The sequence below is a fragment of the Bradyrhizobium sp. SZCCHNS30572 genome (assembly GCF_032484415.1).
Lineage (GTDB): Bacteria > Pseudomonadota > Alphaproteobacteria > Rhizobiales > Xanthobacteraceae > Bradyrhizobium.
The window spans coordinates 173015-401125 of record NZ_JAUESY010000001.1; the positions used below are offsets into that span (position 1 = coordinate 173015).

Annotated in this window: 209 protein-coding genes (1 of these 209 running past the window's edge); 117 read left to right on the top strand and 92 right to left on the bottom strand. The window is 65.5% G+C overall.

Annotated features, from left to right (window positions below):
* The first annotated feature begins 273 nt into the window (after nt 1-273).
* Nucleotides 274-1305: a hypothetical protein gene (locus tag QX048_RS00740; RefSeq protein ID WP_316169569.1), complete on the top strand. Its 1032-nt coding sequence runs from the start codon at nt 274-276 to the stop codon at nt 1303-1305.
* An 85-nt stretch (nt 1306-1390) separates the two neighbouring features.
* Here QX048_RS00740 and QX048_RS00745 read toward each other — a convergent pair whose 3' ends face one another.
* Entirely contained in the window at nt 1391-2986 is a 1596-nt protein-coding gene (locus QX048_RS00745) for an ABC transporter substrate-binding protein (RefSeq protein WP_316200345.1), read from the bottom strand.
* A 218-nt stretch (nt 2987-3204) separates the two neighbouring features.
* Between QX048_RS00745 and QX048_RS00750 the strand changes: the two genes are divergently transcribed.
* The 10 genes from QX048_RS00750 to QX048_RS00795 all read left to right on the top strand — a co-directional run bounded on the left by QX048_RS00750 (nt 3205) and on the right by QX048_RS00795 (nt 14537).
* Nucleotides 3205-4851: an ABC transporter substrate-binding protein gene (locus QX048_RS00750; RefSeq protein WP_410052155.1), complete on the top strand. Its 1647-nt coding sequence runs from the start codon at nt 3205-3207 to the stop codon at nt 4849-4851.
* 230 nt (nt 4852-5081) lie between these two features.
* A complete protein-coding gene (locus tag QX048_RS00755; protein ID WP_315713711.1) occupies nt 5082-6035 on the top strand; it encodes an ABC transporter permease in 954 nt (317 codons plus the stop codon).
* Nucleotides 6036-6037: 2 nt separating this feature from the next.
* Nucleotides 6038-6940: an ABC transporter permease gene (locus QX048_RS00760; protein ID WP_316200344.1), complete on the top strand. Its 903-nt coding sequence runs from the start codon at nt 6038-6040 to the stop codon at nt 6938-6940.
* A 5-nt stretch (nt 6941-6945) separates the two neighbouring features.
* Nucleotides 6946-7995: an oligopeptide/dipeptide ABC transporter ATP-binding protein gene (locus QX048_RS00765; protein WP_316200343.1), complete on the top strand. Its 1050-nt coding sequence runs from the start codon at nt 6946-6948 to the stop codon at nt 7993-7995.
* 28 nt (nt 7996-8023) lie between these two features.
* The gene (locus QX048_RS00770) at nt 8024-8221 is read left to right on the top strand and encodes a hypothetical protein (RefSeq protein ID WP_009026147.1); all 198 of its coding nucleotides are present in this window, start codon (nt 8024-8026) and stop codon (nt 8219-8221) included.
* Complete coding sequence (locus tag QX048_RS00775; protein WP_316200342.1) at nt 8218-9630, top strand: amidase; 1413 nt, start codon at nt 8218-8220, stop codon at nt 9628-9630. Before QX048_RS00770 ends, QX048_RS00775 begins: the two co-directional genes overlap by 4 nt.
* A gap of 254 nt (nt 9631-9884) precedes the next feature.
* Nucleotides 9885-10868, top strand: a complete 984-nt coding sequence (locus tag QX048_RS00780; protein WP_316200341.1) for an ABC transporter ATP-binding protein — start codon at nt 9885-9887, stop codon at nt 10866-10868.
* 124 nt (nt 10869-10992) lie between these two features.
* Nucleotides 10993-11262 carry a GlsB/YeaQ/YmgE family stress response membrane protein gene (locus tag QX048_RS00785; RefSeq protein ID WP_315713716.1) on the top strand — a complete coding sequence of 90 codons (270 nt, stop codon included), beginning with the start codon at nt 10993-10995 and terminating at the stop codon, nt 11260-11262.
* 195 nt (nt 11263-11457) lie between these two features.
* Complete coding sequence (locus tag QX048_RS00790) at nt 11458-13200, top strand: type I secretion system permease/ATPase (RefSeq protein ID WP_316200340.1); 1743 nt, start codon at nt 11458-11460, stop codon at nt 13198-13200.
* Nucleotides 13197-14537 (top strand): HlyD family type I secretion periplasmic adaptor subunit, encoded by a 1341-nt coding sequence (locus QX048_RS00795; protein ID WP_315713718.1) that lies wholly within the window; start codon nt 13197-13199, stop codon nt 14535-14537. Before QX048_RS00790 ends, QX048_RS00795 begins: the two co-directional genes overlap by 4 nt.
* A gap of 214 nt (nt 14538-14751) precedes the next feature.
* On the opposite strand, the gene QX048_RS00800 is transcribed toward QX048_RS00795, so the two are convergent.
* The 3 genes from QX048_RS00800 to QX048_RS00810 form a co-directional block, all read right to left on the bottom strand.
* Nucleotides 14752-15234: a CinA family protein gene (locus QX048_RS00800; RefSeq protein WP_316200339.1), complete on the bottom strand. Its 483-nt coding sequence runs from the start codon at nt 15232-15234 to the stop codon at nt 14752-14754.
* 109 nt (nt 15235-15343) lie between these two features.
* Nucleotides 15344-16654 (bottom strand): MFS transporter, encoded by a 1311-nt coding sequence (locus QX048_RS00805; protein ID WP_316200338.1) that lies wholly within the window; start codon nt 16652-16654, stop codon nt 15344-15346.
* Nucleotides 16655-16774: 120 nt separating this feature from the next.
* Entirely contained in the window at nt 16775-17695 is a 921-nt protein-coding gene (locus QX048_RS00810; protein ID WP_315713721.1) for a transcriptional regulator GcvA, read from the bottom strand.
* A gap of 114 nt (nt 17696-17809) precedes the next feature.
* Between QX048_RS00810 and QX048_RS00815 the strand changes: the two genes are divergently transcribed.
* Together QX048_RS00815 and QX048_RS00820 are read left to right on the top strand one after the other, a co-directional pair.
* The gene (locus QX048_RS00815) at nt 17810-18013 is read left to right on the top strand and encodes a DUF1127 domain-containing protein (protein WP_315713722.1); all 204 of its coding nucleotides are present in this window, start codon (nt 17810-17812) and stop codon (nt 18011-18013) included.
* A gap of 77 nt (nt 18014-18090) precedes the next feature.
* A complete protein-coding gene (locus QX048_RS00820; protein ID WP_316172699.1) occupies nt 18091-18711 on the top strand; it encodes a GNAT family N-acetyltransferase in 621 nt (206 codons plus the stop codon).
* 250 nt (nt 18712-18961) lie between these two features.
* Here QX048_RS00820 and QX048_RS00825 read toward each other — a convergent pair whose 3' ends face one another.
* On the bottom strand, nt 18962-19663 hold the full coding sequence (locus tag QX048_RS00825) for an SDR family NAD(P)-dependent oxidoreductase (protein ID WP_315713724.1): 702 nt from the start codon (nt 19661-19663) through the stop codon (nt 18962-18964).
* A 95-nt stretch (nt 19664-19758) separates the two neighbouring features.
* Nucleotides 19759-20778 carry a glutathione S-transferase family protein gene (locus tag QX048_RS00830; protein ID WP_315825924.1) on the bottom strand — a complete coding sequence of 340 codons (1020 nt, stop codon included), beginning with the start codon at nt 20776-20778 and terminating at the stop codon, nt 19759-19761.
* A gap of 110 nt (nt 20779-20888) precedes the next feature.
* Between QX048_RS00830 and QX048_RS00835 the strand changes: the two genes are divergently transcribed.
* Nucleotides 20889-22673, top strand: coding sequence for an acyl-CoA dehydrogenase family protein (locus QX048_RS00835; protein WP_316200337.1), 1785 nt, complete (start codon nt 20889-20891; stop codon nt 22671-22673).
* A 41-nt stretch (nt 22674-22714) separates the two neighbouring features.
* Nucleotides 22715-23803 carry a Zn-dependent alcohol dehydrogenase gene (locus QX048_RS00840; RefSeq protein WP_315713727.1) on the top strand — a complete coding sequence of 363 codons (1089 nt, stop codon included), beginning with the start codon at nt 22715-22717 and terminating at the stop codon, nt 23801-23803.
* Between the two features lie 188 nt (nt 23804-23991).
* On the opposite strand, the gene QX048_RS00845 is transcribed toward QX048_RS00840, so the two are convergent.
* The 3 genes from QX048_RS00845 to mbfA form a co-directional block, all read right to left on the bottom strand.
* Entirely contained in the window at nt 23992-25461 is a 1470-nt protein-coding gene (locus tag QX048_RS00845) for an amidase (RefSeq protein WP_315825926.1), read from the bottom strand.
* A gap of 78 nt (nt 25462-25539) precedes the next feature.
* Nucleotides 25540-26070 (bottom strand): cytochrome b, encoded by a 531-nt coding sequence (locus QX048_RS00850; RefSeq protein WP_316172695.1) that lies wholly within the window; start codon nt 26068-26070, stop codon nt 25540-25542.
* Nucleotides 26071-26148: 78 nt separating this feature from the next.
* Nucleotides 26149-27120: an iron exporter MbfA gene (gene mbfA / locus QX048_RS00855; RefSeq protein ID WP_315713729.1), complete on the bottom strand. Its 972-nt coding sequence runs from the start codon at nt 27118-27120 to the stop codon at nt 26149-26151.
* 202 nt (nt 27121-27322) lie between these two features.
* Between mbfA and QX048_RS00860 the strand changes: the two genes are divergently transcribed.
* The gene (locus tag QX048_RS00860; protein ID WP_316200336.1) at nt 27323-28045 is read left to right on the top strand and encodes a hypothetical protein; all 723 of its coding nucleotides are present in this window, start codon (nt 27323-27325) and stop codon (nt 28043-28045) included.
* 73 nt (nt 28046-28118) lie between these two features.
* On the opposite strand, the gene QX048_RS00865 is transcribed toward QX048_RS00860, so the two are convergent.
* From QX048_RS00865 to QX048_RS00880, 4 genes are all read right to left on the bottom strand, one after another.
* Nucleotides 28119-28505, bottom strand: a complete 387-nt coding sequence (locus tag QX048_RS00865) for a hypothetical protein (protein ID WP_315713731.1) — start codon at nt 28503-28505, stop codon at nt 28119-28121.
* A gap of 95 nt (nt 28506-28600) precedes the next feature.
* The gene (locus tag QX048_RS00870) at nt 28601-29671 is read right to left on the bottom strand and encodes an alpha/beta hydrolase (RefSeq protein ID WP_315714359.1); all 1071 of its coding nucleotides are present in this window, start codon (nt 29669-29671) and stop codon (nt 28601-28603) included.
* Between the two features lie 252 nt (nt 29672-29923).
* Entirely contained in the window at nt 29924-31462 is a 1539-nt protein-coding gene (locus tag QX048_RS00875; protein ID WP_316183769.1) for an acyl-CoA synthetase, read from the bottom strand.
* 132 nt (nt 31463-31594) lie between these two features.
* Nucleotides 31595-32767: an acetyl-CoA C-acetyltransferase gene (locus QX048_RS00880; protein ID WP_315825929.1), complete on the bottom strand. Its 1173-nt coding sequence runs from the start codon at nt 32765-32767 to the stop codon at nt 31595-31597.
* 138 nt (nt 32768-32905) lie between these two features.
* Between QX048_RS00880 and QX048_RS00885 the strand changes: the two genes are divergently transcribed.
* The 8 genes from QX048_RS00885 (at nt 32906) to QX048_RS00920 (ending at nt 42137) form a co-directional block, all read left to right on the top strand.
* Nucleotides 32906-33565, top strand: a complete 660-nt coding sequence (locus QX048_RS00885) for a TetR family transcriptional regulator (RefSeq protein WP_315825930.1) — start codon at nt 32906-32908, stop codon at nt 33563-33565.
* An 82-nt stretch (nt 33566-33647) separates the two neighbouring features.
* Entirely contained in the window at nt 33648-34406 is a 759-nt protein-coding gene (locus QX048_RS00890) for an SDR family NAD(P)-dependent oxidoreductase (RefSeq protein ID WP_315825931.1), read from the top strand.
* Between the two features lie 154 nt (nt 34407-34560).
* Complete coding sequence (locus tag QX048_RS00895) at nt 34561-35367, top strand: enoyl-CoA hydratase/isomerase family protein (protein WP_316169560.1); 807 nt, start codon at nt 34561-34563, stop codon at nt 35365-35367.
* A gap of 41 nt (nt 35368-35408) precedes the next feature.
* Complete coding sequence (locus QX048_RS00900; protein ID WP_315825933.1) at nt 35409-37277, top strand: AMP-binding protein; 1869 nt, start codon at nt 35409-35411, stop codon at nt 37275-37277.
* A 135-nt stretch (nt 37278-37412) separates the two neighbouring features.
* Nucleotides 37413-38540, top strand: a complete 1128-nt coding sequence (locus tag QX048_RS00905; protein ID WP_315825934.1) for an acyl-CoA dehydrogenase family protein — start codon at nt 37413-37415, stop codon at nt 38538-38540.
* 156 nt (nt 38541-38696) lie between these two features.
* Nucleotides 38697-39941 carry an acyl-CoA dehydrogenase gene (locus QX048_RS00910; RefSeq protein WP_315825935.1) on the top strand — a complete coding sequence of 415 codons (1245 nt, stop codon included), beginning with the start codon at nt 38697-38699 and terminating at the stop codon, nt 39939-39941.
* Nucleotides 39942-40064: 123 nt separating this feature from the next.
* Nucleotides 40065-41312, top strand: a complete 1248-nt coding sequence (locus tag QX048_RS00915; RefSeq protein WP_315825936.1) for an acyl-CoA dehydrogenase — start codon at nt 40065-40067, stop codon at nt 41310-41312.
* 177 nt (nt 41313-41489) lie between these two features.
* Nucleotides 41490-42137, top strand: a complete 648-nt coding sequence (locus QX048_RS00920; protein WP_315714360.1) for a nitroreductase — start codon at nt 41490-41492, stop codon at nt 42135-42137.
* Nucleotides 42138-42770: 633 nt separating this feature from the next.
* Here QX048_RS00920 and QX048_RS00925 read toward each other — a convergent pair.
* From QX048_RS00925 to QX048_RS00940, 4 genes are all read right to left on the bottom strand, one after another.
* Nucleotides 42771-43454, bottom strand: a complete 684-nt coding sequence (locus QX048_RS00925; protein WP_315713741.1) for an acyl-homoserine-lactone synthase — start codon at nt 43452-43454, stop codon at nt 42771-42773.
* An 82-nt stretch (nt 43455-43536) separates the two neighbouring features.
* Nucleotides 43537-44271, bottom strand: a complete 735-nt coding sequence (locus QX048_RS00930; RefSeq protein WP_315713742.1) for a LuxR family transcriptional regulator — start codon at nt 44269-44271, stop codon at nt 43537-43539.
* A 157-nt stretch (nt 44272-44428) separates the two neighbouring features.
* Nucleotides 44429-45223: an enoyl-CoA hydratase/isomerase family protein gene (locus QX048_RS00935; protein ID WP_315825937.1), complete on the bottom strand. Its 795-nt coding sequence runs from the start codon at nt 45221-45223 to the stop codon at nt 44429-44431.
* The gene (locus QX048_RS00940) at nt 45220-46332 is read right to left on the bottom strand and encodes a cyclic nucleotide-gated ion channel (RefSeq protein WP_315825938.1); all 1113 of its coding nucleotides are present in this window, start codon (nt 46330-46332) and stop codon (nt 45220-45222) included. The genes QX048_RS00935 and QX048_RS00940 overlap by 4 nt, the downstream gene beginning before the upstream one ends.
* A 294-nt stretch (nt 46333-46626) precedes the next feature.
* Between QX048_RS00940 and QX048_RS00945 the strand changes: the two genes are divergently transcribed.
* The 4 genes from QX048_RS00945 to QX048_RS00960 all read left to right on the top strand — a co-directional run bounded on the left by QX048_RS00945 (nt 46627) and on the right by QX048_RS00960 (nt 49388).
* A complete protein-coding gene (locus QX048_RS00945; RefSeq protein ID WP_315713745.1) occupies nt 46627-47295 on the top strand; it encodes a cyclic nucleotide-binding domain-containing protein in 669 nt (222 codons plus the stop codon).
* A 20-nt stretch (nt 47296-47315) separates the two neighbouring features.
* The gene (locus QX048_RS00950; RefSeq protein ID WP_315825939.1) at nt 47316-48197 is read left to right on the top strand and encodes a DUF6537 domain-containing protein; all 882 of its coding nucleotides are present in this window, start codon (nt 47316-47318) and stop codon (nt 48195-48197) included.
* A 306-nt stretch (nt 48198-48503) separates the two neighbouring features.
* Nucleotides 48504-48854, top strand: coding sequence for a DUF3307 domain-containing protein (locus QX048_RS00955; protein WP_315714361.1), 351 nt, complete (start codon nt 48504-48506; stop codon nt 48852-48854).
* Between the two features lie 141 nt (nt 48855-48995).
* Nucleotides 48996-49388, top strand: coding sequence for a hypothetical protein (locus tag QX048_RS00960; RefSeq protein ID WP_315826190.1), 393 nt, complete (start codon nt 48996-48998; stop codon nt 49386-49388).
* A 23-nt stretch (nt 49389-49411) separates the two neighbouring features.
* Here QX048_RS00960 and QX048_RS00965 read toward each other — a convergent pair whose 3' ends face one another.
* On the bottom strand, nt 49412-49732 hold the full coding sequence (locus QX048_RS00965; RefSeq protein WP_315713747.1) for a YkgJ family cysteine cluster protein: 321 nt from the start codon (nt 49730-49732) through the stop codon (nt 49412-49414).
* The gene (locus QX048_RS00970) at nt 49725-50423 is read right to left on the bottom strand and encodes a YafY family protein (RefSeq protein ID WP_315713748.1); all 699 of its coding nucleotides are present in this window, start codon (nt 50421-50423) and stop codon (nt 49725-49727) included. Before QX048_RS00970 ends, QX048_RS00965 begins: the two co-directional genes overlap by 8 nt.
* Nucleotides 50424-50641: 218 nt before the next feature.
* Between QX048_RS00970 and QX048_RS00975 the strand changes: the two genes are divergently transcribed.
* Complete coding sequence (locus QX048_RS00975; protein WP_315713749.1) at nt 50642-51370, top strand: glutathione S-transferase family protein; 729 nt, start codon at nt 50642-50644, stop codon at nt 51368-51370.
* Nucleotides 51371-51473: 103 nt separating this feature from the next.
* On the opposite strand, the gene QX048_RS00980 is transcribed toward QX048_RS00975, so the two are convergent.
* Nucleotides 51474-52106, bottom strand: coding sequence for a pyridoxamine 5'-phosphate oxidase family protein (locus QX048_RS00980; RefSeq protein ID WP_315825940.1), 633 nt, complete (start codon nt 52104-52106; stop codon nt 51474-51476).
* 120 nt (nt 52107-52226) lie between these two features.
* On the opposite strand from QX048_RS00980, the gene QX048_RS00985 reads away from it, so the two are divergent.
* A complete protein-coding gene (locus QX048_RS00985; RefSeq protein ID WP_315713751.1) occupies nt 52227-53111 on the top strand; it encodes a LysR family transcriptional regulator in 885 nt (294 codons plus the stop codon).
* Nucleotides 53112-53315: 204 nt separating this feature from the next.
* Here the strand turns inward: QX048_RS00985 and QX048_RS00990 are convergent, their stop codons facing one another.
* Nucleotides 53316-53729 carry a PaaI family thioesterase gene (locus tag QX048_RS00990; RefSeq protein WP_315713752.1) on the bottom strand — a complete coding sequence of 138 codons (414 nt, stop codon included), beginning with the start codon at nt 53727-53729 and terminating at the stop codon, nt 53316-53318.
* Between the two features lie 411 nt (nt 53730-54140).
* Between QX048_RS00990 and QX048_RS00995 the strand changes: the two genes are divergently transcribed.
* The 4 genes from QX048_RS00995 to QX048_RS01010 all read left to right on the top strand — a co-directional run bounded on the left by QX048_RS00995 (nt 54141) and on the right by QX048_RS01010 (nt 57721).
* On the top strand, nt 54141-55157 hold the full coding sequence (locus QX048_RS00995) for a TRAP transporter substrate-binding protein (RefSeq protein WP_315713753.1): 1017 nt from the start codon (nt 54141-54143) through the stop codon (nt 55155-55157).
* A gap of 249 nt (nt 55158-55406) precedes the next feature.
* Nucleotides 55407-55916, top strand: coding sequence for a TRAP transporter small permease (locus tag QX048_RS01000; RefSeq protein WP_315713754.1), 510 nt, complete (start codon nt 55407-55409; stop codon nt 55914-55916).
* Between the two features lie 6 nt (nt 55917-55922).
* The gene (locus QX048_RS01005) at nt 55923-57242 is read left to right on the top strand and encodes a TRAP transporter permease (RefSeq protein WP_315713755.1); all 1320 of its coding nucleotides are present in this window, start codon (nt 55923-55925) and stop codon (nt 57240-57242) included.
* Nucleotides 57242-57721 (top strand): DUF3237 domain-containing protein, encoded by a 480-nt coding sequence (locus tag QX048_RS01010; RefSeq protein WP_315825941.1) that lies wholly within the window; start codon nt 57242-57244, stop codon nt 57719-57721. The genes QX048_RS01005 and QX048_RS01010 overlap by 1 nt, the downstream gene beginning before the upstream one ends.
* Before the next feature lie 214 nt (nt 57722-57935).
* On the opposite strand, the gene QX048_RS01015 is transcribed toward QX048_RS01010, so the two are convergent.
* A complete protein-coding gene (locus QX048_RS01015; protein WP_316200335.1) occupies nt 57936-58286 on the bottom strand; it encodes a hypothetical protein in 351 nt (116 codons plus the stop codon).
* 774 nt (nt 58287-59060) lie between these two features.
* On the opposite strand from QX048_RS01015, the gene QX048_RS01020 reads away from it, so the two are divergent.
* The 6 genes from QX048_RS01020 to QX048_RS01045 all read left to right on the top strand — a co-directional run bounded on the left by QX048_RS01020 (nt 59061) and on the right by QX048_RS01045 (nt 65499).
* Nucleotides 59061-59864: a crotonase/enoyl-CoA hydratase family protein gene (locus QX048_RS01020; protein ID WP_315826191.1), complete on the top strand. Its 804-nt coding sequence runs from the start codon at nt 59061-59063 to the stop codon at nt 59862-59864.
* Nucleotide 59865: 1 nt separating this feature from the next.
* Nucleotides 59866-61767 (top strand): feruloyl-CoA synthase, encoded by a 1902-nt coding sequence (locus tag QX048_RS01025; protein WP_315825943.1) that lies wholly within the window; start codon nt 59866-59868, stop codon nt 61765-61767.
* Between the two features lie 26 nt (nt 61768-61793).
* Nucleotides 61794-62558, top strand: a complete 765-nt coding sequence (locus QX048_RS01030; protein WP_315825944.1) for an SDR family NAD(P)-dependent oxidoreductase — start codon at nt 61794-61796, stop codon at nt 62556-62558.
* Nucleotides 62559-62816: 258 nt separating this feature from the next.
* Nucleotides 62817-63236, top strand: coding sequence for a thioesterase family protein (locus tag QX048_RS01035; RefSeq protein WP_315825945.1), 420 nt, complete (start codon nt 62817-62819; stop codon nt 63234-63236).
* Between the two features lie 215 nt (nt 63237-63451).
* Complete coding sequence (locus tag QX048_RS01040) at nt 63452-64597, top strand: ABC transporter substrate-binding protein (RefSeq protein WP_315713761.1); 1146 nt, start codon at nt 63452-63454, stop codon at nt 64595-64597.
* Nucleotides 64598-64692: 95 nt separating this feature from the next.
* The gene (locus QX048_RS01045) at nt 64693-65499 is read left to right on the top strand and encodes a shikimate dehydrogenase (protein ID WP_315825946.1); all 807 of its coding nucleotides are present in this window, start codon (nt 64693-64695) and stop codon (nt 65497-65499) included.
* Nucleotides 65500-65528: 29 nt separating this feature from the next.
* On the opposite strand, the gene QX048_RS01050 is transcribed toward QX048_RS01045, so the two are convergent.
* Genes QX048_RS01050 through QX048_RS01060 form a run of 3 tightly spaced genes read right to left on the bottom strand, consistent with a single transcriptional unit; the run spans nt 65529 to nt 69064 of the window.
* Nucleotides 65529-66254 carry an ABC transporter ATP-binding protein gene (locus QX048_RS01050; protein ID WP_315713763.1) on the bottom strand — a complete coding sequence of 242 codons (726 nt, stop codon included), beginning with the start codon at nt 66252-66254 and terminating at the stop codon, nt 65529-65531.
* Nucleotides 66251-68020 (bottom strand): branched-chain amino acid ABC transporter ATP-binding protein/permease, encoded by a 1770-nt coding sequence (locus QX048_RS01055; RefSeq protein WP_315825947.1) that lies wholly within the window; start codon nt 68018-68020, stop codon nt 66251-66253. The genes QX048_RS01050 and QX048_RS01055 overlap by 4 nt, the downstream gene beginning before the upstream one ends.
* A 3-nt stretch (nt 68021-68023) precedes the next feature.
* Nucleotides 68024-69064, bottom strand: coding sequence for a branched-chain amino acid ABC transporter permease (locus QX048_RS01060; RefSeq protein ID WP_315825948.1), 1041 nt, complete (start codon nt 69062-69064; stop codon nt 68024-68026).
* A 197-nt stretch (nt 69065-69261) separates the two neighbouring features.
* Between QX048_RS01060 and QX048_RS01065 the strand changes: the two genes are divergently transcribed.
* Nucleotides 69262-69768: a MarR family winged helix-turn-helix transcriptional regulator gene (locus tag QX048_RS01065; RefSeq protein ID WP_315713766.1), complete on the top strand. Its 507-nt coding sequence runs from the start codon at nt 69262-69264 to the stop codon at nt 69766-69768.
* An 18-nt stretch (nt 69769-69786) separates the two neighbouring features.
* On the opposite strand, the gene QX048_RS01070 is transcribed toward QX048_RS01065, so the two are convergent.
* The 10 genes from QX048_RS01070 to QX048_RS01115 all read right to left on the bottom strand — a co-directional run bounded on the left by QX048_RS01070 (nt 69787) and on the right by QX048_RS01115 (nt 79742).
* Nucleotides 69787-71067 (bottom strand): glycerate kinase, encoded by a 1281-nt coding sequence (locus QX048_RS01070; protein ID WP_316200334.1) that lies wholly within the window; start codon nt 71065-71067, stop codon nt 69787-69789.
* 28 nt (nt 71068-71095) lie between these two features.
* Nucleotides 71096-72319, bottom strand: a complete 1224-nt coding sequence (locus tag QX048_RS01075) for an ABC transporter substrate-binding protein (protein WP_316186651.1) — start codon at nt 72317-72319, stop codon at nt 71096-71098.
* Nucleotides 72320-72568: 249 nt separating this feature from the next.
* Nucleotides 72569-73792 carry an ABC transporter substrate-binding protein gene (locus QX048_RS01080; RefSeq protein ID WP_316169545.1) on the bottom strand — a complete coding sequence of 408 codons (1224 nt, stop codon included), beginning with the start codon at nt 73790-73792 and terminating at the stop codon, nt 72569-72571.
* Between the two features lie 215 nt (nt 73793-74007).
* A complete protein-coding gene (locus tag QX048_RS01085) occupies nt 74008-74136 on the bottom strand; it encodes a hypothetical protein (RefSeq protein ID WP_315713770.1) in 129 nt (42 codons plus the stop codon).
* Nucleotides 74137-74138: 2 nt separating this feature from the next.
* Nucleotides 74139-75362: an ABC transporter substrate-binding protein gene (locus QX048_RS01090; protein WP_315713771.1), complete on the bottom strand. Its 1224-nt coding sequence runs from the start codon at nt 75360-75362 to the stop codon at nt 74139-74141.
* A gap of 10 nt (nt 75363-75372) precedes the next feature.
* Nucleotides 75373-76389, bottom strand: a complete 1017-nt coding sequence (locus tag QX048_RS01095; RefSeq protein WP_315713772.1) for a branched-chain amino acid ABC transporter permease — start codon at nt 76387-76389, stop codon at nt 75373-75375.
* 2 nt (nt 76390-76391) lie between these two features.
* The gene (locus QX048_RS01100; protein ID WP_315713773.1) at nt 76392-77270 is read right to left on the bottom strand and encodes a branched-chain amino acid ABC transporter permease; all 879 of its coding nucleotides are present in this window, start codon (nt 77268-77270) and stop codon (nt 76392-76394) included.
* Between the two features lie 13 nt (nt 77271-77283).
* Complete coding sequence (locus QX048_RS01105) at nt 77284-77997, bottom strand: ABC transporter ATP-binding protein (RefSeq protein ID WP_315713774.1); 714 nt, start codon at nt 77995-77997, stop codon at nt 77284-77286.
* Nucleotides 77994-78791, bottom strand: a complete 798-nt coding sequence (locus QX048_RS01110; RefSeq protein ID WP_315713775.1) for an ABC transporter ATP-binding protein — start codon at nt 78789-78791, stop codon at nt 77994-77996. The genes QX048_RS01105 and QX048_RS01110 overlap by 4 nt, the downstream gene beginning before the upstream one ends.
* A 66-nt stretch (nt 78792-78857) precedes the next feature.
* Nucleotides 78858-79742, bottom strand: coding sequence for an IclR family transcriptional regulator (locus QX048_RS01115; protein ID WP_315713776.1), 885 nt, complete (start codon nt 79740-79742; stop codon nt 78858-78860).
* Between the two features lie 213 nt (nt 79743-79955).
* Here QX048_RS01115 and QX048_RS01120 point away from each other — a divergent pair, with 213 nt between their 5' ends.
* The 8 genes from QX048_RS01120 to QX048_RS01155 all read left to right on the top strand — a co-directional run bounded on the left by QX048_RS01120 (nt 79956) and on the right by QX048_RS01155 (nt 91111).
* Nucleotides 79956-82049 (top strand): 3-hydroxyacyl-CoA dehydrogenase NAD-binding domain-containing protein, encoded by a 2094-nt coding sequence (locus QX048_RS01120; RefSeq protein WP_316191705.1) that lies wholly within the window; start codon nt 79956-79958, stop codon nt 82047-82049.
* A 178-nt stretch (nt 82050-82227) separates the two neighbouring features.
* Complete coding sequence (pimA, locus tag QX048_RS01125; protein WP_316191704.1) at nt 82228-83892, top strand: dicarboxylate--CoA ligase PimA; 1665 nt, start codon at nt 82228-82230, stop codon at nt 83890-83892.
* Nucleotides 83893-83911: 19 nt separating this feature from the next.
* A complete protein-coding gene (locus tag QX048_RS01130; protein ID WP_316191703.1) occupies nt 83912-85099 on the top strand; it encodes an acetyl-CoA C-acyltransferase in 1188 nt (395 codons plus the stop codon).
* A 143-nt stretch (nt 85100-85242) separates the two neighbouring features.
* Complete coding sequence (gene pimC, locus QX048_RS01135) at nt 85243-86433, top strand: pimeloyl-CoA dehydrogenase large subunit (RefSeq protein WP_316186654.1); 1191 nt, start codon at nt 85243-85245, stop codon at nt 86431-86433.
* A 161-nt stretch (nt 86434-86594) separates the two neighbouring features.
* Nucleotides 86595-87737, top strand: a complete 1143-nt coding sequence (gene pimD / locus QX048_RS01140) for a pimeloyl-CoA dehydrogenase small subunit (RefSeq protein WP_316174620.1) — start codon at nt 86595-86597, stop codon at nt 87735-87737.
* Nucleotides 87738-88012: 275 nt separating this feature from the next.
* The gene (locus QX048_RS01145; RefSeq protein WP_316191702.1) at nt 88013-88786 is read left to right on the top strand and encodes an SDR family oxidoreductase; all 774 of its coding nucleotides are present in this window, start codon (nt 88013-88015) and stop codon (nt 88784-88786) included.
* A gap of 283 nt (nt 88787-89069) precedes the next feature.
* On the top strand, nt 89070-90572 hold the full coding sequence (glpK, locus tag QX048_RS01150; protein ID WP_316191701.1) for a glycerol kinase GlpK: 1503 nt from the start codon (nt 89070-89072) through the stop codon (nt 90570-90572).
* A gap of 56 nt (nt 90573-90628) precedes the next feature.
* On the top strand, nt 90629-91111 hold the full coding sequence (locus QX048_RS01155; RefSeq protein ID WP_316191700.1) for a hypothetical protein: 483 nt from the start codon (nt 90629-90631) through the stop codon (nt 91109-91111).
* 98 nt (nt 91112-91209) lie between these two features.
* On the opposite strand, the gene QX048_RS01160 is transcribed toward QX048_RS01155, so the two are convergent.
* Nucleotides 91210-92100 (bottom strand): alpha/beta hydrolase, encoded by an 891-nt coding sequence (locus tag QX048_RS01160; RefSeq protein ID WP_316191699.1) that lies wholly within the window; start codon nt 92098-92100, stop codon nt 91210-91212.
* Between the two features lie 110 nt (nt 92101-92210).
* On the opposite strand from QX048_RS01160, the gene QX048_RS01165 reads away from it, so the two are divergent.
* Entirely contained in the window at nt 92211-92804 is a 594-nt protein-coding gene (locus QX048_RS01165) for a GNAT family N-acetyltransferase (protein ID WP_316191698.1), read from the top strand.
* 60 nt (nt 92805-92864) lie between these two features.
* Nucleotides 92865-93497, top strand: a complete 633-nt coding sequence (locus QX048_RS01170) for a glutathione S-transferase family protein (protein WP_316191697.1) — start codon at nt 92865-92867, stop codon at nt 93495-93497.
* Nucleotides 93498-93735: 238 nt separating this feature from the next.
* Here QX048_RS01170 and QX048_RS01175 read toward each other — a convergent pair whose 3' ends face one another.
* From QX048_RS01175 to metF, 5 genes are all read right to left on the bottom strand, one after another.
* Entirely contained in the window at nt 93736-94758 is a 1023-nt protein-coding gene (locus QX048_RS01175) for an HlyD family secretion protein (RefSeq protein WP_316191696.1), read from the bottom strand.
* Nucleotides 94755-95474 (bottom strand): ABC transporter ATP-binding protein, encoded by a 720-nt coding sequence (locus tag QX048_RS01180; RefSeq protein WP_315713789.1) that lies wholly within the window; start codon nt 95472-95474, stop codon nt 94755-94757. Before QX048_RS01180 ends, QX048_RS01175 begins: the two co-directional genes overlap by 4 nt.
* On the bottom strand, nt 95471-96604 hold the full coding sequence (locus tag QX048_RS01185; RefSeq protein ID WP_316191695.1) for an ABC transporter permease: 1134 nt from the start codon (nt 96602-96604) through the stop codon (nt 95471-95473). Before QX048_RS01185 ends, QX048_RS01180 begins: the two co-directional genes overlap by 4 nt.
* Nucleotides 96605-96946: 342 nt before the next feature.
* Nucleotides 96947-100813, bottom strand: coding sequence for a methionine synthase (gene metH, locus QX048_RS01190; protein ID WP_316191694.1), 3867 nt, complete (start codon nt 100811-100813; stop codon nt 96947-96949).
* Complete coding sequence (metF, locus tag QX048_RS01195) at nt 100813-101730, bottom strand: methylenetetrahydrofolate reductase [NAD(P)H] (protein ID WP_316191693.1); 918 nt, start codon at nt 101728-101730, stop codon at nt 100813-100815. The genes metH and metF overlap by 1 nt, the downstream gene beginning before the upstream one ends.
* A 371-nt stretch (nt 101731-102101) precedes the next feature.
* Here metF and QX048_RS01200 point away from each other — a divergent pair, with 371 nt between their 5' ends.
* A complete protein-coding gene (locus QX048_RS01200) occupies nt 102102-103121 on the top strand; it encodes an LLM class flavin-dependent oxidoreductase (RefSeq protein ID WP_316191692.1) in 1020 nt (339 codons plus the stop codon).
* 383 nt (nt 103122-103504) lie between these two features.
* On the opposite strand, the gene QX048_RS01205 is transcribed toward QX048_RS01200, so the two are convergent.
* Together QX048_RS01205 and QX048_RS01210 are read right to left on the bottom strand one after the other, a co-directional pair.
* The gene (locus tag QX048_RS01205) at nt 103505-104170 is read right to left on the bottom strand and encodes an NAD(P)-dependent oxidoreductase (protein WP_410052153.1); all 666 of its coding nucleotides are present in this window, start codon (nt 104168-104170) and stop codon (nt 103505-103507) included.
* 82 nt (nt 104171-104252) lie between these two features.
* Nucleotides 104253-105122 (bottom strand): NmrA/HSCARG family protein, encoded by an 870-nt coding sequence (locus tag QX048_RS01210; RefSeq protein ID WP_316191690.1) that lies wholly within the window; start codon nt 105120-105122, stop codon nt 104253-104255.
* Between the two features lie 101 nt (nt 105123-105223).
* Here QX048_RS01210 and QX048_RS01215 point away from each other — a divergent pair, with 101 nt between their 5' ends.
* Complete coding sequence (locus QX048_RS01215) at nt 105224-106147, top strand: LysR family transcriptional regulator (protein ID WP_316191689.1); 924 nt, start codon at nt 105224-105226, stop codon at nt 106145-106147.
* On the opposite strand, the gene QX048_RS01220 is transcribed toward QX048_RS01215, so the two are convergent.
* Together QX048_RS01220 and QX048_RS01225 are read right to left on the bottom strand one after the other, a co-directional pair.
* Nucleotides 106128-106988, bottom strand: coding sequence for a prephenate dehydratase (locus tag QX048_RS01220; RefSeq protein ID WP_315713797.1), 861 nt, complete (start codon nt 106986-106988; stop codon nt 106128-106130). The genes QX048_RS01215 and QX048_RS01220 overlap by 20 nt on opposite strands.
* A 21-nt stretch (nt 106989-107009) precedes the next feature.
* Nucleotides 107010-107750 (bottom strand): 3-deoxy-manno-octulosonate cytidylyltransferase, encoded by a 741-nt coding sequence (locus QX048_RS01225; protein WP_316191688.1) that lies wholly within the window; start codon nt 107748-107750, stop codon nt 107010-107012.
* 240 nt (nt 107751-107990) lie between these two features.
* Between QX048_RS01225 and QX048_RS01230 the strand changes: the two genes are divergently transcribed.
* The 6 genes from QX048_RS01230 to QX048_RS01255 all read left to right on the top strand — a co-directional run bounded on the left by QX048_RS01230 (nt 107991) and on the right by QX048_RS01255 (nt 116570).
* Nucleotides 107991-108539 (top strand): c-type cytochrome, encoded by a 549-nt coding sequence (locus tag QX048_RS01230; RefSeq protein ID WP_315825971.1) that lies wholly within the window; start codon nt 107991-107993, stop codon nt 108537-108539.
* Between the two features lie 375 nt (nt 108540-108914).
* Nucleotides 108915-110759, top strand: coding sequence for an extracellular solute-binding protein (locus QX048_RS01235; protein WP_315826192.1), 1845 nt, complete (start codon nt 108915-108917; stop codon nt 110757-110759).
* Nucleotides 110756-112633 (top strand): extracellular solute-binding protein, encoded by a 1878-nt coding sequence (locus tag QX048_RS01240; RefSeq protein WP_316191687.1) that lies wholly within the window; start codon nt 110756-110758, stop codon nt 112631-112633. Before QX048_RS01235 ends, QX048_RS01240 begins: the two co-directional genes overlap by 4 nt.
* Nucleotides 112634-112636: 3 nt before the next feature.
* Nucleotides 112637-113749, top strand: a complete 1113-nt coding sequence (locus QX048_RS01245; protein WP_315713801.1) for a microcin C ABC transporter permease YejB — start codon at nt 112637-112639, stop codon at nt 113747-113749.
* The gene (locus QX048_RS01250; protein ID WP_315713802.1) at nt 113749-114927 is read left to right on the top strand and encodes an ABC transporter permease; all 1179 of its coding nucleotides are present in this window, start codon (nt 113749-113751) and stop codon (nt 114925-114927) included. Before QX048_RS01245 ends, QX048_RS01250 begins: the two co-directional genes overlap by 1 nt.
* 5 nt (nt 114928-114932) lie before the next feature.
* Nucleotides 114933-116570, top strand: a complete 1638-nt coding sequence (locus QX048_RS01255) for an ABC transporter ATP-binding protein (RefSeq protein ID WP_316200333.1) — start codon at nt 114933-114935, stop codon at nt 116568-116570.
* 298 nt (nt 116571-116868) lie between these two features.
* Here QX048_RS01255 and QX048_RS01260 read toward each other — a convergent pair whose 3' ends face one another.
* The 6 genes from QX048_RS01260 to QX048_RS01285 form a co-directional block, all read right to left on the bottom strand.
* Nucleotides 116869-117714 (bottom strand): outer membrane protein, encoded by an 846-nt coding sequence (locus QX048_RS01260; protein ID WP_316191686.1) that lies wholly within the window; start codon nt 117712-117714, stop codon nt 116869-116871.
* Between the two features lie 773 nt (nt 117715-118487).
* On the bottom strand, nt 118488-119294 hold the full coding sequence (locus QX048_RS01265) for a DsbA family protein (protein WP_316191685.1): 807 nt from the start codon (nt 119292-119294) through the stop codon (nt 118488-118490).
* Nucleotides 119295-119381: 87 nt separating this feature from the next.
* Nucleotides 119382-121871, bottom strand: a complete 2490-nt coding sequence (locus QX048_RS01270) for a hypothetical protein (protein WP_316191684.1) — start codon at nt 121869-121871, stop codon at nt 119382-119384.
* Between the two features lie 38 nt (nt 121872-121909).
* The gene (locus QX048_RS01275) at nt 121910-123094 is read right to left on the bottom strand and encodes a hypothetical protein (RefSeq protein ID WP_316191683.1); all 1185 of its coding nucleotides are present in this window, start codon (nt 123092-123094) and stop codon (nt 121910-121912) included.
* Between the two features lie 1156 nt (nt 123095-124250).
* Nucleotides 124251-125090: an NlpC/P60 family protein gene (locus QX048_RS01280; RefSeq protein WP_316191682.1), complete on the bottom strand. Its 840-nt coding sequence runs from the start codon at nt 125088-125090 to the stop codon at nt 124251-124253.
* Complete coding sequence (locus QX048_RS01285) at nt 125083-126465, bottom strand: leucyl aminopeptidase family protein (RefSeq protein ID WP_315825978.1); 1383 nt, start codon at nt 126463-126465, stop codon at nt 125083-125085. The genes QX048_RS01280 and QX048_RS01285 overlap by 8 nt, the downstream gene beginning before the upstream one ends.
* 193 nt (nt 126466-126658) lie before the next feature.
* On the opposite strand from QX048_RS01285, the gene QX048_RS01290 reads away from it, so the two are divergent.
* On the top strand, nt 126659-127465 hold the full coding sequence (locus tag QX048_RS01290; RefSeq protein WP_316174633.1) for a tetratricopeptide repeat protein: 807 nt from the start codon (nt 126659-126661) through the stop codon (nt 127463-127465).
* 25 nt (nt 127466-127490) lie between these two features.
* Here the strand turns inward: QX048_RS01290 and QX048_RS01295 are convergent, their stop codons facing one another.
* The 10 genes from QX048_RS01295 to QX048_RS01340 form a co-directional block, all read right to left on the bottom strand.
* Nucleotides 127491-128732: a Zn-dependent hydrolase gene (locus QX048_RS01295; protein ID WP_316191681.1), complete on the bottom strand. Its 1242-nt coding sequence runs from the start codon at nt 128730-128732 to the stop codon at nt 127491-127493.
* Nucleotides 128733-128816: 84 nt separating this feature from the next.
* A complete protein-coding gene (locus tag QX048_RS01300) occupies nt 128817-129791 on the bottom strand; it encodes a type II secretion system F family protein (RefSeq protein WP_315753445.1) in 975 nt (324 codons plus the stop codon).
* Nucleotides 129792-129799: 8 nt separating this feature from the next.
* Entirely contained in the window at nt 129800-130774 is a 975-nt protein-coding gene (locus tag QX048_RS01305) for a type II secretion system F family protein (RefSeq protein WP_315753443.1), read from the bottom strand.
* 11 nt (nt 130775-130785) lie between these two features.
* Nucleotides 130786-132249: a CpaF family protein gene (locus QX048_RS01310; RefSeq protein WP_315713812.1), complete on the bottom strand. Its 1464-nt coding sequence runs from the start codon at nt 132247-132249 to the stop codon at nt 130786-130788.
* Between the two features lie 21 nt (nt 132250-132270).
* Nucleotides 132271-133539: a CpaE family protein gene (locus tag QX048_RS01315; protein WP_315713813.1), complete on the bottom strand. Its 1269-nt coding sequence runs from the start codon at nt 133537-133539 to the stop codon at nt 132271-132273.
* Nucleotides 133536-134276, bottom strand: coding sequence for a CpaD family pilus assembly protein (locus QX048_RS01320; protein WP_315713814.1), 741 nt, complete (start codon nt 134274-134276; stop codon nt 133536-133538). Before QX048_RS01320 ends, QX048_RS01315 begins: the two co-directional genes overlap by 4 nt.
* 22 nt (nt 134277-134298) lie before the next feature.
* On the bottom strand, nt 134299-135780 hold the full coding sequence (locus tag QX048_RS01325; protein ID WP_315714366.1) for a type II and III secretion system protein family protein: 1482 nt from the start codon (nt 135778-135780) through the stop codon (nt 134299-134301).
* Nucleotides 135781-135797: 17 nt separating this feature from the next.
* Complete coding sequence (gene cpaB / locus QX048_RS01330) at nt 135798-136598, bottom strand: Flp pilus assembly protein CpaB (protein WP_315713815.1); 801 nt, start codon at nt 136596-136598, stop codon at nt 135798-135800.
* A 126-nt stretch (nt 136599-136724) separates the two neighbouring features.
* Nucleotides 136725-137249 (bottom strand): prepilin peptidase, encoded by a 525-nt coding sequence (locus QX048_RS01335; RefSeq protein WP_315734617.1) that lies wholly within the window; start codon nt 137247-137249, stop codon nt 136725-136727.
* Between the two features lie 326 nt (nt 137250-137575).
* Nucleotides 137576-137740, bottom strand: a complete 165-nt coding sequence (locus QX048_RS01340; RefSeq protein ID WP_231317342.1) for a Flp family type IVb pilin — start codon at nt 137738-137740, stop codon at nt 137576-137578.
* A 462-nt stretch (nt 137741-138202) separates the two neighbouring features.
* Between QX048_RS01340 and QX048_RS01345 the strand changes: the two genes are divergently transcribed.
* The 4 genes from QX048_RS01345 to QX048_RS01360 all read left to right on the top strand — a co-directional run bounded on the left by QX048_RS01345 (nt 138203) and on the right by QX048_RS01360 (nt 141150).
* A complete protein-coding gene (locus QX048_RS01345) occupies nt 138203-139030 on the top strand; it encodes a sterol desaturase family protein (RefSeq protein ID WP_316191680.1) in 828 nt (275 codons plus the stop codon).
* 134 nt (nt 139031-139164) lie between these two features.
* Nucleotides 139165-139665 (top strand): pilus assembly protein N-terminal domain-containing protein, encoded by a 501-nt coding sequence (locus QX048_RS01350; protein WP_316169516.1) that lies wholly within the window; start codon nt 139165-139167, stop codon nt 139663-139665.
* Nucleotides 139666-139975: 310 nt separating this feature from the next.
* Entirely contained in the window at nt 139976-140521 is a 546-nt protein-coding gene (locus QX048_RS01355; RefSeq protein WP_315713819.1) for a TadE/TadG family type IV pilus assembly protein, read from the top strand.
* 68 nt (nt 140522-140589) lie between these two features.
* The gene (locus QX048_RS01360; RefSeq protein ID WP_316172659.1) at nt 140590-141150 is read left to right on the top strand and encodes a TadE/TadG family type IV pilus assembly protein; all 561 of its coding nucleotides are present in this window, start codon (nt 140590-140592) and stop codon (nt 141148-141150) included.
* Between the two features lie 195 nt (nt 141151-141345).
* Here QX048_RS01360 and QX048_RS01365 read toward each other — a convergent pair whose 3' ends face one another.
* The 3 genes from QX048_RS01365 to QX048_RS01375 form a co-directional block, all read right to left on the bottom strand.
* Nucleotides 141346-141558 (bottom strand): cold-shock protein, encoded by a 213-nt coding sequence (locus QX048_RS01365; protein ID WP_006612155.1) that lies wholly within the window; start codon nt 141556-141558, stop codon nt 141346-141348.
* Nucleotides 141559-141859: 301 nt separating this feature from the next.
* The gene (gene infA, locus QX048_RS01370; RefSeq protein ID WP_315804701.1) at nt 141860-142150 is read right to left on the bottom strand and encodes a translation initiation factor IF-1; all 291 of its coding nucleotides are present in this window, start codon (nt 142148-142150) and stop codon (nt 141860-141862) included.
* 24 nt (nt 142151-142174) lie between these two features.
* Nucleotides 142175-143584: a DEAD/DEAH box helicase gene (locus QX048_RS01375; RefSeq protein WP_316191679.1), complete on the bottom strand. Its 1410-nt coding sequence runs from the start codon at nt 143582-143584 to the stop codon at nt 142175-142177.
* A gap of 508 nt (nt 143585-144092) precedes the next feature.
* Here QX048_RS01375 and urtA point away from each other — a divergent pair.
* From urtA to QX048_RS01450, 15 genes are all read left to right on the top strand, one after another.
* Nucleotides 144093-145415 carry an urea ABC transporter substrate-binding protein gene (gene urtA / locus QX048_RS01380; protein ID WP_315713823.1) on the top strand — a complete coding sequence of 441 codons (1323 nt, stop codon included), beginning with the start codon at nt 144093-144095 and terminating at the stop codon, nt 145413-145415.
* Between the two features lie 88 nt (nt 145416-145503).
* A complete protein-coding gene (gene urtB / locus QX048_RS01385) occupies nt 145504-147117 on the top strand; it encodes an urea ABC transporter permease subunit UrtB (protein WP_410051200.1) in 1614 nt (537 codons plus the stop codon).
* Nucleotides 147114-148277 carry an urea ABC transporter permease subunit UrtC gene (gene urtC, locus QX048_RS01390; RefSeq protein WP_315713824.1) on the top strand — a complete coding sequence of 388 codons (1164 nt, stop codon included), beginning with the start codon at nt 147114-147116 and terminating at the stop codon, nt 148275-148277. Before urtB ends, urtC begins: the two co-directional genes overlap by 4 nt.
* A 4-nt stretch (nt 148278-148281) precedes the next feature.
* Nucleotides 148282-149043 (top strand): urea ABC transporter ATP-binding protein UrtD, encoded by a 762-nt coding sequence (gene urtD / locus QX048_RS01395; protein ID WP_316172657.1) that lies wholly within the window; start codon nt 148282-148284, stop codon nt 149041-149043.
* 3 nt (nt 149044-149046) lie between these two features.
* Nucleotides 149047-149742 (top strand): urea ABC transporter ATP-binding subunit UrtE, encoded by a 696-nt coding sequence (gene urtE / locus QX048_RS01400; protein ID WP_315713826.1) that lies wholly within the window; start codon nt 149047-149049, stop codon nt 149740-149742.
* 58 nt (nt 149743-149800) lie between these two features.
* Nucleotides 149801-150637, top strand: coding sequence for an urease accessory protein UreD (locus QX048_RS01405; RefSeq protein WP_316200332.1), 837 nt, complete (start codon nt 149801-149803; stop codon nt 150635-150637).
* Between the two features lie 48 nt (nt 150638-150685).
* A complete protein-coding gene (locus tag QX048_RS01410; RefSeq protein ID WP_315713828.1) occupies nt 150686-150988 on the top strand; it encodes an urease subunit gamma in 303 nt (100 codons plus the stop codon).
* Nucleotides 150989-151118: 130 nt separating this feature from the next.
* Nucleotides 151119-151424, top strand: a complete 306-nt coding sequence (locus tag QX048_RS01415; protein WP_315713829.1) for an urease subunit beta — start codon at nt 151119-151121, stop codon at nt 151422-151424.
* Nucleotides 151425-151428: 4 nt separating this feature from the next.
* Nucleotides 151429-151968, top strand: a complete 540-nt coding sequence (locus tag QX048_RS01420; protein ID WP_316193502.1) for an HD domain-containing protein — start codon at nt 151429-151431, stop codon at nt 151966-151968.
* Nucleotides 151969-152022: 54 nt separating this feature from the next.
* On the top strand, nt 152023-153738 hold the full coding sequence (gene ureC / locus QX048_RS01425) for an urease subunit alpha (protein ID WP_315713832.1): 1716 nt from the start codon (nt 152023-152025) through the stop codon (nt 153736-153738).
* 47 nt (nt 153739-153785) lie between these two features.
* Nucleotides 153786-154085, top strand: coding sequence for a putative quinol monooxygenase (locus tag QX048_RS01430; RefSeq protein ID WP_315713833.1), 300 nt, complete (start codon nt 153786-153788; stop codon nt 154083-154085).
* A gap of 42 nt (nt 154086-154127) precedes the next feature.
* Entirely contained in the window at nt 154128-154745 is a 618-nt protein-coding gene (gene ureE, locus QX048_RS01435) for an urease accessory protein UreE (protein WP_315713834.1), read from the top strand.
* Nucleotides 154732-155454, top strand: coding sequence for an urease accessory protein UreF (locus QX048_RS01440; RefSeq protein WP_315714368.1), 723 nt, complete (start codon nt 154732-154734; stop codon nt 155452-155454). Before ureE ends, QX048_RS01440 begins: the two co-directional genes overlap by 14 nt.
* A gap of 68 nt (nt 155455-155522) precedes the next feature.
* Entirely contained in the window at nt 155523-156146 is a 624-nt protein-coding gene (ureG, locus tag QX048_RS01445) for an urease accessory protein UreG (RefSeq protein WP_315713835.1), read from the top strand.
* A 293-nt stretch (nt 156147-156439) separates the two neighbouring features.
* Nucleotides 156440-158095: an HWE histidine kinase domain-containing protein gene (locus QX048_RS01450; RefSeq protein WP_315713836.1), complete on the top strand. Its 1656-nt coding sequence runs from the start codon at nt 156440-156442 to the stop codon at nt 158093-158095.
* Between the two features lie 130 nt (nt 158096-158225).
* Here the strand turns inward: QX048_RS01450 and QX048_RS01455 are convergent, their stop codons facing one another.
* Entirely contained in the window at nt 158226-158774 is a 549-nt protein-coding gene (locus tag QX048_RS01455) for a sigma-70 family RNA polymerase sigma factor (RefSeq protein WP_006612137.1), read from the bottom strand.
* Nucleotides 158775-159011, bottom strand: a complete 237-nt coding sequence (locus QX048_RS01460) for a NepR family anti-sigma factor (protein WP_315713837.1) — start codon at nt 159009-159011, stop codon at nt 158775-158777.
* A 196-nt stretch (nt 159012-159207) separates the two neighbouring features.
* Between QX048_RS01460 and QX048_RS01465 the strand changes: the two genes are divergently transcribed.
* A complete protein-coding gene (locus QX048_RS01465) occupies nt 159208-160011 on the top strand; it encodes a response regulator (protein WP_315713838.1) in 804 nt (267 codons plus the stop codon).
* A 78-nt stretch (nt 160012-160089) separates the two neighbouring features.
* Here the strand turns inward: QX048_RS01465 and QX048_RS01470 are convergent, their stop codons facing one another.
* Nucleotides 160090-160575 (bottom strand): energy transducer TonB, encoded by a 486-nt coding sequence (locus QX048_RS01470; protein WP_316191676.1) that lies wholly within the window; start codon nt 160573-160575, stop codon nt 160090-160092.
* 378 nt (nt 160576-160953) lie between these two features.
* On the opposite strand from QX048_RS01470, the gene QX048_RS01475 reads away from it, so the two are divergent.
* Nucleotides 160954-161394, top strand: coding sequence for a hypothetical protein (locus QX048_RS01475; protein WP_316191675.1), 441 nt, complete (start codon nt 160954-160956; stop codon nt 161392-161394).
* Nucleotides 161395-161485: 91 nt separating this feature from the next.
* Here the strand turns inward: QX048_RS01475 and QX048_RS01480 are convergent, their stop codons facing one another.
* The 3 genes from QX048_RS01480 to QX048_RS01490 all read right to left on the bottom strand — a co-directional run bounded on the left by QX048_RS01480 (nt 161486) and on the right by QX048_RS01490 (nt 163602).
* Entirely contained in the window at nt 161486-161929 is a 444-nt protein-coding gene (locus tag QX048_RS01480; protein ID WP_316169505.1) for a hypothetical protein, read from the bottom strand.
* A gap of 102 nt (nt 161930-162031) precedes the next feature.
* Nucleotides 162032-162403, bottom strand: coding sequence for a YqjD family protein (locus tag QX048_RS01485; RefSeq protein ID WP_315713842.1), 372 nt, complete (start codon nt 162401-162403; stop codon nt 162032-162034).
* 80 nt (nt 162404-162483) lie between these two features.
* Nucleotides 162484-163602, bottom strand: coding sequence for an AI-2E family transporter (locus QX048_RS01490; protein ID WP_315713843.1), 1119 nt, complete (start codon nt 163600-163602; stop codon nt 162484-162486).
* Nucleotides 163603-163820: 218 nt separating this feature from the next.
* Here QX048_RS01490 and QX048_RS01495 point away from each other — a divergent pair, with 218 nt between their 5' ends.
* Nucleotides 163821-164570, top strand: coding sequence for a L,D-transpeptidase (locus QX048_RS01495; protein WP_316169504.1), 750 nt, complete (start codon nt 163821-163823; stop codon nt 164568-164570).
* 15 nt (nt 164571-164585) lie between these two features.
* Nucleotides 164586-165245 (top strand): DUF2865 domain-containing protein, encoded by a 660-nt coding sequence (locus tag QX048_RS01500; RefSeq protein ID WP_315713845.1) that lies wholly within the window; start codon nt 164586-164588, stop codon nt 165243-165245.
* Between the two features lie 13 nt (nt 165246-165258).
* Here the strand turns inward: QX048_RS01500 and QX048_RS01505 are convergent, their stop codons facing one another.
* Complete coding sequence (locus QX048_RS01505; RefSeq protein ID WP_316200331.1) at nt 165259-167352, bottom strand: methyl-accepting chemotaxis protein; 2094 nt, start codon at nt 167350-167352, stop codon at nt 165259-165261.
* Between the two features lie 178 nt (nt 167353-167530).
* Here QX048_RS01505 and QX048_RS01510 point away from each other — a divergent pair, with 178 nt between their 5' ends.
* Complete coding sequence (locus QX048_RS01510) at nt 167531-167686, top strand: Thivi_2564 family membrane protein (RefSeq protein ID WP_315713847.1); 156 nt, start codon at nt 167531-167533, stop codon at nt 167684-167686.
* A gap of 64 nt (nt 167687-167750) precedes the next feature.
* Here the strand turns inward: QX048_RS01510 and QX048_RS01515 are convergent, their stop codons facing one another.
* From QX048_RS01515 to QX048_RS01525, 3 genes are all read right to left on the bottom strand, one after another.
* Entirely contained in the window at nt 167751-169913 is a 2163-nt protein-coding gene (locus tag QX048_RS01515; RefSeq protein ID WP_316200330.1) for a malate synthase G, read from the bottom strand.
* A gap of 1234 nt (nt 169914-171147) precedes the next feature.
* The gene (locus tag QX048_RS01520; RefSeq protein WP_316200329.1) at nt 171148-171609 is read right to left on the bottom strand and encodes a hypothetical protein; all 462 of its coding nucleotides are present in this window, start codon (nt 171607-171609) and stop codon (nt 171148-171150) included.
* A gap of 187 nt (nt 171610-171796) precedes the next feature.
* On the bottom strand, nt 171797-172525 hold the full coding sequence (locus tag QX048_RS01525; RefSeq protein ID WP_316200328.1) for an MgtC/SapB family protein: 729 nt from the start codon (nt 172523-172525) through the stop codon (nt 171797-171799).
* Nucleotides 172526-172905: 380 nt separating this feature from the next.
* On the opposite strand from QX048_RS01525, the gene QX048_RS01530 reads away from it, so the two are divergent.
* Entirely contained in the window at nt 172906-173898 is a 993-nt protein-coding gene (locus QX048_RS01530) for a cytochrome-c peroxidase (protein WP_316172647.1), read from the top strand.
* 204 nt (nt 173899-174102) lie between these two features.
* Here the strand turns inward: QX048_RS01530 and cysC are convergent, their stop codons facing one another.
* Both cysC and cysD read right to left on the bottom strand, forming a co-directional pair.
* Nucleotides 174103-176019 (bottom strand): adenylyl-sulfate kinase, encoded by a 1917-nt coding sequence (gene cysC / locus QX048_RS01535; protein ID WP_315713854.1) that lies wholly within the window; start codon nt 176017-176019, stop codon nt 174103-174105.
* A 14-nt stretch (nt 176020-176033) separates the two neighbouring features.
* On the bottom strand, nt 176034-176858 hold the full coding sequence (gene cysD / locus QX048_RS01540) for a sulfate adenylyltransferase subunit CysD (RefSeq protein ID WP_315713855.1): 825 nt from the start codon (nt 176856-176858) through the stop codon (nt 176034-176036).
* A 204-nt stretch (nt 176859-177062) separates the two neighbouring features.
* Between cysD and cysG the strand changes: the two genes are divergently transcribed.
* The 13 genes from cysG (at nt 177063) to QX048_RS01605 (ending at nt 189247) form a co-directional block, all read left to right on the top strand.
* Nucleotides 177063-178493, top strand: coding sequence for a siroheme synthase CysG (cysG, locus tag QX048_RS01545; RefSeq protein ID WP_315826003.1), 1431 nt, complete (start codon nt 177063-177065; stop codon nt 178491-178493).
* Nucleotides 178494-178808 (top strand): DUF2849 domain-containing protein, encoded by a 315-nt coding sequence (locus tag QX048_RS01550; RefSeq protein WP_315713857.1) that lies wholly within the window; start codon nt 178494-178496, stop codon nt 178806-178808. It begins immediately after the preceding gene.
* A 9-nt stretch (nt 178809-178817) separates the two neighbouring features.
* Nucleotides 178818-180473: a nitrite/sulfite reductase gene (locus QX048_RS01555; protein ID WP_316165798.1), complete on the top strand. Its 1656-nt coding sequence runs from the start codon at nt 178818-178820 to the stop codon at nt 180471-180473.
* Entirely contained in the window at nt 180460-180978 is a 519-nt protein-coding gene (locus QX048_RS01560) for a DUF934 domain-containing protein (protein ID WP_316191672.1), read from the top strand. Before QX048_RS01555 ends, QX048_RS01560 begins: the two co-directional genes overlap by 14 nt.
* Entirely contained in the window at nt 180975-181700 is a 726-nt protein-coding gene (locus QX048_RS01565) for a phosphoadenylyl-sulfate reductase (RefSeq protein ID WP_315826006.1), read from the top strand. The genes QX048_RS01560 and QX048_RS01565 overlap by 4 nt, the downstream gene beginning before the upstream one ends.
* A 211-nt stretch (nt 181701-181911) precedes the next feature.
* Complete coding sequence (locus QX048_RS01570; protein ID WP_316165795.1) at nt 181912-182904, top strand: sulfate ABC transporter substrate-binding protein; 993 nt, start codon at nt 181912-181914, stop codon at nt 182902-182904.
* 207 nt (nt 182905-183111) lie between these two features.
* A complete protein-coding gene (gene cysT, locus QX048_RS01575; RefSeq protein ID WP_315713861.1) occupies nt 183112-183948 on the top strand; it encodes a sulfate ABC transporter permease subunit CysT in 837 nt (278 codons plus the stop codon).
* Between the two features lie 8 nt (nt 183949-183956).
* Nucleotides 183957-184865 (top strand): sulfate ABC transporter permease subunit CysW, encoded by a 909-nt coding sequence (cysW, locus tag QX048_RS01580; RefSeq protein ID WP_316165794.1) that lies wholly within the window; start codon nt 183957-183959, stop codon nt 184863-184865.
* Nucleotides 184855-185892 (top strand): sulfate ABC transporter ATP-binding protein, encoded by a 1038-nt coding sequence (locus QX048_RS01585; RefSeq protein WP_316169490.1) that lies wholly within the window; start codon nt 184855-184857, stop codon nt 185890-185892. The genes cysW and QX048_RS01585 overlap by 11 nt, the downstream gene beginning before the upstream one ends.
* Nucleotides 185893-186256: 364 nt before the next feature.
* A complete protein-coding gene (locus tag QX048_RS01590) occupies nt 186257-186772 on the top strand; it encodes a CAP domain-containing protein (protein ID WP_315714371.1) in 516 nt (171 codons plus the stop codon).
* Between the two features lie 140 nt (nt 186773-186912).
* Nucleotides 186913-188088: a patatin-like phospholipase family protein gene (locus QX048_RS01595; protein WP_316159343.1), complete on the top strand. Its 1176-nt coding sequence runs from the start codon at nt 186913-186915 to the stop codon at nt 188086-188088.
* Nucleotides 188089-188092: 4 nt separating this feature from the next.
* Nucleotides 188093-188884 (top strand): 3-hydroxybutyrate dehydrogenase, encoded by a 792-nt coding sequence (locus QX048_RS01600; RefSeq protein WP_172134430.1) that lies wholly within the window; start codon nt 188093-188095, stop codon nt 188882-188884.
* A 111-nt stretch (nt 188885-188995) separates the two neighbouring features.
* Nucleotides 188996-189247 (top strand): SemiSWEET transporter, encoded by a 252-nt coding sequence (locus tag QX048_RS01605; protein ID WP_316169489.1) that lies wholly within the window; start codon nt 188996-188998, stop codon nt 189245-189247.
* Between the two features lie 14 nt (nt 189248-189261).
* Here the strand turns inward: QX048_RS01605 and QX048_RS01610 are convergent, their stop codons facing one another.
* From QX048_RS01610 to QX048_RS01620, 3 genes are all read right to left on the bottom strand, one after another.
* A complete protein-coding gene (locus tag QX048_RS01610) occupies nt 189262-189921 on the bottom strand; it encodes a L,D-transpeptidase (RefSeq protein WP_315713867.1) in 660 nt (219 codons plus the stop codon).
* Nucleotides 189922-190096: 175 nt separating this feature from the next.
* Complete coding sequence (locus tag QX048_RS01615) at nt 190097-191473, bottom strand: lipopolysaccharide biosynthesis protein (protein WP_316169488.1); 1377 nt, start codon at nt 191471-191473, stop codon at nt 190097-190099.
* 112 nt (nt 191474-191585) lie between these two features.
* The gene (locus QX048_RS01620; protein WP_315713869.1) at nt 191586-192425 is read right to left on the bottom strand and encodes a protein-disulfide reductase DsbD domain-containing protein; all 840 of its coding nucleotides are present in this window, start codon (nt 192423-192425) and stop codon (nt 191586-191588) included.
* Between the two features lie 136 nt (nt 192426-192561).
* Here QX048_RS01620 and QX048_RS01625 point away from each other — a divergent pair, with 136 nt between their 5' ends.
* Nucleotides 192562-193212 carry a YqgE/AlgH family protein gene (locus QX048_RS01625; protein ID WP_315713870.1) on the top strand — a complete coding sequence of 217 codons (651 nt, stop codon included), beginning with the start codon at nt 192562-192564 and terminating at the stop codon, nt 193210-193212.
* A 237-nt stretch (nt 193213-193449) separates the two neighbouring features.
* Here the strand turns inward: QX048_RS01625 and QX048_RS01630 are convergent, their stop codons facing one another.
* Both QX048_RS01630 and QX048_RS01635 read right to left on the bottom strand, forming a co-directional pair.
* Nucleotides 193450-194337 carry a TauD/TfdA family dioxygenase gene (locus QX048_RS01630; protein WP_316169487.1) on the bottom strand — a complete coding sequence of 296 codons (888 nt, stop codon included), beginning with the start codon at nt 194335-194337 and terminating at the stop codon, nt 193450-193452.
* Between the two features lie 136 nt (nt 194338-194473).
* Nucleotides 194474-195253, bottom strand: a complete 780-nt coding sequence (locus QX048_RS01635; RefSeq protein WP_315713872.1) for an SDR family NAD(P)-dependent oxidoreductase — start codon at nt 195251-195253, stop codon at nt 194474-194476.
* Nucleotides 195254-195389: 136 nt separating this feature from the next.
* Between QX048_RS01635 and QX048_RS01640 the strand changes: the two genes are divergently transcribed.
* From QX048_RS01640 to QX048_RS01650, 3 genes are all read left to right on the top strand, one after another.
* Nucleotides 195390-196532 carry a PQQ-dependent sugar dehydrogenase gene (locus QX048_RS01640; RefSeq protein ID WP_315713873.1) on the top strand — a complete coding sequence of 381 codons (1143 nt, stop codon included), beginning with the start codon at nt 195390-195392 and terminating at the stop codon, nt 196530-196532.
* A 121-nt stretch (nt 196533-196653) separates the two neighbouring features.
* On the top strand, nt 196654-197388 hold the full coding sequence (locus tag QX048_RS01645; protein WP_315713874.1) for an SDR family oxidoreductase: 735 nt from the start codon (nt 196654-196656) through the stop codon (nt 197386-197388).
* A 74-nt stretch (nt 197389-197462) separates the two neighbouring features.
* A complete protein-coding gene (locus QX048_RS01650; RefSeq protein WP_315713875.1) occupies nt 197463-197834 on the top strand; it encodes a CsbD family protein in 372 nt (123 codons plus the stop codon).
* Between the two features lie 133 nt (nt 197835-197967).
* Here QX048_RS01650 and QX048_RS01655 read toward each other — a convergent pair whose 3' ends face one another.
* Together QX048_RS01655 and QX048_RS01660 are read right to left on the bottom strand one after the other, a co-directional pair.
* Nucleotides 197968-199707: a DUF459 domain-containing protein gene (locus tag QX048_RS01655; protein ID WP_316191670.1), complete on the bottom strand. Its 1740-nt coding sequence runs from the start codon at nt 199705-199707 to the stop codon at nt 197968-197970.
* 140 nt (nt 199708-199847) lie between these two features.
* Entirely contained in the window at nt 199848-201242 is a 1395-nt protein-coding gene (locus QX048_RS01660; RefSeq protein ID WP_316191669.1) for a lytic murein transglycosylase, read from the bottom strand.
* A 218-nt stretch (nt 201243-201460) separates the two neighbouring features.
* Between QX048_RS01660 and galU the strand changes: the two genes are divergently transcribed.
* The gene (galU, locus tag QX048_RS01665) at nt 201461-202342 is read left to right on the top strand and encodes a UTP--glucose-1-phosphate uridylyltransferase GalU (protein ID WP_315713878.1); all 882 of its coding nucleotides are present in this window, start codon (nt 201461-201463) and stop codon (nt 202340-202342) included.
* Between the two features lie 46 nt (nt 202343-202388).
* On the opposite strand, the gene QX048_RS01670 is transcribed toward galU, so the two are convergent.
* Complete coding sequence (locus QX048_RS01670; RefSeq protein WP_315713879.1) at nt 202389-203897, bottom strand: sensor domain-containing diguanylate cyclase; 1509 nt, start codon at nt 203895-203897, stop codon at nt 202389-202391.
* 143 nt (nt 203898-204040) lie between these two features.
* Here QX048_RS01670 and QX048_RS01675 point away from each other — a divergent pair, with 143 nt between their 5' ends.
* The 7 genes from QX048_RS01675 to QX048_RS01705 all read left to right on the top strand — a co-directional run bounded on the left by QX048_RS01675 (nt 204041) and on the right by QX048_RS01705 (nt 210721).
* Entirely contained in the window at nt 204041-204298 is a 258-nt protein-coding gene (locus QX048_RS01675; protein ID WP_315713880.1) for a hypothetical protein, read from the top strand.
* A 256-nt stretch (nt 204299-204554) separates the two neighbouring features.
* On the top strand, nt 204555-204716 hold the full coding sequence (locus QX048_RS35190; protein WP_410052449.1) for a hypothetical protein: 162 nt from the start codon (nt 204555-204557) through the stop codon (nt 204714-204716).
* A gap of 305 nt (nt 204717-205021) precedes the next feature.
* Nucleotides 205022-206815 (top strand): peptide ABC transporter substrate-binding protein, encoded by a 1794-nt coding sequence (locus tag QX048_RS01685; RefSeq protein ID WP_315713882.1) that lies wholly within the window; start codon nt 205022-205024, stop codon nt 206813-206815.
* 43 nt (nt 206816-206858) lie between these two features.
* Nucleotides 206859-207818, top strand: a complete 960-nt coding sequence (locus QX048_RS01690) for an ABC transporter permease (RefSeq protein WP_316165784.1) — start codon at nt 206859-206861, stop codon at nt 207816-207818.
* Entirely contained in the window at nt 207784-208725 is a 942-nt protein-coding gene (locus tag QX048_RS01695) for an ABC transporter permease (protein ID WP_315826014.1), read from the top strand. The genes QX048_RS01690 and QX048_RS01695 overlap by 35 nt, the downstream gene beginning before the upstream one ends.
* Entirely contained in the window at nt 208725-209723 is a 999-nt protein-coding gene (locus tag QX048_RS01700; protein ID WP_315826015.1) for an ABC transporter ATP-binding protein, read from the top strand. The genes QX048_RS01695 and QX048_RS01700 overlap by 1 nt, the downstream gene beginning before the upstream one ends.
* Nucleotides 209723-210721, top strand: coding sequence for a dipeptide ABC transporter ATP-binding protein (locus QX048_RS01705; RefSeq protein ID WP_315713886.1), 999 nt, complete (start codon nt 209723-209725; stop codon nt 210719-210721). The genes QX048_RS01700 and QX048_RS01705 overlap by 1 nt, the downstream gene beginning before the upstream one ends.
* A 16-nt stretch (nt 210722-210737) precedes the next feature.
* Here QX048_RS01705 and QX048_RS01710 read toward each other — a convergent pair whose 3' ends face one another.
* Together QX048_RS01710 and QX048_RS01715 are read right to left on the bottom strand one after the other, a co-directional pair.
* On the bottom strand, nt 210738-212723 hold the full coding sequence (locus QX048_RS01710; protein WP_316191668.1) for a cache domain-containing protein: 1986 nt from the start codon (nt 212721-212723) through the stop codon (nt 210738-210740).
* Nucleotides 212724-212888: 165 nt separating this feature from the next.
* A complete protein-coding gene (locus QX048_RS01715) occupies nt 212889-214745 on the bottom strand; it encodes a feruloyl-CoA synthase (RefSeq protein WP_316191667.1) in 1857 nt (618 codons plus the stop codon).
* Nucleotides 214746-215033: 288 nt separating this feature from the next.
* On the opposite strand from QX048_RS01715, the gene QX048_RS01720 reads away from it, so the two are divergent.
* Complete coding sequence (locus QX048_RS01720; RefSeq protein ID WP_316169479.1) at nt 215034-215513, top strand: MarR family winged helix-turn-helix transcriptional regulator; 480 nt, start codon at nt 215034-215036, stop codon at nt 215511-215513.
* A 163-nt stretch (nt 215514-215676) separates the two neighbouring features.
* Here QX048_RS01720 and QX048_RS01725 read toward each other — a convergent pair whose 3' ends face one another.
* Together QX048_RS01725 and QX048_RS01730 are read right to left on the bottom strand one after the other, a co-directional pair.
* Nucleotides 215677-218556, bottom strand: coding sequence for an EAL domain-containing protein (locus tag QX048_RS01725; RefSeq protein ID WP_315713890.1), 2880 nt, complete (start codon nt 218554-218556; stop codon nt 215677-215679).
* Nucleotides 218557-218725: 169 nt separating this feature from the next.
* Nucleotides 218726-219724 (bottom strand): NAD(P)H-quinone oxidoreductase, encoded by a 999-nt coding sequence (locus tag QX048_RS01730; protein WP_315713891.1) that lies wholly within the window; start codon nt 219722-219724, stop codon nt 218726-218728.
* 87 nt (nt 219725-219811) lie between these two features.
* Between QX048_RS01730 and QX048_RS01735 the strand changes: the two genes are divergently transcribed.
* Together QX048_RS01735 and QX048_RS01740 are read left to right on the top strand one after the other, a co-directional pair.
* Entirely contained in the window at nt 219812-220003 is a 192-nt protein-coding gene (locus QX048_RS01735; protein ID WP_315713892.1) for a DUF1192 domain-containing protein, read from the top strand.
* A 613-nt stretch (nt 220004-220616) separates the two neighbouring features.
* Nucleotides 220617-221129, top strand: coding sequence for a DUF1465 family protein (locus QX048_RS01740; RefSeq protein ID WP_315713893.1), 513 nt, complete (start codon nt 220617-220619; stop codon nt 221127-221129).
* A gap of 157 nt (nt 221130-221286) precedes the next feature.
* On the opposite strand, the gene rpmE is transcribed toward QX048_RS01740, so the two are convergent.
* Nucleotides 221287-221514, bottom strand: coding sequence for a 50S ribosomal protein L31 (rpmE, locus tag QX048_RS01745; RefSeq protein ID WP_012046762.1), 228 nt, complete (start codon nt 221512-221514; stop codon nt 221287-221289).
* A gap of 223 nt (nt 221515-221737) precedes the next feature.
* Here rpmE and QX048_RS01750 point away from each other — a divergent pair, with 223 nt between their 5' ends.
* Both QX048_RS01750 and QX048_RS01755 read left to right on the top strand, forming a co-directional pair.
* On the top strand, nt 221738-223594 hold the full coding sequence (locus QX048_RS01750; protein ID WP_315713894.1) for an ABC transporter ATP-binding protein/permease: 1857 nt from the start codon (nt 221738-221740) through the stop codon (nt 223592-223594).
* 147 nt (nt 223595-223741) lie between these two features.
* Nucleotides 223742-223942 (top strand): hypothetical protein, encoded by a 201-nt coding sequence (locus QX048_RS01755; protein WP_006614616.1) that lies wholly within the window; start codon nt 223742-223744, stop codon nt 223940-223942.
* Nucleotides 223943-224169: 227 nt separating this feature from the next.
* Here the strand turns inward: QX048_RS01755 and QX048_RS01760 are convergent, their stop codons facing one another.
* Genes QX048_RS01760 through QX048_RS01770 form a run of 3 tightly spaced genes read right to left on the bottom strand, consistent with a single transcriptional unit; the run spans nt 224170 to nt 226709 of the window.
* Nucleotides 224170-224652: a GNAT family N-acetyltransferase gene (locus QX048_RS01760; RefSeq protein ID WP_315826017.1), complete on the bottom strand. Its 483-nt coding sequence runs from the start codon at nt 224650-224652 to the stop codon at nt 224170-224172.
* The gene (locus QX048_RS01765; RefSeq protein ID WP_315734445.1) at nt 224649-225677 is read right to left on the bottom strand and encodes a peptidoglycan -binding protein; all 1029 of its coding nucleotides are present in this window, start codon (nt 225675-225677) and stop codon (nt 224649-224651) included. Before QX048_RS01765 ends, QX048_RS01760 begins: the two co-directional genes overlap by 4 nt.
* A gap of 42 nt (nt 225678-225719) precedes the next feature.
* Entirely contained in the window at nt 225720-226709 is a 990-nt protein-coding gene (locus tag QX048_RS01770; protein WP_315826018.1) for a flagellar motor protein MotA, read from the bottom strand.
* A 180-nt stretch (nt 226710-226889) separates the two neighbouring features.
* On the opposite strand from QX048_RS01770, the gene QX048_RS01775 reads away from it, so the two are divergent.
* Entirely contained in the window at nt 226890-227702 is an 813-nt protein-coding gene (locus QX048_RS01775; protein WP_315826019.1) for a DUF1295 domain-containing protein, read from the top strand.
* Between the two features lie 12 nt (nt 227703-227714).
* Nucleotides 227715-228111: the 5' portion of a cyclopropane-fatty-acyl-phospholipid synthase family protein gene (locus QX048_RS01780; protein WP_315826020.1), read on the top strand. The gene runs 632 nt beyond the window's last position; only the first 397 of its 1029 coding nucleotides appear in the window; the start codon lies at nt 227715-227717; the stop codon falls past the right edge of the window.

Consider the following 228111-nt stretch of genomic DNA (forward strand, 5'->3'; position numbering starts at 1 on the left):
TTGGATGATGTCTGGGCGTCCACCGCCGCGAGCTTGCCGATGAATGCGAGCGACAGGATGACGAGCTTGACCGAACGATAGCGCGCTCCAGTCTGCGGGACGGGTACAAGGATAGCGCAATCGAGCAGGCGTCGAGCGCATCGCGTTTGTTGCGAGGTTGCAACAGCGGGATAAGAAGCAACTTGTGTCATGTGACGTCGATTGCATGAATCTGCGCGTGCTTGTAGCATTTTTCTACTCAAGATAGAAAGTGCATGCAGATGGGGGGCATCGATGCAGTCTTCTGAGGACGGGAGTGCGGCCGGTTTGACGCAGGGCAGGCCGGCACGGGGTGCGATCAAGCGTTTCACTCTACCAGTTGCGGGCAGCCTCATTGCTGCTGTGGCTTGTGTGCTCGGGGCGGGCGCGGTGTCGGCCGCGGATCTCCCGGTCAAGGCGCCGCCTCCGCCGGTCTCGTTGTGGGAGTTCGAGGTCGGCGCCCGCTATTTCTACAGTTCGGGCCGCACCCGCTACACGTTGGGCGATCCTTTCGTCGCTGGCCAAACCAATTCTCTGCTGACCTACAAGAATCTCAACAGCCAGGCCGGCGAGGGGTTCGCCAGGGCCGATCACAGTTTGGGTTTCTTCGCCAAGGGCTTTGCGGGCGGTGGCAACATCTTCAGCGGCAGGCTCAACGACGAAGACTTCCCGCCGGCCGTCATTCCGTACTCGAATACGGACAGCAGCGTGAACAGCGGCAGGCTTTGGTACGGCACGATCGACGCCGGCTACAATTTCTGGAGGGGGCCGGCGTTCAAGGTCGGCGGCTTCGTCGGCTACAATCATTTCTACGAAACCGTGAACGCATACGGATGTACCCAGGTCGCGACCAATCCGTTTATCTGTGGTCTCGATCCTGTTGCGGGGGGCGTGCTGGTGCTCAGCAAGACCGAGAACTGGGATTCGCTCCGCGTGGGGTTGAACGGCGTCTTCAAGCTCGGCCAGAACTGGAACGTCACCCTCGATGGCGCCGTTCTGCCCTATGTCCGGCTGAGCGGATTCGACAATCACTGGCTGCGGCCCGACATCAATCCGCTTCCGCAATCTGGAAATGGCTGGGGCTACCAGCTCGAGGGCATTGTGTCATACGACGTGACGAGAAATTTCAGCGTCGGCGTCGGTGGCCGCTATTGGTACGCCCGGACGACCAGTGGGACCACCCAATTTCCTGGAGTCCCGGGGTCGCCCACGACCTTCAGCTACGAGCGGTACGGCGGCTTTCTCCAGGCCTCCTACAAGTTTGACTCGGGCGCCTTCGGGAAATGAAATACTGGCTATCGTGCTGAGGAGGAAGCCCGGCAAAACGCCGGGCTTCTTTCTTTGCGAGCGCGACGGCAGCCGGCCCGGTCAGTTATTCCGCCCCGATCGTCGTCAGGTCCTGGAACCAGTGTTGCGCCTGCACGAACTTCTTGACCTTCGGCGATAGCGCGTGCGGGTTGGTGTCGTGCACGACCCAGACCAGCACCGCATCGTCGACCACAGCCGCATGCGCCTGCGCGATCAACTCGTCCTGCTTGGCCGGATCGAACGTCTGCTTGGCTTCAGCAATCAGCGCATCGACCTTGGGATTCTTGTAGCCGCCCCAGTTGACGCCAACGGGCGCGATCTGGTCGGAGGCGAAGAAGCGGACGATCGCGTAGAGCGGGTCCGATGTGACATAGGCGATGTTGTTGGCGGTGATGCCGGCGTTCATCTCGTCGGCGGCGCCCTTGCGCCAATGCGTGTACAGCGTCTCCAACTCGACGACCTTGAAGTCGATGTCGATGCCGATCTCCTTGAAGCTCTGCTGCAGATATTCGTTCATCGGCAGCGACAGCATCTGGCCGGTGCCGCCCTGCGCGATGATGAAGGTCGTCTTCAGCGGCTTGGCTGGCGAATAGCCGGCTTCCTCGACCAGCTTCTTGGCGGTGGCGAGATCGTATTTCAGCTCGAAGCTCGGCTTGCCGAACCACGGGCTCGACGGGTCGACCTGGCCCTTGGCGGGCTTGGCGAGGCCGTTCATCAGCCCGACCACTTCGTCGCGATTGATCGCGAGATTGAGCGCCTTGCGCAGGCGGATGTCGGTCCAGGGCGAGCCCGGCAGCACGCTGAGATGATAGTTCCAGACATGCGGTGTGACGTTGTCGACGAGCTTCATGCCGGCCGCCTTGAGCTGCGGCACGGCGTCCGGCGCCGGCGTCTCGATCAGATCGACCTGGCCGGCGAGCAGCGCGTTGGTGCGGGTCAGCGCTTCCGGCATCGGCACGAGCACGAGCTTGTCCGTCTTCGGCAGCCGGTCCTTGTTCCAATATTCGGAATTCTTGGTGAGCTCCGCGAGCTCGCGCGGCACCAGTCTGGTCAGCTTGAATGGTCCCGTGCCGGAGGGCTGACTGGCGAACTTGTCCCAATCCTTGCCGAGCTTCTCATATTGCGCCGGGCTCGAAATCAGGAACCACAGCATCTGATACGGGAAGAACGAGTCGACCGTCTTGGTCGTGATCTCGATCGTGGAGTCGTCGATCTTGACGTAGCTCGCGACTGAGGGAAGGCGTGTTTTGACCTGCGCGCTCTGCCGCTTGTCGAACTGCGGTGCCTTATCGTTGAGCACCTTGTCCAGATTCCAGATCACCGCATCGGCATTGAAGTCGCTGCCATCGTGGAACTTGACCCCCTTGCGCAGGGTGAAGCGCCATTTGGTCTTGTCGGCCTCGTCGATCTTCCATTCGGTGGCGAGGCCGGGAATGAGCTTGCCCGGTCTGTCGGCGATGCTCATGTCCCAGGCCACCAGCGGATCATAGATCGTGTAGCCGGTAAACTGATAGGCGCCGGCGCCGCGATCGGGCTGGCCCGTCGTCAGCGGAATGTCCGCCATCGAGATGCCGTAGCGCAGAACCGTTTCGGCCCGCGCCGCGACCGCGGAAAGACTGAGCGCGAGCGCAGTGGCGAGTAATGAGAATCGGATACGCATGAAGATGAAGCTCCGTTGAAACCGGATCAAATTCGACGCGCAAGACCTGCAATCGGGGTGCCAAGCCTCTGACCGGATCGTTCGAGCACAAACGGTTGTGACCTCGCGTCGCAGGCACGAGATCGGGAGCACCGCTGGCATAGGCGTTGCATAATGCTGCCCAGAATTTAGCCAGCTGATCGGAGACCTTGATCGTGCTTTTGCGTATTGCGACCTCAATGACGACGCGCGTGGCCGTTGCGGCCGCCATGATGACCAGCGCTGCCATCCTCGTGCTGCCGGCGCAGGCGGGCGCGGAAACCGTATTGCGCATCGGCATGACTGCCGCAGACATTCCGCGCACGCTCGGCCAGCCCGATCAGGGCTTCGAGGGCAACCGCTTCACCGGCCTTACGATGTACGACGCGCTGACGATGTGGGACCTGTCGTCGGAGGACAAGCCGAGCGTCGTCATTCCCGGCCTTGCCACCGAGTGGAAGGTCGACGATGCCGACAAGACCAAGTGGACGTTCAAGCTGCGTCCCGGCGTCACCTTCCATGACGGCGCGCCGTTCAATGCCGACGCCGTGGTGTGGAACGTCGAGAAGGTGCTGAAGCAGGACGCGCCGCAGTTCGATCCGAGCCAGGTCGGCGTCACCGCCTCGCGCATGCCGACGCTGGCATCGGCGCGCAAGATCGACGATCTCACCGTCGAGCTGACGACGAAGGAGCCGGACAGCTTCCTGCCGATCAACCTCACCAATCTGTTCATGGCGAGCCCGACGAAGTGGCAGAAACTCTATGAGTCCGCGACCGGCGCCGACGACAAGGCGAAGTCGCAAGCCGCCTGGGCCGCCTTCGCCAAGGATGCCTCGGGCACCGGTCCGTGGAAGATGGCGAAGTTCACGCCGCGCGAGCGGCTGGAGCTGGTCAAGAACGATGCCTATTGGGACAAGGCGCGTGTGCCCAAGGCCGACAAGATGATCCTGCTGCCGATGCCCGAGGCGAACGCGCGCACCGCGGCGCTGCTGTCCGGACAGGTCGACTGGGTCGAGGCGCCGGCGCCAGATGCGCTGCCGGAGATCAAGCAGCGCGGCTTCAAGCTCTACGCCAACGAGCAGCCGCATGTCTGGCCCTGGCAGTTCTCGCGCGTCGAAGGCTCGCCGTGGAACGACATCCGCGTTCGCAAGGCTGCCAACCTCTGCATCGATCGCGAGGGCCTGCGCGACGGCCTGCTTGCCGGACTGATGGTGCCGGCGACCGGAACCTTCGAGAAGGGCCATCCCTGGCGCGGCAACGTCACCTTCGAGATCAAGTACGACAAGGCGGCCGCGCAGAAGCTGATGCAGGAGGCCGGCTACGGCCCGAACAAGAAGCTCGAGGTCAAGACGCAGACGTCGGCGTCGGGCTCGGGCCAGATGCAGCCGCTGCCGATGAACGAATATCTGCAGCAGGCACTGGCCGAGTGCTATTTCGACGTCAAGCTCGACGTCATCGAGTGGAACACGCTGTTCACCAACTGGCGTCGCGGCGCCAAGGATCCGTCCGCCAACGGCGCCAACGCCACCAACGTCACCTACGCGGCGATGGACCCCTTCTTTGCGCTGGTGCGCTTCCTGCAGTCCTCGATGGCGCCGCCGGTCTCCAACAACTGGGGTTTCATCAACAACCCGAAGTTCGATGAGCTGGTGAAGAAGGCGCGCCAGACTTTCGATCCGGCCGAGCGCGACAAGGCGCTGGCGGAGCTGCATGCGGCGTCGGTCGATGACGCGGCGTTCCTCTACGTGGCGCACGACGTCGGCCCGCGCGCGATGAGCCCGAAGGTGAAGGGCGTGGTGCAGCCGAAGAGCTGGTTCATCGACTTCTCGCCGATCTCGGTGGAGTAGCCGTTCGCGTGGTGGAGTATTTGTCCACGTTCGCAGGCTGATCTCGCCGCTTGCCCCGCTGCGCTCCCTCCCCCCTTGTGGGGGAGGGGTGGGGAGGGGGGTACTCCGGCGGCAGTTTTTGTGTGGACCCCCACCCCCCACCCCTCCCCGCAAGGGGGAGGGGAGCTTTCTTGGTGCCGCTTGTATCTCGCGACTCTCCGCCGATGAGGAGAGGCTTATGAAGGTGACTCGTGCTCTCTTATGCTGCCAGGCGGATGGTCTATGCGATCCCGATCATCATCGGCGTCGCGCTCGTCTGCTTCATGCTCGTTCACATCACGCCGGGTGATCCGCTCGTTGCGGTGCTGCCGGCCGACGCGTCGCAGGAGCTGGCACAGCAGCTGCGCGTGGCCTATGGCTTCGACAAGCCGCTGCCGGTGCAGTTCGGGCTGTGGTTGTGGCGCGCCGTCAATGGCGATCTCGGCAGCTCGATCGCCACCGGCCGTCCCGTGCTCGCCGAGGTGCTGCGCGCAGTCTCCAACACCGTGACCTTGGCGATCGCAGCCGCCATCATCGGATTCTCGCTCGGCCTGTTCTTCGGCCTCGTCGCCGGCTATTTCCGCGACAGCTGGATCGACAAGGTGGCGACGTCCATTGCGATCGCCGGCGTATCGCTGCCGCACTATTGGCTCGGCATGGTGCTCGTCATCATCTTCTCGGTCGAGCTGAACTGGCTGCCTGCGGTTGGCGCCGGTCCGTCCGGCTCGGGCGCATGGTCGTGGGACTGGGCCCATATCCGCTTCCTGGTCCTGCCCGCGATCACCACCTCGGTGATTCCGATGGGCATCATCACGCGCACCGTGCGCGCGCTGACCGGCGACATCCTCAGCCAGGATTTCGTCGAGGCGCTGCGCGCGAAGGGCCTGCGCGAAACCCAGGTGTTCCGCCACGTGCTGAAGAATGCCGCGCCGACCGCCCTGGCGGTCATGGGCCTGCAGCTCGGCTACATGCTGGGCGGATCGATCCTGATCGAGACTGTGTTCTCGTGGCCCGGCTCGGGTCTGCTGTTGAACTCGGCGATCTTCCAGCGTGACCTGCCGCTCTTGCAGGGCACGATCCTGGTGCTGGCGATGTTCTTCGTCATCCTCAATCTCGTGGTCGACATCGCGCAGGCCGCGATCGATCCGCGCATCAAGCGAGGCTAACGATGAGCGTCAGTACCCCCGGCGCCCTCAACGACGCCTCGCCGCAGGCCGCGCCGATCGCGAACGCACGCGGCTATTGGGCGACCGTCGGTCGCCGGATCGTCCGCGACAAGCTCAGCATGGTCTGCGTCGCGATCCTGCTGCTGATCTTTCTCTCCGCGCTGCTCGCGCCCTATCTGCATCTCGCGGATCCCTATCAGGGCTCGATGATTCGGCGCCTGCGCCACATCGGCACGCCGAACTATCCGCTCGGCACCGACGAGCTGGGACGCGACATGCTGGCGCGGCTGATCTATGGCGGCCGGCTGTCGCTGCTGATCGGCATCTCGCCCGTGATCCTCGCCTTCGGCATCGGCACGATGCTCGGCCTCGTCGCCGGCTATGTCGGCGGCTGGGTCAACACCGCGATCATGCGCACCATCGACGTGTTCTACGCCTTCCCCTCGGTGCTGCTGGCGATCGCGATCTCGGGCGCGCTCGGCGCCGGGATCACCAACTCCATCGTCTCCTTGACCATCGTGTTCGTGCCGCAGATCACCCGCGTCGCCGAGAGCGTCACGACGGGCGTGCGCAATCGCGATTTCGTCGAGGCCGCGCGCGCCTCGGGCGCGAACGCGTTTACGGTCATGCGCGCGCACATGCTCGGCAACGTGCTCGGGCCGATCTTCGTGTACGCCACCGGCCTGATCTCGGTATCGATGATCCTCGCGGCCGGTCTTTCGTTCCTTGGTCTCGGCACCAAGCCGCCGGAGCCGGAATGGGGCTTGATGCTGAACACCTTGCGTACGGCGATCTACGTCAATCCCTGGGTGGCGGCGCTGCCGGGCGTGATGATCTTCGCTGTCTCCATCTGCTTCAACCTGCTCAGCGACGGCCTGCGTAGCGCGATGGACATCCGGAGCTGAGAGGCATGAATGAAGCATCGGAAGTCACCGGACTTCAGCCGATCGAGGACCTCGGCGGCAAGGCGCAGCCGCTGCTGCGGGTCGATGGCCTGACGAAACACTTCCCGGTCCGTGGCGGCCTGTTCGGCGCGCGCAAGACGGTGCGCGCCGTCGACGACGTCTCGTTCGTCATCGGCAAGGGCGAGACGGTCGGCATCGTCGGCGAGTCCGGCTGCGGCAAGTCCACCACGGCGCGGCTCCTGATGCATCTGATGGACCGCGATGCCGGCGAGATCATCTTCGACGGCCGGCAGGTCGGCCACGAGCTGTCGTTGCGCGAGCTCAGGCGCGGCATGCAGATGGTGTTCCAGGACTCCTATGCCTCGCTCAATCCGCGGCTGACGATCGAGGAGTCGATTGCATTCGGGCCGAAGGTGCACGGCATGACCGACACTGCGGCGCGTGCGCTGGCGCGCGAGCTGCTCGGCAAGGTCGGCCTGAGGCCCGAGACCTTCGCCAACCGTTATCCGCACGAGATCTCCGGCGGCCAGCGCCAGCGCGTCAACATCGCCCGTGCACTCGCTTTGTCGCCGCGACTGGTGATCCTCGACGAGGCGGTGTCGGCGCTCGACAAGTCGGTCGAGGCGCAGGTGCTGAACCTGCTGATGGACCTGAAGCGCGAGTTCGGCCTTACCTATCTGTTCATCAGCCACGACCTCAACGTCATCAACTACATTTCCGACCGCGTGCTGGTGATGTATCTCGGCGAGGTCGTCGAGCTCGGTCCGGTCGAGCAGGTCTGGGCCAGGCCGGCGCATCCCTATACACGGGCGCTGCTGGCGGCGATGCCGTCCTCCGATCCCGACAGGCGCACGGAGGAGCCGCCGCTGTCTGGGGATCCACCCAACCCGATCGATCCGCCCGCCGGCTGCCGCTTCCACACCCGCTGTCCATTTGCCGAGGCGCCATGCGCGAATGTCGCGCCAAGATTGACGGAGCTGGATACAATGGGCCATCAGGCCGCCTGCCACATGGCGATCCCAGGCTCGGGACACAGCCGGGCGCCGGCCGCCTGACGGGCAGACACCAGCAGCGAGAAGCGGAATGACCAGACCCACGCCCCAGCAAGTCAGTGCCATCGCGGAGGCCTCCGGCCTGCCGGTCGACAAGGAGGTTGCCACCCGCATCGCCGACTCGATCGGACCGGCCTTCGACAACTTCGCCGCGGTTGCCGGTACACTCCCATTCGACCTGGAGCCGGCGAGCTACGTCCTGGCGCAGACGCTGAAGGTGGGCCGATGAGCACCGAACCTGCCTTGATGACCCTGACCGACGTCGCGAAGGCGATTGCGGACAGGAAGCTCTCTTCGGTCGAGGTGACGCGCTCCTGCCTGCATCGCATCGCGCAGTGGCAGCCGAAGCTGAACGCCTTCATGGCGATCGAATCCGAGCCGGCGCTGAAGGCCGCCGCCGAGGCCGATGAAGCGCTCGCCAAGGACGGCCCCAAGGGCCCGCTGCACGGCGTTCCGCTTGCGCACAAGGACATGTATTACGAGGCCGGCCACATCTCGACCTGCGGCTCGCTGATTCGGCGCGACTTCGTCGCAACGACGACCTCGACCGCGCTGCAGCGGCTGAAGGATGCCGGTTCGATCCGGCTCGGCACCCTGCAGATGGCCGAATTCGCCTACGGCCCGACCGGGCACAACGCGCATTACGGTCCGGTGCACAATCCCTGGAAGCTCGGCTACGTCACCGGTGGCTCGTCGTCCGGCTCCGGCTCGGCGGTCGGCGCGCGCCTGACCTTCGCGGCACTCGGCTCCGATACCGGCGGCTCGATCCGCATGCCCGCGAATTTCTGCGGCGTCACCGGCCTGAAGGTGACCTGGGGCCGCGTCAGCCGCGCCGGTGCGATGCCGCTGTCGCAGTCGCTCGACACGGTCGGGCCGCTGGCGCAGACCGCGGAGGATTGTGCGCTGATCCTTGGGCTGATGGCTGGTCCCGATCCCGAGGATCCCACCGCCAGCGCGGCGCCCGTGCCGGACTATGTCGCCGCCACCCAGGCCTCGATCAAGGGTCTCAGGATCGGCGTGCCCAAGGCGTTCTATGTCGACGACCTCGATCCTGAGGTTGCGCGCTGTCTCGATGCGGCGATCGCGGTGCTGAAGACCGAGGGCGCCGATGTGGTTCAGGTCGAGCTGCCGGATCAGCGCCAGCTCACCGCAGCCTGCCAGCTCGTGCTAGCGGTCGAGGCGGCCGCCTTCCACAAGCGCTGGATGATCGAGCGTCCGCAGGACTATGGCCCGCAGGTGCTGATGCGGCTGCAGAACGCTCTGGCCGTCTCCGGCGTCGCCTATCTCGAAGCGCTGCGTTGGCGCGGTGCGGCGCTGGCGGCGCATGTCGCGGCAACCTCTGGCGTCGATGCCGTGATCGCGCCGGTGTCGCCGCTGGTGACGCCCTCGATCGCCGAGAGCGATGTCGGCGGCGCGCCGGGCGCGGAAGCCGTGATCCAGCGCATCACCCGCTTCACCCGCCCGGTGAACTATCTCGGCCTGCCGTCGCTGGCGATCCCGACCGGCTTCACGTCGACGGGGCTTCCTGTCGGCATGCAACTGATCGGCCGCTCCTTCGATGAGGCTACGATTCTGACCATCGGCGCCGCCTTCCAGCGCGCGACCGACTTCCACGCCAGGGTGCCGACGCTGCCATGAGGGAGACCTGTGTATACCGTCCGACGGTCTCACCCTCCCCTGGAGGGGGAGGGTCGATTGCGCATCTCATGCGCAATCGGGGTGGGGTGACGGTCTCTCCCCTTGGAAGCAAGTCCATGGAGGGGCTGTCACCCCACCCCGTCTCGCATTCCGCTGCGCTTCATGCGAGCCGACCCTCCCCCTCCAGGGGAGGGTCGCAGCTCACTTCGCAATTGGCCACGGCATTCCTGACGGCAAGGTGAGATAGCCTCCCCATGACCAACCTCGTCGAGATCGACAATCTCACCATCCGCTTCACCGGCGAGCGTACCGTGCATGCGGTGAACGACGTCAGCCTGTCGCTCGGCGACGGCGAGGTGCTCGGCCTGCTCGGCGAGTCCGGCTCGGGCAAAAGCGTGACCATGCGGGCGCTGATGCGGCTGTTGCCGAACAAGCGGACGCAGATCTCCGGCAGTGTCAAGGTGCTGGGCCGCGACGTGCTGGCGATGAACGACGAGGAGCTGTCGCAGTTTCGCGGCCGCTCCGTGTCGATGATCTTCCAGGAGCCGGGGCTTGCGCTCGATCCGGTCTATACCATCGGCCGGCAGATCGCCGAGACCGTCATGCGGCACGAGGGCAGGAGTTTTGCGGAAGCGCAGGCGCGGGCGCTGGAGATGCTCGACGTCGTCAGGATTCCCTCGGCGAAGCGTCGCCTGGAGTCCTATCCGCACGAGATGTCCGGCGGCATGCGCCAGCGCGCGATGATCGCGCTGGCGCTGGCGTGCCGGCCGAAAGTGCTGCTGGCCGACGAGCCGACCACCGCACTCGACGCCACCGTCCAGATCCAGATCCTGCTGCTGCTGCGCGAACTGCAGCGCGAGTTCGGCATGTCCGTCATCTTCGTCACCCACGACATCGGCGTCGCGATCGAGATCTGCGACCGCCTTGCCGTGATGTATGCCGGAGAGATCGTGGAGCAGGGCAGCTTGCGCGAGATCGTGCGCCAACCCGTGCACCCCTATGCGCGCGGCCTGCTGGCTTCGACGATCCATGGTGCCAGGCGCGGCGAGCGGCTGCAGACCATTCCCGGCACGCCACCCTCGCTCGACCGGGCGCCGCGGAGCTGCTCGTTCGCACCGCGCTGCGGCCTGGCGCAGCCGCGCTGCTCGCAGGCGATGCCGCCGAACATTGCGCTCGGGCCACAGCGGCTGGCGCGCTGCGTCCTGGCCGAGGCGCCGGCAAGTGTGGCGGCCACGTAACGGTTCGCCCGAAACGCGCTCGTCTCCGGCCGAAACCGTCCATCGCGTGTCGAAGCGTCGCAACGGCCTCGCTAAGGTGCTGCCACGCGTGGGACCGATCGTCCGCGCTGGATGAGGACACGCCATGCACGTATCGAACGAAGGTATCCTGGTCATTCTGTTCGTTGGCCTGGTTGCCGGCTGGCTGGCCGGCAAGATCGTCCGCGGCACCGGCTTCGGGCTGGTCGGCGACATCGTGATCGGCGTGCTCGGCGCCTTGGTCGCAAGCCTGATCTTCCCGCGGCTTGGCGTCCGGATCGGCACCGGTCTCGTGTCGGAAATCGTCTATTCCGCGCTCGGCGCCATCATTCTCCTGCTGGTGGTGCGGCTGGTGCGGACCGGCGGGCGGCTCTAGGGCTTGCGATCCGGCGTGGCTGAACGTTTGCACCGCGCCACGCGACATACCCCAGCACATAGCTAATTTACGCTAAAGTGAGCATCGTTGGACGCTCACCGCGGGAATCAGTATATTTCGCCTTGTTTACCGCCAGTTCCGTGCTTTTGATCGGCGGTCACGCAGCTCATTTGATCAATTGAAGAGATGGTGGTGATGGCGGCCGCACCTCACGTGAGGCAATCCGAGCTCAGCGATGCCTTGCGCGGTTGCCGCAGCGCCTTCATCGGCGTTGGGGTGATGAGCTGCATCATCAACCTGCTGTATCTCACCGGCTCGATCTTCATGCTCGAGGTCTACGACCGGGTGCTGCCGAGCCGGTCCGTGCCGACCCTGATCGGCCTGATCATCATCGCCGCGGGGCTTTACGCCGCCCAGGGCGCGCTCGACATGATCCGTAGCCGCATTCTCGGGCGGATCGGCACCGCGCTGGACGAGAGCCTGAACGCGCGGGTGTTCGACACCGTGGTGCGGCTGCCGCTGTCCGCCGGCGGCCGCAACGAGGGCCTGCAGCCGCTGCGCGACCTCGATAACATCAGGAGCTTTCTCGGCAGCCAGGGGCCGGGCGCGTTCTTCGATCTGCCGTGGCTGCCGCTGTATCTGGCGATCTGCTTCGCTTTTCACGTGATGCTCGGCGTTACCGCGCTGGCCGGCGCCATCATCCTCGTCGCCCTGACGCTGATCACCGAATTCCTCACCCGCACGCCGGCCAAGGAGGCGATGGGGCTCGCCGCCCGCCGCAACGATCTCGCCACCTCAAGTCGCCGCAACGCCGAGGTCCTGGTCGCGATGGGCATGACCGGGCGCATGCTGTTGCGCTGGAGCGAGACCAACGAAAAATATCTCGCCGGCAACCAGCGCGCCAGCGACGTCGCCGGCGGCCTCGGCGCCATCGCCAAGGTGCTGCGCATGATGCTGCAGTCCGCGGTGCTCGCGGTCGGCGCCTATCTCGTGATCCATCAGGAGGCGACCGCGGGCATCATCATCGCCGGCTCGATCCTGAGCGCGCGGGCGCTGGCGCCCGTCGATCTCGCGATCGCACATTGGAAGAGCTTCGTTGCCGCGCGCCAGAGCTGGCGCCGTCTCAGCCATCTGTTGCAGACGATGCCGCAGCGACCGGCGCCGACCCTGCTGCAGCCGCCGGTCGGCAAGCTCTCGGTCGAGGCCATCTCGATCGTCGCGCCGGGGGACCAGAAGGCGATCGTGCAGGACGTGAGCTTCGCGTTGTCGGCCGGCAATGGCCTCGGCATCATCGGTCCGAGCGCGTCGGGCAAGTCGTCGCTGGTGCGGGCGCTGGTCGGTGTCTGGCGTCCGGTGCGCGGCCATGTCCGGCTCGATGGTGCGGCGCTCGACCAATGGTCGACGGACGAGCTCGGCCGTCACATCGGCTATCTGCCGCAGGATGTCGAATTGTTCGCAGGCTCCGTCGCGCAGAACATCTGCCGTTTCGATCCGCAGGCCTCCGCCGACGGCATCATCGCCGCCGCCAAGGAAGCCGGCGTGCACGACATGATCATCAAGATGCGCGACGGCTATGACACAGAGATCGGCGAGCAGGGTGCCGCGCTGTCGGCAGGCCAGGCGCAGCGCGTGGCGCTGGCGCGCGCGCTCTATGGCAATCCGTTCCTGATCGTGCTCGACGAGCCCAACTCCAATCTCGATACCGAAGGCGACGAGGCGCTGTCACGCGCGGTGCGCTCAGCGCGGGCGCGCGGCGCGATCGTGGTCGTCGTCGCGCACCGGCCGATCGGCATCGAGGCGGTCGACCAGGTGCTGGTCATGAAGGACGGCCGCGCCCAGGCGTTCGGTCCGAAGGAGACGGTGCTGGCGCAGGTGCTGCAGCCGCGTGCGCCGTCGCCGATCAAGATCGTCTCGGAAGCCGGAGTGGCAAAGCCATGAGCAGTCAGGTCGTTGCCGGTCCACTTCCTGGCGGCCGCAAGACGGAGAGCGTGCGCGAGTCGATCCGCCGCCACCTGCTGATCGGCATGGGCGTCGTCGTTGCGGTCGCCGGCGGGCTTGGCGGCTGGGCCGCGACGCAGCAGATTTCCGGCGCGTTGATCGCGCCCGGCCAGATCGTGGTCGAATCCAACGTCAAGAAGGTGCAGCATCCGACCGGCGGCGTGGTCGGCGAGCTTCGGGCGCGCGACGGCGACGTCGTCAAGTCCGGCGACATCGTGGTGCGGCTCGACGACACCGTGACCAAGGCAAGTCTCGCCATCGTCACCAAGAACCTCGATGCGCTGCAGGCGCGCGCCGCCCGGCTGGAGGCCGAGCAGCGCGGCTGGGCCAAGATCCTGTTTCCGCCGCAGTTGCTGCAGCGCATGAGCGATCCCGAGGTCAAGAGCCTGACGGCGAGCGAGACCAAGCTGTTCGAGGTCCGCGTCAACGGCCGCATTGGTCAGAAGGCGCAGCTGCGCGAGCGCGTCACCCAGCTGAACGAGGAGATCGAGGGACTCTCCGCGCAGGTCAGCGCCAAGGACCAGGAGATCGCGCTGGTCCAGAAGGAGCTCGACGGCGTGCGCCAGCTCTATGAGCAGCATCTGGTGCAGCTGTCGCGCCTGACCACCTTGGAGCGCGACGCTGCCCGCCTCAACGGCGAGCGCGCGCAATTCATCGCCGCGCGTGCCCAGGCCAAGGGCAAGATCAGCGAGACCGAGCTGCAGATCATCCAGGTCGACAAGGACATGGTCAGCGAGGTGTCCAAGGATCTGCGCGAGACCACCGACAAGATCGGCGAGTTCGTCGAGCGCAAGGTCACCGCCGAGGACCAGCTTCGCCGCGTCGACATCCGCGCGCCGCAGGACGGCATGGTGCTGCAGTCGAGCGTCCATACCGTCGGCGGCGTCATCACCGCCGGCGACACCATCATGCTGATCGTGCCGCAGAGCGACGATCTCCAGGTCGAGGCCAAGGTCAATCCGCAGGACATCGACAAGCTGCAGGTCGGCCAGAAGACGTTGCTGCGGCTGTCCGCCTTCAACCAGCGCACCACGCCGGAGCTGAACGGCGTCGTCAGCCGCGTCTCGCCCGACGTCACCACCGACCAGCGCACCGGCCAGAGCTATTACACCATCCGCGTCTCGATGCCGCCCGAGGAGATCGCAAGGCTCGGCGACGTCAAGCTGATTCCGGGCATGCCGGTCGAGGCATTCGTGCAGACCGGCGACCGCACTGTCATTTCCTACCTGATGAAGCCGCTGCACGACCAGCTGATGCGTGCGTTCCGGGAGAAGTGAGGGGCCCGGCTGCCGTCCCTGCAGAGACGGCGGGCAGCGCTCCAATCTCGCTGTCATCCCCGCGAACGCGGGGATCCATAACCGCAGGGAGCAGTCGTGGCGCGAGATGCTCGTGACGTCTCGCGTCGCGCCCCATTTCTGCTGGGGAGTATGGGTCCTGGGTCGGCGCCCGCCGACGCTGCGCGTCATCGGGCTTGCCCGGGACGACAGCGGTTTATTCGTCGAGTTTCTTGAGTAACAGCTCCAGCGCGCTCTTCGCGAACAGCTGCATGTTGGCAAAACGGTCGCTGTGGCCGCTCTCCAGAGTGACGACTGCGGTCGCGGGCCCCGCAACCGCGAAGCACGCATGTCCCGCCGCGTCGCCGTAGCGATTGCCGGCAGGACCCGCGGCACCGGTCTCCGACACTCCCCAATCAGTCGCAAAGCGCGTCCTGATCTGCCGCGCCAGCAGCTCCGCATAAGGCTCCGACGCCGAGCGGATGCCCTTCATCGCCTCGTCCGGATTGTCCATCAGCACGCGGCGGGCGTCGCGCGTATAGACCACGGCGCCGCCGAGGAAATAGGCGGAGGCGCCGGGCACCGCGAGCAGCGCCGCCGCGATCAGGCCGCCGGCGGAGGATTCCGCAACGGCAATGGTCTGCTTTTTGGCGGTCAGCCGCGCCGCGACCTTCTCGGCGACAGCGATGAGGTGCTGCATGGCGTTCATCCTTCGGCAGCGTCGACACCCGCCGCTGCCGGCTGCTGTTCATTCCCCACCATCATGCGCCGAAAGCGCGCGCCAAGGAAGGCGCTGCCCCTCGCAGCGATCACGCAATGATCGGCTCGCGCGCCGCGACGGCCTGGCGGCCGCCGCGATAGACGGTCATCGCTGCGATGATACCGAGCACGGCGGCGCACATCAGCCAGTAGCCGGGCGAGGCCTTGTCGCCGGTCTTGTTGATGAGCCAGGTCGAGACCGCCGGCGTCGCGGTGCCGAACAGCCCAGCCGCCAGCGCAAAGGCGATCGAGAAGCAGGTGGTGCGGACATGCGCAGGCACGATCTCGACCAGGCAGCCCAGCATGGTGCCGCTATAGACGCCGAAATAGAACGAGAACAGCATTTCGACCGTGAGCAGCTTGCCGAAGCTCGGCGCCGCCGCGAGCCAGTGCAACGCCGGGTAGGCGGTGAGGAACGCCAGCGTCGCGATGGTCACAAGCACCGGCTTGCGTCCGATCCGATCCGACACCGCGCCGCCGACCGGATTCCATAAGAAGTTGGTCACGGCGACCAGCAAAGTGACGAGCAGTGAATCCGACGCCGACAGCTTCAGCTGCTTGCCGAAGCCGGGACCGTAGACGGTGATGAAGTAGAACGTCGTCGTGGTCAGCACCGCGATCATCATGCCGAGGATCACGATGCGCCAGTTCTCCAGCGCCGAGGCGAATACTTCGCGCGCGGTCGGGTGCTTCTTCATCGCGAGGAAGGCCGGCGTCTCCTCCAGCGTGCGGCGCAGGAAGAAGATCAGCGGAATGATCAGGCAGCCGATGAAGAAGGGAATGCGCCAGCCCCAGGCGGCCACCATGTCCGCCGGCATGGCCTGGTTGAGCACGTAGCCGATGACCGACGCGACGAAGATCGCGACCTGCTGGCTGGACGACTGGAACGAGGTGTAGAGGCCGCGATTGCCGGGCGTGGAGATCTCGGACAGATAGACCGACACGCCGCCGAGCTCGACACCGGCCGAGAAGCCCTGCAACAGCCGGCCGAGCAGCACGATGATCGGGGCCGCGATGCCGATCGTCGCATAGGTCGGGCAGAATGCGATGACGATCGTGCCGATCGCCATGATGCCGAGCGTCACGATCAGGCCCTGGCGCCGGCCGATCTTGTCGACATAGGCGCCGAGCACGATGGCGCCGACCGGTCGCATCAGGGCGCCGAGCCAGAACACGCCATAGGCATTGAGCAGAGATGCAGTCTCGTTCTCCGATGGGAAGAACGCCTTGGCGATGATCGGGGCGTAGAAGCCGAACAGGAAGAAGTCGAACTGCTCGAGGAAATTGCCGCTGGTGGCGCGCAGGATCGCGCCGATGCGCGAATGGATCGTAGCCGGCTGCGGGATTGACGTTGAGGACACGCGGGGAAACTCCTACCGTCGAGAGGCTCGTGCGGAGGATTTCTACGCCGGCCGAGGGGAAAGGTGCGACAATCTGCCACGCCAAGCCCTGGCGGCCAATAGCTTTGCGCTCAAGGCGCCCTAGGCCTGAACAGAATTGGCGGCGGCCGACTTCTGCTGCATTGCACCCTTCAGCCATTGCCGGAACGCCTTCAGCTTCGGCGGATCGGTCCGGCCCTCCGGCGTCACCAGATAGAACCCGGCATCGCTCGGCAGCGTCATCTTGAACGGCACCACCAGCCGGCCCTTGGCGATGTCGTCCTGGACGTAGGCCGTACGCCCGATCGCGACGCCGAGCCCGTCGATCGCGGCCTGAACGGTCATCAGCGACAGGTCGAAGCTCAGCCGACCCTGCCTCGACATCTCCACCGGCAGACCCGCCGCGGTCAGCCATAGCCGCCAGTCGTCGTCATAGCCGCCGCTGACCTGCAGCAGCGTGTGATGTGCGAGGTCCTCCGGACAGCGTAGTGGCTTGTCGCCCTGCAGCAGCGCCGGACTGCACACCGGAAACAGCTCGTCGGCCATCAGCCACTCCGCCCGCACGCCCGGCCAATGGCCACGGCCATAGCGGATCGCGGCGTCGACGTCGTCCTTGCGAAAATCGACCAGGCCGGTCGACGTCGTGATCCGCACGTCGATGCCGGGATGGGCCTCCTGAAAGGCCGTCAGCCGCGGCAGCAGCCATTTGGCGGCCAGCGAGGCGATGGTGGAGACCGTCAGCACCTTGGCGTTGTCCTTGCGGACCAGCCGTTCCGTTGCCAGCCGGAGATCGTCGAACGCGGCGCGCACCAGCGGGAGATAGTCGCGGGCCTGCGGCGTCAGCGCCAGGCTACGGTTCTGGCGGACGAAGAGGCGCAGCCCGAGCTCGTCCTCCAAGCGCTTGATCTGATGGCTGATTGCGGTCTGCGTCACGTTCAGCTCGGAGGCCGCGCGGGTGAAGCTCAGATGCCGCGCCGCAGCCTCGAACGCCCGCAATCCATTCAGCGACGGCAGTCGGGCCATTCACGGCCTCCCCGGTTCATGACGTTATTTCATCCGAAACGGTAGTAAATGTCGTTTGTGGATGAAGCGCAAGCGCTCGATATTGCAGCCTCAAGGAATTTTCAGGAGGCCTTCATGTCCATCTACGTCTCCTCGTCAATGACGAAACATCATGGCCCGGGGTTCTGGTCCGGCGTCGTGGAGCTGCTCGCCGCCTGGCGCTTCCGCTACCGCACGCGGCACGAGCTGGCGCAATGGTCGGAGCGCGACCTGCACGACCTCGGTCTGTCCCGCAGCGATATCGCCGCCGAGATCGACAAGCCGTTCTGGCGGGGTTGATCCCCCTTACTCATCCCGCCGCGCCGGTGCCGCTCCGCAAAGGAGGGCGCCGGCAAGCTTCCCGGTTGGAGCCGCGCATGCCGACGCCCGCCATTGCCGATCTCGCTGCCGGCTCCAACATCATTCACACGCGGCGTGGCGAGGAGGTGCGCCTGCGCTTCGTCACATCTGACGACGCCGAGGCGCTGCAGAGCTATGTCCGGTCCTTGAGCCAACGCTCGCGCCACAAGCGTTTCCTCGGCGCACTCAACGAGCTGCCAAAGGCGGTGCTCGAGGATTTCGTCGCGCTCGGCCGCAACGACCGCTACAGCCTGATCGCGACGATGGACCATGAAGGTGTCGAAGCCATCGTGGCCGAGGCGCGCTACGCATTCGATCGCGGCGTCGGTCGTGTCGAGTTTGGCCTGTCGGTCCATGACCGCTGGCAAGGCCACGGCATCGGCCCGGCGCTCATCGCGAATCTGGAAGGACGCGCGCTCGCGTTGGGTGGCGTGACCCTCTCGGGCGATGCGCTGCGTACCAACGACGTAATGATTGCATTGGCCCGCAAGGCCGGTTTCACGATCAAGCCGCATGCGGACGATTGGACCCTGGTGCGGTTCGAGAAGGGTCTAAGCGGAGTGGTGACTCATTCAGTGGGGCCAGATTTGCGCGTGGTCGGTCGCGCGCCGCAAGTCGCCACGTCCGAGATCAAATGACGTCATGCCTGCGAAGGCGGGGCATCCCGTACGCCGCGGCCTCACCGTGTCACCAGCTGTCAGTTGCGTGTACTGGATCGCCCGGTCGAGCCGGGCGATCACAGTTGCTATGAGGCGACCACCGATCCGCGTCATTGCGAGCGCAAGCGAAGCAATCCAGAGTCCTTGCTCCGCCCTGGATTCTTCGCTTCGCTCGCAATGACGGTGATCGTGGTGCGTCTTTGCCCACGTCATACGGAACATCAACTTCTCAAAACGTCTCCACCCACGGCCGCAGCTCCATCTCCCAGCTCCAGGCACTCCGTGGCTGCTGCAGCACGCTCCAATAACTTGCGGCGATGGCATCCGGATCGAGCATCGAATTCGGGCGCTCCGCGGCTTCCTGACGCTCTGCGCTCTTGATCGCGCCGTCGATGACGAAATGCGCGACGTGGATGCCCTGCGGCGACAGTTCGCGCGCCATGCTCTGGGCGAGGCCGCGCAGCGCGAACTTGCCCATCGCGAACGGCGCCGACTGGGCGTAGCCCTTCACGCTGGCGGAGGCGCCGGTGAACAGGATGGCGCCGTGCTTGTTCGGCAGCATGCGCTGTGCCGCCTGCTGCGCCACCAGGAAGCCGCCGAAGGCGCTGACGGCAATCGACTGCTGCACGTCGGCCGGCACGAGATCGGTGAGCGCTCCGCGCGCCCGCGCGCTGGCATTGTAGACCACGAGATCAGGCGCGCCGATCTCGCGCTCGACGATGCCGAACAGCCGCTCGACTTCCTCCGGATTGGTCGCATCGCAGGGGTAGGCGCGGGCGCCGGTTTCGTTGCAGAGCGCGCCGAGCTTCTCGATCTTGCGGGCGGCAAGCGCCACGCGGATCTTCTCGCGCGCGAACAGCCTCGCCAACGAGGCCGAGAGCCCCTCGCCGGCACCGACGATGAGGGCGATCTTGTAGGCAGGGATGTCCATGGGCATGTCCTTGGGCCAAAGCGTCCGCAGACATCAAGCTAGTGCACCGGCGGCCGACTTCCTACGGCTCGTCCCCACATTTTTGCCGCGCGTCCTCAGGTGGGACGCGGCTGCAATCCGGCGAGGCAGCCGATCTCCTCAAGCACGACATCGAGCCGGCTGCGATCGTGCAGGAAGGCGTATTTGCCGCGGAGCATCGCCAGCGAGCGTGCGTGATACTTCTGCGGCTTCTGCATCCATGTGAAGTCGCCGAACTGGACGCGAAAGACGCTGCGGTTCTCGGCCAGTGCCTGCTCGTTGGCGAGCGTCCATGGCATGAACAGCGCGCCGACCTGGCGGGTCAGGATCGGCATCAAGGTCAGTGATAGTTCCGGCCACAGCTCGAACTCGCCTTCGGCGCGCGGCCATAGCATGCGGTGGATCCAGGCCAGCACATGCGGCGCGCGGCCTTCGATCAGGGCGCCGGCCGTCGGATCGGTCCACAGCTCGTAGAGCTGGCCCCACAGTCCGAAATCGCCGTAGGCCGGACGGTGGCCGAACAGATATGGCCTGACCGAGAGATGCCGTTCGAGCAGGTCGAGCATTTCGGCAAAGCCCTGCTCGATCTGCGGCGCGTTGATCTCGTTGGAGCCGACATACCACAGCCGCTCGACCATGCGCGCGCGGATCTTCTCGGCCAGCTCGCCCAACTCGGCCTCGTCCGCCCTGGGGGCGCGGATGCGGGCGATGCGTCCGGCCGAGGCGCGCTGGTCGAGATCGCGCGCCCAGCGATAATGGAACATCCACTTGTTGCCCCACTCGTCGCCGAACTCCTCGATCAAGGCCGAGATGAAGCTCGTCAGCGCGTCGCCGGGATGAATCGTGGGTTGCGGAAAGTCGAGCTCCAGTGCGTCGATGATCGGCGTCGAGTCCTGCATCGGCACCTCGTCGGGGGCGACCACCAGCGGAATGATCGGCAGCTTGGCGTGCCGCGCGAACTCCGCCTCGCTTTCCGCATTGCGCAATATCCAGTGATGCGGGATGCCCTTGTAACGCAGATACGATCGCACCTTGACCGAATAGGGCGACATCTCCGCCCCGAAGATGCGATAAACCTCCGTCGGCTGATTGGTCATGGATCTGCTCCCGGTTCGGCGCACGCCGCTGCCTGTTGTGTATCCGATCAGGCGCAACCTGTCGAAGAGTCCATCAGAGACTTGCGGAAACGAACGAGGGCTTAACGATCATGCATCAGTTCCTGAGGCGCGATGACGTGATGACCGGCGGCGCAAGGCCGGAGCTGCTGGCGCCCGATACCACCGGGCTGAACTTCTATCGCGCCGACCCCGCGCTCGCCGATCTCCTGCGCATCCATCTGCCCGAAGCGCTGTTTCGGCACCTCGTGCCGCATCTCGACCGTCTCGGCGAGCTCGCCGGCTCCTATCTCGACGAATGCGCCCGCTTGGCTGACCGCCATGGCCCTGTGCTGCACCAGCGCGACCGCTTCGGCCGCGACGTGCAGTGGGTCGAGTACCATCCGGCCTATCGCGAGCTCGAGCGCGCCGCCTTTGGCGAGTTCGGCATTCACGCGATGTCGATCCGGAAGGGCATTCTCGGCTGGCCGACCAAGTATCCGGTCACGGCCAAGCACGCCTTCACCTACCTGTTCAACCAGGCGGAGTTCGGGCTGGGCTGTCCGATCAACGTCACCGACGGATGCGCCAAGCTGCTGGCGAGCTTCGGCAGCGACGGGCTCAAGGCCAAGTACCTCGATGGCCTGACGCAGACCGACATGAGAAAGCTGACCCAGGGCGGCCAGTTCATGACCGAGAAGGAGGGCGGCTCCGATGTCGGCACGTTGACGACGGTCGCCGTCCCGGAGGGCGACCATTGGCGCCTGCATGGCGAGAAATGGTTCTGCTCCAATGCCGATGCGAAAGTCGTGATGCTGTTGGCGCGGCCGCAAGGTGCCGAAGCGGGAACGCGCGGCGTCGGCCTGTTCCTGATGCCGCGCTTCCTCGATGACGGCAGCCAGAACCACTATCGGATCGTGCGCCTGAAGGACAAGCTCGGAACGCGCTCGATGGCCTCGGGCGAGATCAAGCTGGAGGGCGCCGTCGCCTATGCGGTCGGGAGGCTCGATCGCGGCTTCGTGCAGATGGCCGAGATGGTCAACTCGTCGCGTCTCTCCAACGGCGTCAAGTCGACGGCGCTGATGCGGCGGGCCTGGCACGACGCAATTACGGTCGCGCGCAACCGCGTGGTGTTCGGAAAACGCATCGTCGACCTGCCGCTCGGCCGGCGGCAACTGCTGAAGATCCTGCTCGCGACCGAGCAGGCGCTGTCGCTGAGCTTCCTCACCGCCGACGCGCTCGACCGTGCCGAGGCCGGCAGCCAGGATGCCGCGGCGCTGCTGCGCATTCTGACGCCGACATTGAAATTCCGCGCCACGCGCGACGCGCGCAAGGTCTGCGGCGATGCGTTGGAGATGCGCGGCGGGATCGGCTATGTCGAGGAGTTCGTGACCGCGCGGCTGCTGCGCGACGCCCATCTCGGCTCGATCTGGGAAGGCACCGGCAACATCGTCGCGCTCGATGCGCTGAAGCGCGCCGTGGGCCGGCACGGTGCGGAGGCCGCGCTGGCAGCCGACCTGCATGCGCGGCTCGACGACAGCGCCGTCGTGCCGCAGGCCTGGCGCGATCAGCTGCATCGACTCGTGGATCGTGCCGTGGGCTTTGCGCGCGAGGTCGCGGGACGCGCCGACAACGAGTCCGAAGCGCGCCGCGCCACCAGCCTGCTGTATCACGTGGCAAGCGCCGTCTCGACGACTTGGGAAAGCGGGCGCATCCACGCGATGCGCGGCGACGCGCGCAGGCTGTTGCTGGCGAAGCTCATCGTCGCGCACCGGCTGACGCCGTCCGATCCGTTCCGGCTCGCGGAAAATAGGATGGATGATGCCATCGCGACACTGCTGCTCGGCGAACGTACCGCTGACATGGAGGAGGTTGGCGAACTGCTGTCAGCGGCGTAGGCTTGCCGCGACCAACAACAAACAAGATCGGGAGAACGCCAATGAAAGCCGCCGTGCTGATGGAGGTCAACAAGCCGCTGGTGATCGAGGACATCAGTGTGCCCAAGCCGGGGCCGCGGGAAGTGCTGATCCGCACGGCGGTTGCCGGTCTCTGCCATTCCGACCTGCACTTCATCGAAGGCCTGTATCCGCATCCGCTGCCCGCCGTGCTCGGCCATGAATCGGCTGGGATCGTCGAGCAGGTCGGCGCCGACGTGACCTATGTGAAGCCGGGCGATCACGTCGTCACGTGCTTGTCCGTGTTCTGCGGCACCTGCGACAACTGCACCACGGGCCGCCCGGTGTTGTGCACCGATACGACGGTGAAGATGCCGCCCGGCGCCTCCAACCGGCTGTCATGGGGACGAAGCGAGAAGCTGCACCAGTTCCTCAACCTCTCGTCCTTCGCCGAGCAGATGCTGGTGCACGAGAACGCGATCGTGAAGATCCGCCCGGACATGCCGCTCGATCTCGCGGCGCTGATCGGCTGCGGCGTCATCACCGGCTATGGCGCGGTCGTCAACACGGCGCGGGTGCAGGCCGGCGAGACGGTGGCCGTGATCGGCTGCGGCGGCGTCGGCATGGCTGCGATCAACGGCGCCGAGATCGCGGGCGCGGGCCGCATCATCGCCATCGACACCAATCCGGCCAAGCTGCAGCTTGCGACGAAACTGGGCGCGACTGACATCATCAATCCCACTGAGGGCGACGTCGTGGCCCAGGTGCGCGAGCTCACCAAGGGCGGCGTGCACCACGCCTTCGAGGTGCTCGGGCGCAAGGAGACCGCCGAGCAGGCGTTCGCGATGCTGGCGCCGGGCGGCACCGCGACCATCGTCGGCATGATCCCGTTCGGCCAGAAGATCGAGCTGCACGGCTTCGACTTCCTGCGCGAGCGCCGCATCCAGGGCTCGTCGATGGGCTCGAACCACTTCCGCGTCGACATGCCCCGCCTCGTCGAGTTCTATCTGCGCGGCAAGCTGCATCTGGAGGACTGGATCTCCGCCAAGCTGAAGCTGTCGGAGATCAACGAGGGCTTTGCCAACATGAAGGCAGGCAAGACGCTGCGCAGCGTGATCATGTTCGATGCGTGAGGTGGGTGGTCGGGTGTGAGGCAGGTGATGAGGTTCGGCGGGTCTGCCTATTAGTTACCCGTCATGCCCGGGCCTGACCCGGGCATCCAGCCTCTCTGGAAGATGGATGGCCGGGTCAAGCCCGGCCATGACGATGTAGGACGACGGCGGAATTTGGCGAGGCGTTGTTGAATAAGCCCGATCGCGAACTAGTTCGCGAACCGCGGCGGCGGGACGAAGCCGCCGAATTCGCGCTCGATCAGGTCGGCGAGCTTGAGCGGCGTGCGGTCCTCGAGGAACGGGCCGACGATCTGCACCCCGACCGGCAGGCCGTCGGCGAGTCCAAGCGGAATCGCGGTGGCGGGCAGTCCGGGCAAGGTGGCGATGCCCGGCCAGGCGAGCTGATCGGTGTAGCAATGCTCGACGCCGTCGATGCTGATGCGGCGCTGCTCCTGGTCGGGCGAATGGTCGTGCGGATAGGCCGGCGTTGGCATGATCGGGCAGATCACGGCATCGAATTGCTCGAACAGCGTTCGCCATTGCGCGCGCAGCCGCGCCCGCGCCCCGCCGGCCTGCACCCAGTCGCGATGGCTGAGCGCGATGCCGCGCAGCCGCTCGGCCGCGAGGCTCGCTGCCTCCTTCGGCAATTGCGCGGCCGCGTGACTGGCGCCGGCGTGGACCTCCGCCGGCATGGTGGCGCCGATGAAGCCGAGCAGCATGCGCATGTAGAGCCGGCTCGATGCGGCGAAGTCCGGCAGCAGCGGGCTGTCCGTCGTGACGCTCACGCCGGCCCGTGCGAGGTCGGCCGTCAGCCGCTCGATCGCGCCGCGCACGGCGCTGTCGGTCGGCAGCAGCGGATCGCTCGCGACCACCAGCACGCGGAAATCCGGCAGGCGACCGTGGCGCGGCGGCGGCAGGTCGAGGCGATATGCCTTGCCGGCCTCGAGCGGGTCGGGGCCTGCGATCACATCGAGCAGCAGCGACAGATCGGCGGCCGAGCGCGCCATCGGGCCGACGACGGCGAGGTCGGCCTCGCCCGGCAGCGGCTGAAACGGCGGCGGCGTATGGCCGCGCGAGGCCACCAGGCCGTAGCTCGGCTTGTGCGCGGTGACGCCGCAATGAAACGCCGGCACCCGGAGCGAGCCGCCGATATCGGAGCCGAGCGACAGCGAGCCGTAGCCCGCCGCGAGGGCCGCGGCCGATCCGCCTGACGAACCGCCCGGCGTGCGGCCGAGATCGTAGGGATTGTTGGTGGTGCCGTAGATGTCGTTGTAGCTCTGCCAGTCGCCGAGCCCGAGCGGCACGTTGGTCTTGCCGAGCACGATGCCGCCGGCGTCCTTCACGCGCGTCACCGTCAGCGCATCCTCGGCCGCGATGAAATCCCTGTGCTGCGGAAAACCCCAGGTCGTCGGCAGGCCGGCGACGTTGTAGGATTCCTTCACCGTGAGCGGAAGGCCGAGCAGGGGCCGCCGTTCGCCGCGCGCCAGCGCGGCGTCGGCGGCGTCGGCGGCAGCGAGCGCGCGCTCGAAATCGCGCACGCAGACGGCGTTGATCTCGGGGTCATGACGTTCGATGCGGTCGATGGCGAGCTTGGTCAGCTCGACCGACGAGATCTCACGATCTGCCAACGCCTTCGCCGTGTCGACGGCGGTTGCGAACGTCCATTGCGGTGCGGCCAAGGTCGATCCTCCCGGTGAGATGTTTGCCGGGAGTCCTAACCGATGCGGATGGCGATCGCTTGACCAAAATTGCGGATTCTAGCCCGGCAGCATCCGCTGCATGACACGGTCGCGATAGATGAAGACGTGCGCGAGTGCGGCGGCGACGTGAACGACGATCAGGATCAGCAGCAGCCATTCGGAGGCTTGGTGCAGCCCGTCGATGGCGCGGTTACCGGCCGGGTTGCGCGCGGCCAGCATCGGCAATGGAAACAGGTAGAAGAACGATACGCTCCAGCCGCGGAAGGAGGCGAACAGCCAGCCGGTGATGGTGCTCGCCAGCACCATCACATAGAGCATCCAGTGCACGACCTCCGAGCTCAGCCGCTGCCAGGGCGGCAGCGAGCTCTCCGGTGCGACCGGATGGGTGAGCCGCCAGACGAAGCGCACGGCGATCAATGCCAGAATGGTGAGGCCGAATGAAATGTGCAGGATCATCGGCGCGCCGGGGGGTGTATTGGCATGCAGGTCCGGCATCAGCCAGCCGATCGGATACTGGATGGCGAGCAGCGCCACCACCAGCCAGTGCAGGATCTTCGCGGGCGTGCCGTATTGCAGGCGTGGCGTCATGACGAGTTTTCCGTTGTGATCGGTCCGGCGCCATCAGCCTCGCGGCTGAGCGTTTCGCAAGACGCGGGGGTGCGGATGCTAGGCCGCTCCTATGAGAATTCCGACGCCGAGCACGATGATGCCGCCGAGCACGATCTGGAACACCGCCTGCAGGAACGGCGTGTCCATGTAGCGCGCGCGGATATAGGCGATCGCCCACAGCTCGAAGAACACGACGAGGCTCGCGATCGCGGTCGCGATCCAGAACGCGTTGGTCCAGGAGTCCGGGACGAGATAGGGCATCGTGTGCCCCAGTCCGCCGAGCGTCGTCATCGCGCCGCAGACGGCGCCGCGCAGCCACGGCGAGCCGCGGCCCGTCAGCGAGCCGTCGTCGGACAGCGCCTCGGCAAAGCCCATGCTGATGCCGGCGCCGATCGAGGCGGCAAGGCCGACCAGGAAGGTCTGAAAGTTCTGATGCGTGGCGAAGGCGGCGGCGAACAGCGGCGCCAGCGTCGAGACCGAGCCGTCCATCAGGCCGGCGAGACCGGGCTGGACATATTGCAGCACGAACACGCGCCGCCGCGTCTCGTCCTCCTTGTGCCGGACGTCCGGACTGAGGATCTTGTCGGTCAGTTTCGCCGCGACCTTCTCGTGGCCCTTCTCGGCCTCGGCGAGATCGCCGAGCAGCCGGCGCACGCCGACGTCCTTGGCCTGCTCGGCCGCCTTGGCGTAGAAGCGCTCGGCCTCGAACTCCATCGTGCCGACCTCGCGGCGGATGGCGTCGAGCGACAGGTTCTTGGTCAGCCAGATCGGCCGGCGCTGCATGAAGCCCTTGACGTTCTCGCGCCGGATCGGCGGCAGGTTCTTGCCGAAGCGCTCCTCATAGAGTTCGAGCAGCATGTGGCGGTGGCCCTTCTCCTCCTCGGCCATCTGCTCGAACAGCTTGGCTGAATCCGGATAACGTTCCGCCAGATCCTCCGCGAAGCTCATATAGATACGGCCGTCTTCCTCTTCGGCCGAGATCGCGATTGCCAGGATCTCGCGCTCGGTGAGGTCGGCGAAGTTCTTCATTCCAAGGTCCCCGGATCTCTCGCTCTCAACATTCGAGTGTTTAGAACGGTTCTAAAGTCTATATGGATTTGCCGCACCGCGGTCAAACTCCGGCCGCTGATTGGTCGCGAAACCCTTTGGTGACAGCGCATTCAAGCTCCAGTCATGGAACTGCGAGGATAGTCCGTCGTTCGCGTTCCGCTCAGCCACCTAAGGAGTTCTCATGGATAGCGTCAAATATCGGCTCAACGATCCAGGGTTGGCGCCGCGCCGCACCCGGATGGATATCCCGGGCTGGGCAGGCGAACGCCAGCCACGAGCGAATGGCTCGCATGAGCAGGTCTGGCATTGCGTACCATTCTCGGAAGGTGCGCAATATGGCATCGAGCTATTTTATCCGTACGACTTCGAGCTGCAGGTCACCACGCGGGACGGCAAGCTGGAGCTGTCCGGCGACTGGGGCGAGCCGCCGAGCCCGAGCCTGCAATGGCCGCCGTTCCGCAATTTTGGCGATGCCTTCTACACCTACCAGATCCTGCTCGATCTCAAGGTGCCCAACGGTTTCGCGATCCGGACCGAGCCGCATCCGCGCTTCTACACCGACCGCAGCGATACCTGCCCGATCGCGGTGCCGGCGTTGGTGCGCAATTTCTGGCCGATGCTGTTCTTCTGCGTCTTCAAGGCGCCCGCGGAAGGGCGGACGCATATCTTCCGTCCGGGCGAGCCGTTCGCGCAGGTGATCGTGATTCCGGAGGAGGCAAACTTCACGGTCGAGCCCATGACTCCGGACGAGGCGGCCGAGCGCGAGTTGCAGTCGCGCCGCATCCACGCCAGCCGTCCGGTGCTCGCCAAGGAGACCGAATGGGTGTCGAGCACCGACACGGTGTTCGACGGCACCTACCGCCACCTGCATCGCGCGGCGAAGGACAAGGCGCGCAAGTCCTGACGCTTCCGTCTTCCTCAAACGAAAGAGCGCCGACCTCACGGTCGGCGCCCCCCGAGCTTTCACCTCTCAACGATCAGTAGCGATCGTAGTACCAGTGGTGATGGTGATGATGGTGGTGGTGATGGTAGTACCGGCGCGGCACCACATAGACCCGGGGGCCGTAACCGTACCCATAGCCAGGGCCGTAGCCATAGCCGCGCCAGTAGCCATGGTGATGGTGGTGATGATGGTGGTGGTGATGGTACCACTGCGCCAGCTGCACCTTCGGTTCGGCCTCCGGCGGCGCCTGCTCGTCGAGCGCCTGCAGCACCTTGGCCGCATTCGGGATCGGCTCGAGCAGGTCGGCGTAGGAGTTGGCCTTCAGCACGTCGCTCGGGGCCGGAGCCGCTGACGCCTGCGCCGTGCCGAGCGCGCCGACAGCGGCGACTGCGCCCAACAAGCCTGCGATCTTCTTATCCATAAATCTTCTCCTGATGCGCATTGCCCGGATGCAAAAACGTCAACCCCGAATGTTCGTTCCTCGATTCGCCTAATACGTCGGAACGGCGTCCGAAATCAGGCTGTCGATTTGTTCAGGAACGTGAACAGGAGCTCATTGACTCGTTCATGTTGCTCCTGCTGCACCCAATGTCCGGCGCGATCGATCAGCTCGCACAGGATCATGTTGGTGCACACTCGGGACTGCATCGCTTCGAACACACCGGGCCGTTGGTAGATGCCCCAGTCTTGCAGGCCGGAGATGAATGCGGACGGAACGTCGATCGTGAGATCCGACCACGTCTGCAATTCAGCGTCGAATAGACCAGACGTACCGCAGCGGTACCATTGCAGTCCGCCCTGGAAGCCGTTTCGTTCATATTCGGCGGTGTAGACAGCGAGCTCATGGTCCGGCAGCCAGCGATTCGCCGCGATCGCCGCCGCATCCGGCATCTCCTCGGCGACGGTCTCGGCCATCGTCTTGTCGAGGTCCATGACGTAGTAGGTCGGTAGCTTGGCGAGTTCGGCCGCGTCCCAGGCCTGCAGAGGAGAAGGGGCGTTGGCCGCCCAGTCTGCGCTCTTGTGATGGTAATAGGCGCGCAGGAATTCATGCAGCCCCTGCGGGGGATGATGCATGTCCGCATTGGCCTGCCGCGTCGCGTAGTACCATTGATAGTGCTTGCGCGGACGCGGCAGCGCAGCCAGTTCGCGATGCACGGGATCCTCCTGCGCCGCGAGGGGATGGCTGGCGATGTCGAACGGTGCTGCGGGTGGCCCCGGGAACGGTGCGCTCATCATCACGACCGATCGAAAGACATCGGGGCGGATCACCGCGCACCACGCCGCGACGGGGCTGCCGAAGTCGTGGCCGACGACAGACGCGACATGGCGATGGCCGAATGCATAGACCACGCCGAGCGCATCGCGCACCAGATTGGTGAAGCGAAACGGCGCGAGATCACCGTCATAGTCGGCGCTCCACCCTGTGGTGCGGCCATAGCCGCGCTGGTCCGGCGCCAGCACGTGGTAGCCGGCGGCGGCCAGCGCCGGCATCACCTTGCGCCAGCTATAGGCCAGCTCGGGAAAGCCGTGTAGCAGCAGCACACAGGGACGGCCGGGCGTCTCGAAGCCGGCTTCGAGCACGTGCATGCGCAGGCCGTTGATGCCGTCGACGAAGCGGGACCGGATCGTGGGTGGGAGGGGAAGCGGGGGAAAGGACTGGGACATGGCGTGCACTCTCCTCGCGTCGTCCCGGCCAAGCGAGCGAAGCGAGCGCGAGCCGGGATCCATAACCACAGGCGCTCATGTGGCGCCAAGCTGGAGCTTATACCCTTCGCATCATCGGCTGCGGTGGCTATGGGTCCCGGCGCAAGGCCGGGACGACAGCTACCGTTATTGGAGCTAGGCCGCGCCCTTCTTCGGCCAGTAGCGTTCGCGCAGGTGGCGCTTGACCAGCTTGCCGGTCGGCGTGCGCGGAAGCTCCGGCTCGAAATCGATCGAGCGCGGGCACTTGATCGGCGACAGATGCTGGCGGCAGAACAGGATCAATTGCTCCTCGAACGCCTTGCCGGCGCGCGCCATGTCGTGCGGCTGCACCACCGCCTTGACCTCCTCGCCCATCTCCTCGTTCGGCACGCCGAACACGGCGACATCGGCGACGTCGGGATGCGTGATGAGGACGTCCTCGGTCTCCTGCGGGTAGATGTTCACGCCGCCGGAGATGATCATGTAGGACTTGCGGTCGGTCAGATAGAGGAAGCCGTCGGCGTCGAGATAGCCGACGTCGCCGAGCGTCGACCAGCCCTTGTCGTTGTAGGCCCGCTTCGTCTTCTCCGGATCGTTGTGATAGGAGAACACCGGCGCGTCGGCGAAGTACACCGTGCCGATCTCGCCGGTCGGCAGCTCCTCGTCATTCTCGCCGAGGATCTTGATCTTGCCGACAACGGCGCGTCCGACGCTGCCACGATGCTCCAGCCACTGCTTCGAGGTGCAGACGGTGACGCCGTTGCCTTCGGAGCCGGCATAATACTCGATCAGGATCGGACCCCACCACTCGATCATCCTGGCCTTGACGTCGACCGGGCAGGGCGCAGCGGCATGGATCGCGCCCTTCAGGGTCGACACGTCGTAGCGCTTGCGCACGTCCTCCGGCAGTTTCAGCATGCGCACGAACATGGTCGGCACAAGCTGCGACTGCGTGACCTTGTACTTTTCGACCAGCTTCAGGAAGTCTTCGGCGTCGAAATGCTCCATGATGATCGAGGTGCCACCGAGCACTGAGACCATCATGTTGAAGCGCAAGGGAGCTGCATGATAGAGCGGCGCCGGCGACAGATAGGTGCTCTCGGCGTTCATGCCGCACATGTCGGCGCACAGCACGCGCAGGAACTGGTTCGGCTGATCGATCGGATTGCCTTCGAAATCCTTCTTGATGCCCTTCGGCCGTCCGGTGGTGCCCGACGAATACAGCATGTCGTAGCCGGCGACCTGATCGGCGATCGGCGTCTTGGGCTGGGCGCCGGCCTCCTTGTCCCAGGAGCGGAAGCCGGGCTCGGGCTCGTCGATCATGAAGAACAGCGGGCCGTCCGTGGCGCTCACGAGATCGCGCACCTGCTCGGCGCATTTCGGCGAGGTGATGAAGACCTTGGCGCCGCAATCCCTGATGATGTAGGCGATCTCGTCCTTGGTGAGATAGCGGCTGATCGCGGTGTAGTACAGGCCGGAGCGCTGCGCCGCCCAGGCGATTTCCATGAAAGCCAGCCGATTCTCCATCAGGAAGGCGATATGGTCGCCGGCCTTGAGCCCCAGCGCACGGAATAGATGAGCGCCCTGGTTCGAGAGTTCGTCGAGCTCGCGATAGGTGATGGCCTTGCCGGTGCCGGCCATCTGATAGGCGATCTTGTCGGGATGGCTGCGGGCGTGAATGGAGGGGTGGGTCATGAAAGACTCCGGCGGGGAGGCGCGAGTAACGAATGGCGAGTAGCGAATAGGGAATGGCGAATAGCGGAGCGTCTGGGCGAGCGGAGCGGGATCGCTCTCCCTATTCACCACTCGCCATTCGCTATTCGCTTCCTACAGCCTTTCCACGATCGTCACGTTGGCCATGCCGCCGCCTTCGCACATCGTCTGTAACCCATAGCGCTTGTTGCGGGCCTTCAGCGCATGCAGCAGCGTGGTCATCAGCTTGGTGCCGGAGCCGCCGAGCGGATGGCCGAGCGCGATCGCGCCGCCATTGACGTTGAGGCGGTTCGGATCGGCGCCGATGGTCTTCAGCCAGGCGGTCGGCACGGAAGCGAACGCCTCGTTGACCTCATAGAGATCGATCTCGTCGATCGACATGCCGGCCTTCTGCAGCGCGCGCTGCGTCGCCGGGAGCGGCGCCTCCAGCATGATGACGGGGTCGCCGCCCATCATGGTCATGTGATGGACGCGGGCCAGCGGCTTGACGCCGAGCGACTTCAGGCCGCGCTCGTTGACGACCATGACGCCGGACGCGCCGTCGCAGATCTGGCTGGCCGTGGCCGCCGTCAGCTTGCCGTTCTCGGCGATCAGCTTGACGCTCTTGATGCCGTCGAGGCTGACGTCGAAGCGGATGCCCTCGTCGATGTGGTGGGTGTCGGTCGAGCCGTCGGCACGGGTGATCTCGAGCGGGATGATCTCGTCCTTGAAGTGGCCTGCCTGCGTGGCGGCAATCGCGCGCTGATGGCTGTTATAGGCATATTCGTCGAGTTCATCCTTGGAGAGACCGTACTTCTCCGCCATCATTTCCGCGCCGGTGAACTGGCTGAACTGGATGTTCGGATAGCGGCTCTCGATGCCAGGGCTCTTGTAGTGCCCGAAGCCGTTCTTCGCCGGAAGCGTGGAGGAGAGACCCATCGGCACCCGGGTCATCGACTCCACGCCGGCGGCGATCACGACATCCATCGCGCCCGACATCACTGCCTGCGCGGCGAAATGCAGCGCCTGCTGCGACGAGCCGCACTGCCGGTCGATCGAGGTGCCCGGCACGCTCTCCGGCAGCTTCGAGGCCATCACCGCATTGCGCGCGATGTTGTTCGATTGCTCGCCGGTTTGCATCACGCAGCCCATGATCACGTCCTCGACCTGGTCCGGCGCGGCGCCGGAGCGATCGACCAGCGCGTCCAGCACCTTCGCCGCGAGGTCGGCCGGATGCCAGCCGGCCAGCCGTCCTCCCTTGCGGCCGCCGGCCGTGCGTGCGGCCGCGACGATGTAGGCTTCCGCCATGACGTATCCTCCCTAGACTTGGTGTTCGTGATTGGCGGCGATTTAAATGCCCGATCGAGCGTTAGTCAATCGATCAATTAACTCTTGAGATCAACTCCGGCTTCGGCTTATCTGCCTCGATCAAGCGCGAGACATGTCTTGGGACCTCAGCTTCACAACAGCGTGCCAGAGAAACTTCCCGCGGGGCGGAATGCGACGGCGGAGAAGCTGCTGGACGCCGCCAGCGAGCTGATGATCGCGAGGTCCTCGATCGAAATCTCGCTCAGCGACATCGCGCAGAAGTCCGGCTCTAATGCAGCGCTGGTGAAATATCATTTCGGCAACAAGGACGGCCTGCTGCTGGCGCTGCTCGCCCGCGACGCGGCGACCGAGGTGGCCAATCTCGAATATCTCCTGGCGCAGCCGCTGCCGCCGACGGCGAAGCTGAAGCTGCACATCAGCGGCATCATCCGCGCCTATCACCGGTTTCCCTACATGAACCGGCTGATCCATTATCTGCTGCATGAGAGCAGCGCGGAGGCGGCCGACGAAGTGTCGAAGTTCTTCGTGGCGCCGCTGCTCGATTTCCATCGCCGGCTCATCGAGGAGGGCGTCGCCAGGGGCGAGTTTCGCGCCGTCGATCCGGTGCTGTTCTACACCAGCCTGATCGGCGCCTGCGATCACCTGTTCTTCGGCCGCCACGCGATGTCGCGCGCGATCGGCGTCGGCCCGGTCACCGATGATGTCTGCCGTCAGTACATCGCCCATATGGAGGCGCTGATCTGCGGTGGAATATTGAAACGGGCGAGTGGCGAATAGGGAGTCGCGAATGTGGGAAGCCTCTATTCGCTACTCCCTATTCGCTATTCGCAAGCAAAAACGTCTAGGGAGGAAACCTGACATGCAGTTGAACAACGTTGCCGTTCTCATCACCGGCGGTGGCTCGGGTCTCGGCGCAGCTACGGCGCGCGCCATGGCGGCCAAGGGGGCCAAGGTGGCCGTGCTCGATCAGAGCCTGGAAAACGCCGAGAAGATCGCCGCCGAGATCAAGGGCGTCGCGCTGCATGCCGACGTCACCAATGAGGATCAGGTCAAGGCCGGCCTCGCCAAGGCCGAGGCGGCCCACGGCATCGCCCGCGTGCTGGTGAATTGCGCCGGCATCGGCGGCTCGCAGCGCATCGTCGGCAAGGACGGCGTCTATCCGCTCGCCAAGTTCGCGCGCATCATCAACGTCAACCTGATCGGCACCTTCAACGTGCTGCGGCTGTTTGCCGAGCGCCTCGTCACCGCCGAGCCGGTCGGCGAGGAGCGTGGCGTCATCATCAACACCGCCAGCGTCGCGGCCTATGAAGGCCAGATCGGCCAGATCGCCTATTCGGCCTCGAAGGGCGGCGTCGTCGGCCTGACCCTGCCCGCTGCGCGCGATCTCGCCAGCCAGAAAATCCGCGTCAACACCATCGCGCCCGGCCTGTTCCTGACACCGCTGCTGATGGGACTGAACGAAGAAGCGCGCAAGAGCCTGGGCGCCCAGGTGCCGCATCCGGCCCGGCTCGGCGACGCCTCCGAGTACGGTAACCTCGCCGTCCACATCGTCGAGAACCCGATGCTGAACGGCGAAACCATCCGCCTCGACGGCGCCATCCGCATGGCCCCGCGCTGACGGCAACCTCCGCCGTCGTCCCCGCGAACGCGGGGACCCATACTCCGCGGCGTCTGTGATAGGCAGACTGGCAGACGCCGCACTCTTACCAATCAAGCCGGTGGCTATGGATCCCGGCGTTCGCCGGGATGACACTGAGGGTGGAGCGCGCGCCATGTCCCAACCGCTGCTGATCGAACACGACAATGGCGTCGACCGGGTGACGCTCAATCGCCCCGAGAGCCTGAACGCGCTCGACCCGGCGCTGATCGACGCGCTCAACGCTTATTTCGAAAGCCTGCAGCGCAATCGCACCACGCGAGTCGTCGTGCTCAAGGGTGCCGGCAAGAACTTCTGCGCGGGGCTCGATCTGAAGGCCGCGATGCAGCGGCGCGGCGGCGTCAATGAGCCGCCCAGCGTGACCGAGTCGCTGGACTCGCAGCGCCGCATCGCCGACATCGTGATGTTGATGCGGCGTTGCCCGCAGCCGATCATTGCGCTGGTGCAGGGCGCAGCCGCCGGCGGCGGCTTTGCGTTGGCGCTCGCGGCCGATATCCGCATCGCCAGCCGCTCGGCGCGGATGAACTGTGCCTTCATCAAGCTTGGCTTAGGGGGCTGCGACATCGGCACCAGCTATTTCTTGCCGCGCCTCGTCGGCGTCTCCGTCGCATCGGAGCTGATCCTCACCGGCCGCTTCATCGGAGCCGAGCGCGCGCTCATGGTCGGGCTGGTGTCGGAAATCGTCGAGGACGATATGCTCGAGGGCGCGGCTGCGCCCTTCGTCGATGCGATGATGACGGCCTCGCCGGTCGGACTTCGACTCTCAAAGGAATGTCTCAACATGAGCGTCGATGCGTCGTCGATCGAAGCCGTCATCGCGATGGAAGATCGCAACCAGGTGCTGTGCAGCCGCTCGGAGGATTTCAAGGAGGGCATTCAAGCCTTCCTCGAGAAGCGCAAGCCGGTCTATACCAACCGCTAGATATCAAGATCCGCAAAGGACGATATTTCGGGAGACGCAAAATGGACGGGACGGCAGCGAAGGTGTTGGAGAAGCCGGCATTCCGCAAGGTCAACTGGCTGGCGCGCGACATCGATATCGAGAGACGCGGTGACGGCGTCATCGTCATCAAATCGCGCATTCCGCTGCAGGCCTATGAGCCGCATTTGGCGGCGCCGCTCGCCCGCTGGGCCAAGGAGGCGCCGACGCGGACCTGGCTCGCGCAACGCAGCGGAGCCGAGCGGCAATGGCGCAAGCTGTCCTATGCCGAGGCCAAGCGCACCGTCGATGGGCTGACGCAGGGCCTGCTCGATTTGAAGCTGGACGGCCGCCCCGTCGCGATCCTCTCCGGCAATTCGATCGAGCATGCGCTCATCACCATGGCCGCGATGCAGGCCCGTTCGCCGGCCGCTCCGGTGTCGCCGGCCTATTCCCTGATGAGCCACGATCATCTCAAGCTCAAATATCTGTTCGGCCTCGTGAAGCCGGGCGTGGTCATGGTGCAGGACGGCCCGACCTTCGAGAAGGCGCTCAAGGCGCTCGATCTCGACGGCGTCACCGTCGTTCATGTCGCGCGTCCGTGCGAGGGCATTGCGAGCATCAGCTTCGCTGATCTCGCCGCGACGCCGGTCACCGGCGCGGTCGACGCGTCGATTGCGCAGATCACACCGGACACGGTCGGCAAGCTCCTGTTCACCTCCGGCTCGACCGGCATGCCCAAGGCGGTCATCAACACCCAGCGCATGATGTGCGCCAATGCGGCGATGATGATGCAGACGCGGCCGCGCGGGCCTGATGCGCCGATCTCGACGGTGCTCGACTGGATGCCATGGAATCACACCATGGGCGGCAATGCGCTGTTCAATCCGCTCTTGATCGAGGGCGGCACGCTCTACATCGACGACGGCCGGCCGATGCCCGGCATGTTCGACGAGACCATCCGGAACCTGCGCGAGGTGTCGCCGACCTATTACGCCAATGTGCCCGCCGGCTATGCGGCGCTGGCGGCGGCGATGGAGAAGGATGATGCGCTGTGTCGCTCCTTCTTCAAGGATCTGGGCATCATGGCCTATGGCGGCGCGCGGCTGCCGGACGATCTGTACGAGCGCATGCAGGCGCTGGCGGTCAAGACCACCGGCGAGCGCATCGTGTTCTACACCGGATGGGGCTCGACCGAGACCGCGCCGACCTCGACCGGCACCTATTGGAACACGGAGCGGGTCGGGCTCATCGGCCTGCCGTTCCCCGGCGTCGAGCTGAAGATGGTGCCGACCGGCGACAAATACGAGCTGCGCCTGCGCGGCATCAACGTGATGCCCGGCTATTTCGGCCAGCCCGAGCTGACGAAGAAGGCGTTCGACGAGGAAGGGTTCTACTGCATCGGCGATGCCGGCGTGTTCGTCGATCCCAATGACCCGGCGCAAGGCATCATCTTCGCCGGCCGCGTGGTCGAGGATTTCAAGCTCACGACAGGCACCTTCGTCCATGTCGGCTCGCTTCGCACCGATGCGATCGCAGCCGCAACGCCGGCGATCCACGATGCACTGGTGACCGGGCAGGACCGCGAATATGTCGGTCTCCTGGCCTGGCCCAATCTGCACGCCTGCCGCCAGTTGGTCGGCGATCCCAACGCGACGTTCGAGGACGTGGTGAAGCATCCGGCCGTCATCGACCGCGTCCGCCGTGGTCTCGAAGCCCATAATAAAGAGTGCGAGGGCGCGACCAGCCGGCGCATCGGCCGCGCCATGCTGATGGTCGAGCCGCCCTCGATCGACGGCCATGAGCTGACCGACAAGGGCTACATCAACCAGCGCGCCGGTCTCGAACGCCGTGCCGCGCTGGTCGAGCGGCTCTACGCGGCCGAGCCCGACAGCGACGTGATCGTGCTGTGACGACGCATTTTGAAACCGTCATTCCGGGGCACTCGCGAAGCGAGTGAACCCGGAATCCAGAGATAAATCAGATCGAGATTCCGGGTTCGATGCTGCGCATCGCCCCGGAATGACGATCAGGAAGCAGGTGAGGCCATGAACTTCGATTTCTCCGACGACCAGAAGCAGTTGCGGGACCAGGCGCGGAAATTCCTCGCCGAGAAGTGTCCGCCCAAGGCGGTGCGCGTCGTGCTCGATGGCAAGGAGCCGTATGACCGAGCGCTGTGGAAAGGCTTCGCCGAGATGGGCTTCCTCGGCGTCGCCATTCCTGAGGAGTACGGCGGCGCGGGCGCCGGTCATCTCGAGCTCTGCGTGATCGCCGAAGAGGTCGGCCGCGCGCTGGCGCCGGTGCCGTTCTCGTCGACCGTGTATCTTGCCGCGGAGGCCCTGATGCTGGCCGGCAGCGATGCGCAGAAGCAGGCCTGGCTGCCGAAGATCGCCAATGGCGAGGCGATCGGCACCTTGGCGTTGTTCGAGGGCACCGGCAATCCGTCGCCCAAAGCGATCAAGTGTGAGGCCGCCAACGGCGTGCTCAACGGCACCAAGAAGCCGGTCGCCGACGGCGCCATCGCCGATCTCATCATCGTTGCCGCGCGTACCGGCTCGACCGGCCGCGACGGCGACATCTCGCTGTTCCTGGTCGACCCCAAGGCGGGTGGCGTCGAAGCCAAGGCGCTGACCAATCTCGATCCGACGCGCGGCCAGGCCGAGCTCACCTTCAAGAACTGCAAGGCGGAGCCGCTCGGCGCCGCCGGCGAGGGTTGGAGCATCATCACCCAGGTGCTCGATCGCGCCGCGGTGCTGACGGCGTTCGAGCAGGTTGGCGGCTCCGACCGCGCGCTGGAGATGGGCCGCGACTACGCGCTCGACCGGATCGCCTTTGGCCGTCCGATCGGCTCGTTCCAGGCGGTCAAGCACATGCTGGCCGACATGTACGTCTCGGCGACCTTGGCGCGCTCCAACTCCTATTATGGCGCCTGGGCGCTCTCGACTAATGCGCCGGAATTGCCGGAGGCCGCGGCCTCAGCGCGCATCAGCGCGACGCAAGCCTTTCAACACTGCGCCAAGAACAACATCCAGGTCCATGGCGGCATGGGCTTCACCTGGGAGTTCGACTGTCACATGTACTACCGACGCGCCAACGCGCTCGCGCTCGGCCTCGGCAGCCTCTCTTACTGGGAAGACCAACTGATCGACCGCATGCGCAAGCGCAATGCGGCGTGACCCAAGCCCGTCATTCCGGGGCGCTCGCGCGCGACAAAATGACCATGCCATTTTGCGCGGAGTGAGCGAACCCGGAATCTCGAGATGACTCACCTCTGGATTCCGGATCGACCCGCGTTGCGGGTCGTCCGGAATGACGATCTGAAAGGAATTCTCATGAACTTCGATGACACTCCGCAGGAGGCCGCGTTTCGCGCCGAGGCGCGCGCGTGGATCGCCGCCAATGCGCCGAAGCAGTACGAGGACGAACTGCGCGCGTCCTCGCTTGGCCGCACCGCGCTGAAGAACGCCAGCATTCTCGACGTCGCCAAGGCCTGGCAGAAGAAGAAGGCCGAGGCCGGCTGGGCCTGCTTGCACTGGCCAAAGGAATATGGCGGTCGCGGGTCCTCACCCATCGAGCGCGTGATCTGGCAGCAGGAGGAGGGGCCCTACGGCAAGCTGTCCGGCATGTTCATCATCGGCCACGGCATGTGCGGCCCGACGATGATGGCCTATGCCTCCGAGCAGCATAAGAGAGAGTATCTGCCGCCGCTGGCCTCGGGCGAGAAGGTGTGGTGCCAGCTGTTCTCCGAGCCGGCCGGTGGCTCCGACGTCGCCGGCCTGCGCACCCGCGCCGAGAAGCGCGGCGACGACTGGGTGATCAACGGCCAGAAGATCTGGACCTCGGGCGCGCATTATTCCGACTACGGCATCCTGCTGACGCGTACCGATCCGACGGTGCCGAAGCACAAGGGCCTCACCATGTTCTTCCTGGACATGAAGAGCCCGGGTGTCGAGGTCCGGCCGATCAAGCAGGCGAGCGGGCACTCGGATTTCAACGAGGTCTATTTCACTGACGTCGTGATCCCGGACTCGCAGCGTCTCGGCGCGGTCAATGACGGCTGGAACGTCGCGCTCACCACCTTGATGAACGAACGCATGTCGATCGGCGCCGGCGTCGCCACCGGCTTCCCGGAGCTGTTCGACTTCTGCTCCAACCTGATGCTGGACGATCGTCCCGCGATCGAGGACCGCAACGTGCGCTCGAAGCTCGCGAGTTGGGCGGTGAAGGCGAGCGGGCTGAAATACACCAGCATCCGCGCCATCTCGGCGCTGTCGAAGGGCGAGCGGCCGGGACCTGAGAACTCGATCGGTAAACTGGTCGCAGGACCGATGATCCAGGACGTCGCGACCTACGCGCTCGACCTGCAGGGCGCCGCCGGCGTGCTCAGCGGTCCCGAGGCCGAGCTCGCCGGAAAATTCCAGGCGATGCTGCTGCGCGCGCCCGGCACCCGCGTCGAAGGCGGCACCGACGAGATCATGCGCAACATCATCGCGGAGCGCGTGCTGGGTCTTCCTGGCGACATCCGCGTCGACAAGGACCTTCCGTTCAACCAGGTTCCGACCAAGGGACGAAGCTAACAAGTGCAGTCGTAGGGCGGGTTAGCGCAGCGTAACCCGCCGCTAGCTCGTACAACGCTGATCAAGTGGCGGGTTACGCCTTCGGCCAACCCCCGCCCTACGCATATCAAGTGAGGGTCAGGCATGAACTTTGACGACACCCCGCAGGAAGCCGCTTTTCGCGACACCGCGCGCGCTTGGATCGCGGCCAACGCGCCGAGGGAGCTGGAGGAGGAGCTCGCGAGCTCCTCGCTCGGCCGCATCCGGCTCAAGCACGCCGACATCGTCGAGGTCGGCAAGGCCTGGCAGAAGAAGAAATCCGATGCCGGCTGGGCCTGCCTGCACTGGCCGAAGGAGTATGGCGGCCGCGGCGCGACGCCGATCGAGCGGGTGATCTGGCAGCAGGAGGAGGGCGTCTATGGCAAGCTGACGCAGCCGTTCCAGATCGGCGAGGGCATGTGCGGCCCGACCGTGATGGCCTATGGCAGCGAAGAGCACAAGCGGCGCTATCTGCCGAAGCTCGCTTCCGGCGAGGAGATCTGGTGCCAGCTGTTCTCCGAGCCCGCCGGCGGCTCCGATGTCGCTGGCCTGCGCACCCGCGCCGAGAAGCGCGGCGACGACTGGCTCATCAACGGCCAGAAGATCTGGACGTCGGGGGCGCACTACTCGGATTACGGCCTGCTGATCACGCGCACCGATCCCAACGTGCCCAAGCACAAGGGCCTGACGATGTTCTTCCTGGACATGAAGAGCCCGGGCGTCGAGGTCCGCCCGATCAAGCAGGCCAACGGCATGCAGGAGTTCAACGAGGTCTATTTCACCGACGTCGTGATCCCGGACTCGCAGCGCCTTGGCGCGGTCGGCGACGGCTGGAACGTGTCGCTGACCACCTTGATGAACGAGCGCATGTCGATCGGCGCGCGGCTCGCCACCGGCTTCCCGGAGATGTTCGAGTTCTGCGCCAATCTGATGACCGAGAGCGGACTCGCCATCGACGATCGCGCCACGCGCTCGAAACTGGCGTCGTGGGCGGTCAAGGCCAGCGGGCTGAAATACACGAGCTACCGCGCGATCTCGGCGCTGTCCAAGGGCGAGCGGCCGGGACCGGAGAACTCGATCGGCAAGCTGGTCGCCGGCGTCATGCTGCAGGATATCGCAACCTACGCGATGGATCTCGAAGGCGGCGCCGGCGTGCTGACCGGCGCGGACGAGGCGGTGACGCAGGGCCAGTTTCAGCAGATGCTGCTGACCTCGCCCTCGATGCGCATCGCCGGCGGCACCGACGAGATCCTGCGCAACATCATCGCCGAGCGCGTGCTCGGTCTGCCCGGTGACATCCGGGTCGACAAGGACGTGCCGTTCAACAAGGTGCCGACCAAGGGGCGCAGCTGATCCGGGCATCACGACGGCCGTCTTCCGGGGTCGGTCGCTGTGGCGACCGGTCCGGAAAGACGGGGTGTGGAGGGCGAGCACAAAGCGAGCGTCGCCGGTCGAACTGTACGGAAGGTTGTCATGTCATCTGCGGCGCCAAAGTCAGAGCAGGATCCCATCACCATTCTCGAAGAGCTGATGGCCGCGCGCTTCTCCTGCCGCAGGTTCCGGCCCGAGCCCGTGCCGCGCGCGACCATCGAGCGCATCCTGACGGCGGCGCAGAAAACTGCGTCCTGGTGCAACAGCCAGCCGTGGCGTGTCGAGATCACCTCTGGTGCGGCGACCGAGGCTTTCCGGAAGGTGATGTATGCGGCGGCCTCCAGCGGCAAGGCGGCGTCGGGCGACTTTCCTTTCCCGCGCGAATACACCGGCGTTTATCTGGAACGGCGGCGCGAGAGCGGTTTCCAGCTCTACAACGCGCTCGACATCCCGCGCGGCGACAAGGCGGGTTATGCCCGGCAGGCGCTGGAGAACTACAATTTCTTCGGCGCGCCGCATGTGGCGGTCATCCACAGCGACGAGGCGCTCGGCACCTATGGCGCGATCGATTGCGGCGGCTACGTCACGAGCTTCATGCTGGCGGCGCAGGCGCTCGGCATTGCCACCGTGCCGCAGGCGGCGCTCGCGTTTCACTCCGACGTGGTGCGGCAGCACTTCGGGCTTGGCGCCGACCGCAAGGTGGTCTGCGGCATCTCGTTCGGTTGTCCCGATCTCGGTGACAAGGCCAACTCCTACCGCACCGGCCGCGCCACGGTCGCCGAAACGGTCCGCTTTCACGACGAATGACTTCCCGTCCGTAGGTCGTACGCGCGTATTTGTTGCCGGCGGAGTTCCGTTATCCGGGACTCCGGAGGGGGCGAGATGCCCCACGAGTCCATTTTTGTAAACCGAGTTTGCTGAACAGGGAGCAGCTCCGGCGGCGGCGCCATGATTTTGCCGAGGTGTCGTCCACGTTCGGCGAGCGCGTTTCGGCAACGATGCTCGTGCTCTCCTGTCCGACCTTCACATCGAAAGCCGCCCTGAAATCAACAGTTTGTGTCTGCGATGCACCAGTCGAGACGCGCCGCTGCAGGACCGGACGTGTTGCGAGAGTCGGTGCAGGAGCGCTAATGGCTGCTGTTGGTCGAATTGGGCGCGCACTTTTCCTTCAGCTCGTGGGCTTCAAGCAATGATATTGACAAAATTCTCTCTAACATTTTGAGTTGCATCGCCCGAGCGTCAACGATGCAAAATTGCAGACGCTCGATGATCTTCTCGATTGAAGGTTCAGTCACGGCTCAAAACCTGAAGTGTCAGCGATGGATTCCATGAACACGCCGTCCAACCTTTATGCCCTCGAGGTGGACGAGGCGACGCTCCTTGGTCACCGCCTCTTGAAGGCTTTCCATAAGCTCAGGCTGAAGCGGCACAGGGAACAGATCATTGCGCTGGCTGAGCGGCTGGTGGAAGATGAAGAAAGATATCCGGCAGGGCCTGGCGGCTGACGTCTTCGAGCCCCTGCCACGTGAGGGTTGGCCGCGTCAGGCCGATCTGCTCGCAGAGTGACTTCCATGTCGTTTCATCGCAGTCGACGAGCACGGCCATCACCGACATCCCGTCCATCATGTGAGGTACGCCGAGCGGCCGCGCCTTCCAGCCGCACTTCTCGAACCGCGGCAGCCACCAGGTTTCGAGCACGATCGAAAAGCCGGTCAACCCGATCGAGATGCCGTACTCCATGATTGCGGTGAGCAGCAGCATGTCGATCCGCGGGCCGGCATGCTCGCCGCGGCGCTCCGGGATCACGAAGATGCGCGACAGTTCGTAGACGTCGGGGCGCTGGATCGGGCCGCGCAGATTCAGATACGGGAAGATGTCGCTCATCAGCGTCGGCAACTGCGTCGGCACCGCGCGCATCGAGCCGATCAACTGGCCGTTGTCGATGCAGAACAGATAGACCGAATCCTCGGTGTCGAACTGATCGATCTCGCGCCCGTCGGGACGATCGAGTGCCATCCACTTGCGTTGCTTGACGTAGATCTCGTGGCGCAGCCGGTAATACGGATCGAAATATTTCTCGTACAGAGCGCGATTATCTTTTCGAACGACATGAATCTCAGGCATCGAAACCCCCGGTCGTCTGAATCAAATTGGGGTTTGCAGATTGCCGATGCGCTCGAATTGATCCAGTGGGAGAAACGACAGATCAGATCGAGATCTCGCCGTTGACAAGAGCGGTCGCAACCGTCGCCGTCTTGTTCTTGGTTGCTAGCTTGCGCTGTGCTTCTTCCAGATGCCACCGGACGTTGCGTTCGGAGACACCGAGGATGCGCGCCGTCTCCCACGCGGTCTTGCCGCGCGCCGCCCAGCCCAGCACCTCGGCCTCGATTCGCGACAGGCGCCGGCTCTGGTTGCTCGCGGCGGAGCGCGCCAGTGCGCGAAGCCTGCTGTGCGTGAAGATGCTGATCAGGTGCAGCGCGCCCCGCGCATCGGGAGCGAGATTCGGATTTTCGCCTGCAATGCTGACGGCGCCCACGGCATCGTCGTAGTGGATGGGAACGCAGAAGCCTTCGTTCAATCGGAAGTCCTTCGCGCGCGTCATCACCTCGTGCGCGCCGGGCTCGTCCTCGCGGTCATAGGGAGCCTCCGACCACGCAAATGGATTCAATGTCGAGATGCAGTGCCGCGGAATCGGATCGCAGCGGTGAAACTGCTCGCGCGCATACATGTCGAACCATTCCCGCGGCCAGCCGTTGGCGAGAATGGTTTGCTGCAGCGATTGGCCCGAGGTCGGCACGCCGGCCATGATGTAGGCGTGAAAGCCCAGGTTGCTGATCATCTTCTCGAACTGGGAGAGCACGCTCGCGCTGGTCTTCGACGCTTCGATCGCATCGACGTACTCCAGAGCTCGTCGTCCCCAATACGCGTCCATCACTTGCATGTGAAAGTCTCCGCCCGTGGTTCAAGCTAGCCACGGACAAAAGGCTGTCAACCGCAAATTGGAGATTCAGGTCGATAGTTCGTTGAGCGTGTGTCAGAACACCGGCTGGATACAGACGTTTGCATGCAAAATTTATCAGTTCGGGGCGCGGCTGCGCTCAGAATTTCGGCGTTCTCTTCTCTGCAAACGATTTCATGCCTTCCTGGATTTCGGCGCCGCTCATGCTGTCCCGATGCCTGCGACGAGCCGCCGCATCGTCGAGGGCTCCGCGTGCAAACTCGTTGATGGCGCGCTTCATGCCGCGCATGGCCTGCGGGGCGTTGCCGGCCAGAATGGCCGCCAGCCGGTCGACCTCCGCGTCGAGCGCATCGGCCGTCGCCACGCCGGTGAGATAGCCGATGCGCAGCATCTCGGCCGCGTCGATCTTCTCCGCCGTCAGGAACAGACGCTTGGCATTGTCGATACCAAGGCGGGACACGTAGCGCTTGATGCCATTCGGGTAGTAGTGCAGCCCGAGCCGCGCTGCCGGCATGAACATCTCGCTGGTATCGACCCCGATCCGGAAATCGCAGGCCAGCGCCAGATCGGTCGAGCCGCCATAGACCCCGCCGTTGAGCCGGCAGATCGTCGGCAGCGCGAGGTCCTCCAGCCGGTCGACGACCTCCTCGAATGCCGGGGTGGAAGCCTCGGCCGTATCCGCCGGCGTTGCGCCGATGGCGCCAAGGTCGAAGCCGGCGCTGAACGCCCGCCCGGTGCCGGTCAGGACCAGCACGCGCAAGGCGGCGTTGGCCTCGACCCGGTCGAACAGCGCCAGCAGCTCGCCGAGATCCTCCGGCTGGAGCCGGTTGAGATGCTGCGGACGATTGAGCCGAATGGTGGCGCGTGCGCCGTCGATGGTCAGGAGCGGCATGCTCGGCGCGTCATCGGCCTGGGTGGTCCGTCCTGTCGTCATGTCCTGTTCTCCATGGTTCGGCGCCTGGCCTCGGCGTCGATGCTCTGCGCCAGATCGGGGTGGCGTGCCATCAGCACGCGGAAATCGACGAGGTCGAGGACCAGCAGCTTCGACAGTCCGGTCGTGCTGATGTCGGCCGAACGCAGGTTGTTCCCGAGCAGCGCCATCTCGCCGAAGAACGCGCCCTCGCCGAGCCGGACCTTCTTGCCGGGAAGGTCGACCTCGACCTCGCCGGCGGCGATGAAATACATGCAGTCCCCCGGCTCGCCCTTGCGGATCACGGTGGCGCGCGGCGGCAGGTCGATGGTGCGCAGCATCTGCGCGACGTCGGCGATCGTGGCGGGCCCGAGGCTGGCGAAGAACGGTACCCTGCTGACCGATTCCCAGGTCTTCAGAAAGTTGTCGCGCCGGGTTTCCGCGGCGAAGCCGGTCGCCAGGATGCCGGTCCATAGGCCGAACACGCCGAGGCCGGAGATCATCACCGTGGCGGCGACCACCCGCCCGAGCGGCGTGATCGGCACCACGTCGCCATAGCCCGTGGTGGTGAGGGTCACGACGGCCCACCATAGCGCGGAGGGGATGGTGCCGAAGGTGGCCGGCTGCTCGTCATGTTCGAGCGCGTATTCGGCGACCGATCCGAGAAACAGCACCAGCAGGAACAGCACCAGCACCGACAGCAGCGGGCGTGCTTCGACCACGAGCACCCGGCGGAGCTGGCGCAGGCCAGGCACGCCGGGGATCACCTTGAGCACCCAGATGACCGCCAGCAGCCACGCGGTACGTGACTCCATGCCCGAGACCAGCGCAACCGGCACGGCGAGGGCGGAGAGCGTGTCCAGCAGTCCCCGGCCCGACATCAGGTAGGCGGCGGCGCGATGCGCCCGCACGGCCTGCTGAACCCGAGCGGCCCATTCGACGACGAAAAAGACAAGGCATCCCCACAGCAGGGCGATGATCCAGCGCCCCCCGGCCTCGTAGGCGGGGTCCATCGTCAACAACACCATGGCGCTCATGCCGAGCGCCACGGCCACATAGGCCGCTCTGGTCATGTTGCGTCCGGTCAGCGCGGTGACGAATGCCGCCAGGGCAGGGTGCTGCGGTTTGGTCATTGCGGGCGGGCGTCAGTCGCTGATCTCAGAGCCGCAGGAGATCGCGGCGGCGTCAAGGTGCCCCGATCGGGGGAATCCCGTCAACGATGCGGGTGGATCGGTTTTGCAGCGTCATCCGGCAGGTCCAACCGTTCTACTTCGAGCGGGGAATTTTTCCGTACCGGCTCAAATACCGGTTCAAACGTCGTCTGTTCGCCGTATATCAGAGGTCGGCATGGACACGCTAAATTAGGCAAAAGGAGGCTCGGAACCGAGCCTCCGCCCTCCTGCGTCCCAAGAGTCTGGTTGATCCCGATGGATACCTCACACCTGGTCGAACATGCGGGCGCCGCCGGCAGCCTCTTCGCCTCGATCTTCGTGGTCGCCACGCTGTCGATGCGGACGATGATTCCGCTGCGGGTATTCGCCATCCTCACCAATATCGTCCTGATCGCGACCGCGGTGCCGATGCACAACTACCCGGTCCTGATCCTGCACGGGGTGCTGCTGCCGCTCAACAGCTACCGGCTCCACCAGATGCTGCAGCTGGTCCGCGACGTGAAGCAGTCGGTCAACAGCGACCTCTCCATGGAATGGCTGAAGCCGTTCATGACCGAGCGCAAATGCGGTCCAGGCGAGGTGCTGTTCTACAAGGACGAGAAGGCCGACAGCATGTACTACATCGTCAGTGGCCGCTTCCGCCTGGTCGAATCCGGTATCGAGCTGCCGGTCGGTGCGATCGTCGGCGAGTTCGGCATGATCTCGCCGTCCAATACGCGCACACAGACGCTGGAATGCGTCGAGGGCGGTCTGATCCTGTCGGTCTCCTACGACCAGGTCGAGCAGCTCTACGTCCAGAACCCCGCCTTCGCCTTCTACTTCCTGCGCCTCGCCAGCGCCCGGCTGTTCCAGAACATCGAAACGCTCGAGCGGCGGCTGGCGCAACAGACCACCGCGCCGGCGCCCGTCGCCAAGCCGGCGTGATCCGGGGAGCCTGAAGCCCAGTGGAAAGCGTCCGGTCCTCGCTGCGATATCTGTTCGCCGACGTCATCGGCGTCGACGATGGCGAGCCGCCTTTTCTGCCTCAGGGCCTTCCTGACGCCGCCGTGCCGGCGGTGAGCGATGGCATCCATCTGCTGATGGAGTATCAGGGCGCGAGCTACGCGCAGCTCTATGTCGATCGCATCAAGCGGTTCGTGCGCAGATCGAACGTCGATGCCGGCATGCTGTCTCAGATCGCGCAGCTGCTGGCCGCCCGCATGGCCTACGAGGATCCGATCCGGATCGCCCAGCTCAGATTGATCAGCCTCGACATGGGGAAGCGCCCGGGGGGACGCGAGAGCGACGACGTCAGGAGGTTTCGCCTCGACGAGCTGATCGGTGCGCTGCCGCAAGCCGTGGCGGAATCGTTGCTGGCAGCCTTCGAGCAGATCGGCTGGTTAGGTCGGCGCCGGGTCAAGGTCCGCTTTTCGGTCCGATCGCGGTTGGCCATTCGCCGCCTCAAGCTGATGGCCGGCCTGCGGCGCTGGCGGCTGCAGTCGGTGCGCTATGGCGAGGAGCGCGCCTGGGCCGAGCGGTGGCTGCACATGATCGCGCGCGCGCTGGACAAGCAGCCTGCGGCGGCACCCGCCGTGATCGCGACGGCGACCATGATCCAGGGGCAGGGCGACGGCTACCGGCAGGGTCTCGCTGATTGGCATGCCATCATCGATGGCCTGGCCAAGCCCACCTTCGATGGCGTCCTGCCGATCTCGGATCTCGCCTCCGCCATCGCCGAGGCGCGCGCCGTTGCGCTGGCAGAGCCGGGACAGGGGGCGCTGAAGCGGACCATCGCGCAGATCCGGGCGAGGGCGCTCTCAGTGCCGAAAACCAACGCCGCGGAATGACGCCGCCGCAGCGACGGTTGCCGCCGGATGCGCCGCGGCGTGGGTAACCTTACCCCCGGCGGGATTGCCGCGAAGGGTAGCAAGGTGCGATTTGAAGTTCCCTTTCGCGTGCAATTCGCTACCGGAGATGTCATAAGCGTCGCATACGCGTCGAATTGGCCGGGTATTCTCATCAGATTGCGCTGAACGCCTCCAGTTCCCCGTGCGTCCAAGGGTTGGTTCCAAGGGTTAGTCGTAGCGAGAGCGTCAGCTTTGTCTTTTCCCTCTTTGTCGTCGCAGGTTCCGGTTGGTGCGCTGGTCGGCTGGATGCTGCTGCTGACCTTCAAGCACATCATTGGCGACTTCGTGCTGCAGAACGCCTGGATGGCCTATGGCAAGGACCAGCGGAAGGGCTGGGCGCTGCCGCTGCTGGTGCACTGCCTGATCCATCTCGCCGTCGCCATGGTCCTGATCTTGATCGTCGCGCCGAGATTCTGGTTCGTCGCCGTGATCGACTTCGCCATTCACATCACGATCGATCGCATCAAGGGCATCTGCTCGTCGCGGTTCGGCATGAACACCGAGCACCCCTGGTTCTGGACCCTGATCGGCGTCGACCAGGCGCTGCATCACCTCACCGGATTCGGGCTCTCGATCTTCATGGCCGCAAACGGCTGAGCGTTCGGCCGCGGTGCGTCGCGGCGAAGCCGCACCGACCGCGGCAGTCCCGTGTCAAGCCGGGGGTGGGACGACCGTTCGGTTTGGTTAACCGGTCATTAGCGATTCGCGCTGCATCGTCGCGTCATGGCAATCAAACCGATGCTTCAAAGCCGCGATGCGTTCGACAGCGATTCGTGCCCGGTCGGCGACGAGCTTCTCGGTGAGCTCTACCGTGCCGACGCCAACGGGCTACCCGCGCTGGTCGAGAGCGTCTCCGCCGATGTGAGGGCCATGCTGGCGCTATTCTGTTACCGGCGCACGCATCTTCACCCGCTGGCGCTTGCGATTGCATCCACGTGCAGCGAGCAGGTCCTGTTACAGTTCGGTGGCCGGGTCGGATCGGCGCTGTATGCGCAGTCCCGCGGCGGTCGGGCGGGTCCGGCCGGCGCGACCTCGAGCCGCAAGCCAATCTCGCTGTCGACCAAGCCACTCTCGGTGATGAAGCCGTTCGAGGACGATCTCGACGACAGCCCCGAGCCGGTCACGGCCTGACTCCCCGTCTTCCTTGCCTCTGCTCAGGCGAGCACGGGCAGCCCGAACTTGCGCCGGGCCATCGCGCATTCGGCGTCACCCGGCATGCAAATGCGGCACACCTCGGGGCGGATCGCGTAGATCCGGCACGCCACGGCGCGCGCGATCTCGCCATCGAGCGCACAGCAGCGGTTGCCGTCGCAGCGCATGCCCGACAGCCGCTCGTTGACCAGCTCGGCCGGGATCAGGTCGAGCGCGGCATCCTCCTCGATCGTGAAGCGCGGCCAGTTCGACGAATAGGCGCAGCACGCGCCGCAGCTCTGACAGGGGCTGCTGTCAGTCTCGCCAGACATCGGTTCAGACATCCTTGGGAACCTCCCACACTAGGCTGCGCCGCCATTTGGCGCGCAGCGCCTCGCGCCTTTCGGGATATTTATCGTCGAGATAATCCGCCTCGACGACACGGTCGGTCCTGAAGCTGCGGAAGTCGCGGCGCAGCTCGCACCAGGCGGCGAGGATGCGCACCGCGTCATGATAGCCGATCGCGATCGGCCAGATCACGCGCTCGCTGTCGCGGCCCTGCTCGTCGCGATAGCGCAGCCTGATCTTGCGTCCCTCGTGGATCTGCGAGCGCGTGCGCGACATGTCGATGCGGTCCGGCTCGCGCATCCACGGCCGCGGCGCGCGGCTCGCCGGTTCCAGCACGAATGGCCGCAGCCGCTCCGGCACGGTGTCGGCGATCTTGGCCATCAGGTCCTCCGCCGCGCGCGCCAGCACCGGGTCGGCGTTGACCGCGACCCATTGCGCGCCAAGCACCGCCGCCTCGATCTCGTCCGGCGTCAGCATCAAGGGCGGCAGATCGAAACCTTTCTCCAGGATGTAGCCCATGCCGGCCTCGCCGCGGATCGGCACGCGCTGGCCGATCAGGGTGGCGATGTCGCGATAGATCGTGCGCTTCGAGGTCTCGAGCTCGGCCGCGATCGCATCCGCCGTCAATGGGCGGCGCGTGCGTCTCAGCACCTGGATGATCTGGAATAGCCGGTCGGCGCGTCTCATGGTGTGTCCTGCATGGGCGAGCACCCCCGCCGATGCTGACAGGATGCTGGCAGCAGCCTGTCCTTATACCGGGCCAACAACGAGATTGAAGGGGTGATGTCGATGATGATGTTTTATGGCCTTGGCCTTGCCACCACGCTACTGCCGCTGCTGACACCATGGTGGCAGCAGCATGCTCGTAGCGTCCGGCGTCTGCTCAGGAAGTCGGGAGTGCTGTCATGATCACATTGTTCGGTTTGGGCGCGGGCTTCGGCCTGCCGGAGATCAGCCCCTTCGTCACCAAGACGGAGGTGCAATTGAAGATGGCGGGCCTCGCTTTTCGGAAGCAGCGGGCGATGCCGCCGGCATCGCCGAAGGGGCAGCTGCCCTTCATCGACGACAGCGGCGAGCTGATCGCCGATTCGACCTTCATCCGCGCCCATGTCGAGCGCAAATATGGCTTCGACTTCGATCATGGGCTCGACGTGCGCGCGCGGGCGCAGGCCTGGGGGTTCGAGCGTATGATCGAGCATCACCTGTATTTCGCGCTGGTCGGGGCGCGCTGGGTCGATCCGGTCAACTTCGCCAAGGGGCCGGCCCACTTCTTCGACGGCGTGCCGGCCGACAAGCGCGAGAAGCTGCGCGAGGACGCGCAGTTTCGCGTCGCCGAGAACTATCTGATCTCCGGGCTCGGCCGCCACGCGCCGGACGAGGACGTCGATCTCGCCGCACGCTCGCTGCGCGCGCTGTCGGTGCAGCTCGGCGACCGGCCCTATCTGATGGGCGATCGTCCTTGCGGCACCGATGCGACGGCGTTCGCCGTCGTCGCCGGCATCCTCACGCCGTTCTTCGAGTCCGAGCTGCGCCGCCGCACCGAAAGCTTCGGCAATCTGGTCGCCTATGCCGAGCGCATGATGGCGCAATATTTTCCGGAGTTCGAATGGGGCAGGGCGGCCGAGGCCGCCTGAGCCGGTCAGTCGAGTCCCACTCACCGTCATTCCGGGGCAAGGCCGCAGGCCTTGAACCCGGAATGACTAACAAGCCAAAGGCGCGGCCCGCAGCGCGCAGGACCTAGGCGGAGGGCTTGCTCTCGCCCTTCAACCGCGCCAGTTCGGCCTCGAGCTCCGCGATGCGAGCATCGCGAACGGCCAGCGCTTCCGCGACGTCGGCCGCGTCGAACTTCTGCGGGATGTGCTGCGGGCAGTTGGTGTCCCACGCGCTGATCGTGAACAGGATGACGTGCTCGGGCCGCGCCTTGTAGCCTCTCGGCATCAGCGAGGCCGTCAGCGCGGCATCATCCTCCACCACCCGCGCCGTCCCCCAGATCTTCACCCGGCGGCGATGCGCGTAGTCCATGATGAAGATGTAGGCGTGCGGGTTCTCCGACAGGTTGCCCTGGGTGATATATTGCCGGTTGCCGCTGAAGTCGGCGAAGGCCAGCGTGTGGCTGTCGAGCACCTTGAGAAAGCCCTTCGGTCCGCCGCGGTGCTGGATATAGGGCTGGCCGTCGGCCGAGGCGGTCGCGAGATAGAAGCTCGTGGCCTCGGCGAGGCGGCCGGCGAGATCGGCGTCGACCTCGTGGCGAAAGCCGCGGCTCCGCTCCACATGCGCGTAGCTCTCGCGCGACCCCTTGCGCGCCTGGATCGCCTTGGCGGCGGGTGAGAACATGACGTCGCCGGGTGCCTGGATGGTTGTCTGGGTCATCGCAATGACTCCTTGTCGCTGCGGCAGTGACTGCCGCCGTGGAGCCAATATGGTCCCAATCCTCTTCGGAAATAATCTGGCCAGTTGACATTGGATCGTTGCAGATGCTGCAATAATCCCATGGACCGCATCGATGCCATGCAGGCTTTCGTCACCGTCGCCGAGCTGAACGGCTTCGCACCGGCGGCGCGCCGGCTCAAGCTGTCGCCATCGGCGGTCACCCGTTTGGTCGCCGCGCTCGAATCGCATCTTGGCGTCCGCCTGCTGCAGCGGACGACGCGCTCGGTGACGCTGACCGATTCCGGACGACGCTATCTCGACCGCGCCAGCCGCATCCTGGCCGATCTGGCGGAGGCGGAGCGCGCCGCGGAGAGCGAGCGCCTGCAGCCGGTGGGGCGGCTGGTGGTCTCGGCGCCCGTCGGCTTCGGCCGGCTCCATGTCGGTCCGGTCATGGCCGCTTATCTGAGCCGCTATGCCGAGGTCGCGGCCGAGCTGCGCCTCGAGGACCGCCAGATCAATCTGGTGGAGGACGGCGTCGACTGTGCCGTTCGTATCGGGCATCTCGGCGATTCGTCGCTCGTGGCCCGCCAGGTCGGCAGCATGCGCCGGATCGTGGTTGGAGCTCCCGCCTACTTCAAGGTCCATGGTGAGCCGCGGACGCCCGAGGCGCTGACGAAGCACCAGACCATCCAGTTCGGTCCGTCCGACGAATGGCGCTTCGTCAAGGACGGCAGGGAACTGCGGATGGCGGTCAGCCCGCGGCTCGTCACCAACAATGCCGACGCCGCGATCCAGTATGCCGAGGCGGGCGGCGGCGTGACACGGGTGATGGCCTATCAGGCGGCGGACACGCTGCGCGGCGGCCGTCTCAAGCGGGTGCTGGCGAAATACGAGCCTCCGCCGCTCCCGATCCACATCGTGTTTCCGAGCTCCCGCCTGCTCTCCGCCAAAGTGCGCGCCTTCATCGACCTGATCACCGCAACCTGCGACTGGCGTTTCGACTGAAAGCGACTACAACGCCACACCCCGTCATTCCTTGAACCCGGAATCCCGATGTTGTCTTGCCTCTGTTCTTCATCATCTCGAAATTCCGGGTTCAATCGACAACGCGCAGATGCGCGTTGCCGATTGCCCCGGAATGACGAGTGGATGCGATTGCGCCGACCTTGGTGCGACACTGGTCTTGATGCGAAAGATCGGCGGTTTCGATCACCCCTTCTTCGGCACCACCCGGAAGGTCGCGTTTGCACGCGCGATCACGGCGTCGTCGGCCAGCACCAGGCTCTGGACGAAGCAGACGGTGCGTCCGCTCTTGATGACGTCGCTCTCGACGCTGAGCCACTGTCCGGTCCCGGCGCTGCCGATGTAGTCCACCGCGAGGTTGATCGTCACCAGCGACGCCTTCCAGCCAAGCGCCTGGGCGCAGCTATAGCCCATCGCATTGTCGGCCAGCGATGCGATCAGCCCGCCATGGATCAGCCCGCGCGAATTGGTGTGCGGCGTGGCGAGCCGCAGGCCGAGGATGACGGCCTTGTCGGTTTTCTTGGCGTAGAGCGGCTCCCAGGGATCGGTGAACGGGCTCTTGCGGAAATGCGGTTCGAATCCGGCGGGGACGCTGCTCATGCGTGTCTCGATCGTTGCTGACGATGTCCGCAGTCAACGACATCAGCGCGGATTTTGCACCGCCTACAAAGTTTCAAACGTCTTTTGCGCGGGCGTTTGACACGTTGCGCGTCGGATGCACGGGATGGGTCGCGCGCGATGTCGCCGGGCGTCCGGTGCGGCCCTGCGGCAATTTCGTGGTGCGATGCTCCCGCCGTGCAATTTCGGGTGCAGGCGAGATCCTTAACGTGTTAATGAAATGGCCACGGGCCTGCAACTTTCGTCTGCCAGACTTGCGCTGGCGGGCGCGCTAGGCTCCGCTTGGCGCGTGCACTGGTGGCCAACCTGCCGCCGCGCTTGCAATGATGCTTATATGCTATAACAATGAAGCAAAGGGCCCTCGAAGGCCCACTGATGGAGGAGACGATCCCGATGAGGAAGACGCTTCTGGCGTTGGCTCTGGCCGCCGGTGTGACCCCCGCGCTCGCGCAGGACAAGACATTCGAATTGAAGATCTCGCACTGGGTGCCGGCGAGCCATCCGCTGCAGAAGGCGCTGGAGGATTGGGCCGCGTCGGTCGAAAAGGCCTCGGGCGGCACCATCAAGGGCAAGGTGTTCCCGGCCCAGCAGCTCGGCAAGGCGTTCGACCATTATGACATGGCGCGCGACGGCATCGCCGATGTCACTTATGTGAATCCCGGCTATCAGCCTGGCCGTTTCCCGATCATCGGCGCCGGCGAGCTGCCGTTCCTGATTTCCGACGCCAAGGGCGGCTCGGAAGGTTTGGACGCGTGGTATCGCAAATATGCCGAGAAGGAGATGAAGGACGTCAAGTACTGCCTCGCCTTCGTCCACACGCCGTCGGCCTTCCACACCCGCACCAAGAAGGTCGTCGTGCCTGAGGACGTCAAGGGCATGAAGATCCGCCCGGCCGATGCGACGATCGCCAATTTCGTCACCCTGCTCGGCGGGACCAATGTGCAGTCGTCGGCGCCGGAAGTGCGCGACATCATCGAGCGCGGCGTCGCCGACGGCGTCACCTTTCCGGCGGGCTCGCTGGTGCTGTTCGGAGTCGACAAGGTCACGAAGTACCACATGGATGCGCCGTTCTACGTGACGACCTTCGTGTTCGTCATGAACAAGGACAAGTACAACCAGATGTCGGCGATGCAGAAGAAGGCGATCGACGACAATTGCAACACGGAGGCCGCCGGCAAGGTCGGTGAGCCCTGGGGCAAGTTCGAGGACGCCGGCGTCGACAAGATCAAGGCCGAGTCCGGCCAGGAGGTCTACAAGCTGACGCCGGAGCAGACCGCGTTGTGGAAAAAGGCCTCCGAGCCGCTGTTCAAGACCTGGGCCGATGGCGTCAAGAAGACCGGCGTCGATGCCGAGGCCGCCATGACCGAGCTGAAGGCCTCGCTCGCCAAGTACAAGGCGCTGGCGCAGTAGCTTCTTTTCATCCCCCCAAGAGCTCTTGCGCGGCGGACGGTGCGCTCCCTCTCCCCGTTCCTTACGGGGAGAGGGTTGGGGTGAGGGGCAGCCGCACGCACCGACCGTGCGGAGAGCCCCTCACCCGGATTGCATCTACGATGCAATCCGGCCTCTCCCCGGGAGCGGGGAGAGGCTAAGAACCGCCCGCTACGCAGCAGCTCGCTTCGCATCCACCATAACCACCAAGCTTTCTGACACGGGGACGCCATGCAGCGCGCCTTCATGGACCGGATCATCGACGGGATCGAGTGGATCGCCGCGTTCTTCGTCGGCATCGTCGCGCTCGACATCTTCCTGTCGGTGCTACTCCGCAACACGCTGAACTATTCGATCCCCGATTCCTTCGACATCGGGCGCATGCTGCTCGGCATCCTGATCTTCTGGGGCATCGCTGCGACGTCATACCGCGGCACCCACATCACCGTGGATCTCATCTGGGGCAATGTCGGCCCGCGCTATCAGCGCTGGATCGACATCTTCGCAACGCTGGTACTGCTGTTCGTCGTCACGGTGCAGACCTGGACCCTGTTCGACAAGGTGCGCGGCACCTATGAGGACAACGTCCTCACCTTCGATCTGCACATGCCGACCTGGCCGTTCTTCGCCGTCGCCTGGATCGGCGACGTTTCGGCGGTGCTGCTGATCGCCATCCGGACCTATCGCCTGATCTTCCACCCCGAGGAGATTCATGACCCTCAAGTCAAGCCCACGGAGTAGTGCCGCATGAGCACGGATGCGGTTGCCGTCATCGGCTTCGTTGCGCTGTTTGCGCTGATGCTGCTGCGCGTGCCGGTGGGCATGGCGATGGGACTCGTCGGCGTGTCCGGCTTCGCCTATCTCGTCAACGGTACGGCGGCGCTGAAGCTGGTTGGCCAGACCTCGATGCGCACGGTCACGGACTACACGTTCGGCGTGATCCCGATGTTCCTGCTGATGGGAACGTTCGTGTCCAACTCGGGCATGAGCCGCGAGCTGTTCCGCGCCGCCAACGGCTTCGTCGGCCATCTGCGCGGCGGGCTCGGCATCGCCACGGTGGCGGCCTGCGGCGGCTTCGCCGCGATCTGCGGCTCGTCGGTGGCGACCGCCGCGACCTTCTCGGCCGTGGCCTATCCGGAGATGCGCCGCTTCGGCTATCCGCAGTCCTTCGCCACCGGCGTCATCGCCGCCGGCGGCACCTTGGGCGCGATGCTGCCGCCGTCGACCGTGCTCGCCGTCTACGGCATCATCACCGAGCAGGACATCGGCAAGCTGTTCATCGCCGGCATCATCCCCGGCCTCTTGGCGATGACCATGTACATGATCACCATCACGGTGATCGGCCGTGTCAGGCCGGATTTCCTGCCCAGGGGCGAGGCGCCGCCGTGGCGCGAGCGCATCGCGGGCCTGAAGGGCATCTGGGCGCCGGTGCTGCTGTTCCTGTTCGTGATCGGCGGCCTCTACGGTCTTCCGTTCCTGCCACGCTTCACGCCGACGGAAGCCGGCGGCGTCGGCGCCACCGGCGCGTTCCTGATCGGCGTGTTCACCGGCCGGCTGAACAAGGAGAAGATCCTGGCTTCGCTGCTGCAGGCGACGCGCACCGCGGCGGCCGTGTTCACTGTGCTGATCGGCGCCTTGATCTTCGGCTACTTCCTGACGGTGACTCAGACGCCACAGAAGGTGACGGAGTTCCTCACCGGTCTCGGCCTCGGGCCCTACGGGGTGCTGGCGCTGATCATGGTGATGTATCTCGTCCTCGGCTGCCTGATGGACGCGATGGCGATGATCATCCTGACCGTGCCGATCATCTTCCCGGTGATCTCGCATCTCGGCTTCGATCCGATCTGGTTCGGCGTCATCATCGTGATGACCGTCGAGCTTGGCCTGATCCATCCCCCCGTCGGCATGAACGTGTTCGTGATCAAGAGCGTGGTGAAGGACGTGTCGTTCTCGACCATCTTCAAGGGCGTGCTGCCGTTCGTCGCGACCGACCTGATCCGGCTGGTGATCCTGATCGCCTTCCCGCTCCTCGCCACCTGGCTGCCGCAACAGATGATGGCCCGCTGATGACGACTCCGATCCTCGAGACCCGCTACGTCTTCACCCTCACCGTGATGATCGGCGACGTCACCAGTGCCGGCGAGACCGGCATCGGCGTGCGCCGGATCATCCCGATCCATGGCGGAGAGGTGAAGGGCCCCGGTCGCGCCGGTGAGGGCATCAGCGGCAGGATCTGCAACTTCGGCGCCGACTTCCAGATCATCCGCCCCAACGAGCTGATCGACCTCGAGGCCAAATACGCCTTCGAGACCGACGACGGCGCGACCATCTATGTCGAGAACCGCGGCATCCGCTTTGGGCCGGTCGACTTGCTGCAGAAGCTCAAGCGCGGCGAGCCGGTGGACCCCAGGCTGATCTACTTCCGCACCCACCCGCGCTTCGAGACCGGCCACGAGAAGTATCGCTGGCTGATGGAGCACGTCTTCATAGGCTCCGCCGCGCGGCACGCGGATCGCGTCATCATCGACGTGCATGTGGTGCTGTAGGCTACGCTCTCCTTGCGAAGGGCGATCGCATAAAGCGGTCGGGAGTTTAGGGCTTGCCTGTCTCCACATCGTCATGGCCGGGCTTGTCCCGGCCATCCACGTGGTTCTGCATGCTCCGAACGACGTGGATGCCCGGGACAAGCCCGGGCATGACGGAGTAACTGGTTGAAAGTGGCTGTTCGTCGCGACGGCTTCGTATTCGGTAGACCTACGACTAATCCTCGTCGTCCCAGCCCGAAGCCCGGCCGTAGCCGTCGTGGTCGCAATTGCGATAGTGGCGAGCCGGCACATAGCGGTAGCGCTCGTAGCCGTAGCCGTAGCCGTAGCCGTAGCCGCCATACGCCGCGTCGCGATAGTGGGACCGGTAGACCTGCGCAGGCTCATACGCCTGCGCTTCCGACGCTGCCGCCAGCGCGCCCCCGATGAGAGCTCCGGCCACCAGGCCGCCGAACAGCGCCGCGTTGCGCCCGTCGTGAGCCTGAGCCGGCGCCGCGCCGGCGAGCAGGGTGGCGGTGACGGTGAGCGCGGCGATGCCGCCTGCGAGAGATGTCTTCAGCGAAACCATGGTCCCCTCCATTGGGAAGTGTAGGGACGTTCTACATCGCGGGCTTTGAAGCCACCCTGAATGCAATGTTGTTGGCCGTTCATCTCGGAAGTCGCCCCGGGGCTCCGGCCTAACCGGCATCCTCCCAGCATATTCTGATAAAAATAAATGTATTGCGTTTTATCGGAAAACGTGATCTTCTCTCGCCATCCCGTCCCAAGCCGAGGGGCGTAGCGCGCGATCGTCACGACACGCGGGGCGGGGAGCGGTGGCCGCGATCATGTCGCAGCGTGTCTTCGGGCGCGCGGACGAACGATGTGACGCGGACGTGAAGTCGCAGCGTCCTGACACCCCGTTGCCGGTGTTACGTTCGCGATGGCGCCAACGCGCCGCGCGGATCATGGTGGCCAACAAGCCGGTGCACCAGGGAGACTGCGTATAAGCGTGAAGACCATCGCGCAGGGAAGGCCGGGCGTTCTCGGCTGCACCTGTGGTACCTGCCGCCTGCATTTTTCTCGCAGGCGGGCCGCAGGCGTCAGCCGGCGCCTGGCCTTCCCTGCGCCCTCCGCACCGGAGGGTGAAGAATATCAGCAAGCCCCGGGCGTGATTTCGCCGCGGGAATGCCGGATCATGTCATTTGCCTTTGCGCGCAGGCGGGCCTTACGATGCTGCGCGACCGAGCCCCTCGGCGGCTTGTTCTTTTGCATTGCACAACATGATGTCGGGCGCCGCTTGTTGACTCCCGCGAAGATCGTTATAAAACATAACTATTCTGAACAGGACACAATAGAGCCCATGGGAAACACCGACACCGCCACGCCTGCGGGGGATTCGTCTCTGCTGCAGATCGAACAGCAGGGCGCCGTCCTGACGATCGGGCTCAACCGCCCGGCCAAGCGCAACGCGCTGAATGACGGCATCATCCTCGCCATCGGCGAGTGCTTCACCAGCCTGCCTGACGACGTCCGCTGCATCGTGATCCACGGGATTGGCGACAATTTCTCCTCCGGCCTCGATCTCTCCGAGCTGCGCGAACGTGACGCCACCGAAGGCCTGGTGCACTCGCAGATGTGGCATCGCGTGTTCGACCGCATCCAGTATTGCCGCGTGCCGGTGATCGCCGCATTGAAGGGGGCCGTCATCGGCGGCGGTCTCGAGCTCGCCTGCGCCGCGCATATCCGTGTTGCCGAGCCGTCGGCTTACTTCGCGCTGCCCGAGGGCCAGCGCGGCATCTTCGTCGGTGGCGGCGGCTCGGTGCGGCTGCCGCGCCTGATCGGCGTCGCCCGCATGATGGACATGATGCTGACCGGCCGGGTCTATTCGGCGACCGAAGGCTCGTCCTACGGCTTCGCGCAATATCTGGTCGAGGCCGGCGCCTCGATGACCAAGGCGATGGAGCTGGCGGCGAAGATCGCGAACAACGCGCCGCTGACGAATTTTGCGGTGCTGCAGGCGCTGCCGATGATCGCCGAGGCCAATCCGCAGACCGGCCTGCTGATGGAATCGCTGATGGCCACCGTCGCGCAGAGCGACAAGGAGGCCAAGAATCGCATCCGCGCCTTCCTCGATCACAAGACCGCCAAAGTGAAGCCGACGTGACATGACCGCACAAACAATAACAAGCACACGGGGAGGAACGGACGACACGGCGCGCAGCGCCAGTGTTCATCCGTTGCGCGCGATCTCGTTCAACGACCCGGCCGTCACGGTCGACCGCCGAGACGACGGCACCATCTATCTCCGTCCGAAGCAGCCGCTCGGCGACTATCCGCCGCGGATCACCGACCGGCTGCATCACTTCGCCAAAGCCACGCCTGAGCGCGTGTTCATGGCCGAGCGCGTTGGCCCGGAGGGCTGGCGCGAGCTGACCTATGCCACGCTGCTGGCGGCGAGCCGGCACATCGCGTCGGGGCTGCTCGCGCGCGGGCTGTCGCCGGACCGGCCGGTCATGATCCTGTCGGGCAATTCGATCGACCATGCGCTGGTCGCGTTCGGCGCGCTCTATGCCGGCGTGCCGTTCTGTCCGGTGTCGCCGGCCTATTCGCTGGTGTCGCGCGACTACGGCAAGCTCGCCTACCTGATGAAGCTGCTGACGCCGGGCCTCGTCTTCGTCGACGACGCCGACAAGTTCGCCGACGCGCTCATCGCCAACGTACCCGAAGGCACCGAGATCGTGGCGTCGTTCGGCTCGGTGCCGGGCCGCAAGATCACGATGCTCGCCGATCTGATCGCATCGCCGCTGTTTCCTGGCCTCGACGCCGCCCATGACAAGATCGGCCCGGACACGATCGCGAAATTCCTGCTGACCTCGGGCTCGACCGGCAATCCGAAGGCCGTCATCAACACCCAGCGCATGATCTGCGCCAACCAGGTGATGATCCGCGAGACGCTCGCCTTCCTCAAGGACGAGCCGCCCGTGATCATCGACTGGTTGCCCTGGAATCACACATTCGGCGGCAACCACAACATCGGCCTGACGCTGTTCAACGGCGGCTCGATGTATCTCGACCAGGGCAAGCCGGTGCCGGGTGGCATCGAGGAGACCGTGCGAAACCTGCGCGAGATTTCGCCCACGGTCTATTTCAACGTCCCGAAGGGCTACGAGTCGCTGCTGCCCTATTTCCGCGAGGACCCGGCGCTGCGGAAGTCCTTCTTCCAGCGGCTGCACGCGATGTTCTTCTCCGGCGCCGCACTGGCGCCGCATGTCTGGAACGAGCTCGACGAGCTCTCGGTGGCCGAGACGGGCACTCGTGTGCCGATGTTGACGGGCCTCGGCTCCACCGAGACCGCACCGTTCTTCATGTCGGTCAATCCGCGCACCAGCCGCTCCGGCCATGTCGGCCTGCCCGTCTCCGGCAACGAGGCCAAGCTCGTTCCCAACAACGGCAAGATGGAAGTGCGCGCCAAGGGGCCGAACGTGACGCCGGGCTATTGGCGCCTGCCGGAGGTCTCGGCCGCGGCCTTTGATGACGAAGGCTACTACAAGATGGGCGACGCGCTGAAGCCCGTCGATCCCGACGACTTCAATGCCGGCTTCGACTTTGACGGCCGTGTTGCCGAGGACTTCAAGCTGGCGAGCGGCACCTGGGTTTCCGTCGGCCCGTTGCGGGCCCGCTTCGTGGCTGCGTGCGCGCCGCTGGCGCGCGACGTGATCATCGCCGGCATCAACCGCGACGAGATCGCCGCAATCGTCGTGCTCGATCTCGATGGTTGCCGCCTGATCAACGCGACCTTGCCGTTCGACGACCTCGCCGCCACGGCGGCTGATCCGCTGATCATCGAGGCCTTCCGTCAGCGCTTCGCAAAATTCCTGCAGACCGCGACCGGCTCGTCGACGCGCATCACGCGCGCCGTCCTGCTCGGCGAGCCGCTGTCGATCGACAAGGGCGAGGTCACCGACAAGGGATCGATCAACCAGCGCGCCGTGCTGGAGAACCGCAAGGACCTGATCGAACGCATCTACGCCGCGACGCCGGACGACGACATCATCATCGCCGGCTGATCGACGCATCCAAGGGAGAAACGACAATGTTGTTGAAGGACCAGGCCGCCATCGTCACCGGCGGCGCCTCCGGCCTCGGGGCCGCCACCGCCCGCAAGCTCGCTGCGCAGGGCGCCAAGGTCGCGGTGTTCGATCTCAATGCCAAGCTGGCGGAGGAGGTCGCGGCCGAGATCAAGGGCGTGCCGGTGGTCTGCGACGTCTCGGACGCCGCCGGCGCGGAAGCGGCCGTTGCCAAGGCCGTCGAGGCGCTCGGCCAGCAGCCGCGCGTGCTGGTGAACTGTGCCGGCATCGGCGTCGCCAAGCGCGTCGTCGGACGTGACGGCCCGATGCCGCTGGCCGATTTCGAGAAGGTCATCAAGGTCAACCTGATCGGCTCGTTCAACATGCTGCGTCTGGTCACCAACGGCATGACCAAGCTGGAGCCGCAGGCGACCGGCGAGCGCGGCGTCGTCATCAACACCGCGTCCGTCGCCGCCTATGACGGCCAGATCGGACAGTCGGCCTATTCGGCCTCCAAGGGCGGCATCGTCGGCATGACCCTGCCGATCGCGCGCGAGCTCGCGCAGTTCGGCATCCGCGTGCTGACCATTGCGCCGGGCCTGTTCCTGACGCCGCTGCTCGCCAACCTGCCGCAGGAGGCCCAGGACTCGCTCGCCGCCGCGATCCCGTTCCCCCGCCGTCTGGGTCATGCCGATGAGTTCGCCGCGCTGGCGCTGCACATGGTCGAGAACGCCTACCTCAACGGCGAAGTCGTTCGCCTCGACGGCTCGCTGCGCATGGCGCCGAAGTAAGTGCGGCGCGCCGACGTCCACGTGGTTGTCATTCCGGGACGACGCGCCAGCGTCGGGCCCGGAATCCATTCGGCGTCTAGCACTGCTGAGAGATGGATTCCGGGCTCGCGCTCCGCGCGCCCCGGAATGACGACGTAGAGAAACGTAGGGTGGGCAAAGCGTAGCGTGCCCACCGCCGCTGAAAATGGTGGGCACGGCGCTGCGCGCCGTTGCCCACTCTCCAGATCGCTATCGGCGATGGTGTGAGGCTTTCAAGACATGTTCGTTCACCGCCGCGACGTGCAGATCCAGTGGGGCGACTGCGATCCCGCCAACATCGTCTACTACCCGCGCTATTTCGCGATGTTCGATGATGCAACCTCGGTCATGTTCGAGGCGGCCGGGTTCTCCAAGCAGGACATCGTCCGCCGCTACGGCCTGGTCGGCATCCCCATGGTCGACACCCGCGCCAAGTTCTACATCCCCTCGACCTATGGCGACTGGATCACGATCGAGAGCCGGATCGAGAGCATCAAGCGCTCGTCCTTCGACGTCACCCACAAGGTGTTCAAGGGTGAGGCGCTGGCCATCGAAGGGTTCGAGACCCGGGTGCTGGTCGGGCGCGATCCGGCCGACCCGGACAAGCTGAAATCGGCACCTTTCCCGGAGGAGATGCGAGCCAAGTTTCTCGGGGAATGAGGCGCGGAAATGGGTACGACATGCGGCCGTCTTAAGGATGTTCAGCTGTCGTGCTTTGGTCGACTGGTGAGGAGTGATCTTCTCGTGTTCAATGCTATGATCACGTTTGGACACATATCGGCCGGTCGTGTTGGAAGATGCCCCAGACAGGGGGCGGGACTGCAAGCAGGATCGGCGGATCACGAGCTGAACCGAAAAGATTGAGGGAGGATTTTATGAGGAAGGCCTATCTGGCGGCGGCTGGCGTCATCGCGATGCTGGCATCAGCGCCGGCGCTGGCGCAGACCAGCGAGATCACCATCGGCATCACCACGACGACGACGGGGCCGGGCGCGGCGCTCGGCATCCCCGAGCGCAATGCGCTCGAGTTCGTGCCGAAGGAGATCGGCGGCGTGCCGCTCAAGGTGATCGTGCTCGACGACGGCGGCGATCCGACCACGGCCACGACCAACGCCCGTCGCTTCGTGACGGAATCGAAGGCCGATATCATCATGGGCTCGGCGCTGACGCCGCCGACCATCGCGGTGTCCAACGTCGCCAACGAGGCCGGCATTCCGCATTTCGGCCTGGCGCCGTTCCCGGTCACGCCGGAGCGGATGAAATGGTCGGTTGTGATGCCGCAGCCGGTGCCGATCATGGGCAAGGTGCTGTACGAGCACATGAAGGCGCACAACATCAAGACCGTCGGCTATATCGGCTACTCCGACTCCTACGGCGACCTCTGGTTCAACGATCTGAAGAATCAGGCTGTGCCGATGGGCATCACCATCGCCGACGAGGAACGCTTTGCGCGTCCCGACACCTCGGTCACCGGCCAGGTGCTGAAGCTGGTCGCCGCCAATCCGGACGCCATCCTGGTCGGCGCCTCCGGCACCGCCGCGGCGCTGCCGCAGACCGAGCTGCGCGAGCGTGGCTACACCGGCCTGATCTATCAGACCCACGGCGCCGCGAGCATGGACTTCATCCGTATCGCCGGCAAGGCGGCGGAGGGGGTGATCATGGCGTCCGGTCCGGTGATGTCGCCGGAGACGCAGGACGACAGCGCGCTGACCAAGAAGCCGGGCATGGAGCTGAACAAGGCGTATGAGGGCAAGTATGGCCCGAACAGCCGCAGCCAGTTCGCCGGCCATTCGTTCGACGCGTTCGAGATCCTCAAGCGCATCATCCCGGTGGCGCTGAAGACCGCCAAGCCCGGCACGCCGGAGTTCCGCGAGGCCATCCGCCAGGCGCTGCTGACCGAGAAGGATCTGGCGGCCTCGCAGGGCGTCTACAACTTCACCGAAAAGGACCGTTCCGGCCTCGACGACCGCGCCCGCATCATCCTGACGGTGAAGGATGGCAAATACGTCCCGGCGAAGTAACCGGACGGACGATATCTTCGAGTGAGGAAGGCCGGCTCGGTGAGCCGGCCTTTCGGCCATTTGGACGATGATCTTTGTCGTTTTGGGAGCCTACCATGATTCCCGCCCCCACCGGAGCCACGCGGCTCCACATCATCATCGGCGATCCCGTCGCGCAGGTGCGCGCGCCGGCCGGCGTCAGCCAGGCGTTCTCGGAGCGCGGCAGCGATGCGATCCTGGTTGCGGTCCAAGTCGCGCCGCGCGACCTGACTGACTTCCTGGCGACGATGACACGGGTGAAGAATCTCGACGGCATCGTCGCGACCATCCCGCACAAATTCGCCTGCTACCGCGCCTGTGCGACGGCCACCGAGCGCGCGCATTTCATCGGCGCCGTGAATCTGATGCGGCGTGGTCCTGACGGCCGTTGGCATGGCGACATGGTCGACGGCCTTGGCTTCATTGGCGCTGCGAAGGGGGCGAGCTTCGATCCTGCAGGCTGCCGCGCGCTACAGATTGGCGCGGGCGGTGCGGGCTCGGCAATCGCTTTGGCGCTGATCGATTCCGGCGTGCGCGAGCTTGCCATTCACGACAGCGATGCCGGACGCCGCGATGTGCTGATCGCGCGCCTCAACGAGCGGGGCAAAGGCCGCGCCGTTGTCGGCTCGATGAACGCAACAGGCTTCGACATGGTTGCCAACGCCACGCCGGCAGGCATGCAGCCCGGCGATCCTCTGCCGATCGACATGACGACCGTCAGCCCGTCGGCCTATTGCGGCTGTGTCATCACCCGGCCCGAGGTCTCGCCCTTCATCGCCGCTGCGCGCCAGCGCGGCTGCCTGACGGCGACCGGCACCGACATGTACCGGGCGCTGGAGCGCGTGATGGTCGATTTCCTGCTGTCGAAGGAGGCGCCCTCCTGAAGCAGCGCCTCACCCTATCGACATCAGGCTCAGCTCGCGGCCGCCTCGGCAAAGCCGAGATAGCTCGCCGCCACGCGCTCGTCGGTGGCGATCTCGCTGGCCTTGCCGTTGAGCACGAACTCGCCGAGCTCCATGACATAGGCGCGGTCGGCGACCTTGAGCGCGGCCTTGGCGTTCTGCTCGACCAGCAGCACCGAGACGCCTTCCTGGCGCAGCTTGGCGACGATTTCGAAGATGCCGGCGACGATGATCGGCGCCAGGCCAAGGCTGGGCTCGTCCAGCATCAGCATCTTTGGCGCGCCCATCAGCGCGCGCCCCATCGCCAGCATCTGCTGCTCGCCGCCGGAGAGCGTGCCGGCGAGCTGCTTGCGCCGCTCCTTGAGCTTCGGAAACAGCGTGTAGACGTGCTCGAAGCCGCGTGCGGCGTGGGCCTTCGACATTCTGAAAGCGCCGAGCTGCAGATTATCCTCCACGTTCATGGTGGCGAACAGCTCGCGATGCTCCGGCACCAGACAGAGACCGCGCGCGACGCGGTCCTCGATCTCCAGCCGGGCCATGTCCTCGCCCAGGAAGGAGACGCGACCCTTCAGCGGAAACACGCCCATGATGGCACTGAGCAGCGTGGTCTTGCCGGCGCCGTTGGCGCCGATGATGGTGACGATCTCGTTCTCGGCCACGGTGAGCGAGACCGAGCGGACCGCCTCGACCTTGCCGTAGGAGACATGGGCGTCGGTGACTTCCAGCAGCGTGCTCATGCGGTGGCTCCGAGATACGCCTTGATGACCTCCGGATTGGTCTTGATCGCGGCAGGTGTGCCCTCGGCGATCTTGGTGCCGAAATCGAGCACCACGATGCGGTCGGCGAGGTCCATGACAAATCCCATGTCGTGTTCGACCAGCAGCACCGACATGCCGCCGGCGCGGAGGTCGCGCAGCAGCGCGCCGAGGCGCTGCTTCTCCATGTGGCGCAGGCCGGCGGCCGGCTCGTCGAGCAGCAGCAGCATCGGATCCACGCACAGCGCGCGGGCGATCTCGACGATGCGCTGCTGGCCGAGAGACAACGAGCCGGCAAGCTGGTGCATCTGGTCGCCGAGCCCGACGCGCTCGATCTGCCGCGCGGCTTCCGCGAGCAGCTTGGCTTCGTCGCCGCGATCGAGCCGGAACATGCTCGTGAGCGCGTTGGAATGGCCGCGCAGATGCGCGCCGATCGCGACGTTCTCGAGCACCGTCATGTCCGGCACCAGCTTCACGTGCTGGAAGGTACGGGAAATGCCGAGCTTGACGACGTCCTGCGGCGGGGCGTTGCCGACGGCCTTGCCGAGCACCGAGATGTTGCCGGAGGTCGGCGGCAGCACGCCGGTGATCAGGTTGAAGGTCGTGCTCTTGCCGGCGCCGTTCGGGCCGATCAGCGCGACGATCTCGCGGGACTGGACGTCGAACGAGACGTTGTTGACCGCGACCACGCCGCCGAACTGCTTACGCGCGTTGTCGACCTGGAGCAGCACGTTTGGAGTCGTCGCAGATCGCTCCCGCGCCGGCAGTTTGACCGACGTGTCCGGCTGCTTGGCAACCGGCTTGAACGGCAGCCGCGCCGTCAGCCACGGCCACAGGCCGGTCGGGGCGAGCTGGAGAAGCGTGACGAGGAGAATGCCGAACACGATGGTCTCGAGCTGGCCCTCGCCATGCAGCAGCAGCGGGAGGTAGCTTTGCAGCACCTCTTTCAGCACGACGACGATCGCCGCGCCGAGCACGCCGCCCCAGACATAGCCGGCGCCGCCGACCACGGCGACGAACAGATATTCGATGCCGGCCTGGGCGCCGAACGGCGTCGGGTTCACGGCGCGGGTGAAGTGCGCATAGAGCCAGCCCGAGAGGCCGGCGAGCACGGCGGCATAGATGAACACCAGCAGCTTGGCGCGAGGTGCATAGACGCCGAACGCTTCCGCGGCGATGTGGCCGCGGCGCAGCGCGCGAATGGCGCGGCCGGTGCGGGAGTCCAGCAGGTTCATCGTCAACAGTGCGGAGATCAGAACGGCGGCCCAGATCGCGAAATAGATCGTGCCGGGATCGAGCATCTTGAGGCTGCCGATCGACAGCGGCGGGATGCCGGAGATGCCGTCGTTGCGGCCGAGGAAGGCGAGCTTGCTGAACAGATAGAACAGGCCGAGGCCCCAGGCGAGCGTGCCGAGCGGCAGATAGTGGCCGGACAGCCTGACCGTGACGAGGCCGAGCAGAACGGCGGCGAGGCCCGACACCAGCAGCGACAGCGGCAGGGTCAGCCACGGCGATACGCCGTAATTGGCCGACAGCACCGCAGTGGTGTAGGCGCCGAAGCCGACAAAAGCGGCCTGGCCGAACGAGGTCAGACCGCCGACGCCGGTCAGCAGCACCAGCCCCATCGCGACCAGCGCCGACAGGCCGATATTGTCGAGCAGCACGATCCAGAACGGCGGCATGCCCGGGATGAACGGGATCGCCGCGACGATGACGGCAAAGATGATGAGAGGCCAACGCTCGCGCACGGCTCAATCCTTCTCTTCTTCGACCGCGGGCGCGGCGAGCGAACGCAGCAGCAGAACCGGGATCAGCAGCGTGAAAACGATCACCTCCTTGAAGTTGGAGGCATAGAACGAGGAGAACGCCTCGACGATGCCGACGACGAGCGCGGCGACCGCAGTCAGCGGATAGCTGATCAGGCCGCCGATGATCGCGGCGATGAAGCCTTTGAGGCCGATCAGGAAGCCGGTGTCGTAATAGAGCGTCGTGATCGGGACGATCAGGATACCCGAGAGCGCGCCGATGGTGGAGGCCAGCAGGAACGCGATCTGGCCCGACAGCGTGGTGCGGATGCCGACCAGGCGGGCGCCGAGCCGGTTGATGGCGGTGGCGCGCAGCGCCTTGCCGTAGAGCGTCAGGCCGAAGAACAGCCAGAGGCCGACGATGAAGGCGATGGTGATGCCGTAGACCGCCATGCCCTGCCCGGTGAAGCGCAGCGAGCCGAGCGTCGCCGTGGCATTGAGCAGGGTCGGGCCACGCTGGCCCTCGGCGCCGAAGAACAGCAGGCCGAGGCCCTGCAGTGCGAGGTGAACGCCGACCGAGGCGATCAGCAGCACCAGCACCGAGGTGTGCGCGAGCGGCTGGAACACGATGCGGTAGAGCGACAGGCCGATGCTGGCCACGATCAGCAGCGACAGCACCAGGCTGACGCCGGCGGGCATGCGCTGGTTCGCCGCCCACATGCTGGCGAGCAGAATGACGACAGGGAGGGCGACGTTGAGGCCGAAGGTGCGCGCGATCTTCGGCGCGTGCAGCGTCTTGCGCATGGCGTAGAGGTCGAAGGCGAAGGCCGCGAGCCCGATCACGACGGCGAGCTTCGCGGTGCCCGGCATTTGGCCGGCAGCGAGCGAGGCATAGGTGAGGGCGCCGTAGGTGACGAATTCGCCCTGCGGGATCAGGATCACCCGGGTGACGGCAAACACCAGCACGAGCGCCAGCCCGAGCAGCGCGTAGATCGCGCCATTGGTAATGCCGTCCTGCAACAGGAACAGCAAGATCGTTGTGTTCAAGACAGGACGCTCCCCCTCTGTGGTGACCGGGCGCGGCCGGCGCCCTGCGCCGTCCGCCGGTCTTGGGCAGTTGAATTGGGCTGCCCGTGTTTGATATAGTGGATAACAATTATCGATTATAATCTCAAGGCCGCTGTTCCGGCTGCGGCATTCGAGACCAGGGATGGAAGCAAATGCGATGAATTTGGCGGACCGTGATGGCCGATAGCGCCAAGCCCGTCAGCAAGAGGGAAAGCCGCAAGGAAGCTGCCGTAGCGGCCGACGAGACGCAAGCGGTCCAGCTCGGCGAGCTGTCGGATCTGCTTGGCTATGTGCTGAAACGGGCGCAGTTGAAGGTGTTCGAGGACTTCCTGCGCTGCGTCGCGCCGCTGCAACTGACGCCGGCCCAGTTCTCGGTGCTGCTGCTGCTCGACGCCAATCCGGGCCGTAACCAGACCGAGATCGCCAACACCCTGGGCATCCTGCGGCCGAACTTCGTGTCCTTGCTGGACAGCCTCGAGAGCCGCGACCTGTGTGCGCGGGTGCGTTCGGCCAACGACCGGCGCTCGCACATCCTGATGCTGACCGAGAAGGGCCGCGCCGTGCTGGCCCGCGCCAAGAAGCTGGTGGTGTCGAAGCATGAGGCGCGGCTCAACGAGCTGCTGGGCCCGGATGGTCGCGACGCGCTGCTGGCGATGCTCACCAAGATCGCGGAGGAGTTCTGAAGGACGCAGTCGCGCCCCTCAATCGACCAGGATGACCCTGACGTCGTTCACGTTGGTGAGGGTCGGTCCGGTCTGCAGCAGGCCGCCGGTCGCGGCGAAGAACGCGGTGGCGTCGTTGTTGGCGAGATAGGCCTGCGGATCCAGCCCCTGCGCCCGCATCGCGGCGATGACCTCGGCATCGACAAGCGCACCGGCCGGATCGGAGGCGCTGCCGCCGCCGCCATCGGCGCCGTCGGTGTCGCCGGCGAGCGCCGCGACGCCCTCCATGTCCTTGAGGAGGTCGGCGAGCGCCAGGGCATATTCCTGGTTCGGGCCGCCGCGGCCCTGGCCGCGCACCGTCACGGTGAGCTCGCCGCCGGAAATGATCGCCATGCGGCGGCCGAGCGCGCGGGCCTCGCGTGCCAGTTTGGCGTGATCGGCCGCGACCTCGCGGGCCTCACCCTCGAGATCGGCGCCGAGATCGAGCACGTCGTAGCCCGCGGCCTTGACGCTGGCCACGGCCGCCTCCAGCGAGCTGGCGGGGCGCGCGATCAGCTCGAACGAGGCGCGGGCGAAGGCGGCATCGCCGGGCTTGCAGCTCTCATTGGCGGCATCATCGAGCGCCCGACCGATCGCCGGGTCGACCTCGAGCTTGTATTTGGCGACGATGCCGCGGGCATCGGCCAGCGTGGTCGGATCGGGCACCGTAGGACCCGATGCGATCGCCGAGGGATCGTCATGCGGCACGTCGGAGATCGCCAGCGTCACGATCTCGGCCTTCTGCCCGGCCCGCGCCAGCCGGCCGCCCTTGATGCGCGACAGATGCTTGCGGACCGTATTCATTTCGCCGATCGGTGCGCCCGAGCGGAGCAGCGCGCGGGTCAGCTGCTGCTTCTGCGCGAAGCTGACACCGTTCACCGGCGCGACCCAATTGGCGGACCCACCACCGGAGAGCAGCACCAGCATCAGGTCGCCGGGCTCGGCGGTTGCCGCCAATTGCAGCGTCTCGTCGGCGGCCTTCAGCCCGGCCTCGTCCGGCATCGGATGTCCGGCCTCGATCACCTTCACCCGCCGGGTCGGCACACCATGGCCGTGGCGGGTGGTTGCGATGCCGGTCAGCTTCGCGGGATCGAACCCGAGCGTGTCCAGGTAATGGCGCTCGGCCGCGAGCGCCATCGCGGCCGCGCCCTTGCCGGCGGCGAGGCAGATGATTCGTCCTTTGGGAGCCGCCGGCAGGAATGCCGGCAGCACGACGTCGGGATGCGCCGCGGCGACGGCGGCATCGAAGATTGAGCGCAACAACGGACGGCGGCTGGTCATGCGGCGCCGCCCGTCTGCCGTGCAGAGCCTATTTCAGCTCGCCGCTCATGACCTCGCCGAACAACTGCCAGCGCTCGCCCTTGAACTGCATCAGCTGCAGCTGCTCGATCGGCTGGAAGTCGTCCGGACCGGTGGTCAGCGTGATGCCGGGCAACAGCCCGCCCTGCGCAAACTGCTTCAGGCCTGCCGCCTGCTTCATGACATTGGCGCGGGTCAGTTCGTCGCCGCATCGCTTCAGCACCTCGACCATTGTGGTGGCGATGTTGTAACCGGTCAGCGCCGACGAATCCACGGGGTTGATTTCCGGCAGATATTTGGCGAGCAGCTCCCTGAACGCGCCAAGACCGGGGTCGTTGGCCCATTGCGGGTCGGAGGCATCCTTGGCATAGGCGGCCGAGATCACCCCTTGCGAGTTCTCGACGCCGGCCGGCCGCATCACCGCCGCGGTCGAGGCGCTGACGTTCGAGATGATGGTGAGCGGCTTCCAGTTCATCTCGCCGAGCTTCTTGATCGCCTGTGCGCCGGATTTCGGTGTGGTGAACAGCACGACGATGTCCGGATTGGCCGACTTCATCTTGACGATGTGCGACTCCACCGTGGGTTCGGCGATTTCGTAGCTCTCCTCCAGCACCACGCGGGACGTGTCGCCAAGGCCATCCTTGAGACCCTTCAGATAGTCCTTGCCCATGTCGTCGTTCTGGTAGAGCACTGCGATCTTGCCGGTCGGCTGCTGCGCGGTGAGATATTTGGCATAGATGCGGGCTTCCGACTGATAGCTCGGCAGCCATCCCATGGTCCACGGATTGGTCTTGGGCTCGTTCCACTTGGTGGCGCCGGTGGCGACGAACAGCTGCGGCACCTTCTTGGCGTTCATGTATTTCTGGATCGCCGTGTTGGGCGCAGTCCCGAGCACACCGAACAGGAAGAGCACCTCGTCGCTCTCCACCAGTTTGCGCGCCTGCTCGACGGTCTTTGGCGGCGAATAGGCGTCGTCGTAGGAGATGAAATTGATCTTGCGACCGTTGATGCCGCCCTCGTCGTTGACCTTCTTGAACACTGCCGACATCGCCTTGCCGACCGAGCCATAGGCCGAGGCCGGGCCGCTATAGGGCACGATGTTGCCGATCCTGATCTCGGTGTCGCTGGCTCCGGTGTCGTATTTCTTGTCGGCATGGGCGCTGCCGGCAGCGGCGCCAACCAAGGCGAGACCGAGCATGCTGGAGAGCGTGCGGCGGGTGAGGGCAGTGGTCACGTGGGGACTCCTTCTCGGCCTTGGAGCTTGGCCTTGTTGTTGGATCCGCCCGCAAGGCGGGCGACTCGTTTCACTCCGGACGAGTCCCCATAGCGCAGCCGCGCGCTCGGCGTAACCGCCGCCGCTGCATGACCGCCTCTCTTTCAACTCCTAGCTTAAGAAATTCTTGGCAAAGACAGCAAAGATGCTTGGAGAGAGCGCCGCCTGCGGCGCGAGGCCGCAGGCGGCGGTTTCAACTGCGTCTCGTCGTTAGCCGCCGACGTCGGCGGAGATCACGTCGCCGAACAGCTCCCACTTCTCGCCCTTGAAGCGCATCAGTTGCAGCTGGCTGACGGGTGCGAAGTCGGTCGCCGAGGTGTTGATCGTGATGCCAGGCAGCAGCATCTCGGTGCGGAAGTTGCGCAGCGATGCGGCCTGCTTCATGACGTTCTCGCGAGTGAGGTCGTCGCCGCATTGCTTCAGCACCTGCACCAGCGTCTGGGCCACGCTGTAGCCGACGACGGTGCCGCCATCGAGTTTGTCGCCCTCGGGGAAATCCTTTGCCATGAAGTCGAGGAACTGTTTCATCCCGGCGTCATCCTTCCATTGCGGATCGGAGACGTCCTTGAGATAGGCCGCCGAGATGATGTCCTGCGAATTCTCATAGCCAGCCGGCTTCAGGACGCTGCCGACGGAGGCGGAGACGTTGTTGAGGATATGCAGCGTCTTCCAGTCGATCTCCTTGACCTTCTTGATTGCCTGCGCCGCAAATTTCGGCGTGGTGATGTTCACGAATACGTCGGCGCCGGTGGACTTGAGTTTGACAATGTGATTGTCGATCGAGGGTTCGGCGGTCTCGTAGCTCTCCTCCATCACGATCATTGAGGCGGCCTTGGCGCCAAGCCCGTCCTTCAGCCCTTTCAGATAGTCCTTGCCGTAATCATCGTTCTGATACAGCACCGCGATCTTGGCGTCCGGCTTTTCCTTCAGCAGATATTTTGCGTAGATTCGGGATTCGCTCTGGTAGTTGGGCTGCCAGCCCATGGTCCAGGGGAAATCCTTCGGGTCGTTCCACTTGGTGGCGCCGGTGGCGACGAACAGCTGCGGGACCTTCTTCGAGTTCATGTATTTGTGGATTGCCGAGTTCGGCGGCGTGCCCAGCGAATTGAAGATGAACAGCACCTCATCGCTCTCGACCAGCTTGCGTGCCTGTTCGACCGTCTTTGGCGGCGAATAGGCGTCGTCATAAGAGATGAAGTTGATCTTGCGGCCGTTGATGCCTCCCTCGGCGTTGATCTTCTTGAAGTAGGCCGCTTCCGTCTTTCCGATGATGCCGTAGGCCGAGGCCGGCCCGCTATAGGGCATGATGTTGCCGATCTTGATCTCGGTGTCGGAGGCGCCGGTGTCGTACTTCTTGTTGGCGGCGATCGCGGAACTCGAGGCGAGGACGATGGCGGCAGCCGAGGCAAGGGCGGCCCGTCGCGTGATCATCATGGTGCGTTTCTCCCGTGTTGGTTCTGGATGACGTGCCGTGGCCTCCTTGACGGAAGCTCTCGTGTGTCGGGGGACTATAGCAGAGCCGCCGCGGCGTGGTTGCGACATCACGGCACGGTCCGTGTTTTATCGGTCCGCGTCCGCGCAACATCTGCGCAGTTGCGAGAAGTGCGCACAATTTGGGCGGGTGATTGCTCTGCGAGAACAGCCTGAGATCAGCTAAACGGTGTCTGTCCACCGTTCATGGCATCGTCGGTGCGACCTACGAAAAAGCCCTCCGCGCGGATGGCGCGGAGGGCGAGGTTGAGATCGGCACCGCTCTCGGCGGCGATGCTCGATTGCACGATTACTCGATGGCGCCGCTGATCGCCTCGCCGAACAGCTCCCACTTCTCGCCTTTGAACCGCATCATCTGCAATTGCTCGATGGGCGCGAAGTCGGTAGCCGAGGTGTTGATCTTGACGCCCGGCAGCAAGGTGTCGGGCGCGAAGTCCTTCAGGCTGGCGGCCTGCTTCATCACATTGGCGCGGGTGAGGTCGTCGCCGCACATCTGCAGCACCTTCACGAGCGTCTGTGCGGCGCCGTAGCCATAGACGGTCGAGCTGTCGAGCTTGTTGGCGTCGGGATAATACTGCGCGAGGAAGTCGAAGAACTTCTTCATGCCGGGATCATCGTTCCACTGCGGATCCGCAGCGTCCTTGGCATAGGCGGCCGAAAGAATCCCTTGCGAGTTCTCGAAGCCGGCCGGCTTGATCACGCTGCCGACCGAGGCCGAGACGTTGACGACCAGATGCGTCGGATGCCAATCGATCTCGGCAAGTTTCTTGATCGCCTGCGCCGCGAACTTGGGCGTCGTGACGCTGAAGAAGACGTCGGCGCCGGAGGCCTTCAGCTTGACGATGTGGCCGTCGATCGAGGGTTCGGAGGTCTCGTAGCTCTCTTCCATGACGATCATGGACGCGGCCTTGTCGCCGAGGCCATCCTTGAGGCCCTTCAGATAATCCTTGCCGAAATCGTCGTTCTGGAACAGCACGCCGACCTTGGCGCCGGGCTTGTCCTTGAGCAGGTACTTCGCATAGATGCGGCCCTCGCTCTGGTAGCTCGGCTGCCAGCCCATGGTCCAGGGGAAGTTCTTCGGGTCGTTCCACTTGGTTGCGCCGGTGGCGACGAACAGTTGCGGGATCTTCTTGCCGTTGAGATATTTCTGGATCGCCGAGTTCGAGGGCGTGCCGAGCGGGTTGAAGACGAACAGGACCTCGTCGCTTTCGACCAGCTTGCGCACCTGCTCGACCGCCTTGGGCGGCGAATAGGCGTCGTCATAGCTGACGAAGTTGATCTTTCGGCCGTTGATGCCGCCCTCGGCGTTGATCTTCTTGAAATACGCCTCCTCGGTCTTTCCGATCACGCCGTAGGCGGACGCCGGCCCGCTATAGGGCATGATGTTGCCGATCTTGATCTCGGTATCCGACGCGCCGGCGTCGTATTTCTTCTGGGCGAGTGCTGCGCCCGAGGTGAGGGCGATGACCGCCGTCGCGATCGCGGCGATTCGTAGTTGTTGAACGACCTGCAAGAGTTCCTCCTTAGTTCTTTCTGAGTTTGCCGAGCAGCTGCTGCGCCACCATCGCCACCTGCCGCGAGCCGTGCGGCACGAGGAAGATGACGAGGAACAGCAGCACGCCGAACACCGCGCCGGACAGGCCCTTCGAAATGCCTTCGGCGATGTTGGGAACGAAGATGATGAAGGCCGCGCCGACGAACGATCCGGGCAGCCAGCCGACGCCGCCGACGACCATGCCGAGGAACAGCGAGATCGCGAGAACGATCGTGTAGCTGTCGGGTGCCACGAACTGCACGGCGATGGCGCCGAGGCCGCCGGCGACGCCGGTGATGCCGGCGCTGACGCCGAACGCCAGCGTCTTGTAGGTCGCGACGTCGATGCCCATGGCGGATGCTGCGATCTCGTTGTCGCGGATCGCCATGAAAGCCCGCCCCGAACGCGAGCGTAATAGGTTCACCGAGAACACGTAGATCGCGATGGTGATCGCCAGCGTGAAGTAGTACAGCCACATGTCCTGCGACATCGGCAGACCGAACGGCGCGTCCGGCTTGGTGACGACGAGGCCCTGCACGCCGCCGGTCCATTCCTCGAAGAAGCCGAGCTTGAGGATCTGCGGCATCGCGGTGGCGAGCGCGAAGGTGGCGAGCGCGAGATACACGCCCGAGAGCCGCAGCGCCGGTTGGCCGAACAGGAAGCCGAAGCCGAAGCAGATGACGCCGGCGACCGGCAGGGTCAGCGCGTAGTTGACATTGTACTGCTCCATCAGGATCGCCGACGTATAGGCGCCGACCGCATAGAACGCGCTCTGCCCGAGAGAGAACTGTCCGGAGCCGCCGGTCAGGATGTTCAACGCCAGCACGGCGAGTCCGTAGATCAGGAGCATCGTCATCTGGAAGATGATGAAGTTCTTGACGAACAGCGGAACCACGAGAAGCAGAAGCACGACGACGAAGGTGGTGCCGGAACTCAAGGTCATGGCCCGCTTCGGAACGGCATCGACCGCGGGCGCCTGGGATGCGATGTCCTCGACTGCGCTCATGATCAGACTCGCTTCACGATGTTGCGGCCGAACAGGCCGGCGGGTTTGATGACTAGGACGGAGATGATGAGGGCCAGTGCGATCGGCAGCTTCATCTCATTGCCCACATGGGGAATGTAGGTGCCGGCGAGATTCTCGAAGATGCCGACCAGGAAGCCGCCGAGCACCGCACCGAAGGGGCTGGTGAGGCCCCCAAGCACGGCCGCGGCGAAACCGTAGATCAGCACGCCGCCCATCATGTTGGGCTCGAGGAACACCACCGGCGCGATCAGCATGCCGGCGATCGAGCCGATCGCGGCCGCCATGCCCCAGCCGAGCGCAATCATCCAGGAGGTGTTGATGCCGACCAGCCGCGCCGATTCCGGCAAGGCTGCGGCCGCGCGCATCGCAAGTCCGACACGGGTGTACTGGAAGAAGAAGTACAGCCCGATCAGGAGCAGCAGGGTAATGCCGATCATGCCGGCCTGATGGGTCGAGATCAGCTGGCTGCCCAGGAACGGCGAGGAGCCGAATGGCGTCGGGTACTGCTTGATGGTGAAGTCCCAGATCAGCCCGGCGCAGGAGTTGATGATCGAGAACAGCGCGATGAAGCCGGCGACCTGGGTCAGGATCGGCGCCTTGGTCAGTGGCTTGAACAGCACCCGCTCGATCACGATGCCGCCGGCGAAGGAGAAGGCCAGCGTCACCACGAAGGCGACCCAGTAGGGCAGGCCCCATTGCATCAGCTGCCAGGAGATGAATGTCGAGAACATCGCCATCTCGCCTTGCGCAAAGTTGAGATGGTCGATGGCCTGGTAGATCATCACGACGGCGAGCGCCATGCAGGCGTAGATCGCGCCCGTCGCAATGCCGGCCAGGACCTGGTTGGTGAAGAGCTCCATTGTCCCGCCTCCGTTAGTAGCCCAAATAGGATTTGCGGACGTTCTCGTCTTTCGCGATGTCCGAGGCCGCGCCCGACATGACGATGCGGCCCGTCTCGATCACATAGGCCCGATCGGCGAGCTCGAGCGCGAGCTGCGCATTCTGCTCGACCACGAGGATCGAGACCTTTTCCTCGCGGTTGATCTTGCCGAGGATGCCGAAAAGGTCGCGGACCACCAGCGGTGCCAAGCCGAACGACGGCTCGTCGAGCAGCATCAGCCTGGGTCGCAGCATCAGCGCGCGGGCCACCGCCAGCATCTGCTGCTCGCCGCCGGACAAGGTGCCGGCCTGCTGGGTGTGGCGTTCCTTCAGCTTGGGGAAGTAGGAGTACATCCGCTCGATGTCGGCGACGATGCCCGCCTTGTCGCTGCGCGTGATGGCGCCGAGCTGCAGGTTTTCTTCCACCGTCATGTTGGTGAAGGTGCCGCGGCCCTGCGGCACGTGCGCGATGCCGAAGCGCACGATGCTCTCGGTCGATTTGTTGTTGAGCGGCTTCCCCTCGAACTCGATCGCACCGGTCGAGCGCACCATGTTGCAGATGGCGCGCAGGGTGGTGGTCTTGCCGGCGCCATTGGCGCCGAGCAGGGTCGTCAGCGAACCCTCGTTGAGGGAGAAGGAGAGGCCGTGCAGGGCCTGGACCTGGCCGTAATAGGCGCGCAGGTCCTTGACGTTGAGCAGCGGCGTCATTGATCCTTGCTCCCGAGATAGGCCTTGATGACGTCGGGATCGGCCTGCACCTGGGCGGGCGTGCCCTCGGCGAGCTTGCGGCCGAAATTCAGCGCCACGACGTGGTCGGCGATCGACATCACCAGTCCCATGTGATGCTCGACCAGCAGCACGGTCACCTTGCGGTCGTCGCGAATGCGCCGGATCAGATCGCCCAGCACATGGACTTCCTCATGATTGAGCCCGCCGGCGGGCTCGTCGAGCAGCAGGATCTTGGGATCGGCGGCGAGCGCGCGCGCCAGCTCGACGCGCTTCTGGGTGCCGAACGGCAGCCCGGACACGGTCTTGTGCGCGACCTCCTCGAGGTCGAGATAGGCGAGAATTTCGTGAACCTTGGTGTTGACGGAATTCTCGCTGCGCCGGACCCAGGCCAGACGCAGCGAATCCGAGATGATGTCGCTGGAGGTGCGCGCATGGGTGCCGACGCGGACGTTGTCGAGCACGGAGAGATTGGGAAACAGCGCGACATTCTGGAAGGTGCGGCCGATGCCGATCTCGGCAATGCGGTGCGGCGGCCGCTTCAGGATGCTGTGGCCTTCCATCAGGATGTCGCCGGAACTCGGCTGGTAGAGCCGGCTGAGGCAGTTGAACAGGGTGGTCTTGCCGGCGCCGTTCGGGCCGATGAGGCCGAGGATCTGACCCTCGCGCATCTCGAACGAGACGCCGTTCAGCGCCACGATGCCGCCGAACACGACGCTGACGTCGCGGACGACGAGCAGCGGATCGTTGGTCTGGGCGAGTTGTGCCTGCGTCATCTCGTCTCGCCCCTCCCCAAATCGTTCAGGTCAGGACGCGGCGCCAGCCGACCGCGATGATGCAGGCTATCTGATACCCTCGGCAACACGCGCAACTTTTCCTCCTGGCTTCGGCTTTTTATTGAGTTCTTTGTTTGATGGGCTGCTTGTTTGATTAGTTGACGGCGCGAGGCCGCCGAGCGCCGCTTCGATGTTCCTTACCATTGCGACGAGACGAGGTCCAATGTCGGTGCGCAAGCGCTCTTCCGTGAAGCGGAATGCCGGTGCTCCGCAATTCACGGCGTAGGGACCGGTTCCGTCGTTCAGCCGCAACGCGACGCCGACCGCATGAACGTCGTCCTGCCATTCGCCGGCGGAGATCGTGAAGCCATATTTCGCAACGGTCTCGCCGGCGCGCTCGATGCCGTCGCGGATCTTCGGCCAACGGCTGCCGTAATGCTCGCGCATCTCCCGCATCAACGCGGCGCGGTCCTCGTCCGGCAGCGCCCAGATGTAGGCGCGGCCCATCGCGGTCGTTGCAATCGGAATGCGCGAGCCGACGTCGAGTTGAACGTTGATGACGCCGTGACGGCTCTGGCCGAAATAGATCATGCTCAGCCGGTCGCGGCCGCCGATGGCCACCGCGCCGCCGGTCTCGCGCATCAGCTGCTCGCGGAACGGCTCGGAAAGATGGCGGATGCCGAGATTGGCGAGCGCGGCGTAGCCCAGCGCCAGCGCCGCTGGGGCCAGCTGGTATTTCTCGAAGCGCGGCACCGGGGTGAGATAGCCGAGCTTGGTGAGCGTGTAAGTGAGGCGCGAGACCGTCGCCTTCGGCAGGTTGGTGCGCGCGGCGATTTCCTGATTGCCCAGCAGGCCGTCATTCGGCCGGAACGCCCGCAGCACGTCGAGGCCGCGCGCCAGCGCGACGACGAAGCTCCGATCGGTCGCGGGTTTCTTCCCTGGGCGTTTCATGTCATCGGCTGTTGATTGATGAGCCTCGTTGACAACGCTCGTGCTTCAAAATAACCCTGGATGTCAAGATGTGGAATTAGATTTCGCACTGCGGAATTGATGTTCGGCAGCGGGTAGACGCAAGCAAGGCTGATACTCTGCGCAAATGAAGAGCCAAGAATTGGCCGGTGCGTTAACCGGCCGCAAAGAAACGACATCCCAAGGAGCTTACGCGTGAGCGAAGTGGCAAAGCTTGACCGTCATGACATCATCGGCATCGTCACCATCGACAGCCCGCCCGTCAATGCGCTGAGTGCCGCAGTTCGCGGCGGCATCCTGGACAACGTCAAGGCGGCGATCGCCGATCCCGCGATCAAGGCGATCGTGCTGACCTGCGGCGGCCGTACCTTCATCGCCGGGGCCGACATCACCGAGTTCGGCAAGCCACCGAAGCCGCCGGCGCTCAACGACGTGCTGAGCACGATCGAGAACAGCCCCAAGCCGGTCATTGCGGCGATTCATGGAACGGCCCTGGGCGGTGGTCTCGAAGTGGCGCTCGCTTGTCATTATCGTGTCGCCACCAAGGAGGCGAAGCTCGGACTGCCCGAGGTGAAGCTCGGCCTGCTGCCGGGCGCGGGCGGCACCCAGCGCCTACCGCGCGCCGTAGGCCCCGAGCTCGCAGTCAAGATGATCGTCGGCGGTGACCCGATCGGCGCAGTGGAAGCGCTGAAGGCGGGCCTGATCGAGGAGATCGTCGAGGGGCCGGCATCGGGCGGCGAAGCCTTCGCGCGCAAGGTGGTGGCGGAGAACCGTCCGCTGCGCAAATTGCGCGATGACGATTCCAAGCTGGCGGCCGCCAAGGCCGATCGCACGATCTTCACCAGTGCGGTGGCGGCGATCACCAAGAAGTCGCGTGGGCTCGAGGCGCCGTTCGCAGCGGCCGACGCGGTCGGCTATGCGATCGACCTGCCGTTCGACGAGGGCCTGAAGAAGGAGCGCGAAGGTTTCCTCAAGCTGCTCACCAGCGATCAGTCCAAGGCGCAGCGCTATGCGTTCTTCGCCGAGCGCGAGGCTGCCAAGATCGCCGGCGTGCCCGAGGGCACCAAGGGCCGCAAGGTCGAGCGCGTCGCGATCATCGGCGCCGGCACCATGGGCGGCGGCATTGCGATGTCGTTCGCCAATGCTGGCATTCCGGTCACGCTGATCGAGACCGCCGAGGAGCAGCTGAAGCGCGGTATGGGCGTCATGCAGAAGAACTGGGAGGCGACCGCCGCGCGCGGCGGCATCCCGGCGGATGCACCGGCCAAGCGCATGGCGTTGATCGACGGCAAGGTCGGTCTCGAGAACGTCAAGGACGCCGACCTCGTCATCGAGGCGGTGTTCGAGACCATGGCGGTGAAGAAGGAAGTGTTCGGCAAGCTCGATCAATATGCAAAGCCGGGCGCGGTGCTGGCCTCGAACACGTCCTATCTGAACATCGACGCCATCGCCGCAGAGACCAGCCGGCCGCAGGACGTGCTCGGCATGCATTTCTTCTCGCCGGCTAACGTCATGAAGCTGTGCGAAATCGTGCGTGCGGCGAAGACGGCGCCGGATGCGCTCGTCACCGCGGTGTCGATCGCGCGCAAGATCGCCAAGGTGCCGGCCGTGGTCGGCGTCTGCGACGGCTTCGTCGGCAATCGCATGCTGGCGCAGCGCGGCAAGCAGGCCGAGAAGCTGTTGTTCGAAGGCGCGCTGCCGCAGCAGGTCGACGCGGTCGTCACCAAGTTCGGCATGCCGATGGGCCCGTTCGCGATGGGCGATCTCGCCGGTCTCGACATCGGCTGGCGCTCGCGCAAGGACCGCGGCATCAAGAGCGAGATCGCGGATGCGCTGTGCGAGGCCGGCCGCTTCGGCCAGAAGACCGGCAAGGGCTATTACAAATATGAGGCGGGCTCGCGCGCGCCGCTGCCGGATCCCGATGTCGAGAAGCTGATCGACGAGACGCTCGCCAAGCTCGGCCTCAAGCGGCGCGCGGTCAGCGACGAGGAGATCCTCGAGCGCATGATGTATCCGATGATCAACGAGGGCGCGAAGATCCTCGCCGAAGGCATTGCCGCGCGTCCGTCCGACATCGATGTGGTCTGGCTGTACGGCTATGGCTGGCCGATCTATCGCGGCGGCCCGATGTACTGGGCCGACAGCGTCGGCCTGAAGCACATCGCCGAGCGGCTGGCGTTCTATGCCAAGGAGACCAATGATCCCTCGCTCGAGCCGGCGCCGCTGCTGAAGCAGCTCGCGGAGGAAGGCAAGACGTTCGCCTCGCTGGCGCAGGGGAAGGCCGCTTGAGGCTTTGCCCTAGCTCCGTGCACAGCTGCGCCCCCCTCCCCCTTGCGGGGAGGGGTTGGGGGTGGAGGTCCACAACGGCGGTCTCGCCTGGGGCCACCCCCCTCCCTGGCCCTCCCCCACAAGGGGGGAGGGAACGGGAAGAGCGGGGCCGCCTTACGGCAAGAAACACAGAGTCCGCATGACCCGTCCTGGCGAACAGTTCTATCCCGAAGGCGTCCGCTGGGACGCGCCGATCGCGCGTGGCACCTTGCCAGATCTGCTGGCAAAGGCGGTCAGTGACTTCGGCGATCGCGACGCGCTGGAATTCCGCGACCGCCCCATCACCTTCAAGCAACTCGCGGCGCTCGTCGACCAGGCTGCCGCCGCGTTCCTGCGTGCCGGTTTTGGCAAGGGCGCGTCGATCGCGCTGTTCCTCGGCAATACGCCGGATCATCCGATCAACTTCTTCGGCGCGCTCAAGGCCGGCGCCCGCGTCGTGCACCTGTCGCCGCTCGATGGCGAGATCGCGCTGTCGCACAAGCTCAGCGATTCCGGCGCGCGCATTCTCGTCACCTCGAACCTGTCGGCGCTGCTGCCGACCGCGCTGAAGTTCCTCGAGAAGGGCCTGCTCGACCGCCTGATCGTCTGCGAGGATGATCACTGGGGCAAGGTCGGTACGTCGCAGACGGCGCTGCCGGATAGCCCCGCCGTGATCACCCACCGCGCCTTCGTCGAGGGCGCCGTGCGGCCTGCCGAGTGGCCTTCGATTTCGCCCGACGACATCGCCCTGCTGCAATATACCGGCGGCACCACCGGCCTGCCCAAGGGCGCGATGCTGACCCATGGCAATCTCACCTCGGCGGTGTCGATCGCCGAAATCTGGGGCCGCGCGACGCGCGCGAACGGCAACGGCTCCGACCGCGTCATCTGCGTGCTGCCGCTGTTCCACATCTATGCACTGACGGTGGTGCTGCTGACCTCGCTGCGCCTCGGCAGCCTGATCTCGCTGCACCAGCGCTTCGATCTCGACGCCGTGATGCGCGACATCGAGGTCAAGCGCGCGACCTATTTTCCCGGCGTGCCGACGATGTGGATCGCGATCGCCAACCTGCCCGATCTCGACACGCGCGACCTGTCGTCGCTGACCAGCGTTGGCTCCGGTGGCGCGCCGCTGCCAGTCGAGGTCGCGCGCATCCTGGAGCGCCGCGTCGGCATGAAGCTGAAGAGCGGCTGGGGCATGACCGAGACCTGCTCGCCCGGCACCGCCCATCCCAAGGGTGGCCCGGACAAGCCCGGCTCGATCGGGATCACGCTGCCCGGCATCGAGATGGACGTCGTGTCGCTCGAGGATCCCGCAAAGGTGCTCGGCGTGAACGAGGTCGGCGAGATCCGGATCAAGGGGCCGAACGTCACCAAGGGCTATTGGAACCGGCCGGACGAAACGGCGCAGTCGTTCGTCGGCGATCACTTCCTGACCGGCGACATCGGCTATGTCGACGCCGACGGTTTCTACTTCCTGGTCGACCGCAAGAAGGACATGATCATCTCCGGCGGCTTCAACGTCTATCCGCAGATGATCGAGCAGGCGATCTACACCCATCCGGCGGTGCAGGAGGTCATCGTGATCGGCATTCCCGACGCCTATCGGGGCGAGGCGGCCAAGGCCTTCATCAAGCTGCGCGACGGCTTCGCGCCGTTCCCGGTCGAGGATCTCCGCGCCTTCCTCACCGGTAAGCTCGGCAAGCACGAGCTGCCGGCAGCGGTCGAGTTCGTCGACGAGCTGCCGCGCACGCCGGTCGGCAAGCTGTCGCGTCACGAACTGCGCCAGCAGCAATCACCCACGTCTCACAGCAAACATCCGTAACAACAACAGGAGGTCGCCCATGACCGATGCCGTCATCGTTTCCACCGCCCGCACGCCGATCGGCAAGGCCTATCGCGGCGCGCTCAACGCCACCGGCGGCGCGACGCTGCTCGGCCACGCCATCGGCGAGGCCGTCAAGCGCGCCAAGGTCGATCCGGCCGAGGTCGAGGATGTCGTGATGGGCGCAGCCCTGCAGCAGGGCTCGACCGGCGGCAACATCGCGCGCAAGGCGCTGCTGCGTGCCGGCCTGCCGGTGTCGGTCGGCGGCACCACCATCGACCGCCAATGCGCCTCCGGCCTGCAGGCGATTGCGCTCGCGGCGCGCTCGGTGATCTTCGACGGTGTCGAGATCGCAGTCGGCGGCGGCGGCGAATCGATCTCGCTGGTCCAGAACGACAAGATGAACACGTTCCAGGCCACCGATCCGGCGCTGCTCGAGATCAAGGGCGACGTCTACATGCCGATGATCGACACCGCCGAGATCGTCGCCAAGCGCTACGGCATCTCCCGCGAGCGCCAGGATGAATACGCGCTGGAGAGCCAGCGCCGCACCGCAGCCGCGCAGCAGGGCGGCAAGTTCAACGACGAGCTGGCGCCGATCTCGACCAAGATGGCGGTCACCGACAAGGCCACCGGCAACGTCTCGTTCAAGGACGTCACCCTGTCGCAGGACGAAGGTCCGCGTCCCGAGACGACGGCCGAAGGCCTCGCCGGCCTCAAGGCCGTGCGCGGCGACGGCTTCTCGATCACCGCCGGCAATGCCAGCCAGCTCTCCGACGGCGCCTCCGCCTGCGTGATCATGAGCGACGTCACCGCGGCCAAGCGCGGCCTGCAGCCGCTCGGCATCTTCCGCGGCTTCGTCGCGCATGGCTGCGAGCCCGACGAGATGGGCATCGGCCCGGTGTTCGCGGTGCCGCGCCTGCTCAAGCGCCACGGTCTGACCGTCGACGACATCGGCCTGTGGGAGCTCAACGAGGCGTTCGCCGTGCAGGTGCTGTACTGCCGCGACAAGCTCGGCATCGACCCCGACAAGATCAACGTCAATGGCGGCGCCATCGCGGTCGGCCATCCCTACGGCATGTCGGGCGCGCGGCTCACGGGCCACGCGCTGATCGAAGGCCGCCGCCGCAAGGCCAAGTACGCGGTGGTGACGATGTGCGTCGGCGGCGGCATGGGCGCTGCCGGCCTGTTCGAGGTGCTGCAATAGGTCTTCGTCATTCCGGGGCGCGCGGAGCGCGAGCCCGGAATCCATACTCACGATGGTGGTTATGGATTCCGGGTTCGCCTCTTCGAGGCGCCCCGGAATGACAGCTCGATTTGTCGACGAATATATACACACGGGAGGATCCGATGGATCTTGCATTCACGAAGGAAGAGCAGGCGTTCCGCGAGGAAGTCCGGGCGTTCTTCAGGGACAACGTGCCCGCGGAGACGCGGCGGAAGATGATCGAAGGCCGCCATCTGTCGAAGGACGAGATGGTGACCTGGTGGCGCATCCTCAACAAGAAGGGCTGGGGTGTCTCGCACTGGCCGGAGGAATATGGCGGCACCGGCTGGACCTCGGTGCAGCACTACATCTTCAACGAGGAGCTGCAGGCCTATCCGGCGCCGCAGCCGCTCGCCTTCGGCGTCAGCATGGTCGGCCCCGTCATCTACACCTTCGGCAACGAGGAGCAGAAGAAGAAGTATCTGCCGCGCATCGCCAATGTCGACGACTGGTGGTGCCAGGGCTTCTCAGAGCCGGGCTCGGGCTCCGACCTCGCATCGCTGAAGACCAAGGCGGAGCGCCGCGGCGACAAGTGGATCATCAACGGCCAGAAGACCTGGACCACGCTCGCGCAGCACGCCGACATGATCTTCTGCTTGTGCCGCACCGATCCCTCCGCGAAGAAACAGATGGGCATCTCCTTCATCGTGTTCAGCATGAAGTCGAAGGGCGTCACGGTGCGTCCGATCCAGACCATCGACGGCGGCCACGAGGTCAACGAGGTGTTCTTCGACGACGTCGAGGTGCCCATCGAGAACTTGATCGGCGAGGAGAACAAGGGCTGGGACTACGCCAAGTTCCTGCTTGGCAATGAGCGCACCGGGATCGCCCGTGTCGGCGTCTCCAAGGAGCGCATCCGCCGCATCAAGGAGCTCGCCGGCAAGATCGAATCCGGCGGCCGCCCGGTGCTGGAGGATCCGTCGTTCCGCGAGAAGCTCACCGCCTGCGAGGTCGAGCTGAAGGCGCTCGAGCTGACGCAACTGCGCGTCGTCGCCGACGAGGGCAAGCACGGCAAGGGCAAGCCCAATCCGGCGTCCTCGGTGCTGAAGATCAAGGGCTCGGAGATCCAGCAGACCACCACCGAGCTGCTGATGGAGGTGATCGGCCCGTTTGCCGCGCCCTACGACGTCCATGGCGACGACGACAGCAACGAGACCATGGATTGGACCGCCCAGATCGCGCCGAGCTACTTCAACAACCGCAAGGTCTCGATCTACGGCGGCTCCAACGAGATCCAGCGCAACATCATCGCCAAGGCGGTGCTGGGGCTTTGAGTTGCTGTCATTCCGGGGCGCCGCGAAGCGGCGAGCTACGACGCGCAGTTGCGCGTCGGAGAATCCATAACCACCATCGTGAGTATGGATTCCGGGCCCGCGCCTTGCGGCGCCTCCCGGAATGACGCCGATGATGAATTCCGGGTACGAGGATAGAGAGCATGGATTTTGATCTCACCGAGGAGCAGCGTCTCCTCAAGGACAGCATCGACGGCCTGCTGGCGGATGCCTACGATTTCGACAAGCGCAAGCTGTACATGAAGGAGAAGGGCGGCTGGAGCCGCGCGATGTGGTCCAAGCTCGCCGAGCAGGGCCTGCTCGGCCTGCCGTTTTCGGAAGACGACGGCGGCTTCGGCGCCGGCGGCGTCGAGACCATGATCGTGATGGAGGCGATGGGCCGCGCGCTGGTGCTCGAGCCGTATCTCGCAACCGTGGTGCTGGCCGGCGGTTTCCTCCGTCATGGCGGCTCGGCGGCGCAGAAGGCCGCGCATCTGCCTGGGATCATCGACGGCAGCAGGACGTTTGCGTTCGCCCAGCTCGAGAAGCAGTCGCGCTATGACCTGTTCGACGTTGCGACGTCTGCGAAGAAGAAGGGCGATGGCTGGGTCATCGACGGCGAAAAGTTCGTCGTGCTCAACGGCGAGAACGCCGACACCTTGATCGTGACCGCGCGCACCTCGGGCGGCCAGCGCGACAAGTCGGGCATCGGCGTGTTCATCGTGCCGGCCGACGCCAAGGGTATCACCCGCAAGGGCTATCCGACCCAGGACGGTCTGCATGCCGCCGACATCACCTTCACCGGTGTGGAAGTCGGCGCCGACGCCGCGATCGGCGATCCGGTCAATGCCCTGCCGCTGATCGAGCGCGTTGTCGACGAGGCCCGCATCGCGCTGTGCGCGGAGGCCGTCGGCCTGATGGACGAGTCGCTGAAGACCACGGTCGAGTACATCAAGACGCGCAAGCAGTTCGGCGTCGCGATCGGCTCGTTCCAGTCGCTGCAGCACCGGGCGTCCGACATGTTCGTCGCGCTGGAGCAGGCCCGCTCGATGTCGATGTTCGCGACCATGGCCGCCGAGTTCGACGACGCCAAGGAGCGCGCCACCTCGATCGCCGCGGCCAAGGTGCAGATCGGCAAATCGGCCAAGTTCGTCGGCCAGCAGGCGATCCAGCTCCATGGCGGCATCGGCATGACCATGGAGGCCAAGATCGGCCACTACTTCAAGCGTCTGACGATGATCGAGAGCACCTTCGGCGACACCGACTACCACATGCGCCGCGTCAGCGAGGCGGGCGGGTTGATCTAGAAAGCTTTGTCGTTGCCGGGCTTGACCCGGCAACCCATCGCTTTCTGAAGATGGATGCGCGGGCCTTCGTCGCGCCGAAGGGGCTTCGGCCCCGCAGGCGGGTCAACCCCGCGCATGACGGATTTGAGAGGGCTACGCTGCCGGTCTCGACCGGCTCCGGAGTGATTTGATCAATCGAGCCGTCATTGCGAGCGAAGCGAAGCAATCCAGGGCGGTATGCTTGATCTGGATTGCGTCGCCGCTTCGCTCCTCGCAATGACGCGGAGGAAGCAGACATGACCCCCAATCCCTTCGACCTCTCCGGCCAGGTCGCCGTCATCACCGGCTCGAGCCGCGGAATCGGCCGGGCGTCGGCGGAGCTGCTCGCGCAACTCGGCGCCAAGGTGGTGATCTCCAGCCGCAAGCCGGACGCATGCGAGGAGGTTGCGAGCGCCATCCGCGCCAATGGTGGCGAGGCCCACGTCATCCCCTGCAACATCTCGCGCCGCGCTGAGGTCGATGCGCTGATCGACGGTGCCGTCAACCAATACGGCCAGGTCGACATCCTCGTCTGCAATGCTGCGGTCAACCCGTATTACGGTCCGCTGCTCGACATCACCGACGAGGCGTTCGACAAGATCATGGCCTCCAACGTGAAGAGCAATCTCTGGCTCTGCGCCAAGGCGATCCCGCTGATGGCCACGCGCGGCAAAGGCTCGGTCATCATCGTCTCCTCGATCGGCGGCCTGCGCGGCTCGACCGTGATCGGCGCCTACGGCATCTCTAAGGCCGCCGACTTCGCGTTGTGCCGCAGCCTTGCCGGCGAATGGGGGCCGCACGGCGTGCGCATCAATTGCGTCGCGCCCGGCCTGATCAAGACCGATTTCGCCCGCGCGCTGTGGGAGGACGAAGCCCGCCTGAAGCAGCGCTGCGCCACCACCCCGCTGCGTCGCATCGGCGAGCCGCACGAGATCGCCGGCGCGGTCGCCTACCTCGCCTCGGATGCGTCGACCTTCATGACCGGCCAGACCATCGTCGTCGACGGCGGCGTGACAACGGCCGCGGTGTAGCCTTCGTATCCGAGCGGCGGTGCTGATCGCGGGTGTTCACCCTCCCCTGGAGGGGGAGGGTCGCCTCACGATGAGCGAAGCGAAACGTGAGGCGGGGTGGGGTGATCTCTCCACAATCGCCATCGCCCGTGGCTCACCGCACCCCGCTCGCCCGCTGCACGTGTCTATCCACCCTCCCCCTCCAGGGGAGGGTGGATAGACACGTGCAGCTCCACCTTGACCTCGCCCGCCTGATCCGCTTGCTTGTCGGCCCAACGTCGTCAACCTACCGGGAAGAAAACCCATGTCCTTCGTGCTGGCCATCGATCAGGGCACCACGTCCTCGCGCGCGATGGTGTTCCGCTCCGACATCTCGATCGCCGCGGTCGCGCAGCAGGAATTCCCGCAGCATTTCCCGGCCTCCGGCTGGGTCGAGCACGAGCCGGAGGACATCTGGACCTCGACGGTGATGACCTGCCGCGATGCGCTGGATAAGGCGGGACTGACGGCCAAGGACATCGCGGCGATCGGCATCACCAACCAGCGCGAGACCACCGTGGTATGGGACCGCGCCACCGGCCAGGCGGTGCACCGCGCCGTCGTCTGGCAGGACCGCCGCACCGCCGACATCTGCGCCAAGCTCAAGGCCGATGGCCACGAGCCGGATGTCAGCGCCAAAACCGGCCTGATCATCGATCCCTATTTCTCCGGCACCAAGGTGGCCTGGATCCTCGACCATGTCCCTGGCGCGCGCGAGCGCGCCGAACGCGGCGAACTGATGTTCGGCACCGTCGACTGCTACCTGCTGTGGCGGCTGACCGGCGGCAAGGTGCATGCCACCGATGCCACCAACGCTTCGCGCACGCTGCTGTTCAACATCCACACCGGTGCGTGGGACGAGACGCTGCTGAAGCTCTTGCGCGTGCCGCGCTCGATGCTGCCCGAGGTGAAGGATTCCTCCGCCGATTTCGGCACCACCACGCCCGATCTGTTCGGCGGCCCGATCAAGGTCGCGGGGATCGCCGGCGACCAGCAGGCGGCCACCATCGGCCAGGCCTGCTTCACGCCGGGCATGATGAAGTCGACCTACGGCACCGGCTGCTTCGCGCTGCTCAACACCGGCGCCACGCCGGTGAAATCGAACAACAAGCTGCTGACGACGATCGCCTATCAGCTCGACGGCGTCAGGACCTACGCGCTCGAAGGCTCGATCTTCGTCGCCGGCTCGGCCGTGCAGTGGCTGCGCGACGGGCTCGGCATCATCAAGCATGCCGCCGAAACCGGCCCGCTCGCCGACAAGTCCGACTCGATGCAGTCGGTCTATCTGGTGCCGGCCTTCGTCGGCCTCGGCGCTCCCTATTGGAATCCGCGCGTGCGCGGCGCGCTGTTCGGCCTGACCCGCAACACCGGCCCGGCCGAGCTTGCGCATGCCACGCTGGAGAGCGTCTGCTACCAGACCTACGACCTGTGGGCGGCGATGCGCGCCGACTGGCCGGATGCGTCGGCGGCGACGATCGTGCTGCGCGTCGACGGCGGCATGACCGCGTCCGACTGGACCATGCAGCGCCTCGCCGATCTGCTCGACGCACCGGTCGACCGTCCGATGATCCAGGAGACGACCGCGCTCGGCGCCGCCTATCTCGCCGGCCTCCACGCCGGCGTCTATCCCGAGCCGGAAAAATTCGCCGACAACTGGCGGCTCGAGCACCGCTTCAAGCCGGCGATGAGCGCGGCCACGCGGCAGCGCAAGCTCGCCGGCTGGGCCCGCGCCGTGAAGGGCGTGCTGGCGAGCGACGAGGGCGAGTAGGGCGCTGGCTCCAGATGCGAGTGCTCGTGTCATTGCGTTGATGAATGGAGATATCGATGACTCGTCTCACACTTCTGGCACTGAATCTTCTGGCAATCCTGGCCGGATGTCTTGTGCTGGTCGCGCCGTCGCGCGGTGAAGAAAACATGGTGCTCGGGCCGAAGCAGTTTGAATTCGATCAAAGCGGCGATGGTGCCGTTTTGTGCTCATGGGCTTTGTTTCTGTCCGTCCAGGCCCAAACGGCAATGTGCGAGCTGCCTCGGAGACCGAACGACGATGCCATCGACGAAGCAATCGTCGCGATCGACGATTTCATCCTGGCGAATTCGTCGCTGAAGCCCACACGGACGATGCTGGACGAGTTCAAGCGCCGGGCCGCTTCGGCACAGACGGCGCAAGCGAGGCAAGCCGGCCTCCAGGATCGTTGCAAGAGTCGTGATATCGAGCACTTCCGCAGCATTCCCCCGGAGGAGCTTCGGGCCTCGGTCAAGAAACTTCTCGTGAAACCGCGCGAACCGGTCATGAACCCTTGTCTATGACCTGATGACTTTCGCGCAAGCTCGCCGGCTGGGCCCGCGCTGTGAAGGGCGTGCTGGCGAGCGACGAGGGCGAGTAGGGCGCTCGCCTCGCACAATCGTCATGCCAGGAACGCGGCGAGGTCGGCATTGACCTGCTTCATGTGCGTGACGAATAGTCCGTGCGGGCTGCCGGGATAGATCTTCAGCTCGGCGCCCTTGATGTCGTTGGCTGTCGGCCGTCCAGTCATATCGAGCGGCGCCGACACATCCTTGTCGCCATGCAGTATCAGCACGGGCCGATCGATCCTCCCCAGTACCGGGCGCAGGTCGGTGGCGATGAGCGCGCGGTTGGTCGCCACGGCCACCGGGATCGACATCTGGCGCATCATCGCCGCGACCCATTCCATCATCTGCGGGGACGTCTGTGCCGTAAAGAACGGCAGCTTGTTGTCCTCGATCCATTTCGGGAAGTCGCTCTGCCATGCCGCCCAGCACTGCTCGAAATAGCCACGGGGCGCGCCGAGCGCATTGTCCGGCGTCTGCAGCGGGAACGGCGTCGTCGGGCCGAGCATCGCGATCCGCGCGATGCGTTGCGTGCCGTGCCGCGCGATGTAGTTGAGGATCTCGTTGCAGCCCATGGACGTGCCGACCAGCGCGACCTCATCGAGGTCGAGCTGCGCGATCACCTCGGCGATGTCGTCGGCGAGCCGGTCGAGCTCGTAGCCGCTGCCCGGCACGTCGGAGCGGCCATGGCCGCGGCGGTCGAAGGCGATGCAGCGCAGCCCGCGCCGGCTGAGATCTGAGATCTGGTAGGTCCACATCGCGCTGGTCAGCGCCCAGGCATGTACGAACAGCACCGGCCGGCCGCTGCCCCACTCCTCGTGATAGAGCGTCACGCCGTCGCTGCAGCGGATACGCGGGCGCGCCGCGGTCGGTGCGGCGGCGAGGCCCGCTCCCGTCGCCGCGAAGCTGGCTGGTGCCGCGGTCAGCAGCACGTCTCGTCGTTGCATGGGCATGGCTCCTGATGTTGAATGCGCCGACCATGCCGGGACCGCTGTGCGGTTCCAATTACGTCCGGGGTAAGCTGGTTGCCGATCACCCTTCAATCAGGTCGTCTTGAGTGACCATTCCCGACGGATATTTCGACGTGCCGCCCGGCAAGGTCGCGGCCGTGGTGACCTCGCTGGAAATGCTGGCACCGCCAGTGCTGCCGCCCGATCCGGTCGGCGACTGGAGCATTCGCCGCGTCGCGCAGCCCGATCTCGCTTGGTACCGCGACCTCTATGCCCGCGTCGGCTGGGAGTGGCTGTGGTCGCAGCGCACGCGGATGAGCGATGCGGAGCTTGCCAAGACGATTCGCGCTGACGGAGTCGAGATCTACACCTTGGCGCATGGCGGCGGTGATGAAGCCCTGCTGGAGCTCGACTTCCGCAAGAAGACCGATTGCGAGCTGGCGCTGTTCGGCGTCACGTCGAAGCTGATCGGCACCGGCGCCGGACGGCTGCTGATGAACCACGCGCTGCGCCGCGCCTGGGCGCAGCCGCTGACGCGGCTCTGGGTCCACACCTGCAGCTTCGATCATCCCCGTGCGCTGGCCTTCTACCAGCGCTCCGGCTTCCGTCCCTTCCGGCGGCAGATCGAGATCGCCCCCGACCCGCGCCTCGACGGCACGCTGCCGCGCGACGTCGCAGCGCATGTGCCGCTGCTCGCCTGAACATGGGAGCTGACAACGGCGCCGAACGGCGCTTCAATGCGCCGCACAGGAGGATAACCGATGTTCCTGATCGGCCAATACGACTCGCCTTTCGTCCGCCGCACCGCGATCGCGCTCAAGCTCTACGGCGTGCCGTTCGAGCACAAGCCGTGGTCGACCTTCGGCGACGCCGACAAGATCGCGCCGTACAATCCGCTGCTGCGCGTGCCGGTGCTGGTGCTGGATGACGGCGAGGCGCTGATCGATTCAGCGGCGATCCTCGATCACCTCGATGAGGCCGTCGGGCCCGAGCGTGCCATGCTGGCGCGGAGCGGCGCGCTGCGCCGCAGGCAGCTGCATACGATCGCGCTCGCGACCGGTCTCGGCGACAAGGCCGTCAGCCTGATCTACGAGCGCGTGCTGCGCAAGGACCGTCTCGCGCTGTGGGTCGCGCGCTGCGAGGCCCAGATCTCCGGCGTGCTGGCAATGCTGGAGGCCGAGCGCGCAGATGTGACGAGCGCCTATTGGTATGGCGACAACATCGGCCACGCTGACATCGCCGTCGCCTGCGTGCTGCGCTTCACACGCGAGGCGCATCCGCATCTGTTCGACGCCGCGCGCTATCCGGCGCTGGCGGCCCACGCCGCAAGGTGCGAGGCGCTGCCGCCATTCCAGGAGATCGTCCAGCCGCTGGCCCCGCCGAGCGGGGATTGATGGAGTCCATCGAGACGCCAGACCGTGCCGCTTGCTCGGTGCTCGCCCTCCCCTGGAGGGGAGGGTCGCATCACGATGAGCGAAGCGAAACGTGAGGCGGGGTGGGGTGATCTCTCCATCAGCAGCAGTGCTCGTGGCTTCACCCCACCCCGCTCGCCCGCTGCGCGTGCGAGCGACCCTCCCCCTCCAGGGGAGGGTGGGCAGCAGCGCACGAGGCGTGGGCCGAACGGCGCGCCCCTCACGGCTTGAAATACACGTCCACCTTCATGCCCACCGCGAACGGGCCCGGCTCGGCGAGATCGACCAGCACTTCCACCACGTCGACGTCGGTCATGTTGCGCTGGCTGAGCGCAGCAGTGCGGCTGCTCTCGACCAGTGGGGCGATGGCGGCGACCTTGCCGGCGACGTCGCGGCCGCGGAAGGCGTCGGAGCGGACCACCGCCTGCTGGCCGACCTTGATCTTGTCGAGGTCGCGCTGGTCGAGCTCGGCGCGCACGCGCAGCGAGGACGTATCGCCGAGCAGCACCAGCGGTGGCGTCGTCTGCGGCGAAGCGATCTCGCCGGTGCGCGCATTGACCTGTAGCACCGTGCCGTCGAGCGGCGCGCGGATGGTGAGCTTTTCCAACGTGGCGCGGGCGCCCTGCAGTTCGCTGCGGGCGACGTTGAGCTGGCCCTCGGCGGTGATCGGCAGTGGCGCATCCGCGGTGACCTTGCGCAGCTCGTCGGCCTGTTGCTCCAGCTTCGCCTGCGCGGCTGTCAATTGCGTGCGTGCGGTGTCGACATCGGCATCGGCGCCGCGCCCGGCGCGCCGCTCGGCCACGGCCTTGTCGAGTGCAGCACGCGCGTCGAACACCGCCGCCTGCGCATCGGCGAGGCCGTCTTCGGCGCGGCGCCGGGGACCCGCGCCAGACGGCGTCGACTCCTTGTTGCGCACGCGCTTGCGCATCGCGACCTGCGCCTCGGCGCTGGCGAGCTGCGCGCGAGCTTCGCCATCGCTGAGCCGCACCAGGGCCTGGCCGGCGAACACGGTCTCGTTTGGCCTGACCAGCACCTCCTGGATCAGCCCAACCACCGGCGCGCCGAGCTTGATCAGGCCGGATGCCGGCTCGACCCGGCCGGGTGCGACGGCCAGCCAGCGTTCCTCCTGGGCATTGGCGGCACGCGCCGTCGGTGGAATCGAGGTCGGCGTGACGATGATAGCCAATGCAGCCGCGGCGACGAGCCCGAGCAGGTGAGCGCGTTCTGGAATTCCCGATATCATGCGTGCGAGACTTTCTTCATGGACTCGCCGCCGCTCTCCTCGCGGACGATGCGGCCGTCCTCGATGTGAATGACGCGATTGGCAAACGGCAGGATGCGCGGATCGTGCGTCACCACCAGCACCGCGCGCGACGGATCCTTGGCGATATCGGCGAGCAGGGTCATGATCGCCTGACCGTTGGCGGTATCGAGTGCGCCGGTCGGCTCGTCGGCGAGAATGACCTGCGCCTTGCCGACGATGGCGCGGGCGATCGCGACGCGCTGCTGCTCGCCGCCCGAGAGCTGGCGCGGGAACGACCGCTTCTTCGGGCCGAGGCCGACCCGCTCGAGCACCTCGCGCGCCGCCAGTTTCGCGGCCCGCGCGCGTTCGCCGCGCACGTCGAGCGCGAGCCGCACATTGTCCTCGGCGTTCAACGTCGGAAACAGATGATAGGATTGGAAGATGAAGCCGATGCGCTCGCGGCGCAGCTTCGCCAGCGCCTCGGGATCGAGCCCCGCGACCGGCTGGTTGGCAACCCGCACGGCACCGCCATCCGGCGTCATCAGGCAGCCCAGGATCGACAACAGCGTCGTCTTGCCGCTGCCTGAGGGGCCCATCAGCAGCGCCAGCTCGCCGCCCTTCAACGACAGGCTCACGCCCTTCAGCGCCTGCACCCGGCCGGCCCCCTGGCCGAGGTGATGCACGAGATCGGTGGCCTCGAGCACGGTGTCGGTCATCGCGAGAACACCAGGGTCGGGTCAATGCGCATGACCTTGAGGATCGCCGCGATCGCCGAGCCGACGCACATCGTCACCGTCAGCACGAACAGCGCGACCGTCAGCGTCGGGGTCATGATGACCGGCAGCGCCGATTCCGCGGTCGCGGCCGCCACGATCCTGCCGATCGCCGCAGCGCCGGCGAAGCCGACGATGGCGCTGAGCAGCGCCTGCCAGATGATGACGGTGTAGATGTAGCGGCTGGACGAGCCGATCGCGCGCAGGGTCGCGAACTCGTTGATGTGATCCTTGGTGCTGGAATAGAGCGTCTGCGCCACGATCACGGTGCCGACGATGAGGCCGAGCAGGGCGCCGGCGAACAGCGCGGCACCCGCGCCGGTGCCGAACAGCCAGAACGAGCGGCTGCGGCTCGCGAACTCGGCTGCGGTCAGCACGTCGACATTGGACAGGCTGTCGCGCAGCGCCCGCTGCACGGTCCAGAGGTCGGCCTCGGCCGCCAGCCTGACCACCAGATAGGACGCCTTGTTCGAGGCGATGCCGGTATAGGCGCGGGCGCGGTCGACGTCGGTGAACACGTAAGGCGTTGTCGTGAACGAGCGGATGCCTTTGGTGACAGCCATCACCTGCACCTTCTGGTCGCGGAGCTCCGCAGCCTGGCCGGCGCCGCCGATGCCGAGCCGCTCGAAATAGGTCTGGTCGATGGCGACCGCGCCCGGCACGGACAGGTCGTCCAGCCGTCCCTCCACCACGTTCCAGGGATGCAGCCCGAGCCCGCGCAGTTCCGAGCCGACCACGAAGACCGGCGTCGTGGTGCCCTGCGGCAGCCGCCATTGCGCATAGCCGATCACCAGCGGCGTCGCCTCCGCCACGCCGGGAACAGCAAGCGCGCGGAACCGCTGCCGCTCGTCGAGCAGCGAGGGGTCCTCGAAGCATTTGGTGCCGACCGGCATGATCCACAGCTCGGCCGGGGAATGGTCGATCATGGTCGTGACCATCCGGCGGAAGCCGACATAGAGGCCCATCTGCACGGTCACCAGCACGATCGAGAAGATGATGCCGATGATGGTGGCAATGAATCGAAGCCTGTCATGGAACAGGTTTCGGGACGCAAGCCTGAACTGCAACGACATGAACGAAAAACCACCCGGAGGCCCCGGCGGCATTTCAGCCGGTTACCGGGGATAAGTCCACGCTGCATCGCATGGCGCCGGCTGTGGCGCTTTGTCATTCGCGGCGGCCGTGGCGCGGGGGACACGGGGACGGGTCACATGCGGTGCTGCCCCTGCGAACGCATATGGGAGGCGACGGTGGTCCGCCATAACTGGTGTCGTCCCGGCGAACGCCGGGATCCATAACCACAGGGAGGTGTCGTTGCGCTCGGTATCGACCACGGCGGCCGACAGATGCACCACGCGGTATGGGTCCCGGCGCGAGGCCGGGACGACAGTTTGGGGTGGGAGACTGCGCGCCGGCTACTTCGCGCCGACCGCCTTCTTGCGCCAGGCGAGATGAACGGCACAGGTGCAGCCCGCCGGATGGCTCGCGAGCTCGGCGGGGGCGGCGTCGTTGGCCGGAGCGGGCGAAGCGACGGCGCGCGCTGCCGCGTCCGCCTGCTGTCCACTCCTTGCCGGAATGTAGTTCAGGATCGGCGCCAGCCAGCGCTCGACTTCGGCGACGGTCATGCCCTTGCGCGCGGCGTAGTCCTCGACCTGGTCGCGCTCGATCTTGCCGACGCCGAAATAGAAGCTCTCCGGCGAAGCAAAATAGAGGCCCGACACCGACGAGCCCGGCCACATCGCAAAGCTCTCGGTCAGCCGCACGCCGGCATTTCTCTCGGCGTCGAGCAGCTCGAACAAGGTCGCCTTCTCGGTGTGGTCGGGCTGCGCCGGGTAGCCGGGCGCGGGACGGATGCCATGATACTTCTCCAGGATCAGATCGTCCGGCGAGAGCGCCTCGTCCGGGGCGTAGGCCCAGAACTCGCGGCGGACGCGGGCATGCAGGCGCTCGGCGAACGCCTCGGCGAGGCGGTCGGCCAGCGCTTTCACCAGGATCGAGGAGTAGTCGTCATTGGCGTTCTTGAAGCGGTCGGCGACGGCATCCTCGCCGAGGCCTGTCGTGACGACGAAGCCGCCGACATAGTCCGGCACGCCGGAACCCACAGGCGCGATGAAGTCGCTGAGCGCGGTATTGAAGCGACCCTCGCGCTTTTCGAGCTGCTGGCGCAGCGTGTGCAGCGTCGCGATCTGCTTGGTGCGGCCCTCGTCGGCATAGAGCACGATGTCGTCGCCGGCCGCATTTGCCGGCCAGAAGCCGATCGCGGCGCGGGCCGTGAACCACTTCTCGTCGACGATGCGCTTGAGCATCTTCAGCGCGTCGTCATACAGCGCGCGCGCGGCCTCGCCGACCTTGGCGTCGTCGAGGATGCCAGGGAAACGGCCGGCGAGCTCCCAGGTCTGGAAGAACGGCGTCCAGTCGATATAGGGCACAAGCTCGGCGAGGTCGTAATCAACGAAGGTCTTGACGCCGAGGAAGGTCGGCTTGACCGGCTTCGCCTTGGCGAAGTCGATCTTCGGCGCGTTGGCGCGGGCGTCCGCGAGCTTCAGCCGCCTCTTGTCGGCCTGGCCGCGCAGATGCGCAGCGGCGATCTTCTGATATTCGCTGCGAACTTCCGTGGCGTAGGTATCCTTGCGCTCCGGCGACAGCAGTGAGGAGGCGACGCCGACGGCGCGGCTGGCGTCGTTGACGTGAACGACCGGGCCATTCTGGTAGTTCGGATCGATCTTGACCGCAGTATGGACACGGCTCGTCGTGGCGCCGCCGATCAGGAGCGGCACGTTCAGGCCCTGGCGCTCCATCTCCGAGGCGAGATACGCCATCTCGTCGAGCGAGGGCGTGATCAGGCCGGAGAGACCGATGATGTCGGCGTTCTCGGCCTTGGCCGTCTCGATGATCCTGGCCGCGGGCACCATGACACCGAGGTCGATGACCTCGAAATTGTTGCACTGGAGCACGATGCCGACGATGTTCTTGCCGATGTCGTGGACGTCGCCCTTGACGGTGGCGAGCACGATCTTGCCGGCGTTGGAGCGCTCGTTGGCCCGGCCCTTGTTGGCAGCCTTCTCCGCCTCCATGAACGGCATCAGATAGGCGACCGCCTGCTTCATCACGCGTGCCGATTTCACGACCTGCGGCAGGAACATCTTGCCGTCGCCGAAGAGGTCGCCGACCACGTTCATGCCGGCCATCAGCGGGCCTTCGATGACGTCGAGCGGCCGCGTCGACGCGGCGCGCGCCTCTTCCGTGTCCTGCTCGATATATTCAGTGATGCCGTGCACCAGCGCGTGGCTCAACCGCTTGTCGACCGGCCATTCGCGCCAGGCCAGATCGGCCTCCTTGGTCTGCTTGCCCTGGCCGCGGAATTTCTCGGCCAGCGCCAGCAGCCGCTCCGAGGCGCCGGGGTCGCGGTTGAGCACGACGTCTTCGCACACCTGGCGCAGCTCCGGATCGATGTCGTCATAGACGATCATCTGTCCGGCATTGACGATGCCCATGTCCATGCCGGCCTTGATGGCGTGATACAGGAACACCGAATGCATCGCCTCGCGCACCGGCTCATTGCCGCGGAACGAGAACGAAAGATTCGAGACGCCGCCGGAGACATGCGCATGCGGCAGGTTCTGCCGGATCCAGCGCGTCGCTTCGATGAAGTCGACGCCGTAATTGTCATGCTCCTCGATGCCGGTCGCGATCGCAAAAATGTTCGGATCGAAAATGATGTCTTCCGGCGGGAAGCCGAGCTGCTCGACCAGGATCTTGTAGGCGCGGGCGCAGATCTCGGTCTTGCGCTTGTAGGTGTCGGCCTGGCCGGTCTCGTCGAACGCCATCACGACCACGGCGGCGCCGTGGCGACGCGCGATCTTCGCTTCGTGAATGAACTTCTCCTCGCCTTCCTTGAGCGAGATCGAGTTCACCACCGGCTTGCCCTGCACGCATTTCAGGCCGGCCTCGATGACGTGGAATTTCGAGGAATCGACCATCACGGGAACGCGGGCGATGTCCGGCTCGGCAGCGACGAGGTTGAGGAAGGTCCGCATCGCGGCTTCCGAATCCAGCAGGCCCTCGTCCATGTTGACGTCGATGACCTGGGCGCCGTTCTCGACCTGGTCGCGCGCGACCTGCAGCGCTGCGGTGTAGTCGCCGGCGGTGATCAGCTTGCGGAATTTGGCCGAGCCCGTGACGTTGGTGCGCTCGCCGACATTGACGAAGGGAATGGCGGGCGTGAGTTCGAACGGCTCGAGGCCCGACAGCCGCAGCCGCGGCGCGATCTCAGGGACCGTGCGCGGCTTGTGCGGGGCGACGGCGGCGGCGATCGCCGCGATATGGTCGGGCGTGGTGCCGCAGCAGCCGCCGACGATGTTGACGAGGCCGTCCCGCGCAAATTCGCCGATCAGTCGCGCCATATAGGCCGGCGTCTCGTCATACTGGCCGAACTCGTTGGGCAGGCCGGCATTGGGATAGGCGCACACCAGCGCGTCGGCGACGCGGCCGATGTCGGCGACATGGGCGCGCAGATCCTCGGCGCCGAGCGCACAGTTGAAGCCGATGGTCAGCGGTTTCGCGTGGCGGACCGAATTCCAGAACGCCTCCGGCATCTGGCCCGAGAGCAGGCGGCCGGACTTGTCGGTGATGGTACCCGAGATCATCACGGGCACGTCGATGCCGCGCTCCTCGCAGAGTTCGGCGATGGCGTACAGCGCCGCCTTGGCATTGAGCGTGTCGAAGATGGTCTCGAGCAGCAGGATGTCGGCGCCGCCGTCCAGGAGCCCGCGCGCCTGCTCGCCATAGGCGAGCCGGAGGTCGTCGAAGGTCACGGCGCGGTAGCCGGGGTTGGAGACGTCGGGCGAGATCGAGGCGGTGCGGTTGGTCGGGCCCATTGCGCCGGCGACGAAGCGCTGTTTGCCGTCCTCGGCCGCAACGCGGGTCGCGGCATTGCGGGCGAGCCGGGCGCCCTCGCGGTTCAGCTCGTAGATGATGTCGGAGAGGTCGTAATCGGCCTGCGCGATCGAGGTTGCCGAGAAGGTGTTGGTGGCGACGATGTCGGCCCCGGCGCGCAGATATTGCGCGTGGATGTCCTCGATGGCGTCGGGCTGCGTCAGGATCAGCAGGTCGTTGTTGCCGCGGAGGTCGCGATGGAAGTCCTTGAACCGCTCGCTGCGGAAGGCGGCCTCGTCGAGCTGCAGCGCCTGGATCATCGTGCCCATGGCGCCGTCGAGAATCAGGATGCGCTTGGCTGCAGCGGCAAGGAAGGCGGTACGCGCCGGAGATACAGGGACGGACATCAGGCGGCAGCCTTGTTGGCGGACTTCGGACGGATGCCGAGCAAATGGCTGATCGCGAACACGAGGTCGGCGCGGTTCATGGTGTAGAAATGGAAGGTGTCGACGCCATGCTTGGCGAGCTTTTGCACCTGGCCTGCGGCGACGGTCGCCGCGACCAGCTTGCGGGTCTCGGGATCGTCGTCGAGACCGTCGAATTTTTCGGCCAGCCAGTCCGGCACCGTCGTGCCGGCGCGGGTCACAAAGCCGCGCGCCTGCTTGAAATTGTGCATCGGCATGATGCCGGGCACGATCGGGATCGTGATGCCGCGGGCGCGGACACGGTCGAGGTAGCGGAAGTAGAGGTCGTTGTCGAAGAACACCTGGGTGATGGCGCGGGTGGCGCCGGCGTCGACCTTGGCCTTGAGCATGTCGATGTCGGCGTCGAAGTCGCGGCTCTCGGGGTGCTTCTCCGGATAGGCCGAGACCGAGACCTCGATATCGGGATGGCGCTTCTTGATGCCGGCGATCAGCTCGGGCGAGCTCTGATAGCCCTCGGCATGGGTGTAGTAGGGCGTGCCGATGCCGCCGGGCGGATCGCCGCGCAGTGCCACGATGTGGCGGACGCCGACCTCATGATAGCGGTCGACGACCTCGTCGATCTCGTGGCGCGAAGCGCCAACGCAGGTGAGATGCGCCGCCGGCAGCAGCGCCGTCTCCTTCAGGATGCGCGCGATCGTGGCGTGGGTGCGCTCGCGCGTCGAGCCGCCCGCGCCGTAGGTCACCGAGACGAAGCTCGGCTCCAGAGGGGCGAGGCGCTCGATCGAGGCCCACAGCGTCCGGTCCATCTCCTCGGTCTTCGGCGGGAAGAACTCGAACGAGATCTTCGGCCGGATGATTGCGGAGTGGCCGTCGGCGATGGCGGTGGCGAGGTCGGTCATGGCAGCGCAGGTTCCCGGTGGCGCGTAAATTTCAACTCAAGAGGGGATCGCTCTTTGGATGCGGGAAGATAAGGGAAGTGCGTCGCAATAGACAGCCCACCCCAAATGGGATTTCGCCCACTTGTATGTATTTTGATGACTTTTGTCCGCTATCATCGATTATGTGATGGGCAGATAAAATGCTGATATTTCAATGTGTGTTGGCTGTTGGTGAACGGATTTGATCGAGATCGAGTGTGGGACGTGTCGATGGCGATGTTGTATACAATGTCCGCGTCCCAACTCGGGATGATGTCGATCCCTGCATTTCCAGCAGGGCTCCGCCGCGGTTGGCCCATTGTGGCACGCCGCGCAGTCATTAGGTTGAAGCCATGATCCCGCTTTCAGTCCTCGACCTCTCCGTCACGACCACCGCCACGCCTGCCTCGGCGGCACTGCGCAACAGCATCGATCTGGCCCGCCATGTCGATCAGCTCGGCTACGTCCGCTATTGGCTGGCTGAGCACCACAGCCTGCCGTCGGTGGCGAGCCCGTCGCCCGACATCATGATTGGGCAGATCGCGGCAGCGACGCAGCACATCCGCGTCGGCTCCGGCGGCGTCATGCTGCCCAACCATGCGCCGCTGGTGGTCGCGGAGCGCTTCAAGATGCTGGAGGCACTGTTTCCCGGCCGGATCGATCTGGGTCTCGGCCGCGCGCCGGGCACCGACGGCACCACGGCCTATGCGCTGCGCAGCCGGCTCGACCGCCGCGAGGGCGACGACTTCCTGGAGCGGCTGCATGAGCTGATGCTGTGGGAGACCCGCGAGTTCCCTGCCGGTCATCCTTACAACAACGTCATCGCCATGCCCGACGACGCGCCATTGCCGCCGATCTGGCTGCTCGGCTCCAGCGACTATTCCAGCGAGCTGTCGGCGCAGCTCGGCATGGGGTTCGGCTTCGCACATCATTTCGCCAGCCACGACGCTGTCGACGCGATGCGAACCTACCGCGCCCATTTCACGCCGTCGCGCTGGCGGACACAGCCGCATGCGATCCTGGCGGTCGCGGTGGTGACGGCCGAGACCGACGCCGAGGCGGAGCGGCTGGCGTCGTCGATGGACCTCAACCGCCTCAGGCGCGACCGCGGCCAGTTCCTGCCGCTGCCGAGCCCCGAGGAGGCCGCGGCGTACATGTATACAGACGCCGACCGCGCCTCGATCGCACGCAACCGGTCGCGGCTGTTCGTGGGCAGCCCGGCGACGGTGCGAGCCAAGCTCGATCCGATGATCGCGGCAAGCCAGGCCGACGAGCTGATGGTGATCACGGCGACCTTCGACCACGACGTCCGCAAGCGCTCCTACAGCCTGCTTGCCGACGCCTTCGGCCTGGAGCGGAAGGCGGCGGCGTAGTCCCGCACGAACCTAGCAGCCGATGAGTTCTGGATCGTGCAGCATCAAGATTCAGCTCTCCCCGACGGGGCTAGCGTGAGCACGCATCTCGAAGTCGGATCCAGTCATTTCAAGGCACGGACGGTGGGCTCCCTCGCCCCGCTTGCGGGGAGAGGGTTGGGGTGAGGGGGGCTCTCCGCGAGCACCGCATTCGCGGAGAGCCTCCCTCACCCGGATTGCATCTTTCGATGCAATCCGACCTCTCCCCGCAAGCGGGGCGAGGTAAAATCCCGTCGCCGCGAAGATGTGTGCTCGAACTGGCCCCCACTTGGACGAACGGAGTTCGTGCAGAGAGTTGAGGCGAACAATGGCGCGATCTGGACTTCGAAGCGCGCGTGCCGGTCTCACCATGTGATCAGCGGAGAGCGGCGCAGGAAGCTGTCGTCGCTCACCTGGTCCACCGCGAAGCGCGCGACATCGGCCCGCGCGATCGTGCCGCCGTGAAAACCTGTGAGGTCCGTCAGCGCGCGGACCGTCTGGCGGCCCGGCTTGTCGTTGAGCATGGCGGGACGGACGATGACCCAGTCGAGCCCGCTGTCGCGGATGATCGCCTCCTGCCGGTTCTTGTCGGCATAGACGTTGCGCAGCAGCAGCGGCAGGATCAGCCGGTCGTAGACGAAGCCGCCATGTCCCCGGCTGTCGCCTGCGCCGATCCCGGTGATGGCGACAAGGCGAGCAACATTCTCGGCCTCCATCGCCTTGACGAGCGCCCGCGTCGATGTCGAGAGCGTGGTGACCTCGCGAAACGGGCTGAGCGAGGTGCCCAAGGAACTGATGACGACATCCTGTCCCTTGAGCGCCTTGCGAAGCGTGGCTTCGTCGCGCGCATCGCCGACGATCAGTTGCGCGCCTTGCAGGTCCCCGGCCTTGTCGGGCGAGCGCACCAGCGCGGTGACGTGATGGCCGCGCGCCAGCGCGTCGCGCACGATCAGCCGCCCGGTGCCGCCGGTGGCGCCAAGCACGAGGATGTTAGACTTGGGTGTGGTGACGTTGCTATCTTGACTGGTCATGACCATCTCCATGGTGTGAGGGGGCGCATTCGCGGAAGCGCGCCGCGCAATTCGGTTTCGGGGGATGATGAGCGGCTCGGCTTCAGGCCGTGGCCGAGATCTCGGCGACAAAGTCGCGGTACGAGCGCAGCGGCCGGCCCAGCAGCGTGGTGAGGCGCGCGACGTCGCCCTCGTCCGGCACCATGCCGTCGGTCAGGAAGCGCTCGGCCATCAGTCGCATGTCGAACGCCATCCAGCTCGGCATGACCTGCCGGAGGTTGGTCTCGAACTGCGTGGTGTTGTCGCCGCCATAGGCGATCGTGCGGCCCAGCACGTCAGACCAGATCGCCGCGGCATCAGCGCCGGTCAGCGTGTCCGGGCCGACCAGGTTGATCCGTGTCAGCGGCAGCGGCACGGCTGACTGCTCGCGGCGGATCAGCTCGATCGCTGCGATCTCGCCGATGTCGCTGACGTCGATCATGGCAAGGCCCTTGGCTCCGATCGGCATCGGGTAGACGCCGTAGCCGAGCACGACATCCTTGATCGTGAGATCGTTGTTCATGAAGTAGGCGGGGCGCAGGATGGTGGCGTTCAGGCCCATCTGCTCGATCATCCGCTCGACGGCGAACTTGCCGGCGAAGTGCGGCACGTTGACGTAGACGTCGCCGTGGATCACCGACAGATAGACGATGCGCTCGATGCCGGCCTCGCGGACCAGATTGAGCGCGATCAGCGCCTGAGTGAATTCATCAGGCGTGACGGCGTTGAGCAGGAACAGGGTCGAGACGCCCGAGAACGCGCCGCGCAGCGAATCGACGTCGAGCAGGTCGCCTTGGGCGATCTGAACGCCCGCCGGAAGCTTGGCCTTCCCAGGATCGCGGACGAGGGCGCGGACATCGGCCCCGCGCCTGACGAGTTGTTCGACGACGCGACGGCCGACGGTTCCAGTGGCACCGGTCACGAGGATGGTCATGGGATCACTCCGGGGGTGGTGTTGAGACACCCGGAAGATATCGATCCACATGCGAGCCAATAGGCGCTATATTTGGACATGTCGTCTCATTAGTGGAACAGATGGATCTGCTTGCGCTCGCCGATTTCACGCTCGTCGCCCGCCACGGCGGCTTCGGCCGGGCCGCCCGCGCCAGCGGTCGTCCGAAGGCAACGCTGTCCCGCCGCGTCGCAGAGCTCGAAGCGAGCCTGGACATCAGGCTGATCGAGCGCGGCGGGCGCACACTGAAGCTGACCGAGGAAGGGCGGGCGCTGTTCGAGCGCACGGGCGCGCTGCTGACCGAGCTCGACGAGACCGTCGGTGCGATAGCCTCAGGCGGCGATCAGCCGCGCGGCCGGTTGCGGATCAGCGCGCCGCTGCTGTTCTCGCAGACCGCGATGGGCAAGCTCGCCGCTACGTTCGCGCTCAGATATCCGGAGGTCCGGCTCGAGGTGACGACCGACGACCGCGCCGTCGACATGGTCGAGGAGGGCTATGACCTGGTGATCCGGGTCAATCCCGATCCCGATGAGAGCCTCGTCGGCCGCATCTTCCTGCGCGATCAGCTGGTGGTCGTGGCCAGCCCAAGCCTGACGCGGCCGGCGGACGGCGCGCTCGTTCCTGCGGTTGTTCGTAGCACCGAGCAGATCGCAGCGTGGGACGTCATGGCTGCAACGGGATCGTCGCGCATCGCGATCGATCCGATCCTGCGGTTGTCATCGCTGATCATGGTGCGCGATGCGGTCCGTGCCGGCGTCGGTGCCGCATGCCTGCCGCTCTCGCTCGTCAGCCACGATCTGGCGGCTGGCCGGCTGGCGCATTGGGGCGATTTGGACGCGCCAGCGGTTGCGCTGTGGGCGCTGTATCCGTCGCGGCGGCTGTTGAGCGCGCGCGTCTCCGCCTTTCTCGACCATCTGAAGCAGGCATTCCCGGTGGGAACGCCGGCCGAGCTGGCGGCCTATGTGGAGCCGCGGGATGACGGTCCGATCATTCCATCCGCTCGCTGAAGGTCGCGCGGAACGGATGCGCCGGATAGACGCCGACGATGCGCAGTTCGCGCGAGAAGAACTTCAATTCCTCCAGGGCGAAGGCCAGCCCCTTGTCGTCGGGATGGCCGTCGACGTCGGCGTAGAACTGCGTGGCGAAGAAATTGCCGTCGACCATGTAGCTCTCGAGCTTGGTCATGTTGACGCCGTTGGTCGCAAAGCCGCCGAGCGCCTTGTAGAGCGCAGCCGGCAGGTTGCGGACGCGGAACACGAAGCTCGTGACCAGCGGCCCGGAGTTCTGCTCGGCCCATTGCTCCTGGCGCGCCAGCACGACGAAGCGGGTGGTGTTGTGGGCCTCGTCCTCGATGTCCTCGGCGAGGATGTCGAGGCCGTAGATCTCGGCGGCGAGGCGCGAGGCGATCGCCGCGACGCTCCTGTCGCCGCGCTGCGCCACGTCCCGGGCGCTGCCCGCGGTGTCACCGGCGACGATCGGCCGGACGCCGAGCTGGCGGATGATGCGGCGGCACTGGCCGAGCGCATGGACGTGGCTCTCGACCGTCTTGATGTCGGCGAGCCTGGTGCCCTTCAGCGCCATCAGCTGGTGGCGGACCGGCAGGAACCACTCGCCAATGATGTAGAGGCCGGAGGCCGGCAGCAGGTGATGGATGTCGGCGACGCGGCCGGCGACCGAATTCTCGATCGGGATCATGCCCAGGTCAGCCTCGCCGGAGGAGATCGCGCTCAGCGCGTCCTCGAAGGTCGCGCACGGCATGGCCTCGGCGGTCGGATAGGCCTCGGAAATGGCGATGTGGGAATTGGCTCCCGGCTCGCCCTGGAATGCGATTTTCAAGATCTTGCTCATGAGGGGCCTTGTAGCAGCAGCTTAAGACTTGGACAGCAGCCGGCGTGCGGTTTCGAGGTCGGCGGGGGTGTCGACGCCGCGGGGCACGGCGTCGACGACCATCACGTCGATGCGCATGCCGGCTTCCAGCGCCCGCAGCTGTTCCAGCTTTTCCTGTTGCTCCAGCGGCGACGGCGGCAGGCTGACGAAGCGCTCCAGCGCCGCCCGGCGGTAGGCGTAAAGCCCGATGTGATGGTACCTCGGTCCGTCGCCATACGGCGCCGTGGCCCGGGTGAAATACAACGCGCGCATGCGCCGGCCGCCGAGAGGCGAGCCGACCGCCTTGACGACGTTCGGATTGAGGCTCTCCTCCTCGGTATGGATCTGCGCGGCAAGGGTCGCGATGTCGACGGCGGGATCGTCCAGCGGCGGCAGCACGTCGCTGATGTTCTGCGGGTCGATGGTCGGGAAATCGCCCTGCAGATTGACCACGATCTCGGCCTCGCGGGCAGGGTCGAGCTTGCACATGGCCTCGTAGATGCGGTCCGACCCGGAGGGATGATTGGGCTTGGTCATCACCACCTCGCCACCCGCCGCCGTCACGGCGTCCGCGATCTCCAGCGTGTCGGTTGCCACGGCCACGCGGCCGATCGCGGCCTCCTGCGCGCGCCGGAGCACCTGCACGATCATCGGCTGGCCGGCGATATCGAGCAGCGGCTTGCCGGGCAGGCGGGTCGAGGCCATGCGGGCAGGGATCAGCACGAGGATTTTGGACTTGGTCATCCGGGAAACGGCAGGTCGGAGCCGGTCGCAACAGCGCGGGCCGGACTGGATGGGGACAGCAGAGGCGGCCCGCTTATACGGGTTGCCAGAGCACGGGCAAACCGATATCTCACTTCTGCCGCAGGGGGAGGCGCGACGGCTCGATTCCGCTCGATGCCTTGACGAATCCTGGGGCGATTCACGGTCGCGGCCCCGCGGCCTCCCAAGCAATGAAATCCGCCCTCGGAGCCTGATTCCAAAATGGACTCCTTCGAACTGAACAAAATCCTCGGCGCCGTTCTGGCCGCCTGTCTGGTCGTGCTGGTCACGAGCTTCTCCGCTGGCGCGATCTTCGCGCCGAAAATGCCGGAGAAACCGGGGTTCGAGATCGCCGTGAAGGAGGCCCAGGGCGCAGGCAAGGAAGCCGCTGCGCCGGCCGCGGCCGAGCCGATCGAGAAGCTGCTGCAGACCGCCTCGGTTGAGAAGGGCGCTGCCGCCGCCAAGAAATGCGCGGCCTGCCACACCTTCGACAAGGGCGGCAAGAATGCCGTCGGCCCCAACCTCTACGGCATCGTCGGCGACAAGATCGGCGAAGGCCGCGGCTTCAACTTCTCGGCCGCGATGAAGGCCAAGGGCGGCACCTGGACGATCGAGGATCTCAACCACTTCATCGCCAATCCGAAGGGCTACATCCCGGGCACCGCGATGGGCTTTGCCGGCATCCAGAAGGACTCGGAGCGCGCCGACGTGCTGGCCTACCTGAACTCGCTGTCGGACAATCCGGCGCCGCTGCCGACCGCAGCCAAGTGATCGGCTGCTAACCCCCCAATTTCCGACGGCCGGGCCTCAAGCCCGGCCGTTTTGCTTTGCGGGACGAAATTCGCCGCATTTGGGACCTTTGGTCGCATCCACCTCGTTCACAACCCGGTATCATGAGGAAAAAGCAAGGTTATTGGTCGAAACCTTGCCGTATATTGGTCCCCTGAATGGAACGGGTTCGCGGGGCCGGAGCACCCTGGCTGAGGCCGGCGAAACCTGCCCTTGCGAATTGGGTTACGATCGAACGTTGGATCTGGGAGCAGCAGCGGCCACGGCCGACCACCTGCTTCAAGCGGTCTTATTCAGAGGAAGTCTCATTTGACGATTACCCGACGACAGCTCCTGCAGAGCAGCGTCTTCGCTGCGATGACCCCGGCGCTCGGCACCGCCGCCAGCCTTGCCCCGCTCGACGCCGCGCAGGCGCAGGCCGGTGAGCAACTGGTCTGGCGCCACGGCCTGTCGCTGTTCGGCGAGATCAAGTACCCGGCGGACTTCAAGCGCTTCGACTACGTCAATCCCGACGCGCCCAAGGGCGGCACAGCGCGGATGATCTCGCTCGGCACCTTCGACAATTTCAACATCGTCGTGATGTATGTGAAGGGCAACATCGCGTCCGCGGCGGGGCTGGTCTACGAGACCCTGATGACGCGCTCGCAGGACGAGGTGTCGACCGAATACGGCCTCCTCGCCGAGTCGGCGGCCTATCCGGACGACTACTCCTGGGTCATCTACCGGCTGCGCAAGGAAGCGCGCTGGAACGACGGCAAGCCGGTGACGCCCGAGGACGTCATCTTCTCGCTCGACGTGCTCAAGAAGAACAGCCCGCACTACTCCTCCTACTACCGCCATGTCGTAAAGGCCGAGAAGACCGGCGACCTCGAGGTCAAGTTCACCTTCGATGGTCCGGGCAATCGCGAGCTGCCGCACATCGTCGGTGAGCTGCTGGTTCTGCCCAAGCACTGGTGGGAAGGCACCGACGCGCAGGGCCGCAAGCGCGACGTCACTGCGACGACTTTGGAGCCGCCGCTCGGGTCGAGCCCGTATCGCATCAAGGAGTTCGTGCCCGGCCGCTCGATCAAGATGGAGCGCGTCAAGGACTACTGGGGCGCCAGCCTGCCGGTCCAGATCGGCCAGAACAATTTCGACGAGCTGCAGTTCGAATATTTCCGCGACAACATCGTCGCCCTCGAGGCCTTCAAGGCCGATCAGGCCGACTGGATCAACGAGAATTCCGCCAAGCAATGGGCGACGGCCTACGACTTCCCGGCCATCAACGACAAGCGTGTGGTCAAGGACGAATTCCCGATCAGCGATTCCGGCCGCATGCAGGGCTTCGCCTTCAACCTGCGGCGTCCGCAATTCCAGGACGCGCGGCTGCGGCGTGCCTTCAACTACGCCTTCGATTTCGAGGAGATGAACAAGCAGCTGTTCTACGGTCAGTACAAGCGGATCAACAGCTATTTCGAAGGCACGGATCTGGCCTGTTCCGGGCTGCCGCAGGGCCAGGAGCTGCAGATCCTCGAGGAGCTGCGCGACAAGGTGCCGCCGGACGTGTTCACCACGGTCTACCAGGCCCCGGTGGGCGGCAATCCCGAGAACGTTCGCGCCAATCTGCGCGAGGCCACCAGGCTGCTGAAGGACGCAGGCTTCGAGATCAAGGACCGCAAGCTCGTCGATCCCGCCGGCAAGCCGGTCACGGTCGAACTCTTGGTCCAGGACCCGTCCTCCGAGCGGATCGTGCTGTTCTACAAGCCGTCGCTGGAGCGCCTTGGCGTCGCTGTCACGGTACGCCAGGTCGACAACGTCCAGTATGAGAACCGGGTGCGCACCTTCGACTACGACATGATCATCGACGTCTGGGGGCAGTCGCTGTCGCCCGGCAACGAGCAGCGCGATTTCTGGGGTTCCAAGGCCGCCGACGAGTCCGGCTCGAAGAACACGATCGGCATCAAGAACCCCGCTGTCGACGCGCTGATCGAGAAGATCATCTACGCCAAGGATCGTGCCTCCCTCGAAGCGGCGACGCATGCGCTCGACCGGGTGCTGCTGTGGAATTTCTACGTCGTCCCCCAGTTCACCTACCCGTTTGCGCGCAGCGCGCGCTGGGACCGCTTCAGCCATTTCACGCCGTTCCCGAAATATGCGCGGTCCGGCTGGCCGAATCTGTGGTGGTACGATACCGACAAGGCCGCCAAGGTGAAGCGCTCTTGAGCCGGCTCCCGCATCTGTCGCGCCGCGGCGTGCTCGGGCTTGGGTTCGGCGCGCTCAGCTATCCGCTGCTGACGCCGGCCGTGGCCGCGGAGTTCGGCCCCGAGTCGCACGGCACGTCGGCCTTCGGCGACCTGAAATATCCAGCCGACTTCCATCATTTCGATTACGTCAATATCGACGCTCCGAAGGGCGGGATGTTCTCGCTGATCCCCTCGGTGCGCGCCTATAACCAGTCCTATCAGACCTTCAATTCGTTCAATGCCTACGTCCTGAAAGGTGAGGGCGCGCAGGGCATGGACATGACGTTCGCGACCCTGATGGTGCGCGCGAGCGACGAGCCGGACGCGGTGTACGGGCTGGTCGCGAAATCCGTGGCGATCTCCGCGGACAAGCTGGCCTACCGCTTCACCTTGCGGCCCGAGGCGCGCTTCCATGACGGCAGCAGGATCACCGCGCAAGACGTCGCCTTCTCGCTGAACACGCTGAAGGAGAAGGGCCATCCACTGATCGTTGTTCAGCTGCGCGACTTCGTGAAGGCCGAGGCGATCGACGATGCGACCGTCGTGGTGAGCTTCGTCGAGAAGCGCGCGCGCGACGTGCCGCTCTATGTCGTGACCCTGCCGATCTTCTCCAAGGCCTGGTACGCCAACCGCGCGTTCGACGAGGGTCCGCTCGACGTGCCGCTCGGCTCGGGGCCGTACAAGGTCGGCAAATACGAGATCAACCGCTACGTCGAGTTCGAGCGCGTCAAGGACTGGTGGGCGGCCGACCTGCCGGTCAGCCGCGGCATGTATAATTTCGACATCGTGCGCTACGAGTTCTACCGCGACCGCGACGTCGCCTTCGAGGGCTTCACCGCCAAGAGCTATCTGTTCCGCGAGGAGTTCACCGCGCGCATCTGGGCCACGCGCTACGACTTCCCGGCGATCAAGGACGGCCGCGTCAAGCGCGAGCTCTTGCCGGACGAGACGCCGTCCGGCGGGCAGGGCTGGTTCATCAACACCCGCCGCGACAAGTTCAAGGATCCCCGCGTCCGCCAGGCGTTGACCTACGCGTTCGACTTCGAGTGGACCAACAAGACCATCATGTACGGCGCCTATGCGCGCACGGTGTCGCCGTTCCAGAACTCGGACATGGTCGCGGTCGGGCCGCCCTCGCCCGAGGAGCTGAAGCTGCTCGAGCCGTTCCGCGGCCAGGTGCCCGACGATGTGTTCGGCGAGCCGTTCGTGCCGCCGGTCTCGGACGGCTCCGGCCAGGATCGCGCGCTGCTGCGCAAGGCGACGCAACTGCTGCAGCAGGCCGGCCTGCCGGTCAAGGACGGCAAGCGGCTGCTGCCGTCCGGCGAGGTGTTCGCGATCGAGTTCCTGATCGACGAGGTCTCGTTCAAGCCGCACCACGGCACGCTGATCAAGAACCTGCAGACGCTCGGCATCGACGCCGATCTGCGGATCGTCGACGCCGTGCAATATCGCGCGCGGGTCGAGGACTTCGACTTCGACATCGCCATTCAGCGGATGTCGATGTCGCCGACCCCCGGCGACGGCCTCCGGGCTTACTTCACCTCGGACACGGCCAAAACCAAGGGCTCCTACAATCTCGCCGGGATCAGCAATCCCGCGATCGACGCGCTGGTCGCCAAGGCGATCGCCGCGGAGACGCGCAGCGAGCTGACCTTGGCCTGCCGGGCGCTCGACCGCGTGTTCCGCGCCGGCCACTACTGGATACCGCAATGGTATCGCCAGACCCACCCGATTGCCTATTGGGATCAGTTCGACCATCCGCCGAAGCCGCCGAAATACGCCTCGGGCGTCGGCGCTCCCGACATCTGGTGGTACGATGCCGCCAAGGCCGCAAAGTTGGAGCAGGCGAAGTAGTTCATGGCTGCCTATATTGCCCGTCGCATCTTGCTGATGCTCCCGACCCTGCTCGGGATCCTCTTCATCTCCTTCGTCGTGGTGCAGTTCGCGCCGGGCGGTCCGGTGGAGCGCGTCATCGCGCAATTGACCGGCGCCGACACCGGCGGGACCTCGCGGATTTCAGGCGGCAGCGGTTCGGATTTCGGCGCGCGGCCGCCGGGACAGGTGGGATCCGGCAGCGAGCTGAACTCGAAATACCGCGGCGCGCAGGGGCTCGATCCCGCCTTCATCAAGCAGCTCGAAAAGCAGTTCGGCTTCGACAAGCCGGCGCCGGAGCGGTTCGCGCTGATGGTCTGGAACTTCGCGCGCTTCGATTTCGGCAAGAGCTATTTCCGCGACACGTCAGTGCTGCAGCTCATCAAGGAGAAGCTGCCGGTGTCGATGTCGCTCGGCATCTGGATGACCTTGCTGACCTATTTGATCTCGATTCCGCTGGGGATCCGCAAGGCGGTGCAGGATGGCTCGCGCTTCGACGTCTGGACCTCGGCCGTGATCATCGTCGGCTACGCCATTCCGGGCTTCCTGTTCGCGATCCTGCTGATCATCCTGCTCGCTGGCGGCTCGTTCCTCAACATCTTCCCGCTGCGCGGGCTGACCTCGGATGGCTGGTCGGACTTCCCGTGGTACTGGAAGATCATCGACTATTTCTGGCATCTCACTTTGCCGCTGGTGTCGATGGCGCTCGGCGCCTTCGCGACCATGACCTTGCTGACCAAGAACTCGTTTCTCGACGAGATCCGCAAGCAATATGTCATGACTGCGCGCGCCAAGGGCTGCAGCGAGAACCAGGTGCTGTACGGCCACGTCTTCCGTAACGCCATGCTGATCGTGATCGCCGGCTTTCCGGGCACCTTCATCCACGCGTTCTTTTCCGGCTCGCTGCTGATCGAGACGATCTTCTCGCTGGATGGGCTCGGCCTGCTCTCGTTCGAGAGCATTCTGAATCGTGATTATCCCGTTGTGTTCGGCAATCTCTTCATCTTTTCGCTGCTCGGCCTCGCCATCAACCTGGTCTCGGATCTGACCTACATGTGGATCGATCCGCGGATCGACTTCGAGGCGCGGGAGGTCTGATGACGATCACAGCCACCCCTCCGGTCGAGACCACGGCGCAGGCCCCGCTCGGCGAGGCCGTGCCGCCGACGCGGCATCGTTTCCGGCCGTCGCCACTCAACCAGCGCCGCTGGCAGAACTTCAAGGCCAACCGCCGCGGCTACTGGTCGCTGTGGCTATTCCTGTTTCTGTTCGTCGTCTCGCTGTTCGCCGAGCTGATCGCCAACGATCGGCCGTTCCTGATCAAGTTCGACGGCCACCTTTACTTCCCGGCGTTCGTCTCCTATCCGGAAACGGCATTCGGCGGCGACTTCGAGACCGCGGCCGACTACCGCGATCCCTATTTGCAGAAGCTGATCGCCGACAAGGGCGGTACGGTGATCTGGCCTTTGATCCGCTATTCCTACGCCACGCATAATCTCGACCTGCCGACGCCCGCGCCGTCGCCGCCGACCTGGATGCTGAAGGAATCGCAGTGCAAGGCGGTGGTCGAGAGAAAGGGGCTGAAGAGCTGCCGGGATCTCGAATACAACTGGCTCGGCACCGATGATCAGGGTCGCGACGTCGTCGCGCGGCTGATCTACGGTTTCCGCATCTCCGTCCTGTTCGGCCTGTCCCTGACGTTCTTCTCCTCGATCATCGGCATCGCGGCCGGCGGCGTGCAGGGCTATTTCGGCGGCTGGGTCGATCTCCTGTTCCAGCGCTTCATCGAGATCTGGAACGCGATCCCCTATCTCTATCTGCTCCTGATCCTGTCGGCGGTGCTGGTGCCCGGCTTCTTCACGCTGCTCGGGATCATGCTGCTGTTCTCCTGGGTGTCGCTGGTCGGCCTGGTCCGCGCCGAATTCCTGCGCGGCCGCAATTTCGAATACATCCAGGCCGCGCGCGCGCTCGGCGTCTCCAATGCCGTCATCATGTGGCGGCATCTCCTGCCGAACGCGATGGTCGCGACCATGACCTTCCTGCCCTTCATCGTGTCGAGCTCGGTGATGACGTTGACCGCGCTCGACTTCCTCGGCTTCGGCCTGCCGCCCGGCTCGCCGTCGCTGGGCGAGATGCTGTCGCAGGCCAAAGCCAATGTGCAGGCGCCGTGGCTCGGCCTGACCGGCTTCTTCTCGGTCGCGATCATGCTGTCGCTGCTCATCTTCATAGGCGAGGCCGTGCGCGACGCGTTCGATCCGCGCAAGACGTTCAGGTGACCGACATGGATGCGACCAGCCAGCCGCTGCTCTCGGTCAGCGATCTCTCGGTGACCTTCCACCAGCAGGGCCGCGTGTCGACCGCCGTCGACCACGTCTCGTTCGACATCAGGCGCGGCGAGTGCGTTGCCCTCGTCGGCGAATCCGGCTCGGGCAAATCGGTCAGCGCGCTGTCGGTGCTGAAGCTGCTGCCCTATCCGGTCGCCTCGCACCCGTCGGGCAGCATCCGCTTCAACGGCCGCGATCTGCTGCCGCTGTCGGAGGGCGAGATGCGCGGCATCCGCGGCAGCGACATCTCCATCATCTTCCAGGAGCCGATGACCTCGCTCAATCCGCTGCACACGATCGAGCGGCAGATCGGCGAGATCCTGCATCTGCATCGACCGATCTCGAACGGCGCGGCGCGGGCGCGCGTGCTCGAGCTGCTCACGCAGGTCGGCATCCCCGAGCCGGAAACCCGGCTCGGCAGCTATCCGCATCAGCTCTCCGGCGGCCAGCGCCAGCGCGTGATGATCGCGATGGCGCTCGCCAACGAGCCGGATCTGCTGATCGCCGACGAGCCGACCACCGCGCTCGACGTCACCGTGCAGGCACAGATCCTGGCGCTGCTCGCCGACATCCGCGCGCGGCTCGGCATGAGCCTGCTCTTCATCACCCACGATCTCGGCATCGTCCGGCGCATCGCCGATCGCGTCTGCGTCATGAACGGTGGCAAGATCGTCGAGCAGGGGCCGGTGGAGCAGGTGTTCACCGCGCCCTCCCATCCCTACACCAAGGCGCTGCTCGCGGCCGAGCCGAAGCCGGACCCGGCGCCGCCGCGGCCCGATCAGCCGGTCGTGATGCAGGCCAGGGACCTCAAGGTCTGGTTTCCGATCAAGCGCGGCCTGTTCCGCTCCACGGTCGGCCACATCAAGGCCGTGGACGGCGTCAGCATCGCCGTGCGCAAGGGCGAGACGCTCGGCGTCGTCGGCGAGTCCGGCTCCGGCAAGACCACGTTGGGCCTGGCGCTGCTGCGGCTGATCTCCTCCGACGGTCCGATCGTGTTCCTGGGCAAGGAGATCCAGGGCCTGTCCTTCAAGGATGTCCGGCCGTTCCGCCGCGACATGCAGATCGTGTTTCAGGATCCGTTCGGCTCGCTCAGCCCGCGCATGTCGGTCGGCGACATCATCGCCGAGGGCATCAGCGTGCATCAGCCCAGGCTCAGCGAAGAGGAGCGGGAGGCCAAGGTCATCAAGGCGCTGAACGAGGTCGGGCTCGATCCGGCGACGCGCTTCCGCTATCCGCACGAATTCTCCGGCGGCCAGCGCCAGCGCATCTCGGTCGCGCGCGCCGTCGTGCTCGAGCCGAGCTTCGTCGTGCTGGACGAGCCGACCTCGGCGCTCGACATGCTGTTTCAGGCGCAGATGGTCGCGCTGCTGCGCGACCTGCAGCGCAAGCTCGATCTCACCTACATGTTCATCTCGCATGATCTGCGCGTGGTCGCCTCACTCGCCAGCCACCTGATCGTGATGCGCCACGGCAAGGTGGTGGAGGAGGGGCCGGCGGTGGAGCTGTTCAAGGCGCCGAAGACCGACTACACCCGCGCGCTGTTTGCGGCGGCGTTCCGGAACGAGACCGCGGGGAATGGGACGGCGGCGAGCTAGGGACCGGGCGCTCCTCGTCCGACGTTCGTTGCGGAATGGCCGCAGAAATCGCCGATGAAGCGGAATCCCTCGGGCCCCCCGGCGGTCACGTCCGGTCAGGCAGCGTAACCGGACTTACGGCGACCCGATGGGCAGGTCCGGAATTGGGCCAGATTCGGACCAACCACTTGTCGCTAGATCGTAAGCGCTGTTGATGGACCACCCGCGGGGGCAGTGACAGTGCAATCAATTGGCAAACGGCTCCGCCAAGGAGCGCAATTGTTGCTCTGCGAGTTCAGTACGCATTCAACGTAGTTCGCTAGAAGCGATAGTTGACGCCCACGCGAACGATCTGGAGTTTCGTGCTCACCGTATGGTTTGCCACTTGTCCAGGGGGGCCAAATCCGGGTCCGTTGTTGAAAGTCGAATAGGAGAAGTTGCCGAGGTCGGCGTAGAGATACTCAACCTTCGCGGACCAATGGTCTCGGAATGCCCATTCGGCGCCACCGCCGGCTGTCCAGCCGACACGGGTGCTGCTGCGACCGCCGACATGACATTGATTCAAGCCGTTCACGATCGGGCAGCCGTCGGCAAAATCCCACGCAAATCTCTTTGATGCGTCGACATTGGCGATCGCCGCGCCGCCCGTGCCATAGATCATGATCCGGTCAAAGGCCCAGCCAATGCGCCCTCGGACCGTGGCGAACCAATTCATGCCAATGTCGTCGACTGATGCAACCGTTCTCCCCGATACCGGCTCGACAACATTGCCGGTGTTTCGCGACACCTTGCCGTCAATGCCGTTGAAATCGCCCTCGATACCCAAGACCAGGTGAGACCAGCCTGCCGTTGTTGGCTGCCAGTTGCATCCAGCCTGTCCGCCACCGGTAATGCCGGTGTGACTAAGGCTCGCCAGACCGGCATTGTTGATTGCCGTTCTTGCAGCGCCATTGATGAGATTGGGCGGGAACGGAGGCGCGTCGGTCGTCAGGTTGTGTTTCACCTGTCCCCCGCCGAGGTTTGCGCCGACGTAGCATCCCGTCCAACTAAACACGGCAAGCGGCGCAGGGGGCGGGGCCTTCAGCGGCAGATCGGCCGCCGACGCGGCCTGCGCAAATGGAAGGATTGAGATAGCAGAAATAATTGCCATGGATGCGTTACGCATCGTCACACTCCCAGCACGAGACCTGAACCACGCTATTCGGGGCGCGGGTCCAGGGTCAACAATGTTCAGTTGCCGTGTGTGTCAATATCAACCAGTGTAACATTTTAACCACAGGTTGTGTGCTGCAGGATGTAAAACCTCATTCATCGCGCAGCCGGTTCTTCGCAAAGTCCGCAATGGGTCAAAGGACTAAACCGCTCGCGCGGTAAGGCACGACAGCCGGCAGCACGGGTGCAGTGGCAAGCCGCCGTGTCCATGCTGCGGCGGCCGCATGATCGTCATCGAGGTCTTTGAGCGAGGCGCAACGCCGCGCCATCAACCCGACTGCGCCAACCAGCGCCATCAGGATCGACACCTCATGACCGCACAACCGCCATTCTGCAAAGCTGCTCGTCGTGCCCGCCGCTCATCGACCGACCCGGTGGAATGCGCCCAAACATCCATCTGTCGTCGTCAATCCGCCGACAATTGACCGCTTGCCATGCCATCCACCGCTCATTCACCCGCCGCGCCATCGTCGCGAAGCTCGCTGCATCATTTCGAGCTCAATCAGCGAGCTCGCCTGCGGCGCTCAAATCCCCATAGAGCCTGCCGCACCAGTCCCGCCCACCATGCGCGGTGTCCTCCCTTGGAGGCTTTCGGACGCCGGCCGCCCGAATATGCCGCGCCGTCAATCGTGCTGCCGGCATCCGAAACCCTTCACAGCAGCGGACTCGCGCGCTGCACAAATCGAGACCTCGGGCGTCGATGCATATCTTCGCGATCGGAGCGTACTACTGGCGAGCCTGCTGAATTCTGGCCTTCAGCGTGGCAAGTCCGACCGCGCCGACGATGACATTGCCGCCGATGACATAGCTCGGCGTCCCGCTCAATCCCAATTTCTGCGCAAGATTGCCGCTCTCATCGAGGCTTTGGCGCACCTCCAGGCTGTCCATGTCCTTTTCAAGCTGAGCAACGTCGAGACCGATCGTCTGCGCGATGGCCAACGCGCGCGCCTTGTCGGCGGGTCCGCTGCTTTGGAGAAGCCGCTGATGAAAGTCGAGGTATTTCGCGCCCGTCGGGTCTTGCATGCGTACCGCTACCGCGACGCGCGCCGCCTCCAGCGAACCGGGGCCGAGGATCGGAAATTCCTTGAGCACGATCTTGAGCTTGGGGTCGCTCTTCAACAATTCGAGTATCTCGCCGAGCGCGCGCTTGCAGTAGCCGCAGCTGTAATCGAAGAACTCGACCAGGGTGACATCACCCAGCGGGTTGCCGAGCGTGACCTGGTGCGCGGACGCGAACAAGGCCGGCGCATTTTGCTTGACCAGTTCAGTCTTGTCGGAGCCGGGCGCTGCCGCCGGCATCGCGGCTTGCCGCTTCTTGATCAGGTCGGAGATGGCCTGTTGCACGGCTTCGGGGTGCTTGGCGAGGTAGTCCTTCACGACCTGCTCGATTTCTTCGGGATGGGTCGCTATGTAGTCCTTGACGATCGCCTCGATGTCGCTGCGCGAACTCTCCGCTCGGCCGGGCTGCACGCAAAGCAAAGACAGCGTGAAGACGGCAGCCGCCGTGGCAACGCTACGGATCAAATTGGTCATCGGTCATCCTCCATATGGCTGCCGACTTCCGCAGTTGGCGTGCAGCAATGATTTGCGAATTCGTGTCCTCGTGCATCGCTGCTTCCTTCATCGTCGCGGCATCATCATGCCGGGCGGGGGGACCGGTCTGATCCCCGGCATGCGCGGCGCAAATCGGCCGGTCGGCCGGCAGCGCGCGCCAAGCGGCCCCGGAATCCAACCGGGGGGGCAGACGATCGGGCGACCGACATCCGGCGCCCGCCGGTCCCGTGTCACCCCCGGCTTGCGTGCCACGCACACGCCGTCGGCATTGCGCCGCTCACCAGGTTGGCACGTCCTCGGCAGCTTCGGAATCACGGGGACGACCGTGGTGGACTTCTTCTCGATCGTCTTGGAGCACTGGCTTCGATCCTTTGGGTCGACCGGGGCCGCGCAGCACTCGCCGCTCGTCGTCAGATTCGCGGACGCGCAGCATTTGCTATTCGCAGTCGGCACGAAGCCCGAGGCGCAACACTGTGAAAGTCTCGGCAGCCAGTGCAGCGGTATGCATAGCGTGCCGTCGGGGCTCGCAATCTGGCCGGCCGGGCAGCACTGTCCCTTCGACGTCGCCTGGCTCTTGAGACAGCACTTACCGGCGATCTTCATATAGCCGGGCGCACAGCAGCTGGGGCATTTCCAGTCCGGAATTTTCGGTTTCAACGGATCGCATACGCCGTTCACCACGGTCGTCCCGCAGCAAAGTTGTTGGCCAATCGGGCCGGAATAGATCTGGCTGTTCTCGCAGCATTCATTGTTCGGGCCGATCGCCGTCTGGTTGACGCCGCACATCGGCTTGGCGATATCAGTCGACGGATTGTTGTTCGAACAGATGCCCCCCGGCTGCAGGTCTTTGGGCGAGCAGCATTGGCCATTGACCAGAACATTGGGCGGGGCGCAGCTCGACGCGCAGCTCTTGGTCTTGATGATCCAGATCTGATTGGGCGGACAAACCGATCCGTCCGAACCGCAGACATGGGTCTTGCAGGTCTGCAGACCCGGCGGCCTCGGCATGCCGGCGGGAGGCGGCGCGCCGGCTGGACGCGGCGCCAGCCGTATCCGTGCGGCTTCCCTTGTACACGCGCGCAAGATGGCGATATCTCCCATGTGCCCGCGAGCTGATAGATCGGGCGGCGCGTCGGCATAGTCGATGAAGTAACTGAGCAGCGGTGGCTCATCGCCGCGGCGGATGCGCCAGATCGGATTCCCCTGCAGTCCGTCGATCGCAAGCGCGTCGTTCTGGCCGAGTTGAGCCACGAGCTTGGGATCGGTGGCGTTGCGCAATTGTTCGCCGGTGGTCCAGACGAAGCCGCCGCAGGAGGCCGGATTCATGGTCCCGCCCATGTCGTAGCTGTAGCCGATCGCGACGCCGCCATTGCCATTGCGGAAACGTTCGGGGAATCCCACCGCATATTCGTCCGGCAAGGGCTGCCAGATCGGCTGCTTGATCTCAGTGACACCGATCAGCGTATAGCGCAGCACGCGGCCGATCGACGGCGCGGACAAGGCCTCGAAATCCTGCGCCCCGGTCGGCGCCGGCCGCTCGGCCAAAAACATCCGTCCCTCATCGTCGAAACTGATCCTGGAGATCTCGGTGGGACCGGCGGCGGACGGTACGACGACTTCGATTCTGGCGTCCGCACCGAACGAGCCGTTCGCGTTGAGCCCGACCGACCACACCCGCAAGCCCTCGGCGACCGCGTAGTAGAGCCGGCCGTCGCGAATGGCGAGGCCGAACACTCGCCGATCCGGTGCCGCGTAGCCCCAGGTCTCGGGCTGCGCGCTGTCGAATTGAGGACTCGTAATATCGACGCCTGGCCCGGCTGGCGCCGGCGCCGTCGGAAGTTCCGCGGCTGCGTTGCCGGCGACGCCGTGATCATAGACACCGAGGTCGACGCCGTTCGGGCCGAAGCGATGGATCAGCCCGGTCTCACGGTCGGCGACGAACAGAGACTTGGTCGCCGGATCATAGGTCAATCCCCCGAGTGCCGCGCCCGAATTGGCCTTGTCGCCCGTGGTGACATTCGCGAACAGCGTCACCGCGCCGGTGGCGCCATTGATCTTCCAGATCGATCCCGGACCGCCGCCTGGACCCCATTGTGCCGGCATGAAGGTCGCGCCGCTAGTCCCGAGCCTGACATGTTGCGGTCGACCTTCAGGTCCCGGCGCGACGATCGAGAGACCATAGGCGGATGTCGCCGCGACGTAAATGTTGGCGGGGGAACTGTCGTCCAGAGCGACGCCAAACACCTGCCCGATCGACTTCGCGCTGACGGTGAACGGCTTCGGCGCACCGACCAATTGCGCCTGGGGCGGACCGCCCATGCGTCTTAGATCGACGATGCGCAGCGACGGCCCTCCAGGATCGATGATGGTCCGAACGTCGGGATCCTGACCGGGCTCGATCTCGAACGGGCGAATAGCCCCGGAGAATCCGGTGACTGCAGCATCGCCGGGGGTGTAAACGCCGGGCGGCGTTTGCGCCGACGCGGGCCCCCCGAGTGCGAGAGGCAGGATCAGCAGCCAGGCGAGGCGCCGCATCGCACGGACGGCGGCTGTCATGGACGTCTGTCGGCCAAGCTCAATCATGTCGCTCCGCCTCATTTCGGCTGCTTGGGCCGCGGCTCGCAGGAGCCGGTCTTGACGTTGGGCACGGTGTCCGGCGGGCAACATTCTCCACAATTGGTCATCTGCGCGGGATTGCAGCAGCTCCCGTCAAAGGCCATTCCCTGGCTCTTGTCGGAGCAGGGCGTGACACAGGGGCTGTTCTTGTCGCCGCCGAGTCTTGTCTGTCCGGCCGGGCAGGCCGCGGGCGGACACATGCCGTAGGGCGCAAAGCCGAAGACCGCCACCTGGTTGGTGTCGTCGCACAGGCACTCGGAGAGCCCGCCCGACTTCAACGCGCCGGGATGGGTGTCCTTCGGGCAATCGCACGAAAACACGTACTTGCTATCGCCGGATCCGGGGTTGGGGACCTGTTGCCAGTGCGGCACCATCGGTTTCGGACAGGTGCAGTAACTGCTCCCTGTGTGGCAGGCATAGGCGCCGGGGTCCGTGACCACCAGCGTCCCGTCACCGGTTTCCACCATGCCCACGCCATATCGATCGTATTGATCCTGATAGACGCCTTTGCTGGAAGGGCTGAAGATCGAGCCGGGACCGCCGATGCCTTGACATTCCGGGTACCTCCACCACTCCATGTAAGGTACTTTTTCGCACGTCGCGTTGATCGCGGCGCATGTGGCTTGAACAGGCGGAAGGACCTCGCAATCGCCGCAGGACTGCATGCCAAGCTTTTCCTGCCCCCAGCACAGCGCCTCCTGAAGACATGAGCCGATTTCGGAACCCAGTCCAACGGTGCTCTGCTCGCTCTTGCAGGCGCATTTCACGACGTCTGCGGCCGCGCCAATGGCTGCGAGCTCCTTGGAAAGATCGCCGAGAACATTTTCTGCGATCGCGTTGCCAAAGATTGTGTTCAGCTTGCTGACGACTTGGTCGGCGTTGCCCTGCGCCTCTGCGCAGAATTGATTGACCAGGGCTTGCCCTTTCCCCGTGTCCGACCCTGCCGCGGCGACGCCGCTGAGTGCTGCGGTCAGTGCAATCGCTGCGTAGCGGCTTGCGTCATTCTCATAGACCGACTTGCACACATATGCGGCGGACAGCGTCCCGATAAAGGCATCCGCGATGTCTTCTGGACTGCAGCCCGCCCGCGCTGGCGACGCCAGCAGTATCATCGCGGCGACGATGGCCGCTCCTTGAACCCGCCAGCGTCCTGCGCGCACCATGGTCCGCCCTCTGTCGCATCAACGTGGCTGTTCTTCTCAATTCCAGCCTTGCGCTAGATCAACAGAGGCGACGGCAGCCGCGCCATCAACCGACTGCGCCAACCGGCGCCATCAGGATCGACACCTCATGACCGCACGACCGCATTCTGCAAAGCTGCCCGTCGTGCCCGCCGCTCATCGACCGGCCACGGTGGATTGCGCCTCCGTACCAGCCTGCCCGCCATGCGCGGTTTCCTCCCTTGGAAGCTTTCGGACGCCGGCCGCCCGAATATGCCGCGCCGTCAATCATGTGGCCGGCATCCGAAACCCCTTCACAGGAGCGGTAATCGTCTGCCGGGCACGAATCTGTCGCTATACTCTCGAGATCGGGCGAATTACCAAAAGCGCCGACAGTCAGAATCTCAGATCTCTTGGGCTGCGGTGAGAACCCGCGCGATTGCGAGTGATTTGGCCGACGGGCGCGGTCCGCGAACGCCTGTCCAGTCCTCTCGCGAAAAATATCCATCTTTCTTTTTTTCGGAAATCGTGCATACTCCGCCCCGTCCTGCCCCACGAGAGGGACGTACGCGTCGTCACGGACGTCGGGTGCGGGATGCGATGGCCGCGATGATGTCGCAGTGTGCATTAGCGCACCGACGAACGGCGTCATGCGGACGGCGAAGTCGTGTGGTCCTGGCGCCCCGATGCTGGCGTCAAGGTCGCGGGAGCCGATGAGGCCTGCGGCCGACAGGGGCAAGAAAGCCGGTCCCTGGGGAGATCACGAAGTAAGTCGCAAAACATCGCGCAGGGAAGGCCGGATGTTCGGCCCGTACCTGTGGTGACTACCGCGTGCTTGTTGCACGCAACCACGGGTGCGGTCGGCACCCGGCCTTCCCTGCGCCCTCTCATGTTGCCGAGGGCGGATGATTGCAGCAGGACTCGGACCGATGTGGCCGCGAGAATGCGGATGCTTGCCCTGCTGTTTGGCGCGGCCTGTTGCTGTTTGATAGGTATATCGGACTCTTGCGCCGCTCTCTCCGCGTCATTGCGAGCGCAGCGAAGCAATCCAGAGTCGTGGGCGGGACTCTGGATTGCTTCGCTTACGCTCGCAATGACGGAGGAGGGAGCCTGCGTCTCAAAACCTCATCGGGAGGACGCGCCAGCGCGATGAGGCGAGTCAATCCAGCCGCTTGATCGCGAGCACATCGCTCCCGCTCGCCTTGATACGGGCAATCGCTTCGCCGATCGGCTCGATCTGCGTGGCCATATGAAACGCGTTGGCGTGGACGATCGTGTCAGCATCGCGCACGATGGCGACGTGGCCCTTCCAAAACATCAGATCGCCGCGGCGAAGCGGCTCTCCCCCGTCGAGCAAGCGCCCCAGCGCGGCGAGCTGCATGTCGCTGTCGCGCGGGCACGGCACACCCGCAGCATTCAACGACACCTGCACCAGGCCCGAGCAGTCGATGCCGAGGCTGCTCTTGCCGCCCCACAGATACGGCGTGCCGACGAAGCGCTCGGCGACTGCGACGAAATCGGACTCGACATGGTCGAGACCGACGACATGCTGCTTCGGCACGAACCAGCCATCGGCCGTCACGGCGAAGCTCGCGTCCTCGCGCGCGACCGCGATGGTCGAGCCCATCACCAGCGTCGCGACCGGCGGCAGCTTGATCGACGACCCGGGGAACGCGAAACTGCGCAGCGCGCTGATCTTGTGCGTCGGTGCTGCGGCGGGCGCCGCCAGCGCAGCCTCCGGCAGCCAGCCGACATAGCCGTCGGCTGCGAGCTGGCCCCAGACCCAGCCCTCGCCGTTGCGGTCGTAGACCGTGACGCGCTCGCCCTTCAGCGCCTGCGTCGCCAGCTCGGCGCCGGAATATGGCTGCTGGCGCAGCGGCGCGATCGGATCGATGACGACCAGCGCCTCGCCCTCGACGAAACGCGCGGCCGTCACCTGGCCTTCGAGATGTTTCGCCGCGACGTCGCCGCGCGCAGGCGTGAGGCGCGGATCAGCCATAGCGCTCGCTCAGGAGCTTGTAGAGCGCACGCGCCGCCTGGCACTCGCCACCCTCGGGCCGGCCCGGCTTGGCGGATGGCGTCCAGGCGAAGATGTCGAGATGCAGCCAGCTCTTGGCGTGCTCGACGAAGCGCTGCAGGAACAGCGCGCAGGTGATCGAGCCGGCGAAGCCGCCGGACGGCGCGTTGTTGATGGTCGCGACCTTGGAGTCGAGCCACGAGTCGTACGGCGCCCATAGCGGCATCCGCCACAGCGGATCGTTCTCGGCGGCCGCGCAGCGCGCGACGTCCGCGGCGAGCGCCTCGTCCTGGGTGTAGAACGGCGGCAAATCGGGACCGAGTGCGACGCGCGCGGCGCCGGTCAGCGTGCCCATGTCGATCAGCAGGTCGGGCTTGTCCTCGTCGGCCAGCGCCAGCGCGTCAGCCAGGACCAGCCGGCCCTCGGCATCGGTATTGCCGATCTCGACCGTGATGCCCTTTCGCGAGGGAAACACGTCGAGCGGACGGAAGGCGTTGCCGGCGACCGCGTTCTCGACCGCTGGAATCAGCACGCGCAGATGCAGCTTGAGCTTGGCATCCATCACCATCTGCGCCAGCGCCAGCACGTTGGCGGCGCCGCCCATGTCCTTCTTCATCAGGAGCATGCTGCTCGACGGCTTCAGGTCGAGCCCGCCGGTATCGAAGCAGACGCCCTTGCCGACCAGGGTCACCTTGGGATGCGATGGATCGCCCCAGACGAGCTCGATCAGGCGCGGCGCGCGGGTCGAGGCGCGACCGACGGCATGGATCAGCGGATGGTTCTGGCGCAGCAGATCGTCGCCGACGATGCTGGTGAAGCGCGCGCCGAAGCGGTCGGCGACCTGCTTCGCCGCGGCCTCGAGCTCCTCGGGTCCCATGTCGTTGGACGGCGTGTTGACGAGGTCGCGCGCCAATGTCGCCGCGTCGGCCAGGCGGTTCAGCTCGGCGGCGTCGACGCCATCCGGCGGAACGAGGCGGACCTCCGGCGTCTCGGTCTTGCGGTAGCGGCCGAAACGGTAGCTGCCGAGCGCAAAGGCGAGCGCGGCGAGCCGTGCATCATGCGGCGCATTGGCGAAGCGGTAGGTGCCGGCGGGCAGCAGGCCGGGCAGGGCGCCCGGCCGGAACAGGTCACGGTGCTTGGCGTCGTCGTCCTCGAGGCCGAACAGCACCTGCGCGATGTGGCCGTCGGCGGCGGGCAGCGCCAGATAGCTGCCGGGCTTGGCGGCGTAGACGTTGGCCTCGGCGAAGTTGCGTGCTTCAGCCGACAGGCTCTCCTTGATCCCCGGCCAGCTCGCCTTCGTTACGAAGGTGATCGGGATGGCGGACGTTGTGGAGGCGGTCTCGAACATCGACGGCATGCCTAATGGTTCCCTAACTGGCGCGCGGCAGCCAGACTTCGCAGAGTTTGAAGGCCGCTGCAATCACGCCGGCCGCCTGGCCCGCAAACCGACGCGGATGTGACGATGGCGCCGTGGCCGCGCCATTAACCGGCTGTTAGCGTTAACAGTTTATTGCTGGCGCGTTCAATTCGCTCGTTCGAGTCCACGTGACATGCGTCAATCGCCTTCCATTCCCCGGCTGCTTGCGTCCGTTGTCCTCACCGCGCTCGTCGCTGCGGGCCTCGGCGGCTGCCAGACCATGTCCGACGTCACGGGCTCGCTGCGCGGTCGGGCCGAGCCGCCGCCGCCCGCGACCCCGCAGCGCGCGGTTGAGGTGTATGGCGAGCGCTACCGCGCCAACCCCAAGGATGCGGCCATCGCGGTCGCCTATGGCCAGGCGCTGCGCAACAACGGCCAGCGCGAGCAGGCGGTTGCGGTGCTGGAGCAGGCGACGCTCGCCAACGCCGGCAACAAGACCGTGCTCGCGGCCTATGGCCGAGCGCTGGCCGACAACGGCAATTTCAAGCTCGCATTCGACGTGCTGTCGCGCGCGCACTCGCCGGACAATCCCGATTGGAAGCTGCTGTCGGTGCAGGGCACGGTGCTTGACCAGATGGGCCGCCACGAGGAGGCGCGGCGCTATTACGATAGCGCGCTGAAGATCGTGCCCGGCGAGCCCTCGGTGCTGTCCAATCTCGGCCTGTCCTACATGCTGACGCGGGAGCTGCCGAAGGCCGAGGAGGTGCTGCGGCAGGCCTACGGCTCGCAGGGGGCGGACGCGCGGGTGCGCCAGAACCTCGCGCTCGTCGTTGGCCTGCAGGGACGCTTCGCGGAGGCCGAGCAGATCGCACGGGCCGATCTGCCGCCGGACGAGGCCGCCGCCAACGTCGCCTATCTCAAGCAGATGATTCAGGGGCAGAGCCAGGGCAAGGGCAAGGCGCGCAATCCGCCGATGGCCGCGCTCAACCAGCCGGACTGACGACCTGCCTCGCTGATGACGTGGCCTATCGTGTCGCGCCTGTCAGCAGGCGGCGGCAGGTGTCGACGAACACGTCGGCGCCGGTGACGATGTCGGCATCGGAGGTGTTCTCGGTCCAGTGATGGCTGATGCCGCCGATCGACGGCACGAACAGCATGCCCGCCGGCATGATGGTGGCCAGCACCTGCGCGTCGTGTCCGGCGCCGCTCGGCATCCGCAGCGACTTGCCGGCGGCGAGATCGCGGCTGGCGGCCTCGATCGCATCCTGGGACGTGCCGTCCATCATGGCCGGCGCGCCGGTCCGGATGCGCTCGACCACGACCTGGCATGGACCTGCCGCTGACGCCTGCGCAGCCATCTCACGCAGCAGCTCTTCGAGCCGGTCGACCACGGCGGCATTGTCGTCGCGGATCTGGAACAGCATCTCGGCCTGGCCGGGGATGATGCTCGGTGCGCCCGGATCGAGCGTGATGCGTCCCGTGGTCCACACCGTGCGCGGGCCGCAGGCGGCCGGAAAGCGCGCATCGATCGCCACACAGAACTTGGCGAGCGCGAGCCCGGCATCCTTGCGCACCGCCATCCGCGTCGTGCCGGCATGGTTCTGCTCGCCGGTGAAGGTGATGCGGTATTGCCAGATGCCGACGATCGAGGTGACGACACCGATCTTGAGCCCGCTCGCCTCGAGCGTGTCGCCCTGCTCGATATGAGCTTCGAGATAGCCGATATGCCGGCCGCGCTCGGCCTGCAGGCGCGGCCGTCCGGCGAGGCCCACCTCGGCAAGCGCCTCCCGCATCGTACGCGGGCTGCTGCGGTCGCGGGCAGCATCGATTTCGGCCTCGCTGACGTCGCCGACATAGGACCGGCTGCCGAGCATGCTGCCGAAATGGCCCTCCTCGTCGCACCAGGAGGCGACCTCCACCGCACCGACAATGGACGGATCGGGATTGAGCACGCGCGCCGCCTCCAGCGCGTAGACGACACCGAGCGGGCCATCGAGCCAGCCGGCCTGGTTCTGGCTCTCCAGATGCGACCCGGCCAGCAGCTTGGGGCCTGGCTTGGCGCTGGTGCCCAGCACGTTGCCGATGCCGTCGATATCAGGCGTCAGCTGCGCGTCGGGCAGGCGCTCGGCGAGCCAAGCGAGCGATTGACGATGGGCGTCGGAGAAGGTCGGCCGGTGCACGCCGGTCTTGTAGGTGCCGAAGGCGCGCAGTGCGTTCAGATCGGCGAGGACGCGGGCGCCATCGGCGCGGCGGAGCTTGTCGGACATCAGGCGGAGACCTCGATCATGCTCCGCCTAGCTTCCAGCGTAGAGCCACGACCGCAAGCGAAATTTCTCGCGAGCGGTCTACCTCTACTGCATGGCCGCGACCTTGATGCCGGTCGGTCCCAGAATGACCACGAACAGCACCGGCAGGAAGAACAGGATCATCGGCACCGTCAGCTTCGGCGGCAGCGCGGCCGCCTTCTTCTCGGCCTCGTTCATGCGCATGTCGCGATTTTCCTGCGCCATCACGCGCAGCGATTGCCCGAGCGGGGTGCCGTAGCGCTCCGATTGCTGGAGCGCGAGGCAGACCGACTTCACGCCTTCGAGGCCGGTGCGCCGGGCGAGGTTCTCGTAGGCCACCTTGCGGTCCTGCAGGTAGGAGAGCTCCGCGGTGGTCAGCGTGAACTCCTCCGACAGCGCGATCGACTGGCTCGAGATCTCGATCGCCACGCGGCGGAAGGCGGCCTCGATCGACATGCCGGATTCGATGCAGATCAGCAGCAGGTCGAGCGCGTCGGGAAACGCGCGCTTGATCGACAGCTGCCGCTTGGAAATCGCGTTGCTGAGGAACAGCATCGGAGCCTGCAGGCCGAGATAGGCCATGCCGACGCAGATGCCGATCTTGACCGGCATCGATTTCTGCAGATGCGCGATCACGAAGACGTACAGCACGGAACCGACGAACAGAACCAGCGGCGTCACCAGGCGCGCAAACAGGAAGGTGATGTAGGGCGCCTGGCCGCGGTAGCCCGCCATGATGAGCTTCTCGCGGGCCGCCTCCTGAGCGAGCCATTTGGTGAGGTTGAAATCCTCCACCACACGAGAGATGAGCTGCTTCGGCGTCTGCCGCAGCGAGACCTTCTCGCCGGCGTTCAACCGCTCGCGCTCGCGCTGCTTGATCCGCTCGCGTTCGCTGGCGACCGCCTTCATGCGCTTGTTCAGGTTCTCGCCTGCAAACAGCGGCATGATCAGCGTATAGACGGTGGCCGTCGCCGCGATGGCGGCGAAAAACATCGTCATGAAGTGCGGGTCGTGCAGCTTGGAGACCAGAATGTCGACCATGGTCCACCTCAGAAATCGAAATTGATCATCTTCTTCATGACCAGGATGCCCATCGACATCCAGATCACGCAGCCGACCAGCATCAGCTGGCCGGTCGGATGGGTCCAGAGCAACGAGATGTAGTCGGGCGTGCTCAGATAGACCAGCAGCATCACGATCGGCGGCAGCGATCCGATGATGCCCGCGGACGCCTTGGCCTCCATCGACATCGCCTGGATCTTCTCGCTCATCTTCTTGCGGTCGCGCAGCACCTTCGAGAGGTTGCCGAGCGCCTCGGAGAGATTGCCGCCCGACTTCTGCTGGATCGCGATGACGATGCCGAAGAAGTTGGCTTCGGGAAGCGGCATCCGTTCATAGAGCCGCGCACAAGCCTCGCCGAGCGGCATGCCGATCGCCTGGGTCTCGATGATCCCGAGGAACTCGCTGCGCAAAGGCTCTGGCGCGTCGGCGGCGACGACCTTGATGGATTCGAACAGCGGCAGGCCCGCCTTGATGCCGCGCACGATGACGTCGACGGCGTCCGGCAATGCCGCCAGGAATTTCTTCTCGCGCCGCTTCTTGAGGTAGCCGAGGATCCAACGCGGCAGACCGAGACCGGCGGCGAAGCCGAGCCCGAGCGCGCCGAGCGGGCCGCCACCGGCGAAGAAGGCAACGGCGCAGACGACGAAGCCGAGGACACCGGAAATGATCCAGAATTTCTGCACGGTCCAGTCGAGTCCAGCCTGCGAAATCCGCATGTTCAGCGGGACTTTACTCTGCTTCTGGGCCTTCGCCTCGAGATCCTTCAGCGAGGACTCGACCTGCTCGCGGCGCGAGCGTTGGCTGCGTTCGGCCTGTCGGACCACCGGCTCGGACTTGGCGACGGTGCTGCGCCGCTGCTCGGCCTTCCGCTCACCCGACAGCAGGGGATAAAGGAACACCCAGGCGATGCCGCCGATCGCGGTGGCGGCGAGGAAGGCAAGGGCGAGAGCCTGGAGCTTCATGGGGTCTCTCCTCAGTCCTTGCTCGCAACTTCGGCGGCATCGAGTGCAGCCGCAAGCCGCTTCTCTTCGCCGTAGTAGCGCGCACGTTCCCAGAACCGCGGCCGGCCGATTCCGGTCGAGCGGTGGCGCCCGATGATCTTGCCGTTCGCGTCCTCGCCGATCATGTCGTAGAGGAAGATGTCCTGGGTGATGATGGTGTCGCCTTCCATGCCCATCACCTCGGTGATGTGCGTGATGCGGCGGGAGCCGTCGCGCAGTCGCGCCGCCTGGACGATGACGTCGATCGAGGCGCAGATCATCTCACGGATGGTCCGCGACGGCAGCGAGAAGCCGCCCATCGTGATCATGGATTCGCAGCGGGACAACGCTTCGCGCGGGTTGTTGGCGTGCAGCGTGCCCATCGATCCGTCGTGACCGGTGTTCATGGCCTGCAGCAGGTCGAAGGCCTCGGGTCCGCGGACCTCGCCGACGATGATGCGCTCGGGCCGCATACGCAGGCAGTTTCTCACCAGCTCGCGCATCGTCACCTGGCCTTCGCCCTCGATGTTGGGCGGCCGGGTTTCGAGGCGCACCACATGTGGCTGCTGCAGCTGGAGCTCGGCGGCGTCCTCGCAGGTGATGACGCGCTCGTCGTGATCGATATAATTGGTCAGACAGTTCAGCAGCGTGGTCTTGCCCGAACCGGTACCGCCGGAGATCAGCACGTTGCAGCGGACGCGGCCGATGATCTGCAGGATCTCCGCGCCCTCCGGCGAGATCGCGCCGAACTTGACGAGCTGATCGAGCGTCAGCTTGTCCTTCTTGAACTTACGAATGGTGAGCGCGGGGCCGTCGATCGCCAGCGGCGGAACGATGGCGTTGACGCGCGAGCCGTCGGCGAGACGCGCGTCGCAGATCGGTGACGATTCGTCGACGCGGCGGCCGACCTGGCTGACGATGCGCTGGCAGATGTTCAGGAGCTGTTGGTTGTCGCGGAACCGGATGCCCGTGCGCTGGATCTTGCCGTTGACTTCGATAAAGACCGTACCGGCGCCGTTGACCATGATGTCAGCGATGTCGTCACGCGACAGCAGCGGCTCCAGCGGGCCATAGCCGAGCACGTCGTTGCAGATATCGTCGAGCAGCTCTTCCTGCTCGGCGATCGACATCACGATATTCTTGATCGCGATGATCTCGTTGACGATGTCGCGGATTTCCTCGCGCGCGGATTCGCCGTCGAGCTTGGCCAGCTGAGCGAGATCGATCGCCTCGATCAGCGCCCCGAAGATCGTCGCCTTGACCTGATAGTAACTGTCCGAACGCCGGGCCTCGACAACCGGTGGTGGCGGCGGCGGAGCCTGCCGGGTCGGAGCCAGAGGTGGCGACGGCACGGCCGGAGACGCCGCGCGTGGTGCAGCCGGCGCCGGCTCGGGCGCCGGCGCGGCCGGCCTGAGGGCCCTGGTATCGTTGTCCAATCCGCTACGCTTACCAAACACGACTTAGAACTCCACGCGTGCTTACTTCGCCCTCAGCTTGTCCAGCAGAGGCGACAGGAAGGAGCCTTTCGGCTTCTTTGTCTCGCTGCGGCCGGTGAGCCGCTGCGCGATCTGGAGAAACATCTCCGTCGTCCGATGGCTGGGAGACATCTCCGCAATCATCTGGCCGTTGTTGGCGGCCGCGCCGAAGATCTGCGGCTCGAACGGGATCGTTGCGATCGGCGGGCTTTCGATCGCCTTGGCGAACTCGCTCGCATTGATCTCGGGCCGCTTGGGAACGCCGACCTGGTTCAAGCAGTAGAGCGGCATGCGATCGTTCGGCCGGGCGGCCTTGAGGAGATCGAACATGTTCTTGGTGTTGCGCAGCGAGGCGAGATCCGGCGCCGCGACGATCAGGATATCATCCGCGGAGATCAGCGCCCGCTTGGTCCAGCCTGCCCATTGATGCGGAACATCGAGCACGATGCATGGCATCGAGGCCCGCAGCGTGTCGAAGACCGCATCGAATGCCTCGGCGCCGAAATCGTAGACCCGGTCGAGCGTCGCAGGCGCGGCCAGCAGGCTCAGATGATCGGTGCATTTCGACAACAGCCGGTCCATGAAGGCGATGTCGATCCGGTCCGGTGAGAAGACGGCGTCCGCGATGCCCTGCGCGGGATCCTGGTTGTAGTCGAGGCCGGCGGTGCCGAACGCCAAATCGAGATCTGCCACCACGGAGTCCATCGACAGGTCGCGCGCGATCGCCCAGGCAATGTTATGGGCCAGGGTCGAGGCTCCGACGCCGCCCTTGGCGCCGACGACGGCAACGATGCGCCCGACGGCCTTGGCTTCCGGCGCGGAGAATAGGTTGCAGATCGAGCGGACGACGTCGATCGGCGTCACTGGCGACAGCACATAGTCGCTGACGCCGCGCCGAACGAGCTCGCGATACAGCGTGACGTCGTTGACGCGGCCGATCACGACGACGCGCGTGCCCGGGTCGCAAACCGTCGCGAGCTGATCCAGGCCGGCCAGGATGTCGGTGCGTGCATCCGTCTCCAGAATGATGACGTTCGGGGTCGGGGCAGACCGGTAGGCCTCGATCGCCGCCGCCATGCCACCCATCTGAACCTTCAGATGGGCCTTGCCGAGGCGCCGGTCCTCACCGGCGGCCTGGACCGTCGCGGCGGTTTCCACCGTCTCACAGAACGCCTGCACGGACACGCGCGGCGCGGGCGCGATGTGATCGTCGGCCGGCGGCGGCACGACGTCAGGCTGCTCCTCTTGGGTCTGTCGGGCGTAGCTGATCATTTGCCTGTGTCGCTGAGTTTGGCCTTGTCGGCCTCTGGATACGTGATCGCGGTTGATTGTCCCTTGCGATATTTGTCGAACAATGCCGTGCGCCGGGTGGTATAGGACGGCGTTTCGGATCGCGGCTGCACGAGATCCGACGGGTTGGCGACCATTGCCGCCATGTTGCGCTGGTAGGCGCAGCCGTAGTTCCAGTCAGGCTTGTTGTCGAACCAGTTCTTGTTCTTGATCGACGGCCCGAGGTCATCCGGCCAGATCCCGCAGGGCCCCACCGTGGCCGACATTTTTGGGTAGCTCAGCCGGATCGCGGCCATCTGGCGCGGGTCCTTCGGCTGATAGTTGCGTACGGTGATGCCGTGCGGCGGGACGCCGGCGGCGGCCAGCAGGGAGTGGATCTCCCGCATCGAGTCGGCGGCCGCCCGTGCGTTGGGGGTGCCGCTCGGCACGTCGGCGCTGATCGCGCCCGTGCCTTGGCGAATCCAGCTCTGGGCCAGTCCCATCACGTCGGCGCGCTGCTCGGCCGTCAGGCCGCCACGACCCTGGCCGACGAAGACCACCAGGGAGTCCGGGGCCTCCTGGATCGCGATCGGGTGGCGCAGCCGGTAGTCGTCGGGGATGCTCGCCGTGGTGGCGGCGTCTCTGGTGTAGTTGCAGGCGCCGAGCAGGGCTGCGGCTCCGGCGAGCGCTGCGGCAAGGGGCAGGCGTCGGTATCGGGCGGGGCTGGATGTGGTGGTCATCGTTGCAGGTCCTTGTCCCGGCTCAGTCCGTGATGAAGCCATAGGTGCCGCGATAGTTGCGTCCGGGTTCGACCCGGCCGGGTACGCCGTAGATGCGGTTGATGCTACCCAGGAGATCGGCCTGGGGGTCGGACGCGGCCGCAAAGCCGTCGTCTGGGCGGGAGAGATCCTTCTGTGCCACGGCGCGGACGACGAACGGCGTCACCAGAACCATCAATTCGGTCTGGTTGTTGACGTAGTCGCGGCTGCGGAACAGCGCGCCGAGGACCGGCAGCTGCATCAGGCCCGGCATGCCGCTGATCGCCTGCTTGGTCTGCTGCTGGATCAGGCCGGCCATCGCCATGGCGCCGCCGGAGGGAATTTCGAGCGTGGTCTCGGCGCGCCGGGTCTTGATCGATGGAACCGTCAACGAGTTGACCGTCGTCGAGCTGACGGCTTGCGACAGCGTGATCGAGTTCTCGTTTGAGAGCTCCGAAACCTCGGTCATCACCCGCATCGAGATCCGGCCCTCGCTGAGCACGACGGGCGTGAAGTTGAGCGAGATGCCGAACTTCTTGAAGCTGATCTGCGTCGTACAGACATGGGTCGTCGGATCACAGGAGTAACCGGCGGGAACCGGAAACTCGCCGCCGGCGATGAAGGTCGCGGACTCGCCCGAGATGGCGGTCAGATTGGGTTCGGCGAGCGTACGGATCACGCCCGCGTTCTCCATCGCGCGCAGTGTCGCCTGCACCGTCGGGGTCGCCCCGCCCAACGCTGCGGTCACGGCGTTGTTGGAGACGAGATTGCTGCCGTAGGCGGTGAACGGATTGGAGTTCGCGAATTTGACGACAGCAGTTCCGTAGTTGAGCTGGCCGGAGAGATCGATGCCAAGCTGCTTGACGACCGAGCGCTGCACCTCGGCGACGGTCACCTTCAGCATCACCTGGTCCCGGCCGCGCACGGTGATCGAGTTGACGACCTTGTCGGCGCCGCCGGCGAGCCGGGCGGCCAGTTCGCCGGCCTGCTGGGCTTCGATCTGGCTCGACGCCGAGCCGGTCAGCACGATGCTGTCGGCGAGGCCCTCGATCTGGATATCGGCATTCGGCAGCAACTGCTTCAGCGCCGCCCGGGCGCCGTTCAGGTCGCGCTTGACCGCGATGTCGTAGGCCGCGATCTGCTGGCCCTGCGCGTCGAAGAAGACGATATTCGTCTGACCGATCGCCGCACCAATGATGTAGGCGCGCTGAGAGGAGCGCACGACGGCATTCGCGATCTTCGGATCGGCGACAAGAACGTCCTTGATGTCGCGCGGCAGATCGATGACGACGGACTTGCCGATGCCGAGCGCAAGGAAACGTGCATTGATCTGGCCGTCCGCGGCGGCGGCTGCAGTCGCCGGGCGATAGTCTGCCGCGATCACCGGCGCGATCGCCGGATTGAGGGTCAGCGCAGCGGCGGCCGAAAACGACAGCGCGCGGACCAGCAGGGTCCGCATCTTCCGCTGATTTTCGCTGCAGGTCATCTGGGTGGTCCTCTTGCTCACTTCTGCGTCGTCATCGTGCTGGGAATGCCGAAGCGGACGACGGCAACGCTGTCGCTGCGCTTGCGGCTGGTCTCGTCCGTGCGGCGCTCGGCCACGTTGACGTCGGCGATGCTGCGGAGCGCCAGGGACAGCGTTCCGGTTTGACGGGCACGCGCGAGCGTCTCGGCCTGTTCCGGCTTCAGCTCCAGCGTGACGGTCTTGCCGACCACCGTGGTCTGGCCGTCCTTTTCCTTGGGGGCCTGATCGATCGCCAGCACACGGATGTTCGACAGGATGATATCGGAGCTGACGACGTCGCCCGCGTTGGGCTGATCCGGATTGCGTTCGCGCTTGGACAGGATCACGTCGACGCGGTCGTTCGGCAGGATGAAGCCGCCGGCGCCGGTCTCCGGAGAAATCTCGGTGGAAACGGCGCGCATGCCGGCCGGCAGGATCGCGGCCATGAAGCCCGAGCCGTCGGCCTTGACGAGCTTTTGTTCGCGGATGGGCTCGCCGGCAATGAACGGCGCCCGCGCGATCGTGCCGGTTATCTGCGTCTGTCCTTCAGGCCGCTCGTTGCGGCGGATGAAGCTGGCACTGGCCGTGGCCGCCGGCCAGCTCTGCCACTGCAGATCTTCGGGCTTGAGGGATTGGCCGAGGGCGATGTCGCCCTTGGCGACGAGAACGTCGACGGTCGGCATCTGCGGCGCGGGCGCGGCGACTTGAGCCGGCCGGTCGTCGGACCCGCTCGCGAGATATGCGGCCACGCCGCCAGCGCCTACAGCGATGGTCAGAACCACAATGCGTGCGGTATTCATACGCTTCACTTTCCACATGACGCCGCGACGTTTCCGCCGCCGTGATGGGAGTTGAGCAGTTATTCGTCAAAGCATGGTTAATGAGGCGTATCTAAATCGCCTTAACACCGCGTTGACACGGTGTGTTCAGAGCAATGCAAGGCGCGCAGCGTCGATCGCCTTCACCCAATCGGTCTCCGGATAGACCATCAGAGCGCCCAGGGCGAGCGCGATGCCATAGGGCACGCCGCTCTCCTTGGCGTGCAGGCGTGCAAGCCAGGGTTGCCCTGCCAGCATGTAGGGCAACGGCCATTGCCGGAACTGCATGAGGGCGAGGGTGAGCACGCCGCCGAAGATCGAGGCGTACAACAGGTAGTTCATCAGGTGGGCGAAGCCGAACCACAGGGCGGCGGCGGATGCGACCTTGGCGTCACCGCCGCCGATCCAGCCGAATGCAAAGCAGGTGAAAGCAATCACCAGCAGGGTCGCGCCCGCGCCCAGATGCATCAGCATGTCAGCCATGCTCATCCCGCTCAGCGGCGCCAGAACCAGGAAGCCGGCGACGAGCGCCAGGGAGACCCGGTTCGAAATGGTCATCGTGAACAGGTCGCTCGCCGCGGCAAAGGCCATCAGGGCCGGAAACAGCAGAAGGCGCGCGAGATCGAGGGTCATGGGCTCTCAATGGCATCGACGCGGGGCATGGGTGCGCCGCTGCGCCAGAGCCTAGCTGCAAGAAATAAACGATCGGGAAACAGCCGGAATGGCTGGCTGGTTGTCATTCTCACCAGACGCTGACGATGCGGGCCGCCAGAGCGAGGATGGACAGGCCGAGGCCGCCGCAGATCCAACGCAAGGCGACGTCGGCCCCGCTGGACGGAGGCCGGGACGCGGCTGCGGACAAAACGTGGTTACGCATCACTGAACGCCGCGAAGCTGAATGTGGAAATGATAAAGGCCCCGGATGTCCGGGGCCTTTTTTGCTCGGCCGTGACGACCGCTTACTTCAGCGAGGTGTTGATCGCGCCGAACTTGGAGCTCAGGCTGGAGCCGAGACCGTTCACCGCGGCAATGATCGCGAGCGAGATGCCGGCGGCGATCAGACCGTATTCGATCGCGGTCGCGCCGGATTCATCCTTCACGAAGCGAGCAAGAAGATTCTTCATAGGTAACTCCATGTACACGTGGCTGGTCGAACAAACTCTGGTCGTTGCGGCGTTCTCAGCACCGTGACCATGCGGCCACCGTAGGGGGCAGGAATTTCGGCGTAGTTAATTCGGTCGCCGAAACACGGCGACAAATGGCTGTTATTGTGCAGAGTAAACATTGGATGAAGCGCGGCACGACCATTCGAAATAACGCATGGCCACGCCGCAGTCGGTCTCGCTGAAAAGACGAGCGCAGGGTTTTGGCCGTCATGCCCGGCCCCATCCATCGCCAGGCCTGCTCCGCATTCCACACTATCCACACGATATGCATGGGGCCGTGTCGACCTGGCTGGTGGAGCATGTGGCTCGAGGTCGATCGCGCTGGGCCGATCGGCAGGGCGGTTCTGCGGGCGCGCAGGTTCACGGCTCCTTAAGCGCCAGGGAGTACCCCTCGGAACAGTTCATGAGATGAGGAATGTGATGTCCGGTCTGCCATGGGAAGTCGCGCTGATGCTCGGCCAGACCATCGAGAAGGTGTTGCCGATCACCTTGATGCTGGCAGTGGTGTTCTCGGTGCTCAGTCACTTCTGGGCCTGCAATCCCGGCAAGCCGTGGTGGCAGAAGCGCGAGCTCGTCACCGACGTGGTCTACTGGTTCTTCGTGCCGGTGTTCGCGCGGGTGCTCCGCATCGGCTTTCTCGTGCTCGGCGCCAGCGTTGTCTTCAAGATCCGCGACGCCGACGAGTTGATCGCCTTCTATGAAAACGGGCACGGCCCGCTGGCGCAGCTTCCCGAATGGCTGCAGGGGGTGCTCTTCCTCGTGCTCTCCGACTTCATGCTGTACTGGATGCATCGTCTGTTCCATGGCGGCGAGTTCTGGAAATACCACGCGGTTCACCATTCGTCGGAGGATCTCGAGTGGATTTCGGCGGCCCGCTTCCATCCGATCAACCTGATCCTCGGCACGATCGCGGTCGACGTCATCCTCTTGATGGCCGGCATCTCGCCCAATGTCATGATCTGGGTCGGACCGTTCACGACGTTCCATTCGGCCTTCGTCCACGCCAATCTCAACTGGACGCTGGGCCCGCTGAAATATGTCCTCGCCACACCCGTCTTCCATCGCTGGCACCACACGTCGATGGAGCAGGGCGGCAACACCAATTTCGCCGGCACGTTCCCGATCTGGGACATCCTGTTCGGCACGTTCCGGATGCCGGAGGGGCAGTTGCCCATGGCCTATGGCAAGGACGAGGCGACGATGCCCGGTGAGTTCGGCGGTCAGCTCGCCTTTCCGTTCCGAAGATGACGTGTTCTGCAACCGCCCGAGGCTTTATCGCGACGTTTGCAGATCATTCACCAATTGAGCGCAGATTTGCCGCGTCGGGCGCCGTCACCGCTGCGTATCGCTTGAGACGGCTCGTCAATGTCCCGGGGTTGAGTATGTCGTTCTGTGTGTCGCGTCGTCCTAGTGTTTCCCTCGCATTGCGGGCGGCTGTCGCCGCGGTGTTGCTGTGGCCGGCTGCCGCCTTGGCGGAGCCTGATCCCGCCATCGCCGTGAATGTCGACCAGGCCAAGCTGGTCAAGTTGCCCGACCGGGTCGCGACGCTCGTCGTCGGCAATCCGATGATCGCCGATGTGACCTTGCAGAGCGGCGGCATCATCGTCGTCACCGGCAAGAGCTACGGTGCCACCAACTTCATTGCGATGGATCGCGGTGGACAGGTGCTGATCGATCGCCAGATCCAGGTCGCCGGACCCACCGACCAGCTCGTGACGGTGTATCGGGGCGTCGATCGCGAGACCTATAGCTGCATGCCGATCTGCCAGCGCCGGGTGACCTTGGGCGACGGCGACAACTACTTCAAATCGGTGCTCGACCAGGCTGGAACGATGTCCAGCACGGCGAGCGGCAACGCGGCAGCGGCCTCGAAGACCAACTGAACGCTGGCCTGGCCATGCTTGGCCGGGTCGATGGCAGCGCCTGACCGGATCTCCACGCGCCTCCGCACCGACGATGCGGTGAGCCTTGCCGCCGGTGCTGCGGCTGGATCGCCCGATTCGTTTGGTTTCGATGATCGGGTCGGGCAGGTGGCGCGCTGCCTCGAAGGGCTGGCTGCGAGCGAACCCCCAAGCATGGTTAGCGGGACGTTGATGCGGCGGGCCATACTGTCCGTATTGTAGGAAACTCTTTCCCAAGGAGTTTCCGCTATTCGTTTCACTCAGGTTGATGCCTTCCAGTCCGGATGACCCCATGCAAGCCCCCGTCTCCTTGACCGCTTCGATGCGCCGGCTGTTGCGCCGCTTCCGGCGTAACCGGCGGGCATCGGCCGCGCTCGAATTCGCGCTGGTCGCGCCGGTCTTCTTTGCGCTGCTGTTCGCGATCATCGAAACGGCGCTGATGTTCTTTGCCGGCCAGGTGCTCGAGACGATCACGCAGGACTCGGCGCGCATGATCCTGACCGGACAGGCGCAACAGGGCGCCTATACGCAGTCGCAGTTCGCGAGCTACGTCTGCACCCAGGTTCCCGCGCTGTTCGACTGCAACAAGATCTATATCGACGTGAAGAGCTACTCCTCGTTCGGGAGCGTCTCCATCAGCAACCAGATCGACAACAGCGGCAACTTCGTCAACAACATGACCTACAGCCCGGGCGCGGCCGGAGACATCGTCGTCGTCAGGCTGTTCTATCAATGGCCGATCTTCGTGACGGGGCTCGGCTACAACATCGCCAATCTGAGCGGCAGTAAGCGCCTGCTGGTAGGTACGGCCGCATTCAAGAACGAGCCGTATTCATAACGCTGACCTCGCGAGCTTCTTCTGAGTGACACCAGGAATTCATCATGCCGTTGGGAAGAATGCCGGGTATGTCTTCGAGCCTGCGCCTGTGGCGTCGCATCGACGCCTTCGCTGCCGATCGTCGCGGTGTCGCGGCCACCGAGTTCGCATTCATCGTGCCGCTGATGCTGGTGATGTTCTTCGGCACGGTCGAATTCTGCTCGGCCATCGCCGTTGACCGGAAGGTCACCTTGATGGCGCGCACCCTGTCGGATTTGACCTCGCAATCGACCTCGGTCGGCGACAGCGACATGTCGAACTTCTTCGCCGCCTCGACCGGCATCATGTACCCGTATTCCACGACGCCGGTGAATGCGACGATCACCGAGCTCTATGTCGATCCCACCACCAAGCAGGCGACGGTGAAGTGGAGCAAGGGATCGACGCCGCGAACCGTCGGCATGACGGTCGGCGTGCCGGCTGAATTGCTGGTGTCCGGCACCTATCTGATCTTCAGCGAGGTGAACTACCAGTACGTTCCGACGATCGGCTACGTCATGGGCAAGACGGGCGTCAATCTCAGCGACGTCGCCTATACCCGCCCGCGGCAGTCGACCTGCGTGATGTATAGCCCGGCGACCTCCTGCTGAGGTGAGGGCTGCCGCGACGGAGCCCGCCCGCCCCGGGGCCGCAGTCGCGCGCGCCTGCGAACCGGAGCGACCGACACTACGGTCTTTCGGACGAGCAGAACTCGGCGGCAAATATCAAGGCAATAAAAAAGGCCGCGCAAGGCGGCCTTTCGTTGTCCAGACGGGCAATCGCATACGCGATCGCCCGGGCGTCGCTCAATTGGCGGCGCGGAGATTGTCGGCCGACGACTTGCCCGAACGGCGGTCCGCCACGATCTCGTAGGAGATCTTCTGGCCTTCCCGCAGCGTGCCGAGACCAGCGCGCTCGACGGCGCTGATGTGCACGAACACGTCGTTGCCGCCGTCGTCCGGCTGAATGAAGCCATAGCCCTTGGTCGCGTTAAACCACTTCACGGTTCCCATGCTCACGGGGTAGTTCCCTTCTCAGATACCAAATGCGTAGCCCAGTCTCCTGGGCTGGTTAGATCGAATTTTTGGAAGGGTCGTCAGCGTCTGAACCGGCTGTACCGGTAATAGCTAATCTCGTCCGGCCGAAAATCGATTGCGGGATATATTATTGGAAATGCCCGCGCAAAACAATCCTGAGCTGCGCGAGAGTGCATGATTTTTTGACGCGCCGGCTCGACGCCGACGCGCTGAATTGTCGCTGATTGCGCAAGGCTTGATCAATCCGCCGGGCCGGGCGGAACATTGCTCCGCCCCAATGCCCCTAGCGCCGACGGAACTGGCCGCCGCGCTGCGCTGCGCCACGCGGAGGACCGCCGGGCGAGCTGGGACGCTCGTCCTTGTGGCGGAAGATCAGCCGGCCCTTTTCGAGGTCGTAGGGCGACATCTCGACCGTCACGCGGTCTCCCGCGAGCGTCTTGATGCGATTCTTTTTCATCTTGCCCGCGGTGTAGGCGACGATCTCGTGCCCCGCGTCGAGTTGTACCCGATAGCGTGCGTCGGGAAGGATTTCGGTGACCAGCCCTTCGAACTGGATCAGCTCTTCCTTAGCCATGTCTTTCTCCAGATCGATAGACGTCTAGTTTGGCCGTTGGTTGCGGTTTTGAGCGTGGTTTTTGGGTCTGCCCTCGCGATGCAGGAAAGCAACGCCTTGAATCGACCCGGCCTTGCCGCCGCCTTGCGACGGCCGCTGGGGCTCCTGACGATTGCCTGGCAGAGGCGCCATCTTAGCATTGGAACGACGGTGACGGCGAGGGCCTTTTGCGGCGGTGCCACCGTCGTTGGTCCGCGCATTCTGCATGCCAGGACGGCCACCGCGCTGAGGCGGCTTGGCCGGTGCAGCGGCCTCGCGGAGGCCGGGCGTGCGGCGATCGTCGCGCGGCAGCGAGATCTTGATCAGCCGTTCGATGTCGCGAAGGTAGGACAGCTCGTCCGATCCGGCCACGAGCGAAATCGCAACGCCCTCGGCGCCGGCGCGCGCCGTGCGGCCGATCCGGTGGACGTAGGTCTCGGGCACGTTCGGCAGGTCGAAATTGACGACATGGCTGACGCCGTCGACGTCGATGCCGCGGGCCGCGATGTCGGTTGCGACCAGGGTTCGGATCTCGCCGGTGCGGAACGCCGCCAGGGTGCGCTCGCGGTGGTTCTGCGACTTGTTGCCGTGAATCGCCTGGGCGGGGATGCCGGCTCTTTCGAGGCTCTTCACGACCTTGTCGGCGCCGTGCTTGGTGCGGGTGAACACCAGCGCGCGGTTGACCGGCTCCTGCTTGAGCAACTGAGCCAGAAGGTTCGGCTTGGCCGAGTGGTCAACGTGGATGACGCGCTGGGCAATGCGCTCGACCGTCGAGGAGACGGGGGTCACCGCGACTCGCGCGGGGTCGCGCAGCATGGCGTCCGCGAGCTCGGCGATGTCCTTAGGCATGGTGGCCGAGAAGAACAGCGTCTGCCGCTTGATCGGCAGCTTGGCCACGATCTTCCGGATGTCGTTGATGAAGCCCATGTCGAGCATGCGGTCGGCTTCATCGAGCACCAGGAACTCGACATGGGTCAGCTTCAAAGCGTTGCTCTGAACCAGATCGAGCAACCGGCCAGGGGTGGCAACCAGCACTTCGAGGCCGGGCATGATAGCGCGGACCTGGCGCCCCATCGGCACGCCGCCGATCGCGAGCGCCGAGCTCAGCCGGATGTGCCGGCCATAGGTGTTGAAGCTGTCGAGGATCTGACCCGACAATTCGCGGGTCGGGCTCAGCACCAGCACGCGTGCCGTCTTCGGCTGCGGCTTGATCCGGTTCAGCAGCAAGCGGTGCAGGATCGGCAGCGCAAACGAGGCCGTTTTGCCGGTTCCCGTCTGGGCGATGCCGATCACGTCGCGGCCTTCGAGCGCGAGCGGGATGGTCTGGGCCTGGATCGGGGTAGGGGTGGTGTAGTTCTCTTCCTTCAGCGCGCGCGTCAGCGCGTCGGCGAGGTTAAAATCCTGGAAGGATGTCAAAAGATGGGGCTTTCCATAAGAGGATAAGGCCCGTGTCGGCAGGCAGCCGGACGCGGGTGGGTGGTTGAGAGACACCCGCGTGTTTGGAGCGCCTAGATTGGATGGGTGAGAATGCGAAGCCAGAAGCTCTGGTCGAGCTAAAGAACACGCGGCTTGCAAAGATCCGGCCGATTCGCCTTGATCTACCAGCTATATGGAACAGATGGACGGCACTTTCAAGGCCGGTGCGCAACGGATTGGCTTTCCGGGTGGTACTCGGCTGCTTTAAATTTAGCCATTCAAAACAAAGTGCACAAATCCTGCGCTGTATGCCATCTGATTAATCATCTTGCTTGCTCAATCCGGCAGCAGAAGGTCGCGGTACCTCTCTGCGAGAACGCCCAGTTCCACTTTTATGTCAATGCCTTACCAGATGTGCACGGCATGGCACACTTCTTGCGATTCTGCCTGCGCAGACCGCCGGCCGCCTTGGCTGCGAAGCAGGTCTGCGTCAGGGAGATATTACCTCATGCTTACTCGACTCACTCGGGAATTAACGGCGCCGTTCAGCCGCCGTCGCTGGCTGGCTGCTGCTGCCGGCCTGGCGCTCGGCGCAGCCGGCTTTGGCCCGGCCAAGGCCGCTGACGACACCATCAAGATTGGCGTTCTGCATTCTCTGTCCGGCACCATGGCCATCAGCGAGACCACGCTGAAGGACACGATCCTGTTCTTGATCGACGAACAGAACAAGAAGGGCGGCGTACTCGGCAAGAAGCTCGAGGCCGTCGTGGTCGACCCCGCTTCGAACTGGCCGCTGTTCGCCGAGAAGGCGCGTGAGCTGATCACCAAGGACAAGGTCGCGGTCGTGTTCGGCTGCTGGACCTCGGTGTCGCGCAAGTCGGTGCTGCCGGTGTTCAAGGAGCTCAACAGCATCCTGTTCTACCCGGTCCAGTACGAGGGCGAGGAGAGCGAGCGCAACGTGTTCTACACCGGTGCGGCGCCGAACCAGCAGGCGATCCCGGCGGTCGACTACCTGATGAAGGAAGAGAAGGTGAAGCGCTGGGTGCTGGCCGGGACCGACTACGTCTATCCGCGCACCACCAACAAGATCCTGGAAGCCTACCTGAAGTCCAAGGGCGTGGCTCAGGACGACATCATGATCAACTACACGCCGTTCGGTCACTCCGACTGGCAGACGATCGTCGCCGACATCAAGAAGTTCGGCTCGGCCGGCAAGAAGACCGCCGTGGTCTCGACCATCAACGGCGACGCCAACGTTCCATTCTACAAGGAGCTCGGCAACCAGGGCATCAAGGCCAAGGACATTCCGGTCGTCGCGTTCTCGGTGGGTGAGGAAGAGCTCGCCGGCATCGACACCAAGCCGCTGGTCGGCCATCTCGCCGCCTGGAACTATTTCGAGTCGATCAAGACCCCGGCCAACGAGAAGTTCATCAAGGATTGGCAGGCCTACACCAAGAACCCGAAGCGCGTGACCAACGACCCGATGGAAGCGCATGTGATCGGCTTCAACATGTGGGTGAAGGCGGTGGAGAAGGTGAAGTCGACCGATCCGGACAAGGTCATCGACGCTCTCCCGGGCACCGAGGCGCCGAATCTGACCGGCGGCGTGTCGAAGATGCTGCCGAACCACCACATCACCAAGCCGGTGTTCATCGGCGAGATCAAGGGCGATGGCCAGTTCAGTGTCGTCTACAAGACCAAGGACCTCGTCCCCGGCGACGCCTGGTCGAAGGAGCTCGAGGGCTCGAAGGACCTGATCGGCGACTGGGTCGGCAAGAAGTGCGGCAATTTCAACGTCAAGACCAACAAGTGCCTGGGCTCGGGCTCCTGATCTCGACCTGACGCGACCATGACGACAGGAGAAGGCGGCGATGTTGCCGCCTTCTCCTGACCTCCTGAACTCCTGCCGGGGTTGTCCAGTGCCTGCTCTTTTTCTGGCGATCATTCGCCGTCTGCTTGTTTTGCTCGCCCTGATCGCCGTTTCCGTTCCCGCCTTCGCAGCCAGTTTCGAAGAGTCCGTCGCGAAGTTCGCGAACGATGATTTCTCGGACACGGACGAGGCCGTCGGCGAGATCGCCGTGTCGGGCAACCCGCTGGCTTTCCCGATCATCAGCGCGCTCCAGGACGAGCGGCTGATGTTCGATGCCGACACCAAGAAGGTCTTCATCAAGCAGGCCGACGGCAGGATCATCGATGCTGCCACCGGCGCCGCCGTCGACAAACTGCCCGACAATGCCGCCGCCGTCAGCCTCAACAACCGGCTGCGCCGCAGCGTCGATGCCGCGCTCGGTGGTTTGACGCTGCTGTCGCCGGATACCAACACGCGCCTGACCGCCGCAAGATCGGTGTTCAAGTCGCATGACGAGGCGACGTTGCCGACGGTGGAGTCGGCGCTCGCCAAGGAAACCAATCGCGCCGTGAAGCAGGCGCTGACCGAGGCGCGTGCCGCCATCCTCCTGTTCAAGTCTGACGCCAGCGAGGTCGACAAGCTCGAAGCCGTCGCCACCGTGAGGGCGCGCGGCGACCAGGAAGCCCTGGCGCTGCTGACGGAGATCGGCGGCGCGGACCAGCCGGCAACCGTCGCCAAGGCCGCGGCGAGCGCGATCTCGTCGATCCAGAGCTCGCTCGCAATCTGGTCCGGCGTGCAGAACGCCTGGTACGGCCTGTCGCTCGGCTCGGTGCTGCTGCTGGCGGCCATCGGCCTTGCCATCACCTTCGGCGTCATGGGTGTCATCAACATGGCCCATGGTGAGATGGTGATGCTCGGCGCCTACACCACCTTCGTCGTCCAGGAGGTCATCCGCACGCGCTACCCGGCGCTGTTCGACTATTCGCTGCTGATTGCCGTCCCGCTCGCCTTCCTGGTGGCCGGCGCGATCGGCGTGCTGATCGAGCGTACCATCATTCGCTTCCTCTACGGGCGTCCGCTGGAGACGCTGCTCGCCACCTGGGGCCTGTCGCTGATCCTGCAGCAGGCGGTGCGCACGGCGTTCGGTCCGACCAACCGCGAGGTCGGCAATCCCTCCTGGATGAGCGGTGCGTTCGAACTCGGCCAGATCACCATCACCTACAACCGGCTCTGGATCCTCTGCTTCACGATGGCCGTGTTCGCCATCCTGCTGGCGATGCTGCGTTACACCGCGCTCGGCCTGGAGATGCGTGCAGTGACGCAGAACCGGCGCATGGCGGCGTCGATGGGCATCGCGACCTCGCGGGTCGATGCGCTCACCTTCGGGCTCGGCTCCGGTATTGCCGGCATCGCCGGGGTGGCGCTGTCGCAGATCGACAATGTCAGTCCGAATCTCGGCCAGAGCTACATCATCGACTCCTTCATGGTCGTGGTGTTCGGCGGCGTCGGCAATCTCTGGGGCACCTTGGTCGGCGCCTTCACGCTCGGCATTGCCAACAAGTTCCTGGAGCCGGTCGCCGGCGCCGTGCTCGGCAAGATCGCGATCCTGGTGCTGATCATCCTGTTCATTCAAAAGCGCCCGCGCGGGCTGTTCGCGCTCAAGGGCCGGGCGGTGGAAGCATGATGCCGCACGTCCTCACCCGGTCGCTGGACCGCGCTGCGACCGTCTTCGTGCTCGTCGTCGCCGCCTGCGGCGTGCTGATCCCGCTGTCCAACCTGCTGCTGCCGGCCGGTTCGGCGCTGCAGGTGCCGACCTATCTGGTCGCGCTGTGGGGAAAATATGTCTGCTACGCGATCCTGGCGCTCTCCATCGACCTGATCTGGGGTTATTGCGGCATCCTCTCGCTCGGTCACGGCGCGTTCTTCGCGCTCGGCGGCTATGCGATGGGCATGTATCTGATGCGCCAGATCGGCACCCGGGGCGTCTATGGCAATCCGATCCTGCCGGACTTCATGGTGTTCCTGAATTATTCCAAGCTGCCCTGGTACTGGCACGGCTTCGACATGTTCTGGTTCGCGGCTTTGATGGTGCTCGTGGTGCCCGGCCTGCTCGCCTTCTGCTTCGGCTGGCTCGCCTTCCGCTCGCGCGTCACCGGCGTGTATCTGTCGATCATCACCCAGGCGATGACCTACGCGCTGCTGCTCGCCTTCTTCCGCAATGATTTCGGCTTCGGCGGCAACAACGGCCTGACGGACTTCAAGGACATCCTCGGCTTCAACGTCCAGGCGGAAGGCACCCGCGCCGCGCTGTTCGCGCTGAGCTGTCTCGCGCTCATTCTGGCGTTCCTGATCTGCCGGGCCGTTGTGTCGTCGAAGCTCGGCAAGGTGCTGATCGCGATCCGCGACGCCGAGTCGCGGACGCGTTTCCTCGGTTATCGTGTCGAGTCCTACAAGCTGTTCGTGTTCACGCTGTCGGCGTGCATGGCCGGCGTCGCAGGCGCGCTCTACGTTCCTCAGGTCGGCATCATCAACCCATCCGAGTTCGCGCCCGGCAATTCGATCGAGGCCGTGATCTGGGTCGCGGTCGGCGGCCGAGGCACGCTCGTAGGTGCTGCGCTCGGCGCCGTCGTCGTGAACTACGCGAAGACGTTCTTCACCTCGGGCGTGCTGGCGCCCTACTGGCTGTTCATGCTCGGCGCATTGTTCGTGCTCGTCACTCTGCTGCTGCCCAAAGGCATCATCGGCACCTTCAATTCCTGGTGGGATCAGCTCGGCAGCAGGAGGCTGAACGCCGAGAGCGCCGCCCGCGAGGACGGCGTCACCGAACCCAAGATGGCGGAGTGAGCGCATGAACGTGATGGACACCCGCGCGACGTCGTCGCTGCTCTATCTCGACGGCGTGCACGTCTCGTTCGACGGCTTCCACGCCATCAACAATCTCTCGCTGACGCTCGAGCCCGGCGAGATGCGCGCCATCATCGGCCCGAACGGGGCCGGCAAGACCACGATGATGGACATCATCACCGGCAAGACCAAGCCCGACGAGGGCACGGTGCTGTTCGACGGCAAGACGGATCTCACCCGCCTCGACGAGACCCGCATCGCCGAGCTCGGGATCGGCCGCAAGTTTCAGAAGCCGACGGTGTTCGAGAGCCAGTCGGTCGAGGACAACCTGCTGCTCGCGCTCAATGTCGATCACAGCGTCAAGGGCACGCTGTTCTGGCGCGGCTCGAGGAGCGAGTCCGAGCAGATCGACCGGGTGCTCGAGACCGTGCGGCTCAAGGATGCCAGACGCAAGCTCGCCGGCAGCCTGTCGCACGGCCAGAAGCAGTGGCTGGAGATCGGCATGCTCCTGGCACAGGACCCGAAGCTGCTGCTGGTCGACGAACCGGTCGCTGGAATGACCGACGTCGAGACGCATCAGACGGCTGAGCTGCTCAAGGAAATCAACAAGGATCATACCGTCATGGTCGTCGAGCACGACATGACCTTCGTGCGCGAGCTCGGCGTCAAGGTCACCTGCCTCCACGAAGGCACGGTGCTGGCCGAGGGCACCATCGATCAGGTGTCGTCGAACGATCGGGTGATCGAAGTGTATCTGGGGCGCTAGGCGATGTTGGACGTCAAGGACATCAACCTCTATTACGGCGCCGCCCAGGCGCTGCGCGGCGTCTCGATCGCGGCGGAGCCCGGCAAGGTCACCTGCGTGCTCGGGCGCAACGGCGTCGGCAAGACCTCGCTGCTGCGGGCGCTGGTCGGACAATATCCGCTGGCCTCCGGCAGCATCACCTTCGATGGCGCCGACATCACCCATCTCAAGCCCTATGAACGGGCGCGCAAGGGCATCGGCTTTGTGCCGCAGGGTCGCGAGATCTTCCCGCTGCTCACGGTGGAGGAGAACCTCAAGACCGGCTTCGGACCGCTGAAGCGCAGCGATCGCAGCATCCCGGACGACGTGTTCTCGCTGTTTCCGGTGCTGGAATCGATGCTCGGCCGCCGCGGCGGCGATCTTTCCGGCGGCCAGCAGCAGCAGCTTGCGATCGGCCGTGCCATGGTGATGCGGCCAAAGCTCCTGCTTCTCGACGAGCCGACCGAGGGCATCCAGCCCTCGATCATCAAGGACATCGGCCGGGCGATCTCGTATCTGCGCAATCTCGGCAATATCGCGATCGTCCTGGTCGAGCAGTATCTCGACTTTGCCTGCGAACTCGGCGACAACTTCGCCGTCATGGATCGCGGCGCGGTGAAGTTCACCTGCACCCGCGCCAATCTCGATCAGGCCGAGATCAGCCGCCAAATGGCGCTGTGATCATCACGTAGCTTCTCGACGCGGTCTCGCCCGCGTCTGGTCCCAGGGGAGGGGATCGATGCGGGCCGATCCCGCCAGCGCCGCTGCCGACATCTTCGAGGCCAACCGCGCCCGAGGCGCGGTGCGCTTCGACGTGCGGCTGCAGGACGGCGTGACGCGGCGCCATCATCTGCATGAATCCGGCTCGCTGCGGGTGCGCTTTCCCTCGCCCGAGGACGATGGCCTGTCGGCGATGTTCGTCAACACGGCCGGCGGCATCGCCGGCGGCGACCGCTTTGCGATCGAGGTCGCGGCCGGCGAGGGCAGCCGCGTCACGCTGTCGAGCGCCGCGGCCGAAAAGGTCTATCGCGCCGCTGGCAAGCCCGCAGAGCTCGATATCGCGCTGACCGCCCATGCGGGTGCCCACATCTCCTGGCTGCCGCAGGAGACCATCCTGTTCGACCGCTCTCGCATCCATCGCCGGATCGACATCGACCTTGCCGATACCGCCTCGCTGTTGTTGTGCGAGATCGTCGTGCTCGGCCGCACGGCCATGGGCGAGCGCATGCGCGAGGGCGAGTTCGTCGATCGCTGGCGGGTGCGGCGCGGCGGCAAGCTGGTGTTCGCCGAGACGGTCCGCCTCGACGGCGACATCGGCGACAAGCTGGCGCAGCCGGCCATCGCCAACGGCGGCGCGGCCATCGGGACCGCGCTGATCGTGCCGGGCGACGCCGCGCTGGTCGAGCGCATCCGAGAGAGCCTGCCGGCCTTCCGGGGAGAGGTCGCGCTGTCGGCCTGGAATGGATTTGCAATGGCCCGCTTCTGTGCCCAAGATGCCGCAAGCCTGCGCGCCGACATGATGGCGGTGCTCGGCTGTGCTTCGAATGGACCGCTGCCGCGGCTGTGGCTCAACTAGACGTTTACCAACTGATGACTACCAGAAGACCATCACCAGAGAGTCCGCATGAACCTGTCTCCCCGCGAAAAGGACAAGCTCCTGATCTCGATGGCCGCCATCGTGGCCCGCCGCAGGCTCGATCGCGGCGTCAAGCTGAACCACCCCGAAGCGGTCGCGATCATCTCCGACTTCATCCTGGAAGGCGCGCGTGACGGCCGCACCGTGGCCGAGCTGATGCAGGCCGGCGCCCAGGTCCTGACCCGTGATCAAGTGATGCCCGGCATCCCCGAGATGATCCACGACATCCAGGTCGAGGCGACGTTTCCGGACGGCACCAAGCTGGTCACGGTGCACGAGCCGATCCGGTGAAGCGAGCCCAACTCTTTCGGTCGTCATGCCCGGGCTTGACCCGGGCATCCACGCTGTTCGATCTGAATGGAAAAACGTGGATGGCCGGGTCAAGCCCGGCCATGACGCATGGAAACCTGCGAGGTAACTCATGATCCCCGGCGAACTCTTCATCCAAGACGGCGAGATCGAGCTCAATGCCGGCCGCAAGACCGTGACCCTGTCGGTCGCGAACACCGGCGACCGGCCGATCCAGGTCGGCTCGCACTACCATTTCTTCGAGACCAATCCGGCGCTGAAGTTCGACCGCAGACGCGCGCGCGGCATGCGGCTCGACATCGCGGCCGGCACGGCCGTGCGCTTCGAGCCGGGCCAGACCCGCGACGTGCAACTGGTCGCGCTCGCCGGCAAGCGCATGGTCTATGGCTTCCGCGGCGACGTCATGGGCAAGTTGTAAGCCGATGCTGACCGGATTGTGCCTCGTTTCCGAAGCCGCCGAGCTGGCGGCGCGCCGTCACGCCGGCCAGCAGCGCAAGGGCCGCGACGATGAGCCTTACATCAATCATCTCGCCGAGGTCGCAAACATCCTGTCGGCAACCTGCGACGGCGAGGATGCCGAGCTCGTCGCGGCAGGCTGGCTGCACGACACCATCGAGGACACCGATACGGCCGCTGATGAGCTGGCGGAGCGCTTTGGGTGTCGTGTCGCCGACCTCGTCGTGGAAGTCACTGATGACATGACCCTGCCGAAGAGCGAGCGGCGCCAGGTCCAGGTCATCGCCGCGCCCGGCAAGTCCGCTGGTGCCAAGCAGATCAAGATCGCCGACAAGATCAGCAACATCCGCGCCCGCATCTTCTTCGAGCCGGACCTGGAGCAGCAGCTCGAGCTGATGGAGTATCTCGGCTGGGCCGAGCAGGTCGTCGCCGGCTGCCGCGGTGTCAACCCGCGGCTCGATGTGCTGTTCGATGAGACGGTTGCGAATGCGCGGGGAACGCTGTGAGCCGATCGCCGGTGTCTCGACATCACGACAAGCAGAGCTAATTGGGGGCCAACGATGTCCGTCAAGATCAAGCGTTCCGTCTACGCCGACATGTTCGGTCCCACGACCGGCGACAAGGTCCGGCTCGCCGACACCGACCTGATCATCGAGGTCGAGAAGGACTTCACCACCTATGGCGAGGAGGTGAAGTTCGGCGGCGGCAAGGTCATCCGTGACGGCATGGGCCAGTCGCAGGCGACCAACAAGCAGGGCGCCGCCGACACGGTCATCACCAATGCGCTCATCGTCGATCACTGGGGTGTCGTGAAGGCCGACGTCGCGATCAAAGAGGGCATGATCTCAGCGATCGGCAAGGCCGGCAATCCGGACATCCAGCCCGGCGTCACCATCGTGATCGGCCCCGGCACCGACGTGATCGCGGGCGAGGGCAAGATCCTCACCGCCGGCGGCTTCGACAGCCACATCCATTTCATCTGCCCACAGCAGATCGAGCACGCGCTGATGTCGGGCGTCACCTCCCTGCTCGGCGGCGGCACCGGCCCGTCGCACGGCACCTTCGCGACCACCTGCACGCCCGGCCCGTGGCACATCGGGCGGATGATGCAGTCGTTCGATGCGTTTCCTGTGAACCTCGGCATCTCCGGCAAGGGCAATGCGTCGCGCCCGGCCGCGCTGGTCGAGATGGTCAAGGCCGGTGCCTGTGCGCTGAAGCTGCACGAGGACTGGGGCACGACGCCGGCGGCGATCGACAATTGTCTCTCGGTCGCCGACGATCACGACGTCCAGGTGATGCTGCACTCGGACACGCTGAACGAGTCGGGCTTCGTCGAGGATACGATCAAGGCCTTCAAGGGCCGCACCATCCACGCCTTCCACACCGAAGGCGCCGGCGGCGGGCACGCGCCTGATATCATCAAGGTCGCCGGGCTGAAGAACGTGCTGCCGTCGTCGACCAACCCGACGCGTCCGTTCACGCGCAACACCATCGACGAGCATCTGGACATGCTGATGGTGTGCCACCATCTCGATCCGTCGATCGCCGAGGATCTCGCCTTTGCCGAGAGCCGCATCCGCAAGGAGACGATCGCGGCGGAGGACATCCTGCACGATCTCGGCGCGCTCTCGATGATGTCATCGGATTCGCAGGCGATGGGCCGGCTCGGCGAGGTCATCATCCGGACCTGGCAGACCGCCGACAAGATGAAGAAGCAGCGCGGCGCGCTGCCGCAGGACAAGGGCAAGGACAACGACAATTTCCGCGTCAAGCGCTACATCGCCAAATACACGATCAACCCGGCGATTGCGCATGGCGTGTCGAAGCTGATCGGCTCGGTCGAGAAGGGCAAGCTCGCCGACCTCGTGCTGTGGTCGCCCGCCTTCTTCGGCGTCAAGCCGGACTGCGTCATCAAGGGCGGCACCATCGTCGCCGCGCCCATGGGCGATCCGAACGCCTCGATCCCGACCCCGCAGCCGGTGCATTACCAGCCGATGTTCGGCGCGTTCGGCAAGTCGTTGACGGCTTCGTCCGTGATCTTCACCTCGAAGGCGGCCATCACCGGCGGGCTCGCCCGCAAGCTCGGCCTTTCGAAGAAGCTCTACGCGGTGCAGAACACCCGCGGCAGGATCTCGAAGAAGAGCATGATCCACAATGATGCGACGCCCAACATCGAGGTCGATCCGGAGACATACGAGGTGCGGGCCGACGGCGAGCTCCTGACCTGCGAGCCGGCCGAGGTGCTGCCCATGGCGCAGCGCTACTTCATGTACTAAGCTTCCGCCCGGTACCAGAACCAGAAAAGTACCGGGAGGACGAGTTCGTGATCTATGTCGTTGCCACCTTGACCATCAAGCCCGAAACCCGTGCGGAATTCATCGCCGCTGCGGCTGCCTGCATTGCGGGGACCCGCAAAGAACCCGGCAATATCGCCTATGATTTGCATGAGAGCGTCACCGACCCGAGCAAGATGGTCTTCGTCGAGCAGTGGGAGAACGCCGAGGCCTTGGTGCCGCACCGCGCGACCGAGCACATGAAGACGTTCGGGCGCGTCGCGGTCAAATGCATGTCGGCCCCGCCGAAGATCGAGATCATCACGCCTGAGAAGGTCGATGTCCGCTGAGCGGAATAAGAGTGAGCGCAATAAGAGAATGAGAGTTTCAGCATGATCCGCGCGACACGCGTGCTCGGGCAGCATCGTTGGAAGGAGGCTGCCGCCGATTCCGTCCTGCTCGATTTCGATGACCGGCACCGGCGGCGGCTGGTGATGACCGGAACGCGTGGGCTGGAGTTTCTGCTGGACCTCGAGCACGCTACCGCATTGCGCGGTGGCGATGCCCTGGTGCTGGAGGACGGCCGGCTGATCGAGGTCGTGGCGGCGGCCGAGCCGCTGCTCGAGATCCGGGCTTCCGATCCGCATCATCTGGTGCGGCTGGCCTGGCACCTCGGCAACCGGCACCTGCCGACGCAGATCATGGCCAAGAGCCTGCGCATCCGCCGCGACCACGTGATCGAGGCCATGGTCAAGGGTCTCGGCGCGCGCGTCATCGAGATCGAGGCACCGTTCGATCCGGAAGGCGGCGCCTACGCCGAGCCCAGCCATGCGCACGGCCACGATGATCATGATCACCACGGTCACGATCATCATCACGATCATGCCGGGCACGATCACGCGCATCACGGCCACGACGACGGCCATGCACATGATCATCACGTGCATGACGAGCACTGCGGCCATGACCATCACGATCACGGTCATTCCCATGCTCATGAGCACAAATGAGGAGGGGGCTCGGCCGGCTGCAATCAGGGCCGCGGATTCGGCTGCGCTGTATCGGCTGCTGACATGGCTGTCGCCGGCGTTTCCGATCGGCGGCTTCTCCTATTCGAGCGGCATCGAATGGGCCGTGGAGGCAGGCGACATCGGCGATGCGGCGGAGCTGCGCGGCTGGCTCGCGACGATGCTGACCAACGGCTCCGGCTTCTGCGACGCGGCTTTCCTCGCGCACGCGTATCGCGCGGTCGAGCTCGACGATATGGCCAGCCTCCGCGAGGTGGCCGAGCTTGCGGCCGCGTTCGTACCGTCGCGCGAGCGTCAGCTCGAAACCACCGCGCAGGGCCGGGCCTTCATCGAGATCGCGCGGTCCGCCTGGAACTGCGCAGGCCTCGACGAGGCGGTGGCGCGCTGTGAGACCATCGTCTATCCGGTCGCCGTGGGGCTGGTCGGCGCGCTTCACGGCGTTCCTCTGGGACCCCTGCTGCACGGCTTTCTGCACGCCCTGACGTCGAACTGGATTTCCGCCGGCAGTCGTCTCGTACCGTTGGGGCAGACCGACAGCCAGCGCGTGCTCGCCGCGTTGGAACCTGTCGTCGCCGCGACGGCGGACCGCGCTCTGCTCGCCTCGCTCGATCACATCGGCGGCGCAACGTTCCGCTCCGATCTCGCAAGCCTTCATCACGAGACGCAATATACAAGGCTGTTTCGGTCGTGATGAAGCGGGGCAACGGCTGCTCGATCACGGCCCCGCGCGGTCGCGCGCACGACAGAAGGATAAATGACATGGCATCGTCTCACGGTCCGCTCCGCGTTGGCGTCGGTGGCCCGGTCGGGTCCGGCAAGACTGCGTTGATGGATCTGCTCTGCAAGTCGATGCGGGAGCACTACGACATCGCTGCGATCACCAACGACATCTACACCAAGTGGGACGCGGAGTTTCTCGTTCGCTCGGGATCGCTGACTCCGGATCGTATCGCCGGCGTGGAGACCGGCGGCTGCCCGCATACTGCGATCCGCGAGGACGCGTCCATGAACCTCGCCGCCGTGGCCGACATGCGAGCCAAGTTTCCCGGACTCGACCTGGTGTTGATCGAGTCGGGCGGCGACAACCTCGCCGCAACGTTCTCGCCGGAACTCGCCGATATCACGATCTACGTCATCGACGTCGCGGCGGGCGACAAGATCCCGTCGAAGGGCGGACCGGGTATCACCCGCTCCGACCTTCTGGTGATCAACAAGATTGACTTGGCACCCCATGTGGGCGCTTCTCTGGAGAAGATGGAGACGGATGCCAAGCGCATGCGCGGCTCACGGCCCTTCGTCATGACCAACCTGAAGAAGAGCCAGGGGCTTGACCGGATCATCGGCTTCATCGAAGCCAAGGGCGGTCTGAAGCCGTCGGCCTGAGCGCGGGGACGGATCTGCGTCGCACGGCTCTTCGTTGCTCGATGCGTCTGCTGGAATGACCGACGTAAAAAAGCCTCATCCGGCCGGAACAACTTGAGCCCTCGGGTGTTGCCTCGACCCGGGGTGCGCCTTGCCCAAGGCGTCTCGGCGCCGATGCACCGGTATCCTGGGATCGCTATCCGCTGATCGCTCCGATCACTTCCGATCGCCCCGAGGTGCGTCCTTGAGTTGCAGGCCCGGTTATTGGATGACTCGTCTCCTCCTTCGCCAACCCTTTACTTCAGAGTGAACGAGTGCTCCGGCTGGGTGTCATCATCGGTTTGATCGCGCTGGTCGGGACGGCGCTGTCCGGCTTGGCCGCCTATCGCGTACACGACCAGGAGCTGGCGCTCGATCGCATTGCGCTGGCCCGTGCCATCGACGTCCATGCCAGCCTCGTCCAGGACCGGCTGACCGAACGTGAGCTGCTGGCCCGGGTGGCCTCCGGGCTGTTCCGCGCTCCCTCCGTGATCAAGGCAAATATGCTGGAGCCGCTGCGATCGTCGATCTACGCGTTCAAGACCGACTTCGTGGTGGCATCGTGGATCGCACGGCTGCGGCCGGATGAGCTCCCCATCGCGCAAGCCGAGCTGCGTCAGGCTGGCTTCCCGAATCCAACCATTCGCAATTTCGACGACATGCCGCTCGGGCCGAACGTCGATCGTCCGTTGGACGTTCTGATGGATCTCGAGCCACGCAATGCCGAGACCTCGAAGCTTCCCGGTATCGCACTCGACCGGCAGCCGATCGTCGGACCGATGCTCGCGCGTGCCATGGCCGAGGGCAAGCCGGTCGCATCCGATCCCACTCCGCTGGTGCGGAGCGATGGTCCGATCGGGATCGTGCTGGCAGCCCCGGTTGTCCCGCAAGGTGCCACTGCGCCGGCGGGCTTCGTGACGTTTTCCTACGAGATCGGGCCACTGCTGCTCACCAATGACGATCTGTCGTTGTTCTCGGTGGCGTTGAAGGATCCGCGCAACGCCTCGGATGAGCTGGTTGCCAACGATCAGGGGGCGGTGACGAGCCGGACCCGCAGGCCGGACGATCCTGCTCCGTCGTCGACCCGCACCGTGGCCTTCGGCAATCACGACTGGTCGCTGGTCTATTACGCCAAGGGCAATGCGGTCCGGCGCGCGCAACAGACCGCGGCGATCGTCGGCGTCATCGGGATGGCGCTGACCGGTATCATCTGCGGCCTGTTCGGCTACGTCGCCTACAACAATCTGCGCCTGAGCCGCGAAATCCAGGTGCGGATCGGCTTCGAGCGCCGACTGACGGCGGTCATCGACGAGCTGAACCACCGGGTCAAGAACATCCTGGCGGTGATCCAGTCCATCGTGACGCGCACGCTGCGTCATGGCAGCGACATGGACGTCGCACGCGAGCTGCTGATCGGACGGATCCATGCGATGTCGAACGTCGTCACGCTGCTCAGCGAGAGCCAATGGCAAGGCGTGCAATTGCGCGGACTGTTCGAAGCTCGCGCGATCCCGCATGCGGACAGGATTGCGGTCAACGGACCCGACATCACCGTGAGCGCGCGTGCCGCGCAGAGCCTGTCGCTGCTGTTTTTCGAACTCGCCTCGCACTCGGACGAAGGCCTCTCGCTCGTGGGAAAGCACCCGCACATCACCGCCAAATGGGAGGTGACCGGCGAGGAGCCGAATGCCGTCTTCCACTTCCGTTGGGAGGAATTGAACACCAGTGAAGCAACGCGGCGGCCGGACAGCGATTTCGGACTGATCCTGCTCGATCGCGTGGCACCGGAGGCGCTCGGCGGCACGTCAAAGCGCTTCTTCACCGAGGCGAGCTATGTGTATGAGCTGACCGCTCCGATGGAGACGGTGATCGACATGACCGAGCGCGATCGCACCGAGCAATTCTCCGCGCCGGTGCATCCGGCGCGATAGCCGCAGCGCTCGTCGGCAAACAGGATGCCAGAGCGCACGATGCCCGAGTGCAAGTGATCAACAACAACAAGAAGAGGCGGCTCTTTCGCGAGCCGCCTCCTTGCTGGTTCGTTTGCGACGGCTTGGCTGATCAGCCGCCGCTGCCGCCGATCACCGCCCGCACGGTCTCGTCCGGGCCGAAATCCTCGGCGCCTTCGACATAGAGCAGCGCTGCCAGCTTCGAGCGCGCGCGGTTCACGCGGCTCTTGATGGTGCCCACCGCGCAGCCGCAGATCGCTGCCGCATCCTCGTAGGAGAAGCCCGATGCACCGACCAGGATCAGCGCCTCGCGCTGGTCCTGAGGCAGCTTCTCGAGCGCCGCGCGGAACTCCTCGAACTCGAGATGCGCGCCCTGCGAGGGATGCGTCTTGAGCGTCTTGGCGTAGTTTCCTTCGGCATCCTCCACTTCGCGCCGGCGTTTGCGGTAGTCGGATCGGAACAGGTTGCGCAGGATCGTGAACAGCCAGGCAGGCAGATTCGATCCCGGTTGAAACGAGTCGATGTTGGCCAGCGCCCGGAGCAGGGTTTCCTGCACGAGGTCGTCGGCACGATCGCTGTTACCACTCAAGGAAATCGCAAATGCGCGAAGGCTGGGGACGGCCGCGAGGATATCGTCCCGCAAGGAATCAGTGAGAGGCATTCACTCCCTCCCGTCGGTTTGGTCGTTGGATCCCCCGCCGTTCTCCACGTGGGACTGTGCTGCCGGCGCATCAAGCTTCCGCACCAGATCCGCGAAGCGGTCCGGCACTCCCTGACGGACGACGTCGTCGTACATCGCGCGGAGTTGATGACCGATTCTGGATTGAATTTCCGCGTTCAGTCCGCCGGGCTTGCGCGGTGCCGCATTCTTGCTGGCTTGAGACTTTACATCTTTCATGACCTTTTCCACGTTTCCCCGAGAGTTAAGTCCCTGAAGCTTCAAGAATTATTCTCGCCACCGAGAGGGTCTGTCGGGAACTAATGCGACGGGGCGATAAAAGTTCCACGCGTTTGGGGAACTTTTCGTCGGTTCGGGCGTAATCAGCTCATCATGGAACCCGGGCGGGAAGCCCAGATGACCGAATGGAGTGGGGATGAGCCGATCACAGCTTGTTGCTGAACATTTGCCGCTTTTGCGCCGGTATGCGAGGGCCCTCACCGGCAGCCAGGGTTCCGGAGACGCCTATGTCGGAGCGATGCTGGAGGCCCTGATTCAGGATCCCGCTCTGCTGGACGAGCGCTATGGCCCGCGGGCTGCGCTGTTCCGGCTGTTCACGCAGATCTGGAACTCGGTGGCGCTCAACGACGACGCCGAAGTGGCGACTCTGCCGATGCCGCCGGAGCGGCGCCTCTCCAACATCACCCCCTTGCCCCGCCAGGCCTTCCTGCTGCTCTCGCTCGAGGGTTTTCCCGAGGAGGAAGTGGCCTTCATCCTCGACATCGACGTCGCGGAAACCCGCCGGCTGGCGGATGCAGCCGGACGTGAGCTCGCCGCCGAGATCGCCACCGATGTCCTGATCATCGAGGATGAGACCTTCATCGCGATGGACCTCGAGAGCCTCGTCAAGAATCTCGGTCACAACGTGATCGGCGTGGCCCGCACCCATGCCGACGCGGTGGCTCTGGCCAAGAACAAGAAGCCCGGTCTGATCCTGGCTGATATTCAGCTCGCAGATGGTTCGTCCGGCCTGGATGCCGTCAACGAGCTGCTGCGCACTTTCGAAGTGCCGGTGGTCTTCATTACCGCCTATCCGGAACGCTTCCTCACGGGTGAGCGGCCCGAACCGGCGTTCCTGATCTCCAAGCCGTTCCAGCCGGCCATGGTGTCGGCAGTCGCCAGCCAGGCTCTGTTCTTCCAGCGCAACTCGCGCAACAGGATGCCGAAGCCGGCAGCCTGATCAAGCCGCGCGCACAACGTCGCCCCGGCGCGTTCCTCACGGAGCGCGCCGGATTTCGTTGCAGCATCGAAGACGAGATCAGCAGCCGCGGCACACGCCGTCGAGCCGTGCCTTCAGCGTCGCGTCATTCGGCTTGGTCTCTTGGAGCTTCAACGTTGTCTCCTCAAGCCGGATGATTGCGGACGTCCGTCGAGGCGCGAACACGATCGGCACGAGAAAAGTGAGATCGCCGTCCGCCAGTTCCGGCGGCGGTGGCGCAAATGGTTGGGCTCGCTCCACCATCGCGAGCGCTTCCCGGTCGAGCGCGGGGTCACCGGTCGTTTCGGCCAGCACCGCCGAGATCAGGTGGCCTTCGCGGTCGATGTGAAACAGGACCTTGGCCGTCCCGCCCTGATCCGAGGCCTGCAGCGGATAGCGACGCTGAACCTTCAATTGTGCGACGAGGTTCTTGATCCAAGTTTCCCTGGCGCCGTCGGCCGCTGCAATCCCGGGAAACAGGCACACGAGAACCAGCGCCAGTCCAAACCCTCTCCGTACGCCGACGCGATCCAGCGAGCTCAGCATCCCTGTCCCCACGCGCGCGGACCATGAACGCAGCCGCGCTGCTTCAACATATAACCGGGACGAAAAGGGGATAAAGCGCCGCGAATGTCGGGGCCGCGATCTGACCGGAAGGGTGGATCAGGAAAGAATGCGGGGCACCGCCGGCATCACCACGGCGGTGCCCCGCGTCGCCGGTCAATGGGGCAGGGGGAATAACCGGCTGCCGAGATGACGCGCGACCCGAAAAGTCGTTCCGCGTGAGATCGAATTTTTTGGCGCCATGAAATTGAAGAATACCGCCGCAGTTTACACACGGTTAAGTGATTTGCCCAACCGAGAACCCAGTTCCTGCGACTTACGTTGGTATGCCGATCGCCTTACGGCGAGGGGAGCAGAGACATGTCGCAGACCAGGAAGGTTATCGTTTTGGGTTCGCTTGCGGCTTCCGCGATGCTCGTGGGCGCAATGCAACTGGCTTCAGGCCATGATCTTGGCGCCAACCTGCCGGCTCAGAGCCCCTCTCCCCAGCCGATCGTCGCAACCGCGAATGACGTGAACCGGGCCGCCAAGGCTGACCGCGCCAAACAAAACGGTACTGCGGCGCCGTCGCAGACTGTGTCGATCAAGCTGGCAGCCTTCGCGGAGACCTCCTTCTTGGTGCGGCTTCCCTTCAACCCCACGGGTGTAAGCGCGGGCTCGTTACCATCGCCGCAGGGATCGCAGCTCATCACCACCGGCAACGAGCGGCAGGCCGTCAAGCATCCGGTGGCGTGCGAGCCGTCGGTGTCCGTGCTGACGGAGATCGCCAAGCGCCTGCAACCGGGACGGTGTGTGACTTAGTTACAGCCCCTCGCACCAGGCCCGCGGCTCAAGCGGCGGATCAACGCCTGGCAAATGATAAAAGCCGTCCGATGACGGTCAGGGGCAGTCCTCACTCTGCGGGAGTTTGCTCCTCCGCGGCTGGGCGGCTGACCATGAATCCGAGCGCCAGACCGCCCACAGCCAGAATGGGAATCAGCCGCTTGATGCCAATCATGCGGACGATCTGCAGGCCGCTTGCCAACAACATCGGGTCTGCGAAAGCAGATTGGACTGCCGACCGCGCCGTTTCCGCGGTTCGCGCGGCACGACTCTCGATTGCGCGCTTGCGCGCCATGTAGCTGATTGCGGCCATCAACGTCACCACGAAGAAGATGGCGGCACCTGTGAGGCACGCGGCCACGAGCCCGTAACGATCCAGGACGGCGACAAAAGCTGCGGCGCACAGAAAGCTCGTGGTTACGAACAGTCCGACCGCTGCAGCGATTGCGAGCGATGTGAGCCGAACGGCATGCCCGGTCGATTCCTGGAAGTCCGCAATCAGGCGCTGCAGCATGTCATTCTCCTCCTCGTCTCGTTCATCTGCGCAACAAACTCAAATCGGCGCCGAAAACGCGGCGCCGAAACAAGACGACCTCTGGATTTCAGGGGCCAACCCTCAGCGTCTCCAGGCGGCGCCGATGAGAAATCCGAGTCCGAGCGCAAGACCCACGGTGGCGAGTGGGCGATGGGAGATCACGTCCTCGAGGCGCTCCTCCAGCGAGTTTGCGGCATCCTGGGCTGCACCAAACATCGCAGTGCCGCGCTCGGACATGTCGTCGAACGTCTGGTCTACGTTCTCGCGTGCCTGACGATAGCCGCTGCGGGCCTGCTTGCTGGCCTGCCCAGCGAAAGCATTGAGCGCGTCGGTGATCTGTTCGGTGAGAGCTGCGATATCGTTTTTCACGGCGTGGACATCCTTCTGCAGGCGTTCGTAGTTCGCTTTGTCGACGAGATCTTTCAGGGCGGTCTCACCGTCAGTCGGTGGCATGGCAAGCTCCCGGAGCAAGGTGATTGCGTCTGCTCGACAAACGCGGGGTCTCAGCCGAAGTTCCGACGGTGGAAACCGAATTAGTCTGCCGGCAGTTGCGGCGAGTCGTCCGGCAGCAGATGCTCCTTGACGATGAGGGCGACGATCAGGAGCGGCGAGGCAAGGAAGGCTCCCATCGGGCCCCACAGCCAGGTCCAGAATGCCAGCGCGATGAACACCGCGAGTGCGTTGAGAGCCAGCCGCCTGCCGATGATGGTCGGCGTGACGAAGTGGCCTTCCATGAAGGTGATCACGGCGAAGATGGCGGGCGCGACCATGCCGGCGCTCAAGGTCGGGAATGCGATTGCGCCGACCAGGACGAGCACCGCGAACATCGCGATCGGCCCGATGATGGGGATGAAGTTCAGCGTTGCCGCAAGCGCCCCGAGGCCGGCGGGATTGGGCATGCCGGCGAGGGCGCAGGCGAGGCCGGCTGCAATACCGACACCGGTGTTGATGAGCGTCACTGTCAGGAGGTAGTTGCCGAGGTGCAGCTCGAGCTCATTGAGGATGCGCAGCGTCCGCAGCCGTGCCTCGTGATCACCAAAGGTCATGATCAGCGCTCGCCGGAGATCGCGCCAGCTTGCGATGAACAGCACGAGCGTCGCGAAGAACAGTAGGAATTCGGTGAAGGTCGGCGACAGGAATTCGATCGTTGGCTGAACCCAATCGAACTTGGGGAGCTCCAGGCTGGCCGAGGCTTGTGCGCTTCCGCCGCCGACGGCCGCCTGCATTTCGTGCCACAGCGCGAGCGGTCGATCGAAGACGTGCAGCTTGGCCTTGAGCGTCGTGGCAAGCTCGGGAAGGCGATTGGTCCAGTCGAGCACAGGCGCCGAAATCAGGCCAATGATGAAGGCGAGCCCGGTGGCAACGGCGATCACGATCAACACGGCGCCGACGCCGCGCGGCACGTGATGGCGTTCGAGGAAGTTGGCGGCCGGCGACAGCATGGTGCCGACCACGAAGGCCATGACGATCGGCAGGAAAAACCCCCGGGCGACATAGAGGACACCCGTCACGCAGACGGCCGTGAGGATGACGAGAGCGATGGCGACGACGTCAGCCCGCCTGATCACGGGCGGTACTTCTTGGTGACTTTCATTCAAGGCTGAATCGTCGTTCCCGCTGGCGAGCAGCCGCTCGGTGGGAAGTACACGCACCATGAATCTCCCGATCGAGTCGTTCGCGCACAGCTCGCGTGGTGACGTTCTCGTCATCCAACAGCCGAGGGGCCATCCGGTTCCGTCGCGCAAACGTGAGAACTCATACGCTTGACTGACGCAGGGCGACCACACCGGGCCGGAACTACGGCGAGACGTTCGGCGTTTGGAAAGCAATCACGCATCGTACCGCGATGCTCGTCTGACAGGGGCACTCCATGACACAGCTCGTTTCCGATCACCGCAGCTTTGCGCGGACCGCTTCGCTGATCGCCGGCGTCGCGGTTCTTCTTGTTGCTGGTCCCACCGCGTCTCACGCACAGAGCCTCGGATATGCGTCGGTCGAACAGCAGCAGGCCTTCCCGCCGGACGAGGCGACTGCACCCGCCGTGGAGCAGGACGAGGACAGCCGGCTGCCCGACAGGTTGCGGCGCACGATCGTCAATCTCGATACGCGGGAGGCGCCGGGGACGATCATCATCGATACCGGCAATACCTATCTGTACTACGTGCTCGGCGGCGGCCGCGCGCTGCGCTACGGCGTCGGCGTGGGGCGCCAGGGCTTCACCTGGTCGGGTGTCCAGACGGTGACGCGCAAGGCGGAATGGCCGGACTGGCATCCGCCGGCGCAGATGATCGCGCGCCAGCCCTATCTGCCGCGTTTCATGGCCGGCGGCCCGGGCAATCCGCTCGGCGCCCGGGCCATGTATCTCGGGTCCAGCGAGTATCGCATCCATGGCACCAACGACCCCACGACGATCGGCAAGTTCGTGTCGTCGGGCTGCATCCGCCTGACCAATGAGGATGTTTCCGACCTGTTCAGCCGCGTGCAGGTGGGGACGAAGGTCGTGGTGCTGCCGAAGGCCGGCTCGCTGCAGGCGCGCACCAATGCCGGCCGTACGCCGCGCGTGACGTCGCTGCCGTCGGGGCGGCAGGCGATGTCGCTGCCCGTCTCGGCCGTCAATTGATATGGGAGCGGAATGATGAACGGTCGACGTGCACTCGCCGCCATTGCAGTGGCAACCATGGCAACCGCGGGTGCGTTGGCAGCGCCGACCACAGCGGGCGCGCAGGATTTTTTCTCGGCGCTGTTCGGCGGCTTCAACGCACCGCAGCGTCAGGCGCCCTATATCCGGATGCCGTTCGCCGACGAGGCGCCACCGGCGCCACGGCCGGCCCCGCGGGGCGACGTCACCTATCGCGGCGGCAGCAGCAGCGTCGCCTGGTGTGTCCGCACCTGTGATGGCCGCTACTTCCCGCTCGGCGCGACCGGCGACCAGAGCAAGGAAGCCGCCTGCAACAGCTTCTGCCCGGCGGCCAAGACCGAGATTGTCTATGGCAGCTCGATCGACGGTGCCGAGACCGATGGCGGCAAGCCGTATTCGGCGCTGCCCAACGCCTTCAAGTATCGCACCGAGATCGTCGACGGCTGCACCTGCAACGGCAAGGACCATTTCGGCCTTGCCAAGGTGTCGATCGACAACGATCCGACCCTGCGCAAGGGCGACGTCGTCGCCAGCGACGACGGCCTCAAGGTCGCCAACCGGACCGGCAGCGGCAAGCGCGCCGAGCTGAACTTCTCGCCGGCGCCCGCGGCGTTGCGCGCGAAATACGAGCGCGCGCCGGTGACGGCGTCCGACTGATCCTGCGAGGTCGTCAGGCGGCGCGGATCTTGCCGAGGAAATCCCTGACCTGATGACCGAGATTCCTGCTCTGGCTCTCCAGCGTCTCTGAGGCGGTGCGCACGTTGTCGGCCGCCGCCGCAGCGGCATCGGCGTCCGATTTGACGCCGGTGATGTTGTCGGAGACGTTCCTGGTGCCGTCGGCGGCGAACTGGGTGCTGCGCGAGATCTCCTGCGTCGCCGCCCCTTGCTCCTGCACCGCCGCGGCGATCGCGGTCGCCACCTCGTTGACCTCGCCAATGATGCCGCCGATGCGCTTGATCGCGTCGATCGCGTCATTGGCGACGCGCTGGATGTCGGCGATCTGCTCGGAAATCTCGTCGGTCGCCTTCGCGGTCTGGCTCGCCAGCGTCTTCACCTCGGAGGCGACGACGGCAAAACCCTTGCCGGCTTCGCCGGCGCGCGCTGCCTCGATGGTCGCGTTCAGCGCGAGCAGGTTGGTCTGCGAGGCGATGCTGTTGATCAGCCCGACCACCTCGCCGATCCGATTGGCCGATTGTGCCAGCCCCTGCACCGTGCCGTCGGTCATGCGGGCCTGCTCCACCGCGCGGCTGGCAATGCCGGCCGCATGCGACGCCTGCTTGCTGATGTCGGCGATCGAGGCGTTCAATTCCTCCGCGGCCGAGGCGACCGTCTGCACGCTCGTCGATGCGTCGCTCGAGGCCTTCGAGGCCTCCTCGGCGCGGGCATTGGTCTGCCGCGAGACGTTGGTCAGTCCGGCGGACGTCGCCTGCATGTCGGTGGAGGCGCGGCCGAGCTGCTCGAGCGAGTCGCGGACCAGCCCCTCGAACTCGCTCACATAGCTTTCGATCGCCCGCTGGCGCGCGACCGTCGTTTCGTTGCGTTGGCGCTCCTGGGCCTCGATCGCGAGCTTGTCCTTGGCCTGCTGCTTGAACGTTTCGAGCGCGCCCGCCAGCGCACCGATCTCGTCCTGTCGCTGCATGTAGCCCGTCTCGACGCTGAGGTCGCCGCCCGCAACCGCCAGCATGGCATCGCGCATTCTGTTGAGGGGCTGGATCACCCGGCGGCTCACCAGCATCAGCGCGGTGCCGCCGATCACGGTCGCCGCGATCAGGAGGCAGAGTTCGACCCCAAGGGTCCGCATGGCCGCCGCATGCTGCTCCTCGATATAGGTCCTTGCGGTCTCGAGCGCGGTCTCGGCGACCGCAACCGCCGCATTGAGGCGCCCGACCGTGAACGGGCTCCATTTGTTGGCGACCATCTCTGGCGTCTCGCCGCTCGCGAGCGCGTTGACGAGGCGATCGCGCAGCGCCGTGTACTCGGTCTCGAAATAGGCCTTGCGCGTGGCCTCCAGCGCGGCCGTCATCGCGGCCGGCCATTTTGCGCCGCTGGTCGCGAGTTCGAGCGCCTTCCATGCGGCCTCGGCGCCGCCGACCGCTTTGGTATAGTTCAGCCGCGCCTCGGGCGTGATCTTGCCTGCGGCGAGGCCGTTCGAAACCAGGAAGGAGGCATCGCCGGCGGTGTTGCGCAGCAGCCATGCGATCTGCTTGATCTGCAACAGCTGATCGATGGTCGGATCCGCATGGTTGACCTCGGCGGCGAGAATGGCCTGGATCTTCTCCAGCGTCTCCAGCAGCCTGTCCTCGGTCTGCATGTATTCCTTGCCGAGCGCCAATCGGCGCGACGCCTTCGGCTTGGCGACCTCCTGCCAGAATTCCCTCTGCTGATCGCTCAGCGTTGTCAGCAGTTGTTGGAATTGCGAGAGCAGCGCCGCCTTGTCAGCAAACTCGATGCCCGGAAGGGTGCCCAGCGCGCGGCCCATGGCGGGCATGGCGACGTCGCGCAGGCCGCGGACGTATCGCTCGGTCTCTGGCTCGACCTTCTCGTCCACGGTCACCATGCGGTTCGAGGTCGAGCGGTCGGCCCGCAGCTTGTCCATCGCCTTGAACATGCTTTCGGAGGCATCGACGATCGAGCTGATGCGCGCGGTGAGCTCGAGCTGCTGCCACGAATTGTAGGCCCGCGAGGCGAACAGGCCGACAAACAGGCATGCCGTCACCAGGATGATGGCCTTCAACGTCGTGGAAATGGTCAGGCGGTTCAGCATGTTGATCTCCGATTCACCGCATTTGACCGCAGACCCGTAAAAATCTGGATGAGGGCTGGCTCCGTTGAACTACGGAGACAGTCGTTGAGCACTCAGGTTCCGGGAGTGGAACTACCAGCCGCCGAGCGTGTTAGCTGATCACCGCCAGCGCATCCTCCTCTCGTTCAGGGGCTCATTCATGCTCGTCAGTGCTCTCGTCACCTTTCTCGTCGTCATCCTCATCCTCTATTTGATCAACCTGCTGCCGATCGACGGCCGGGCCAAGCAGATCTGCCGCGTGATCGTCATCGTGCTCGGCGTGATCTCGCTGCTTCGATTCATCGCGGTGATATGATCTGGCATCATGTTACCTCCGGCAGATCAAAAAAAGCCCCGGCGGATGGCCGGGGCTTTTCGCATCAGGCGCTTGCCTTCGCCTCGCGGCGCCGCGCCGTGAGGATGTATTCGGTGTAGCCGTTTGGCTGGGTGCGGCCTTCGAACACGAGGTCGCAGGCCGCCTTGAACGCCACGCCGTCGAACGACGGCGCCATCGGCTGATAGAGCGCGTCGCCGGCATTCTGCTTGTCGACCACGACGGCCATGCGCTTCAGCGAATCCATCACCTGCTCCTTGCTGACCACGCCATGGTGCAGCCAGTTGGCGAGATGCTGGCTCGAGATGCGCAAGGTGGCGCGGTCCTCCATCAGGCCGACATCGTGGATGTCGGGCACCTTGGAGCAGCCGACGCCCTGGTCGATCCAGCGCACGACGTAGCCGAGAATGCCCTGGCAGTTGTTGTCGATCTCCTGGCGCACGTCGTCGGGCGCCCAGTTCGATTGCGACACCGGAATGGTGAGGATGTCGCCGAGCTTGGCGCGCGGGCCGCCCTTCGCGAGTTCCGCCTGGCGGGCGTGGACGTTGACCTGGTGATAGTGCAAAGCGTGCAGCGTCGCCGCGGTCGGCGACGGCACCCAGGCGGTGGTGGCGCCGGCCTGCGGGTGGCCGATCTTCTGCGACAGCATGTCGGCCATCTTGTCCGGCGCGGCCCACATGCCCTTGCCGATCTGGGCATGGCCAGGCAGGCCGCAGGTCAGGCCGTTGTCGACGTTCCAATCCTCGTAGGCCTTGATCCAGGGCTGCGCCTTCATCTCGTTCTTGCGGATCATCGGACCGGCTTCCATCGAGGTGTGGATCTCGTCGCCGGTGCGGTCGAGGAAGCCGGTGTTGATGAAGACGATGCGCTTGGACGCGGCCTGGATGCACGCCTTGAGGTTCACCGTGGTGCGGCGCTCCTCGTCCATGATGCCGACCTTCATGCTGTTCTCGGGCAGGCCGAGCATCTTCTCGACGCGCGCGAACAGCTCGACCGTCAGCGCCACCTCGTCCGGGCCGTGCATCTTCGGCTTGACGATGTAGATCGAGCCGGTGCGGCTGTTCCTGACCTTGGAGAGACCCTTGAGGTCGTGCATCGCGAGCAGGCCGGTGACGGCGGCGTCGAGAATGCCCTCCGGCACCTCCTTGCCCTCGGAGTCGAGCACCGCGTCGGTGAACATGTGATGCCCGCAATTGCGGATCAGCAGCAGGCTGCGGCCGTGCAGCGTGAGGCTGCCGCCGGACGGCGTGGTGTAGCTGCGGTCGCTGTTCAGCGCGCGGGTGAGTGTCTTGCCGCCCTTCTCGAAGTCGGCCGACAGCGTGCCGTTCATCAGGCCGAGCGTGTTGCGGTAGACCAGCACCTTGTCCTCGGCGTCGACGGCGGCGACCGAGTCCTCCATGTCGAGGATGGTCGAGACCGCGGCTTCCAGGATCATGTCGGAGACGCCGGCCGGATCGTCCTTGCCGATGACATGGCTGCGGTCGATCACGACCTCGACGTGGAGGCCGTTGTTGGCAAGCAGGATCACGGAGGGCGCGTCGGCCGAGCCTTGATAGCCGGCGAACTGGTCGGCGTTCTTGAGCGCAGTGGCGTTGCCGCTCTTCAGCTTGGCCGAGAGCTGGCCGGCAATGACGCTGTAGGCGGTGACGTCGGTGTGGCTGCCGGTGGCGAGCGGCACGGCGGCGTCGAGGAAGGCCTTGGCCTTGGCGATCACCTTGTCGCCGCGGGCCTTGTTGTAGCCCTTGCCCGCTTCGCTCGGATCGTGCGGGATGGCGTCGGTGCCGTAGAACGCGTCGTAGAGCGAGCCCCAGCGCGCATTCGCCGCGTTCAGCGCGTAGCGGGCGTTGGTGAGCGGCACCACGAGCTGCGGCCCGCAGATCTTGCCGATCTCTTCGTCGATATTGGCGGTCTCGACCTTGTGCGTGGCCGGCTCGGGCAGCAGGTAGCCGATCTCCTTCAGGAATGCGGTGTAGGCGCCGAGGTCGAAGGCCTTGCCCTTGTTGGCGAGGTGCCAGGCGTCGATCTTGTGCTGCAGGGCGTCGCGGACGGCGAGCAGCTCGCGGTTCTTAGGGCCGAGATCGCGCAGGATCGCGGCAAGGCCGGCCCAGAACGCGTCCGGATCGATCCCGGTCTTCGGCGCGGCCTCCTTGGCGATGAAGTCGAACAAAACGGGGGCGATCTTCAGTCCATGGGCGGCGATACGGGTCATGATGAGACGTTTCTCTCGAATAGGGCGACGTTGCGCGTGTCTTGGGCGTGCTGAAATGGCCGCCTCGAAGGCGGCGTGTGCAGTGCATTTAGCGCCAAAGCGGGGGCCACGAAAGGGGGGAGGGGTATCGCAGTTGGTCGGGGGAGGGCAGCGGACAGGCGGGCTGGTTCCGGGCGGAGTGATGACAAGTAATTTCGCACGACCGCCTCAGAGTTCGGCCGCGAGCCCACAGCCGTGCAGAGCCCTCGGATCGGGCACGCTGCCACCCTCCCCTGGAGGGGGAGGGTCGACTCGCAACGAGCGAAGCGAGATGCGAGGCGGGGTGGGGTGATCTCTCCACGAGCGCCGGTGCCCGTGGCATCACCCCACCCCGCCGCGCATCGCTGCCGCGACGCGCGCCGACCCTCCCCCTCCAGGGTAGGGTGACAACGCACAGCGTGCCGCAAATGGCGTTTCGACGTACACCAAACGGCTGCGGACAACTCAACGAAGGTGATCGCTCGTGGTGGTGATGGCTCATGCAACTTCGTCCTCGCGGCGCCTGTTCGCGTCCGAGCTTTGCACACTTGCCGCCCCTCGATCACGAGAGGCGCAGGGAAGGCCGGGTGCAGGCTGCACCCATGGCCCGCCTGCAGAAAAAAATGCAGGCGGCAGTCACCACAGGTTCAGCCGGACATCCGGCCTTCCCTGCGCGATGGCTCTACGGTTGCTCCGTGGTCTCCCCGGTGCGCCGGGCTTTCTGGTCACCGTTGCCTGCGCAGCGCGTTGGCGCTGTGCAGGCGTGGCATCGGCATCGGGATGCCAGGACCCCACGACTTGGCCGTGCGCCTCGGGGCTGTCCGTCGACATGATCGCTCACGCCGCAGCCCAAAGCGCCCACCGCATCCCGCACCCGACGTCCGTGACGGTCGCGAAACGTCCCTCGTGTGGGACGGGATGAACATAGACCTATCATGATTTCTGAAAAAAAGAAAGTAGAATTTTGGGGCGGGAGGATTGGACGGCGCGCGCAGCTTGATGGGACCCAAAGAATTCGTTTCTTGGTGCACAGGAATCATGCCGGCGTGCAGCCGTGACGAGATGGAGGCTGCAAACGAACGCAGGGTGAGCTCGAATGTTGGTCGCGGCTGTCTGTCGGCTCTTCGCGCAGGATGCCATGCATGCGCTTGGTCGGCTCGGAGCGGTGAGTACACGCCGCTGCGGCATCGCATTGCCTCCCTCCGCCACTGCGGAGCTATGCCCACGCCATGCCGATCACGATCGCAGGACGGTCGCTTTCCTTGTTGGGTCCCTCAATCACGCGCCTGCCGACCTGTGCGCCGCGCTCGCGCCGATGGCGACGATCCAAGCGCCTCGCTACCGTCGTCAAGCTGTTGGCAAGGCGTCCGATCGATGCGGTCGCCTGCTTGATGAGAAACAGGATCGTCGTGACGCGACTGAGGATGCCGACGAGAAGCAGGACGGAGAAGATATCGATATAGGCCAGGATATCGCCGACGAGCATCAGTTCGGGCGGGATCGGGATGCTATGATAATAGGCCAGGCCGAGGATGATGACCGGCAGGAAGGCGACGATCCGCCTCAGTGTCAGCCGGTCCAGGAAGGCGGCGAACTGGACGACGAAAACGTCCCACAGCCAATCGCCAAGGAGAGCCGGCTGATCGATGGTCCATTTTCTCCAAAGCGCCTTCCACATCGGCTCTGGCCCTCCGTCGGATCGCTCACGATTGAGCATACCACCTTCGAGCCGGACGGGAACCGTGCTTCGAGACCGCGCTCGAACTCTCGGCATCAGCCTTTGGGTCTGATCAATGGAGCAGATTCAGAGGCAGGTCGGGAGGATCTTGCGATGGACAGCGATGACCGCAGCAACGCTGCTCCCCTCACGCCCTTGACGGCGCCAGACGGAATTCCACGACGTCCTCGGCCGTGGACAGGTCGCGCGCCATCGTTGCGGTCTCGAACCGGCCGGCGGCCTGCAGCACCAGCTCGAAATGGAATTGCCGCTTCGCCTCGCTGTATTCGTAGCACCAGTCCAGCACGTCGAAGCCATAGGCCCGCATGCATTCGCGCAGTTCTGCCTCGCTCGGCTGCAGGCCGTGGCGGTAGACGACCGACAGCGACAGCGTGGTCTGATGCGGCAGCCATTTCTCGACTTGGCCGAGCAGGGTCATCGCGGCCAGCGACAATGCCGTGGCGCACAGCGCGGTGCCGTAGAAGCCGATGCCGATGATGATGCCGATCGCCGACGTCATCCAGATCGAGGCGGCCGTCGACACGCCGCGGATGGTGAAGCCGTCCTTGATGATGACGCCGGCGCCGAGGAAGCCGATGCCGGTCATCAGGCCCTGGATCACGCGCGTCGGATCGGAGACGGTCGGCGACACCGCCATTCCGCCATACCAACTGCCGGGAAAGCCGTTGATCGCCGTCAGCAAGGTCGATGCGACGCAAACCAGGGCGTAGGTCCGCATGCCGGCCGCGCGTCCGTGATAGGTGCGCTCGTAGCCCAGCAGCAGGCCGACGGCCGCCGCACCCACCAGGTGCAGCAGCAGAATCCCGTTCGTCTCCAGTTCGGCCGTCGACCAATAGGCCGCCAGATGCTCCATCATGCGCCTCGACCGCGTTGCTGCGGGTGGCGTGAACTGTGCGGATCAAGTGCTAATTTCTGCTTGCCGATGCGGCGGCCGCGCCGTGGGCAAACTGCTGTCCAGGCACGAGCCGGCGCACTCCTCCGTAGTTCTCCGGCCAGGATGCGCGCAGCGCCTGACGCGCCGGCGCGCCGTCGTCGATGGAGGCGACAGGTTCTCACATTCGCCGCGCCGGCTGTTCTCGACGCACGCCGGCATCGCGTCCGCCGATGGCGGTCAGGCCGTGCACTGACGCCGCTCAATCCCGCCTGCGCCGATTCATTGCCCCCGCACAGTCCCACTTCGGACGTAAAAGCTATCGATAACGATTTGCATCAAGGGGATGTCGGGGGAGACGGGCGATGTCGTTCACGGGGCTGCGGTCGGTCGTCTTGTGTCTTGGCCTGCTCGCCCTGCCCGCGCTTGCGGCGGACAAATCTGTAGCGCCCTATCTCGCGGCAGCTCCGCAAAAGCCGACCTTGCTGCAAATGCTGGCTTCAGCGTTGAAGCCGAAATCGGCGCACGCGGCGTCGTCCGAGCACAGGCCGAGAATCCGCCACGCCACCGCGGCGGTGAGGAAGCAGCCGAAGGCGCCGTCAGCACCTGCCGTGACCGAGGCGCCGGTGGCCGAGCCCACCACGGTCGGCGCCGCCGTGGCGCCACCGGCCCAGCTCTCCGAAGCCGAACTCGCCGCCAAGGGGCTGGAGCTGTTCAACGACGCGAGCCTCTCCGGCGGCAGCAAGGCGTCCTGCGCGACCTGCCACTTCTCGACCGGGCATACCAACAACAAGACCTATGTCGGCCTCGACGTGGTCGCCGACGGCGATCCCAATGGCCGGAATACGCCGACGCTGTGGGGTGTCGGCGAGCGTGCGGTGTTCGGCTGGGCCGGCCAGGCGCCGACCCTGGAGGACAGCATCCGCGGCATCATCGTCAATCGCATGAAGGGGCCGGAGCCGTCGCCGGAGACCCTGGCGGCGCTGGTCGCCTATGTGCGCACGCTGAACTATCCGGCGAACTGGCAGGTCAAGGGGGACGGCACGCCGAGGGAGGATGCCAGCGCGGCCGTCAGGCGCGGCTATGAGCTCTATATCGGCGACGGCGGTTGCGGCACCTGCCATCAATTGCCGAGCTTCGACAAGAAGAGCAAAGACGACATCGGCACCGGCGGCAAGTTCAAGGTGCCGACCCTGCATGCGGCCGCGTCGACCGCGCCGTATTTCCACGACGGCCGCACGGCGTCGCTGCGCGACGCCGTCAAGCTGATGTGGGAGTTCTATGCCAAGAAGATGGAGACGCGACTGCCGACCGAGGCCGAGCTCGACGATCTCACCGCCTATGTCGGCGCGCTGTAGCTTCGGGCTGAGCTGGGTCGCGCTTCACCGTCATTCCGGGGCGATTGGCAATGCGCAGCCGTGAAGCGGCTGTGCGTTGACGATCGAACCCGGAATCCCGAAGTGATTCGGGGATTGAGCGCAAGGCAATGTCGAGATTCCGGGTTCAAGGCCTGCGGCCTTGCCCCGGAATGACGGAGTGCATGACAAGTCTGGAAGCAGACGTCAGATATTCGCGCCGAGATCGGCGATGTCGTCGAACAGCACTGATGTCCGCGACAGCAGCGCCTCGAGCTCGTCGGTGGCGTCCGCAATTCCGCGCGTCGCGGTGTCGATCACCAGCTCCGCATCGAGCGGCGGCTCGTAGTCGGTGCCGATGCCGGTGAAGTTCTGCAGATTGCCGGCGCGGGCCTTGGCGTAGTGGCCCTTGGGGTCGCGGCTCTCGCAGATCTCGGCGGCCGTCGCGACGTAGACCTCACGGAACAGGTCGCCGGCGACGCGGCGCGCAGCCGCGCGGTCCTCGCGCGCGGGAGACACCGCCGCGACGATCGCGATGTGGCCGTTGCGGGCGAGATGGGTCGCGACCTCGGCGAGGCGACGGATGTTCTCGGCGCGGTCCTCCGGCGTGAAGCCGAGATCCTTGTTGAGGCCGGCGCGGACGGTGTCGCCGTCGAGCAGCACCGGGGCGCCGCCGCGGCTGAACAGCCGCCGCTCCAGCGCGCGCGCCAGGGTCGACTTGCCGGCGCCGGGCAGGCCGGTCATCCACACGACGGCGCCCTTGTGGCGATAGCGGTCGGCGCGCTCCTGCGGCTGCAGCGCCGATTCCACCGGCATGATGTCGATCGGTGCGGCGCGCTTGCCAGCGGCGATCGACAGCACCAGCCCGCCGCCGGCGATGCGGCCCTGCACCTCGATGACGAGACGGCCGGTGCGCGCATTCTCGGTGTAGGGATCGACGGCGACCGGCTGGGTCAGTGCGATCTCGATCTCGCCGACATGGTTGCGCGCGATCGATGCGTTCTCTTCGTTGGACAGCGAGCCCGGGTCGACCGCCTTCGCGATCGCGACGACGCTGCCGCGCGCCTCGCGGGTGCCGAGCCGGACCAGGATGCTGTCGCCTTTCGACAGCGGCTGGTCGTGCAGCCAGAAGATGCGCGCATGCAGCCGGCGCGCCGCCTGCGGCTCGCGGCCGACATGGGCGATGACGTCGCCGCGCTCGATGAACAGCTCGCGATCGAGCGTGATGCCGACCGAGCGGCCCGCGCCCTGCGCCGTGGTCACCGGGGTCTGCGGCCAGCCCTCGACGGTCCTGATCTTGGCGATCTTGCCGGCGGGCATGATCACGATCTCGTCGCCGGCGCGCAACTCGCCGGCCTCGACGCGGCCGGCGACGATGCGGCGGTCGTCGAACTTGTAGATCGCCTGCACCGGCAGGCGCAGCGGCAGGCTCGACAGCGGCTTGGCCGGCTCCAGCCCGTCGAGCGCCTCGACCACGGTCGGGCCGTCGTACCAGCCGATCCGCGAGGTCAGCTCGGCGACGCCGTCGCCGTCTCGCGCTGAGATCGGGATGACGGCGACCGGCTTGACGCCGAGGCCTTCGAGATGCGCCGAGATCTCGGCCTTGATCGCGTCGAAGCGGTCTTCGCCGAAATCGACGCGGTCCATCTTGTTGACGACGACCGCGACCTGCTTCACGCCGAGCAGATGCAGGAGATAGCCGTGGCGGCGGGTCTGGTCGCGCACGCCTTCGAGCGCGTCGATGATCAGCACCGCGCCATCGGCCTGCGAGGCGCCGGTGATCATGTTGCGCAGGAATTCGGCGTGGCCGGGCGCGTCGATCAGCACGACCTCGCGCGCATTGGTGCGGAAGCGGATCTGCGTGGTGTCGATGGTGATGCCCTGGTCGCGCTCGGTCTGCAGCGCGTCGAGCAGGAACGACCATTCGAACGGCATGCCGCGGCGGGCGGAGACGGCCTGCAGCATCTCCAGCTTGCCCTCGGGCAGGCTGCCGGTCTCATGCAGCAGACGGCCGACCAAGGTCGACTTGCCGTGGTCGACATGGCCGACGATCACGATGCGGACCTGCGGACGGGTGGTGCCGTTCGGCGTGGCGGGGACGGCTGACGGGACTCGCATGTTCATCGCCTCGTTCCCCCTCACAGATAGCCGGCGACGCGAAGCCGCTCGAAGGCGTCTTCGGTCTCGTGGTCGAGCGCGCGGCCGGCACGCTCGGGCACCTTGGTGCTTTCGAGTTCGGCGAGAATCTCGGGGATGTTCGAGGCGTTCGACGCGACCGGGAAGGTGATGTCCTGATCGCCGAGCGAGCGATAGCGCTTGCCGTTCTTGGACAGATACAGCGGGATGATCGGAATGTTCTCGCGCGCCGTGTAGGCCCAGATGTCGGCCTCGGTCCAATGCAGGATCGGATGGATGCGCAAGTGAGCGCCCTGCGGCGGCGAGGCGTTGAAGTGATCCCAGAATTCCGGCGGCTGGTCGCGCACATCCCAATGGCCCTCGGCCCCGCGCGGCGAGAACACGCGCTCCTTGGCGCGCGTCGCCTCCTCGTCGCGGCGGATGCCCGCGATCAGGCCGTCGAAGCCATGCTTGGCGAGCGCCATCTTCAAGCCTTCGGTCTTGCGCGCAGCCGAGCGTGCGGCGGGCGGCAGGGTGGGATCGACGGCATCGATCGGCGGGCACGGCTCGACCTTGAGATCGAGGCCCCATTCCTTCGCGTAGGTGTCGCGGAAGGCGTACATCTCGGGAAACTTCTTGGCCGTATCGACATGCATGGCCGGAAACGGCACCCGGCCGAAGAACGCCTTGCGCGCCAGCCAGATCATCACGTTGGAATCTTTTCCCAGCGACCACAGCAGCGCCAGCTTCTTCAGCCGTGCAAAGGCCTCGCGAAGGATGTAGATGCTCTGCGCCTCCAGCTCGTCGAGATGGTCCATCGTCGGTGCGGCGTTGAGGACGCGCGGCATGGAAGATGCTTGCTCGATCTCGGAGGAGGGTAACCGATCTCTGGAAACGTCGTTGGTGAGAATGTGCATGCTATCAGCCATCGCCTGCCTGGGAGAAAATTCTATGGCGGAGCCAAGGAATAATTTTCTCTTTACGTCGTAGGCGGGACACTTATATAGAAAATAATTCCAGTCAACCCCCAAGTGCCGAAGCTGAAGAACGCAATGCAATATCTGCCGGTGTTTCTCGATCTGAAGACCGGCCCCGTGCTGCTGATCGGCGCGGGCGAGCTCGTGCGCGCCAAGCTTCGCGTGTTGCTGTCCGCGGGCGCACGGATCCGCTGGTTCGCCACCGACGGCGACTTCGATCTCGCGGGTCTGCGCGATCAGCACGGCCAGATCGAGCGCGCCGAAGGCGACCCGCTGAGCGCCGATCTCACTGGCGTCATCGCCGTGCTGTGCGCGGGCGCTGGCGACATCGGCGTTGCGATGTCGGCGCGGGCGCGCAGCGTTGGTCTGCCCGTCAACGTGATGGACGACCTCGCGCATTCCAGCTTCATCTTTCCGGCGATCGTCGATCGCGGCGACGTGGTGGTGGCGATCGGCACCGGCGGCTCCTCGCCCGTCGTGGCACGCCGCGTGCGCGAGCGCATCGAGGCGCTGCTGCCGGCGCGGATCGGCGAGCTCGCGAGCTTCATCGGCGACTTCCGCAAGACCATCAACCCGCAGATCGCCGAGATGACGCTGCGCCGCCGCTTCTGGGAGCGCATCGTCGACGGCCCGATCGGTGCACTGGTGCTGGCGGGCCGCAAGCAGGAAGCGGAGGCGGCGCTGCATGGCATTGCCGATCCCACGGCGTTTGCGGGCGCCGATCATGCCGGCCGCAGCAACGGCCATGTGACCTTGGTCGGCGCCGGTCCCGGCGATCCCGACCTGCTGACGATCAAGGCGCTGCGCGCGCTGCAGGACGCGGATGTCGTGTTCTACGACGAGCTGGTCACGCCTGAGATTCTCGACCGCATCCGCCGCGATGCCTCGCGCGTGCCGGTCGGCCGCCGCGTCGGCAAGCCCGGCATTGGCCAGGACGCTGTGAACAGGCTGCTGATCGAAGCGGCACGCGAGGGCAAGCGCGCGGTCAGGCTGAAAGGCGGCGACTCCTACGTGTTCGGCCGTGGCGGCGAGGAGGTCGATGCGCTGCGCAAGGCGGGCGTGTCCTACACGATCGTGCCCGGCATCACCGCCGGCCTCGGCGCCGCCGCGCAGTTCGAGGTGCCGCTGACCTTCCGCAGCAAGGCGCTGCGCATCACCTTCCTCACCGCGCACAAGGAGCGCGATGCCGAGGCGGTCGACTGGTCGGCGCTGACTGACACCAAGATGACCGTCGTCGTCTACATGGGCATGACCGCGGCGCCGGCGGTGCGCGCAGGGCTCCTCGCGGCGGGCCGCTCGCCGCAGACGCCGGTGGGTGTGTTCGCGAAGGTGACGCGCCCCGATGCGCAGGCGGCGGTCGGCACGCTCGATCAGTTGCCGGATCTCGTCGGCCAAATCGATGGCGGTCCGGCCATCCTCATCATCGGTGACGTCGTGGCGCACTCCGCGCCGTGGCGTCAGCAGACTATCAGTGGCGTGATCGCACAACTCCTGGAACCCGTCTGAATGACCTCCCCGCTGCAACAGAAGATCAAGATCACCGGTCCCTCGATCATCACCGCGAACCGGACCTGGGATGGCGCGGTGATCTACCGCACCGGCACCAAGAGCTGGTCGGATGAGCTCTCCGATGCGGCGATCGTCCGCACCGCCGACGAGGCGCGCGCCCTGCTGTCGGAAGCGGTGGCCGACGATCTCGGTGCGATCGGTCCCTACATCGCGCCGGTCGAGGTGGGCGCCGACGGTGCGGTCAAGCCCGGCAATATGCGCGAACACATCCGGCTCACGGGCGCCTCCATCGCGCTCCCGGCTCAAGTCTGAAGGCCTGTCATGTACGCTTATGACGAAATCGACCGCACCTTGGTCAACGAGCGCGTCGCCGAATTCCGCGACCAGGTGAAGCGGCGCCTGTCGGGCGAATTGTCCGAGGACGAGTTCAAGATGCTGCGGCTGCAGAACGGCGTCTATCTGCAGCTCCACGCCTACATGTATCGCATCGCCATCCCCTACGGCACGCTGGCGTCGAACCAGCTTCGCCGGCTGGCCCATGTCGCGCGCCGCTACGACCGCGGCTACGGTCACTTCACGACGCGGCAGAACATCCAGTTCAACTGGATCAAGCTCGCCGAGCTGCCGGATGCGATGGCCGACCTCGCCGAGGTCGGCATCCAGTCGATGCAGACCTCCGGCAACAACATGCGCAACGTCACCTCGGATCAGTGGGCGGGCGTCGCGCCGGGCGAGGTCGAGGATCCCAGGATCTGGGCGGAGCTGCTGCGCCAGTTCACGACGCTTCACCCGGAATTCTCGTTCCTGCCGCGCAAGTTCAAGATCGCGATCACGGCGTCCGACCACGACCGCGCCGCGATCAAGATCCATGACATCGGCCTGCGTCTCAAGAAGAACGAGCAGGGCGAAACCGGCTTCGAGGTGCTGGTCGGCGGCGGCCTCGGCCGCACGCCGTTCATCGCCAAGACCATCAAGCCGTTCGTTCACGGCCACGACATCCTCAGCTATGTCGAGGCGATCCTGCGCGTCTACAACCAGTACGGCCGCCGCGACAACATCTACAAGGCGCGCATCAAGATCCTGGTGCATGAGCTCGGCATCGAGAAGTTCGCCGCCGAGGTCGAGGAGGAGTGGCAGCAGATCCGCGACGGCGTGCTCAAGCTCGATCAGGGGATCATCGAGGACATCCGCTCGCGCTTCTTCTATCCGGCCTACGAGACGCTGCCGCACATGCCGGACGAGCTCAAGCAGGCCGCGCACGATCCGAAGTTCGAGGCCTGGCGCAAGAACTCGGTCTTCCCGCACAAGGTGCAGGGCTATGCCATCGTGACCGTGTCGCTGAAGCCCATAGGCAAGCCGCCTGGCGATGCGACCGCCGACCAGATGGATGCGCTGGCCGACATCGCCGACAAATACTCGTTCGGCGAGATCCGCGTCGGGCATGAGCAGAACCTGGCGCTGCCGCACGTCCGCAAGCGCGACCTGCCGGCGGTGTGGAAGGCGCTCGAGGCCATTGGCCTCGCGATTCCCAACGTCAACCTCGTGTCCGACATCATCGCCTGCCCGGGGCTGGACTACTGCTCGCTCGCGAACGCGCGCTCGATCCCGATCGCGCAGGAGATCACCCGGCGCTTCGCCAATCACGATACGGCGAACCTGATCGGCCGGCTGCACATCAACATCTCCGGCTGCATCAATGCCTGCGGCCACCATCACGTCGGCCACATCGGCATCCTCGGCGTCGAGAAGAACAACGAGGAATTCTACCAGATCACGATCGGCGGCCGTGCCGACGAGGGCGCCGTGCTCGGCACCCTGATCGGACCCGCGGTGCCCTATGCCGAAGTTGCCGATGTCGTCGAGGACATCGTCGAAGCCTATCTTGCGCTGCGCGCGAGCCCTGAGGAGCTGTTCGTCGACACGGTGAAGCGGCTCGGGGTCGAACCATTCAGGGAGCGGGTCTATGCCACTCGTTAAGGGCGGACACATCATCGCGGACACGTTCGTCCGCCTCACCGACGATGCCGAGCTGCCGGCGCAGGGCGCGATCCTCGTCTCGGAGACGCGCTTCCTCGCCGGCCCCGACGCGCCGGTCGGCCGCGCCACCGGCAAGCTCGGCGTGATCTGGCCGAACAATCGCGACGTCGACGATCTCGTGCCGTATCTCGATCGGCTCGCGCTGGTCGCGCTGGTGTTTCCGAGCTTCCGGGACGGCCGCGCCTACACCCAGGCGCGCCTGCTGCGCGAGCGCCATGGCTTCCGCGGCGAGCTGCGCGCGACCGGGCAGGTGCTGCGTGACCAGTTCGTGTTCATGCTGCGCGCCGGCTTCGACGCCTTCGAGGTCAAGAAGCAGGCGGATGCCGAGGCCTTCACCGAGACCGTGAAGCGCTATTCGGTGTTCTATCAGCCGACCGGCGATGGCCGGATCTCGGCGCTGCATCAGCGCCTGCAACTGCGCCATTCGGAGAGTGCCGGGCTGTGAGCACGCTGGCTGCATCGCCTTCCGTTGCGGAGATCCCGGTCGCGGCGCTCGACGCCGCGCTGCGCACCGCCGCGCCGCATGAGGTCATTGCCGCTGCTCTCGCGGCGATCGGTCGCGAGCGGCTGGCGGTGGTGTCGTCGTTTGGAACGGAGTCGGCCGCGCTCCTGAAGGTGACGTCCGATGTCGATCCGGCGATCCCGGTGATCTTCCTCGACACCGGGCACATGTTCGCGGAGACGCTGGCCTATCGCGACCGGCTCATCGAGATCCTCGGCCTGCAAGACGTGCGCTCGATGAAGCCGGACGCCGCCACGCTCGAGCGCGAGGACGCCGGCAACGATCTGTGGTTCTCCGATCCCGACGCCTGCTGCCGCATCCGCAAAGTCGAGCCGCTGGCACGCGCGCTGGCGCCGTTCGCCGCCTGGATCAATGGCCGCAAGCGTTTCCAAGGCGGCTTGCGGGCGGCGATCCCGGTCGTCGAGCAGGACGGCGTGCGGGTGAAATTCAATCCGTTCGCCAATGTGACCCGCGAGGAGATCGCGGCGATCTACCGCTCTGCCGATCTGCCGCAGCATCCGCTGGTCGCCGCCGGCTTCCGTTCGATCGGATGCATGCCCTGCACAAGCCGCGCCGACTCCGGCGAGGACGAGCGGGCCGGCCGTTGGCGCGGTCGCGACAAGACCGAATGCGGCATCCACACGGTCGCGACCTCGACGGTGTAGTTCGAAACTCACCGGCCGGCTGACCTGGCAGCCCATGACGACATTGTGCCGCGGCAAGAACAGCTATCCCAACGCCGAGCGCTTCGTAGCAAAATGCCTATGTCCGGCCGGAAACAAGAAAATCCGGTTCCGTTGACTCCGACGTGAACATTTGGCGATCTGCAGTGCGCGCCTGCAACATTGCGGGCGGTGAATGGAACGGAGAGCTTGGATGAAGATGCGACGTCTTCTGGCAGCGGTCGCAGGCCTGGCATGGGCAGGATCGGCCCATGCCGCGGACATCAGTCTGCTCAACGTCTCCTATGACCCGACCCGCGAGCTCTACGTCGAGTTCAACAAGGCGTTTTCAGCCGCGTATCAGAAGGAGACCGGCAAGAGCGTCGAGGTCAAGCAGTCGCATGGCGGCTCCGGCGCGCAGGCCCGCAGCGTCATCGACGGGCTGCAGGCCGACGTCGTGACCCTGGCGCTCGCCTATGACATCGACGCGATCGCGGGCAAGGGTCTGCTCGACAAGGATTGGCAAAAGCGACTGCCGCAGAATGCCTCGCCCTACACCTCGACCATCGTTTTCCTGGTGCGCAAAGGCAATCCCAAGGGCATCAAGGACTGGGACGACCTGCTCAAGAAGGGCGTCGACGTCATCACGCCCAATCCGAAGACATCCGGCGGCGCGCGCTGGAACTACCTGGCCGCCTGGGGCTATGCGCTGAAGAAGTTCGGCTCGGCCGACAAGGCCAAGCAGTTCGTCGGCGACCTCTATCAGCACGTCCCTGTGCTCGACACCGGCGCCCGCGGCGCCACCGTGACCTTCGTGGAGCGCGGTGTCGGCGACGTCCTGCTCGCCTGGGAGAACGAGGCGCATCTGGCCCTGCGTGAGTTCGGCAAGGACAAGTTCGAGATCGTCGCGCCGCAGCTGTCGATCCTGGCCGAACCGCCAGTTGCGGTGGTTGACTCGGTGGCCGACAAAAAGGGCACGCGAAGTGTGGCTGAATCCTACCTGAAATACTGGTATACAAAGGAAGGTCAGGAAATTGCCGCACGCAACTCCTACCGTCCGCGTGATCCCGAGGTGGCCAAGAAGTACGAGGCTGCCTTCGCCAAGGTCGAGCTGTTCACCATCGACGAGGTGTTCGGCGGCTGGACCAAGGCCCAGAAGGACCATTTTGCGGAAGGCGGAATCTTCGATCAAATCTACAAGAATTGATCGAATCAGAAGGAACAAGTTGGTGACCGCCGATCTGATACGGCTTCGAGACAACAAGGCAAGAAGCTGGCGTTGCGGCGATCTGCGATATCGCGCATGAGACGCGGTCCCCGGTCTCGATTGCCGAGACGAGGCTGGGGGCGGCGGGCGTACACCACAATCGATTCAAGCCCATCGACACCGATCATCAACGGACCAGGCCTTTTTTTGAACGTACTTGCACCACGTCGCAGCACCTTGCCAGGCTTTGGTCTCACCATGGGGCTGACGCTGACCTGGCTGTCGCTGATCGTCCTGATTCCACTGGCGGGACTGTTCGTTCGCTCGACCGATCTCAGCCTGGAGCAGTTCTGGGGCATCGTCACCAGCCGTCGCACCTTGAGCGCGCTGAAGATCTCGTTCGGGCTCGCCTTCGCCGCCGCCTGCGTCAATCTGGTGATGGGCACCATCGTCGTCTGGGCGCTGGTGCGCTACCGCTTTCCCGGGCGCCGCCTGTTCGACGCCATCGTCGACGTGCCGTTCGCGCTGCCGACGGCAGTGGCGGGCGTGGCGTTGACGGCGCTGTTCGCACAGAAGGGCTGGCTCGGCGCGCCGCTCGCCGCAATGGGCATCAAGGTGGCGTTCACGCCGCTCGGCATCTTCGTTGCGATGATCTTCATCGGCATCCCCTTTGTCGTCCGCACCGTGCAGCCGGTGCTGATCGATCTCGATCCGGAGATCGAGGAGGCGGCAGCGAGCCTCGGCGCCGGCCGCTGGCAGATCGTGGCCCGCGTGATCCTGCCGAGCCTGACGCCGGCGCTGCTCACCGGCTTCGCACTCGCTTTTGCGCGCGCGGTCGGCGAGTACGGATCGGTGATCTTCATCGCGGGCAATCTGCCGAACGTCTCCGAGATCGCGCCGCTGCTGATCGTGATCCGGCTGTCCGAATTCCGCTACGCCGATGCCACCGCGATCGCGGTGGTGATGCTGGTCGTGGCGTTCCTGATCATCTTTGCCGTGAACCGGTTGCAGCGCTGGGCGCAGAGCCGGGCGCCCTTGAACTAGGACCCGACATGAGCGTGGAGATGACCCTGCAGGCGCCATCCGTGGCATCGTCCGCGGCCAGCCCGCACGTCGCGCAGGCCGGCCGCCCCGATCCGCGCACCGAGCCGCGCCTGGTCCGCATCGTCATCACGACGCTGGCGTTGGCGTTCCTGTCGGTGTTCGTGGTGCTGCCGCTGATCGTCGTGTTCGTGGAAGCGTTCGGCAAGGGCATCGCGGCCTATTTCACCGCGCTTGCCGACGCCGAGGCGTGGGCCGCGATCCGCCTGACGCTGCTGGTGGCGCTGGTCTCGGTCGGAACCAATCTCGTGTTCGGCCTGTGCGCCGCCTGGGCGATCGCCAAGTTCGACTTTCCGGGCAAGACGTTCCTGATCACCCTGATCGATCTGCCGTTCTCGGTGAGCCCGGTGATATCGGGCCTCGTGTTCGTGCTGCTGTTCGGCGCGCAGGGGTTCTTCGGCCCGTGGATGCAGAGCCATGGCCTGCAGATCCTGTTCGCCTTTCCCGGCATCGCGTTGGCGACCGTGTTCGTGACCTTCCCGTTCGTGGCGCGCGCGCTGATCCCGCTGATGCAGGAGCAGGGCACGCAGGAGGAGGAGGCGGCGATCTCGCTCGGCGCGTCCGGCCTGCAGACGTTCTTCCGCGTCACGCTGCCGAACATCAAATGGGGCGTGCTGTATGGCGTGCTGCTCTGCAACGCGCGCGCGATGGGCGAGTTCGGCGCCGTCTCGGTCGTGTCCGGCCATATCCGCGGCGAGACCAATACGATGCCGCTGCTGGTCGAGATCCTCTACAACGAATACCAGATGGTCGCCTCGTTCGCGATCGCCTCGCTCTTGGCGATGCTCGCGCTGATCACGCTGGTCGTCAAAACCGTCCTCGAACGGCAACTCGATGAGGGAGGTCCGCGTGACCATTGAAGTCAGGGGTGTCGTCAAGACGTTCGGCACGTTCAAGGCCCTCGACGGCGTCGATCTCAAGGTCGCCGACGGCGAATTGCTGGCGCTGCTGGGCCCGTCCGGGTCGGGCAAGACGACCTTGCTGCGGATCATCGCCGGGCTGGAGTGGCCCGATTCCGGCGAGATCCTGTTCGACGGCGAGAGCGCGCTCGATCGCGGCGCGCGCGAGCGTCACGTCGGCTTCGTGTTTCAGCACTACGCGCTGTTCCGGCACATGAACGTGTTCGAGAACGTCGCCTTTGGCCTGCGCGTGCAGCCGCGCCGCATCCGCAAGAGCGAGGCTGAGATCCGCGCGCGCGTGAAGGAGCTGCTCGACCTCGTCCAGCTCGACTGGCTCGCCGATCGCTATCCGAGCCAGCTCTCCGGCGGCCAGCGCCAGCGCATCGCGCTGGCGCGCGCGCTCGCCATCCAGCCGCGCATCCTCCTGCTCGACGAGCCGTTCGGCGCGCTCGACGCCAAGGTGCGCAAGGAGCTGCGGCAATGGCTGCGCACCCTGCATCACTCGATCAACGTCACCTCGATCTTCGTGACGCATGATCAGGAGGAGGCACTCGAGGTCGCGCACCGCGTCGTGGTGATGGACAAGGGCCGCATCGAGCAGGTCGGCTCGCCGAGCGACGTCTATGACAGCCCGGCGACCGCGTTCGTGCACGGCTTCATCGGCGAGTCGATCATGCTGCCGGTCGAGATCGCCAGCGGCGCGGTACATCTCAACGGGCGGCCGCTGGACCTGGCTGCGGAGGGCGTGGCCGCGGGCGCCTCGACCTTGTTCGTGCGCCGGCACGACATGCTGATCGGCCCCGCGGACAGCGGCACGCTGCACGGCGCCGTCACCCACGTCCGCAGCTTCGGCCCGGTGCAGCGCGCCGAGATCGCGCTGACTGAAGGCTCGACCATCGAGATCGACGCCCCCCGTGACCGCGAGCTCCGGATCGGCGACCGCATCGGCCTGAAGCCGCGGCATTATCGGATTTTCGCGGCCGGGTAGGGGCTGCTCGGGCTCGTCCCGGCTCTCTGCCAAACATGCGGTGTCGTCCCGGACAAGCCCGGCAACGCGAAAGCGTTGGCGGGCGCTGATTCGGGACCCATGCGCCGTGAAGCTTGCTTGAGGCACGCCGGAGCGGCATCGGGTCTCACCACGACCGCTGCGGAGTATGGATCCCGGCTCAAGGCCGGGACGACACCGAGGGCGTCGTTCCGTTCCTGGCTTGACCGAACTGCTCCTATGGTTGACGAACGGTTGCCGGCAGGAATGGCCGCAATTGTCGCGACGGAACTTACCGCCGATTCACCTTTCAGCCACGGTTGATGTGCAACAACCCGCCTCTCGCATCGGCATAGGGATTGGTTCATTGAAGCGTCTGGCTCTCGCTCTCTCCATTGCATTCCTGCTCGCCGGCTGTGCGGCCGAGACGCCGGTCGTGCAGGCGCCGACCATGTATGCCGATATGGCGGTCGCGGGCGCCAAGCTCGATGCGGTGGCTGCGGCGACGATGATCTCGCAATACCGCCAGAACAACGGGCTCGGCACGGTCGAGGTCGACCCCGAGCTGATGCGGCTGGCGGAATCGCAGTCGCAGGCGATGGCCGACAAGAACAAGCTCGATCATGACGTGCGCGCCCCGCTGGCGAAGCGCCTGACGGGTGCCGGCTATGACGCTGTCGTCGCGGTCGAGAACGTGTCGGCCGGCTATCACACGCTGGCGGAAGCGTTTTCCGGCTGGCGTGACTCGCCGCCGCATCGCGCCAACATGCTCAAGAGCGGTGTCACAAAAATAGGCATCGCAGCGAGCTATGCTCCGAACACCAAGTACAAAGTGTTCTGGACCATGATCCTGGCCGCGCCGGACGGCAAGAAGCCCTCCTGACAGGCTGGGCTGCCGCCGCCCTGCGCAGGCCGCGTGCGCATGGCTCGCGCGCGAGTCAGGCCGGCCTAGCCCTTGGGGTGGATTGACGTCACCGCGAAGTGACGCCACGGTGGCGCCTTGCTTTGCTAATGACCGCGGTAATGACGCAACATCCATTTCCCCCGCTGCCTGCAACCCCCGCCGAATCGCAACGCGTGCTCGTCCTGCAGGGCGGCGGCGCGCTCGGCTCCTATCAGGCCGGCGCCTATCAGGCACTGTGCCATTTCGATTTCGAACCGGAATGGGTCGCCGGTATCTCGATCGGCGCCATCAATGCCGCGATCATCGCCGGCAACGACCGGGAGAAACGCATTGGCCGTCTCAAGGAATTTTGGGAGATGGTGTCGTCGCCGGTGCCGTGGAAGCCGCTGCTCAATGGCGATCATCACCGCTCGGCCTTCAACGAAGTCAGCGCCGGGCTGATCGCGGCGTTCGGCGTGCCCGGCTTCTTCACGCCGCGCTTCCCACCGGCGCCGCTGTGGCCGTCAGGCACGCTGCAATCGGTCAGCTATTACGACACCGCGCCGCTCAAGCGGACCCTGGAACGGCTGGTCGATTTCGACCGCATCAACGATCTGAAGACGCGGCTCTCCGTCGGAGCCGTCGGCGTCACCACCGGCAACTTCACCTATTTCGACAATGTCGAATTCAGGAAGCAGGGCAAGCGGATCGGGCCCGAGCACATCATGGCGTCGGGCGCGCTGCCGCCCGGCTTCCCGCCGGTCGAGATCGACGGCGAGCACTATTGGGACGGCGGCATCGCCTCCAACACGCCGCTGGACTACGTGCTCGATACCGAGACCGATCGTGATCTCCTGATCTTCCAGGTCGATCTGTTCTCCGCGCGCGGCGATCTGCCGCGGACGCTGCTGGAGGCCGCCGAGCGCGAGAAGGACATCCGCTATTCCAGCCGGACGCGGATGAACACCGACAAGAACCGCATGATCCACAACACGCGCAAGGCGCTGCGCGAGCTCTATGCCAAGCTGCCCGACGAGCTGCGCAACGATCCCTCGCTCGAGATCCTGTGCAAGGCGGCGCAGGAAAACACCGTCACGGTGGTGCACCTGATCTATCGCAGCAAGAACTACGAGACGTCCTCCAAGGACTACGATTTTTCCCATGTCGCGATGGTCGAGCATTGGGAAGCGGGCGTGCGCGATGTCCACCAGTCGATGCGCCACAAGGACTGGCTGGAGCGGCCGCAGTCCGGCGAGACCATGGTCACCTACGATCTCACGCAGGACGGCAGTCTCGCTGCCGCCAAGAAGGAGTGAAGCAATGACGACGAATCTGAAGGGCAAGACCGCGGTCGTGACCGGCTCGACCAGCGGCATCGGGCTGGCCTATGCGCGCGCCTTCGCGTCCGCCGGCGCGAACATCGTGCTCAACGGTTTCGGCGCGCCAGCCGACATCGAGAAGGAGCGTGCGGCGATCGAGAGCGACTTCAAGGTCAAGGCCGTGCACTCGCCGGCCGACATGAGCAAGCCGGCCGAGATCGCCGGCATGATCGCGCTCGGCGAGACCACGTTCGGCTCGGTCGACATCCTCGTCAACAATGCCGGCATCCAGTTCGTCTCGCCGGTCGAAGACTTCCCGCCGGAGAAGTGGGAGCAGATCATCGCGATCAACCTGTCGTCCGCGTTCTACGGCATCCGCGCCGCGGTGCCCGGCATGAAGAAGCGCGGCTGGGGCCGCATCATCAACACGGCGTCCGCGCATTCGCTGGTCGCCTCGCCGTTCAAGTCGGCCTATGTCTCGGCCAAGCACGGCATCGCCGGCCTCACCAAGACCGTGGCGCTCGAGCTCGCGACCTTCAAGATCACCTGCAACTGCATCTCGCCGGGCTATGTGTGGACGCCGCTGGTGGAGAAGCAGATTCCGGACACCATGAAGGCGCGCAACCTCACCAAGGAACAGGTCATCAACGACGTGCTGCTCGCGGCGCAGCCGACCAAGGAGTTCGTGACCTCCGAGCAGGTCGCGGCGCTGGCGCTGTTCCTGTGCGGCGACGATGCGGCGCAGATCACCGGCACCAACCTCTCGATCGACGGCGGTTGGACGGCGGCGTAACGATCGCAGGAGCGCTGAACAAGGCACCAGTTTCGCGCCGAGGCGGGTTTCGCTTCGGCGCGGTCCATTCTACAAGCGTGCGTTTCCACGACCAGCGCACGGACCCCCACCTTGCTGACCACGATCATCGGCCTCGGCGCCGCCATCTGCACCACGAGCTCGTTCCTGCCGCAGGTCGTCAAGGCCTGGCGGTCGCGCTCGACCCATGACATCTCGATGGGCATGTTCGTTCTGCAGACCACCGGCAACTCGATGTGGCTGCTCTACGGCGCGTTGATCAGCGACCTGCCGCTGGTCGTCGCCAACGCGATCACGCTCGGCCTGGTGGCCGCGATCCTCGGCCTGAAGCTGCGCTACGGCTAGGAAACCTCAGCCGATCAGCTGCGGCGGGCGAACACGTTCGCGGTGGTGGACGCGACGCTCTGGCCCGGCGGCAGCACGACCACGGTCGATCCGAGCTGGACGTGGTTGTAGAGGTCGGCGACGTCGGTATTGGTCATGCGGATGCAGCCTGACGAGATCGCCTGGCCGATATATTCGGGCTGGTTGGTGCCGTGGATGCGGTACAGGGTGTCCTTGTTGCCCTCGTACAGATAGATGGCGCGGGCGCCGAGCGGATTCGCCGGGCCGCCGGCGACGCGCTTCGGATACGGCCCGAGGCGCGCCTGGATGTCGGCGGTGGGAACCCAGTCCGGCCATTCCGCGAGCTTGCCGACGGTGGCGACGCCGGAGAAGGCCATCGCCTCTTCGCCGACGGCGACGCCGTAGCGGATCGCCTTGCGGTCGGGCAGCACGTAGTACAGGAAGCGCGCATCGGTATCGACGACGATCGTGCCCGGCTGTTCCTGCCGGGTGTAGTCGACCATGTGGCGCTGGAACTGTTGCGGGATCTGCGCCTCGGCATAGGGCGCGTGCGCCAGCAACTGACGGTCGCGGGGCGTCAACGCCGCGTCTGACGTCGGCGACAGCGTCGCTTCCATGCAGCCGGCCAGCATCACGGTTCCGGCCAGCGATAGTGCGACCCCCAGTCTCGACATCTCATTCTCCCCCAGCGCGCATTCAAATCATGTGCCCGGAGGATCGCGCCAATATCAAGGCGTTGCACCCAACACTTGCGTGATCGCCGGGCGAGACGAGGTGTGGCGGCGCGACGCTCGCAGTTCCGCCAAGGCGAGGCCAAGATGACGCAACAGATGCGTCAATATGGTTTCCTCAAGATGCCTTGCCGAAGGCGAGGACATGCAGCCCGAGCCGCTGCTTGACGATCCGGAACAGCAGCACGGTCTCGAAGGCCAGCGACAGCGAGGTCGCCGCCGCGGCGCCGTGGCCGCCGAACTGCGGCACCAGCAGGATGCAGAGCACGAGGTTCATGACGAAGGCCGCCGCATAGGCCATGGCGCAGGCGCGCTGCTGGCCCAGCATGTTGAGCAGCCGCTCCACCGGTCCGATCGCGGCGCGTACGACGAGCCCGATTGCGGCGATGAACATGATGTCGTAGCCGGCGGTGAACTGTGCGCCGAACAGAAACAGCAGCGGCTTGCCGAGCGCGAGCAGCACCAGCGTCGCCGCGAGCGACGGCCAGAACGTCCACTTGATCGCATGCGCGACATAGGCCGACAGCCGCGCCTTGTCGCCGAGCGCGTGGTATTCGGCGAAGCGATGCGCCGTCGTCGCCGACATCGCGTAGTGGATGAACGACACCAGCGCGAGCGTCTTCACCACCGCGAAATAGATGCCGACCTCCTCGGAAGAGCGGAATTGCTGCAGCACCAGCACGTCGGTGTAGGACAGCAGCAGATAGAAGCTCTCGACCAAGAGGATCGGCAGCGAGATCGCGAGCCAGCCGCGGAGATCATATTGTTTGGGACCTGGCTCGACGTGGCCGCGGAGCCGGTTGTTCAGCACCAGCATTTGGCCGAGCATCGCAAGCCACACCGCGGCCGCGCTCGCGGCCATCGCAGCGGTGGCGCCGAGATCGAGACCGAGCACGAAGGCGCCCGCCGTGAAGCCGATGATCAGCGTCTGGCGGATGATGAATTGCGGCATCAGGCCGAGCGTCATCCAGTCGTGCGAGCGGGCGATGCCGTCCTGGGTGTTGGCGACGACGAAGGCTGGCAAGGTGAGGCAGCCGATGTAGAGCGGCATGCGCTCGCCGGCGTCGATCCAGGGCGACAGCAGCGCGATCAGGCCGGCGAGCAGCAGCGCCGCAGCGGTGGACGTCGCCAGCGTCAGCCAGCGTCCGCCGGAGAGGAAGCCGCGCAGCAGCGCCTGCTGGCCCGCGGTGCGGTAGTCCGGAATGATCTTCTGCGCCGAGGAGGCGATGCCGACATCCAGCATGCTGCCGAGCAGCAGCACCCAGGTCCAGACATAGACATAGGTGCCGTAGTCCGAGCCACCCATCCAGCGCGCGAGCAGGATCTGGCTGAGATAGGCGAGGCCCGCGCTGAGCACGCGGATCAGGAAGATGGTGCCGGCCAGGCGGCGCGTCAGCGATGCCTCGCCGCTGCCGCCGAGCACAGCCAGGCGCGCCTTCAGGCGGGCCGCGAGGCCGCTCGATGCGGGGGCGTTGCGGGCATCCATCACAGCCACGGCGGGGTCCGGCTCCACGGCCGCGCGGATGGCGGCGATGGTGCTTCCCTATCAACGCAACGTTAAGATTGAGTTGGGCCGGCGCCGCGCCGGTCGCGCGGCGCTACAGCCGTCACGGCAGAGTGAAGTTGAACTCGTAAGACTTGTCGGGGCCGACCAGCGTGAATTTCAGGGCAGCGCCGTCCGGCTTCACGCCCGGCGGAACGCCGTCGAGCTCGAAGGCGAAGCGCTTGATGCCCGGCATGCCGCTGTCGCGCACGGTCGGGATCGGCAGTGCCCAGTCAGGCGTCGGCCCCTCGACATAGAGCTGGACGCCGCGCGGATCGGCGACGGCGACGTCGACGACGACGTCCTTCGGGCCGTCGCGCTTGACGTCGCGGATCGTCAAGGGAATGGCGTCGCCGACAGTGGCCGGCTTCGGCACGGTGTCGAGGGCCGCCGAGAGCGCCGTATCCTCGGTGCTGGCGACGCTGGTGAAGGCGAGCTCGGCCTTTGCCTCGACGGGAATGCAGATCTTCTCGCAGACCGCGTAGCTGACGTCGGCGCGCAGGGTCATCGGCTTGTCGGGGTTCTTGGCGACGATGCGCAGCGGCAGCACGACCTGATCATGATAGCCGAGCGAGTGCCCGCCGGCGCCGTCGTCGAACTTTGTCGGCGCAGGCCACAGAACCGTCACCGCTTCGACGTTCTCCGACTTGGAAAAGTCGAACCGCGGCGGCACGCCGGAATCGCCGGGCGTTCGCCAATAGGTCTTCCATCCCGGCTGCAGCGCGAAGGCGATGCCGCCCAGCATGACCGGACCGCTGCGCGAGCCCGCGAGCAGGCGCACCGCGGAGTGGCTGTCGCGCTGCCAGGGCGAGGAATCCTGCGCCTGCGCGCCGAACGCAAGGCAGGATGATACGACGGTCGCGACGAGCAGTGTGGCAGAGTGGTGAGGAACCAAGGCGGACATGAGACGTCTTTAGAGTGCGGTTCGGGCGCAAACCATTGAAATGCTTGTGAGCAGATTTCCTCGCGAGGACCTGAACCTTGATTGACAGATGCGCATCCCAATATCAGGATATCGATGATCATGAGAGTCCTTGCGGATGAATCCTGAGGCAAAAAGGCTGGGCGACATTCGCCGCAAAGTGACAGGGATCGGGGATCACACCTCTCACGGTGGTTACCTCGACGGTCAGCTGCTGGTTGCGATGCCCGTGATGGGCGATTCCCGTTTCGAGCGCTCGGTGATCTATCTCTGCGCGCATTCGGCCGAGGGCGCCATGGGTATCATGGTGAACCGGCCGGCGGGCAGCATCGACTTCCCTCAGCTCCTGATGCAACTGAATATCATCGAGAAGAGCGATCAGATCAGCCTGCCCGACAGCGCCGAGACGATGAAGGTGCTGAGCGGCGGCCCGGTCGATACCGGGCGCGGCTTCGTGCTGCATTCGAGCGACTACTTCATCGCCAACGCGACCTTGAAGATCAACGACGGCGTCTGCCTGACGACGACCATCGACATCCTCAAGGCGATCGCCAAGGGCGACGGTCCGAAGCACGCGATCCTCGCGCTCGGCTATGCCGGCTGGCGCGCCGGCCAGTTGGAGGAAGAGATCCAGGACAATGGCTGGCTGCATTGCGACGCCGATCCGGAGCTGATCTTCGGCGACAATGTCGACGCCAAATACGATCTCGCGCTGCGCAAGATCGGCATTGATCCCGGCATGCTGTCCAACGCCGCCGGGCACGCATAGGCCTTATCGTCCGGTTGGAGCTCCCGTGCTCGCTGGGATCAGAGAAGGCTCAATGGGGCGCTCTGCCTCTCCGCCGTCATTGCGAGCGCAGCGACTTGTCCGCCGAAGCTTGGAGAGCGTAGGCGGAAGCAATCCCGAATGTCCACCGCGGATGCTGTCTGGATTGCCTCTGCGCTTCGCTCCTCGCAATGACGACATGGAGAGGGATGAGGGCGCGCATCTCTGCTGAAGGCAGAACTACTCCGCCGCCTGCTGCGCGACCGTCGGTTCGGTGCCGGCCACCGTGGCGCGGCGCATGTCGCGCGGTTGCGACTGATCGTAGCGGCGCACGCGATGCATGGTCTGCCTGTTGTCCCACATGATCAGGTCGTGCAGCGTCCATTTGTGGACGTAGACGAACTCGGGCTGCGTGGCATGCTCGGTGAGGTCGCGCAGCAGCAGCCGGCCTTCCGGCATGCTCATGCCGATGATGGCGCCGGCATGCGACGACAGATACAGCGACTTGCGGCCATGGGCAGGATGAGTGCGGACCAGCCGCTGCCTGACCGGCTTGAACATCTCCTTCTCCTCGTCCGTGTAGTCGAGGAAGCCGAGCGCGCCGCGCGAATACATCAGCGAATGTTCGCAGACGAGATCCTCGATCTCGGCCTTGATCTCCTGGTCGAGCGCGTCGTAGGCGGCGCGCATGTCGGCGAATTCGGTGTTGCCGCCCTTCGGGTTCACGATCCGCGCCGAGAGGATCGAGTATTTCGCCGGGATCGGCCGGAACGAGCTGTCGGAGTGCCACAGGCAGTTGCCGAGATTGAACAGATGCGTGCGATGGTCTGATGGCAGCGGCTTGCCATCCTTGCCGAGATTGGAGACGTCGTTGAGGCCGGTGGTGAGGCGGTAATCCTCCTTCTTGGTGACGGTGCCGCCGCGCGCCTGCTCGCGGTCGCCGAAGCTGAGCGCGAAGGCGAGCTGCTGCTCGTCGGTGACGTCCTGATCGTGAAATACGAGAACGGCGTAGTGATCGATCGCGGCCTGCAACTGCGCGACCTCGTCCCGAGCGAGAGGCTTTCGCAGATCGACACCGGATACTTCGCCGACGAAATGCCGATGCAACTGCCGGATGGCGATCGCCATGGTCTCCTCCTCGCGTCCTCATCAGGGCGGACTCCTGTCCGCTTCTTCTGATGGAAGAGGCTACGCCGGCGATGCGCGAAGTCAACGCAAGGCGCGGATCGCCGACCGCACGGCTGTCATGCCGGCGCGTCAGACGTCATGCATTGCGGGCCATCAGCCCGCCGTCCACGGGGATCACCGCTCCGGTGAGGAACGAGGCCGCCGGCAGGCACAGGCTCAAGGTCATGTGCGCGACTTCTTCGGGATCGCCGTAGCGGCCAAGCGCGGTGCGGCGCCGTGCATAGACCGCCTTCTGCTCATCTGGAATGCGCGCGGTCATCGCCGTGGTGATCGGGCCCGGACAGATGCAGTTGACGGTGATGCGATCGCGGCCGAGCTCGACCGCGAGCGAGCGCGTCAATCCGGTCACCCCGGCCTTTGCAGCCGAATAGGCGCTGTGCCGCGCGGTTGCGCCGAGCGCCTCGGTCGAAGCGATGTTGACGATGCGCGGGCTGTTCGAGCGGCGCAGATGCGGCAGCGCGGCACGGATGACGCGCTGCTGCGCCGTCAGCATGATGGCAAGCCCTCTTGCCCAGGCCTCGTCGTAGGCTTCGTCGTCGATAGCGACATGCACCGAGATGCCGGCATTGTTGACGATGACGTCGAGCCCGCCGAAATGCGTCGCAGCATCGCCGACGACGGCCGCGATGGCGTTGCGGTCGACGAGGTCGAGCCGCCAGGCGCGCGCCGTTCCGCCGCTGGCCTCGATGTCTGCCGCCACCGCGCGGGCCGCGTCCTCATCGACATCGGTGACTGCGACCCTGGCGCCTTCATCGGCGAACACGCGCGCGGTCGCGCGCCCCATCCCCGACGCGGCGCCGGTGATCAGGACGGTCAATCCCTTGACCGAGCGGCTGAGTTGCCTGTGCTGGTGCATATTTGCGGCTCACGGAAAAATGCGCATCGCATGCTCGCCGTCGGGATTATCACTGATCGGACGCATTCGGTAGGCACCGATCCGGCATGGCCGAATTCTCGTTGCCGACGACACGGATCAACAAACCGGAGTGATCATGGTGCTCTCCACGACCTTCCTGCGCCTGGCATTGGTGATGGGACTCGTTGCGACCACGGCCGCGCGAGCCGAGAGCATCAATGCCGGCGATCGCAAGGCAAGCGCCGTGCGCCCGTTCGAAGCGCGGAGCGTTGCCGAGTTCGATACGCCCTGGGCCATCGCCTTCCTGCCGGATGGGCGGATGCTGGTCACGGAGAAACCAGGCCGGATCTTTCTCGTCACGCAAGGTGGGCAGAAGATCCAGATCGGCAACGTGCCTGCCGTCGCGGCGCGCGGACAGAACGGCCTCCTGGACATTGCGGTGTCGCCGAGCTTCGCGACGACGTCGCAGATCTATCTCACCTACACCGAGCCGAGCAGCGAAGGCAGCCGGCTCGTCCTGACCCGTGCCGTGTTGTCGGTTTCGAATGACAACGCCACGCTGACCGACCCCACCGTCATCTGGCGCCAGACGCCCGCCGGCGGCGGCGGGCAGCCCGGCGGCATCATCGCGTTCGATCCGTCGGGAACGCATCTGTTCCTGACGGTCGGCGACCGCATGCAGCCGAACAGCGCCCAGGATCCACGTCAGGCGCGCGGCAAGGTGCTCAGGCTCGATCTCGACGGCGCGACTCCGTCGGACAATCCCATGGCCGAGGACAAGGGCGTGCCGGCCCAGACGTGGACCACCGGCCACCGCAATCCCTACGGGCTCGCCTTCGCATCAGATGGCAAGCTCTGGCTGCACGAGATGGGACCACGCGGCGGCGACGAACTGAACCTGATCGAGCCGGGCAAGAACTACGGCTGGCCGCTGGTGTCGAACGGCGACAATTACAACGGCACGCCGATCCCGCGGCATGCGACGCGGCCCGACCTCGCGCCGCCGCCGCTCTATTGGGATCCTGTGATCGCGCCGGCCGGCCTGGTCTTCTATGATGGTCCGATGTTTCCGCAATGGAAGGGATCGGCGCTGATCGGAGGCTTGCGGGTGCACGCGCTGGTCCGCGTTGCCTTCCGGACCGATGGTCAGCCTGACGAGGCCGAGCGCTGGGACATGGGCGAGCGCATCCGCGACGTCGCCGTGGCGCCGGACGGCGCCGTCTGGGTCATCGAGGACGACTCGCCCGGCCGCCTGCTGCGGCTGACACCGATGAAGTAGCTGCGCAGCAGCATTGATGCGAAGGCGCCGATGCCGGGGTCGCCACAGCCCGCGATGCCGTTGACAGGGCCTGCGCCGATCCCCACACCATCCGACAAACAACAAGAGAAGGAGTGGGGAGATGAACGCGCTCGATTTCACGGGACGCTCGGTGCTGGTGATCGGCGGATCGAGCGGCATCGGCAACGGCATCGCGCAGGCGTTTCGCGCGCAGGGCGCGCGCGTCGACGTCAGCGGCACGCGGGCGAGCGCCGCCGATTATGCCGAAGGTGAGGGCTCCGATCTCGCAGGGGTGAACTACCATCAGCTCGATGTGAGCGATCCCGGCGCGATCGAGAGCTTCGCGCCGCGGCTCGATCGGCTCGATGTGCTGGTGCTGGCGCAGGGCGCGGTATTGTACCGGCGCGGCGAATTCGCCATGGAGGGCTTTCGCAAGGTGGTCGAGGTCAACCTCATCAGCCTGATGGCCTGTGCGACGAAATTTCACGGCCTGCTGCGCGATGCCAGGGGCGCGCTCATCATCGTCTCGTCGACCGCGGCCTATCATTCGACCATGGGCAATCCGGCCTACAACGCCTCGAAAACCGGCGCGATGGGATTGACGCGAACCCTGGCCGAGGCGTGGGCGGAAGACGGCATCCGCGTCAACGGGATCGCGCCCGGGCTCGTCGACACCAAGATGACCAAGGTGACGACCGCCAATCCGAAGCGCCTCGAGGGCGCGCTGCAGCGCATTCCGCTGCGGCGGCTGGGGACGCCGCAGGACATGGCCGGTGCGGCGCTGTTCCTGGCCTCGCCGCTGTCGTCCTACATCATCGGCCAGACCCTCGTCGTCGACGGCGGCCTGATTTTGTAGTCGTCCGGAACCTGCGCCGTGCTGGCCGGTTAGCAGGCCAGCAATCCCGCACAATGCAGAGAAGGAGAGCGGCAATGGATCAGGATCGGCTGACCGGTACGGCCAAGGATGTCGCAGGCAAGATCGAAGGCGGCGTCGGCGAGATGTTGGGCGACAAGAGCACGCAGGCGTCGGGGCGTGCGCGCGAGGCCTCGGGCGTCGTGCAGAACATGTATGGCCAGGCCAAGGACGCGGCGCGCGAGGCCGGCGATGCGGCGATGGATTTCGCCAAGGATACGTTCGGCAACGGCTCCGAGACGCTGCGTGACGGCACGCAGGCGCTGACCAAGCGGGTTCAGGACAATCCGATGGGCGCGCTGCTGGTCGCCGGCGGCATCGGCTTCCTGCTGGCGATGCTGATGCGCTCGCCGAGCCGGCCGCAGCCGCCGCAGCGCTGGCGCTACTGAGCCTGCAAAGACCCGCTGACGATCAGATGACAATCAGCCCGCATTCGCTCTCGAATGCAGGCCGATTTGTCATTGGTACCTTGGTCCGGAATGATCCGCGGCGATCGCCCTCAGCGCCGAAATGTGGTCACGATCAGCGGCCCTGGGTCTCCAGCGATGCTGCCGAGCGGCCGACCAATCCTGGCGGCCGCGGCGGCGCGTTCGGATTGCGCGCGGCGGGCGGCCGCGCCGGCTGCTGTTGCTGCTGAGGCGCGCCGAAGCCAAAAAACTCACGAACGCCCTGATTCGGCTGCGGCGTTTGGGCTGGCGGCTGCTGGGTGGGCGCCCCCGGCGTGGTCAGCCGCCTTTGCCGCGGCTGCGGCGACACCGGCCCAGGTGCTGCCGGCGTCGCTTCCGCCGGCGAAGTCGCTGCCATCGGCGCTTCGGGCCGGGTCGGCTCCTTCGGCGGCTCCTTGGCCTGCTCACGGCCGACCTCGCGGCGAGGCCAGACGAAATCGTCGGCGCGGCCGGCCGGCGGGCTCAGCGCCTCGCCCTTGACCAGGGTTCGGGCCGCCAGCGCGTCGACCGCCGCAGGTCGGGAGCCGGGGCCGCCCAGCAACTGATCGGTGCCGACGGATGACGCCACCAGCGGCAGGATCGGGCCGGCGACCGGCCGCGGCGCCGGCTGGCCCGGTACGGCATTGGCGTCCGGCGTGGCCGGCTCGTTCGGCAGCTCGAGCGGCGCGGAACGCGCCGCGAGCAGCCGGTTGATCTCACGCTCGGCATAATGGGCGAGCTTGCGCGCGCCCGGCTTGGTGAAATAGACGCCGTCATAGGAGCGCAGCTGGCGGATCTGGCCCTCGAAGTCCGGGCCCTTCTGCAGGAAGCGGCCGGCCTCGTCGACGAAGCCGTCCCAGACATCGACATAGGTGATGCCGGCCTTGCCGGCGGCATCGCGATACAGCGAGTCGAGGAACAGCGTGTCCGCCGTCCCCTTGGGACCGCGAACCGCGGGCAGGCCGACCCAGAGCACGGGCACGCCCTTGCTCTTGGCGATCGCGATCATCTCCTCGATCTTCTTCGTATACAGCTCGACCCAGCGCTCGTCCCGGAACTCGTAGAGGCCGCCCGGCGAGCGGGCGGCCTTCTCCGGTGCCGCGACCGCGGGCGTGTCGTTGTCGGCCTCGTCCTGCGGCAGATCGGTATCGGCAGCCTTGTCGTCGGGCTTGGCCGCCGTGTCGGCCTTGCCATCCGGCTTGGCTTCGCCCGGCTTGGTCTCACCAGGCTTTGTCTCACCAGGCTTGGCCTTGGCATCCTTCTTGGCCTTGTCGCCCTTCTTGTCGTCGGTCTTCTCGATCGCGGGCTCGCGCAGCGAGATGCGGTCGTTGAGGCCGAGCATGATGACGATGGCGTCGGCGCGTTCGGTCGCCAGGATACCCTTGGCGGCGGCGGCCCAGTCGGCCGGCTCGCCCCTGGGCTGATACTTGACGAGGCCCGACGTGGTCCGGATCCTGCGGGTCACGCCCATGTCGGGCTGCTCGGCATAGGCCTCTTCCAGGCCATAGGCGAGCCAGTCGGCCATGGCGTCGCCGAGCACCAGCACGTAGCGGTCCGGCGCGCCATCACGCTTCTCCGGCGGCGGCGCCTTGGAATAGTCTTGGATCACCCTCTTCGGCTGTTGCTGCGGGAACGGAGCGAAGAATTCGCCGCCGAACCAACCTCCGCCACCTCCACCGCCGCGCGGTGCCGGGCGGGGCGAAGCGAACGGGTTGAAGTTGAAGAACTGGGCCGAGGCGGGACCGGCGATGCCGACGAGCATGGCGATGACGACCGCCAGCACGACCAGCGGGCCGGGCTCGTTCAACAGCTTGAGGATGGACTTCAGCTTTGACATGCGCACCCGTCGCGCGGCGTGATCGTGACGATTCATATAATAGGACGCGAATCAGGCCGCAAACGGGCATTCACCGGATGGTGTTGACGGCGCCGGTAATCGCCCCAGAAGGTTACCGGCAGGGCAGATTGGGGCTGCGATCAGCGCGTCCGCAGCCGTTCGAGCACATCCGAGGTGGCAAATCCGTCCGCCGGCGCCCCGATCGAGGCCTGGAAGTTCCGCAGCGCCTCGCGCGTCTGGCCGCCGAACTGGCCGTCCGGCGTTCCGCGGTAAAATCCGCGCTCGGCGAGCAATTGCTGCAGCTCGAGCCGCTCGCCGCGCGACAGCGTTCGCTCCTCGCGCGGCCAGGCCTGAACGAACGGCGGTGCACCGCGGAGGCGGTCGGCGAAGTGTCCGATCGCCAGCGCATAGGCTTCCGCAGGGTTGTATTTCATGATGACGCGGAAGTTCTGCAGCATCAGGAAGCCGGGGCCCTGGGCGCCGGCCGGCGCCAGCAGATAGGCCTTTTCGGCGCCAGTCGGGAACGGCTGACCGTTGGCCCGCCGCAGGCCGAGCTGTTCCCACTGGGCGAAGCTCATGCTCTTGGCGCGGTCGGCGAGCATGTAGTTGAAGCCCTGGGGCACCACGACCTCGTAGCCCCAGCTCTGGCCGCTCTGCCAGCCGTCCTTCTTCAGATTGTTGGCGGTGGAGGCGATCAGGTCGGCCGGATTGTCGACGACGTCGCGGCGGCCGTCACCATCGGCATCGACGGCGAAGCGCTTGAACGCGGTCGGCATGAACTGGGTCGGGCCGAAGGCGCCTGCCCAGGAGCCGCGCAACTGCTCGGGGCGCAAATCGCCGCGATTGAGGATTTCCAGGGCGGAGAGGAACTCATCCTTGAAATAGGCCTGGCGGCGGCCGATGCAGGCGAGCGTCGCGGTCGACTGCAGCACGCTACGGTCGCCGATCTGGGTCGAGTAGTTGGACTCGATGCCCCAGATCGAAGCGACGATGTAGCGGTCGACGCCATAGGTACGCTCGGCCGCATCGAACTGCGGCTTGTACTTCGCCAGCACCTCGCGGCCCTTCGCCAGCCGGTTGTCGTTCACCAGGATGTCGAGATAGTCCCAGATCGATTTGGTGAATTCGGGCTGCGCGTCGAGCAGGTCCATGATGCGCAGGTCCGGCGACAGGCCGGCGGTAAAGCGCTGGAAATTGTCCTGCGTGATGTTGCGTCGTGCGGCATCTGGCCACATGCCGGCGACGCAATTGTCGAAATTGCCGGCGGCTTCGCGGATCGCCGCCGCCGTCATCAGCGGATGGCCGGAGGCGCCGTCCTGGCCGCTCCACGGCTGCGGCCCGCCGGCGGCAGGGGGCTGGTTGGGGACGGGGTCGCCCTTCGTCAGGGTGCCCGTGAACAGGCCGTCGAGAAAGTTCAGCGGCCCGCCTGAGGATTGCGCGACAGCGGAACCAGACACCACCGTCAACGCCGTGACCAGAAACGCCGCGCCAGCACCGGCCTTCAGAGCTGTCAGCATCACGTTCCGTCGCATCATGTCTCGATCCAGATCGCATGGAAGATCGGCCTCCACGAGGCCCGGTCCTGCTTAACGGGAGATTAACAAGGTTAACGATTTCCGCAGCGAAATTTAGCCGTTCGGTCCGTGTCGAGCGGAACACTGGACCAACATCCGCCTTTGTTCTCGGCTGCAAACGAGCTACCTAAAATGCGATCGATTTCGCATTCATATCGCCACAAGGTCTAGTCATCCCCATGAAGATCCGCAAAGCCGTTTTTCCGGTCGCCGGTCTCGGCACCCGCGTCCTGCCCGCCACCAAGGCGATGCCGAAGGAAATGCTGACGATCGTCGACAAGCCGCTCATCCAATACGTCTTCGACGAAGCCAAGGAGGCGGGCATCGAGCATTTCGTGTTCGTGACCGGGCGAAACAAGACCGCGATCGAGGATCATTTCGACCGCATGTACGAGCTCGACGCGACGCTCGCGGCGCGCGGCAAGAAGACCGAGATGGAAATCCTCGCGCGCGACCAGCCGGAGGCCGGCGCGGTCAGCTTCACCCGCCAGCAGGCGCCGCTCGGGCTCGGCCATGCCGTGTGGTGCGCGCGCGACATCGTCGGTGACGAGCCGTTCGCGGTGGTGCTGCCCGACGAGCTGGTGCTGAACGCGCCGGGGTGCCTGGCGCAGATGATTGCTGCCGCCAGCAAGCTGCCGGAAAAGAGCAACGTGCTCGCCGTGCAGGAGGTGCCGGCCGATCAGACCCATCAATACGGCATCTGCGGCGTCGGCAAGCGCGACGGCAAGATGTTCGAGGTCGACGGCATGGTCGAGAAGCCGGCCAAGGGCACCGCGCCGTCGAACTTCTCGATCACCGGGCGCTACATCCTGCAGCCGGAGATCTTCCAGATCCTCGCGACGCAGGAGCGCGGCGCCGGCGGCGAGATCCAGCTCACCGACGCGATGATCGGTCTGTCGAAGACGCAGAAATTCTACGGCGTGGACTTCGACGGCGAGCGGCATGATTGCGGCTCGAAGTCCGGCTTCCTGAGGGCCAACATCGCCTTCGCCATGGCGCGAGCCGACCTGCGCGATGGCCTGCGCGCGGACATGAAGCGCTATCTCGAAGGCAAGGGCTGAGGCCAAGCCGGCGCGAAATGCCGCGCCTTCGAGGCGGTTGGCGGCATCACGCCGCCAGCGAAGCCGCGGGTGACGGATGACGCACCGCTGCGCTGGCGCAGCGGTTACGGCCCGCGGCCTTGGCCATGTACAGGGCGCGGTCGGCGGCATTGAGCAGGCCGGTCCAGTCCGTGTCGCGCGACGGCGTGACGCTGGCGGCGCCGATGCTGATCGAGGTGGTGCACGCTTCTCCCGCCCACAGCTTGACCTTGCTGCGGATCGTCTCCGCGACGCGCAGCGCATCCGCTTCCGAGGTCCCCGGCAGCAGCACCGCGAACTCCTCGCCGCCATAACGCGCGGCGCAGTCGCCGGCGCGCCGCACCGAATCGGAGATGCACACGGCGATGCCGACCAGCACCTGATCGCCGGCCTGGTGCCCATGGGTGTCGTTGTAGCTCTTGAAGTGATCGGCATCGATCATCAGCAGCCCCAGCGGCGCGCCGGCGCGCTGCGCCCGCCGCCATTCGAGTTCGATGGTCTCGTCGAACTTGCGCCGATTCTTCAGGCCCGTCAGCGGATCCGTGGTCGCGAGCTGCTCCAGTCTGGATTCGACCTTCGCCCGGAGCTGGATCTCGCGCGCGGCGACCTGCGTCGCGGCCAGGACGAACACGATCAGCGCCAGCATCATCGCCCCGATCTCTGCAGCCTCATGGCGCCAGTATGCATAGACGCTGTCCCACGACTTGCTGGCGATCACGACCAGCGGCTCATTGGCATTGCGCCAGACCAGCAGCCGCGGCAGATCGTCCAGCGCGCCATAGCTGCTCGACCAGCCGGCCGGCTCGGTGAGCGCGCGGGTCACGGCCGGCGCCCGCGCCAGGTTGCGCCCGATCGCGCCGGTATCGAACGGCGCGCTGACGATGACGGTGCCGTCGCGCCGGAGCACGGTGATGTTGTCGCCCGCCCCGAGCGTGAGCCTTGCGAACAGGTCGCGGAAATAGCCGATGCGGATCGAGCCGGCGACGACGCCGGCGAAGCGTCCGTCCGGCGTCGAGATGCGGCGGCTGAGAACGATGGAATATTGGCCATGATGCTGAGCGGGCCGCCCGACATAGAGCCCGGTGTCGGGCCGGTCGCGATGCACCTGGAAGAAATCGGCGTCGCTGCGGTCCTCCGGCAGCGGGTCGAGCGTCGACGACTCGAGCGACAGCCGCCCGCGGGCATCAAAGACTTGGATGGTGCCGAAATTCTTCGCGGTGGACGAACGGTCGAACAGGATCAATTGGCGGACGTGCTTGCTGACCTCGTTGATTTCGGGCAGCAACATGTTGCTGGCCACCGCCCGCAGCGAGAGATCGTAGAGCTCGACGGTGCGGCTGATGTCGGCGCCGATGCTGGCGGCCATGTTCTCCAGCGCCTGCCGGGCGCGGACTTCCTCGCTCCGGCGCAGGTCGATCATGACGCTGGCGCAGATGGCGGAGAAACCGATGATGGTCGAGATGGAGCAGGTGATCAGCGTGCGCGCCGAGAGCCGCCAAGGCTGCGTCGCCCGGCCCGTTCGGCGTGTCCAGCGCATCGGATCGTCCCGTCCCCCGTGGAGTCCCGTCCGTAGACTGACGGATAAAGCCGAAGTAACGCATGTTAGGTTAACGAGTCGTTGCGTTCGCCGCGCCTGTCGTCAAGGCGGCCGCACACGCGCTGGTACGATGGAGTCGAGACTTGCCGGACTATGATGCGCTTCGAGACTATCTCAAGCGGCAGACCCGCCCCGAACTGGTGCTCAGCCTCGACGAGATCGAGGAGCTGATCGGCGACGGCCTGCCGCGCGCCGCGCAGCGCGCCTCGTGGTGGGACAGCCTGCGAAGTCCGCAGGAGAAGATGCCGCAGCGCGAGGCCTGCCTGGCGGCAGGCTATGTCGCGACCCGGCTGCCCGATGGCAAGGGCGTCCGCTTCCGCAAGCTGAAGCCGGAGCGCTGAGCTGCATCCGTGTCCGCGGCACTGGAGCTGTGTCCTGATTTTCCGGCGGTGGTGCTTCGCGCTCAACGTCGACGAGGCGATCGAGGTTTTGGAGAACGCCGGCTGGAAGAAGGGCGCGAGCGGCGTTCGCGAGAGAAGGACGGCAAGCCGCTCGAGCTCGTCTTCCTGACCTCCACCAATGGGCCGCCGCAGGAGAACCAGGCGATCATCAAGCTGGCCGGCCAGAAGGCCGGCATCGAGTTCGAGCGAGTCGGTGGTGGGCTCGGCGTTCTTCTCCAGCGACGTCGCCAATTCCGACACCTACACGCACGTCTACTGCGACATGGAGATGCTGATGATCAACGATGGCGTCGCCGGGTCCGCGCGTCAGCGGCATCCGCAAAGGTTTGTCGAGCCATTCCTCGGAATGGGACAATGACCTCGGGCAGTTGCCGAACTGGTGTCGCGAGAGCTGAGCGCACATCGAGAGCGTTCATTCCGAAGCAGAACATTCCGGTGTGTGGCGACCGTCGCGAGCGACGTAGTTCCATTTTCCGGGATGTGACTCGCAGTCAATCTTTCCGCATCTGCGAAGTGCGACAATCGATCCGTTCTTTATTGCGGAATTGGCCCGGATTCTGCTTTGACAGTCGCTTCGAAGGCTGATCCAATTTTATGCAGTTCCCGATCGATCCAGGACGGGGACGCGTTTTTGGCATTCAGCACCACCTTTGGAGTCGATGGATGAACGAGCGTGACCTCCGTAGCCAGATCGCTGATGTCAAAGCAGGACGCCTGTCACGGCGCGAATTTGTGCAGCGGATGATTGCCGTGGGGCTGACCGCGCCGATGGCTGGCGCGATGCTCTCCTACTCAGGCGCCGCGGTCGCTGCTGATGCCATCCCCTACAAGCCGACCAAGGCCGGTGGCGGCGGTCCGCTCAAGCTGCTGCTCTGGCAGGCGCCGACGCTGCTCAATCCGCATTTCGCCATCGGCACCAAGGACCAGGAGGCCAGCCGCCTGTTCTACGAACCGCTGGCCGGATGGGACAAGGACGGCAATCTGGTGCCGATTCTCGCGGCCGAGATTCCGAGCAAGGAGAACGGCGGTCTTGCCGCCGACGGCATGTCGGTGACCTGGAAGCTGAAGAAGGGCGTCAAATGGCACGACGGCAAGCCGTTCACGGCCGACGACGTCATCTTCAACTGGGAATACGCCAACAACCCCGAGACCTCGGCGGTCTCGATCGGCAGCTACAAGAACGTCAAGTCGATCGAGAAGATCGACGATCTGACCGTGAAGCTGGTCTTTCCGCAGCCGACGCCGTTCTGGGCCGATGCCTTCGTCGCCTCGTTCGGCTGCATCATCCCCAAGCATCACTTTGCGGATTATATCGGGGCGAAGTCGCGCGAGGCGCCGGCGAACCTGAAGCCGGTCGGTACCGGTCCCTACATGTTCGTGGACTTCAAGCCGGGCGACACCGTCGCCGGCAAGCGCTTTCCGGACTATCACGTGCCGACGCAGCCCTATTTCGACACGGTCGAGATCAAGGGCGGCGGCGACGCGGTCTCCGCTGCGCGCGCAGTGCTGCAGACCGGTGAATACGATTACGCCTACAATCTGCAGGTCGAGGACGAGATCCTGACCAAGCTCGAGGCGGGCGGCCAGGGCAAGACCGAGCTGACGCTGACCGGCAACATCGAGTATATCGGCCTCAACGTCACCGATCCCAATGTCGAGGTCGACGGCGAGCGCGCCAGCCTGAAGACCAAGCACCCGCTGTTCTCCGATCCCGAGGTGCGCAAGGCGATCAATCTCCTGATCGACCGTGCGTCGGTGCAGAAGTTCATCTATGGACGCGCCGGCGTCGCGACGCCCAACTTTCTCAACAACCCCGAGCGCTTCCGCTCCAAGAACAATACTTTCGAGTTCTCGATCGAGAAGGCCAACCAGATCCTCGACGCCGCCGGCTGGAAGAAGGGCGCCTCCGGCATCCGCGAGAAGGACGGCAAGCCGCTCAAATTCGTGTTCCAGACCTCGATCAACGGCCCGCGCCAGAAGAACCAGGCGATCATCAAGCAGGCGTTCCAGAAGGCCGGCATCGAGGTCGAGCTGAAGTCGGTGGTCGCGTCGGTGTTCTTCTCCTCGGACGTCGCGAACCCCGACACCTACTCGCATTTCTACTGCGACATGCAGATGTATCAGACCACGATGCCGCAGGCGGATCCGCAGTTCTTCATGAACCAGTTCGTGTCCACCGAGGCCGCGACCAAGGAGAACAAGTGGCAGGGCCGCAACATCTGCCGCTGGCAGAACAAGGAGTATGACGAGACCTACATGCTGGCCCAGAGCGAGCTCGATCCGGTCAAGCGCGCCGCGCTGTTCATCAAGCTCAACGATCTCGTCGTGCGTGACAACTACGTCCTGCCGGAGATCAACCGGCTCAATGCGATCGGCGTGAAGAACGGCATGGTGCTGTACAAGAGCGGCTGGGACAACGATCTGGCGTTCATCGCCACCTGGTATCGGGCGAGCTGACGCGCGGCCAGCATGACCAGCCAGACATTGTAGGGGTGGAGCGATGGGAAACTATCTTCTCAGGCGCCTCATCGTCGCTGTGCCGAGCCTGCTCGGCATCAGTCTCATTCTATTCGTGCTGCTCGCGCTGGCACCGGGCGATCCATTCGGCGAGCTCGCGAGCAACCCGAACGTGCCGCCCGAGGTGCGCGAGGCGCTGCGCATCAAGTTCGGGATGAACGATCCCGTGCTGTTGCGCTATGTCCACTGGCTGGTCGCCATGTTCCAGGGCGACTGGGGCTTCTCCTTCGCCAGCCGCGTCAACGTCGACACGCTGATCCTGCAGCGGATACCGACCACGCTCTACGTGGTCGGCACCGCGCAGATCTTGGCGCTGGCGGTGGCGCTGCCGGTGGGCGTGCTCGCGGCGCGGCGGCCGTATTCGATCTTCGACCAGATCGCCAACACCTTCGCCTTCATCGGCTTCTCGCTGCCGACCTTCTTCACCGGCTTGCTGCTGATCCTGATCTTCAGCGTCAATCTCGGCTGGCTGCCGTTCGTCTATCGCGCCGACCTGCAGGCGACCGGCTGGCAATGGTGGTGGGAGAGCATCAAGCAGGCGATCATGCCGGTCATGGTGCTCGGCCTCTACCAGGCGGCGTCCTATACGCGCTATGTCCGTTCCGCCGTGCTCGACGTCATCAAGCTCGACTACGTCACGACCGCGCGTTCCAAGGGCCTCGACGAGGGCAAGGTGATCGTCAAGCACGTCGTGCGCAATGCGCTGATCCCGGTGGTGACGCTGGTCGCGCTGCAGATGCCGACGGTGTTCGGCGGCGCCATCGTCACCGAGCAGATCTTCCGCATTCCCGGCATCGGCTCGCTCCTGATCAGCGCGATCCTCGCCAACGATACGCCGGTCATCATGGCGGTGACCTTCGTGTTCGCCTGCCTCGTCGTCCTCTTCAACCTCATCGCAGACATTCTGTATGGCTGGCTTGACCCACGCATCTCCTTCCGTTGAGACGGTGCCGGTCGTCGCATCGCCCAAACGGCGTTTCTCGCCGGGCCGCGACGCGCTCCGCCGCTTCCTCCGTCACCGCCTCGCGGCGGCCAGCATCGTCGTGCTGCTGCTGCTCGCGCTCTCGATCCTGCTCGGCCCGTGGCTGTGGCGGATTCCGATCAACGAGATCGACTTCACGGCACGCCTCGCGCCGCCGTCCTGGGAGCACCCGTTCGGCACGGACGATCTCGGCCAGGATCTGCTGGCGCGCATGATCTATGGCGGCCGCATCTCGCTTGCGGTCGGCTTTGCCGCGATGGGCGTGGCGCTGTTCGTCGGCATTCTCGTCGGTGCGATCGCCGGCTCGGCCAAGGGACCGGTGGATGCCGCGCTGATGTGGCTGACCGATCTGTTTCTGTCGCTGCCGCAACTGCCGCTGCTGCTCCTGATCATCTATTTGTTCCGCGATTTCCTCAAAGGCTGGCTCGGCCCGGAAGGCGGCGTGTTCGTGCTCATCGTGCTCGTGATCGGCGGCTTCCGCTGGATGCATGTGGCGCGTCTGGTCCGCGCCCAGTTCCTGTCGCTGCGCGAGAAGGAATTCGTCGAGGCGGCGCGCGCGCTCGGCGCCTCCAACACCCGTCTCGTCGTTCGCCACATCCTGCCGAACGCGCTGGGGCCGGTGATCGTCGCCGGCACCATCGACGTCGCGGCCGCGATCATCGCGGAATCGACGTTGTCGTTCCTCGGTCTCGGCTTCCCGCCGGACATTCCGACCTGGGGCCGGCTGCTGTTCGACGCCAAGGACTATCTCGACATCGCGCCGCATTGGGCGCTGTTCGCCGGCGGCGCGATCTTCCTCACGGTCATCGCGATCAACTTCATCGGCGATGGCCTGCGCGATGCGCTCGATCCGCGGAAGGTGATGTGATGGACGCGCGCGTAGCTCCGCTGCTCGAGATCAAGGGGCTGAAGACCTATTTCAACACCGACGAGGGCGAGGTCCAGGCCGTCGACGGCGTCGACATCTCGATCGGCAGCGGCGAGACCCTGTGCGTGGTCGGCGAGTCCGGCTCCGGCAAGACCGTCACCGCGATGTCGGTGCTGAAGCTGATCGCGATGCCGCCCGGCCGCATCGCCGGGGGCCAGATCCTGTGGCAGGGCCGTGACCTGGTGCCGCTCGGCTCGTCCGAGATGAACAAGATCCGCGCCAGCGAGATCGCGATCGTGTTCCAGGAGCCGATGACCTCGCTCAACCCGGTCTACACCGTCGGCGATCAGATCGCCGAGGTGATCCGGTTGCACCAGGGCCTGTCCAACAAGGCGGCGATGGATCGGGCGGCCGAGATGCTGGCGCTGGTGCAGATCCCCAATCCGAAAGCCCGCGTTCACGACTATCCGCACCATTTCTCCGGCGGCATGCGCCAGCGCGTGATGATCGCGATGGCGCTGTCGTGCAATCCCAAGCTCTTGATCGCCGACGAGCCGACGACGGCGCTCGACGTCACGATCCAGGCGCAGATCCTCGATCTGCTGCTCGACATGAAGGAGCGGCTCGGCATGTCGATCATGCTGATCACCCACGCGATGGGCGTCGTGGCCGAGGTCGCGCAACGTGTCGTGGTGATGTATGCCGGCCGGGTCGCGGAGGAGGCGCCGGTCGAGCGGCTGTTCGCCAATCCGCGCCATCCCTATACGCAGGGCCTGATCCGCTCGATCCCGCGGATCGATCTCGACGCGGTCAGGAAGAGCCGGCTGGAAAGCATCCCCGGCAGCGTGCCGAAGCTGGTCAATCCGCCGGAGGGCTGCCGCTTCGCCTCTCGCTGCCGCTTCGCCATTCCCGATTGCAGGACCGCGCAGCCTCTGCTGCGCGAGATCGAGCCCGGCCACAAGGTGGCGTGCATCCGCGCCGAAGAGACGTTGCTGTGATGACCGAAGCTGCCATTGCCACCCCCGTCGTACCCGCGCCGCTGCTCAGCGTACGCAACCTGACCAAGGCGTTCCCGATCCGGGGCGGGCTCTTGAAGCGCCAGATCGGCAGCGTGCGGGCCGTGGACGGCGTCAACTTCGACATCGAGCCGAGCGAGACCTTCGGCCTCGTCGGCGAGTCCGGCTGCGGCAAATCGACCACCGGGCGCTGCGTCCTCCGGCTGATCGAGCCGAGCTCGGGCGAACTGAATTTCGAGGGCAAGGACGTCATCGCGCTGTCCGGCGAAAGCCTGCGCGCGCTTCGCCGCGACATCCAGATCATCTTCCAGGACCCCTATGCCTCGCTCAACCCGCGCATGACCATCGGCGCCATCATCGGCGAGGCGCTGACCATCCATGGGCTGGCGACCTCACGCCAGCAATACGAGGCGCGCATCGTTCATCTCCTGGAGACCGTCGGCCTGCAGGCCGACCACATGACGCGCTATCCGCACGAGTTCTCGGGCGGCCAGCGCCAGCGCATCGGCATCGCGCGGGCGATCGCGGTCGAGCCCAAGCTGATCATCTGCGACGAGCCGGTGTCGGCGCTCGATGTGTCGATCCAGGCCCAGGTCATCAACCTGCTCGAGGATCTGCAGCAGAAGTTCGGCATCGCCTATCTGTTCGTCGCCCACGACCTCTCGGTCGTCGAGCACATCAGCCGCCGCGTCGCGGTGATGTATCTTGGCCGCATCGTCGAGACCGCGCCGTCACGCCAGCTCTATTCGACGCCGAAACATCCCTACACCGAGGCGCTGCTGTCGGCGGTGCCGATCCCGGATCCGAGCGTCAAGCGCAAGCGCGTGCGGCTCAAGGGCGAGGTGCCGAGCCCGATCAATCCACCATCGGGCTGTCACTTTCATACCCGCTGCCCGATCGCCAAGGACGTCTGCAGCAAGGAAGTGCCGCCATTGAAGGCAAGCGCCGAGGGGCATCTCGTCGCCTGCCATTTCCGTTGAGGCGGAGATCGGCGCGTTACGCCGCCTGACGGTCCGAGACCAGCGCCGTCAGCCGCGCCGATTGCTCCGGGTTCAATGCGAACTGGACCAACGCGGTACGGTCGCCAACGCGGGTCACGGTCCCCGGCAGATCGGACACCATGCCGGTGATGGCAAGCGTCACCGACGTGTTCATCGTCAGACGAACCGGAACGGCTTCGAGCAGGGCGCCGCCGAGCGAGAGGTTGCGCACGGTGACAGGGATCGCTTCGCCGTTCACCTGCAGCGTGCCCGGGCGGTTGATGTTGAGCCGCGTCGACAGCCGGCGATCGACGTCGGCAGTCGACGTCCGGATCACCCGCACCAGTTCGGTGCGCAGCCGCTGCACCTTGTCGGCGACAACAGTCGAGCCGTCGCGGATGTCGGTCGAGCGCCGGCCGGCCTCGCTGGCTTCGCGAGAGACCTCGGCGATCTGGCTGGCGACCTCGCGCGCGGCGGCGGACGTCTCCTCGACCGTGCGCGAAATCTCGATGGTCACGCTGTTCTGCGCCTGGATCGCATCGGCAATGCCGGAGGATACGGCTTCGACGTTGCGGATGACTTCGCCGATCGCCCCGATCGAGGTGACCGAGGCGCGGGTCGAGTCCTGAATCTCGGCAATCTGCTGCGCGATCTCGCTGGTCGCCTTGGCGGTCTGCTCGGCGAGCGATTTCACCTCGGAGGCGACGACCGCAAAGCCGCGGCCTGCATCGCCGGCCCGGGCGGCCTCGATGGTGGCGTTCAGCGCCAGCAGGTTGGTCTGGCCGGCAATCTCGCTGATCAGGCTGGTCACGGCGCCGACCTTGTCGGCGGCTTCCGACAGCTTCGCGATGGTGGCCTGGGCGTCGGACGAGGCGGCAACGGCCTTGCGCGTGAGCTCGCGCGACGAGCTGACCTGGCTGGAGATCTGCGAGATCGAGGCGGCGAGCTGGGCCGACGCCTTGGCGACCGTCTGGGTGGTGGCGAGGGCCTGCTCGGCCGCCGCCGCAACGCTGCTCGAGTTGCGCTCCAGCGTCAGCGCACTGTCGGTCATCGACTTGGCATTGTCGGCCATGTGGCCGGTTCCCTGCGCGACCTCGCCGACCGCGCTGCTGGCGGCCTGCTCGACGGCTTCGGCCATCTCCTGCAGCGCCTTGGTCTTGATGCGCTCTGCGACCTGGCGCTGCTCGTCTTCGAGCATCGCGGTCTGCCGCGCCTTCTCCTCGGTCTTCTGCCTGAACTGCTCGATCGAGCGCGCCATGTCGCCGAGCTCGTCGCTGCGGTTCTGGCCCGGCAGCTTGATGTCGAAGTTTCCATTGCCGAGCTCGGTCAGCGCGCCGCTCATCGCGGCCAGCGCCGACGACATCCGCCGCGCGATGATCAGCGTGATCGATCCGATGATCAGCATCACCAGCATGGCGGCAATGAACACGCTGCGCTTGCTTTCCCACATCTGGGCTTCGAGATCGTCGACATAGACGCCGGTGCCGACGATCCAGCCCCAGGGCTCGAAGCCGGCGACATAGGACATCTTCGGCTGTGGCGCATCCTTGCCGGGCTTCGGCCACATGTAGTCGACGACGCCGGCGCCCTGGCGCTTGACGACGTCGACCATTTCGACGAACAGCCGCTTTCCGGTCGGGTCCTTGTTGTCAGCGAGGTTCTGACCATTCAGCTCCGGCTTGATCGGATGCATGACCATCTTCGGACCCATGTCGTTGATCCAGAAGTAGTCACCGCTGCCGTAGCGCAGCTTGCCGATCCGCTCGGCCGCCTTCTTCTGCGCGACCTCGGGCGCCACCTTGTCGCGCGCGATCGCATCATATTCCTCGCGGGCGATGCTGACTGCCGTCTGCGCCAGATGGCTCAGCTCGCTCTGCCGCTGATCCTTGAGAGCGGTCTCGAGGTTCTGGCTCTGCGTTGCGGCGAGCCCCACCAGTCCACAGAACGACAGGCCGATGATCGCGTAGATGCGGAAGGCGAGAGAGAAACGCGGCTGAGCCATGGGGCGGTCCGGGCAAATGAGGGAGCTAGATGCGAGTGATTTTAAGGATTCGCAGTTGATGCCCGGTTAAGTGTGGATGGTAACCAATTGCCGCACTCGCGAGGCGTTCCCGTAGTAGTACGGGCGCCGTCTTGTGAGTGAGTTGAGTAGTTGCGTAGTTCTGGGTCAGGACATGTCGGGCCTGATCAGCTCGGTCGCGGTTTCATCCTTCAGTCGTGCGACCAGATCGGCGCGGCGGGTGAGCACTGCGCGCTGGTTGATATAGCCCTTGTCAGTGATCTCGCCGGCATCGAGCAAGGGCGGCTCCGCCATCAACAGCGCACGGGTCGCATAGCGCGACGAGCCGACCGCCTCGGTGCGGAGCCTGGCCAATCCTCGCGCGATGGCGGTGCGCACCGATGGATGCGCCAGAACGTCGCCGGCCGGGACGGCCTCGGTCATCCCGGCAGCGCCGCGGCACGCTGCGATGTTGGGCACGATGAGAAAGTGCACCTCGTCGGTGCCGTGGCCGGCGATCACGATGTCCTGCGCCAACGGCGCCAGCGCCGCGATGCCGGCGACGCGCAGCGCGCCGACGTTCACCCATGTCCCGGAGCTGAGCTTGAAATCCTCGGTGATGCGGCCGTCGAAGAACAGGCCGCGCTCCGGATGCTCGGGATCTGCAAGCTTCACGGCGTCGCCGATCTTGTAGAAGCCCTCCTCGTCGAAAGCCGCGGCCGTGAGTTCGGGCGCCTTCCAATAGCCCGGCATCACGTTCGGCCCGCGCACGCGCACCTCGAGCTTCTCGCCGGTCGGCACCAGCTTGAGCTCTGTGCCGGGGATGGGCACGCCGATGTTGCCGGCGCGCTCGGCGAAGAAGTGGCAGTCGGTCGCGAGCGGCGATGTCTCGGTGGCGCCCCACGCCGACACCAGCGGTGCAGGGCGGCCGATCGTGGCCCGGCTCATCTCGTTGAGCGCATCCCACAGATTTTGCGGCAAGGCCGCGGCCGCATAGAGGATGCACCTGACGCCGGAGAAAAATCTGCGGCGCAGATCGTCGTCGGACCTGAGTGCCGCGACCAGCATGTCGAAGCCGCGCGGCACGTTGAAATAGATCGTCGGCACCAGGCTGCGTAGATTGGCGAGCGACGTCTCGAACAGGCCCGGCGCAGGCTTGCCGCCGTCGATGTAGATCGATCCGCCGTGGCTCAGCACCAGGTTGAAATTGTGGTTGGCGCCGAAGGTGTGACTCCATGGCAGCCAGTCGACGATGACGGGGCCGCCCTCGACCTCGCGCAGGAACATCCACAACTGCGCCTTGGCCTGCTGGCTCATGGTCAGCATCCGGTGCGTGTTGATCACCGCTTTCGGCTGCCCGGTCGAGCCGGAGGTGAACAGCAGCTTGGCCACCGTGTCCGGCGTGACCGCGGCGAAGGCGCGGTCGACCTCCGGCCCGGGCTTTGTCGCGAGCAGGGCCTGCAGCGACAGCGCGCTCGTTGCATCGCCGTCGCCGGCGATGACCGTCGCCCGATGCAGGCCGTCGACAGCGGCGAGCGCGCGCGCGAACGGCTCGCGCTGCGCGACGAAGATGGCGCCGGGATCGAGCAGACGGATCATCGCACGCAGCTTCTCGTGGTCCGTCGACATCAGCGAATAGGCCGGGGAGATCGCGCAGACGGGGATGCCGACGTGCTGCGCGGCGAGCGCCAGCACGGCATGCGCGATGCTGTTGTCGGACAGGATCGCCAGCGGACGCTCGGGACCGAGGCCCTGCGCGAGCATCCAGGCCGCGGCGGCGCGGACCTGCATCAATGTTTCGCCGTAGGTGAGCCAGGTCCAGTTGTCGCCACGACGTTCGGCCAGGAACGTGCGATCCGGGAAATGGCGGCCCCAATGCTCCAGCCATTCGCCGGTGCAGCGCGCGGCCGGCTGCAGCGGCATGCGCGAGCGCAGGATGATCGCGCCGTCGTCGCGCCTGACAGCCTCGATCGACGGCTCGGCGAACATCGCAGGCTCGGAGGCGCGGCGTTCTGCATCAGCCATGGCGTGTCTCCGGGCTGCGGGAGGTGATCGCTGAAGCTGCAGTGCGGGAGGAACACGCTGCGCGGCGGGCGCCGCGATCGGGTGTAATGCGCCGCCGCATTGCGGTTGCAATGCAGGCAACCATCGCCATCGATGACGGCATGCGTTTCCCTCCCATGTTGTATTCGTTGACCGCGAGACTAACAGAATGGTTGTACTTTGCAATTATTGTGGATGTGACCGATTGGAGCGGCTTGCCCCTGCGACGGCATCGGTCTAGGCAGGGATGCCTCATGTCAGCGAGCCAGCATGCCCAAGAGCGCGAGCACCGGAGCGCAGCGAGACACAACCAGCCAGGATTCCGGGATCGGTCTCGGTGAGCTCGAGAACCATCTCGGCTATTTCGTCCGCCGCCTGCAGCACTGGATTTTCCGCGACGTCAACGCCGCGCTCGCGACGATCGACCTCGACGTCATCCTCTATTCGATCCTGGAGACGATCGCGGCCAATCCCGGCGCCGCGCAGATCGCGATCGCCGGCGCGCTGGGCATCGAGCGCGCGCGCATGGTCGCGCTGCTCGACGACCTTCAGCAGGCCGGCCTGATCGTGCGCGAGCGCTCCGAGCACGACCGCAGGGCCCATGCGCTCGGCCTGACGCCGCGTGGCCGCCTGATGCTCAAGAAGGCCAATGCACTGGTCGCCGCGCACGAGAAGCGGGTGGCACGCCGGCTCGGGGGCGACAATTATCGCCGCGCGCTCACGGCGCTGTCGCAGTTCGAGACGGACTAGGCTCGTCGCGAACGGGCCATGTCGCGAGCCTTCTGCCCCGCAAGCACGCATCGGTCATCACTCACACGGCACCCTTTACGCGGTACCGCGGTAACTCTACCTCAAACGAAGCAAAATGAAAGATGCATCCTGAGGCTGTTGCCATCCTCGATGCATTGCAGCCTCAGCTCGCCGCTTCCAGCCGCTCTTCCGTGAGAAGCCGCATCGCGGCGTCGGCGTCCATCGGCTCGCCGAAGGCGTAGCCCTGGGCGTATTCGCAGCCGAGCTGATAGAGCTCGACGGCATCGGAGTCGGTCTCCGCGCCTTCCGCCACCACGTCCATGCCGAGGTCGTGCGCCAGCGCGATGATCGATTTGAGGATGACGGGACGGGTGCCGCGCGCGGTGGTGCGCACGAACGACTGGTCGATCTTCAAGGTATCGAACGGGAAGCGCTGCAGATAGGCCAGCGAGGAATGGCCGGTGCCGAAATCGTCGATCGACAGGCCGACGCCGAGCTCGCGGATGCGCGCCAGCATCTGCGCGGCGTGCTCGGGGTTTTCCATCACCAGCGATTCCGTCAGCTCGATCTTGAGCGAGCCGCGCGCCACCGAAGAGCGCGCCAGCACCGAGCGGATGTCGTGGATCAGGTCGTGGCGCAGGAGCTGGCGGGAGGAGACGTTGACGCTGGCGAAGATCGGCTCGCGCAGCCGTGTCGCGCGCTGCCACACCGAGAGCTGCCGCGCCGTCTGGTCGAGCACGAAGGTGCCGAGATCGACGATCAGGCCGATCTCTTCCGCGATGGTGATGAACTCGATCGGCGACATCCGGCCGAGCTTCGGATGGTCCCAGCGTGCCAACGCCTCGAAGCCGGCGATCGAGCGATCCTCCAGCCGCACGATCGGCTGGTAAAGGATGGTGATCTCCTGGCGCTCGATCGAGCGGCGCAGCTCGCTCTCCAGGGTCAGGCGGTCGTTCTTGCGCGCGCGCATCGCCGGCTTGTAGACGTCGATGCGGTCGCCGCCGATGCGCTTGGAATGATACATCGCAAGCTCGGCATCCTTGATGATGTCCTCCGACAGCTGCGTCTGCGGATCGGACAAAGCGAGCCCGATCGAGGCGGTCAGGAAGATCTCGCGCTCGTTGAAGGCGATCGGCGCGCGGATGGTCTTGCGGATGGTCTCGGCGAAGGCGGTGATGCGGGCGGGGTCCTGCTCCGACAGCAGGATCAGGCCGAACTGATCGCCGGCCAGCCGCGCCAGCGTGTCCTGGGGTTTGAGGATGCGCGACAGCCGCCGCGCCAGGGTCAGCAGGATGGAATCGCCGACCGCGATGCCGACGGAGTCGTTGACCTGCTTGAAGCGGTCGAGATCGATCACCATCAGGGTCGGCCGCATGGCCGGCATCGACTTGGCGAAATTGGCGACGGCGGCAAGACGGTCGATGAACAGCTTGCGGTTGGGCAGGCCGGTCAGATTGTCGTGCACGCTGTCGTGGAGCAGGCGCTCCTCGGCATTCTTGAACTCGGTCACGTCCGTCAAGGTGCCGACCACGCGCGAGACCTCGCCGTCGGAGCCGACCACGGGGCGCGCCTTCAGCGCGAACCACATGAAATGACCGTCGGGCGTGCGCAGACGGAAGTCCTGCACCAGGCGACCGCGGCGCTGGTCGAGGACACTGTCGAGCGCGGCGCGGAAGCGGTCCTGATCGAGCGGATGCAGCACCTCGAGCCATTTCGCGGCCGGGCCTTCCAGCGTGCCGCGCTTCAGGCCGAGCAGGCTCTCGGTCTCCGGGCTGGTGAACACCTTGTCGGCGGAGACGTCCCAGTCCCAGATCAGGTCGCCGGAGCCAGCGAGCGCCAGTGCGCGGCGCTCGACGTCGGAGACGATGCCGGTGGTGGCGCCGCCGCCGGCGAAGGCGTGCTGCATCACGGTGAAGCCGATCAGCATCACGATCAGCACGAGGCCGCCGAGCAGCGCCGGGCCGACGATGTCGTTGGTGACCTGGCCCGCGACCGTCATGCCGGCGGCGGCGACCCACACCGTGAGCAGGAACCAGGTCGGGATCAGCAGCACCGCGCGGTCGAAGCCGTGGCTGGAGAGATAGACGATCAGCGCAAAGCCCAGCACGGCGATCAAGAGCAACGACATGCGCGCGATGCCCGAGGCCACCGCCGGGTCGAACAGCGCCACCGCGACCAGCGAGCCCAGGAAGAACAGCCAGCCCAGCGTGATGTGCGAGTAGCGAACGTGCCAGCGCGACAAATTGAGATAGGCGAACAGGAACACCAGCAGGGTCGCGGCGAGGATCGCCTCGCCCGCCGCGCGCCAGACGCGCTCGGCATTGTTCGACATGTCCAGGACCTTGCCCCAGAAGCCGAAATCGACGCCGATATAGACCAGCACCGCCCAGGCCAGCGCCGCGGCCGCCGGAAACATGATACTGCCCTTGACCACGAACAGGATCGTGAGAACGAGGGCGAGAAGACCGGAGATGCCGATCACGATGCCCTGGTACAGCGTGAACGAGTTGACCTTGTCCTTGTAGGCCTCGGGCTCCCACAGATAGAGCTGCGGCAGCTTGTCCGTGCGCAGCTCGGCCACGAAGGTGACGACCGAGCCCGGATCGAGGGTGACGCGGAAGACGTCGGCGGTCGGACTCTCCTGCCGCTCCGGCAGGTCGCCGACCGAGGGCGTGATGGTGGCGATGCGCGACAGGCCGAGATCGGGCCACAACACGCCGGAGCCGACCACGCGGTAGTGCGGTGCCACGATCAGGCGGTCGAGCTGGTCGTCGGTGTTGTTGGCCAGTGCGAACACGATCCAGTTCTGGCCGCCCTCGCGCGCCCGCACCTCGATGCGGCGGACGATGCCGTCGGTGCCGGGCGCGGTCGAGACCTGGATGCGGTCGTTCTCACTGCGCTGATGATCGAGGATGCCCGTGAGGTCGATCGCAGGCGCGTCGCTGCGAACGCTGACCGCGTCAACGGCCTGAGCGGGGGCAGCGGCACCACACATCACGAGGCCCAGCGCCGCCAACGACGCAAGGCACCTGATCAGACGCAATGTCAAATCTCCGCGTTCGACACCAATCCAAAGCGAAACAAGCCAAATCGAAAGAGGTCGTCGCCGGGCTAATTGGAGCCGTTCCAGGCACGGTTCAGATGTGCGCGATCATTGGCACGAAAGCGAGGAGAATCAAAGAGTTTCCAAACACGCTGTGTTTAGACTGCGCCTAGATTTCCAACACAATTTTGCCAATATGTTGGCTCGTCTCCATGCGTGCATGCGCTTTGGCTGCATCTGCGAGGGGAAAGGTCGAGTCCATCAATGGCTTGATGCGGCCCTCGCGCAGGAACGGCATCACCTTGGCCTCGATCGCCGCCACCATCGCCGCCTTGTCGGCGTTGCTGCGCGGGCGCAGCGTGGATCCGGTATGGGTCAGGCGCTTCACCATCAGCTTGACGAAATTGACTGACGCCTTGGGGCTGGCGAGGAAGGCGATCTGGACGATGCGGCCATCGGTGGCCGCGGCGTCGTAGTTGCGCTCGATGTAGTCGCCGCCGACCATGTCGAGGATGACGTTGGCGCCCTTGCCGCTGGTCGCTTCCTTGACCACGGCGACGAAGTCCTCCGTCTTGTAGTTGATGGCGCGGTCGGCGCCGAGCTTCACGCAGGCGTCGGCCTTGTCCTGCGAGCCGACGGTGACCAGCACCTTGGCGCCGAATGCCTTGCCGAGCTGGATCGCCATGGTGCCGATGCCGGAGGAGCCGCCATGCACCAGCAGGGTCTCGCCCGCCTTCAGGCCGCCGCGCTCGAACACGTTGTGCCAGACCGTCATCAGGGTCTCGGGCAGGGCGCCGGCTTCCAGGAGGGACAGCGCCGGCGGCACCGCCATCGCCTGCGCGTCTTGTGCGATGCAATATTGCGCATAGCCGCCGCCGGCGACCAGGGACATCACGGTGTCGCCGAGCTTGTGCCGGACGGCGCCCTCGCCGAGCGCCACGACCTCCCCGGCCACTTCCAGCCCCGGCAGGTCGCTGGCGCCGGGCGGCGGCGGATAGCTGCCGGAGCGCTGGGCGACATCGGGACGGTTAACGCCGGCGGCCTTCACCTTGATCAGGATCTCGCCGGGGCCGGGCTTGGGCACGGGCCGGGTTTCCGGCTTGAGCACCTCGGGTCCGCCCGGCTGGCTGATGGCGACCACGGTCATTTGCGCGGGCAGCTGTTCCATGAGAAATCCTTCGGCGAGGGCTGAAAGCGGGTGCTGCCGCGTGCTTAAGCCAGCCGGGGCATGGCTGGCAACCGGGAGGAGGGTGAGATGGCGAACGAGGACGACGATCGGCCGCGCAAGGCCGTTTCGCACGAGATCGGGCAGGATCTGTCGATGCTGTCGGTCGAGGAGCTGACCAGCCGGGTGGCGCTGCTCCGGGCCGAGATCGAGCGCATCGAGCAGGCGGTGGCGAAAAAGCGCGCCTCGCGTGATGCCGCCGCCAGCATCTTCAAGTCGTGAACCTCGCGGCCGTAGAAACGCGGTCGGCCAGTGGCCGACATGGCTAACGAAGATTGAAAAATTTTCGCCATTTACGGTTGATTAAGCTTTCGCGTTTACAACCGGAACCGTCCTCGTTTGGACACCGAGTGGCTCCTGTCCACTCTGTTTGACGCCTCCCTGTTATCAACTTCAAAGCCGCCGGAAACGGCGGCTCTTTTTTTGCGCCCGCGCCGAGCCGGGCGAACCGGGCGGTCGCCCGTGGCGCGCTCCCCCATGCGCAGGCGGCGATCGTGGAACGAACGTCGTGCCGGCTCATTGCGCCCGTGCCGGTCTTCGGTCGCCAGCAGGTCAGGCGCGAAAATCCTGTGCGCCGCGGCAGGCGTGACGATCCTCGTTCGACGACTGCAAACTATTGCCGTGATCATGGTTGCTAGTTGAGCTGATCGTGCGACTCGGCCGCGATCGGCCGTGTTGCAGTCGCAAATGGTACGAGGGCACGGCATGGCCCACGCCGTGGAAACCATAAAAGGCGTTGCTGCTGGACTCTCGAAACCGGCCGCGCAATGATTTGTTCATCATACCGGCGACGTTGCCGGGTTGCGTAAACAGTCGCGTTTAAGAGGCGTTAACCATGTCGGACCGTTTGCTGGGCGATGGCGCTCTGGTTCAGTTCAACGAGCGGCTCACCAATTCTGCTGCATTCGGCGCGCTGTTCCGGGAAGGCATGGATCTGGTCGAGGAGACCGCCGCCTATCTCGATGGCGACGGCCGCAACGAGGCCAAGGCGCTCGACCGCGCCGTCAGCCTGACCTACGCGACCGAGAGCATGCGTCTCACCACCCGCCTGATGCAACTGGCGTCCTGGCTGCTCCTGCACCGCGCGGTGAAGGAGGGCGAGATGACCCTGAGCCAGGCCAACCGCGAGAAGACCAAGGTCAAGCTCACCGCCGCAGATCCCGGGCCGGATGATCTGCTGGAGAAGCTGCCGCAGCAGCTGCAGAGCCTGATCTCGCGCTCGATGAGCCTGCAGGTGCGGGTCCGCCGGCTCGACTCGACCATTCATTCCCCGCCGCCGGACCAGAGCGCGATCGGCAATCCGCTGGTGCCGCATCTCAACCGGCTGAAGGCCGCGTTCGAGCAGTAGGCGCCGGCATCGGGCGGCCCCGCCGGGCCGCTCCCCCAGCCGAAGGTCTCGTTGCGACCAGCTCAGAAACAAAAACGCCCCCGTTTCCGGGGGCGTTTTGCTGTGAGCTCTCGATCAGGCGCAGGCCAGGAAGGCCGGTGCCGAGGGCAAGAAGGCATCAATCCTTCTTGAGGAAGCCCTGGAACTTCTTCTGGAAGCGCGAGACACGGCCGCCGCGATCCATGATCTGCTGGGTGCCACCGGTCCAGGCCGGGTGCGACTTGGGGTCGATGTCGAGGTTGAGCTTGTCGCCCTCTTTGCCCCAGGTCGAGCGGGTCTGGTACTCGGTGCCATCGGTCATCACGACCGTAATCGTATGATAATTCGGGTGAATGTCGGCTTTCATGGCTGATCCTACGGCACGATGCGAAGACATGATGCGACGCGGCCGCGCCTGATCCTGTCGTCACTGAAGGGGGACAATTGGCGGGCTCTATAGCCCAAGGTTCTGCCCAAAACAAGCCAAGGTCGCGGATGAACACCTTGGTACGTTTCCGGATTTGCCAAGCCCGGCCTGGCGGGCCTATCAGGACGGCAGATCGGTATTTGGAAGAATTCTCAGGTGGCCCATGAGCGCAGTGGAACGGCTTGACGAGCGGCAGGGCGCTGCCCCAGGGCAGGATCCGGTTGGAGATGCCGTTGCGGCCGTCGAGGCATTGGCCGAGCCGGCAAGCCCTGTGCGGCGCTCGAAGCTGCGCCCGCTGCTGGCGCTGTCTCCCTATGTCCTGCGCTATCGCGGCCGCGCCCTGCTGGCGCTGATCGCGCTCACGGTCGCGGCCCTGACCACGCTTCTGGTGCCGATCGCGGTCCGCCGCATGATCGATTTCGGCTTCACGCCGAAAGGCATCGAGCTGATCAACAGCTATTTCAGCGTCATGATCGCCGTCGTGGCGGTGCTCGCGCTGGCAAGCGCGGCCCGCTACTACCTCGTCATGACGATCGGCGAGCGCATCGTCGCCGATCTCCGGCGCGACGTGTTCGCGCATCTGATGTCGCTGTCGCCCTCCTTCTTCGATTCCGCGCGCTCCGGCGAGCTGGTGTCGCGGCTCACCGCCGACACCACCCAGATCAAATCGGCGGCGGGCGCCTCCGTGTCCATCGCGCTGCGCAATCTGCTGCTGTTCATCGGCGCCACCGCGATGATGGTGATCACGAGCCCGAAGCTGTCCGGCTTCGTGCTGCTGGCGATCCCGCTGATCGTGCTGCCGCTGGTGGCGTTCGGGCGCTGGGTCCGGCGGCTGTCGCGCAACGCCCAGGACACACTCGCCGACGCCTCGGCCTATGCGTCCGAGCTGATCGGCTCGATCAGGACGGTGCAGGCCTATACCAGCGAGAGGCTCGCGGCGGCGCGTTTCGGCGGCGAGGTCGAGCAGGCCTACGAGGCGGCGCGGATCTCGACCCAGGCGCGCGGCGTGCTCACCGCGATCATCATCTTCATCGTGTTCTCCAGCGTCGTCGCGATCCTCTGGGTCGGCTCCCACGACGTGCTGACCGGTGCGATCAGCGCCGGACGGCTCGGTCAGTTCGTGCTCTACGCGGCCTTCGCGGCCGCCGGGCTCGGCCAGCTCTCGGAGGTCTGGGGCGAAGTGTCGGCGGCGTCCGGCGCCGCCGAGCGGCTGTTCGAGCTGTTGCACGTGCAGCCGGAAATCACGGCGCCGGCGCAGCCGCGCCCGATGCCGGAGCCGGCGCGTGGCGACCTCGGCTTCGAGCGGGTCAGCTTCGCCTATCCGGGTCGCCCCGATGTCCGCGTCCTCGATGACGTCTCGTTTGCGATCCGCGCAGGTGAGAAGGTCGCGATCGTCGGCCCCTCCGGCGCCGGCAAGAGCACGCTGTTCCATCTTCTGCTGCGCTTCTACGATCCCGCCTCCGGCTCGATCTCGTTCGACGGTGTGCCGGTGCGCGCGGCCGACCCGCGCAGGATGCGCGAGCGCATCGCGCTGGTGCCGCAGGAATCCGTGGTGTTCGCCGCCAGTGCGCGCGAGAACATCCGCTTCGGCCGGCCGGAGGCGACCGACGCCGAGGTCGAGCGCGCCGCCGATCTCGCTCATGCCAGCGAATTCATCCGCCGCTTGCCGGACGGCTTCGACACCTCGCTCGGCGAGCGCGGCGTCACGCTCTCGGGCGGCCAGCGCCAGCGCATCGCCATCGCGCGCGCCATCCTGCGCGATGCGCCGCTGCTGCTGCTCGACGAGGCGACCTCGGCGCTCGACGCCGAGAGCGAGACGCTGGTGCAGACCGCGCTCGAGGGGCTGATGAAGGACCGTACCACCCTGGTGATCGCGCATCGCCTCGCGACGGTGCTGTCCTGCGACCGCATCCTGGTCATGGATCGCGGCCGCATCGTCGAGCAGGGCACCCACACGTCGCTGGTTGCGGCCAACGGCCTCTATGCGCGGCTGGCCCGGCTGCAGTTCGAGGGCGTGTAGTTCCTGCAACACCGTGGACGGCCGGCAACACCCTCGGAATTCTCGTTCCCGACCCTGCAACCTTTCTCCCGCCTTGTACGTTCCCTGCCGGAACAGATGGCGCGCCGCTCGTAGCAGGCGTGCCGGGTCCCAACAGGAGCAACGGACATGCCTTATCGTCGTGGCAGTTTTGCCCTCACGCCGCCCTCGTTCGTCATCTTCGCAATTGCGCTGGTGCTCGCCCTCGTCGCGATGCTCGCGCACTACATGCACGCCTCGGTGCCGCTGCTGTCGGCCGCCCACGCCTTCGACGCGCTGGCGATCGCGTTCGTGGTGCTGACGATCGGTGTGCTGTTTCGCGGCGTTTGAGGACAATACGAAACGGGTCGAGCAGAGAAGTCGTTAGCTCCCTGCGCCAGCAATTGTGTGAATAGAAATCGCGGCGCGCTCGGTGCACCTCGCCCCGCGTGCGGGGAGAGGTCGGATTGCATCGTCAGATGCAATCCGGGTGAGGGGGGCTCTCCGCACGGTCGGTGCGCGTGGCTGCCCCTCACCCCAACACTCTCCCCGTAAGAACGGGGAGAGGGAGCGCAGCGTCATTGCGGCACCATCTCGGATTCAACAGATTGTGTTGGCATCCACACCATCCGCAGCACGGGACGGCCCGAGGTCGGGTTGACGTCCTCGCCGGCTTCAATGAAGCCCTTGCGCTTGTAGAAGCGGATCGCGCGCGCGTTGTCTTTGTTCACAAGCAGCGTGATGCCGTGAGGTGATCGCTCCTTCGCTGCATCGACCAACTGAGTAGCGAGCGGCGAGCCCCAATGCTCGGGCGAGACGACCAGCTGGTCGAGATAGCCCGTCGCATCGATCGTGACGAACCCGGCGAGCACGCCCTCCGCCTCGGCCACGATCACATCGGCCTTCGGCACCAGCTCGCTGCGCCAGCGTTCGCGCCACCACGGCACCCGCGCAGCGAAGTCGATGGCGGGATAGGCGAGCTGCCAGGTCTCCTGCCACAGCGCGATTGCCGCGTCCTCGTCGTCGGCGCGATAGGGGCGCAGGGTGGAGCTCGACGTCACCGCTCCGTCAGCTTCAGCTCGATACGCCGGTTGCGGCGGAAGGCGTCCTCTGTGTTCGCGGGGTCGAGCGGCTGGAATTCGGCGAAGCCGGCGGCGACCAGGCGCTGCGCGGGGACGCCGAGCGAGATCAGATACTGCACCACCGAGATGGCGCGAGCCGAGGACAACTCCCAGTTCGACTTGAACACCGGGCTGTTGATCGGACGAACGTCGGTGTGGCCGTCGACCCGCAGCACCCAGGAGATCTCAGCGGGGATCTGCTTGTCGAGATCGACCAGCGCCGTCGCCACCGAGTTCAGCTCCTGCTGGCCCTCGGGCAGCAGGGTGGCTTGCCCCGTGTCGAAGAACACCTCGGACTGGAACACGAAGCGGTCGCCGACGACGCGAATGTCGGGACGGTTGCCGAGGATGGCGCGCAGCCGGCCGAAGAACTCCGAGCGGTAGCGGGTGAGCTCCTGGACCCGCTGTGCCAGCGCGACGTTGAGGCGCGAGCCGAGATCGGCGATGCGGCTCTGCGATTCCTTGTCGCGCTTCTCCGAGGCGTCGAGCGCATCCTCGAGCGCGGCGAGCTGGCGGCGCAGTGCGCTGATCTGCTGGTTGAGCACCTCGATCTGGGCCAGCGCCCGCGCCGTGACCTGCTTCTCGGAATCGAGTGCCCGGTTGAGCTCGTTGGCGCGGCCGGCGGCATTGCTGCCGGCATTGGCGAGCCCGTCATAGAGGCCCTTGACGCGGTCGCGCTCAGCTTCGGCGCTTGCGAGCCCGGCGCGCAGTTGCGCAACCTGGTCGTCGAGCGAGAGCTTGCCGAGCTTCTCCAGGGACAGCATCTCGTTGAGCTGCGCGATCTTGGCGTTGAGCTGCTCCAGCGCCTTGTCCTTGCCGGTGACCTCCTGCGACAGGAAGAACTGCACCACCAGGAACACGGTCAGCAGGAACACGATCGACAGCACCAGCGTCGACAGCGCATCGACGAAGCCCGGCCAGTAGTTGAGGCCGGAATCTCCACGGCGGGTACGGGCAAGCGCCATTCAGCGTCTCCTAGTTCGTCTTCGGCCGGCCGGTCGAGCAGCTCAACTCTTCTCGGTCTGCCGCGCCAGCCGCTCCAGCAGCCGCTTGATCTCGCGGTTCTGCTCGCCCTGGCCATCGGCCCATTCGCGGATCATCTGCTGCTCGGTGCGCATGTGCCCGACCAGGCCCTGGATCGCCTCGGCGAGGTTGGCCATCGCCGCGGTGGCGCCGCGGTTGGAGCCGTCCTCCATCGCGGTGCGCAGCCGCTCGATGGCAACCGAGAGGTCGGCACCGGTGTCGCCGCTGCCGCCATATTCCCGCACGGTGCCAGCGAGCCAGTCCTCCAGATCGGTATAGAAGCGGTTCTGCGCCTGGCTCGATTGCAGGTCGAGGAAACCGAGGATCAGCGAGCCGGCGAGGCCGAACAGCGAGGACGAGAACGAGATGCCCATGCCGCCCAGCGGCGCGGCAAGGCCGCCCTTCAGCGTATCGAACAGCGCGCCGGCGTCGCCACCGACCTTGAGCCCCTCGATCACCTTGCCGACCGAGCCGACCGTTTCGATCAGGCCCCAGAACGTGCCGAGCAGGCCCAGGAACACCAGGAGGCCGGTCATGTAGCGCGAGATGTCGCGGGCCTCGTCGAGCCGGGTGGCGATCGAGTCGAGCAGGTGGCGCATGGTCTGCTGCGAGATCGACATTCGCCCCGAGCGCTCGCGGCCGAGGATCGCGGCCATCGGCGCCAGCAGGACCGGGTGGCGAGGCACCGCCAGGCCGGGATCGGCGATGCGGAAATTGTTGACCCAGGACACTTCCGGATAGAGCCGGACCACCTGGCGGAACGCCAGGATGACGCCGATCAACAGTACCGCCCCGATCAGCGCGTTCAGGCCGGGATTGGCGAAGAACGCCAGGATGATCTGCTTGTACAGCACGACACCGACCAGGGCGCACAGCACCAGGAAGACCAGCATCCGCACCAGGAAGATCCGGGGCGTGGACAGCTTGGTCGGTTCGAGATCCATCGCGGAGCGGGAAGGGGAGCCTTGAGGCATTGTCGATGACATCCGTTGCGGGGACCGGTCCCTGAAATCCACTATGGCACAGCAGCAGCGGGAAAAAAGCCGCGATCAGCGCAATCCCGTCCCTGCGCGGAACTATGGCTGAAACCGGCGGGCATCCGCGGCGTAGTTAGTCCCGTGGCTCATATCTAACGGGAACGCCCTGGCTTTGTCATGACCGTCGTTGAATATCTGCAGGCGCTGCTGGCGATGGCCGTGGCGATGTCGGTGCTGATGGGGCTCGCCTGGGTCGTGCAGCAGCGCACCGGCAACTCCGGCTGGGTCGACACGATCTGGACATTTTCCGTCGGGCTGGTCGGCGCCGCCGGCGCGATCTGGCCCGCCGGCGGCGCCGCCCCCAACGCGCGGCAGTGGCTGGTCGCGGTGCTGGTGGCGGTCTGGTCGCTGCGGCTCGGCGGCCATGTCGCAGCGCGCAGCCGCGGCATCTCCGACGATCCGCGCTACGCGGAGTTTGCCCGGCAATGGGGTGCGGCCGCACCGCGAAAGATGTTCCTGTTCCTGCAGCAGCAGGCCTGGGGCTCGATCCCGCTGGTGTTCGCGATGTTCGTCGCCGCCCATGCGCCGGCCGCCGAGCTTCGGCTGCAGGACTATCTCGGCATCCTCGTGCTGTTCGCAGGCATCGCCGGCGAGGGCGTCGCCGACGCTCAGCTCAAGGCGTTCCGCGCCGATCCTGCCAACAAGGGCAAGGTGTGCGACGTCGGCCTGTGGCGCTGGTCGCGCCATCCCAACTATTTCTTCGAGTGGGTGTGCTGGCTGTCCTATCCGGTCATCGCGCTGTCGTTCGACCATCCGTGGGGCCTCGCCAGCCTGCTCGCGCCATTGTTCATGTACTGGATCCTGGTCCACGTCACCGGCATCCCGCCGCTGGAACAGCAGATGCTGCGCTCGCGCGGCGATCGCTACCGGGCCTATCAGGCGCGCACCAGCGCGTTCTTTCCCCTGCCGCCAAATCCTTTTACGAAGTAACGGAGCCACCGCATGAGCTTCATCTCGACCATCATCGGCGCCGCCGAGCGCGTGCCGCTGCCCGATGCCGTCATCCGCTCCGCGATCTCCGAATTGTGCGCGCGCACGGCGGCGCGGCTCGGCGGGGCCGATGCGATGGGTGACCCAGAGTTCGCCCGCCTGCTGACGACGCGGCCGATCGCCGAGCATACCGACGCGGCGAACAGCCAGCACTATGAGGTGCCGGCGGCGTTCTTCGCCCGCGTGCTCGGGCCGAACCGCAAATACTCCTGCTGCTTCTACAAGGAGCCGGTCTCGACCCTGCGGGAGGCGGAGGAGGAGGCGCTGCGCCAGACCGTCGCCAATGCCGATCTCCAGGATGGCCAGACCATTCTGGAGCTCGGCTGCGGCTGGGGCTCGCTGTCGCTGT

Excerpts from the sequence above, each read along its gene's own strand:
- QX048_RS01225 (WP_316191688.1), bottom strand. The coding sequence starts at position 107,750 with ATGACCAAGTCCAAAATCCTCGTGCTGATCCCTGCCCGCATGGCCTCG.
- QX048_RS01005 (WP_315713755.1), top strand. The coding sequence starts at position 55,923 with ATGAGCACGGATGCGGTTGCCGTCATCGGCTTCGTTGCGCTGTTTGCG.
- QX048_RS00930 (WP_315713742.1), bottom strand. The coding sequence starts at position 44,271 with ATGCAAGTGATGGACGCGTATTGGGGACGACGAGCTCTGGAGTACGTC.
- QX048_RS01595 (WP_316159343.1), top strand. The coding sequence starts at position 186,913 with ATGACGCAACATCCATTTCCCCCGCTGCCTGCAACCCCCGCCGAATCG.
- QX048_RS01245 (WP_315713801.1), top strand. The coding sequence starts at position 112,637 with ATGGCTGCCTATATTGCCCGTCGCATCTTGCTGATGCTCCCGACCCTG.
- QX048_RS01280 (WP_316191682.1), bottom strand. The coding sequence starts at position 125,090 with ATGGCTGATCCGCGCCTCACGCCTGCGCGCGGCGACGTCGCGGCGAAA.
- QX048_RS01625 (WP_315713870.1), top strand. The coding sequence starts at position 192,562 with ATGAATCCTGAGGCAAAAAGGCTGGGCGACATTCGCCGCAAAGTGACA.
- QX048_RS00780 (WP_316200341.1), top strand. The coding sequence starts at position 9,885 with ATGACCAACCTCGTCGAGATCGACAATCTCACCATCCGCTTCACCGGC.
- QX048_RS00865 (WP_315713731.1), bottom strand. The coding sequence starts at position 28,505 with ATGGATAAGAAGATCGCAGGCTTGTTGGGCGCAGTCGCCGCTGTCGGC.
- QX048_RS01705 (WP_315713886.1), top strand. The coding sequence starts at position 209,723 with ATGACCGAAGCTGCCATTGCCACCCCCGTCGTACCCGCGCCGCTGCTC.
- cysD (WP_315713855.1), bottom strand. The coding sequence starts at position 176,858 with ATGCCGCGCGTCCTCAACGCCGCACCGACGATGGACCATCTCGACGAG.
- QX048_RS01415 (WP_315713829.1), top strand. The coding sequence starts at position 151,119 with ATGATCCCCGGCGAACTCTTCATCCAAGACGGCGAGATCGAGCTCAAT.
- QX048_RS01735 (WP_315713892.1), top strand. The coding sequence starts at position 219,812 with ATGGCGAACGAGGACGACGATCGGCCGCGCAAGGCCGTTTCGCACGAG.
- QX048_RS01235 (WP_315826192.1), top strand. The coding sequence starts at position 108,915 with ATGACCCCGGCGCTCGGCACCGCCGCCAGCCTTGCCCCGCTCGACGCC.
- QX048_RS00815 (WP_315713722.1), top strand. The coding sequence starts at position 17,810 with ATGTCCATCTACGTCTCCTCGTCAATGACGAAACATCATGGCCCGGGG.
- QX048_RS00785 (WP_315713716.1), top strand. The coding sequence starts at position 10,993 with ATGCACGTATCGAACGAAGGTATCCTGGTCATTCTGTTCGTTGGCCTG.
- QX048_RS01520 (WP_316200329.1), bottom strand. The coding sequence starts at position 171,609 with ATGTGGAAGGCGCTTTGGAGAAAATGGACCATCGATCAGCCGGCTCTC.
- QX048_RS01420 (WP_316193502.1), top strand. The coding sequence starts at position 151,429 with ATGCTGACCGGATTGTGCCTCGTTTCCGAAGCCGCCGAGCTGGCGGCG.
- QX048_RS01510 (WP_315713847.1), top strand. The coding sequence starts at position 167,531 with ATGCTCGTCAGTGCTCTCGTCACCTTTCTCGTCGTCATCCTCATCCTC.
- QX048_RS01530 (WP_316172647.1), top strand. The coding sequence starts at position 172,906 with ATGTCGTTCACGGGGCTGCGGTCGGTCGTCTTGTGTCTTGGCCTGCTC.
- QX048_RS00750 (WP_410052155.1), top strand. The coding sequence starts at position 3,205 with ATGACGACGCGCGTGGCCGTTGCGGCCGCCATGATGACCAGCGCTGCC.
- QX048_RS01180 (WP_315713789.1), bottom strand. The coding sequence starts at position 95,474 with ATGACCGACACCGTGCTCGAGGCCACCGATCTCGTGCATCACCTCGGC.
- QX048_RS00825 (WP_315713724.1), bottom strand. The coding sequence starts at position 19,663 with ATGGACATCCCTGCCTACAAGATCGCCCTCATCGTCGGTGCCGGCGAG.
- QX048_RS01740 (WP_315713893.1), top strand. The coding sequence starts at position 220,617 with ATGTCGGACCGTTTGCTGGGCGATGGCGCTCTGGTTCAGTTCAACGAG.
- QX048_RS01265 (WP_316191685.1), bottom strand. The coding sequence starts at position 119,294 with ATGACCAATTTGATCCGTAGCGTTGCCACGGCGGCTGCCGTCTTCACG.
- QX048_RS01715 (WP_316191667.1), bottom strand. The coding sequence starts at position 214,745 with ATGGCTGATGCAGAACGCCGCGCCTCCGAGCCTGCGATGTTCGCCGAG.
- QX048_RS01645 (WP_315713874.1), top strand. The coding sequence starts at position 196,654 with ATGAACGCGCTCGATTTCACGGGACGCTCGGTGCTGGTGATCGGCGGA.
- QX048_RS01015 (WP_316200335.1), bottom strand. The coding sequence starts at position 58,286 with ATGGTTTCGCTGAAGACATCTCTCGCAGGCGGCATCGCCGCGCTCACC.
- QX048_RS00760 (WP_316200344.1), top strand. The coding sequence starts at position 6,038 with ATGAGCGTCAGTACCCCCGGCGCCCTCAACGACGCCTCGCCGCAGGCC.
- urtA (WP_315713823.1), top strand. The coding sequence starts at position 144,093 with ATGCTTACTCGACTCACTCGGGAATTAACGGCGCCGTTCAGCCGCCGT.
- QX048_RS01465 (WP_315713838.1), top strand. The coding sequence starts at position 159,208 with ATGAGCCGATCACAGCTTGTTGCTGAACATTTGCCGCTTTTGCGCCGG.
- QX048_RS01460 (WP_315713837.1), bottom strand. The coding sequence starts at position 159,011 with ATGAAAGATGTAAAGTCTCAAGCCAGCAAGAATGCGGCACCGCGCAAG.
- QX048_RS01275 (WP_316191683.1), bottom strand. The coding sequence starts at position 123,094 with ATGGTGCGCGCAGGACGCTGGCGGGTTCAAGGAGCGGCCATCGTCGCC.
- QX048_RS00995 (WP_315713753.1), top strand. The coding sequence starts at position 54,141 with ATGAGGAAGACGCTTCTGGCGTTGGCTCTGGCCGCCGGTGTGACCCCC.
- QX048_RS01170 (WP_316191697.1), top strand. The coding sequence starts at position 92,865 with ATGTTCCTGATCGGCCAATACGACTCGCCTTTCGTCCGCCGCACCGCG.
- metH (WP_316191694.1), bottom strand. The coding sequence starts at position 100,813 with ATGTCCGTCCCTGTATCTCCGGCGCGTACCGCCTTCCTTGCCGCTGCA.
- galU (WP_315713878.1), top strand. The coding sequence starts at position 201,461 with ATGAAGATCCGCAAAGCCGTTTTTCCGGTCGCCGGTCTCGGCACCCGC.
- QX048_RS01210 (WP_316191690.1), bottom strand. The coding sequence starts at position 105,122 with ATGACCATCCTCGTGACCGGTGCCACTGGAACCGTCGGCCGTCGCGTC.
- QX048_RS01270 (WP_316191684.1), bottom strand. The coding sequence starts at position 121,871 with ATGACAGCCGCCGTCCGTGCGATGCGGCGCCTCGCCTGGCTGCTGATC.
- mbfA (WP_315713729.1), bottom strand. The coding sequence starts at position 27,120 with ATGAAGAACTTCGCCGACCTCACCGAGCGCGAGATCCTGGCAATCGCG.
- QX048_RS01110 (WP_315713775.1), bottom strand. The coding sequence starts at position 78,791 with ATGACGCAGGCACAACTCGCCCAGACCAACGATCCGCTGCTCGTCGTC.
- QX048_RS01045 (WP_315825946.1), top strand. The coding sequence starts at position 64,693 with ATGATTCCCGCCCCCACCGGAGCCACGCGGCTCCACATCATCATCGGC.
- QX048_RS00905 (WP_315825934.1), top strand. The coding sequence starts at position 37,413 with ATGAACTTCGATTTCTCCGACGACCAGAAGCAGTTGCGGGACCAGGCG.
- urtD (WP_316172657.1), top strand. The coding sequence starts at position 148,282 with ATGAACGTGATGGACACCCGCGCGACGTCGTCGCTGCTCTATCTCGAC.
- QX048_RS01505 (WP_316200331.1), bottom strand. The coding sequence starts at position 167,352 with ATGCTGAACCGCCTGACCATTTCCACGACGTTGAAGGCCATCATCCTG.
- QX048_RS01500 (WP_315713845.1), top strand. The coding sequence starts at position 164,586 with ATGAACGGTCGACGTGCACTCGCCGCCATTGCAGTGGCAACCATGGCA.
- QX048_RS01335 (WP_315734617.1), bottom strand. The coding sequence starts at position 137,249 with ATGACCCTCGATCTCGCGCGCCTTCTGCTGTTTCCGGCCCTGATGGCC.
- QX048_RS01710 (WP_316191668.1), bottom strand. The coding sequence starts at position 212,723 with ATGGCTCAGCCGCGTTTCTCTCTCGCCTTCCGCATCTACGCGATCATC.
- QX048_RS01700 (WP_315826015.1), top strand. The coding sequence starts at position 208,725 with ATGGACGCGCGCGTAGCTCCGCTGCTCGAGATCAAGGGGCTGAAGACC.
- QX048_RS01635 (WP_315713872.1), bottom strand. The coding sequence starts at position 195,253 with ATGCACCAGCACAGGCAACTCAGCCGCTCGGTCAAGGGATTGACCGTC.
- QX048_RS01070 (WP_316200334.1), bottom strand. The coding sequence starts at position 71,067 with ATGACCAGCCGCCGTCCGTTGTTGCGCTCAATCTTCGATGCCGCCGTC.
- QX048_RS01640 (WP_315713873.1), top strand. The coding sequence starts at position 195,390 with ATGGTGCTCTCCACGACCTTCCTGCGCCTGGCATTGGTGATGGGACTC.
- QX048_RS01230 (WP_315825971.1), top strand. The coding sequence starts at position 107,991 with ATGGACTCCTTCGAACTGAACAAAATCCTCGGCGCCGTTCTGGCCGCC.
- QX048_RS01570 (WP_316165795.1), top strand. The coding sequence starts at position 181,912 with ATGAAGATGCGACGTCTTCTGGCAGCGGTCGCAGGCCTGGCATGGGCA.
- QX048_RS01025 (WP_315825943.1), top strand. The coding sequence starts at position 59,866 with ATGACCGCACAAACAATAACAAGCACACGGGGAGGAACGGACGACACG.
- QX048_RS00985 (WP_315713751.1), top strand. The coding sequence starts at position 52,227 with ATGGACCGCATCGATGCCATGCAGGCTTTCGTCACCGTCGCCGAGCTG.
- QX048_RS01690 (WP_316165784.1), top strand. The coding sequence starts at position 206,859 with ATGGGAAACTATCTTCTCAGGCGCCTCATCGTCGCTGTGCCGAGCCTG.
- pimC (WP_316186654.1), top strand. The coding sequence starts at position 85,243 with ATGGATCTTGCATTCACGAAGGAAGAGCAGGCGTTCCGCGAGGAAGTC.
- QX048_RS01175 (WP_316191696.1), bottom strand. The coding sequence starts at position 94,758 with ATGATATCGGGAATTCCAGAACGCGCTCACCTGCTCGGGCTCGTCGCC.
- QX048_RS01730 (WP_315713891.1), bottom strand. The coding sequence starts at position 219,724 with ATGGAACAGCTGCCCGCGCAAATGACCGTGGTCGCCATCAGCCAGCCG.
- QX048_RS00890 (WP_315825931.1), top strand. The coding sequence starts at position 33,648 with ATGCAGTTGAACAACGTTGCCGTTCTCATCACCGGCGGTGGCTCGGGT.
- QX048_RS01105 (WP_315713774.1), bottom strand. The coding sequence starts at position 77,997 with ATGACGCCGCTGCTCAACGTCAAGGACCTGCGCGCCTATTACGGCCAG.
- QX048_RS01630 (WP_316169487.1), bottom strand. The coding sequence starts at position 194,337 with ATGGCGATCGCCATCCGGCAGTTGCATCGGCATTTCGTCGGCGAAGTA.
- QX048_RS00745 (WP_316200345.1), bottom strand. The coding sequence starts at position 2,986 with ATGCGTATCCGATTCTCATTACTCGCCACTGCGCTCGCGCTCAGTCTT.
- QX048_RS00960 (WP_315826190.1), top strand. The coding sequence starts at position 48,996 with ATGCTTCAAAGCCGCGATGCGTTCGACAGCGATTCGTGCCCGGTCGGC.
- QX048_RS01100 (WP_315713773.1), bottom strand. The coding sequence starts at position 77,270 with ATGGAGCTCTTCACCAACCAGGTCCTGGCCGGCATTGCGACGGGCGCG.
- QX048_RS01095 (WP_315713772.1), bottom strand. The coding sequence starts at position 76,389 with ATGAGCGCAGTCGAGGACATCGCATCCCAGGCGCCCGCGGTCGATGCC.
- QX048_RS00860 (WP_316200336.1), top strand. The coding sequence starts at position 27,323 with ATGGATAGCGTCAAATATCGGCTCAACGATCCAGGGTTGGCGCCGCGC.
- QX048_RS01775 (WP_315826019.1), top strand. The coding sequence starts at position 226,890 with ATGACCGTCGTTGAATATCTGCAGGCGCTGCTGGCGATGGCCGTGGCG.
- QX048_RS00800 (WP_316200339.1), bottom strand. The coding sequence starts at position 15,234 with ATGCAGCACCTCATCGCTGTCGCCGAGAAGGTCGCGGCGCGGCTGACC.
- QX048_RS01290 (WP_316174633.1), top strand. The coding sequence starts at position 126,659 with ATGCGTCAATCGCCTTCCATTCCCCGGCTGCTTGCGTCCGTTGTCCTC.
- QX048_RS01035 (WP_315825945.1), top strand. The coding sequence starts at position 62,817 with ATGTTCGTTCACCGCCGCGACGTGCAGATCCAGTGGGGCGACTGCGAT.
- urtE (WP_315713826.1), top strand. The coding sequence starts at position 149,047 with ATGTTGGACGTCAAGGACATCAACCTCTATTACGGCGCCGCCCAGGCG.
- QX048_RS00870 (WP_315714359.1), bottom strand. The coding sequence starts at position 29,671 with ATGCACGTGCTCGAAGCCGGCTTCGAGACGCCCGGCCGTCCCTGTGTG.
- QX048_RS01300 (WP_315753445.1), bottom strand. The coding sequence starts at position 129,791 with ATGGTCGACATTCTGGTCTCCAAGCTGCACGACCCGCACTTCATGACG.
- QX048_RS01495 (WP_316169504.1), top strand. The coding sequence starts at position 163,821 with ATGACACAGCTCGTTTCCGATCACCGCAGCTTTGCGCGGACCGCTTCG.
- QX048_RS01345 (WP_316191680.1), top strand. The coding sequence starts at position 138,203 with ATGTCCGGTCTGCCATGGGAAGTCGCGCTGATGCTCGGCCAGACCATC.
- infA (WP_315804701.1), bottom strand. The coding sequence starts at position 142,150 with ATGGCTAAGGAAGAGCTGATCCAGTTCGAAGGGCTGGTCACCGAAATC.
- QX048_RS01010 (WP_315825941.1), top strand. The coding sequence starts at position 57,242 with ATGACGACTCCGATCCTCGAGACCCGCTACGTCTTCACCCTCACCGTG.
- QX048_RS01260 (WP_316191686.1), bottom strand. The coding sequence starts at position 117,714 with ATGCGTAACGCATCCATGGCAATTATTTCTGCTATCTCAATCCTTCCA.
- QX048_RS01610 (WP_315713867.1), bottom strand. The coding sequence starts at position 189,921 with ATGTCGAGACTGGGGGTCGCACTATCGCTGGCCGGAACCGTGATGCTG.
- QX048_RS01215 (WP_316191689.1), top strand. The coding sequence starts at position 105,224 with ATGGATCTGCTTGCGCTCGCCGATTTCACGCTCGTCGCCCGCCACGGC.
- QX048_RS01205 (WP_410052153.1), bottom strand. The coding sequence starts at position 104,170 with ATGACCAGTCAAGATAGCAACGTCACCACACCCAAGTCTAACATCCTC.
- QX048_RS00875 (WP_316183769.1), bottom strand. The coding sequence starts at position 31,462 with ATGACCCACCCCTCCATTCACGCCCGCAGCCATCCCGACAAGATCGCC.
- QX048_RS00915 (WP_315825936.1), top strand. The coding sequence starts at position 40,065 with ATGAACTTTGACGACACCCCGCAGGAAGCCGCTTTTCGCGACACCGCG.
- QX048_RS00820 (WP_316172699.1), top strand. The coding sequence starts at position 18,091 with ATGCCGACGCCCGCCATTGCCGATCTCGCTGCCGGCTCCAACATCATT.
- QX048_RS01160 (WP_316191699.1), bottom strand. The coding sequence starts at position 92,100 with ATGCAACGACGAGACGTGCTGCTGACCGCGGCACCAGCCAGCTTCGCG.
- QX048_RS01480 (WP_316169505.1), bottom strand. The coding sequence starts at position 161,929 with ATGCTGCAGCGCCTGATTGCGGACTTCCAGGAATCGACCGGGCATGCC.
- QX048_RS01185 (WP_316191695.1), bottom strand. The coding sequence starts at position 96,604 with ATGTCGTTGCAGTTCAGGCTTGCGTCCCGAAACCTGTTCCATGACAGG.
- QX048_RS00835 (WP_316200337.1), top strand. The coding sequence starts at position 20,889 with ATGCATCAGTTCCTGAGGCGCGATGACGTGATGACCGGCGGCGCAAGG.
- cysW (WP_316165794.1), top strand. The coding sequence starts at position 183,957 with ATGAGCGTGGAGATGACCCTGCAGGCGCCATCCGTGGCATCGTCCGCG.
- QX048_RS01550 (WP_315713857.1), top strand. The coding sequence starts at position 178,494 with ATGACCTCCCCGCTGCAACAGAAGATCAAGATCACCGGTCCCTCGATC.
- QX048_RS00940 (WP_315825938.1), bottom strand. The coding sequence starts at position 46,332 with ATGACCAAACCGCAGCACCCTGCCCTGGCGGCATTCGTCACCGCGCTG.
- QX048_RS01255 (WP_316200333.1), top strand. The coding sequence starts at position 114,933 with ATGGATGCGACCAGCCAGCCGCTGCTCTCGGTCAGCGATCTCTCGGTG.
- rpmE (WP_012046762.1), bottom strand. The coding sequence starts at position 221,514 with ATGAAAGCCGACATTCACCCGAATTATCATACGATTACGGTCGTGATG.
- QX048_RS00990 (WP_315713752.1), bottom strand. The coding sequence starts at position 53,729 with ATGAGCAGCGTCCCCGCCGGATTCGAACCGCATTTCCGCAAGAGCCCG.
- QX048_RS00965 (WP_315713747.1), bottom strand. The coding sequence starts at position 49,732 with ATGTCTGAACCGATGTCTGGCGAGACTGACAGCAGCCCCTGTCAGAGC.
- QX048_RS01515 (WP_316200330.1), bottom strand. The coding sequence starts at position 169,913 with ATGACCCGTATCGCCGCCCATGGACTGAAGATCGCCCCCGTTTTGTTC.
- QX048_RS01410 (WP_315713828.1), top strand. The coding sequence starts at position 150,686 with ATGAACCTGTCTCCCCGCGAAAAGGACAAGCTCCTGATCTCGATGGCC.
- QX048_RS01040 (WP_315713761.1), top strand. The coding sequence starts at position 63,452 with ATGAGGAAGGCCTATCTGGCGGCGGCTGGCGTCATCGCGATGCTGGCA.
- QX048_RS00850 (WP_316172695.1), bottom strand. The coding sequence starts at position 26,070 with ATGACGCCACGCCTGCAATACGGCACGCCCGCGAAGATCCTGCACTGG.
- QX048_RS01555 (WP_316165798.1), top strand. The coding sequence starts at position 178,818 with ATGTACGCTTATGACGAAATCGACCGCACCTTGGTCAACGAGCGCGTC.
- QX048_RS00980 (WP_315825940.1), bottom strand. The coding sequence starts at position 52,106 with ATGACCCAGACAACCATCCAGGCACCCGGCGACGTCATGTTCTCACCC.
- QX048_RS01720 (WP_316169479.1), top strand. The coding sequence starts at position 215,034 with ATGCCCAAGAGCGCGAGCACCGGAGCGCAGCGAGACACAACCAGCCAG.
- QX048_RS01315 (WP_315713813.1), bottom strand. The coding sequence starts at position 133,539 with ATGATCAGCTACGCCCGACAGACCCAAGAGGAGCAGCCTGACGTCGTG.
- QX048_RS01295 (WP_316191681.1), bottom strand. The coding sequence starts at position 128,732 with ATGTCCGACAAGCTCCGCCGCGCCGATGGCGCCCGCGTCCTCGCCGAT.
- QX048_RS01360 (WP_316172659.1), top strand. The coding sequence starts at position 140,590 with ATGTCTTCGAGCCTGCGCCTGTGGCGTCGCATCGACGCCTTCGCTGCC.
- QX048_RS00975 (WP_315713749.1), top strand. The coding sequence starts at position 50,642 with ATGATCACATTGTTCGGTTTGGGCGCGGGCTTCGGCCTGCCGGAGATC.
- QX048_RS01655 (WP_316191670.1), bottom strand. The coding sequence starts at position 199,707 with ATGTCAAAGCTGAAGTCCATCCTCAAGCTGTTGAACGAGCCCGGCCCG.
- QX048_RS00790 (WP_316200340.1), top strand. The coding sequence starts at position 11,458 with ATGGCGGCCGCACCTCACGTGAGGCAATCCGAGCTCAGCGATGCCTTG.
- QX048_RS00945 (WP_315713745.1), top strand. The coding sequence starts at position 46,627 with ATGGATACCTCACACCTGGTCGAACATGCGGGCGCCGCCGGCAGCCTC.
- QX048_RS00740 (WP_316169569.1), top strand. The coding sequence starts at position 274 with ATGCAGTCTTCTGAGGACGGGAGTGCGGCCGGTTTGACGCAGGGCAGG.
- urtC (WP_315713824.1), top strand. The coding sequence starts at position 147,114 with ATGATGCCGCACGTCCTCACCCGGTCGCTGGACCGCGCTGCGACCGTC.
- glpK (WP_316191701.1), top strand. The coding sequence starts at position 89,070 with ATGTCCTTCGTGCTGGCCATCGATCAGGGCACCACGTCCTCGCGCGCG.
- QX048_RS01155 (WP_316191700.1), top strand. The coding sequence starts at position 90,629 with ATGACTCGTCTCACACTTCTGGCACTGAATCTTCTGGCAATCCTGGCC.
- ureE (WP_315713834.1), top strand. The coding sequence starts at position 154,128 with ATGATCCGCGCGACACGCGTGCTCGGGCAGCATCGTTGGAAGGAGGCT.
- QX048_RS01320 (WP_315713814.1), bottom strand. The coding sequence starts at position 134,276 with ATGACCACCACATCCAGCCCCGCCCGATACCGACGCCTGCCCCTTGCC.
- QX048_RS01670 (WP_315713879.1), bottom strand. The coding sequence starts at position 203,897 with ATGCGCTGGACACGCCGAACGGGCCGGGCGACGCAGCCTTGGCGGCTC.
- QX048_RS00770 (WP_009026147.1), top strand. The coding sequence starts at position 8,024 with ATGACCAGACCCACGCCCCAGCAAGTCAGTGCCATCGCGGAGGCCTCC.
- QX048_RS01350 (WP_316169516.1), top strand. The coding sequence starts at position 139,165 with ATGTCGTTCTGTGTGTCGCGTCGTCCTAGTGTTTCCCTCGCATTGCGG.
- QX048_RS00795 (WP_315713718.1), top strand. The coding sequence starts at position 13,197 with ATGAGCAGTCAGGTCGTTGCCGGTCCACTTCCTGGCGGCCGCAAGACG.
- QX048_RS00775 (WP_316200342.1), top strand. The coding sequence starts at position 8,218 with ATGAGCACCGAACCTGCCTTGATGACCCTGACCGACGTCGCGAAGGCG.
- QX048_RS00935 (WP_315825937.1), bottom strand. The coding sequence starts at position 45,223 with ATGACGACAGGACGGACCACCCAGGCCGATGACGCGCCGAGCATGCCG.
- QX048_RS01440 (WP_315714368.1), top strand. The coding sequence starts at position 154,732 with ATGAGCACAAATGAGGAGGGGGCTCGGCCGGCTGCAATCAGGGCCGCG.
- QX048_RS01755 (WP_006614616.1), top strand. The coding sequence starts at position 223,742 with ATGCCTTATCGTCGTGGCAGTTTTGCCCTCACGCCGCCCTCGTTCGTC.
- QX048_RS01455 (WP_006612137.1), bottom strand. The coding sequence starts at position 158,774 with ATGCCTCTCACTGATTCCTTGCGGGACGATATCCTCGCGGCCGTCCCC.
- QX048_RS01765 (WP_315734445.1), bottom strand. The coding sequence starts at position 225,677 with ATGGCGCTTGCCCGTACCCGCCGTGGAGATTCCGGCCTCAACTACTGG.
- QX048_RS01475 (WP_316191675.1), top strand. The coding sequence starts at position 160,954 with ATGTCGCAGACCAGGAAGGTTATCGTTTTGGGTTCGCTTGCGGCTTCC.
- QX048_RS01525 (WP_316200328.1), bottom strand. The coding sequence starts at position 172,525 with ATGATGGAGCATCTGGCGGCCTATTGGTCGACGGCCGAACTGGAGACG.
- cpaB (WP_315713815.1), bottom strand. The coding sequence starts at position 136,598 with ATGAATACCGCACGCATTGTGGTTCTGACCATCGCTGTAGGCGCTGGC.
- QX048_RS01305 (WP_315753443.1), bottom strand. The coding sequence starts at position 130,774 with ATGAAGCTCCAGGCTCTCGCCCTTGCCTTCCTCGCCGCCACCGCGATC.
- QX048_RS00900 (WP_315825933.1), top strand. The coding sequence starts at position 35,409 with ATGGACGGGACGGCAGCGAAGGTGTTGGAGAAGCCGGCATTCCGCAAG.
- QX048_RS01470 (WP_316191676.1), bottom strand. The coding sequence starts at position 160,575 with ATGCTGAGCTCGCTGGATCGCGTCGGCGTACGGAGAGGGTTTGGACTG.
- pimA (WP_316191704.1), top strand. The coding sequence starts at position 82,228 with ATGACCCGTCCTGGCGAACAGTTCTATCCCGAAGGCGTCCGCTGGGAC.
- QX048_RS01050 (WP_315713763.1), bottom strand. The coding sequence starts at position 66,254 with ATGAGCACGCTGCTGGAAGTCACCGACGCCCATGTCTCCTACGGCAAG.
- cysG (WP_315826003.1), top strand. The coding sequence starts at position 177,063 with ATGCAATATCTGCCGGTGTTTCTCGATCTGAAGACCGGCCCCGTGCTG.
- QX048_RS01285 (WP_315825978.1), bottom strand. The coding sequence starts at position 126,465 with ATGCCGTCGATGTTCGAGACCGCCTCCACAACGTCCGCCATCCCGATC.
- QX048_RS00880 (WP_315825929.1), bottom strand. The coding sequence starts at position 32,767 with ATGGCGGAAGCCTACATCGTCGCGGCCGCACGCACGGCCGGCGGCCGC.
- ureC (WP_315713832.1), top strand. The coding sequence starts at position 152,023 with ATGTCCGTCAAGATCAAGCGTTCCGTCTACGCCGACATGTTCGGTCCC.
- QX048_RS01560 (WP_316191672.1), top strand. The coding sequence starts at position 180,460 with ATGCCACTCGTTAAGGGCGGACACATCATCGCGGACACGTTCGTCCGC.
- QX048_RS01485 (WP_315713842.1), bottom strand. The coding sequence starts at position 162,403 with ATGCCACCGACTGACGGTGAGACCGCCCTGAAAGATCTCGTCGACAAA.
- QX048_RS01065 (WP_315713766.1), top strand. The coding sequence starts at position 69,262 with ATGGCCGATAGCGCCAAGCCCGTCAGCAAGAGGGAAAGCCGCAAGGAA.
- QX048_RS01620 (WP_315713869.1), bottom strand. The coding sequence starts at position 192,425 with ATGTCCGCCTTGGTTCCTCACCACTCTGCCACACTGCTCGTCGCGACC.
- QX048_RS00810 (WP_315713721.1), bottom strand. The coding sequence starts at position 17,695 with ATGGCCCGACTGCCGTCGCTGAATGGATTGCGGGCGTTCGAGGCTGCG.
- QX048_RS01355 (WP_315713819.1), top strand. The coding sequence starts at position 139,976 with ATGCAAGCCCCCGTCTCCTTGACCGCTTCGATGCGCCGGCTGTTGCGC.
- QX048_RS01405 (WP_316200332.1), top strand. The coding sequence starts at position 149,801 with ATGCGGGCCGATCCCGCCAGCGCCGCTGCCGACATCTTCGAGGCCAAC.
- QX048_RS00955 (WP_315714361.1), top strand. The coding sequence starts at position 48,504 with ATGCTGCTGCTGACCTTCAAGCACATCATTGGCGACTTCGTGCTGCAG.
- QX048_RS00910 (WP_315825935.1), top strand. The coding sequence starts at position 38,697 with ATGAACTTCGATGACACTCCGCAGGAGGCCGCGTTTCGCGCCGAGGCG.
- QX048_RS00970 (WP_315713748.1), bottom strand. The coding sequence starts at position 50,423 with ATGAGACGCGCCGACCGGCTATTCCAGATCATCCAGGTGCTGAGACGC.
- QX048_RS01650 (WP_315713875.1), top strand. The coding sequence starts at position 197,463 with ATGGATCAGGATCGGCTGACCGGTACGGCCAAGGATGTCGCAGGCAAG.
- QX048_RS01115 (WP_315713776.1), bottom strand. The coding sequence starts at position 79,742 with ATGAAACGCCCAGGGAAGAAACCCGCGACCGATCGGAGCTTCGTCGTC.
- QX048_RS01325 (WP_315714366.1), bottom strand. The coding sequence starts at position 135,780 with ATGACCTGCAGCGAAAATCAGCGGAAGATGCGGACCCTGCTGGTCCGC.
- QX048_RS01145 (WP_316191702.1), top strand. The coding sequence starts at position 88,013 with ATGACCCCCAATCCCTTCGACCTCTCCGGCCAGGTCGCCGTCATCACC.
- QX048_RS00830 (WP_315825924.1), bottom strand. The coding sequence starts at position 20,778 with ATGACCAATCAGCCGACGGAGGTTTATCGCATCTTCGGGGCGGAGATG.
- QX048_RS01685 (WP_315713882.1), top strand. The coding sequence starts at position 205,022 with ATGAACGAGCGTGACCTCCGTAGCCAGATCGCTGATGTCAAAGCAGGA.
- pimD (WP_316174620.1), top strand. The coding sequence starts at position 86,595 with ATGGATTTTGATCTCACCGAGGAGCAGCGTCTCCTCAAGGACAGCATC.
- QX048_RS01130 (WP_316191703.1), top strand. The coding sequence starts at position 83,912 with ATGACCGATGCCGTCATCGTTTCCACCGCCCGCACGCCGATCGGCAAG.
- ureG (WP_315713835.1), top strand. The coding sequence starts at position 155,523 with ATGGCATCGTCTCACGGTCCGCTCCGCGTTGGCGTCGGTGGCCCGGTC.
- QX048_RS01200 (WP_316191692.1), top strand. The coding sequence starts at position 102,102 with ATGATCCCGCTTTCAGTCCTCGACCTCTCCGTCACGACCACCGCCACG.
- QX048_RS01695 (WP_315826014.1), top strand. The coding sequence starts at position 207,784 with ATGGCTGGCTTGACCCACGCATCTCCTTCCGTTGAGACGGTGCCGGTC.
- QX048_RS00765 (WP_316200343.1), top strand. The coding sequence starts at position 6,946 with ATGAATGAAGCATCGGAAGTCACCGGACTTCAGCCGATCGAGGACCTC.
- QX048_RS01220 (WP_315713797.1), bottom strand. The coding sequence starts at position 106,988 with ATGAGCAAGATCTTGAAAATCGCATTCCAGGGCGAGCCGGGAGCCAAT.
- QX048_RS01660 (WP_316191669.1), bottom strand. The coding sequence starts at position 201,242 with ATGATGCGACGGAACGTGATGCTGACAGCTCTGAAGGCCGGTGCTGGC.
- QX048_RS01030 (WP_315825944.1), top strand. The coding sequence starts at position 61,794 with ATGTTGTTGAAGGACCAGGCCGCCATCGTCACCGGCGGCGCCTCCGGC.
- QX048_RS00895 (WP_316169560.1), top strand. The coding sequence starts at position 34,561 with ATGTCCCAACCGCTGCTGATCGAACACGACAATGGCGTCGACCGGGTG.
- QX048_RS01750 (WP_315713894.1), top strand. The coding sequence starts at position 221,738 with ATGAGCGCAGTGGAACGGCTTGACGAGCGGCAGGGCGCTGCCCCAGGG.
- QX048_RS00840 (WP_315713727.1), top strand. The coding sequence starts at position 22,715 with ATGAAAGCCGCCGTGCTGATGGAGGTCAACAAGCCGCTGGTGATCGAG.
- QX048_RS00925 (WP_315713741.1), bottom strand. The coding sequence starts at position 43,454 with ATGCCTGAGATTCATGTCGTTCGAAAAGATAATCGCGCTCTGTACGAG.
- QX048_RS01250 (WP_315713802.1), top strand. The coding sequence starts at position 113,749 with ATGACGATCACAGCCACCCCTCCGGTCGAGACCACGGCGCAGGCCCCG.
- metF (WP_316191693.1), bottom strand. The coding sequence starts at position 101,730 with ATGACCGACCTCGCCACCGCCATCGCCGACGGCCACTCCGCAATCATC.
- QX048_RS01080 (WP_316169545.1), bottom strand. The coding sequence starts at position 73,792 with ATGATGATCACGCGACGGGCCGCCCTTGCCTCGGCTGCCGCCATCGTC.
- QX048_RS01020 (WP_315826191.1), top strand. The coding sequence starts at position 59,061 with ATGGGAAACACCGACACCGCCACGCCTGCGGGGGATTCGTCTCTGCTG.
- QX048_RS01000 (WP_315713754.1), top strand. The coding sequence starts at position 55,407 with ATGCAGCGCGCCTTCATGGACCGGATCATCGACGGGATCGAGTGGATC.
- QX048_RS01340 (WP_231317342.1), bottom strand. The coding sequence starts at position 137,740 with ATGAAGAATCTTCTTGCTCGCTTCGTGAAGGATGAATCCGGCGCGACC.
- cysC (WP_315713854.1), bottom strand. The coding sequence starts at position 176,019 with ATGAACATGCGAGTCCCGTCAGCCGTCCCCGCCACGCCGAACGGCACC.
- QX048_RS00920 (WP_315714360.1), top strand. The coding sequence starts at position 41,490 with ATGGCCGCGCGCTTCTCCTGCCGCAGGTTCCGGCCCGAGCCCGTGCCG.
- QX048_RS01600 (WP_172134430.1), top strand. The coding sequence starts at position 188,093 with ATGACGACGAATCTGAAGGGCAAGACCGCGGTCGTGACCGGCTCGACC.
- QX048_RS01770 (WP_315826018.1), bottom strand. The coding sequence starts at position 226,709 with ATGCCTCAAGGCTCCCCTTCCCGCTCCGCGATGGATCTCGAACCGACC.